Here is a 230,686-nt window from a genome sequence, read left to right as displayed (position 1 = left end):
GTCGAACGGCTGGTTGATCCACTGGGCCTTGAGACCCATCTGCCTGGCGATCGCGTTCCCCAGGTCGTACTCGAAGCCTTTCATGGTTTTGCCCTCAAAGTACGTAAACGGCTTGAATTCAGCGTTCGTGGCGATGCGCAGCGTTCCGCTGGCCTTGATTTCCGCGAAGGTCCGCCCGTGGGCGGTGGAGAACAGCGCGGCGCTGAGCAGCAGGGCAATGGCGGGTCGGGTCATGGAAGCCTCCAGGGCAGACATCGGGACGGGGCGCGCTCACCCGGAGCGGGCCCGCAGGACGGAATCAGAAGCAACAGCAGGATCAACGTTGCTGTGAAAGATGCGCGCTGATCGCCGGGGCGACGGCCCGGCGTGCGGGTCCCCTGTGGGGACGCGGAGCAGCACGCCCGCGAGCATACCGCGCCGCCGCCCAGTCCGGCTGAGTGGGCCTGTCACTGCCTGTGTCAAGGTCCGGACCCGGCCTGAACGCACCGGACCACCACGCGACAGGGGGAGCGTTCCCGGACCAACCGGGACGCTCCCCCTGTCAGGCTGCGGTTTAGCGGTTCTGTGGGAACCCCAGGTCGATCCGGCTGCTGGCGGGGTCCGGCCACCGCGAGGTGATCACCTTCGTGCGCGTGTAGAAGCGCACGCCGTCGGGCCCGTACATGTGGGTGTCGCCAAACAGGCTGGCCTTCCATCCGCCGAAGGAGTAATAGGCGACCGGCACGGGAATAGGCACGTTGACGCCGACCATGCCCACCTGGCAGTCGAACTGGAACTGACGGGCGGCGCCGCCGTCCCGGGTGAAGATGGCCGTGCCGTTCCCGAACTCGTTTCCGTTGATGAGCTTCAGGCCCTCCTCGTAGGTGGGCACGCGCACCACGCACAGGACCGGGCCGAAGATTTCGTCCCGGTACGCGTCCATGTCCGGCGTGACCTGGTCGAGCAGCGACACGCCCAGGAAAAATCCGTTGCCGTCGAAGGTCTGGCTGCGGCCGTCCACGACCACCGCCGCGCCCTGCGCCTGCGCGGACGCGACGTACCCGGCCACGCGGTCGCGGTGCTCGCGTGTGATCAGGGGTCCCATCTCGTTGCCGGGCTGGTCGCCGGGGCCGACCTTCAGGGCAGGCAGGCGCTGCGCGATGGCGTCCACCAGGGCGTCACCGACGTCGCCGACCGCCAGTACCACGCTGATGGCCATGCAGCGTTCACCGGCACTGCCGTACGCGGCACTGACGGCGGCGTCGGCGGCCATGCTCACGTCCGCGTCCGGCAGGACGAGCATGTGATTCTTCGCGCCGCCCAGGGCCTGCACGCGCTTGCCGTGCGCGGTGCCCTTTTCGTAGATGGTGCGCGCCACGGGCGTGCTGCCCACGAAACTCACGGCGGCCACGTCCGGGTGTTCCAGCAGGGCGTCCACAGCTTCCCGGTCGCCGTGCAGGACCGTCAGGACCCCGTCCGGCAGGCCGGCCTCCTGGAGCAGGGCTGCCAGGAACAGGCTCGCGGACGGGTCCTTCTCGCTGGGTTTCAGGATGAACGCATTGCCGCAGGCCAGGGCGTTGGCAAGCATCCACAGCGGCACCATGGCCGGGAAGTTAAAGGGCGTGATACCCACCACCACGCCCAGCGGCTGTTGGATGGAGTACACGTCCACGCCGGTGCTCGCGCCCTCCGAGTACCCTCCTTTCAGCAGGGTCGAGATGCCGCACGCGAAATCAACGTTCTCCAGCCCGCGCGCAATCTCGCCCAGTGCGTCGGCGTGCACCTTGCCGTGTTCCCGGGTCAGGATGCGGGCGAGGTCGTCACGGCGGGCGTCGAGCAGCGCCCGGAAGCGGAACATGATCTCCGCCCGGCGGCTCAGCGGCACCTGCCGCCACGCGCGGGCCGCGGCGCTCGCGGCGTCCACCGCGGCGTTCACCTCCGCGCGGCTGGCGAGATCCACGAGGCCCTGCACCTCGCCGGTCGCGGGGTTGTACACGGGGCTGCTGCGGCCGGACGTGCCGGGCGTGACCTGACCGTTCAGCCAGTGGCTGATCGCGGCGGGTTTCGTCATGGTGTTCGTCATGGGGACTCCTGGTCGGCGGGGGCGTGAAGGGGGAACAGCGGGGGGTCAGTCGGCGGCGACAGGCGCGCCGATCATTTCATCCACGAGGGCCAGGGCTTCCTCGTACACGTCCAGGCCGTGGTCGAGTTCCTCCTGCGTGACCACCAGCGGCGGGCACACCCACAGGAAGTTGAAGCGGCTGTACGCGTACACGAAGCGGCTCTTGAGGTGGGCCGCGAGGCGCGCCATCTCCGGGGAGGTGCCATTGAACGGCGCCAGCGGTTCTTTTGTGCGCTTGTCACGGACAAGTTCCAGGACGCTGAACAGCCCGATGTACCGCACGTCGCCCACGCAGGCGTACTTCTGTTTCATGGCTTCCAGGCGCCGGCCCAGATGCGCGCCGAGTTCCAGGGTGCGCTCGAAGAGGCGCTCCTCCTCGTACACCTTCAGGTTGGCGATGGCGGCCGCCAGGGACACCGGGTGGCCGCTGTACGTCAGCCCGCCGGCCAGGAAGTGCGTTTCGAAGTACTTGGCAATGGGTTCGCTGACGATCACGGCGCCCAGCGGCATGTAACCGCTCGTGAGGCCCTTGGCGCAGGTGACGATGTCCGGAGTGACGCCGTAATGCTGCGTGGCGAGCCATTTGCCGGTGCGCCCGAAGCCGCTCATGACCTCGTCATCGATCATCAGGATGCCGTACTTGTCCAGCAGGGCGCGCAGCCGGGGGTAGTAGCTGTCCGGAGGAATCAGGAGGCCGTTGCTGCCGGTGATGCCCTCCACGAGCATCGCGGCGATGGTGTGCGGCCCCTCCATCTGAATCACTTCCTCAATGTGGGTGATGCAGCCGTCCTCCCACGCTTCGGCGCTGCCGCCCATGGGCGGGCGGTACATGTACGGGTCGAACACCCGCACGATGCCGGGGATGCCGGGCTCCACCGGCCAGCGGCGCGGGTCGCCACTGGCGCTCATGCTGCCCATGGTGGCGCCGTGGTACGAGCGGTAGCGGGTGATGATCTTGTCACGCCCGGTGTACAGCTTCGCCATCTTCATGGCGTTCTCGTTCGCTTCGCTGCCGCCCAGCGTGAAGAAGCTCTTGGCAAGCCCGGTGACCTGCGCCAGCTTCCGGCCCAGCTCGGCGCGGACATCCGTGGCGAAGCTCGGACCGGCGAAGCACATGGTGTCCACCTGATCCTTGATGGCCTGCAGGACCTTCGGGTGCTGGTGACCCACATTGATGTTGATCAGCTGACTGGAAAAATCCAGCCAGGCGTGACCGTCCCCGTCGAAAAAGTGACTGCCCTTCCCGCCCACCATGTGGATGGGGTTGGTCTGCGCCTGCGCGCTCCACGAGAACAGGGTGTAGTCGCGGTTGTCCTGAATGATCTGCGGTGAGTCCGGGTGCGCTTCGGGCATGGGGTCCTCCGGCGGAATGAAGGGGCGGCCCCGGCAGGCCGGGCGGGTGGGGCGGGCAGACAGGCTGGTGGGTGAAGTGTAGTTTTAGGCGTGCTGGCGCGGCAAGAGACAGTCTGTCCAGTTCAGGGGTTCACGGCGCGCGGCGGTCCCCGGAGAGGTGGCTGATGGCCTCGCCGGCCTCGGTGCGGGTAATTTCCAGCGCGAGGTGCAGACCCAGCTGCCGCCGCGGGTCGTCCAGGTCGGGCAGCATGGCGCGCAGCTGCTCCAGCCGGTAGTACACCGTCTGGCGGCGCACGCTGAGCCGGCGGGCCGTTTCGGCCATATTGAAATTGGTGTTCAGCAGGGCGTCCAGGGTTCCCAGCAGCGTGGACCGGGGCCGGGCGGGCAGGGACAGCAGCGGGCCCAGCTGCGCGCGCAGGAACGCCACGCTGCGTCCTGTCTCGGCCAGGGCGTCCAGCAGCGGCGCGAGGCCAGGGTCAAGTGCAGGCGCGGCGCGGTGCAGGATGCGGGCGTGCGCGGCGCGCGTCAGGGCCGCGAAACTCACCTCCTCGCGGAACACCAGCAGGGGCAGGCCGTACAGTCGTGAGGCCCCCAGCAGCGCGGGCGGCACGTCCCGGAACACCTGCACGAGTTCCAGTGCCAGTCCGTGCGCGCCGCGCTGGGCGAGTGAAGCGATGAACGCGTCCTGCTCCGCGTCATTCATGGAGGCCAGCAGCGACCCGGTGGTCAGCAGCAGTTCACCACCGGTCAGGAAGCGGGCGGCGTCCGCGACCTCGGAGACGTGCACCCACGTGACCGGTTCGTGCAGGTGCGCGTGCCCGCTGACGACCTCCGCGCCCGCGAAGGCCGGCAGGGTCAGCAGTTCAGTCAGGGTGGGCAGCATCGGGTCCTCCAGTCGGGCGGGGGTCATGACACACCCTGCGGGGCGCGGGTGAAGCGGTCGGCTGGGCGTCCGTCCGGGCGCCGCGCCCCACGCTTGTCCCCAGGGTGTTCAGGCGTGTGCATGACTCAGTGTGCGCCTCCTGTCACGCGACACCGCCTCGTGGGACCGGGCCTCAGGTGTCCGCGGACGCGTCGCCCGCCTCCGTGGTCATGCCTGCGCCTGAATCCAGCGGATGGCGCGGTCGGTCAGGTTGTCGAGCGCCTGGACGCTCAGGGCGAGGTGCTCCTCGCGGGTGTCCTCGATCCTGTTGTGGCTGATGCCGCGCAGGCTCTGCACGAACAGCATGACGGTGGGCACGCCGGCCCGCGCCACTTCGGCCGCGTCGTGCAGTGGGCCGCTGGGGAGGCGGTGCGTGCGGGGCGTGACACCCAGAATGCTGGCTTCGGCCGCCTCGATCAGCTCCGGATGAAACGGAATCGGTTCAATGCGCCACAGGTCCCCGAAGGTGACGGTGCATCCGGCGGCCTGGGCGAACTGCTGCGCGCCCCCCTGCGCCTCGCGCCACATGGCGGCGAGGTGGTCCGCGTCCAGGTGCCGCTGGTCGAGCGTGAGTTCGCAGGTCTCCACGACGCTCGTCACGATGCCCGGCAGGGTTTTCACGCTGCCGATGGTGCACACCCCACCGTGCCGTTCGGCAATCTCGTAGATGTGCTGCCCGAACCGCCCGGCCGCAAGGAACGCGTCCCGGCGGACGTTCATGGGGGTGCTGCCGCTGTGGGCCGCCTGTCCGTGAAACGTCAGGGTGTGCCGCTCGACCCCCACCGTGCCCAGCACGGGTCCCATGGGGAGGTCCAGGCCTTCAAGCACAGGCCCCTGCTCAATGTGCAGTTCCAGGTACGCCGCGGCGCTCCGCAGTTCCTCGCGGGCACGCGGGGCGTCCGTGAGGGTCACGCCCACGCGGGCCAGGGCGTCTTCCAGGGTCGTGCCGTCCCGGTCGCGGAGGGTGCGGACCTCCTGAACGTCAAGGTGCCCGCACGCTGCGCTTGAGCCGTACAGACTCCGGCCGAAGCGGGCACCTTCCTCATCGGCCCAGTCCACGAGTTTCAGGGTGACGGGGGGCCGCCCGTCGTACTGTTCGTTCACGCGGCGCAGCACCTCCAGGCCCGCCAGGACGTTCAGGCAGCCGTCGAGCCACCCGCCGTTCGGCACAGAGTCCAGGTGCCCGCCGATCAGGAGGGCGCGGTCGGACGCTCCGGGCAGGGTCGCCCACCAGTTGCCGGCGGCGTCCATGTGCTGCTGCACGGGCAGGGCGTCGAGGCGTTCTTTCAGGAACGCGCGGGCCTGCAGCCAGGTGTCAGTGAACGCCACCCGCTGCGCGCCCTCCTCATTGCCGGTCAGGGCGCGCAGGGCCTTGAGTTCAGTGATGGTGCGGTGCGGATCAAGCATGCGTCTCCTCGGGAGGGGGGGAGGACGGATGACAGCCGCGCGGCGTGCGGTCACCCATCCCGGGTCAGCGCCTTACTTCTTGCCGGTGGCCTTCTCCCACACCTTGTACGTGACGGCGGCGGCGCTGGGATCGCTCTTGAGCAACCCGAGGTTTTTCAGCAGGCTGACGTTCGCCTGGTACGTGGCGGGGTCGAGGTACCCGGCGCGGCCCTTGAGGGTCGGGCCGGCGCTGTACAGTTTGGCGACTTCGGCCATCTGCCAGGTCTGGTGACTCGCGGCACTTGAGCGCGTGCCGGAGCCCTTGCAGGTGTTTCCGCAGTTCACCAGGACGATCTGCACGGCTTCCTTCTGGTTCTTCACGGCGTAGTTCCAGCCTTTCAGGGTGGCGCGCACGAGTTTCGCGGCGATGTCCTCCCCGCTCTGGCCGCTGCCCTTGAAGTTCCGGTTGCTCAGGGTGCGTTCGGTGGTGAACATCAGGTCTTCCAGGAGGTTGATGCCGTAGTCGCTGGCGTGAAAGATCTGGAGTTTGTCCAGCGGGTAGCCGAGCCCGACGATCTGGTCGACCTCGTTGTAGGTCATGGCGCTCACCAGGTCGACCTTGTCGGGAAAGACGATGCTGGGGTCAAAGGGGTACGTGACGGCCTGCACGCTGGGGTTGCTGACGCTGCTGTCCAGGCTGGTGGTCAGGCCGTACTTTTTCAGGAGGGCCACGGCCGGGTACTCGTTGCCGCTGGGCCACACCCCCACGCGTTTGCCTTTGAAATCAGCGGGGGCTTTCAGGTTGCTGCTTTTCAGCGCGACGAGGGTATAGCCGCTCTTCTGGAACAGCTGCGCGATGTGCACCACCGGAATGCCCTGCTGCCGGGCGGTCAGCAGGTCTGTGATCCAGGTGGTGCCGAAGTCGGCAGTGCCGGTGGCGACCGTCTGGATCGGGCTTTGGTCGCCGGTGGGCAGGAACTGCACGTCCAGGCCCTCGGCGCGGTAGTAGCCTTTGGCCTGCGCGACGAAAAACCCGGCGAACTGCGCCTGCGGGAACCACTTGAGCTGCACCTTCACCGGCACGGGTTTCGGGCTGGTCTGGGCGGCGGCGGGGGCGGCAGGCAGGGTGAGCAGCAGGGCGGCCAGAGCAGTCGTACGGGAAGCAGTGGTGCGTTTCATGGGAACCTCCGTCAGGAAAGGGGGAAAGCGGGGCGGGATGCTCAGCGGCGCGGCAGCAGGCGGGCCTCGGCGGCGCTCACCAGCGAGAAGAAGGCAATGCCGGCAACGGATGCCAGGATGATGGCGGCCCAGACGATGTCCAGGCCGAAGCGGCCCACCTCGATCTGAATGCGGAAGCCCAGGCCGTGTCCGTTCGTGCCGAAGAACTCAGCGACGATGGCGGATATGAGCGCGAGGGTACTGGCAACTTTCAGTGCGCCGAATACGAAGGGCAGGGCGGCAGGGACCCGCACGTCCCGGAAGGTCTGCGCAGGACTGGCGGCGTAGGTGTGCATCAGGTCCAGGTGAAGGCGGGACGCGCTCTGGAGGCCCCGCACCGCGCCCACCACCACAGGGAACAGGACCGTGACGCCCACAACGACGGTTTTGCTCGGCCAGTCCAGCCCGACGGCCTTCACGATGACCGGCGCGAGCGCCACGATGGGAATTGAGGAGAACAGCGCCGCGTAGGGCAGCAGGCCGCGCTCGAGGAAGCGGAAGCGCACGACCAGCAGGGCCAGCGCGAGCCCCAGCACCGTGCCGGCCACGAAGCCCAGCAGGGCTTCCAGCACGAACGTCGTCAGGGTGTCCTGAAGCAGCACCCGCCGCGCAGTCCACAAGGCGGCCAGCACGCGGCTGGGGGTGGGGATCAGACCGGCCGGGACGGCGTAGGCGCGCAGCAGCGCCTCGGTCGCCAGGACCCCCAGCAGCAGCGTGAACGCCGCTGGAAGGATCCGCGCGGCGCGGCTTTCGCCCTGCGCCGCGCCGCGCACCCCCAGAGCGCCCACGATCAGCAGCGCCAGTGTCCCCAGCGCCCATGGACGCGCCGCAGGGGCCGCGCCCTCACCCGGAGCGGGCAGCGCGGCGCTGAGCAGGAGCAGGCCGAGCGCCGCGGCGAGCAGCAGGGCCGCCGTCAGGACGGCCCCGCGCGCCCGGGGGCGGGTCAGGGCCGGCGCTGTCATCGCCTGGTCCATGGCGTCACCCACTGTTCCGCGGCGTTCACCAGGGCCACCAGGGCGACGCCCAGCAGCGCGCCGTAGGCCATGATCACCCACAGCGCGACCGTGTCGCTGGCGCGGGAATTCTCAGCGAGCATCTTGCCCAGCCCCGCAAAGGAGATGGTGCTGATTTCCGCGACGATACTGCCCACCAGGGCGGACGTCACAGCCACTTTCAGCGCGGTGAAGAGGTGCGGGAGACTGGCCGGAAACCGCAGCAGCCGGAACGTCTGCGCGCCGCTGGCGTGGTAGGTCCGCATCAGGTCCAGGTGCAGGGGCTCGGCGCTGCGCAGCCCGCGGCTCATGCCGACCGCCACCGGGAAGAACGCGATGTACGCCGCAATGATCGCCTTGGGCAGGAACCCCTGCACGCCGTACTGGCCGAGCAGCACGGCCAGCATGGGGGCAATCGCCACGACCGGCACGGTCTGCGAGGCGACCAGCCACGGCAGCGTGGCCCGCTCGAACGCCCGGCTGGCGACCAGCAGCAGGGCCAGCCCCACGCCCGTGACGGTGGCCAGCAGCAGGCCCAGCAGGGTCTCTCCGGCCGTGACGCCCACATTGAAGGGCAGGGCCAGCGGCGAGGTGACGGGGGTGCTGAGCCGCACGAAGCCCTGTGAGAGCTGCGCGGGGGCGGGCAGAACCGGGTTGCGCAATTGTGTGGCGCAGGCCAGGGCCGTGCGGCACTCCAGTTCGGCGCCGCTGGCCAGGGTCCGCTGGGCGGGGCCCACGTTCGCGGCGAGCATCAACGGCCAGTACAGCAGCGCGAAGATCAGGGCCACGATCAGCATGGGGCCGGCGCTGGCCATTCGGGCGGGCCGCGCGGCGGTCACGGTGCTCCCCGCCGGGGGCCGGCGGCCCAGGTCACGCGTGTCCTTTTTTGAGCAGTTCGCGGATCTCAGTGGCCAGCGTGAAGAAGCGCGGGTTCTCGCGCGTGTCGTCGCTGCGCGGGTGGGGCAGGTCGATGTTCACGACGCCCTCGATCCGGCCGGGGCGGGCGGTCATGACAACCACACGGGTACTCAGGAACACCGCCTCTGGAATGGAGTGCGTCACGAAAATGACGGTTTTGCCGGTTTCGCGCCACAGGCGCAGCAGTTCCAGGTTCAGTTTCTCACGGGTGATCTCGTCCAGGGCGCCGAAGGGTTCATCCATGAACAGCAGGGGCGGGTCGAAGGCCAGCGCGCGGGCGATACTCACGCGCTGCTGCATGCCGCCGGAGAGCTGCCACGGGTAGTTCCGCTCGAAGTTCTCCAGGCCCACGAGGCGCAGCATCTCCCGGGCGCGCGCCACACGGTCACCCGGTACGTTCATGACCTCCAGGGGCAGCAGGACGTTTTTCAGAACGGTGCGCCACTCCATCAGGGCCGGCGCCTGGAACACATAGCCGTACTGCCGTTCGCGCCGGGCGGCGTCGGCGCTGAGGCCCGCGACGCGCAGTTCACCGGCGGTGGGCTGCTCCAGGTCGGCCATCAGGCGCAGCAGGGTGGTCTTCCCGCAGCCGCTCGGGCCGATCAGGCTGATGAACTCCCCGCGTTCAACGTTGAGGTTCGCGTCCTGCAGGGCCACGGTCTGACCGCCCGGAACGGGGAACACCTTCTGCAGGTCACGGATGGACACGATGGGCGCGGCGCTCGGCGCGGCAGGCGGGGCGGGGTGGGGCGTGGGGTGCGTCACGGAACCTCCTCAACAGGGACCAGCGGGGCGGCGGGGTGGGTCAGCGGCGCAGCAGCTGGCCGCGCGCCGGGTCGCCCACGAACGCGCCGCCCTGCACGGCCACCTGACCGCGCACGGTCACGAGGTCGGGGCGGCCGTCAATCTCCCAGCCTTCGAAGCCGCTGTAATCGTTGTTCATGTGGCTGCTTGCGGCGCTGATGGTGCCGCGGTAGGCCGGGTCGTAGATCACGAGGTCCGCGTCACTGCCGACACTGACGGTGCCTTTGCGGGGGTACAGGCCGAAGATCTGCGCGGCGCGGGTGCTCGCCGCGTCCACGAAGCGTTCCACGCTGAGGTTCCCGCGGCTCACGCCGTACGTGTACAGCACGTTCACGCGGTCCTCCAGTGCGGGAATCCCGTTGGGAATCCTCGTGAAGTCACTGTCCCCCATGTGTTTCTGCGCCACGTCGAACGGACAGTGGTCGGTGGCGACCGTGTCAATCTCCCCGCGTTCAAGCGCCTGCCACAGCCGGGGGAGGTTGCTGCGGTCGCGCAGCGGTGGGGACATCACGTACTTTGCGCCCTCCACGCCGGGCCGCTCGGCGTACGTGCGGTCCAGTGTCAGGTGTGGAATCACGACCTCCACGTTCAGGTTCACGCCGCGCGCGCGGGCGTCCAGGGCGGCCTGCAGCGCGCGGGCGTTGCTGAGGTGCACCACGTACCCGTGCGCGCCGGTCATCTCCACGAACGTCGCGAAGTGCGCGGTGCCTTCGGCCTCTACGCTTTCCGGGCGGCTCGGCTCGTGCCACTCCGGACCGGTTTTGCCCTCGGCCAGCAGCTTGCGCTGCAGTTCCGCGACGAGATCGGCATTTTCGCAGTGGGCCGTGACGACCACGCCCAGCTCGGCCGCCAGCCGGCACACCTGGAACAGCGCGTGGTCATCGATGCCGAACGCGCCTTTGTAGGCCAGGAACACCTTGAATGACTTCATGCCCTGCCCCACCAGTTCGCGCAGGGTCGCTTCAGTCTCGTCGTCCCAGCGGGTCACGCCGATATGAAAGGAGTAGTCGCAGGCACTGCGGCCGGCCGCCATGTCCGTCCAGGTCCGCCATCCGTCTGAAAGTTTCTCGTTTCCGGCCGGGGCGAGCATCTCGATGAAGGTGGTCGTTCCGCCGATCAGGGCCGCCTGAGAGCCGGTCGCGTGCGTGTCCTTCGCGAAGGTCCCCATGAACGGCAGGTGGATGTGCACGTGCGGGTCGATGAATCCCGGAAACACGAATTTGCCGCTCGCATCAATCACCGTGGCGGCCGGCGGCACGGGCAGACCCTCGCCGATCTGCGTGATCGTGTCCCCCTCCACAAGAACGTCTGCCCTGAACCGCCGGCCGTCGGACACAATCTCCCCGTTCTGAATCAGTAGCGTCATAGCACCTCCGCGCGCTGCCTGCAGCTTCGCCGCCCTGGGCGGTCCGTCACGTGTGAGCCCGACCGCACGGCGCGGCCACGTGCCTCCGCGCTGTGGGGGGCCTGTCTCCTGCTTTGCGTCTGACCTTCTGCCGCCTGCACGTCAGTGAATCTCAATGCCGGTGGCGGCGCGGTAGTCCTCCATGGCGCCCCATTGCTGGGTCACGGCCGGCTGCTGCGCGCTGAGCTGGTCCCAGGTGACGCTCTGGCGGCCGCTGGGCACGCTGACCATCTCGATGCAGCCGTCCACCGGGCACACGTTGGCGCACAGGGCGCACCCGACGCAGTCACTTTCCCGTACCTGCGGAACCGGGCGCGTCACGGTAACTTCACGGCCGTTCGCGCGGGGATCGAAGCCAGGATCGACGCGCACGCCGTCCGGGCTGATCAGGTCAATGCACTGATGGGCCGTGTCGTTGCAGGCGACGTAACAGAGGTTGCACTGAATGCACTTGTCGGGGTTGATCCGCGCCACCGCCTGGTAGCTCAGGTCCAGCTGCCCGAAGGTGCTGACCTGCGGCAGGGCGCGGCCCGTGACGTCGGCGATCGTGGCGAATCCATGGTCGTCCATCCAGTTGCTCAGGCCGTCCGTGAGGTCCTCAATGATGCGGTAGCCGTAGTGCATGGCGGCCGTGCACACCTGCAGGCTGCTGGCGCCAAGCAGGAGGAACTCCGCGGCGTCACGCCACGTCTGGATGCCCCCCATGCCGCTGATCGGCACGCCGCTCGACCGGACCTGCGGGTCGGTCATCAGGTCGGCGAGCATGTTCAGGGCGATGGGCTTGACGGCCGGGCCGGCGTACCCGCCGTGTGTGCCTCGTCCGCCGATGCTGGGGGTGATCAGCAGCGTGTCGAGGTCCACCTTCATGATCGAGTTGATGGTGTTGATGAGCGACAGCGCCGTGGCGCCGCCGGCGAGGGCGGCGTGCGCGGGGTCAGTGATGCGTGTGATGTTCGGCGTGAGTTTCACGATCACCGGCAGCCGCGTGACGCTGGTTACCCAGTGCGTGTTCAGTTCGCACATTTCGGGCACCTGCCCGACCGCGGCGCCCATGCCGCGTTCACTCATGCCCTGCGGACACCCGTAGTTCAGTTCTATGCCGTCTGCGCCGGTGTCCTCGATCATCATGACGATGTCACGCCACGCCTGCGGGTCGGCATCCACCATCGCTGAGACGATCACGGCCCGGTCCGGCCACAACCGCTTGACTTCAGCGATCTCCCGGAGATTGACCTCCAGCGGGCGGTCGCTGATCAGTTCCACGTTGTTGATCGCCAGCAGACGCTGCCCGCCCAGGGACAGGCCGCCGTACCGGTTGCTGATGTTCAGGACCGGCGCGCCGATGGTCTTCCACACGGCGCCGCCCCAGCCGTACTCGAACGCCCGGTGAATCTGCGCGCCGCTGTTCGTGGGCGGCGCGGACGCCAGCCAGAAGGGATTGGGCGCGCGGATGCCCGCAAAATTGATGCTCAGATCAGCCATGGGTGGCCTCCGGACCGGTCGCATGATGTACAGCCTGGTAAAGGGGATGAGCGCGAACTTCCGGTGGGCTGTGAGGCGCGACCGGCGGGGCGTGCTGCCCCAGCGCGTGGCTGAGACTCGCAGCGATCAGTTTGCCGTCCTGCACGGCCATGACGGTGCTGGCGTTCCCACGGGCCCGCACGCAGTCCCCGCCGGCATACACGCGGGGAATGCTGGTGCGCATCGCGTCGTCCACGCGGATGTAGCCGCGGTCGAGCTCGAGTCCCAGCGTGAGCGCCAGCGCGGGTTTCTCCTGCCCGATGGCGGTGATGACGGTGTCACACGGAATCACGAAGTCACTGCCGGGAATGGGTTCGGGGCGGGCGCGGCCACTGTCGTCCGGGGCACCCAGCCCCATGCGCACGCACCGCAGGCCCGTCACCTGCCCTTCGTCGTGCAGGATCTCGACAGGCTGGGTCAGGAAACTGAAGGTGATGCCCTCGCTCAGCGCGAACTCGTACTCGTGGCGGTAGGCGGTCATCTCGCGTTCTGTGCGGCGGTACACCATCAGGGTCTGCGCGCCGCTGCGCCGGGCGATGGTGGCGGCGTCTATGGCGGTGTTGCCAGCGCCGATGATCACCGCGCGGCGGCCGATGCCGGTGGGACGTTCCATCTTGCTGGCCTCAATGACCTCCAGGCCGTCGAGTATGGCGGCCTCCCCGGGAACACCGAGTGCAGGCACAGCGCCGAGGCCCAGGGCAAGCACCACGGCGTCGTGCCGGCCAAGCAGATCGTCGAGTTCCTCACGGCTGGTCAGTTCACGACCGGTCACGACCTCCACGCCGAGCTCCTGGACAGCCTGCACCTCCCGCAGGGCCACCTCGACGGGTTCGCGCAGCACGATGATGCCGTAGGTGCTCAGGCCGCCGCCCAGTTCACGCTTCTCGTACAGGGTGACGTGGTGGCCCTGTTTGGCCAGTTCAGCGCTGGCACTCAGGCCGGCGGGGCCACTGCCGATGACCGCGACCGAGTGCCCGCTGGGCAGGCCCGCCGTGAACAGCTGCGCGCTGCGGTTGTGGACGTGGTCGACGGCGTGGCGTTGCAGGCGGCCAATCTGGATGGGCACGTGGTCTGCGCCCAGGACGCAGGCTCCCTCGCAGAGTTCCTGGACGGGGCACACGCGGGCGCAGGTGCCTCCGAGAAAGTTTGCTTCCAGAATGGTGCGGGCTGAGCCGCGCAGGTTGCCGGTGGCGATCTTGCGGATGAAGGTGGGAATGTCGATGTGGGTGGGGCACGCCTGAAGGCAGGGTGCGTCGTAGCAGTAGAGGCAGCGGTTGGCTTCGACGGTCGCCTCGTGTGCGGTCATGGGGGGCAGAAGTTCCTGGAACGCGCGTTCGGGGGGGCGGATATCTTCCATAACTGACCTCGCTTCGCTGTCGGCGTGTGGAACGGGGTCGGTTCGCACCCTCACTGGAGTCGATTTAACCGAATGATCATGATTCTAGGCGCCCTTATGCATAAGGTCAAGGCCAGCGTGTTTTTTTATCCATAAGCCCTTGGGGCGGGCCCCTGGATCAGAATCCGGTTTTTGGTGTTCAGGTGCCAGACTTTTACAGAGTGTCCAAGTGCACTGGGTAATGGCTCGTGATCGAAAATATACATCTATTGCATTTTTATGCTTTTGGGACCGTCCAGCCTCTGGAGGACTATGCTGTAAACGTCCACTCAGTCAGCCAAAGTTCTCGTGCCCGCGCAAGGAGAATGCATATTGTATTAGGTTAGCTTACAAATATGCACACCAGATACACAGCGGCAGGTGTTTACGAACCTGCTGTGCAAAATGTCATCAGATTTTTTAACAAAGCGCATGTTCTGAGACCTCACCCTGCTGAAATGCTCAGTGACCCGCAGCGTCCCTCCACGCGGCTCCACCGCTCCTGCAGCCGGGTTCTGGCAACCTTCACCTGCCCACGCCACTCCAACGTCCTACAACCCTGACGCGTGGCACCCGTTCATGAGCGCAGCGCGCTCTCACACCTGGACGGAAGCCGGCGTTCCCCCACCTTTGACCCTTACATACCCCCCTGAAGCAATCAGAGCACCAGGCGGCCCAGCTTGCGGTACTCCAGGTGCAGCGCCTCCTCCACCAGCGCCTGGGTCAGGGGCACGCTCCGGGCCACCGCCATAAACACGGCGTTCATCGCGACACTCCGGATGTTGCCGCCCGCCACTTCCGCCTGTGCCAACCGCGCAAAATCCACATCGCAGGTCTCCAGAGTAGCCGGGAAGGCCCCACGCCACAGCCGCTCCCGTTCCGCAGCCTGCGGCGCACGGAAATTGATCACGAACTGCAGGCGCCGCATGAACGCCACGTCCATGCTGCTCTCCAGGTTCGTGGTGAGCACCGCCAGGCCGTTGAACGTCTCAAGCCGTTGCAGCAGATAGTTCACCTGGGTGTTCGCGTACCGGTCGTTGCTGTCCCGCACCTCGCCACGCTTCCCGAAGACGCTGTCGGCCTCATCGAACAGCAGGACGCATCCCCCCTGATCCGCGGCGTCAAAAATCCGCTTGAGGTTCTTCTCTGTCTCACCAATGTACTTACTGACCGTGCTGCTCAGATCCACCCGGTACAGGTCAAGGTTCAGTTCGCGCGCCAGAACCTCCGCACTGAGCGTCTTCCCTGTCCCGCTTGGGCCGCTGAACAGCGCCGTGATGGACCGCCCGCGCCCCGGCCGGGCCAACCCCAGTTCCTCGTACACCTGCGACCGGTGCCGGACATGCGCCGCAATCTGCTGCAAGGCCATCCGGTCCGCGTCCGGGAGCACCAGGTCATCCCAGGAGGCGCGGCTGTCCACCCGCTGCGCCAGGGCGCCCATCAGGCGCCGGTTCGCGCCGCGCGCCGCTTCCCACGCCGCCTCCAGCCTTGCCCCCTGACCGGCATTGGCAGGCAGGGCCGCGCGCGCTTCCCGCGCCAGACGGTCGATCTGCTCCAGGCTCAGCTGGAACTGATCCCCCAGTTCCCGGAGCAGGGGCGCCTGCGACGTCAGGTTCAGGGCCTGCATCCACCGCTCGCGCTGCTCAGCTGGCGTGGGAGGCTGCACTTCCACGCTCAGGACCGCGCGGTCCGCCGTGAGGGGCAGCGGGTCCGGCGCGATCACCACCACCGGACCGGCCGCCACCGTCAGCACGCGGTCGACCAGCACTTCCGGCCCCGGCCCCTCAGGGGCGGGGGCGGTGGCATCCACGACCAGGCGAATGCCCCGCAGGTGCGTTTCCCGCTTCAGGACCCGCAGCGCCACGTCCTGCTCCTCTGGTGGGCGCGTTCCCAACAAGCCCACGTCCAGCAGCGCCGCCTGACCTGTGGGCGCCAGCAGGTGCGCGGCCAGCGACTGCGCACCCCCGGGATTGGGGCCGTACAGCAGCGCGGCCCGCTCGTTCCCGCCGCGGTCCAGGTGCCGGCGCAGCGTCCGCAGCGTCGCGTCCTGGGACGGGCTCAGCACGCCTCCCTGTGGCAGGTCACCCAGGACAGTCCGAACCTCCGGCGCGACCGTGTCCTCCCCGCGCAGAAAGGCCAGGGCCCCTGCACTCAGGCGGACCGGCACCAGCGCCTCCAGGACACTGGCGTTCGCACTCGTCCCGAATTCGAGCAGGTGGCATGCCACCAGCGGCCGGTCCGGCTGGAACGCACCAGCTTCCGTCCACTCATCCCCCAGCAGCCAGCGCCGCGCGAGGGACGGAGTCAGGAACGCGGAGTACATCCCGTCCACCTGCAACGCCGCGGCGCACGCCGACAGCATGCGGTCCGGAAACAGTTCGGTGGCCAGCGCCAGCGCCACCACCCCCGCCTCAAACTCACTGAGGGCCAGGCGCGCCTGCAACCCGCCCAGGCGCGTGCCTTTCACCTCTTCCGGAAGCGGCACCACATACCGGACGTCTGGCTCCGCCTGCTCACTCAGGGCCACGTCCAGCACCTGCGCGCTCAGCTGGTCGCACGCCGCCCGCAGCGCCTGACTGTCCGTAACCAGCTCCGGCACCGGCACAGCTGGCATTCAGCTCACCAGCCCGTTGGTCAGTCTGCGGGGGGACACGGGGACGTCCATCATGGGCGTGCCGCTCAGGCCGGGCCGGGCCGCCTGGCCGGTCTGGCGGTGAGGTGGCGTGAACTGGCATGTTTCGTCGTCCCGGCGGCCACGCACGGTGACCGGGAGCGTTCGCGGCAGGGGCGCTGAAGGCGATGACATTCTTTACCTCGTCTGGCCGGCGGGAGCGCACGGCGCGTCCGGACCTGAAAGTTGGGATGAAGCGGTGGGTGCTGCAGCGGGAACCGGAAGGCCGCAGGAGATCAGTTGAGGTTGATCATGACGCCTTTGACGTCAACGTTCCCGCCGCCGCCATCGATGCGGATGCCGCTGCGGGCCTTGAGTTCAAGGCGGCCGGTGCTGGTGATGGTCAGGGTGTTGCTGCGGGTATCGAGCTTCACCTCGTTGCCGTTCTTGTCACGGAGAATGACGAACGGCGCTTTCGGGTCATCCATCAGGGTCAGGCGGTGCCCCGCCGCAGTGCGAAGTTCCGTGAAGGGCTTCTTCTTGTCGTCGTTCAGTTCCAGGGCGTGTTTTTTGCTGCTCTGGAGGGTGATTCGCGGCGGGTCGGGGTCAAGGGGGTCGTCGTACGTGAGTTCGTGTCCGAGTCGGGTGCGGTAGACGCGCTGGATGACGGTGCCGTTCTTGATGACCTTCCCGGTGGGCCGCGGTGGGCTGTCCGTGCCGTTCCAGAGGCCCCCAATCACGTAGGGATGGTGAATGTCACCGTGTTCGAAACCGACGAGCACCTCGTCGTTCACTTCGGGAGTGTGATGGGTGCCGCGGTTCGCGCCGTTGGCCGTCCCGACCACGCGGGCCCAGTCGGTTTCGTCCTCTTCGGTGAGGGCCGGCAGCTTGAGTTTCACGCGGCCGAGGTTGTCCGGATCGTCATTGTTGGTGACGATGCCGATCATCAGACCCGCCGCGGGGGTGGCGCCCGCGTGGCCGGACCCGCTGCTGGCGCGGATCAGGCTCGCGAGCGAGTCGGGCTGGCTGCCACTGACGGCGAACTCGGTGCTGTAGCCTTCACCGTTGCGGTACACGTGGCGGACGCTGCTGGCGACGTACTGGCCGCTGAAGCGCTGCCCGACGTTGCGGACGTCGAGGGTGGTGCCGGCGGTCAGGCGGGGGTAGCCGGCGGTGGTGCCGCGCGCTTCAATCAGCTGTTCGGCCACCCGGTTGCGCTGGGCCTGGGCGATCGCGTCGGCGTACCCCTGGTCGCGCACGATCAGGGTGCTGCTGGTGGCAGGGGCGCTCATGCGGAAGGCGCCCTGCGCGACATTCTCGCTGCGGGTCTCCTCACTGATCTGCGCTTTGCCTTCGCCGCTCTGCGCCTGGGCGACCACGCTGCGTTTCTGGCGGGGGTCCCACGACCGGACGGTGCTCTGACTGGTCTGGTTCAGGCTGCTCAGGCGGGGCAGGAATTCACTGAGGTTGTCGCCCCAGGTGAGCACGATGGGATCCTGACCACGAACGGGTTCGCAGTGCAGGGTGGTGCCGTCGGCATACAGGATGTACCCGAGCCGGGCCGCGCGTTCGCGCAGGAAGGCGAGATTCGTCTGGTTGTGCTGCAGGACGTAGGGGTGCACGACGCTGGCCGGTCCCGTCCTGGCGGTCATTCCCGCCTCTCCGGCCAGTTTTTTGACGAGGTCCATGTCACTGACGTTCTGAAAGGACCGGGTGTTCGTGCCGCGCGCCAGGCGGTGCAGGCGGTCGAAGGCACGCAGCCGCAGCTGCTGCGTGGCGCGCGTGAAGCGCGGTTCAATTTCGACGAGTTCTCCGTCGAACACGGTTTCCTGGTTGCCGTGCACCTGGGCAATCACCTTAAGGCGCGCGCCGAGCCGGTAGCTGGGGTCGTCGATCAGCGAGCCGCCCGGGTCACGCAGGGTGATGGTGGCCACGTCCGGCAGCTGCAGGCTGCTGTCCACGGTGATCTCATCGATCAGGCGGAACTGCTCGGGGTTCATGTCCCGCCCGTCGACGTTCATGTACAGGGTGCTGACGGCGCCTTCAAGCGCCTCGCGTTTCACGCGGGTCACCCCTGGCCCCTCCCGAAGGGGGTGCGGCGCAGGTCGCCGACGAAGCCGGCGCGGCCGGCAGCGTCGCGGATGCCCTGGCTGACGTGATACGTGTGGCCCAGGCCGGCGCTGCCTTCAAAGGACGTGGCGGTGTCAGCCTGCTCGAAGGTGGTTTTCACGGTGGAGCGCACGGGGGTGCCGTCGGGCATGAACAGCGTGAACTGCTGTTCCAGGTCGGTGATCACGGCCTTGAAGTGCCAGGTCTGACCCCACTGGAACAGCACACTGGACGGCTTGCCCTTCTTGATCTGGCTGCCCTGCCCGCCGGCGCCGTCTCCGGTCTGCAATTCACTCAGGGCCCACAGGGGCGCGGTGTACTTGCGGACATCCTCGACGACGCCGGCGGACGCGCGGCGGGCGTACGTGTCGAAAAACAGCTCCAGGGTCAGCCGGGCGGGGGAGCCGCCAAGGTACACCTTGTTGCCGGTGTCGTTGTTGTCGTTGCTTTCAGTTTTCCAGTTCACGCTGCGGCTGATGGCGTACTCACGCGGGTTGAACATGCATTCGATCGGGCTGCGGCTGCCGCCGTCGACCGGGACGATCTGGGCTTTGATGAATTGTCCTCCGGTGCTGCTGCGCTCGTTGGCGATCATGGCGTCCTCCTGAGGGGAGCGAAACGGGGTGACGATACGGCGTGCGAAGCCGGGTGCGCCTGGGGCGTCAGCGGCATTCGGCGGGGCGGGGCGTTCCAGGACGGTACATGCACCAGCGTTCCTGTTCACCTTTGAGGGTGTAGGTGCCGAGCATGGTCTTGCGGCCGCTGCGGATGGACGCCACGAAGCTGAATTCCGGCACTTTCGGTGAGGTGGCGCTGAGGGTCTCGCCGTTGAAGATCAGCGCAACGGGCACGGTGGGGACGCCGGGCCGGGTGCTTGTGAAGGTTCCGGTGGCGGCGCGTCCGTCGACGTTCTGGATGCTCACGGTGCCGAACGGGTGGATCCAGGTGCCGGCGAGGTCGGTGTAGGCGTCGGGCTGGTGGTCGCCGGTGACGGTGACGGTGATGGGCGTCTTGTACGGTTTGTCGTCGGCAGTGAGGGTGTAGGTGTGCGTGACGGTGGGGGTGATGGTGATCTTGCCGTTGGGCGGCAGGGGTCCGTCGATGCCGTCGATGCGGACGGTGCTGGTGTTCACGGCGTACCAGTTGAACGTCACGCTCTGCCCGGCCTGAATGGTGCGGGCGGAGGCGTTGAAGCGCGTCACGATGGGGCCTTTGCCACTCACGTCATTGGGGGGGGTGTTGGGCACCGGGGGCGGCGTAGGGGTTACCGACTGCGTCTGGGCCGCCGCGGCTTTCACGGTGATCGTCTGGGTGCGCTGCTCGCCGCCGGCACTCAGGGTGTAGGTGCCGCTGCGGCTGACCAGCACGCGGGTGCTGTCGCGGGCGCCCCACAGGCCGCCGCTGCGGCTGCCGTCGATCTGGCCGGCGGGACCGCTGAGGCGCGCGGCGCTGGCGTTGGCGACGTCCCAGGTGAAGGTGACCTGCCCAGGGGCGCTGAGGGTGAGGGCCGAGGCGGTGAAGCTGTTGATCTTCGCGCGCGGCGCGGCGCGAACCGTGATCGTCTGCGTCCCGGTGACTGTTCCGGCGCGGAGGGTAAAGGTCCGCGTGGCATTCACGGGTACGGTCGTGCGGCCCTGGGCGGGCCAGCTGCCGTCACGGTTGGGGCCCTTGACCCCGTCGATGCGGACGCTGGGCGTCTTCTGCACGTTCCAGGCGAGGACGGCGACGCCGCTGCCGGTGATCTGGGTGGGGGTCACGGTGAACGCCTGGATGGAGGGAATGGGGAGCCGCACCTGAACCGTCTGCCGCTGCTCGGCCGCGCCGGCCGTGAGGGTAAACGTGCGCGTGGCGTTGACGGTGAGCGTGGTGTTGCCCTTGGGGGGCCATTTGCCGCCGGGCAGCGGGCCGGGCAGTCCGGCGAGGCGCACGGCGGGCGTGTTGGCGACGTCCCAGCTGAGCGTGACGGGTCCAGGCGCGCTGAGCTGCGCCGAGCTGACCGTGAACGCGTTGATGGCGACCGGCAGCGGCGTGACCTTCACGGTGCGCGGCAGGCGCAGCTGCTTGCCGTTGCGCAGGTACAGCACCAGCGTGTACGTGCGGGTGGTGTTCACCTTTTCGATCACCCTGGTGCCGGTGGGGTCGAACCGGCCGTTCGGCATCGGGCCGGTGAGGGGCAGAATGGTAACGTTCTGGAAGCCTTCGGCCTGCCAGTTCAAGGTGACGTCGCCCTGGCCGGTGATCTGTTCAGGGGTCGCCGTGAAGGTGATTTTCTTCACGTCGGCCTGCTCCTTGGCCTGCGCTTCCTTCTCGGCGGCCGCTTTGGCCTGCGCGGCGGCGGCGGCCTCCTCGGCGGCCCGGTCCACGGGAATGACAGTCAGCTGCTTGCTGACCGGCACCTGGTCGCCGGCGTCGTTGCGCGCCGTGAGCGTGATGCTGGTGCTGGCCGGCGGAGCGTCCTTGATGGTCTCCCCCTGCGGCGCGCTGTCCTCAGCGCCCTGGCCGTACTGGACGTTTACGCTGCTGGCGTCGCGGGTCTTCCAGATGATCTTGAATTTCTGGTCGCTGCGCACCGGGTTCGGGCTGATTTCAAACTGAGTGAACTGCGGCTTGGGGGTGACGAGGTCAAGGCGCACGTTGGCGCTTTTGGTGATGCCGCCCGCTCCGGTGGCGGTGATCACGTACGTGGCGCTGGCCTCGTCGCGGGGCGTCAGTGTCTTCTGACCGCGGGGCTCCACGGTGCCCAGACCGTCAATCGTCACTTCGGTGGCGTTGGTGACGTTCCACGACAGCACCGAGCTCTCCCCTTTCTTGACCTGGGCGGGCGTGAACTTGAATTCCTTGACTTCCGGTCCCAGGACACTGACGCTGCGGGTGTCGGTTTCACGTTCCGATCCATTCTGCGCGGTGAGGATCAGGGTGGTGTCCTTGGCCGGCACGAAGGTGCTCTTGCCACTGGCGGGCACCTTGCCCAGCTCACTGATGCTGACCTGTGGGGCGTTGCGGACCCGCCACGTGACGGTCACAGGCTGGTTACCCGACACGCGGGGTGGTGTCACGTCGAACAGTTCGATCACCGGCCGCTCAAAGCGGGCCTGCACGACCTGCGCACGCTCGACGCGGCGCCCGATCAGGGAGCGGGCGACCAGGGTGTATTTCTGATCCTTCTGGATGCCGCTGATTTTCAGCGTTCCGTCGGCGCCCAGGCGCTGGCCCTGATCACCAAGTTCCAGGATGCTGACGTTCCGGACATTCTGGGTGTCCCAGCGGAGGGTGAACGGCTGGCCTGGCGCGACCACCGTGTCGCTGCCACTGAGGTCGAACTGCGTGATCTGCGGCGGGCGGGTCAGCCACCAGATCAGCACGCCAATCAGCAGAATCAGGAGCGGCAGCAGCCACAGCGGAATGAGGGGCACGTGGTGCAGTTCCGCTTCGGCGCTGGTCACCGGGCGGTCGGCGACCTCGTCGTCTGCCGCCACCGGGAAGACGTTCAGGTGCAGGCGGTGCTGGCTGGCGGCCCCCACCCAGCGCAGCGGCACGCGGACCTTCATGGTTTCCTCGCGGGTCTGGCCGGCGGTCAGGGGCACGCGGGCAGGCACGTCGGTCACGCGGATGCGGCCCTGACCCATCAGCGCCCGGCGGGCTCCGGCCACGGCGGCGTGACGGGCTTCCTGGGCGGCCTGCCGGGCGGCCTCGCGGGCCAGCACCTCGGGGTTGATCCCCCGGGCCGTCACGGTGCCGTTCTGCGGGACCTGCACGAAGTCCTGCCAGCGGGGCAGGACATGCACGGCCCCTTCGTTGTCGTGAAGGCGCGGACTGACCGTCAGGTCGGTGTTGCCGCGGTTCTCAAGTTTCAGGGTGTAGGTGGTGTGCCGCCAGGTGCGGCGCACGGGCGGCAGCAGGGTGGCGACCGTCTCCTGAAAGGGAGCGACCGTGAGGGCCAGGGGCGCGCTGCCGGTCTCGGCGGGGTTCTCGCGGGAGCGGGCGATGACGGTCACGTCGTACGTGCCGGCGCGGCTGCGGCTGTCGCGCGGAGCCAGCAGGGTCAGTGTGGCGTGACCCTGCATGCCGGGGTTCAGCTGCACTTCCTGGTGGGCGTCCTGCACCCACTCGGGCGGAATGCCGTCCAGGGTCAGGCGGAAATGATCGACGGTGACGCCGGTGTTGGCGAGGTTCAGGTGCAGCAGCGTGGGCGTGCCGGGGACCAGCGTGAGCGCGGGGCGTTCCGGGGTGACCACGATGCGGGCGTGGGCAGGGGCGCGCTGCGGGCCGACCAGCACCAGCCAGTAGGGCCGCAGGTACAGGGGCGTGCGGTCCGGCCAGCGCAGCGGCGTCATGGGCGTCAGGGGCAGGCCGTCCATGACGGCGCCGTTCGTGGCGGTGAGTTCCGTCACGGCCGCCTGCCCGGCGGTGAAGCTCACGTTGAGGTGGTGACGGCTCACGCCCGAGTGCTCAAGGACCACCGTGTTGTCGTGCCCGCGCCCTACGGTCAGGGTCTCGCCGCTGACAGGCAGGGTGCGCAGCAGCTCGTGCCGTTCGCTGAACACCAGCAGCTGCGTCTGCGTGCTGGCCGGCACGCTGTCCAGAGGTGGGGCGGGCGGCAGGACCGGCAGGGCGCTGAGGCGCACAGTGGGTTCTGGACCGCCGGGCATCAGGCCGTTGAGGATTTCCTGCAGCGCCGCTTCAAGAGCCGCGGCGTCGGCGTAGCGGTCGTCCGGGTCTTTGGCAAGGCAGGTGAGCAGCACCTCTTCCAGCGTTTCAGGCAGGTCGGGCCGCAGCCGGCTGGGCTGGCGGGGCGCGACGTGCTGGTGCTTTTCGAGCGCTTCGGCGGCGTCGCGGATCTCGAAGGGCACCATGCCGGTCAGCAGTTCGTACAGGATCAGACCCAGCGCGTACAGGTCGGTGCGCAGTTCGTTGCGCACGCCGCGGCACTGTTCGGGGCTCATGTACGCCAGGGCGTTCACGACGGCGCGGTCATGGGTGCCGTAACTGCCGGCGCGCAGTTCGGCCAGGCCGAAGTCCGCCAGTTGCGTGACGTACCCGGTGTGCCCCAGCAGCGCCCGGCCCGGCTGCAGGATCAGATTCTCGGGTTTCAGGTTGCCGTGCATCAGTCCGTGCGCGTGCGCGTGCGCGAGCCCGGCGGCCGCCTGCCGGACGAGTTCCACGGCGGTCACGATAGGCAGAGGCTGCGCCTCGCGGGACTGGGACTGGAGAATCTGCCGGGCGCTGCCGGCGCGGCCGAGCTGCATGGAGTAGAACGCCCGCCCGGCACGCAGCTGCAGTTCGCCGGTCGGCAGGAGGTGCGGGTGGCTCAGCGTAGAAACGCGCAGCAGCAGCCGCTCAAGCTGCATGATCAGGAACGACTGGCCGCTGCTGGCCTCATCCAGGACGCGCAGGGCCACCTCCCGGCCCTCATCGAGGTCGGTGGCGGTATAGACGGTGCCCAGCCAGCCGCCTCCAAGGGGACGGCTCAGCTGGTAATGGTGGAAGGTCCGGGTATCGGTCATGTGGGAGGTCCTGCGGAGCCCTGGTCAGGCGTGGAGGGAAGAGGCGTCGTGAGGACCGGGTCGGCTGTGCCGTCCAGCGCCGGTTCAGCCTGCGGCGCCGGACGTGGGTCGGGCGCGGAGGCCTCAGGAGGCGCGGCGACCCACTCGACGTCCACCCGGGCGTGGGCGGGCGCGTGCGCATGAATGAACGCCGTGACGGCCTCGCGGCTGGCGGTGTCGTCCCCGTCGGGCGGGTCGAGCAGCCGCACGGTCAGGGTGTGGGGACGGGCGCTGTCTTCGCGCAGCACGGGGCTCAGGCCGTACACGGTTTCCAGGGCGCGGCTCAGCCCGTAGCGGGTGCCGCGCCAGCGGTACAGGGTGACGGCCTCGCGCAGCCAGGCGCGCTGGCGCGCTTCCGGCCAGTGCGGGTCCAGGGGAACCCCCAGCCACTGGGCCATCCAGGTCAGCACCGCGGGCGGCGCCACCCGCGGGTCGAACACCATGTCCAGGCTGTCCTGGCGGCGCTGCAGGGGTTCCCAGACCGCCTCGAAGATCTTCAGGTACCGCGAGAGGAACTCGGACTCCTGAAAAAACGGTGGGAGGAACTCGGTGTACAGGGCCGGGGCGTTCCGCGGGGGCTGTTCGGGCGCGGCGGTCGGCAGTGGTGGCCGGGCGGGCAGCGCGGCCAGTTCCCCCTGCTCCTGCACGCGCCCGGCGGGGGCGGGGGCCGGGCGCGTTTCGGGCGCGGCCGTCAGGTACGCCAGGGTAAAGGGGCCGATCTGGATTTCGTCGCCGCTCTCCAGCCGGCGCGGCTGGTTCGGCGCGAGGCGGTGGCCGTTCACGAAGGTCACGGCGTCGCCAGCGGCGAGGTGGGTGAGCAGCACCGCGCCGTTTTCCGATGTGATCTCGGCGTGGCGGATGGCGACGCTCGGGTCGCGCAGCGGCAGGCCGTTGTCCGGGGTTCGCCCGATGGACAGCTGCCGGGCGAGCGGCAGGACGCGCAGCACGTCGCCGCCGCGGCGGACCTGCAGGCTGGCGCTGGGAAGGGGGGTCATCAGTGGTCCACCCGCACGTGGTGCACGTCGGAGACGATGATCGCCTGCGGCGGCAGCGGCAGGCTGCCGGTGATGGTTTCGCGGCTGTCGGACTGGCCGGGTTCGGTCAGGACGACCTGCACGTCCTCCACGACTTCCAGGCCGGGCACGCCGCGCAGCAGGCCGTACAGTTCGCTGAGCGTCAGGGTCCGCCCGAACGGCCAGCCTTTGCCGTCCGGACCGCCGGTAAAGGGGTTGAGGTAGCTGTACAGCACCTGCATGGCGCGCCGGCGCACGTCTTCCCGCACGGGCCGGCTGGCGCCGTGGGCGGTGCGGACGGTGGCGGTCACGCTGACCCACACGTACTGCGGGGCGCGCAGGTCCAGGGTGGTGCCGACCGGGCGGCGCAGGTCAAGTTCCTCCTGAACCGCCGCGCGCAGTTCAGCGCTGAGCGTCAGGCGTTCCGGCGCGATGCGCCCGGTCATCGGGGAGAGCGGGTCGGTGCTGGGGTCATCCAGGGCGATCAGGTCGTCCAGTGACACCTGGGGCAGCAGGGCCACGGTGACCTGACCGGGCGGCACGGTCAGCGCCCGGATCTGGCCGGGATACGTCTGGCCGGGCGCGGCCATGTTGGGCGTGATGCAGCGGGCGCGGGCCACGCCGCTGACCTGAGCGGCGAGGTGCTCGTAATCATCGGCCGTCACCGCGCGGGTGCGGGTGCGCAGCAGCTGCGGCACGCGCTGAACGGCGTCTTCGAGCTGCTGGCCGTTGCGTCCGCCGGCTGCCGGCGCGTGGTTGGTAACGCGCGCGACGTACGGGAGGCTGCTTTTCAGCACGGTGAGGCTGCGCGCCGGGACGTTGCCGCCCGCACCGCCGCCGTACTGGTAGCGGCGCATGCGGATCGCGGCGCCCTGCGGGGGCACGGTGCCGAAGCGGTACACGCTGCCGTCGGGCTGCAGAATGCTGGGCGCGAACGCCACCTCGCGGGAGCTGGTGTCGAAGGTGAAATGCCGGTCCAGCGGCGAGGACATCGAGAAGTCGGCCACCGGGGTGTACAGACTGGCGTCTCCTTCGGGCGTGACCACCTCGATCAGGTCGCGGTCCGGGTCAAGGTGCAGCACCGGGCCGTGCAGCAGCGTGAAGCGTTGCCCGGGGGCGCCGCTGCTCTGCCCCAGCAGCTCGTTGGTCACGACCGTGGCGTGCCGGGCGGGCACGGTGATGCCGCGGGCGTCGACCCGCAGGGTCTCCAGATCGGGACTGACTTTGTACCCGGCGTGCATCTGTTCGTTCGTCAGGCGGCAGCGGAGCCAGTACCCGCGCTGGTCGAAGAAGCTTCCCTCGCGCATGGTGGGCAGGCGAAGAATCAGCTCGCCGGAAATGTTGAAGGCGTGCGTGCCGTCGTACTCGACGTCACAGGGGGCCCAGCGGCTCACGCCGCCCTGCCACACCTCCCACACGTAAGGGGGATGCTGGGGGTTGACGCCCGCGCCCCCGGCGAGTTCCACGCCGAACGTCAGCGCCAGGACATGCTCGCTGTGATCGGCGTCAAGCTGCACGAACAGCGCGTCGCCCGGCTGCGGCTGCGGCTGGAAGATCGGAAAGCGGTAGCCGGGCAGACCCAGCTGCGCCAGGTCGTGCCGGACGCCTGCGGTGTCGCCCTCCCCGCCCAGGCGCACCTGCGCGAGGGTGTTGGCGGTGTACAGCCCCGAGAGACGTGGGGGGCGGATCACGCCGGCGCGCTCCGTGGAGAACACGGTGGCCTCATTGACCTCGGTGCGCAGCGTGGCGACCTCGGTGCCGGCGGCAATGGCGAGCGGCGTGTCCTGCGGGGCGCTGAGGTAGAAGGTGACGGGCGCCTGCGCTGCGCGTGGCGGAGCGAGCTGCACCCCGATCAGGTCAAGGAAGGCGATCAGGAGTTTGTCCGGCACCTGGTTGACGCGGTACAGCAGCAGGTCGGTCATCCAGGCGAACACTTCCAGGATGGCCATACCCGGGTCGCTGGGGTTGTGATCGGTCCATTCCGGGCAGAACTGCGGGATCAGGCGCCGGGCTTCGTCGAGGATGTCGTCGAAGCGGCGGTCGTCGAGGTTCACGGTGGGTAGGGGCACGGGGGTCTCCGGGGTCAGGGGGCGCGGTAGAAGGGGAAGATCAGGGACCGGGGCTCCGGAGTGCCTTTGAGCCGGTAACGGAGGTCCACAACGATGCGGGCGGCGTCGCCCGGGTCCAGCTGGGCCTGCACGCGGTCCACCTCGATGCGGGGTTCCCAGCGGCGCAGCGCTTCATCCACGTAGTACGACGCGAGGCCAAGGGTGGTGGCGTCGCCGGGCGCGAACACCAGTTCGTGAATGCGGCAGCCGTACTCGGGGCGCATTACGCGCTGGCCGCGCGCGGTCATCAGCAGGGTCAGGATGGCCTGGGTGACGGCGCGTTCGCCCGACACCATGCCCAGCTGACCTCGGGCATTGACGCTGATGGGAAAGGCAACGCCGGTACCGAGGACGTCGGGCGGGGCGGGACGAGAAAGAGGTCGGGTCACAGCGGTACTCCTGCGGGGGGGATGGACTCAGGGGCAGGGTAACGGCTCAAGGGGCCTCCGCGAGGCTCAGTTGCGCCTGCCGGGTGTGGGGTGTGAGCACCAGGCGCTGCCCGTCGAGGGTCAGGACGTCCAGCCGGGTGACCGCCTCACGCGGCGCGTCGAGGTGCACCACGCCGTGCGGGTCCGTGAAGGCGCGCGCGCCGGTGTCGCTGCGGACCAGGGCGTCAGCCAGCGGGCGGCCCTGCGCGTCGCGCAGCTGCCAGCTTGACCGCTGCCGGCGGGCCACGATGGGCGCGTCCCGATCGAGGCTGCCGCGCAGGCTGAGGTCGCGTTCCAGTACGAGGGGCGCGAAGCGGCTCACGTTCAGGTCGAGGGGCACGGTCACGGTGTACTGCAGGTGGGGGCGGACGGGGAGGCCCAGGCTGCTGAACACAGTCTGAGGCGCGTCCGACTGCGTGACGCTGCCCAGCACGGCCATGTTCAGGCGCCGGGCTTCCTCGGGCAGGTAGCGTTCGTCCCATTCGTCCTGGCGGAGCAGCGCGGTCAGGACGCGCCACAGGACGGCCCACTCGTCTCGGCCCAGTTCGTCCAGCTGCGCTTTGAAGAACACGGTGACCAGGAACCGCAGGTCCATGCGCCGCGGCGCGAGGTGCCGCTGCACGCCGCCGGGCATGGGGGTCTGCGTAAAGGCCATGGAACGCAGCGCGGTGTTCTCGCGCAGGTCGTGGAGAAAAAAGTTGAGAGTTGGCCGGGTCAGGGAGGCGACCCAGCTGCTGGTGGGCGCGGCGAAGCGCACGTCGATGGCGTCGCGGGGCAGCTGCGCCTCGTCGTGGATGAGGGCGCGCAGGTGCTGCTGGACTTCTGCGATCATGCCGCCGCCCCCGGTGGTCTAGACAGGTGGCCACGCGCAGTGCCTCCCCCCACGCATGCCACCAGCGGGGGCGTTGTGAGGTACCACACGGAGAACAGTTGTCCTGGAGGGCTAGTCTTCAAAGTTTCAACCTCGGGAAATCAGAGTGACTGGTCAGTATAGGGAGGCCCCCGCGCGCGCGTCTCCACACATGCGGTTTACACGTCTGCTCGGTTCTGAAAATGTTGAGCCCTCAGTGCTCCACGTCCGCCTGCAGGTCCCTGCGGACGTCGTAAACGCTGCTATTTCTCGGAGGAACCCATGGCTGAATACCTGTCCCCAGGCGTCTATATCGAAGAAACCCAGAGCGGCCCGAGGCCCATCGAGGGCATCAGCACCACCACCGCCGCGTTCGTCGGCTTTGCCCCCAACGGCCCCGCGAACACCCCGGTCTTCGTGGCGAACTGGCAGCAGTTCAAAGAGATTTTCGGCAGTGTGGACGCCAGCGGGAACCGCAACCCCTTCATGGACGGCGCCTACCTCGCCCAGAGCGTGTACGCCTACTTCAACAACGGCGGCACCCGCTGCTACGTCGTGCGCCTCGTGCCTCAGCAGGCCCAGAGCCAGGGCAAACGCACCGTTGAAGCGGCTCGCCCGCTGCAGCTGCCCAGCCGCGCCAGCAAGGCCGTGCCCAGCCTCAGCATCGTCGCCCGCGACGGCCGCCAGAGTGACATTCAGATCGAGGTGCTCGCCCCGGATCCCGTCAAACCCGGCGACGCTCCCAAAGGCAAGGACGGCAAACCCGCCGACCCCGAAGAGGGCGAAGGCGGCCTGTTCACCCTCAAGGTCACGCGCAACGACGTCACGGAAACCTTCCCCAACGTCTCCATGGGCAAAAAACACGCCCGCAGCGTGGCTGAAGTCGTGAACAAGGACAGCGTACTGATCACCATCGAGGAAACCAGCACCGCCGGCCCCCTGGTCGAGCGCGCCCCGGAACTCGGCAGCTACGTCCTGCAGGCCGACAGCAACGTCATCGAACAGGGCCGCGAACTCAAGGGTCAGGACTTCGTGGGCAGTGTCGACGGCCGCAGCGGCATCGAGAGCCTCGAGATCGCCGAAGAGGTCAGCATGATTGCCGTGCCGGACCTCATGAGCGCCTACCAGGCCGGCATGATCACCGAAGACGGCGTCAAGAGCGTGCAGCGCGCCCTGATCGACCACTGTGAGCGCAACGCCAACCGCATCGCCCTGCTCGACACCCCGCCCGACCTGACCCCCCAGCAGGCCGTGAAGTGGCGCAACGTGGACACCAACTTCGACTCCAGCTACGCCGCCATGTACTACCCCTGGATCAAGATCGAAGGGCCCGACGGCAACCCCATGGTGGTGCCGCCCAGCGGCTTCGTGGCCGGCATCTACGCCCGGAACGACGTGGAGCGCGGCGTGCACAAGGCGCCCGCCAACGAGATCGTGCGCGGCATCCTCGGCCCGGCCATCCAGATCACGAAAAGCGAACAGGACATCCTCAACCCCATCGGCGTGAACTGCATCCGCGAGTTCCCCGGCATGGGCGTGCGCGTCTGGGGCGCCCGGACCCTGTCCAGCAACGCCCAGTGGCGCTACGTCCCGGTCCGCCGCCTGTTCAACTACGTTGAAAAGAGCATCGAACGCGGCACCCAGTGGGCCGTATTCGAACCCAACGACGAGAACCTCTGGTTCCGCATCCGCCGCGACATCAACTCCTTCCTCACCAGCGTGTGGCGTGACGGCGCCCTGTTCGGCAACACCCCCCGCGAAGCGTTCTACGTGAAGTGCGACGGGGAACTGAACCCGGCCGAACTGCGTGACCGCGGCATGCTTCAGGTCGAAATTGGCCTGGCGCCCGTCAAACCCGCTGAATTCATCGTGTTCCGCTTCAGCCAGTACGCCGGTGGCGGCCAGTAAGGTCCCCGCCGTCCTCCCCACCATTCCCGTTCCATCCCACCCCACCCGGAGGTAAACCATGACTGCATCCAACCGTAAAGATCCCCTCGTTGCCGCCTACTTCAGCGTGCAGTTCGACAACAAGGTCGTCGGCGCATTCCGTGAATGCACCGGCCTGGGCAGCGAAAGTCAGGTGGTCGAGTACCGCGCCACGGACGACAAGGGCCGCGCCGTGCTGATCCGCGAACCCGGCACCATGAAGTACAACGACATCGTCCTCAAGCGCGGCATCACGAACGACATGGACATGTGGGAATGGCGTCAGCAGGTCGAGGAAGGCCGCATGGACGAAGCGCGCCGCAGCGGCACGATCACCCTGCACAACCAGAAGGGCGAACCCGTCGCCGCCTGGACGTTCGAGCGCGCCTGGCCCAGCAAACTCAACGGTCCCACCTACGACGCCAAGAGCAACGAGGTGGCGATCGAAGAGCTGACCATCACCCACGAGGGCTACAAGCGCGTTCCCGCTGGCGGCTGAGACCGCGGGCTGAAGCGTGAACGACCTGCCATTCATGCTGCCCGTCGGACTGTTCACGTCCGACGGGCAGGTTCACCGCAGCGGGGTTATGCGCCTCGCCACGGCCCTGGACGAAATCGAGCCGCTCGGTGACCCACGCGTGCAGCGCAACGAAGCCTACTATCCGCTGCTGCTGCTCTCCCGCGTCATCACCCGGCTCGGCCCCTTCTCGCCCGTCACGCCCGACGTCCTGGCCGTCCTGCCCGCCGCCGACTTCGCGCACCTGCAGCAGCTGTACACCCACCTGAACACCGCCCCCACCCTCGCCGCGCCCACTGCGGGTGCCCCCGCAGGCGCTGAAAGTACCGTCGAGACTGAATGCCCGCACTGCGGCGCCGTTCTGGAACTTGACCTGGCCGGCGCATGACCCGCCCCAACCCCCAGCACGCAGCGCCCACCCGGCCCGCCGCCCCCGACGCGGTCGGGACCCGCGCCCCCACACCCGCCGCCGTTGACCTTGATGAGGTCACGCGGCGGGTCTACGCCCTGATGCTGGAGGACCTGCGTGTGGAGCAGGCCCGGCACACCGGAGGTGAACGATGAGCTTCAACCCCCGCGTCACCGCGTCCGTGCGCGGCGGCGTTCACGCACGGCTGGACACGCCCCTGGGCACTGTCCGCGCCGATCTGACGCCGCGCCGCACCGCCGCGCCCCTGGACACCGTCCCGCAGAAAGCGGCCCACCGGATCCTGTCCAACCACCGCTACCACGTCGCCATCGACGGCCTGGAGCAGGCGGCCTTCAGCGAAGTCAGCGGCCTTCAGATCGAGACGGAAACCATGGACTTCATTGAAGGCGGCGTGAACGACCGCGTACTGCGCCTTCCCGTGCGGTCCAAGGTCGGCAATCTGACCCTGAAACGCGGTGTGGTGGCCGGTCAGAAACTGCTCGAGTGGCACCTGAACATCGTGCAGGGCTACATGGACGTCCGTAACGTCACCATCATCGTGTACGAAACCAGCGGCACCGTTCTCGTTCGGTTCGAGCTGCTTCAGGCTTACCCGGTCAAGTGGAGCGGCCCCCAGTTCACCGGGAACGGTGACGCGGTCGCGGTCGAAACGCTGGAACTCGCCCACGCCGGGTTCCTGCAGGTCAGCCAGTAACGGCCCCACCCCCAGAAAGGAGTTTCGTGAGCATCTTCGACGAGCGGCTTGGCCGCCTGAAAAACGCCACGCGCATGGCCCTCACCCAGCAGAGCGGCGCGCCGGCCCAGGTCAGGCCTGGGCCGCTCCCAGTTCCGTCCCTCCCCCTTCCGGGCCGCACCCGGCGGGTCCCCGCACGGTTGATCGCGCTGCCGCCCGCGCCCGCGCCCTGGCCACCGGACGAACACACACCGGAAGCCTGGGCGTCGCCAGCCGCTCCGGGGGCCCCCCGGCCACTTCTGGCGGCCCCCGCCCCTGACGCCGCCCTGTGGGCCCACAGTGCTCCCATCCCGGTGCCTGCGCCGCGCGCCGCGGCCGTCCCCACCCCGGTCACACCGGACCCCTACGGGGACACTGAGGCCGTAGAAGCCGCTGGCCTTACAGCCTTTCCGCCAGCGTTCCTGCCGGCTGCACCCGCCGCTCACCCCGCAGCGGCGCCGACTTCCGCGCCTCCAGAAGCCCGCCCCCTGCGGCCCGCGTCCTTCCTGGAGACCCTCGCGCTGAACACCGCGCTTCCCGACGAACCGCAACGCCCTGAGCCCGCGGCAGCCACCTTCCCCGTGGACGCTGGTTCCACGCGCTCCAGCGCGGCCCCGGCCGTTGAGGCGCCCTGGCCGACAGCGCTGACCACCCCCCTGGACGCGCTCAGGCCACTGGATGAGCCGTCCCCTCCCGCCGCCACAGGGCAGAAGGACCCGCCTCACACTGCGCCAGTGCCGGTCCAGACTGCACCTGAGCAGCTCACGGCAGCGTTACCCGACGAGGCTCCCGTTCCCGAGACGGCCCTCCCCGAAGTCAGACCAGTTCACGTTCCTGCTGACTCTGAGGCGCCCCTTCCTGAAGCACCGGTGGCGCCCACGCCACCGGTTCAGGCCGCTGCAGAGCCCACCGCTGATCAACCTCAGGCAATACCGGCCGAGACCCACCTGGTCCATGCGGACGCCACGCCCTCCCCGGAGGAGACAGAAGCGGCGCGGCGCGAGGCGCAGGAGCGTGAACGCCGGGAGCTCGAAGCGATTCTGCGGGCCGGGAACAACGACATCCCTGTGCGCCTGCCACGAAAACCCCGCCCCACCGGACTGCGCCCCGGCCCGTCTCCGGCGCCAGTTCAGGAGACAATCAAACCGGCCCCCCCCATCCCGCAGGACGTGTCGCAGAACATCCTTGCCCGCCTGAACCGCTTTGCGGAACTGGAAGCCACCGGCGAGGTGGAAGCCAGCGCTCTTCCCTTTCACGAGTTGCAGAACTGGCAGGACCACCATCCGGAAAAGAACGTGGTCGCACCCCCCGAGCCCACGTTCGAGGCGCCCCCAGCGCTGCCAGCGGGCGCGGCCCTGCCCCCAGCCAATCGCGCAACGACCCGCGTCCGGGCACGCAGCAGCCGCGGGCAGGGCCGTGAACCGCAGGGCCAGTCCCAGGGCCAGGACGGCCCCGAAGAGGAGCCAGACACAGCCCCGCCCGGCACACCCGCCAGCCCTCCTGAGACGCTTCACCCGGCGGCCACACCCCACAGCCTGGCGGACCAGACCTCGCCGATACCGCTGCCAGTAGAACCTCCCGGGCAGACTGACCACCAGCCAGACCCCGGGCCGGCGGCAGAGCCGGATGATGAACCTTCCGAAACTGGGCAGATGGCTACCCCGGCGCCGCGGCCGGCCGTGACCGGCGCCCACCCGGTCGTTGTACCGGAGCGTCCTGCCGCACTGCTCCCTGAACCGCAGGCCATTTCTCCTGCGGAACAACCCCTGAGTCCAGGCCCACAGGAACGCCGGGAGTCTCCCATTCTCCCCGGTGCATTCCCAAGCACTCAGCCCGCGCCCCCCAGCACCGTCTCCTCCGCCCCGGGCACACCGCTGAAACAAGGGGAGCCCAGGGTGACGGCACACGACACCCCCATCGTCCCAGTCGCTGCCCATGACGCCAGGGGAACGGCGCCCCTGCCGCTTCAGGCGCCATTAACCGCCCCGGTCCACTGGGCTCCTCTGGTCGATGTTCGGCCGCACCCCGTGATGCCACAGGCCGCCGCTCCCACTGTGACGGTCCGTCCAGCAGGGGTGCCGCCTGAAGGGATGGCGGCACCCCTGGCCGTCCGCCCAGGTGATGACCCGGCAGAACCCAGCCTGGAACAGCCCATTTCAGCGCTCCCTGGCATGTCCGCCGTTTCACGGCATGCCCTCGGAGACGCTGCACCCGCGAGCGTGGAAGCTCCGCCTGCCAGCGCAGGCCCAGCCCTTCCCTTCCTGACCGACAGAGAATCACCCCGTCCGGCTGACATCTACGACCCGACGTTCCAGGCGGCGCCACTGGCTCCACGCCGGGTTGATGATCCGGCAGAACCCAGCCTGGAACGGCCCATTCCGGCGCTCCCCGGCAGGTCCACCATTGCTCAACGCGCCCCCGGAGACGCTGCACCCGCAAGCGTGGAAGCTCCGCCTGCCAGTGCGGACCCAGCCCCTGCTTTGCTGACCGACAGTGAATCACCCCGTCCGGCTGACAGCCACGACCCGACGTTCAGCGTTCCTCAGCAGCGTGTCATTGAGGTCCCGCAGGACGTTCACGCATTGCGGGGGGTGGAAGCGGGACCTGGGGAGGTTGAGCGCCGTGTACCGCCTGTCGTTCCCCCAGGCCTGACGGCAGCTCCGGATCCTATCGCGGCCGTTCCTCCGTATTCGCGGGGCGTCCCAGCCCCTGGCGTTCAGCTCTCTGCTCCGCTTCCCACCTTCCTTCCGGCCGTGCTGCCCGCCCCTGGCGTCGGTGAACCGGGTGGCCTCGCTCTTCCCGGCCTGCGCACGCGGGTCCCGTCGGTTTTCGTGGTACCTGAATCCCCTTTCCGCAAGGTCCGGGAAGCCAGACGTGAAGTGTCCGCTGCGCCGGCTGCTCCAGTGGAAACGGCAGGTTCTGCCGATCATGCGCCACGCCCCATCGGTCCAGGTGCCGAGGACGCTCAGTTCCACCCTGTTGTTCCAGGCGCCGCTCCTGAAAGGATGTGGCCCACGGAACCGCCACGTCTTAGGGCCACACCGCACCTGGAGAGCAGGGGTTCCACAGCCGCACCCTGGAGCATTCCGGAGCATCCGGGGATGCAGGAGTCGCGCCGACCTTTCGCCGCGTCAGAGATTCAGCCCACCGATCCACCCACGCCTTCTGGCCCTCAGCTCGCGGACGCAGGGCAGCGTCCTGACATTTACCCTCCTGTGCTGCCACACCAACCCACGGCAGTGAACGTTGCAGGGGCCCTGCCCATTCCATTGCAGGAGGAACCAGCTGTTCTAGGCGACAAAGGTGCGGCCGCTCAGGCGCGGCGCACCGAGGCGGTGGCGCCTGGCCAGGCGAGTTCAGACGGACCGCTGGCCCGTCCGCTCGAAGCGAGGCGCCTTCAGGCCTCTGCCGTTGAGGAATACGGCCCTACTGCTGTACCGCAGCAGCGGCCTTCCTTTCTTCAAGCGCCGCTTGTTCCGTCGGGTCGGATGTCCTCCCTTCCAGTGCCTGCGCCTGCTCTGCGGGCGGTGCTGCCCGGGCAGGGTGAGCCCGCCGGAGAACAAGTTCTCCACTCAGAGCAACGCCAGATGGAAACCCCAGTCTGGCCACTCAGTCGGCAGGGAGACAGCATGGAGCTACCGGTGCAACCGGTTGCGGCCCAGACGCCCGGGGTGCACCGCCCGCCCCACGTGCACCCAGTCCTGCAGAACCTGGCGCTCAGCCGCCGGGTGTCCCGCATGCGCTCCCAGGAGCAACGTGCACTTCATGCGTTGAACGAAGCCCTGCACGAGGATGGGCACGGCACCCCCATGGCTCCGTCCCTGCAGAGCACGCTGGAGCAGAACCTGGGAACGCGGGTGGGCGATATTCGTGTCGTCCGGAACCCCCGCGTGCCAGAGGCGTTACGCGCTGCGAACGCCGACGCCCTCACCGTTGACCGCACTGTGTTCCTATCCCCGGACACAGACCTGAGCACCCCGGCCGGCGTTGCGCTGGCCGCCCATGAAATGACGCACGCGCTCCGGGCCACACAACCGCTGTTCGTGCCGGACGTGCTCCGCGTTCCAGGTGCGCCGGCCGCCGCAGTGGGGAACGAAGAGCACGTGGCCCTCGCTACGGAATGGGCGGTACAGGCCCGCACTGTTCCTTCGCGGTCGGCTGTGCCGGTGGACCGCGCTCCCGGCCTCCCGGCGCCCTGGGAGCCTCTGCCGGGCTGGGATGCTCCCTCGCCGCCCGCACGTGCGCCTCGGGCGGTGGGAGCCATGCGGCCGGTGTCTGCCGAAGCGCAACACTTTCCGGACACACACATGCCGGCGGCCCCGGCTCAGGCAACGCCCGGGGCGTGGCTGCACGCCGCGGCCAATCAGCGGCCACAACCGACCGCCCCGGCGCCGAGCGCGCCGGCGTCCAAAGAGCAGGCTGTGGGGCGCCGCGCCGCGCCTGCCGCAGCGGTTGACCTGGACCAGGTGGCCCGTGAGGTGTACGCACGTCTGAGGGAGCGTCTGGGCAACGAACTCCGCCGGCACTGAGTCCAGGCGGGTTCGGTCGCAGGCAGCGGCCGGAGGACTTGTTCTGACCGCCCCAGGTTCAGCAGAGAAAGCGCGTTCCACCAGACGCGCCTTTTCTGCTGCAGCGCGGCAGCACGAGTGAGACCTGGACCCGCACCTGCGGGTCAAACGATACCGCTGACCACACTGAACCTGTTCGCCCTCCATGGTCAGGGCGGAAGGCTGTTCATTCCGCCTGCGCTGCCCGTCGTCGATTAAACGCCGGCCAGAGCCGATCCCAGCAGGGACGAGCGTATGGCAGTCGACCAACGGAGAGGGCACCGGTCGTCTGCCGGTTACCCTCTCCTGTGATGTTCTATGGGCAGGTTCTCGCGGGATCGGCCAGGGGTGCGGAAGAGTGTGGGGCACAGCCGACCGTCTTGGCGTCAGCGGCAGGGCGGACCGGGCCGGCTGCGTTTGTGTCCAGTGGACTGCTGGAGGAACCCAGCAGTTCCGCCAGGGAGGTCAGCAACAGCTGGACCTGTTCCTCGTTGGCCTTCTCGTGACCGCCCATGTGTACCGTAGCTTCTCATGCCGGTGCGACGCCGGATGCCGCATTTCTTCTGAACGGGTTCACCGTACCTGAAGGTCGGCTGTGATCCAGTGTCCGCTGGGGTTCCCTGCGGGGGCGGTGGTGCTCAGGCATGGTCTGACGACTTCTTGGACTAACTCTGTTCTGCCTGTGCGTCCAGATCGCCCGGGTGGGGGCGGCGGCGCTTCAGATCAAAGGTATCGCCTGCGGACAGAACGTGCAGGTGCACGCCATGCAGCGAGAGGATCTCCTCGGTGCTTGCCTCGGCAACGTTGGAGTGCGTGATCGCTGAGCCGTCAACCACGTACACGCCGCCGCTGCCGATCACCCGGAACTGCTCACCGCGCATCACGATGGCCGTATCCTCGTCGATCCCGACGCCGAGCACCCGGGGGTTCTGCGCCACTGCCCCGAGCAGCCGGCCGATCCGGCCGCGCTCTGCAAAATGCTGGTCGATGATGACCCCACGCACCAGGCCCAGGCCAGGAGCCATCTGCAGGTCACCAATGCGGTATGAGGCCGTGCCGGTGCCCTTGACCAGCATGGTTTCACACATCACGGACGCCCCGGCGGATGTCCCGGCAATCACGCCGCCCGCCTCGAAGATCTCGCGGATGCGCGCCTCGACGGGTGTGTCTCCGATCTGGCTGGTGATGCGCAGTTGATCTCCGCCGCTGAACAGAACGCCGCCGGCGTCGTCAAGCAGGCGAAGGGTGTCGTCCTGCATCGCCTCAGCGCGTTCCTCCACGTACAGTTCCGCCAGGTCGCCCAGGCCCAGGTCGGTGAAGCCCTCCTCGTACGACTCGAAGTACCCTTCGGGTTTGTGGGAGGCGACCGTGGCGATCACCAGGCGTTTACCCTGAACGTGCCTGGCAACTTCGCGCAGGATGGGCCGGTCTCCGCTTTTGCTTTCGTGCCCGCCAATAATGATGAGGGTGCCCTGTCCGGGGCAGCTGCCTGCGTCACCTGCCATCGTTGGCCTCCTCCTGTTTACTCAGAAACACCTGTGGCGCCTGACCGGCGGTCTGGTAGGCGACCGGCATGTGAGGACTGACGTGCGCCCAGCCGATCATGCCCCGGGCGGTCAGGGCGATGGCGCCGGCCTGACCGTCAACGCGGCGGCGGATGTCCTGCACGGCGCTGGCCACCGCCTGCTCAGGGGGCACGCCCGGCAGCTGGTGCATAATGCGCGCCGCGGCCATCATGCGCGCAATCTGTTCACCGTCACCGCTCAGTGCGGTGGCCCCTACGCCATCCTCGGCATAGAAGCCGCACCCTGGTTGTGGCGAGTCCCCGACGCGGCCCTGCCGCTGGCCTTCCAGGCCACCGGTGGAGACGGCCACCGCAAGGTGACCGTCGGCGTCCAGCGCCAGGCACCCGACCGTGTCGCTGCTCGGCTGACCCGGCTGCTTGTCGGGAGCGATCAACTCGGCCGGGTCACACAGCTCTGCGTGGCGCTCAGCGGCGAAACGCCGGGCGCCAGGCCCAGCCAGGAGGATCTCTTCCTCGCGCAGCAGCAACCGCGCGACACTGACCGGGTGACGTGCACCCTGGAGCACCGAGACGGCACCGACGTCCAGAGTGTTGCCATCCATGATGGAGGCGCACATCTCGACTTCACCGTCGGCCGTGAGGTCACTGCCGTACCCGGCGTTGAAGGTGGGATTGTCCTCGAGGACGCGCACGGCCGCCTCAACGGCGTCCACGGCGCTGCCGCCGCTGTCCAGGATCTGCTGGCCGGCGTTCAGGGCGACGAGGCACCCAGCCCGGCTGGCGCCCTCCTGTCCACGTGGAACTTGATGCGCGCCGCCGTGCAGGATGATGGCCCATCTGGGCGGTGTGTCAGTCATGGGAGGCCCCTTGTTGCGGTTCGCCGCCGAGGCGGCGGGTGACGTGTGGTCCAGGCTGGAAGGCGCGGATCTGCGCCCAGGTCTGCTCAACCTCAGTAACGAGAATCACCACGAGGTCCCCGGCCTTCGCGGCGCTCAAAGCCGCTTGGACGGCGTCGGGTTCAGGCAGCACGGTCTGGATGCGTTCCGTGCTCATGCCGGCGTTCGCGGCGCCTTCAACGAGCAGACGCGCGCCTTCACCTGCGGCGCGGCCACGCCGGTATTCGTCCTCACGGACAATCAGCTCGTCAAAGGTTTCAGCCGCGAGGGCGCCCATCTGGCGGATGTCCTCGTCACGGCGGTCGCCAGCGACCCCCATCACGCCGATCACGCGGCCTGACGCTGGGCGCAGCTGGCGCACCAGGTCGCGCAGCTGCCCGAGCCCGCTGGGGTTGTGCGCGTAGTCGAGCAGCACGTGAAACGGATGACCGGTGTAGAGGTTCAGCCGGCCGGGATTCTGCTCAAAGTCCGTCGAGAAGCTCGCCAGGGCGGTGCGCAGGACCGGCAGCGTCACCTGCTGGGCCAGCGCGATGGCCGCGGCCGCCAGGGCGTTCTGAACGTTGACCTGCGCGGCGCCGCCCAGCGTGGCGGGAATCTCGCGGGCGAGCAGGATGGGGCGCCGCCGGCGGCCCTGGTACAGAACGAGTTCGTCCCCCAGGACGGTGGGTTCGCACACCACGGCGGCGCCGCCCTCGGCAATGTGGGCCAGCAGTTCGGGTGAGCAGGCGGCGGCGCCGCGCATCGAGAAGAGCACCAGGGTGCCGCGTGCGCGCCGGCGCATGCGCAGGGTGAGTGGGTCGTCGGCGTTCAGGACGCTGGTGCCGTTCTCGGCCACGACCTCCACGATGAGGGATTTCACCCAGGCGAGGTCTTCGAGGGTCTCGATGCCTTTCAGGCCCAGGTGGTCAGGCTGGACGTTCAGGACCGCGCCCACGTCACAGCGGTCGAAGCCCAGACCTTCGCGCAGGATGCCGCCACGTGCGGTTTCCAGGACGGCGACCTCCACGCTGGGATCACTGAGCACCACCTTCGCGCTTTTGGGGCCGGTGGTATCGCCGCTCAGGATCTGCTCGCCGCCGATGTACACACCGGTGGAGGTGGTCAGGCCCACGGTCTTCCCGGCGTGCGTGAGGATATGTGCGACCATCCGCGCCGTGGTGCTCTTGCCGTTCGTGCCGGTGATCGAGATGATCGGCATGCGGCACGGGGTGCCCTGAGGGAACAGGTGATCGATGACGGGCGCGGCCACATTGCGGCCCTCCCCTTCGGAAGGCTGCAGGTGCATGCGGAAGCCAGGAGCGGCGTTCACTTCCACGATGCCGCCGCCGGTCTCATGGACGGACTGGCTGATGTCCGGGGAGATCAGGTCAATGCCGGCCACGTCCAGGCCTATGACTTTGGCGGCGCGGCGGGCAATGGTGGCGTTGTCCGGATGAATCACGTCGGTGCGGTCAATCGCGGTGCCGCCGGTGGAGAGGTTGGCGGTGTCGCACAGGAACACCACCTCCTGTTCGGCCGGCACGGTCTCGGGGGTGCGGCCCCTGCGCGCCAGCACATCAAGTTCCGCGGCGCCGAGGCGGATGCGGGTCATGACCTTCTCGTGCCCTTCCCCGCGCCGTGGGTCGCGGTTCACGACCTCCACCAGCTGCGCGACGGTACTGACGCCGTCGCCAACCACGTGCGCGGGCACCCGTTCGGCCACGGCGACCACCTCGCCGTTGACGACCAGCACGCGGTGATCGTTGCCCGGGAAGTAGGTTTCGACCACCACGGAGCGGCTGTGTTCACGCGCCATGGCAAAGCCGGCGCGGATTTCCTCGGGGGTGCGCAGTTGCAGCGACACGCCGCGGCCGTGGTTGCCGTCCAGCGGCTTGGTGACCAGCGGGCCGCGCAGGCGCCGCGCGGCGTCCACGGCCTCGTCCGCGCTTCGCACCACCTCGCCCTGAGGCACAGGCAGTCCGGCCCGGTCCAGCAGCCGCTTGGTGAGGGCCTTGTCGCTTGCGGTCATGGTGGCGATGTGTGAGGTCCGGCCTGTGATGCTCGCCCGGATTCGCTGCTGGTACCGGCCATACCCAAGCTGCACGAGGCTTTCGTCGTCGAGGCGCAGCCAGGGAATGCCGCGCGCTTCGGCTTCGTGCACCAGCGAGTGCGTTGTGGGCCCCAGCGCGTAGCGCCTGACCAGGGTGCGCAGCCCGTTCAGTTCGGCTTCAAGGTCGAAGGGCCCGTCCAGGTCGGGGGTGCTCAGGCTGGAGGGCACCAGCCGTGACAGACCTTCGAGGCCCTGCAGTTCGGGCGGCAGCAGACTGCTGATCAGGCGGAGGGCACTCAGGCCCGCCATAAGTCCGACGCGCTCCTCACGGTAGGCGTACAGAACGTTGTACACGCCGGGACGTCCGCGCACCGAGCGGGTCTTGCCGTACGTGACCGGCGTGCCGGCCAGCGACTGCAGGTCCAGCGCGACGTGTTCGGCGACGTGGCCCAGCCAGGTGCCGTCGCGCAGGCGGCGCACAAATCCGCCGGGCTTGCGGTAGGAGCAGCCGTGCTTGTGCAGCGACGGCAGCAGGGTGAGAAGCCGGTCCGTGAAGTCCGGGAGCGTATTGGTGGGGTGGGCTTCGAGCGCGCCGAGGTCCAGCTGAAACCGAATCATGGGGCCGTAGCCGTACAGGTTGGGGCCACGGTAGATCTGCTTTTCCAGGACGGTCATCGGAGCCGGCAAGGTTCCGGACGCGTTGTCCTGCGGTTCATACAGTGTCATAGAGGAACCTCGCGGCGAGGAGGGAAAGGGGGGCAAAGAGCAAGGAAGGGCGCCTGCGCGCCACTTCGTGCTGAGAAGGTAGTGCGCTCAACCGCCTCGTCGCGTGCAGGACAGGCGTACTCGACTTAGGACAAGCTGTTCGTGGTATGACAAATCGCCCAACACAGCTTCATTCATTTCACAGAAGACCACCCGGGGATCAAGCAGTTGACAACTTTGGTCCACTGCTCTAGAGTCCTGTCCGGCTTCCGACCCCCGGAAGTCACCTTTATCCAGAGTCGGCGCGAGGTTACTGGACCCCGGACCGCCGCAGCAACCAGCCCTCATCACGGCGGGTGCTTTCCAGCCCTGCGCGCCCCAACGATGACCACGGGCGGCAGAACGGGTAAAGGAAGGGTGTACCTCACCGCAGGTTCAGCGCACCAACGCAGTCCCCTTCCCAAGCGAACAGCCCAGGAAGGGGACTGCTGCCTTGCCGTCCCCTCCGCCCACCCACCGGAGGCCACCGTGCCACACCCCCACACCCCAGCCGCACCCGCTGCGCTGGACTTCCAGTCCGTGCGCAAAACCTACCCCGGGCAGAACACCCCAGCCCTGCAGGACCTGACGCTGCGCGTGCCCCGCGGCAGCCGCATGGGCATCATCGGCCGCAGCGGCGCCGGCAAAAGCACCCTGGTGCGCCTGATCAGCGGCCTCGACACGCCGGACGCCGGACAGCTGCTTGTGCGCGGTCAGGCCCTGACCTCCACCACCCGGCGCGCACACCAGGCGCGCACGGGACTGGTGTTCCAGCATTTCAACCTGCTCGCCCAGCGCACCGTGCTGCGCAACGTGACCCTGCCGCTGGAGCTGCGCGGCGTGCCGCGCGCCCGCCGTGACGCCCTGGCGCGCGAACAGCTGCGCCTCGTGGGCCTGGACGCCCTGGCAGAGCGCTACCCCGCGCAGCTCAGCGGCGGGCAGAAACAAAGGGTGGGCATTGCGCGCGCCCTGGTCACGGACCCGGATCTCCTGCTGGCCGACGAGGCCACCAGCGCCCTGGACCCCGAGACGAGCGCCGGCATCCTGACCCTCCTGCTGGAGATTCAGCAGGAACGGGACCTGACCCTCGTGATCGTGACCCACCAGCTTGAGGTTGTGCGCGCCGCTACCACCCATATCGCTGTGCTTGACCGCGGCACCCTGGTCGAAACCGGCGAAACCAGCGCCGTCCTGCGCGCGCCGCAGCACGACGTGACCCGCGCCCTGCTCGACGCGCACCGCCCGGACGTGACCCTGGCGCCCCACGAGACGCTGCGGCACCTGACCCTGCCGGACCTGAACCCCGCCACGCTCGCCGCCCTGGCCGGCAGTGGCGCCCGGATCGTGCAGGCGCAGGCACACCCGCTGGGCATGGACGTGTGGCTGGCGGCCCCCGACCACCTGGCCGCGCCGCTTCCCGGGCCGCTTGCCCCGGTGGTGAACGCTTGACCTGGGCGGCGCTGTGGCCGCTGCTGTGGCAGGCGACACTGGACACCCTGTGGATGGTCGTGCCCGCCGCGCTGAGCGCCCAACTGCTCGGCACAGCCCTGGGTGTGCTTCTCACCTTGACGCGCGCCAGCGGCCTGCGCCGCCAGCCGCTGGTGTTCCGCACGCTGGACGCCGCGGTGAACGTCGGCCGGAGCCTGCCGTTCATCATCCTGCTCGTCCTGCTGATTCCCTTCACGCGCCTGCTCACCGGCACCAGCATCGGGTCCACCGCCGCCATCGTGCCCCTGACGGTCGCCGCCATTCCCTTCGTGGCGCGCCTTGTGGACGGCGCCCTGACCGGCGTGCCGCACGGCGTGGTGGAGGCCGCGCGCGCCATGGGCGCCACCACGGCCCAGATTGTCCTGAAGGTCCTGCTGCCCGAGGCGCGCCCCGCCCTCATTCACGCGTTCACGGTAATGCTCGTGAGCCTGATCGGGTACAGCGCCATGGCCGGCGCCATCGGCGGCGGCGGCCTGGGTGACCTCGCCATCCGCTACGGCTATCAGCGCTTCGAGACCGGCGTGATGATCGCCACCGTCGTGGCCCTGCTGCTGCTCGTGCAGGGCGTGCAGTGGGCCGGTGACCGCGCCGCGGCGCGCGCCGATCACCGCTGAGCCTGGACCAGTTCCTTCACCCGTGATGCCCGCCGCGCGGCGGGCCGCGCTTCCTCCGCTGCCTCAAGGAGCCCTGCCATGTCCAGAATCCTGTTCTTCCTGCCCGTCACGGTCGCCCTTCTTGTCCTCGCCGCGCCTGCCCACGCCGGCACGCTGCGTGTGGGCGCCACGCCCGTCCCCGCCGGGGAACTGCTGGAATTTGTCAAACCCATCCTCGCCAGACAGGGAGTCACGCTTGTCATCCGCGAGTTCAGTGACTACGTGCAGCCGAACGTCGCCCTGGGCGAAGGCAGCCTCGACGCGAACCTGTTCCAGCACGTGCCCTACCTGAATGCCTTTCAGCAGAACCGCCCGCTGAACATCGTGCCCGTGAAGAAGATCTACCTGCCGCCGCTGGGCCTGTACTCCAGGCGGGTCACGCAGGTCACGGACCTGAAGCGCGGCGCGACCATCGCCATTCCGAACGACCCCAGCAACGGTGCGCGCGCCCTGCTGCTGCTGGAACGCGCCGGATTGATCCGCCTGAAGCCCGGCGCAGGCGCCCGCGCGACGGTAACGGACATCGTCAGCAACGTCAAACAGCTGCGTTTCCGGGAACTGGAGGCGGCGCAGCTGCCCCGCGCGCTCGCAGACGTGGACGCCGCCATCGTGAACACCAACTACGCCCTGGAAGTCGGCCTGAATCCCGAACGCGACGCCATCTACCGCGAGGGCGCGGGCAGTCCCTACGCCAACGTTCTGGCCACCACCCGCGACAAGCTGAATAATCCCGACCTCAGGAAACTCGCCGCGGCACTCACCAGCCCTGAGGCGAAAGCCTGGCTGCTGAAAAAATACAGCGGCAGCGTCGTTCCCGCCTTCTGACCCGCCCCCAACCTCTGAATTCAAGGAGTCCCACCATGCGCATTCCCCTGATCCTGACCACCCTGCTGCTCTCCACCACTGCCGCCGCCGGTACCCTCCGCGTGGGTGCCAGCCCCGTGCCGCACGCCGAGATTCTGAACTTCATCAAGCCCATCCTGGCGAAACAGGGGGTGACGCTCGTCATCCGTGAATTCAGTGATTACGTGCAGCCGAACCTCGCGCTGGCCGACGGGAGCATCGACGTGAACTTCTTCCAGCACGCGCCGTACCTCGCGGCGTTCCAGAAGGACCGCCCGCTGGGCATCGTGGCCGGCGCGAAGGTGCACGTGGAACCCATCGGGCTGTACTCCCGGCGCGTGCGCGATCTCCGTGCCCTGAAGACCGGCGCGACCATCGCCATCCCTAACGACCCCAGCAACAGCGGCCGCGCCCTGAAACTGCTGGAACGCGCCGGACTGCTCCGCCTGAAAGCCGGTGTGGGCACGAATGCCACGCCGCTGGATATCGTCAGTAACGTCAAACGCCTGAAGTTCCGGGAACTGGAGGCGGCGCAGCTGCCCCGCGCGCTCGCGGACGTGGACGCCGCAGTAATTAACACCAACTACGCCCTGGACGCCGGTCTGAACCCCCTCAAGGACGCCCTGACCCTTGAAGGCGCCAGCAGTCCCTATGCCAACCTGCTCGCGGTAAAACCCGCTACGCTGAAGAACCCTGACTACCAGAAGCTCGCGCAGGCCCTGCAAAGTCCGGCCGTGCGGACGTTCATCCTGAATACATACAAAGGCGCCGTCGTCCCCGCGTTCTGAGCCACAGCCCGCCGGGCGCCCAGGTGAGACCCGTTCTCCCTGAGCGCCCGGCTCGGCGTTAACGGGCACAGAATGCCCCTGGCGCAGTCCACGTGCAGCGGCCTGACGGCCCTACAGGACACGGCCCCTGGAGTCGCCGGAGCGAGGGCTCCCGAGGCGCAGCTTCACCCACCATGTGGAGGTCACATGCGGACATGGGCGGACGCCGCGCGGCTCCACCTGCAGGTGCACCTCATGCCCAGGCAAACGTGCGGGGGCGTCAGGGCTTTTACCCGGAACTGGCGGCCCTGCAGGTGCCGGTCTGCCCTGGCAGGGCAGGACGCACGCCGCCAGGCGAAGGACCTCCCGACGGCACTGGGAGCGGCATGTAGGGCTGTTTCCTTTTCGGCCGGCAAAGGAGAGTGCCCCCTGGAGGGGCGGTTCCTGGTGAACCGGCCAGTGGCGGCCCCGCCCGGACCTGCCGGGCCTTAAAACAGCGGGCTGACGCGCGTGCGGAAGGCGCCGAATTGCACACCAAGTCTTTCCAGCCAATTCACAGGAACCTTTACACCGGCAACCCCCGGCGGCCGGGGGACCCGGGCACCCTGTTCGATGCCGGTACACGCCGGGCACGGGTGGCGGGTGTACGACCTGGCGGCGCAACGCATGAGCCTGCCAGGACCGTGGGAGGCACTGCTGGACGGCCACCGGACCGTGCGGGGTCCTTCAAGGCCATGAGGCCCTGATGGTGCGCCTACACTGCCTGTGGGCACCGGGAGATGTCCTGGCCATGCGGGCGGGCCACCAGCCCCTGGGGCCCGGCACCACTGAGCGAGGCGGGACAGCGGCAGGTGGCCGGACAGGTGCGTGCCCTGCAGCGGGATGAGGGGAGTTGACGCTCCGGGGTTAGCCGTTCAGCTCGTTCTGTTCCGGTAGGGACTGATCGCTGGGTGCATCCGGCGGCGGTTCAGGGCGAGCGCGCAGGGCGCCGGACCGGTATGACCCGGGTTTATCAGCACCGGGAGGATGAGCACGCCCGGGTCGTCCATGAGGTGCGTGGTGTGCATGATCAGGCCGGCCGTGGCGCCGCCGATCTTGTCGAACCGCGGGGGCGTGCAGCTTCTGCCGGAGAACGTGGCGCCCAGTGCGAGGAGTGACAGGGCCACCATCACCGTGAAGATGGTGGGGATCGTGCCGGCGCGCGCCCCGTTCTCCGGAAGGATGCGGCGGCACGCGATGAGCGCTGTGGGGCAGCAGATTAGGTTCCCCCAAAATAAGTTGACAAGTTTTGTAATCTGTTTTAAGGTGCAGTCAACCCTGCACAGGGTCACTATCCAGAGCGGCTGAGGGAACAGGCCCGTCTACGCCGCAGCAACCAGGAGCCGCATGAACCAGTCCGGTCAACCCACCACCAGCCGCCGCCCCCAGGGCCGCGCCCGCTGTTGTTGACGCCCTGAGTTCACCCTGCTCCCCGGTGCTTCACGCCTGCCCGACCCGGGACCGATAGCGGCGAGCGCCACACCCGCGCTCCCCTGAAAGGACAACCCATGCGCCCACGCGCCCCAGAGCGATGTCGCCGCTACCAGCACGGCTGACTGCGGCCTGACCGGCCTCCATTCGCCCGCCCCCAAGGCCAAAGCCCAGGAGTCATCATGACCGAGACCCTGCACGTCCGCTGGAAACCCGGCACCCTCGACCTTCTGCTCGTCACGTCCCCCAGCGGGACGCTGGAATGGCACGCCCTGCTGTTCGAGCGCACGTACGGCCGCTCGCCCCTGGCTGAGCTGTACCTCACCGGCCGCACCACCGTACAGCGCGAAGCGCACCCCGCCGCCGCGCCGCGACCCCGCCCGATGAAACCCCGGCCCACCCCCCGCGCCGCCTGACCTGAGCGCCGCATTCCGTCCGGCCCTTCCCTGCACTGACTGCACCCGCAGTGAGGTCCTCTCCCCTCTGCCCAGCGAGGTCACCCATGACACACACCGACCCCACCCATACCGCCCTGACCAGCCCCAACCTGTACTGGTTCATTCCTTCCGGCGGCGACGGCCGGCAGCTCGGGCAACCCTCCCGCCCGGCGCATTTCAGTTACCTGACGCAGGTCGCGCAGGCCGCCGACGCCCTGGGCTTCGACGGAGCGCTGCTGCCCACCGGCGGCACGAACGAGGACACCGTGATTCTCGCCAGCGCCCTGTCCAGCCTCACGCGGCAGCTGCGCTTCCTGGTCGCGCTGCGCCCCGGCCTCTACTCCCCGGTTCTGGCCGCCCGCCTGACCGCTTCGCTTGACCGGATCAGCGGCGGACGCATCAACCTGAACATCGTTTCGGGCAGCGGCCAGTTCGACTTTGAAGGCCTGAACCTCACCCAGGCCGAACGCTACGCCCTCACGGACGAGTGGCTGGGCGTCTTCCGCGCCCTGCTGCGCGGCGAGACGGTCACGCACCACAGCGATCACCTGAGCCTCACTGACGGGCGCGCCCTGCTCCCCAGCGTGCAGCGTCCCTACCCGCCCATCTACTTCGGCGGCAGCAGCGACCCGGCCCTGCGGGTGGCCGGCGAGCACGCGGACGTGTACCTCAGCTGGGGCGAACGGCCCGACGAGGTCGCTGCGAAGTTCGACCGGGTGCACGCCGAGGCCGCCCGGCACGGCCGCACCGTGCGCTTCGGCCTGCGCGCCCACGTGATCGTCCGACCAACCGAGGACGAGGCCTGGGCCGCCGCCGAGCAGCTCATCGAGGACATCAGCGACGAGCAGATCGCCCAGGCGCACCAGGCGTTCGTGAACAGCGGCTCCGAAGGCCAGCGCCGCCAGAGCGCCCTGAACGGCGGCACCCGCGCGTCGCTGCGCGTCGGGCCGAACCTCTGGGCTGGCGTCGGGCTCGTGCGCGGCGGGGCCGGCACCGCCTTCGTCGGTAACCCCGGGAACGTCGCCGCGGCCCTGCGCGAATACCAGGCGCTCGGCGTGGACACCTTCATCCTCAGCGGCTACCCCCACCTCGAGGAAGCGTACCGGGTGGCGGAACTGCTGTTCCCCGCGCTGGGCCGCACCAGTCCGGTCTTCACGCCGCGGGACGCGCAGACGCTCAGCCACACCGCCACGCCCGTTCCGGAACCCGTGGGGCGCTTCCGCAGCATCTGACGCGTCACGCAGCCGCTGATCCTCCACGGGAGGGGCAGGCGCCGCATCCCCCTGCCTCTCCACCTCACCTGCACCCCAGGCGCCTCAAGGAGTCCTCATGAAACGCACCCTCATCCTGACCACCCTGACCCTGTCCGCCCTGAACGCCGCGAACGCCGTGACCTTCACCATCGGGTACCAGAAAGGCGGCATTCCCAACATCCTCAAGGCGCGCGGCACGCTTGACCGCTACGCCGCGCAGGGCATCACCTTCAGGTGGGTGCTGTTCACTGCCGGCCCGCCCCTGCTGGAGGCAGCCAACGCCGGCGCGGTGGATTTCGGCAGTGTCGGCAACGCCCCGGGCGTGTTTGCCCTGGCGGGCGGCGCGGACCTGAAGTACGTGGGGGTCAGCGTCAACACCGCCGACACCACCGAGGCGGTCATCGTGCCGAACACCTCCACCATTCAGAAGGTCGGCGACCTGAAAGGCAAACGCATCGGCGTCGCCCGCGGCTCCAGCGCCCACGCCTTCCTGTTCAGCGTCCTGCAGAGTGCCGGGCTGAGTTTCAAGGACGTGACGCTCGTGCCCCTGCTGCCGCCCGACGCGCGCCCCGCGTTCGAGAACGGCAGTATCGACGCCTGGGTCATCTGGGACCCGTTCCTGACCACTGCTCTTCAGGGCACCGGGGCGCGCGTTCTGCGTGATCACACCGGCCTGGGCCGCGGCGACGGGTACCACCTGGTTCCGAGTGCGGTTCTGAAGGATGCCGAGAAGAAACGTGCGCTGCAGATCCTGCTGGCCGAGCTGGAAAGCACCGCCAACTGGGCCAACGTGAACCGCGCCACCGTGATCTCGCAGCTCAGTGACGAACTCGGCATCCCGAAAAGCGTGCTGGCCATCACCATTCCGAAAAGCCGCTTTAACATCCGGCCCTTCCGCGCCAGTGACACCCGCGCCCTGCAGTCCCTCTCCGTGGCGTTCCGGGAGGCGGGCGTCCTGCCACGCAACGTGGTGTTCGGTCCGCAGACCTACGTGACCCTGCCGGCCTTCCGGTCTGCGCTGGCCACGCTGGGGCTCAAATGACGCAGGTTCAGGCGCCCCAGGACACCGTACCGGCCGCCACGACGCGCGCACCCCGGCCACGGCGACTGCGCCGCGCCCCCGGCGCAGACGGACGCAGCGGCGAATGGGTGCGCTGGCTGGTGCCCCTGATGCTGATCGCCGCGTGGCAACTCTCGTCGCAGACCGGCTGGCTGAACCCCCGCGTGCTGCCGGCCCCGAGCGCGGTGCTGAGCGCCGCGTGGGAACTGGCGCGCAGCGGCGCGCTGGGCCACCACTTTCTCGTCAGCCTGCAGCGCGCCGGGCTGGGCGTCCTGGTCGGCGGCGGCCTGGGGTTTGCGTTCGGCATCCTGACCGGCACGTTCCGCGTGGCGAACCTGCTGCTGGACACACCCTTCCAGATGATCCGCACCATCCCGAACCTCGCGCTCATTCCGCTGGTGATCGTGTGGTTCGGCATCGGCGAGAGCGGCAAGGTTTTCCTGATTGCCCTGGCCACGTTCTTCCCGGTGTACCTGAACACCCTGCACGGCGTAACCAGCATCGACGGCCGCCTGAAGGAAATGGCGGGGGTCTACGGCCTGAGCCCCCTGGACACCTTTCGCCGCGTGACCCTGCCGGGCGCACTGCCGGGCGTGCTGGTTGGCGTGCGCTACGCGCTGGGCATCTCCTGGCTGGCGCTGGTCGTCAGTGAGTCCTTCGGAGCAAGCAGCGGCATCGGGTTCCTGGCCATGGACGCCCGCGAGTTCTTCCGCACGGACGTAATTGTGCTCGCCATCCTCATCTACGCCCTGATTGGCAAGACCGCCGACCTGCTGGTGCGCGCGCTGGAGCGCCACCTGCTCCCCTGGCAGGGCCGCGCATGACAGCGGCGCAGACGGCCCCTGCCCCCACCGCCGCGCCGCAGGCCCGCGGCGCGGGCGTGCACCTGCACCACCTGCGCGTGCAGTACGGCGCGGCGCGGGTGCTGCATGACCTGACGCTGCACATCGCGCCCGGGGAACGCGTGGCCCTGATCGGTGCGAGCGGCGGCGGCAAAACCACCCTGCTGCGCGCCCTGGCTGGCCTCACGCCGCACAGCGGCGAGGTGCGCGTGCAGGCTGCCGGTGACAGTCCAGCGCGCGTGCGGGTGATGTTCCAGGAAGACCGGTTGCTGCCGTGGCTGGGCGCCCTGGAAAACGCCGCGCTGGGCCTGACCCGCGCCGAACGTGAGCACGCCAGCGCCGCGCTGCGTGGCGTGGGCCTGCAGGGACGGGAACAGGCCTATCCACACGAACTGAGCGGCGGGCAGCGCCAGCGGGTTGCGCTCGCCCGCGCTCTGGCGCACCGACCGGACCTGCTGCTGCTCGACGAACCGTTCGGTGCGCTCGACGCCCTGACCCGCGCCTCCATGCACGACCTGCTCGACCACCTGCTCAGCGAAACGGGGGCCACCACCCTGCTCGTCACGCACGACCTCGACGAGGCCCTGAAACTCGCCGACCGCGTTCTGCTCCTTTCCGGCGGGCAAGTGCGTGAGGACCTCCCGGTGAGAGCGCCCCGCCCACGGCGCCGGACGGAGCTGGAAGAACTGCGCAGCCACCTGGAAGCGCGCCTTCACTAAACGACGTCCCAGCAGGCCTGGCCCTCTGTACCGGAGGCCGGGCCTGACCCCTTGCCCTCCTCACCCACACTTCGTCACCTGACGGATACCTGAAGGTCCTTCACCGCAGCGCCCACCACCCATGCAAAATTCACGCCGGGTCCTCCCTCTCCCGAGCGCCGGCACTTCTGGCATGGACGCGTCGACTGGAATAACCTTCCTGAAGCCGGCAGCTTCATTCACCTGCCTGGCTTCCTGGATCTAACCAGTATGGTCATGCCGTCCTGGCGCACGGCCTGGTCCCGAGTGGCCTGCCGGCTCACCACCTCGGTACCGGTCCCACTGCTCAGCACCTGCGAGATCCCGGCCCCCTGACCTCCGGCCTGCATGCTCCTGGCGGAGCGGCCGGCGCGCACCTTTCCTGTACGGCAGGGCCAGTCCCCGGCGAATTGCGAACTGGTCCTGGCTCGCGGCGCCAGGGCAGTCATGACCTTGCTGGCCTGCTCTGATCGTTGCCCGGTCTGCGGCCTGTCAACGGTCAGAGGAGGACTCTGGAGGTGAGCGGGCCCGCGGACATGACGGTAGTCGGCCATGACGACACAGTGGAAACCGCCCTTCTGCCCCCACCACTCACGACCGTTCGGCACGACTTCCCAGCGCGGGGCCGGCGCGCTTTCGCGTACTTTCCGGTCAAGCCCCGAGGGTCCGCCCACGCATATGCCGTCTAAACCCGTAGCGTGCCAGGAGCGGCATATCCCGCAGGAAGGCCCTTGCTGCGGCGCGCCCGGCTGGGCCCGTGACCGTCAGGGGCGTGGACGTTGCGGCGGCAGAGCACTCAACTGCAGTCGGGTCCGCAGGTCACGCACCACGGCGCTCTTCTGTCCGCCGCTGATGCCTTTGATCGCCCACGCTTTGATTTCAAGCGGATCTTCGAGGCCTTCGTCCAGCGCCAGGCGCAGCGTGTCGAGTTCCTGGAGTTTCAGGTCGTTGCGGAGCAGGAACGTCAGTGTACGCATGACTTCCTCGACCTGCCGTTCGCGCGGCATCACCTTCAGGCGGGTCTCCTCATCAGGTTCCTTTTCAGGAGGCCGGGAAGGGGCCTCGAAAAGCGTCGGCTGTACCGGACTCCTCCGCGAGGCCTGCTGGGCCTTGGTGGCCTGTTTTTGAGGCGGCGTGACCCCTTCGGGCAACAGGTACTTGCCTGGATTTTTCAGGACGTCCACAAAAAAAGCGGGTTTGGAGCGGGGCTTGTACCCGGCCGCCAGAATTGCCTTGCACCGCACGACTGCGTCGTCCACCGTCTGCTCACCATGTTCACGCACCAGCTGCAGGGCACGCGTCTGTGTGACGCCCAGATCCGCAAGTTCTTGCAGCAGCGCTGGATCCGGCGGAATGAACGCTTCGCCGAAGGTGTACTGCAGGAGTTTCTTCTTGCCGCGCCCCAGGTACTCCACGTTTTTCAGGAATCCCTTTTCGATCAGTTCCTCGTGGGCGGCGTCCAGGGTTCGCTGCGCCATGCTGGGCCGATCAGTAACGATCTTGCAGGCTTCTGCCCACTCCATGAGCCCCACCTGGTACGCCATGGCCACCGCATCCGGGTTTTCGGGGTCGCGGCGCTGCGCGTCCAGCAGACGGTACAACGCCCGGGTGGGAGGGCGCTTGAGGGTTTGCATGAACGACAGGTCCAGTGACTTGATGTAGCCGGCGCGCACGCTGCGGGCAATTTCCTGAGGCAGTGTGATGCGCAGCACGCTGCTGGCATCCAGTTTTTCCGCTTCACCCGAGGTGAATTCGATGCGGTCAATGTACCGGAAGTTGACGTTCGTCCAGCGCCCTCTGGGATGATCGCGCCACCCTTCGGAGATGAAGTACGTGGTGGTGGTAAGCCGTTTCAGGCTTTCATCCAGAGCCGCATAATACCGCCCGCTGGTGTCCAGGCCGGCCATCTGGAGGAGTTGATAGGGCGTACACGTGACGGTACCGTCGGGAGGTGAACCCTGGTCGATGTACAGGTTGACCAGCGCGGCGCTGATGTCTGTGTCGATTCCGTGGGGCACCCCGTACTCGGGCAGAGCCTGGCAGGTCACGCGGTAGCGGCGGTCTCCGTCTTCGAGTTCCACGCTCCAGTCACGGTAGTCCGCGGGGATGCGCTCCTGAACGCTGATGAGACTCAACCGGGCGATGTTGAGCTCGTCAAAGCGTTTGATTCCCTTGTCTGCCACTGCCCCCTCCCCGTGTTTGTTGTTTATCTTTTAGATCTTTTCTGTTTAAAGAATATATGTTGACAACAACAAGCAGCCGGGGTGACTTGCGTGCTGAACAGTAAAAAACGATGCAAACGGCGCAAGTTGTCCGATAGTTTGGCGCAAGTTGTCCGATAGTTTTAAGGCCTTTTCGTCGCAAGTTGTCCGTGCCCCAGGCAGGAACGGCGCAAGTTGTCCGATACTTTCGGCGCAAGTTGTCCGATAGGTTGACTCTGGAGACGGCGCAAGTTGTCCGTGCCCTGTGGAGAAAAACGGCGCAAGTTGTCCGATAGTTCAGGGTGTTTTGGCGCAAGTTGTCCGATAGCCGAATGCGCAATGGGACGGAAGTAAGAAAACATCGTTATTCAGGGCATAATCTCATCAAACGGCGCAAGTTGTCCGAGGCTTCGTGACGACCAAACGGCGCAAGTTGTCCGATAGTTAAATTTTGTCTTATGGCAGAACGAACGCAGTAAAGTTAACTAAAAGATGATGTGGGCAAGAATGAGGTGGCTTTCAGAAAGGCTTTCTATCGTTTTTTCGTTTTCCGACACCGAACATCTGTCTTTCCGCTCCACACCTGCCCCCCGCCCCCCCTGCCTCCTGCCTCCTGCCTCACCTGACATGAATGTGATTTTCCTTCGTGGAACTGTTATTGGGGTGTCGGCGCTGTATTCTGCGCACGAGTGACCCGACCAGTGTGCAGCGATCACGATTCCTCTCGACTGATCGAGTCAAGGATCGTATGAAATCACCAGAAAATGATCGCTCCAGACGACGGCCGTACTGAACTTAAAGCGCCCCAGGGGTGGAATGGAGTCATCAAAACACCAAAACGGCGCAAGTTGTCCGAACGGCTCAAGTTGTCCGATAGTGCGCCTTCCTCCGCAGGTGTGAGGCAAACGCGTGATTTTGCGTGCTGGGCACGATACGCTGAGCAGCAATGCTGACACTCACACTGTTCAACCATGCGGGCGGGGTCATGAAGTCCAGCCTCACCCGGGACGTGGGGTATACCCTCGCGCACGCTGGTCAACGTGTCCTGCTGATTGACCTGGATCCGCAGGCAAATCTGACGGACTGGCTCGGGGTCAGTGGCGTTACCCGCGATCAGACCATCTATGACACAGCCACGCGGGGCGACGCGCTGCCTGAGCCCGTCAGGGCGCATGGTCTGCATCTGCTTCCCAGTGACGTCTCTCTAGCCCTGGCTGAAGGCCAGATGATGGGCGTCGTGGGCGCGCATCTTCACCTGCGTCAGGCGCTACACGAATGGCGCGACCGGTACGACACGGTGCTGATCGACAGTCCACCCAGCCTTGGGCAACTGTCCATTCTGGGCGCCCTGGCGGCCGATCATCTTGTGGTGCCTGTGCCAACGCGGCAAAAAGGAATGAATGCGCTGGCAGGGTTGGCTGAAGCGATGGCGACCTACCGGAAACTCCGGCCTGACCTCACGGTCGCGCTGTATGTGCCCACGCTGTATGACGCGCGGCGTTCGCACGACCGCGAAGCGTACGCGGCATTAAAGGACATTCTCACACCGCTGGCCAGTCCCATCCCGGACCGCGGCGCTGTATGGAATGACAGTGCGAGCGCCGGACAGCCAGTGGGAGTGTACGCACCGAACAGCCCGGTGCATCAGGACGTTCTGCGGGTGACGCAGGAGATTGCCGTGGCAACCGGAATGACGCTGGACGTGGCGCAGGGGGTCCGGCAGTGAAAAGCCGTGCTCGTCCTGCTATTGGTGCGCGCCTTACGGGCCTGGTGGGCGGGATGGACACGTTGAACCAGCCGGCCACGGCGACGCTCAGCACAGACCTGCTGGAGCCCGGCGCGTTTCAGCCCCGCCTGTACTTCAGTCCGGATGCCCTGGCAGATCTGACGGGCAGTATCCGGGATCAGGGCGTCTTGCAACCTCTGCTGGTCCGGCCGCGTCCCGGCGGGCGGTACGAGATCGTGGCAGGTGAGCGGCGCTGGCGGGCGGCGCGGCAGGCGGGCCTGACCGAGGTGCCGGTGCTGATCCGGCACCTGAACGATCAGGAAGCCAGGATGGCGGCGGCGGTCGAGAATCTGCAGCGTGAGAACCTGAATGTCATGGAGGAGGTGCGTGCCCGGCTGCAGGTGGCCGCCGCGATTCTGGAACTGCCCGAAGACCAGACGGTGGCGCGAATGTTCGCCCTGGACCGGCGACCCGACAGTGATCCTGAACGCGTTGAACGTCTTGACGCGGCGTTCACAGCTTTGGGCCGGGAAACCTGGCGGTCCTTCATCCGCAACCGCGCCGCGCTGCTGAACCTGCCAGAGGACCTCCAGGAGGCTGTGCGGACGGGTCTGGATTACCGCAAAGCGTTGATCCTCGCTCGCGTGCCGGATCCAGGCCAGCGTGCAGCACTCGTGGACGAGGCCCTGTCGGGCGCGACGGTTGCCCAGTTGCGTCTGAAAGTCACGGGTGGTCCGTCAGACAGTGGTGACGTGTTCGTCAGTGTGGCTCGTCAGTTGCGTGACCGGAGGCTGCTGGAGAGGCTGGAGCCTGACCGCCGGGCCAGGGCGGAAAAGCTGCTGCGTCAGCTGCAGACCCTGCTGGGCTGAGGCGTTAATTCAAACCCTCTTGAGGAGAACGCGGCCTGACGCAGTGTCCTCCTCTCTGCTGGGCAGGCTAAGCGTCTTCGTTGTCCTGGGGGCTGCCCAGCAGGGTGCTCTGGCCAGGGACGAGAGCGTAGTCGCAGAGGTTGAGAAACGCCGCGTCATCCGGATGGGCACTGAGGCCAACCGTCAGCTCAGGCGAAAGCTGGCCGAGCAGGTAGTTCACGGCCAGTTCGGGGCGCAGATCCCGGGGAAGCAGGGTCAGCTCAGAGGGCGTGCGGGTCAGGCGCAGGTGAAGTCGGAACGGGCCGTCGCGCAGCCAGTCCGTCAGCATGGCCTGCGCCTGGTTAATGGCCAGTTCCAGGGCGTGTGGATGGCGAAGGGTCACCAGCAGGGGCCTGCCATTTCGTTCGGTAAGTGTGACGTCAAGATTCAGCTGGTTCAGGGCATTGACATGCTGTGCGGCCTGCCCTGCCATCATTAGTGCTTCGGCTGCGGCCGCCTGTGTTTCCAGCGTCAGACGTCGCCAGGCAGGATCCTCCATTCCTTCAGGGGTGACGACCACCGCGCCGTGCAGCAGCACCTGCCAGGAGGTGAAGGCCGCCGGAATGGTCAAGAGCCCTTCCTCGTCCAATCCACTGACGGGAATGAGTTCGGCGTCGCGCAGCAGGGTGGATAGGTTGCTGCTGAGGCGCAACTGGTCATCGCTGGGTTCCTCGTGCAGCAGCGTTCGGTCCGGGTTGACAAAGGCCACGATCATGGGCGCCACTGTAGCGGCCTTCAGCTGAGGAGTTCTGGGGGCTGCTCGTCACGTGACGAGCAGCCCCCAGACTCTGTACGTTTGCCCCGGTTCCCGTCAGCCTCTTCTCCTGCCGGGCCAGAGTCCGCTCCTTGCGCTGCCGCTGTTGTGCCTCGCAGCGAAAAGAGCTTGAGCTTCACGCCGGACGAGGTCAGGGGCACTTTCTGTTCCGCGGCTCCTCTGGAACTGGTAGTTCCGCGGTTCATTCGAGAACGGCGGTGTTTGTCTCCTGCGCCTTGAGAGGCTGAACGCCACCGACGAGTTCAGTGGACCGGTTCGTTTGCCAGGTGAAGACCGTGATACGACCATGTTGTCGGCGTTTTGTGAGACCAGTCTTTCTAACATGCAGCATGGTCTCTGCCGGAATGCCGAATCTTCGCCGCGTGGCGTGGGGGGTGCTGGCCACTATCGCCCTGATCGGCGTGTGGTCCAACGCGAGCCTGGAACGGGACACCGGCCGGCTGCTGGCAGAGATTTCGGTGATGAATATCACGGACCGGCAGCGCGTGTATGCCGAAGAGGTTGCGAGACACGCATGGCAGCTGGTCACGGCGCTGTCTCATGAGGACCGGCAACAGGCGCGCGCACGCCTGAAGCGCAGTGTCGCTGGCATGCGCGACGGCCACGGCGCCTGGGTACAGGCCACAGCGCTGAACGACCCGCAGGACACAGCCGTTCCGCTTTTCGTGCGGCTGGACGTTGAGGTCCAGGGCTACCTGGCGGCCGCGAACAGCATCCTCCTGACTCCGGACGGGCAGTTAAAGCGGCGGAATTCAGACGTCCGCTGGTTGGAGCATCAGGCAACAGGCTCCCTCATCAGCGTGCTGGATGAAGCGATCGCCAAACTGGAAGATGACGGCGACGAACACATTCGCCGCATGAATGCCGACGCAAAAGTGCGGCTTCTATGCGTCATTGTGCTGCTGGTGGTTCTTGGGCAGGGGGTGTTCCGGCCGCTCGACCGGCGAATCCGCCGGGTTCAGGGTGACCTGATCACAGAACGGGACTTCGCGCAGCAGGTGATGACCACGGCGGCGCAGGGCCTCACCGTGACCGATGCGCAGGGTCGGTTTGAGTACGTGAACCCTGCCTACGCCCAGATGGTCGGGTTGCACCCGGACGCTCTGCTGGGGCGTACTCCATTTGACGTGGCGTTCGCTGATGAGCACCTGATTCTTCGTGAAGCGGCGGAGCGGTGCGCAGCCGGCGAGACAAGCACGTACGAGGCGCAGTTGCGGCGCACTGACAGCACGGCAGTGCCTGTCCTCATCACGGAGACGCCCCGCGTGATCGGCGGCGTCCGGACTGGCGCCATTGCGTCGATCACAGACCTGACCGAGCAGAAGCTGAATGAACAGACTGTCTGGACTCTGGCGGCACTCTCGCACGGACTGGAGCAGGAGCAGACGCCTGAGGGGGTGGCCCGGCGCGCACTGAGCCTGCTGTCGCAGTCGATGGACCTGGGGTGGCTCACACTGTACCGCCGTGATGGGGAACGGTTCGTGCTGCAGAAGACTTCAGGTGATCTGCCCAGTGGTGCGGCTGCCCACACTGACCTGACGCTTGAGCGCAATGAAGGCCCGATCTGGGAGACTCTGGGAGGCCGCGCGGTGTACCTGACCGAGGCGCGCCTGCCTCCCTTTGCCGCGCTGGGGCCCCGGAGTGTGGCGGTGGTGCCGCTCCCCGCTGGCGACGGGCCTGTCACGCAGGTGCTGTGCGCTGCCCGCTCCGGAGAAGCCAGGCCCTGGGTTCTGCGGGAAAGGGTGCTGCTCGAAACGGCGGCACGTTCTGTCGCTGCAGCGTTGCAGCGGGCCGAGTTACACCAGGAGGCGCAGAACGCCGCGTCCTTTGCACAGACACTGTTAACCATCTCCGCGCTCGTGGAAAGTGAGTTCGACCCCTCAGCCACGGCCGCCGAGGTGCTGAATCTGCTGGGGCCGGCACTGCAGATGAACCGGGCCAGCGTGCTGCTGGTACGGGACGACCAGGCGGAGGTGGTCACGGCCTGGCCACCACAGGCATCCAGTTGGAACGACTGGGACGTACCGAAAGGGGAGCCGTGGCTGGAGTCAGCCGCTGCACCTGATCAGACCGTCACCATCCTCGACAGTCCGGCGACTGAGGATGCGCAACAGTGCAGTGTGGCCTGGGTGTCGCTGGCTACGGCGCAGGACACGCAGTTCCTGATGGTCGGCGCGCGCCCTCAACCTGCCAGGTCGTGGTCTCAGCAGGACCGGGCGCTGCTCGGTGCTGCTGCCCGGACGGTACGCGTTGCGTGGGAACGGCAGGGCCGGTTCCGGCAGGTTGAACTCGCGTCACTCACTGACCCCCTGACCGGTCTCGGTAACCGCCGCGCGCTGAACCGGTCCATGGAGGACCTCAGCCTGAGATCGGCGGAGCCCTTCGGGCTGCTGAGTATCGACGTGGACGGCCTGAAGGTGGTCAACGATACGTTCGGTCATGACTGCGGGGACCTGCTGCTACAGGAGTTCGCGCGGGCCCTGAAGGAGTGTTTCCGGGGGCATGACCTCGTGTTCCGTTTGGGTGGCGATGAGTTCGTGGTGCTGCTGCCCGGATGCCGGCAGGAGCAGGCGCAGAGCATGCTGAACCGGGTGCAGGCCGCTTCCGACCGGGTCCGCCGCCTGCCGGAACTGGTGGGGTGTGGAGCGAGTGTAGGCGCCGCTTTCTGTCCAGATGACGGTCAGTTGCTGCCCCAGCTGATCACGCGTGCAGATGAGCGGATGTATGAGCACAAGAGACGCCGGAAGAAGCAACTCATCTAGAAATGAAGAGAGGGGATGGGGCTCTGCTCACTGAGCCCACGGGTCCGGGAGCCCTAGGGAGGTCCGGTTCTCAGCTGAGGCAAAGGAGAGGACCCAGAAGCAGAAACAGGTTCTCTGCGTGAATTCAACCCTGTCCGCAGGACGTCGTGCCAACGGCGTTTCCCTCTTGTGGCGATGAGGTCGGGAAACGGTGGTGGGCGTGCCAGCGGCCTGCCCGCTGTCTCCTCCGGGTCTGCCTGACTTCAGAGCACTGGCTTCACATCGTGGGCAAGTGCCTCTGTTCGAAGGTCTTCCTGCCTTTCATGCCGCCGGATTTCCGGTAACGGGGGGTGGAGACTTCAGGCCTCTTGGCATTCACCCAGGGCCGGCTGCCGTGCACATACAGCAGGGAGCCGGGAAGCTGTTCCCAGTTGGCTGGGGGCAGGTGAACGAACTTGAACGGTTCCGCGGACCGACTTCCCTCCCGCTTGCGCGTCCGTTTATCAGGAGTTGGACGCCCCTCTCCCCTACCACTGGGTTCCGTCTCACCGTCAATGGTCTTGTGGGTGTGAGGCGCACGGCGAGCGGCCTTCTCATAGACTGGTCGGGCCTTAGAAATCAGGTTAGTCGCCCGTTACCGAATGCTCAGGGGCTCCAGACGTGTGTAAAGCTGGGGGACACCAGGATCGACACTTCAAAAGGGAAAACCTTCTCTCACGAGTTACAACGGCAATTCACCGTTGGGTCCGCAGGGCCGCAGGGACCCGGTCGATGCCCGGCGCAGGAGACCCTGCAGCGCTGTTTCCAGGACGCCCGCGACAGTCAGCACCTCCGGAAACACGTAGGTGGTGGCGCCGCAGCCAGCGCGCAGAACAGTTAGCCGCACAGCGCCGCTCTGCTCCACCATGGCGCCCAGCGTGACGTCGGGTGGCGCACCTGCCTGCGCGACTGCGACAGCCTGGCGGACCTGAACCGTCACGTGCTCCGTATCCACGCTTAAAGCGTACTCCTCCGCGGCTGGGAAGCAGCCTCATCCGCAGACAGACGCACCAGTGGTCTGCCGGGGGTCAATGCTGGTTCTCGGCAGGCGCCTCTCACAACCGGAGAAGGTCAGCGTGAGTTCCTTCCTCGGAAAGTGCGGCCTCCTGCAGGGGGCGTGCCGGGCTGTGGCCGCGTCTCATGAACATTCTTTACGGATGTAATTCAGAGAAAAAGTTTCATTCTCGTTGATTATTGACAAGAATATTTTTCATAACTATGGTGGCAGGTGTCGGCCCCGGCCGTTCTGGTCTGGTCATACCGGCTTTCTCGGGAGGCGTCCGCGGTCAGCTCACCGGGCCCGACGCACCCATCCGACCAGCCCTTTGCCCTTGAAAGCAGGCTCAAGCGTAGTGAAACATCATGGCGCCCCACTCCTCTCCGCCTCCAGAGGTTCTCCGATGCTCCAGCCCACTGCCACGCGCACGTCCACGCACCGCACCTGCCTGATTCATCCGGGCGTCCCGTGGACGCTCTTCACGACCGGTCCCTTCGGGCTCCTGCGGTCCTGCGGCCCTTCCGGAGTTGTGGTCGCTTGACCCGCACGCTGCGGGGCCAGCTGGTGCTGCCCGGCGAAGTCCGCCCCGGCGAGGTGCTGTTCGGTCCCACGCTCGAGAAGGTCACCCCGACGGACCATGCGCCACCGGGACTGTTCATCCTTCCAGGGTTTGTGGATACGCACGTGCACGGCGGCGGCGGCGGCGACACCATGGACGGCGCGCCGGGTGTGCGCACCCTTGCGCAGATGCACGCGCGGCACGGCACCACCTCGCTGCTGCCCACCACCATGACCGCGCCGTGGCCACAGGTGCTCACGGCCCTCCACGGAGTGCGTGAAGTGATGATGGACGGCGTTCACGGCGGTGCGGACGTTCTGGGTGCCCATCTGGAGGGGCCGTTCATCAGCCCCCAGCGCCTGGGCGCACAGCCCCCATACGCGGTGAACGCCACGCCTGAGCTTGTGCGTGAGGTCCTGGCGCTCGGCGTGGTGCGGGCAGTGACTCTGGCTCCGGAGGTCAGGGGCGCGCCCGACGCCGCACGGGCGTTCGTTGAGGCGGACGTTCGAGTGGGTGTGGGTCACACGCGGGCGGACGCTGAGACCGTGACCGCCTTTCTGGACGCCGTGCACGCAGAAGGTGGACGCACCTGCGCGACGCATCTGTTCAACGCCATGGGCGGCATTGAGGGCCGGGTGCCCGGGCCAGCGGGCTCCCTGCTGGCCGACCCCCGCGCGTTCCTGGAAATCATTCTGGACGGCTTTCATGTTCACCCGACCAGTTTCCGGCTTGCGTGGGCGGCCGGCCGCGACCGGGTGATGCTCGTCACGGACGCGATGCGTGCCGCCGGTCAGGGAGACCGGGACAGTGAACTGGGCGGGCAGGTCGTCATGGTCCGCGGCGGACGCGCCACCCTGGAGGACGGAACGCTCGCGGGCAGCGTCCTGACGATGGACGCCGCCGTCCGCCGCGCCGTTCAGGGTGGGGTGCCGCTGCACTCGGCGAGCTGGATGGCGAGCGGCGCGCCCGCCCGGTCCCTGGGGCTGGTGGACCGGGGCACCCTGACCCCGGGCCTGCGGGCAGACCTGACCGTGCTGGACGCTGAAATGAACGTTCTTCAGGTATTTGTGGCCGGACAGCCGGTGTTGGAGGAAGCATGAGCGCAGGTGAGTCCATGATGGTGCAGGAGGCGCGGGAAGCGCCAGAGGTGGTGGAACGGCAGGGTGCCCTGAACGGCGCGGTGATCGGGGAGGTGACCCGCGCCATCGAAGCGCGCCGCCCGGCCTTCGCGATGACGATTGCCCGGGGCAGCAGCGATCACGCGTGCACCGTGCTGAAGTACGCGCTGGAAACGCAGCTGGGCCTGCCGGTTGGCAGCGTGGCTCCGAGTGTGCACACCCTGTATGGCGCGCGGCTCAACCTGCGGGGCGCGCTGATGATCGCGGTGTCACAGAGCGGCGCGAGTCCCGACGTGGTGGAAAACGTACGGGTGGCCCGTGCGGCCGGTGCGTTGACGGTGGCGCTGGTCAACGTGGAAGACAGTGATCTGGCGCGGGAGGCGGAGTTCGTGGTGCCGCTGCAGTGCGGGGAGGAACGTGCGGTGGCCGCCACGAAAAGCTACCTGGGTAGTCTCACGGCGCTGCTGCCGGTGATCGCGTCGCTCTCGGGAGACAGGGCCCTGCGGCGCGCGCTGGAAGGCCTGCCGGAAATGCTCAGGGCGACGCTGGACGCACAAGCGGCGGCGCAGGACCTCGCGGAACGGTACCGGTTCGTGGAGCGGCTGGTGGTGCTGGGCCGGGGGCTGCACATGGGCGTGGCGCAGGAAGCGGCGCTGAAGTTGAAAGAAACCTGTGGCGTGCATGCGGAGGCGTACTCGGCCGCGGAGTTCAGTCACGGGCCGAAACGCCTGCTGGCCGAGGGGGTGCCGGTGCTGGGGTTCGTCCCGGCCGACGCAGCCGCAGACTCGGTCGGCGAAGCGTACGCGGCGCTGGTCGCAGGCAGTGCGGACGTCCGCACGCTGGGACCGGGCGCCGGGAGCGCCGTGCCGACCGCCACCACAGGCCACGCGGTCACGGACCCGGTGGGCAGCGCGCTGGGGTTCTACCTGTTTGCTGGAGCGCTGGCGGCAGTCCGGGGCCTGAACCCGGACGCCCCGCCGCTGCTGAGCAAAGTCACCCGTACCCGCTGAATCAGCGCGATTCGGTGACTTTCCGGTGCGTCCCCGTCAGCGGGAAGAGAGCTGATCGGAACGCGCCGCCTTTCTTCTGGCGGGGTTCACGCACTGTCCTCGAAGGTCATTGGGCCAGCGCACCGGCGACGCCCTCAAGGAAACGGACTGGACCGGGCCGGCGGGGCTCTCAGGTCCTGCGCTGGCCTCCGATCCCGTGGTGAACGGTGCAAGCGTCACGGGCAACAGATCGGGTGACGCCTGTGCTCTCGACAGCCGGTCTCCTGGACTCCACATCACCGTCACGCCAGGGGCGCGTCGACTCTCCATACTGGGGGCGTTCGACTGTCCCTGTGCCCTGCTGGCGCAAGGCCGCTTCAGGGGTGAGAGGCAGTGCAGCGTCTGCCCCGTTCCCCTCCAGAGTTTTCCATTCCGCCTGAGGTGTCATGCAACTTCACAGATTCCTTTCGCTTCCCTGCCCTTCCTCTCCTGCCCGGAGCGACGTTCCCGCGCGGCGCGGGTGTCCTGCCCAGACGCCAGCCTGGCGCAGGGGCACTTTGCGTTCCGTCCGCGCGGCCGAGGGCTGGGTTCCCCGCGCTGCAGGCGCCGGCCGCAGCACCCTCCGCAGTTCTGCCTGTGCCTGGGCAGGTCGCCTCACGCCTCAAGACCGGACCCCTCATGCCTGAGCGGGGCGTTCTGGAGCAGTTGCGGGGCCAGCTGGTGGTGTCCTGTCAGGCGAATCCGGACAGCCCGCTGCGTGACTCCTTCATCATCAGCCGGCTCGCCCTCGCCGCCGCGCACGGCGGCGCCGCGGGCCTGCGCATCCAGGGTTTCGCGGACGTGCAGGCCGTGCGGGCCGTCACGTCCCTGCCCCTCATCGGCCTGACCAAGACCGACCGCGACGACACGGAGGTCTACATCACCCCCACCGCGGACGAAGCGGTGCGGCTCGCCCGGCTGGGCTGCGAGATCGTCGCGCTGGACGCCACGAACCGCCCCCGGCCCGAGCCGCTGGGCGGCATGATCGCCGCCGTGCACGGGGCTGGCGCGCTGGTCATGGCCGACATCAGCACCCTGGCGGAGGCCGAGGCGGCGTTCGAGGCCGGCGCGGACGTGGTCAGCACGACCATGAGTGGCTACACCAGGTACAGCCGGCAGCTGCCCGGACCGGACTGGACGCTGATGGAGGAACTGCGCGGGGCGGGCCTGCCGTTCGTGGCGGAGGGGCGCCTGAACACTCCGCAGGACGCCGCAGCGGCGGTGAGGTGCGGAGCCCTGTTCGTGGTGGTGGGTTCGGCCATCACGCGCCCTGACGTCATTACCCGCTGGTTCGCCGAGGCCGTCCGGACCTGAAGCGCCCCGGCGTCTGCGGGACCCGTCACACCTCCGGGCCTGACGGTTTGGCTCCAGTATCCGGCCCCCTCTTCACCGGGCTGGCCGTTCAGGGGACAGGGTTGGCCCCGGCTTCGAGGGGCGCCAGCGGCAGCACGCCAGGGGCTTCGCCCGTCAGCAGGGCGTGAGCGGCGGCGTTCACCTGGGCCGGCCGGTACCCGTAGGTGATCAGGGCAGGCAGCGGCAGGAGCCGGGCGTACTCCGGGTTCCACAGAGCGAGGTGCACGCCGCCCCGTGGCGCCAGCAGCCGCGCCAGTTCATGTTGGGCGGCACTCAGGGCCCACCGGGTGGGTGTGGCGAGCAGCGAGGGCGCGTGTGGGTGCGCATTCAGCAGGGTGCGCGCGGCGCCGAGGTCGGTGTCGGTGTACGGGGCGTGGCGCAGGCGCGGAAAGTGAATCCGGAGGGCGGCGGCCAGGGCGTCTGCGCACAGGCGGTCGCCGTACGGGCCGCCCACGGCAGGCTGCTCCGGGGCGAGCAGCAGCACGTCCATGTCGGCGCTCAGGCGGGGCACGCGGCCGAGTCGGGTGACGGCCGCGCGTGCCCAGGCGCTCATCTGCGCGTTGTCGCGGGCCTGCTGCGCCGCGCCATACGGGCGGGGCCGGCCGGGAAACCGCTGCTGGGCCTGGGCGAGACGCCGCAGCGCCTCATGCAGACGCTCCTCGGTGAGGGCGCCGCGGTGCAGGGCGCGCTCAATGGCGCGCAGATGCACCTCATGGGTGTGCAGGTCGCCATGCCCGCAGTTGAGGACGGCGTCCGCACCGGCCATCAGGGTCAATGCGGCGCCCTGCCCGTCCGGGTACCGGTCGGCGATGGCGCGCATGTCCATGGCGTCCGTGACCACCACGCCGTCGTAGCCCCACTCGCCCCGCAGCAGGTCCGTCAGGACGGGGCGGGAGAGGGTGGCTGGCCGCTCCGCGTCCAGGGCGGGATACAGGATGTGGGCGGTCATGACGCTGCCCACGCCGGCCCGCACGGCCGCCCGGAACGGCACCCACTCGCCGGCGCTGAGTTCCGCGCGTGAGCGCGTGACGGTGGGCAGGTCGAGGTGGCTGTCCACATGGGTGTCGCCGTGTCCGGGAAAGTGCTTCACGGCGCTCATCACGCCCGCGGCCTCACTGCCCTGCGCCCACGCGACGCCCAGTTCGGCAACGAGGGCAGGATCGCTGGCAAAAGCCCGTTCGCCGATTACCGGGTTCTGGGGATTGGCATGCACGTCCAGGCTCGGCGCGTAGTTCCAGTTGATGCCCAGGTCGAGCAGGCCGCGGGCCGCGGCCGCGCCGGCCTCACGCGCAGCACCCGGGTCGCGCAGGGCGCCCAGCGCCATGGGTGGGGGCACGTGAGGCACGTCAAGGCGCCGCAACACGGCGCCGCCCTCCTGGTCGGTGGCGATCAGAGCGTCGTGGCCGAGCGCGTCGCGGATGTCCTGCACGAGACGGGCGGTGCGCTCGGGCGTGGTGATGTTCCGCGCGAACAGACACGCGCCGCCGAACCCATGCCGCGCGAGGAACCGGCCCTGTTCCGGCGTCAGGTCCGGGCCGGGCAGGTCGATGATCAGGGTGCGCGCCGCGTTCACGCGCGCCGCCGGGGCGAACTCACTTGACGCCTCCGTCCAGGCCGCGCATGAACAGGCGCTGCGCGGCGAGAAACAGGAGCAGCACGGGCAGCATCATGATCAGCGAACCGGCGGCAATGTTGAACGGGTCGTAGTTGAACTGCCCCTTGAGTTTGAGCACGGCCACGCTGAGCGGCACCCGGTCCGGCGCGCCGGAGAGCACCAGCATCGGCCAGAAGTAGGCGTTCCAGGTGGTAACGACGGTGAAGATTCCCAGCGCCGCGAGACTCGGCCGCGTGAGGGGCAGCATGATGCGCGTCAGGATCGTCAGTTCGCTCGCGCCGTCCAGCCGCGCAGCTTCAAGCAGGGCGGCCGGGACGGCCAGGAACGCCTGACGCATCAGGAAGATCCCGAACGCGCCAGCAACAGTGGGAAGAACGACGCCCACGTGCGTCCCCAGCAGATGCAGTTTCTGAAGCGTCAGGGTGTTCACGAGAAAGTTCGTTTCGGTCGGCAGAACCAGCGTCAGGACAATCACGCTGAAGATCAGGGTCCGGCCGGGAAAGCGGAAGCGGGCGAGAGGGTAGGCGGCCAGAGCGGAGATGACCAGGGTCCCGACGACGCTCATGCCGGTGATCGCGACGCTGTTCCAGATGTAACGGCCCAGGCCGAAGGTGCGGTACACCTCCGCGAAATTGTGCAGGGTCACGCGGGTGGGAAACAGACTGGCCGGAAAATTGTAGATGCTGGTGCCGGCGGTCTTGTCGGTCAGGGCAATGGCAAGTGTCCACAGAAACGGGAACACTGCGAACAGAAGCACCAGGATCAGCAGCGTGTAGCGCAGCCCGGTGGCAATAAGCCGGCGGGGGGAGCGGCGCGGCGTGGCCGCCGGGCGGTGGGTGCGGGTCGCGGCGGCGCTCACGACTGTTCCCCGCGGGCGTCGCCGAACAGCCGGAAATTCACGAGCGCCAGGCCCAGCGCGACCACCGCCACGACCAGCCCGGCCGCGCTGGCAAGGCCGTAGTCGAAGTTGAAGCCCTGGAAGGCTTTGGAGTAGACGTACATCAGGGAGGTGTACGTGGAGTTCAGCGGTCCCCCGCCTGTGAGGACGAGCACCTCCTCCAGCACGCGCAGCGCGGCGATGGTGGACAGCAGGGTGCACAGCAGGATGGTGGGTCTCATGAGCGGCACCGTGACCTGCCAGAAGCGCTGCCAGGGTGTGGCGCCGTCCAGACGGGCCGCTTCCTCCAGTTCTGCCGGAATGTTCTGCAGCCCGGCGAGGTACAGCACCATGTAGTACCCGAAGCCGCGCCAGAAGGTCACGAGCATCACTGCCAGAAACGCCGTGGACTCGTTGTTCAGCCAGCCGAACGCTTCACCGCGCGGCAGCAGGTGCAGCGCCGAGAGGACCCAGTTCAGGGTGCCTTCGCGGTTGTACACCCACTCCCACATCACGGCGGCGAGTGAGATGCTGGTCACCACCGGCACGTAGTACGCCGCGCGGAAAAAGGCCATGCCGGGCAGTTCACGGCTGACGAGCACCGCCACGGCGAGAGACGCGAGCTGCAGGGCCGGCACCACCAGCAGGTACTTCACGCTGTTGCCCAGTGACGTCAGGAACAGCGGATCGGCGAGAAGCGTGCGGAAGTTCCGCAGGCCCACCCACTGCGGCCCGAGGCCCCGCGCGAACCGCGCGCCGGTGTACTCGGTGAACCCCAGGTACGTGCCGTACGCCAGGGGGTAGAACGTGAACGCCAGCAGCAGCAGCAGGGCTGGGGCCAGAAAAGCGTAGGACATCAGGGTGTCCCGCCAGGAAAAACGCATCCGGGGTCTCCTTCGGGGCTTTCGCCAGGGGGAAGGGGCTTCAGCGGCGGCAGCGGTCCGCCCCAGCGCCGGGCGGACCGCTGCCGCGGCGCCGTCAGGGACAGGCGTTATTTCTTCATGTTGGCGTTCCAGTACGCCGCGGCGTCACTTAATGCCTGCTGCGCGGTTTTCTTGCCCATCACCGCGGACTCGATGTTGTCGTTGAAGTTCTTGTACAGGTCGTCACTGTTTCCCGGCGCCTTGTACCCGGGGTTGATGAACCGGCCGGCTGCGCCCACCAGGGCCGTGGCACGCACGACCGGGTCGGTGCCGCTCTGCCTGAACTGCGCGGCGTTCTGTGCGGCGCGGGTGGTGGGCACGATCGGGACCACTTTCGCAAAGGCCAGCTGATTGGCGTTGCTGGTCATGAACGCCGCGAGCCGGGCAGCCTCGGCGGGGTGTTTGCTGGCAGTGGGGACAACCAGGGCCATGCTGCCGCCCGTCTGCACGTTCGCCCTGCCGAGCGGCGCGTCCGTCACGACCGTCTTGCCGTACAGCGAGGGGTTGGTGTCCTTGATGCGGGTCAGGGCCTGTGGGCCACCGACGATCATGGCAACGCGGTTCTGAGCGTACAGTTCCGTGGCGATCTGGAACGCTTCACGGCGCAGGGCGTCCTCCGGAATGTACCCGCCTTTGTAGAGCGTCACGTACTGCTGAAGCAGCGCCGCGTGCGCGGGCGTGTTGAATGCGGCGCGGCCGTCGGCGGTGTATACGGGCAGACCTTCACTGTAGAAGTACCCGAGGAACGACGCGGTGTTGGGGTCTTTCAGGGCGGGCACCCACCCGTACGCCCCGGTTTTGTCCTTGATGGTCCTGGCGTAGCTGAGCATCTCGCTCATGCTGCGCGGCGCGCGGGTCAGGCCGGCTTTCTTGAACAGGTCAGGGTTGTACAGCAGCACGCCTTCATTCAGCCAGCCGTACCAGGGGTAGGCGTAGACCTTGCTGCCGCTGGTGAAGTTCTTGACGCTCTGCGGGTAGTACGACGCGAGCACCGCGGGGCTGCTCAGGTCGCTGCTGGCGCGCAGGAAGCCGTTCTGCGCGGCTTTCATGGTCTCGTCGATGTTCAGGTTCACCACGTCAGGTGCGTTGCCGAGGTTCACGCTGGCAATGAAGTCCTGCACCATGGAGTCCTGCTTGTCGAACCAGCGGACCTTGATGCCGGGGTTGGCCTTCTCGAACGCGGCAATGGTGTCTTTGATGTACGAGTCGAACTTGGGGCTCAGGTACCAGGTCCAGAACTGCAGCTCCACCGGTTGCTGGGCGGAGGCGGTACCGGCGGTGAGAGCGAAACCGAGGGCAAGCAGACGCAGCTTCTTCATGGTGATCTCCTTATCGGGGATGGAAACGCTCAGTATTTCTTCTCGACGACCGACTCGGCGGTGACGCGCAGCATGGCGTGCGCTTCGGGACGGTGAGCGAGGACCGCCATGTACAGCAGTTCAAGCATCAGCATTTGGCTGCTGATGGTGGACAGGACGGCGTCGGTCAATGGGTCCTCCTGCGCGGCGCTGAACAGTACGGCACTGGCGTGGCGGGTAATGGGACTGCTGGGGCGGTGCACCAGTGCCACGGTGTAGTGCTGGTGGCTGTGCGCCAGGCGCAGGTGCTGCACGGTGTCGATGGTGCTGCCGCTGCTGGAGATTCCGATCACCACGCCGTTGCGCGGCAGGGTGCTGACACTAACGGCCGCGATGTGAGGGTCGGTGTACGTCACGGCCGTGATGCCGATGCGCATCAGACGGTGGGCGAAGTACTGTGCGACCAGACCGCTGTTGCCCTGCCCGGTGAGGTCCACGCGGGGAGCGCGGGCGATGGCCTGCGCCACGCTCTCGAGCACACCGGGGTTGATGAGCTGCGCGGTGTCTTCCAGGGTCTGGCAGGTGTGACGCACCAGACGTGAAGCGGGGTCCAGCGCGAGGTCCTCGGTGGGGAGGGCGTCCCGGCTGGCGACGTCGGAGGCCAGGGCGATCTTGAAGGCGTGAAAGCCGGCAAAACCCAGTTTGCGGCACAGGCGGGTGACGGTGGCTTCACTGACGCCGGCGCCACTGGCAAGTTCGGTGATGGTCTGGTGGACCACACTGTCGGCGTGACGGATCACGTGCTCCGCGACGCGGCGCAGGGTGGGTGAAAGCGGCGTGGCCTGCTGTCGCAGACGGCCAAGAGCGCCACCGGTACTGACGGGTGGAGAGATGGTCACAGGGCCTCCTAAGGACCGGGGGTGGTGATAGGTGGAGCTTACATCTGAAAAAATATTTTTGTCAAGCCCTCAATTTCGGAGAATGATTTTCATATCTGGGCTACTCCCGAGTCTGGCTCCTCCCCTCCCCTGACTGTTGTCTTGCCTTCAGCTGTTGCCGCCGACCTGCGCGTTGCTCAGCCAACGGTTTCGCCGCTCCCAGGCAGACCAGCTTCTGACGCACCGTGCCCCGACATCCGCACTTCCAGTCGAGTCGAAGACCTCCTTCCGGCTGCCGCACGCTATTGCCCCTGCATCGGCCCATGAATGGAGCGGGTCCGCCGGGCGCTCCAGCACCAGGATCGACCCCGAACAGACGGCAGCGGCCCATCGGCTTCGCACCACCAGTGACAGCGACCTGTGCGCTGGCGTCAGGCGCTGCTACGCCGTGAAGATCAGCGGCGTTCTCAAAGCGCGCCGGGTCATCCTGTTTCCGGCCACACGAAAGAAGGGACCGACAACGGGCCTCACTGGCCCGGTCGTGACGCCACTGGACATGAGATTCAGGAGCAACAGGAGGAACACTTTCGCTTCAGGTCTGGCCGTGCCCTGGGTGCGAAGCAGAAAGCCGGACGATGAGACCGCAAGGAGGCTCTGCCGACAGACTTGTTGAGCTGAGGCGCCTCTTGGGTCCGGGACCAGGCCCTCTGATTTTTCAGTGGGTGCGCGGCTTCACCGTAGGGTTCGAGGTCGTGAGACAGCCGTTGCTTCCGCTCCGTCAGCCTGTGCGGCAGCGCCTTTGGAGGGAACACCCGGTAGAGACGGGTTGACTGGCCTTCGCGGAGCGATTTCATGAACGGTCTGCAAGACACTGAACGCCCGGTGGGCGCCAGGTACTTCAGCGTGACTTCCCGGCCACCACCTGCCGTCCTGAGCAATCCTTTATCCGACGCGTCTTATCACGAAGTGATGTGGGGTCCAGGCTGCACAATACCAACGTATGTCTGCGTCGTTCCTTCCTTCGCAAGCGCCCTTGTCCGCTCAGAGCGCACTGGTGTGCCGCCTGACGGCCGCTGTTTCCCCAGAGGAACTGCTGCGACTTGTCATGGAGGGCGTACCAGGGCTGCGCGGAGTCGCCCTGTTCACGCAGGATGACGACACCCCGGTTGTTTCAATCGGTGAATCCTGCGACGACGCTCAAAGCGTTCTGCTGGACCTTTCTGACGACTCCGAGTATCGCCTGCGCACCGTGCCTCACGTGCCTGTCTCACCGGAGGTGCTGGCCGTCATGGAGTTGCGTTTGCTGTACCTGGACACCCGGGACACGGCGATTCGGCTCGGGAATGAGCTCGCTGCCCTGACCCAGGCAGCGAAAACAGACGCCCTGACCGGGCTGCCCAACCGGCACGCGCTGGACCTGGACCTGGACCGAATCGACGCTGCAAGTCACGCGTACGCGATGGTGTTCATCGACCTGGATGGGTTCAAGGCCATCAACGACCATTACGGGCATGCCCTGGGCGATTCCCTGCTCAAGGGATATGGGCTGTGGCTCTCCCGCGTGACAGGACCCTGGGGCCGCGTGTACCGCATGGGCGGCGACGAGTACCTGCTGCTCATGACAGATTTCCCGGGGCCTCCGGAAGCGTTCGAAGCGTGGGCCCATGAGCGCCTGCAGATTCCGTTCGTTGATGGTGTCAGTGCCAGCATGGGCATCGCCTGGCGGCACGAAGCGGACACGGTCAGTGACGTCATGCGCCTGGCAGACCAGCGTATGTACACCGCAAAAAGTGACCCTGAGAACGCGGCGCGGCTCACAGATCGCCGCGCTGCCTTTCGCCGCGAGCCATGACCAAAGGGTTCTACGGCGCTGCGGCCAGTTTTGTCTGACCTCCGTGGCTATCAGCGCGCTGCACGTCCGGGGCGACCACCAGCATAAAAAGCACCAGATCAGGTCGGAGACGGGACTGATCGGGTGGATGGGACGGCGCCTGCGTTCGGCGCGCCCTGCCTCAGCCGGTCCTTGTGGCCTCAGATCACGAAACTGAGATGCTGCGCCTCCGGGAACGTGTACCGGACGGGCGGGTCCCTGGGAAGTGCGGTACGTCCTTCCCCATGTGAGCGTCGCTCCTCTCGCGGGGTAAACCTGGCGGGCTGCTCATGAAGAGGTACGGTTCATAAGCCGTCCAGCGCACTCCTGAGGAACGTGGGTGCCATGGAGGTCCTCGTGTGGACGGGTAACCGGAACGTCTGGAGCCGACAGCACCGGAACGACCCTCAGCTCATTTCGCTGCTGTCGGTGCTGATCAGAGGGCATCGGGTGCTTGGGCAGGAGAGCCTCCTCCCAGAATTCCAGGGGGCCTCGTCGGCCACGTTCGACAGCGTCTCGTGCAGGGGCGGCCAGTTCGACCCTGAGTATCTTCCCGCTGATGGTTTGGGCAATTCGGTAAATTCCACGCGCTTGATGCACAGGTGAGAAGACAGGCCTTCGCGCCCGAACGCCAGCAGGGCGCCCTCACGTCCGCTGAAGGCGTCACGCCGGGCGCGTGGACTACAGACGACTTGGTCACGGACAGCCGCTCCGGGTGAGTGCGGGGCACCACGCCCGCCTCCGCCCCCTAAGGGTGAGTGGCGAGGAACGACTCCAGTTCAAATGGCGGGACCATGTAGTTACTGCTTTTGAACACGTCGTTCCCCCAGCCCACAGAAAACAGCAAGCCGTCCTCATCGCGGCGCGCAACGTCGACCGTGGGGCAGGTGCCGTCGCCCAGTGCGGACGCCGTGCGCGCGGGGCCACCGTCGTAACCAGCCATCAACCCGAGTGGCCGCGCGGTTCCGAGACGCAGGTTCATTTCACCGTCGTCCGCCTCTAGGCCGCGTTCGTCAAGCAGGACAACCTTGTACCCAGGCAGAGGCCGGCCTATGCTGCCCGTCATCACCGGTGCCCCCGGCGGGTTCCTACGTGGTGGGTTCTGTCCGGCCGGACCCGTCACGCATGGTCACGCCCCAGGCGCGCCGCACCCGTTCGAGCACTTCGGGATTCAGCGGCTCGTCCGCGCCGACCGCTTCACGCAGTTTGGCCGGATGAGCACTGAGGTCCTGCTGAATCAGCATGCGCCAGACGGCAGGTGGCACGCACATGGTTATGATCTGCTGCCGTACGAGTTTCTCCAGCCTACCGGGCGCATCGAAGCGGCTATTGTCCAGGTACACGGCCGCGCTGGCATTCAGGGATGAAAAAGCTTGACCACGCGTGTTTGGCCCAGCCAGGGGAAGTGATGTTCCAGTGTCAGGCACCTTCCCGCAGGCCCAGGTAGTACAGGGTACTGAGGTGTTTAGCGGGATAGCTGGCGTGGGGATATGCCAGCAGCTTTGGCCAGCTGGTGGTTCCGCTTGTGAAGCACAGCTGAATGGGGTCAGCTGCGAGCATTGCGCGGTTAGGAGTGAAGTGTGTAGGGGCGTTTTGAGCGGCCATGAGCTGTAGCCAGTTGGCAGAGTCCACGCCGCTGGTATTCAGGCACAGCAGCGCTGGGGGCAGCCCGTCGAACTTTCCGGCATGGGTCTCCTCCGTTACGACAACCTTCATGGGGCCGCAGGAAGCCCGGCCGGGAACGTCCGGTGTCCCGAGCAGCGTGGCGGCCGGCAGGATGGGCGCGCCGAGTTTCATGCAGGCGATCATTACAGCCCATACCTCGGGCACATTTTGACCATTACCAGGAGGCGGTCGCCCCATCGGACACCGAAGTGCTGCAGGTGATTGGCAAGGCAGCTGGCTTGGGCGTCCAGGTCGGCGTAGGACAGGTGACCCCCGTCCAGAACAGAGGTGGCGTTGGCCAGGCGAGCAGCAGAAGGTGAGAAGACATCAAGTCCCCAATGGAAGGTGGTCAGCTCTGGCCAGCGGAACGCAGCGTGAGGCGCGAGGGGATCACCGGCATCATCCGCCCGAAACTGCCGGGCCTCCGTAAGTGCTCTGGCGCCCTCGCTGTGTGGTGCCTCTCCATTCGTCATCTCTGTTTCCTGAGCAACGGAAGTCCTGAAGGTCATGCGGTGCCTGTTGGTGTGGCCCGGAGGCGCCAGCGGCGGGGGAGACGGCGGTCTTGAGGAGGGGCGCTTTCAGCTTTATGGAGACTGACTGGCGCCGGTCCGAGGAAGGGGCGGCTTCAGTGCACGCCGGTGGGGGTTGAGCGGCGGGTCGTCACAGTACTGCTCGTCATGTGACGAGCAGCGTGCTCGCCAGCGGGGTGACGCGGGGGCACTCACTGTGGCACAGCAAGTATGGCTCCGGGCCGCTGTAAGGCGGACATACCTGCGCGGCTCCTGGCAGGGAGGAGTTCATGTCACCCTTTACCATGGAACGGGACGCCTCTCGTTCGATCGGCGCAGCGTGGTGCTGCGCCGCTCCCACGCCTCGATCGGCCCTCTCGCCCGCCACAAGCGTTGAGGCGCTGTGACCCGACGTCATCTGGGAGAACGCTGACACCGATCATCAGGAGCCAGCGGAACGCCGATGAGTCCGGCACACCAGGGCAAAGAGCACGCAGCGCTGCTGTACAACAACCGAGACGTCCGACTACCGGAAGACGGTGCCTTCATGTGCGCCGCCAACAGGGAGGCAGGTCAGGTCGGCGTTTCAGGCGCATCGGGTGGACAGAGGGGGAGAGCCAGGAAGGCCTGAACCACCTCAGGGTCAAAATGTTCCCCGGCGTTTGCCAGCAGGTAGGCGCGGGCCCGGTCCACCGTCCACGCAGGCCGGTACGGCCGGTCGCTGGTAAGTGCATCGAAGACGTCAACCACGCTGAAGACCCGCGCCGCCAGTGGAATGGCAGGGCCGGCGAGTCCGGCGGGATAGCCGGTACCGTTCCATTTCTCGTGGTGGTGGCGCACCAACGTCAAGGTGGTCTGGGGGAGGTTCGGGATGTGGCACAACATTTCGTGTCCGATCTCGGCGTGCCGGGTCATCAGGCTCCACTCGTCGGCATTTAAGCTGCCTGGTTTCAGCAGGACGGCGTCAGGGATGGCAACCTTGCCGGTGTCATGCAGGTAGGCGCCCCACCGCAGGGCGTCCAGATCAGCGCCCTGGAAGCCCAGGGCACGTCCGAGCTGCTCACTGAGGTGCGTTACGCGGTCGGTGTGGCCTTTCGTCTCGTAATCGCGGTATTCCAGGGCCAGCCCGAGCGCGCGCAGGGTCTCCTCACGCGACGCGTCCAGTTGCTGAAGATGCTGGGATCGTTCCAGCGCCGCGCTGACGCGCTCAGCCACGGCCCTCAGCAGGCGGCGGGAGCCGGTGGTGACTTCAGCCGTGGGGGAGAGGAGCAGGAACGCGCCGGCGAGTTCACCCTGGGCCATGACCGGCATGGCGCACGCGCTGCGGTAAGGGAGCAGCTCCACCTGAAGGGCGTCCGGCAGCCGCTGATGGTCGATCAGGTGGTGTATGGATTCACCGCGGGGCATGCCGTCGCCCGCTTCGCCCAGCAAGTTCAGGGTGGGATAGGTCTGCCTCAGGGCGTCCAGCAGGTCTTTTGAGCAGCCGCTGGCATGAAGCAGCGTGAGGGTGCCGCGCTGCACATCCACGTAGCAGCCGCACGTGTACTCCGTGACGCGCAGGCAGCGTTCCAGCGCCTCGCGGGCCACATCGCGCGGTTCGTGATGACCTTCCAGGGCGACCGTCAGGTCCACAAGGTGCTGGGTCCGCTCCAGCTGCGTCTGCAACTGTTCTTCGGCTGCCTTGCGGGCATGAATGTCCATCGTGGCCGTCTGGAATTCAAGAATCTGTCCGGACAGGGGAGAGCGAACCGCCTTGAACGTCGTCTCCACCCAGCGGACCTCCTGGTCGGCGCGGCGGACGCGGTAGGTCATGGTGGTTTCCGTGAACCCTGGGGCCTGGGCCTGCGTCAGCATGTGCCGCAGCTGCTCCTGGTCTTCCGGGTACACGAACGCGAAGGGATCCACGCTCTGGTACATGTCTGGGGAAATGCCCAGCAGGGCCTGGCAGGCCGGGGACAAGTACGTGCACTGCCCGCCCGGCGTGAAGGTCGCAATGACGTTGCTGGCGTTTTCCGCAAGAAGACGGAACTTGCGTTCGCTGGCCGCCAGGTCGCGTTCTGCGGCGCGCCGCTCGGTAATGTCCTCAATCACCACGAGTTTTGCGGCGCGGCCAGCCAGGGTCAGCAGGTGCGCGCGCGCAATAACGTCCAGCCGCTGCCCATCCCGCGTGAGGTGCCGGCTGGGCGTACCGTGTGGATTCGTCGTGGCCGCCCGCAGGACCGGCAGGGCAGCCGGGACGTCCTCCGGCGGACGGATGTCAGTGACCTTCATCCTCAGGAACGCGGCGCGGTCATACCCGTACCGGCGCAGCGCAGCGTCATTCACCTCCATGAAGGCGAGGGTCTCCACGTCGTAGACCCACATGGGCAGGGGATTGTCCTCGAACAGCTGCAGGAAAGCGTCCTGCTGCCGCTCCAGGGCCAGTTCCGCCTCGCGCTGCGCGGTCACGTCCCGCGAATTGACGAGCAGCCCGCGCACCTGCGGGTCGTGCGTATGATCGGCTCCCGTGGACGCCAGCCATACCCACCGCCCGTCACGGTGCAGGAACCGGTAGGTGACCGTAACCGTGGATTCCCGGTTCTGGAGGGCCTGCTGCATCGCCTGGGCGACCGTCCCTTGATCGTCGGGGTGGATGAGCTCCAGGATCTGCCGGCCGATCAGCTCGTTCAGGGGATAACCCAGCAGACGCGTGGCAATATCCGTGTCGAACAGGATGGTTCCGTCCGGCGCGAGCACGGTCGTGATTTCCGACGCGTACCGCGTGAGGAACCGGTCGGCCAGATCGGGCTCCTCACGCCCGGCCGCTCCGAATGTTCCCTCCAGGGCGTGGGCACACAGGCTTGCCACGCGCTGCATCGCCTGTTGCCGGGCGGCGCTGAAGGCCTCGCCCGACGCCGTATTGACGACCAGGACCCCCAGTGGGCCGGACGGTCCGGTCATGGGCAGTGCGGCGGTGCTGCCCATGCCGGGCGGAAGGGCATGGCGCAGATGCGGGTACTGCTGGTCAAGGTCACTCTGCGTGAGGAACACCGCGCGGCCCTCCCGCAGGGCGTCCGTCATGGGCAGTGGCGCACTGAGCGGCACGCGCCGCCACGCGTGCCCGACGTGTGGGCGGTACCCCACAGAGCCCTTGACTTCCAGGTCCTGCCCACCGTTGGTAATCAGGGCCACGCCGCCCGCCGAGGCACCCAGTGCGGGCAGCGCCTCGTGAAGAAGCACCTGCAGGACGTCCCCCAGGGACCGTGTGGTGAGGAGGGACTCGGCCAACTGCATCACGGTCTGCGCATGCTGCGTGTGCTCCACGCGGGCCGTGACGTCCGCGGCTCGGATCAACACGCCACGCACGCGTTCGTCGTGGCAGAGATTGATTGCGGACCCCTCCAGCCACCGCCAGCTGCCGTTCGCGTGCCGCACGCGGGAAGGCGGCAGCGTGATCGTCACTCCGGCCGGCAGCAGCTCGAACGCCAGCCGGCGCACGTTCGGCGCGTCGTCCGGGTGAATGGCGTCCCACATCGAGAGTGGGCAGGGAGCCTGCCCGGCCGGGGTGAGGACTTCCCCCAGGTGCTGGCGAGCGGCCGGATTGTGGTACAGGATGAAGCCCTGCGAATCCACCAGAGCCACGATGTCCGCGCTGTGATTGAGCAGCGTGCGGAACAGTGTTTCGCTGGCCGTAGACGCGGCAGCATTCAGGGCAGGGGTGAAGTCCGGCTGGGTCACAGGTCTCCTTGACGGTGGGGAGGGGCAAGGACCGTGTGGCCTTCCGTGAACAAACAATAAGGGCGGCCTTCTGACACCACGCTTACCACGTCCCGGCGGGTGCATCGAGTCCAGATTCCTGCTCCCAGCGCGTCTGAACCGGCCAGGGCATCTGTTGACACCCGAAGATTCCTGCGCTTTGAAGGAACGGCGCTCTGCCCGGAACGTCAGACGGCTGTAAGAGGTGCGCGGCCTCCCGGTCAAGCCCGCTGTCACGTGCAGGAGAGCCAGACTGCGGACTCAGGCGAGGCCGCGTCCTCCGCCAGCGTGTCAGCCGCGTCGATTCCCGGCGAGAGAAAACGCAGATCCGGCGCACTTAGGGCGGGCTGATCAGCGTTCAGAACCGACAGGTGATGGGCCGGGCGCATCGCCAGGGCGTCATCCTGGTGGTGGAGCGCCAGCACGAACCGGGCGGGACAAGCCGGAGGATGGCTCAGGCAGAATACCGGGTCAGGCAGCAGCGGGTGCGCGCTGTCCACCGGATGAGGGGCGTGCCGCTGCCGCTGGCAGCCGCAGGACGTTCACTCGGGGTGACGTCCGCGCCGGCTTCGAACAGCGGCGAGCCGGTGCAGCGCACGGTGTACAGCACGGCGAACTTGTGACCGGACGGCGCGGCGGTTGACTCTGCCCGGCGAAGGAGAGGCGCTCCGGGTGACTCATGGCCGCCAGCGAAGAATCAGGAGGTTCTGTTCAATCCAGCCGAGCACCGGCCGCATCTGTTTCTCCATGTTGCCGGCGTAGGTGGTGGTGCTTCGGTCGTTGAGGTAGGTGTAGGCCATGTTGTACCCGTCCGGCATTTCCACGTAGCCGGTCATGGTCATCAGTCGCCACCCGCTGCCTGCCTTGGCGGCCCAGTAGGCCGGCTTGAGTTTCGGCACCTTGGGCTGGCAGCAGCCTGTGGCCATGACTGTGCGGAACAGCGCCCGCGTGACGGGTTGAAGCCCGTCGCCGGAGAGAGTCCTGAGCATCAGGTCGCTGTAGGCCCAGGCGGTGCTGGTGTTCTGGATGTAGACCTCCAGGTCCGGCGTGTAGGACGGGCCGAGGAAATACTGGTCGAGCTTTTTGTTCATCGCCGGGGCATTCAGTGTCTGCGATTCCTGAATCAGACGCTGGGCGAACGCGACGCGCTCCTCGAACGGAAGTTGCGCGTAGGCCGCGGCGCGGGGCAGTACGTTGCCGGTCCGGGGGTCAAGCGGCATCACCTGCGGCGTCTGCCCGGACTGCGCGGCCCACCAGGCCTTGGTGGTCAGCAGCACCTTCGTGCAGGGGCTCCGGCTGTTGACTTCCCGCGCCAGCCGGGCTGGACCGTAAGCGAGGTGCAGGATGTCCGCGGCCGTGTTGTCACTCTCGTAGATGGCGCGGCGCACGAGGTCCTGCAGGGGATTGGTGCCCTGGGGGTACCCCTCGATGCTGCGGTTGGCAACCGTGGTGGTGAACGGGCTGGTCAGCTTGAAGCGCCCGCCATCGACGTCGCCCAGGATGGCGCGCACCACCAGCGGCTTGAAGGTGCTGGCCAGAGGATGAACAGCGTCGGGATTGCCGAGCGTGATGGTGCGCACTGGTTGGCCGCTGTCGTCATAAATCGCCGCGAAGAAGCTCACGCGGCCGCTCACCATGCTCGGCAGGGGCGGAGGCGTGAGGGGCGCGGGGGCAGGGGGGACGGAGTCCGGCGCGACGGGCGTCTGGTTCGCTGGGGTTATCGGCAGGGGGGGGACGGGAGAAAGAGCGGCACCCTGGGGGAGTGTCACGGCGGAGCTGGGCAACGCGGCGCAGGTCAGGGCCGCGTCGCTGGATGTCGGCGTGACAGACGCGGCGGCCGCGTGGCCGAGCCCGGTGAGAAGACAGATGGAAATCAAGCCGGTCCAGAAGGCGAGGGTACGCACGGGGTTATGATAGGAATTCTCCGCAGCCGACGACTTTCCATCCTCGCCGTTCCAGTCACTGAATCTTCCCTCGCATACAGGGGAGGGGCGCAGCGGGAGCGGGGCTTGCGGTCTGGCCCCCTGTGATTGGGCGCGTGACCCCGGCAAACAGTCCGGGTTTCGTCATTCCACCAGCGGGAGGCGCAGACGCGAATATACGGGTGATTGAAGGGCCCACCCGGACAGGGGACCTGACTCGAAATCATCCAGCGAGGCGGCGGAGCAGGCTGACCATGCATGCCGGCCGAAGCACGCCCAGGACGCTCCGCCCTTTGACTTCGTCCCGCGTCCTGACCTGTCGGAAGCTCTGGGTCAGGCAGCCGTCCGGCTCACCTTCCGGTGTGCACCGGCAGCGCCTGGCCTGCCGTTTTCTTCACCGGACCGCTGCCCGGCCGGTTCAAGGTGGGCGCCGTCAATCAGCTGGGTCCTCTGCTCGCCTGCCCCGGGAGAGGGGCAGGAGCGCTGGCGCGCACCCTCATTTGCGGTTGGAACACGATGTGCCGGCGGTGTGACTGGGGCTGCTCGATCAGGCGCAGCAGTTCCTCCAGGCTCTTGCGGCCCAGCAGCCCGAAGTCCTGCACGACAGTGGTCAGGGGCGGGTCGAAGAAGGCCGCTTCCGGCGTGTCGTCGAAGCCCACAAGGGCCACGTCCCCGGGCACGTTCCGGCCTGCGGCTTTCAGGGCGCTGAGGGCGCCGAGGGCCATCTGGTCATTCCCGGCGAATATCGCGGTGAACCCCTCACCGGACGCCAGGGCCTGCTGGGCCGCCGCGTAACCGCTGCCTGGGCTCCAGTCGCCCTCGAAGCGCGGCAGGACCGGCAGGCCGTGCCGCTGGAGCGTGTGAACGTACCCCTGGTAGCGCAGTTCCGCGTCGCTCCAGGGGCGCGGGCCGCTGAGATGCAGCACCTGACGGTGCCCCAGGCTGAGAAGGTGTTCGACCGCCATGACGGCGCCCTCAAACTGGTCGATGCTGACGGTGGTGCCGTCCACGTCGGCCGTGGCGTCCACGAGGATGAACGGCACCTGACAGGTGAGGCCGCGCACGACGTCATGCGCGTCGTACGGGGAGAGGAGCACCATGCCGTCCACCCCGAACTGCTGAAGCCGGGCAACGGCACTGAGCATGGCCGGCTGCTCGAATTCCCGCAGGGAGACGAGCAGGATCTCGTAGCCCTGGCTGCGGGCGCTGCGTTCAATGCTCTGCACCACCTGCGCCGGGCCGAACTGTTCGGTGCCGTACGCCACGACGCCCAGCAGACCCGAGCGGCGGGTGACGAGACTTTTGGCAAGGAGGCTGGGACGGTAGTTGAGGTCCTCAATGGCTTTGAGGACCCGTTCGCGCGTGGCGGCCGCCACGTTGGCGTGATTGTTGATGACGCGTGACACGGTCTGGTATGACACCCCGGACCGCTGGGCGACGTCATAGATGGTGGCGGCCGGCGCGCCCGGTTTACCCATGGCCGGCCGGGCTGGGGCGCGCGCGGAGGGTGAGGACCATGGCGTCACTGTAGCAGTCGGGCGCGGCGCCGCTCAGGCGGGCCCGTGCGGGAAGGTCACCATCAGCTTGATCACGCCCGGGCGGTACGCCGCGTGGTCCTCGAAGGCACGCTGCACCTGCGAGAGGGGATAGGTGGCGCTGACCAGCCGGTCCACGTCCAGCTGTCCTGCGGCGACCAGGGCGGTCGCTTCCGGGTACGTGTGCGCCATCCGCCGGGCCAGGATCAGGCTCAGGCCCTTGCGCCGGGCCAGTGAATGCTGCACGCGCAGTTCGTCGTTGCCGGGAATGCCGACCAGCACCACGCGCGCGCCGGGCCGGGCGAGACGCGCGGCGTCCTGCACGGACCCGTCGGCCCAGGCCGCCTCGAACACCACGTCGTAGCGGCTGTCGTGTTCCTCGGTGAAGGTGGGATCCGTGCTGGTGGCGCCCAGTTCGGCGGCCAGGGCGCGGCGCCAGGGCAGCGGCTCGGTGACATGCAGGGCTGTGACTCCGTTCAGGTGCAGCAGCTGGGTGAGCAGCAGCCCGATCGGGCCGGCGCCGACCACCGCGGCGCGGTCTCCGACACGCACGTGCCCCAGCCGCAGCGCGTGGAGCGCCACCCCGAGGGGTTCGAGCATCGCGCCGCCCAGGTCGGTGACGCTGTCCGGAAGCACGAAGGTGTTGTGCGCCGGGACGTTCAGGTGGGTCTGAAGGGCGCCGTCGCGCGGAAATACGCCCATGAAGGTGTGGTCCGGGCAGAGGTTCGGGTGCCCTTCGCGGCAGGCGCGGCAGTGTCCGCACGCCACATGTGGTTCCACGGCCACGCGCGCTCCCACCTGCAGCGGCTGCCCGGTGCCGTCCACCGTTCCCGGCGCGGCCCGGGTGATCTCCCCCATGAACTCGTGCCCCAGCACCAGTGGGGACAGAATCTCACTGGTGCCGATGCGTCCGTCCGTGTACATGTGAATGTCCGAGCCGCAGATGCCCACGGCGCGCACCCGCACCGTCACCTCACCCGGGGCGGGCGGCGTCAGGGCGCGCTGCGTGAAGGCAAAGGTGCCGGGACCGGTAAGGACGGCCGCGTCGTGCGTCATGGGTGGGCCTCCTGGGGCAGTGGGGGCAGGCTGGGCCAGCCGGCCGCGTCCCACAGGAGCGGGCTGGTCTGGAGTTGCGGCGCGCCGCCCTGCTCGGCGTCGTAGTAGTGGTACGCCAGGAACGGAGCGGCGCCGTTCATGAAGACCTCCTGGCCGCCGGGTCCGACGAAACGGCCCTGCGTGACCTGCACCGGCGTTCCGCCCCCCTGCAGCAGGGGCCGGCCCTGGCGGTCAAGGTACGGGCCGGTCACGTCTTTCGCGCGGCCCACCATGATCCGGTAGGTGCTGCTCAGCCCGGCGCAGCACCGGTCGAACGACACGAACAGGTACGTGTAGCCGCTGCGCTGCACGAGACTCGCTGCCTCGATCGCCCCGCCGCCCCGGGAGGCCAGCGCGTAGGTGGTGGGGCGCGCCGGGTGCAGCTGGCCGGTCGAGGGGTCCAGTTCCCGCAGTTTGATGCCGTCCCAGAAGGACCCGAAGGCCAGCCACGCCCGGCCGTCCGGCGTGTCCAGGCGCGCCGGGTCGATGGCGTTGAACGGGTCGCCGCGGCCACTGGCCAGCACGAGGCCGCGGTCGACCCAGCCCTGATCCGGGTGCCGGGGGTTCAGGGCGGCGTTGGTCATCAGGCCGATGCCGCTGGTGTTCTGCCCGAAGGTGGACGCGGCGTAGTACAGGTACGTGGTGCGCCCGGCCTGGACCAGGCTGGGCGCCCAGAGGTTCGGTGGATTCTGGCCCAGCAGGGTCCTCACCCAGGCTGGCTGGCGGTCGCCGAGGTGCCCGGCGTCGGTCCAGGAAAGGCCGTCCTGGGACGTTTTCAGGCGCAGGGTGCCGCCGTCGATGTCTTCGTACCCGGTGCCCATTGCCACGAATCCGCCGGGCAGCCGCAGCACGGTCGGGTCGTGGAGGTTCAGGTCGCCGCGCAGGACCGGCTGGGTGGCGTGGCCGCCGCCGAGCGCCAGCACGGAGCCCAGGCCGGCGGCCAGCGCCACCGCGGCCCTCAGGGCTGCGCTCCGGGCCGCGCCCTTCACGCGCGCAGGCCCTGGGCAAGGACGTGGTACAGGTCGCTCAGCTGCAGGGTCTGCCGGAACTCACGCAGGCGGGTGTCGGCGTCGATCACGGCGAGTTCCACCCGCGCGATCGCGGCGAAGTCCTCGATCATTTCCGTGGTGACCGCGTAGCTGTACCCGGTGTGGTGCGCTCCTCCGGCGTGAATCCACGCGGCGCACGCCGTCTTGAAGTCCGGCCGGCATTCCCACACGGCCCGCGCGACCGGCAGGTTCGGCAGGGGCGGGTGCGCCACGGCGTCCACCTCGTTCACGATCAGCCGGAAGCGGCTGCCCAGGTCAATCAGCGAGACGTTGATGGCCGGTCCCTGCTGGGCGTCGAACACCAGCCGCACCGGGTCGTCCTTACCGCCGATCCCGAGCGGGTGCACTTCCAGTCGTGGCTGCTGCGCGGCGATGCTCGGGCAGATCTCCAGCATGTGGGCGCCCAGCACCTGATGCTGCCCCGGCGCGAGGTGGTACGTGTAGTCCTCCATGAAGGACGTGCCGCCCGGGAGGCCGTGAGCCATGACTTTCATGGCGCGCACGAGGGCGGCGGCCTTCCAGTCCCCCTCGCCGCCGAAACCGTACCCGTCGGCCATCAGGCGCTGCGTGGCGAGGCCCGGCAGCTGGGGCAGGCCGTGCAGGTCCTCAAAGGTATCGGTGAAGCCCTTGAATCCGCCTTCCTCCAGGAAGGCGCGCATGCCCGCCTCAAGGCGGGCGCCGTCCCGCAATGAGGCGTGCCGCTCCCCGTCCGGGCGGAGGTCCGGCGCCACGTCATACTCGCTCAGGTACGTGTCGACCAGCGCGTCAACCTCGGCCTCCGGGACGGCATTCACCCGCTCGGCCAGGTCACCCACCGCGTAGGTGTTCACCTGGAAGCCGAAGCGCATCTCGGCGCTCACCTTGTCGCCCTCGGTGACGGCCACGGCGCGCATGTTGTCCCCGAACCGGGCGAACTTCGCGCCTTGCAGGTCGTGCCAGGCCCACGCGGCGCGGGTCCAGGCGCCCAGCCGGGCGTGCACCTCCTCATCCTGCCAGTGCCCGACCACGACCTTGCGGTCCAGGCGCATGCGGGTGTGCAGGAACCCCGCTTCGCGGTCGCCGTGCGCCGACTGGTTCAGGTTCATGTAGTCCATGTCGATGCGGTCCCACGGGAGCGCCTGCTCGAACTGGGTGTGCAGGTGCACGAACGGTTTGTTCAGGGCGCTCAGGCCGCCGATCCACATTTTGGCGGGGCTGAAGGTGTGCATCCAGAGAATCAGGCCGGCGCATTCGGGGTCGGCGTTGGCCTGCAGGCACAGCGCGCGGATGTCCTCCGGGGTGGTCAGGACGCCCTTGGCGGCCACATCCAGCGGAATGGACGGGCTGTCGTTCAGGGCCTGCCCGATGACGCGGGCGTGTTCGGCGACCTGGGCGAGGGTGTCGGGGCCGTACAGGTGCTGGGAGCCGCAGACGAACCACAGCCGGGGGTGAGCGAGGTGTTTCAACGGGTCACTTCTCCTTGTGGGGCGGGGCGCTGACCGTACACGTTCGTGTAACGGTCGTACAGCCGGTCGATGTCGTCGGGCGCGAGGGGCGCCGGCGCGCCGAGCTGCGTGGCGAGGAAGGCGGTGCGGGCGACGTCCTCGGCCATCACGGCGGCTTTCAGGGCGGCGCGGGGCGTGGGGCCGATGGTGAACACCCCGTGGTTCTGCAGGATGATGGCCGGGGAGCGGTGTCCGCGCAGGACGCGCACGACTTCCGCGCCGATCTCTTCGCCGCCGATGGGGGCAAAGCCGCCGCAGGGGATGGGGCCGCCGAACTCGTCGGCCATGGCGGTCAGGAAGCAGGGAATCTCGCGGGCGTTGGCGGCCCAGGCGGTCGCGTAGGGACTGTGGGTGTGCACGATGCCGCCCACGTGCGGCAGGTGCCGGTAGATGTAGGCGTGCGTGGCGGTGTCCGAGGACGGACTGAGCGTGCCGGGGGCAGGCTGCCCGTGCAGGTCCGTGTGGACCATGCCCTGCGGCGTGAGGTCCTCGAAGGTCACGCCGCTGGGTTTGATCAGCAGGCCCTCCCCGCCGGGCAGGCGGGCGCTGATGTTGCCGCTCGTCCAGGTGACCAGACCGTTGCGGGGCAGTTCCAGGTGCAGGCGCGTGAGGGTTTCACGCAGGGCCTGGTGGGCGTCAGGGGGGGTCATGCGGGCACCTCGGTCAGGACGGGGAGGGCCGGTGGTCCGGCGGGGTGAGGCTCAGCCGCCAGGCGTTTGAGGCGTTTCATGACGTCGTTCAGGCCCCGCCCGAAGTAGTCGTGCAGGGTGAGGTACTCGGCGTACAGGCGTTCGTAGGTGGCCTGCGCCTGCGGGTTGGGGGTGTAGGCGTGCCGGACGACGCGGCTCATGTGCCGGGCGGCCTCGGCAATGTCGGGGTAGACGCCGGCGGCCACGGCCGCGTGCATGGCGCTGCCCAGCGCGGGGCCCTGCTCGGCGTCCAGGAGGCTCAGGGGCCGGCCGGTGACATCCGCATAGATCTGCATCAGCATGCGGTTCTTCTTCAGGCCGCCCGCGATGACGAGCTCATGCACGGGCACCCCGTGCCGCTCGAAGTTCTCGATGATCACGCGCGTGCCGTACGCGGTCGCTTCGATCAGCGCGCGGTACAGGTCCGGGGCGCGCGTCGCCAGCGTCAGGCCGACCACCACCCCGCTGAGGTTGGCGTCCACCAGGACGCTGCGGTTGCCGTTCCACCAGTCCAGGGCGAGCAGACCGTGCTCGCCGGGCCGCTGCCGGGCCGCCTCGCGTTCCAGCAGGGCGTGCAGGCTCAGGCCTTCCCGGGCGGCCTGCTCGTGGTACGCGGGGGGAACGAGGTGGCGGACCAGCCACGCGAAGATGTCCCCCACACCACTCTGTCCTGCCTCGTAACCGTAGGCGCCGGGCACGATGCCGCCGTCCACCACGCCGCACATGCCCGGCACGTCCGCGAGTGCCTCCCCGATCAGGACGTGACAGGTGCTGGTGCCCATGATCGCCACAAGCTGACCGGGCCCGGTCACGCCGGCGGCCGGCGCGGTCACGTGTGCGTCGACGTTCGCCACCGCCACGGGCGTGCCGGGGATCAGGCCCGTCCAGCGGGCCGCTTCGGGACTCAGGCCGCCGGCCCGGCCGCCCAGCGGCGCGAAGCGGCGCCCCAGGCGGGTGTCCACCACGTCACGGAACGCGGGGTTCAGCGCAGCGAAATAGTCTTCTGGCGGGTACTGGTCCCCTTGCACCATGGCTTTGTAACCGGCGGTGCAGGCGTTGCGGGACTCCTCGCCGGTCAGTTGCCAGACGATCCAGTCGGCCGCTTCGATGAAACGGTCGGTGCGGGCGTAGACGTCGGGGTCTTCCTCCAGCACCTGGAGGGCCTTGGCGAAGAGCCATTCGCTGCTGATCCTGCCGCCGTAGCGGGCCAGCCAGGGTTCGCCGCGCGCCTCGGCCAGCGCAGTGATGCGGTCGGCCTGGGGCTGAGCGGCGTGGTGTTTCCAGAGTTTCACCCAGGCGTGCGGCCGTGCCGCGAGGTCCGGCAGGAAGCACAGGGGCACCCCGCTGGCGGTGGTGGGCAGGACGGTGCAGGCGGTGAAGTCGATGCCGAGGCCGACGATCTGGTGGGCGTGCACGCCGCTGGCGGCGATCGCCTGAGGCACGGCCTGTTGCAGGACGTCCAGGTAGTCCTGGGGGTGTTGCAGGGCCCATTCGCGGCCCAGCGGTGTGCCGCCGGGCAGGTGGGTGTCCATGACGCCGTGGGCGTAGGGGGTGACGGCTTCCGCCAGGGGGTGGCCGTCGCGGATGCGGATCACGACGGCGCGGCCGGATTCGGTGCCGTAGTCGATGCCGATGGTGTAGGTGTCTGGGGCAGTCATGCCGGATCTCCTGGATAAAAGTGAGTGTGATCGATCACAAATGAAGGGAAAAGGAGCGGGCGGACGCCACGCGCCAACGGTTACTTCAGACCGGCGCTGGCCATCACGCCTTCGGTCACGCGCCGCTGGAAGATCAGGTACGCCAGGATCGTCGGCACCGCCGCCGTCACTGCCGTCGCCATGGTCTTGGCGTACGCCACGCCGTACGCGGACTGCACCTGCGTGATGCCCACCGGAATCGTGAGGTTCGACGTGTCGTTCATCACGATGAACGGCCACAGGAAGTTGTTCCACGCCGCGATGAAGGTCACGATCGCCAGCGAGAACGTAATGCTCCAGTTCAGCGGCAGGTAGATGCTGAACAGCACCCGCACCTCACTGGCCCCGTCGATGCGGGCGGCGTCGCCCAGCGCCGGGGGAATCTGATCGAAGAACTGCTTGTAGATCACGACAGCCACCGGCGCGGCCAGCTGAGGCAGAATCAGCCCCAGCATGTGGTTCACCAGGCCCAGCTTGTTGACCAGGATGAACAGCGGAATCAGACTCGCCTGAAAGGGAATCATGAACCCGGCCAGGATCAGGCCGTACAGCCAGCGCCGCCCCCGGAAGTCGATCTGTGAAAGGGCGTAGGCACACATCATGGACAGCAGCAGCACCAGCGCCGTGATCACCAGGCTGCTACCAACACTGTTGAGATACCAGCGCACCACCGGGCTGTTCTGGAAGATGTACGTGTAGGCACTGAAATCCACGGTCTGCGGCCACAGGGTGGGCGGCAGCGCCACCGTGTCGTTCTCCGGCTTGATGGAGGTCACGAACGCCCAGTACAGCGGAAACACCCAGGCCAGCGCCAGCAGCACGGTCACCAGCGTCAGCAGCGTGCCGGGCAGCGCCGCGAGGCGTTGCCGCCACGTCCGCGCGGGGCGCGCCGCAGGCGCCTGCAGCGGACTGCGCGCGCCGATCACGACCGCCCTCCCCGCTGGCTGAGGGCCAGCTGCACGGCCGACACCAGCCCGATGGCCAGCATCAGCACCACACCCAGCGCCGAGGCGTACCCGCCATGCTGCTGCTGAAAGCCTTCGCGGTACGCGTACAGCAGCAGCACCAGCGTCTTGTCGAACGGCCCGCCCTGCGTCAGCAGGTAGATCTGGTCAAAAATCTTGAACTGAGCGATCAGTTGCAGCAGCAGAATCAGGCTGGTCACCGGCCAGAGATTCGGCCAGGTGATGGACCGGAACAGCCGCCACCCGCTTGCGCCGTCGAGCGCCGCAGCCTCATAGATTTCCGGGGAGATGTTGCTCAGGCCTGCGATGAACAGCAGAATGTTGAAGCCCACCGTCCACCAGATCGTGACAAACGCCACGGAGGGCAGCGCCCAGACCGGATCCTGAAACCAGGTAACGGTGCTGCCCGTCACAAAATTGAACAGCCCGAAGTTCGAGTCCAGCACCCAGTTCCACACGTTGGTCACCACGCTGACCGGCAGCACGTACGGCAGGAAGAACGCCGCGAGCACCACGTTCTTCAGCCGGCGCAGCCGCAGCACCAGCATCGCCAGGCCCAGCCCGATCAGGGTGTTGGGCACGGCGGTCAGCACGATGAACAGCACGGTGTTCCACAGCGCCGTCCAGAAGGTCGGTTCACTCAGCAGCCGGGCGTAATTGTGCGTGCCGGTCCAGCGCCCAGCGCCGGTCAGGTCAGCGTCCGTGAAGCTCAGCTGCAGGACCCGCAAGGTCGGGTACAGCAGGAACAGGACGTACAGTGCGGCGAACGGCACGACCAGCGCCGCCGCCGTCAGGGCGCGCTGCCGCGCGTGTGCGGCCCGGCCCGGCCCGGCCGGGCCAGGGGGTGGGGAAGAGCGGAGCGGGACGGGGGTGGTCATGCGGGTGAACCTCCAGGGGCGGGAACGGGGCGCCGCCCGCCCCGCGCGGGCAGGGTGGGCGGCGTGGCCCCGGCCAGGCTTACTTGGCGAAGCCGTTCAGGGCGGTGGTCAGTTTCGCGATGCCCTGCTCGGGGGTCGTCTGGCCCAGCAGCACCGGCGTGAAGTTCACGCCGATCGCGTCGTACACGGGGCCGCCCACGCCGAAGATCGGGGCGCTGGGTTCAAGGCGCGCGTCGGCCGCGGAGGTCGCGGAGTACTGCGTGTTGGGCTGCATGGCCTTGAACGCCGCGCTGGCCTGGGTGGGCAGGTACGCGGGGATGTGCCCGCCGCCGGCCCAGGTGGTGCCGCCCTGTTTGTTCACGTACCCGATGAAGGTCATCACGGCCTTGAGTTTCGCGGCGTCCATGGGCGTTTTCGCGTTGGTGGGAATGGCCAGGAGGTGCGAGTCGGCCCAGGTGCTGGCGTTGCCGTACAGCGCGGGGAAGCTCATGATGCCGTAGTCGAATTTCAGCTGCCCCTTGGCTGTGGCGTCCACCATGGTGGGCACCTCCCAGTTGCCGTTGAGCATCGTGGCGGCGCGCCCGGCCGTGAACAGCGCCACTCCGGCGGGGTAGGTGACGTTCTTGGTGATCAGGCCCTGTCTGCTCCAGTCGGCCATGATGCGCAGCGCCGCGAGGCCCTTGGTGTTCAGGTCGGTGGTGGAGAGCTTGCCGCCCCGCACCAGCGTGCCGCCCTGCTGCAGGAACAGCGAGTACCACAGGCGCCACACGGAAGCGGAATCCTGGTTGCTGCTCAGGGCGATGGGCGTCACGCCGGTTTTGGTCTTGATGGCCTGCAGCGTCCGGGTCAGGTCGGCGACGGTCTTCATGGGGGCCAGGGTGCCGCTGGCGCTGAGCACCCCTGCTTTGCGCAGCAGGTCTTTGTTGTAGTACAGCACGAAGGTGTGGGTGTCGAGCGGAATGCCGTACAGGCCGCTGCTGCCGGCGTTCTTCGCGGCGGTGTTCAGGCTGCTGATGAGGTTGCCCTGGAAGTCGGCGGGTTTCAGGCCGCCGAGCGCGAGGTCAGCGGGGGTGATCAGGCGCAGGTCCCGGCGCTGCAGGCCGGCGGGCGCGGCGGAGAGGTGGTAGGTCATGACGTCGGGCGTCTGGCCGGCAACCACTGCCGTGTGCACCTTGGTGTAGAAGGGATTGCCCCAGGTCTGGGTGGTGCGCTCGACCTTGATGTCCGTCTGGGAGGCGTTGAAGGCGTCGACGATCTGCTTCATGCGGGCGCCATCACCTCCGGCGAAAAAGTCCCAGAAGACCACCTTGGTCTGGGCGTGCGCGGAGCCGGCGAGGGTGAGGCCGAGGGCGAGCAGTCGGAAAGTACGCATAAGTCCTCCAGGGGTGCTGCGGGCAAAGGCGGGGGTGGACCGCACGGGTGCGGCCGGCGTTATGTTGCACTTGTGAACGATCACATCGTAGAAGCGCCGTCCGGCTCCTGTCAAGCCTGCTGCCTCTCAGCGCGGCGCGTGCTGCGACAGCAGGGTCGTGAACGACAGCGGAGGCAACGTCACCTGCGCCTGGCGGCCCTCCAGCCTGGGCAGCGCCACAGGCTGCGCCGTCACCGCGTCCGGCGCCTCAAAGGAGTTCGCCGCCAGTGGATCCGGGCCGCTCATCTGCCACGCTCCGGTCAATGCCTGGGGCGCCTCGTCCTCCCAGCACAGGGTCACGCGCAGAGGCTGCGTCTGGGAGCGGTTGACCAGGAACGCCGCGCCCTGCCCGGTGGCGTCATCAAAGCTCGCCGACACGTCCAGCATGTTCACGTCGCCGTACCGCGCTGTCGGGTGCACCGGGGAGCGCACCAGGGGATCAAGTGCGCGGCCGCTCGCGTGGCGGCTGAACAGCGTCAGCGGATAGAAGATCGTCTGCCGGAACATCCCGTCCCGCCTCGTCATGACCGGCGCAATCACATTCACGATCTGCGCGATACAGGCGATCTTCACCACGTCCGCCTTGCGCAGGAACGTGTTCAGCCAGGTGGCCACGACCAGCGCGTCCTCCAGGTTGTACACCTCCTCCAGGATATGGGGCGCCTCACTCCAGGCGCCGTCGGCGCCCTTGGCGCGGTACCACACGTTCCATTCGTCCCAGCACAGGAACACGTCCCGTTTCGACCGGTTCTTTGCCTTTGCCACGCGGATTGCGGCGGCCAGCGTGTCGGCGTGCTCATCAAAGTGCAGGCTGCTCGCGAGGTAGGAATCCGTGTCGGTGGGCAGCCCCTCGGTGTTGGACACGGTGGGGTACGGATTGGCGGCGTAGTGATGCATGGAGAAGTAATCGATCTGGTCGTACGCATGTGAAAGCACCGTCATATCCCACTCCGGGTACCCCGCCATGGCCGTGGCCGACGACCCACACGCGATGGTCTTGATCCCGGGGTCCATCCAGCGCATCAGTTTCGCCGCCTGGAACGCCTTGTCGGCGTACGTCTGCGCGTCCATCTGTCCAATCTGCCACGGGCCGTCCATCTCGTTGCCCAGGCACCAGTACTTCACGCCGTACGGCTCGGCCCGGCCGTTCTTCGCGCGCAGGTCGCTGTACAGCGTGCCGGTCGGCAGGTTCATGTATTCCACGAGGTCGGCGGCGTCCTGGATGCTGCCCGTTCCCAGGTTCACGGCCCACATGGGTTCGGTGCCCAGTTCCTCGGCGAACTCCATGAACTCGTGCGGTCCGAACTGGTTCGTCTCGATGGACCGCCACGCCAGCGCCCGCCGGCGGGGCCGCTCCGCTTTCGGGCCGATTCCGTCGGTCCAGCGGTACCCGGACACGAAATTTCCGCCCGGGTAGCGCATGATGCGGTAGTTGGTCTCCTTGAGCGCGGCCATCACGTCCCGCCGCAGGCCCCGTTCGTCGGACAGGGGCGAGTCCGGGTCGTAGATGCCTTCGTAGATGCATCGGCCCATGTGCTCGGCAAACCCGCCGAACAGCAGCGGTGAGATCTCGCCGGTGGTGCGCCCGGTGTGCAGGGCGACACTGGCCTGAACGGGGATGGTGGTCGGCTCAGTCGTCAAGGCAATCAGGTCCTTTTGAGAGGTGAGTGTACGCTTCAGGCGCGGCGCGGGCCGAACCGGTGGGCGAACGCAACGGAGGTGATGTCCACCGCAGGGGTGGACCGGGAACACAGCATCGGACGCCCGCAGCATACAATGTGAGCGTTCACAGTCAAGGGGTGGCGCTCCACAGAAGGCTCGCGGACAGGCGCAGGCCCAGCCAATCTCCGGCCCACCGGATCCTCGGCGCTCCCCGCTGCGACTGTCGTGCCCCTGAGTCACGCTGCCGCGCTCCAAGGTGAACCGGGCCGGATGGGTCCAGCGGCTTAGTTCACCATGCGGCTGCGCTGCCTTGACTGTGCTCGTCAAGCTGGCGTGTCAGTTGCCCGGGCTGTGTCCTCAATGGGAAGGAACGTCCGGGCAGACCGGCAGATCTGCCAGCAGGCGGGTCAGGAGACGCTGCGTTCCGAGCAGCAGGTCCTCCTCCGGCAGGACCACGTCCTGCAGGGTGCGTGCGCAGGTGTACGGCGACGGGTGCAGATTCAGTTCCGGGAGGTTCACTTCCCGGTCCGCCAGAATCAGGGCGGCCATGACTCTGGTGGCGCGGGGGCCGGCGGCGTCCGCCTGCACCAGCACATTGAGGTACGTGCCACACCCGTCGGCGGCCAGCTGCACCCCGGCGTCCTGCAGAAGGGTGCGGATGGTGTTCTCAACAGCGCGCGTGGACCACGTCTGACGGCTGGTGTTCACCGTGGTGCCGTGAATACAGGTGTCCTGAGGCCACGCCGCTCGCACCGGCGCCGCCGGTTGTGCGCCGGTCATCTGCAGGCTGAGCAGTGTGAGGGCAAGCGTCCGCTTCATCGCCCTCAGGGTATGCCGGTGGTCCGGCACGGCTGAGGAGCCAGCTTGCTTTCTGAGCGCCAGCTTCATGTTGGCTGTCATCGTTTGAAGCTCGTGACAGTCGCGTGTGGCCGCCTGGTCTTAATACTCGGGGCTTATTGGAGGGCACAGGGGGTGGTGGCTCCCAGATGGCATGAGTGAAAAAGTGTGTCTGCGAGGAGGTTTTTTGCGGATGAGCAGAACCTGGATTTATGAACCCTTTATATGACTGAAATTAAGCGTTTTGAGACGCTTGTTGTGTAAGGCCTTTGTCATTAAGATCCTCTTAAGGTACAGCCATCGATGAGCCCACGGGGGTTCATCCCGCCACCGAAACGGCAAACCCGTCGCAAGACGGGGACGCAAAGCTCCGGAACCCATGAGGTTGGCCGAGCCACCGAAAGAAGGGAGAACCCCATGCTGCAGATCACCACCCTGAAAACCATTGCCCTGGCTGCCGTCACCTCCGCCCTTCTGGCCGCCTGCTCCACCACCTCCAGCCCCGACGCCCCCGCTGCCGAACCTGCCGCCGCCGCCGACCAGACCGTGCAGACCCAGGCCGTGACCGGCAGCTGGCGCGACGACTTCACCACGCTCGACACCACCCGCTGGTCCGTGTCGGGAGGCAGCTGGACGCCCTTCTGGGCCCGCGACGGCCTGACCGGCCTGTGGAACACCCAGAACGTCACCGTCAAAGACGGCTACCTCGTCATGAAACTCGACGTGACGGCCGGTCTCCTCGCCAGCGGCGCCGAGGTCGCCACCAGCGCCCAGTACGGCTACGGGACCTACGAAGCCCGGGTGCGCGCCGCGAGCAGCAGCGCCGACCCGTCCGTCGCCGGGACCGGCAGCAGCGGCAACATCAGCGCCTTTTTCAACTACGTCAACAATTCCGAAACGGAAATCGACCACGAGATCGAAGGTCAGAACCCCACCACCGACTGGATGGGCGCCTGGCAGACCACCGCCCGCCACGACTACGGCACCGGCGGCGCGGGCGGCGCCAACCTCACGCAGGCCTTCCACACGTACCGCTGGGACTGGAGCGCCACCAAAATCGATTTCTACATAGACGGCGTGCTGAAACGCACCACGACCGGCGTCCTTCCCAGCGCGGCCGCGCACCTGATGCTGAACCTGTGGCCCACCAACTCCACCGGGTGGGGCGGCGTGGCCTCCCTCGGTACCTCGTACATGCTCGTGGATTACGTGAGCTTCACCCCTGCTGGCGCGGCCGACACGACCGGCACCACGCCCGTGGTGAGCGCCCCCACCGACGACACCGCTGCGGGCGCCGTGGCGTTCACGAAAGCTGCGCCGGCCCAGGGCACGCTGAGCAGCGCGGACACCCGCGACTGGTTCAGCTTCACCAGCACCGACGCAGGCGGCCTGAGCACCGTGTCGGTCGCCACCGACTGGAACAGCGATCTGGAAATCTACGCTGCGGACGGCGCCACCCTGCTGGGCAGCAGCCGCAGGAGCAAAGCCAGCACCGACAGCGTCACCCTGACACTGAAACCCAATACCACGTACTACGCCCGGGTCGTGTGGTCGAGCCGCGCCCCCGCCTACACCCTGAGTGCCACCGGCGCCGTGCGCTGAACCCCGCTCAGCACGCCGCCGCCCGCCAGTTTCAGGCGGGCGGCGGCGTGCTGGGTTCGTGGCGTTCCGGACCCAGGTGGACCCGTCAGCGAATAATCTCAATCTCGGACATGGACGTGGACGTGCTCTCAACCCGCTGCTTGCGCAGGTCGTTCACGTCCCGTTCGTCCAGGGCGTGCTGCGCCATCACGATCGTCTGGCACAGCAGCATCACGGACGCACTCACGCTGGCCGACAGGGCCCGCGTGTCCCGCTCGCCAATCACCACGCCCTGCCGGCCGTCCGTGAGGAGCAGCACCGTGGGCCCGACCAGCAACCCCGCGGCGTCCGGACCGGTCCAGGTGCGGGCGCGGCTGTTCATCAGTTCCTCGCGCCACAGCAGTGTGCCGCCGCGAGGCTCGCCGGTTCCCTGCGGCTGATCGTGCGGGGGGGCGTGTGGCGTCAGGGTGGCAATCACGCCAGTGACCACGCCGCCCTGATCCCGTTCCAGGGCCGTCAGGTGCGTGATTACCGCGTCACGCGCCGTCTCGCCGCGCTGCCACGCTTCAATCACGTTGAGCGCCTGTTCAGTGTCGTTCACGGTCCACCTCCGGCTCACTATAGGCCGACCAGATGGGAAACAGTGCAGGGCGGCGCGCGCCTTCCCGGGCCTCCGGGGGCAGCACGAGGGCCGTGAACCGGGCAGGGCCGCGGGGCCGGCCCGCTGAGCTGCGTAAAGAAAGGCGCCGCGGGGCGCCTCTCTCCCTACATCAGGGGCTCAGCTCCGGTACGGAGCGCTTTCCTTCAGGGCAATCAGGTGTCCTCTGAGGTGTCGTGGCCGGGGGTGGTGCTCGCCGGGTCGCTGGTGATCATGCTTCCGTTGGAGGCCACGTCCTGCTTGTCGAGGCCGTGTTCGGTGTAGCCGTCAGCGACGGTCGCTTCAGCGTCGGCGTCCTGGACAGCGTCGCGGTGCTCATCGGTGCGGCCCATGAACTGCAGGTCCACGTTCCGGACATTCTCTTCCGTCAGCGGCGGCGTGCCGGTCTTGTTCTTGTCGTCGGACATGCCTCACCCTACCGGGAGCGCGCAGGCGCCTGAGTGAGCTTTCCCTAAACCGGGCGCCACCATTGCCCACCCGTTCGCTGACAGGCGCAGGGGCGCCACGCCGGGCGGCTGACGGTGATCAGGCCGGACGTCTGCGGCGCTGAACGTACCGGGTCACGCGGCGTGAGGCCGGAACAACGACACGAACGCGTCGACGACGTGCGGGTCGAACTGACGGCCGCGCTGCGCGCGGAGTTCCTTCAGGGCGTCGTCGTGCGTCCAGGCGGACTTGTACGGGCGTTCACTGATCAGGGCGTCATACACGTCGCAGACCGTGAAGATTCTTGCGAGCAGCGGAATGCGCTCCCCGGCGAGCCGGTCGGGGTAGCCCGAGCCGTCCCAGCGTTCGTGATGGTGGCGGATCACGTCCAGCGCTGCGCGGGCCAGAGTGGGAATGCGGGAGGCGATGGCGTGCCCATTGTGGGCGTGCGTCTGCATCAGGGCCCACTCGGCAGGGTCCAGCCGGCCGGGCTTGCACAGCACGGCGTCCGGGATGGTCAGTTTGCCCAGGTCGTGCAGGCTGGCGCCGTGCTTGAGTTCGTTGAGGGTCACGCCACTGAGGCCCAGGGCGGTGCCCAGCTGATGGCTGAGGTCCATCACGCGGACCGTGTGCCCGGACGTTTCCAGGTCCCGGGCTTCCAGGGCGATCCCCAGGCCCAGCAGGCCGCCCTCCAGTGTGTCCTGCAGGGCCCGGTTGAGCGTTTCAAGCTCTTGCTGGGCACGTTTGAGTTCGGTGATGTCGGCGATCACCGCGACCACTGAGGTGGCGGGCGCGTTCTGAGGCGGAAGCAGCGACACGCGTGAGCGGGACCAGACGATCTCGCCGTCGGCGCGGACGTAGCGCTTTTCCAGCACGGCGGCGTGCGCTTCACCGTGAATGACGCGGCTGAGCGCTTCGAGCGTGCGCGCCACGTCGTCCGGGTGCGTGACGTCGAGGACACTGACGCCGGTCAGAGCGGCGCGTGAGCGGCCGAAGAACTCGGCGCCGCTGGGGTTGATCTGGAGGATGGTTCCGTCAAAGGCGATTTCCAGCAGGCCGGCGCCGGCGTGTTCAAAAAGCGCCTGCGGGTCGGCAGGGGTGACAGGATGGGTCTGGGTCATACGCGGAGCCTCCGGAAGAACGGTGCACTGGGGCCGACACGCGCCGCACCCTGCTTCATGGATTCCTCATGGTGACAGGCGGCCCGTCACATAACCCTCACCTGCACGGGCCCGGGTGCACCGTCTGACTGGCCGCGCCGGAGTCGAACCTCCGGGAAACGAGGCCGCTGAGGTGTGAAAAGAACCTGGAGCGCTCCGCAGGGCCTCAGGACTGTCACGGGTCTCTGACAGGCCCGGTCAGGGCAACGGCAGTTCCGGGCGGCCGCGGAGGTGAGGCGCGCGCCGCGCGGCGTGGCTGGCCGCCGCGGCCAGCAGCCCCAGGGCCAGGGTCAGCCACGCCAGCGGCTGCGCGCCCAGGCCGGGCAACAGGGCGCTGCCCAGCCACGAACCAAAACTGATGCCCAGATACACCACGCTGGAGTTCAGGGCGAGCATCAGGCCGCGTTCGCTGGGGTTCAGGTGAATCAGGCGGGCCTGCTGGGGGGCCTGAAACATCTGCCCGAACAAGGACATGGCGGCGAAGGCGGCGGCGCCCGCTGCGGGCGTGTGCGGCAGGGTCAGCAGAGCGACGGCGACCAGGATGCTGCCGGTCAGACTGAGGGTGAGGGTCCGGGCGTGACCGTACCGGGCGGTCAGCGGGCCGGCAACGCTGTTGCCGACGATCCCGGCCATGCCAAAAGCCAGCAGGGTCAGGGAAATCCAGGGGCCGGCGCTGCCGAAACGGTCGGCGAGGTAGCTGCTGGTCACGCCGTACACCACGAAGACCGCCGCGAGCTGCAGCAGACTTGCGCCCAGGGCGGGCCGCACGCCAGGGGAGAGCAGCGCGCGTCGGTAAAGGGCGGGGGTGACGCGTGAGCCGCCGGGAACGGCGGGAACCAGACGCGCGATCAGCAGGGCGGTCAGCGCGGCCAGGGCGGCGAGGGCAAGCAGGGTGCCGCGCCACCCGAGGACCGGACCGAGCGCTGCGGCCAGAGGAACGCCCAGGACGGAGGAGAAGCTGAACCCGGCGAAGACGGTGGCCAGCGCCTGGGGCTGCTGGTTGGGCTCAACGAGCTGGCTGCCGGTGGCTGAAGCGACTGGGCCGATCATGGCGGCGCCCACGGCGACCAGGGCGCGGGTAAGAAGCAGGGCCGGGAAGCTGGGGGCGAACGCACCGGCGATCAGGCCGGTGGCGAGGACGGCGAGGCCGGTCAGAAGCAGGCGTTTGCGGGGCCAGTGGCCGGCGGCGCTCTGAACGAGCAGCGCGGCGACGGCGAAGGTCAGCGCGAAGGCCGTGACGAGCAGACCGGTCTGCACGGCAGGAATGTGGAAGGTGTGGCTGATGGGCAGGCTGAGGCCGACGACGGACAGGGCGGCGGTTCCCAGGGTGAAGTATGCGAGGGCCAGGGTGAACAGGGCCGGAGCAGGTTTCGGAACGCCGCGTAACATAATGGAATTCAATACGAGACGTCACGTAATGTCAAGCCGCCGCGCACCTATACTGAACGGCACATGCCGCCCGGCCGACCCCGCAACCACGCCCATTCCGACGCTGCACGCCAGGCCGCCTTCGAGCTGCTGCGCGAACACGGCTACGCCGCCATCACCATGGAAGCCGTTGCCGACCGCACCGGCATCTCCAAGCAGACCCTCTACCGCCGCTGGAAGCACAAACGCGCCCTGATTCTCGATGCGTTCGCCGAACAGGCCGATCTTCTGCCCGAACTGCCCGACACCGGCACCTTCTCCGGTGACCTGCAGGCCCTGCTGCGCGCCACCTTCGCCACCCTGCGCGGCGAATGCGGCGTCACCAACCGCGCGCTCGTCACCGAAGCCCTTCAGGACCCCGAATTCCTGACCGAACTTCGCGAACGCCACCTCAGCCGTCGCCGCCGCCAGATCACCACCCTCCTGCACCGGCACGCTGAGCAGGGCGCCCTCCTCACGCCCCCCACCGACACCCTCGTGGACCTCATCCTCGGGCCGGTCTGGTACCGGCTCCTGCTGCACAGCGGCCCCATGGACGACCAGGCGGCCGACGAACTCGCCGGCCTCCTCGTGCGCCTCGCCCAGCCCCCCAGCCCGCCCGGGTGAGCGGTGTGGCGGCGCGCCGACCAACCCGACAGACCTGGAGGGCTGGCCTGAACCAGGGCCGAGCCAGCCCGGCGGGCAGGGCTCAGTCGCCGGCGCCCACGGCGGCGCCCGGCGCGGGCGGCACGTCCGGATGCACGCGCCGGCGTTCAAACTGCCAGAACACGCTCGGCACCACGTAGAAGGTCAGGAGCGTCGACGTAATCACGCCGCCCAGAATGACGATGCCCAGGCCCCGGCGGAACTCTGCCCCCTCACCCTGACCCACGATCAGCGGAACGCTGATCACCAGCACGGTCAGGGTGGTCATCAGGATCGGCCGGAAGCGCAACTCTGCCGCCTCGACGAGCGCCTCACGCAGCGGCAGGCTGCGGGCCCGCTCCGTGACGAACTCGAGGTACAGAATGGCGTTCTTGGTCGACAGGCCCAGCAGGATGACCATCCCCAGCACCGTGATCACGTCCAGGTTCACCCCAAAAAGATTCAGGGTCCACAGGGCGCCCACCACAGCGATGGGAATCGGCAGCTGCAGGTAGACCGGGTACCGGAACGAGTTGAACTGACTGCCCAGCACCAGGTACGTGAGCAGAATCGCCACCACCATCAGAATCGGCCCGTAGAACACGAGGTCCCCGGTCAGGCCTGCGCTGCCGAACGAACTGGCGTTTCCGAGCGTCACGCCGCCCCGGAGCAGCCCGGCGGCCTCGACGCGCTGAACGAGGGTCTGCTGGTAGGCAAAGGGGTTGGGCCCGCCCCTGACGAGGTTGATGTTCAGCGTGGCCGTGTACGCCTTGTTCAGGCGGGTGAGTGTCGCGGGCGCCTGGGACAGCTCGAAGGCGCCCAGCTGCGACAGGCTCAGGTTCGCGCCGAGCGCCTGAGAGTACACCGTCTGGTCGAGCAGGCTCTGCTCACTGCTGATCAATGCCGGATCCAGCCGCACCACGATGTCCACGCTGCGGTCCCCGTCGCGGACGCTGCCCGCCACCGTGCCGTCGTTGTACGTGCGCAGCGCCTGGGCCACGTCGCTGGCACTCAGGCCGGTTCCGGCCAGGCGGGTGGTGTCCGGCAGGAAGGTCCGTTCCTGCCGGGTGGCGCTGAGGCTGCTGTTCACGCTGAGCAGCTTCGGGTCCTGCGAGAGCAGGCGCACCACCGCGCGGTTGCGTTCCACCAGCGTCACCTGATCCGGCGCGGTCAGCGCCAGCGAGATGTCTGCGCTGCCGCCCGGCCCGTTCTGCTGCGTGGCGACGCGCAGCTCACTGCCGGGCACGCCCGCCGCAATGGGGGTGAGCGCCCGCGTGTACCGCGCGACCAGGTCCTCAATGGGCGCGCGCTCGGTTTTGGGAATCAACGTCACGCTCAGGGCGGCCTTGTTCGCGTTGGCGCCACTGACCGCGTTGCCGGACCCCACACTCGTCTCCACGAGCTTCACTTCCGGCCGGGCGAGCAGCGCGTCTTCCAGCAGAGCCGTGACGCGGTTCGTGACCCCCAGGTCCGTGCCGGTGGGCAGGCTGAGATCCACGGTCAGGATGCCGCTGTCGGTCTTCGGCGTAAACGCGAAACCCACCCCGCGCAGGGCCAGCGGCGCGCTGAGCAGGAATAGCAGCGCTGTCAGCATGACCAGCCACGGCCGGCGCAGCGCCACCGTGAGGCTGCGGGCGTAGGCGCTCGCCGTGCGCTGCAGGGCGCCGTTCACCACGCCGTGCAGGGTGCCGGTCAGGGCTTCCAGAACCGCCAGCGCGGCGCCCAGCACGAACCGCGCGCCGGCCAGGGTAAGCGGCGCGAGCAGCGCGCCAAGGGCCACCGCCACCGGCACGCTCAGTCCGGCGTGCCGCAGCAGCGCGCTCAGCCCGGCGCCCGCCACGGCCAGCGCCAGCCATCCCCCCACAGTCCGCACCGCCCTCAGACTGTTGCCCAGCAGCGCCGGAAAGCGGCCCAGCACGCCCGGCACGTCCCGCCACGTGACCGGCGCCGGGTCGCGGGTGTACGCCATGCGGACCGTCAGGAACAGCAGACTCTCCAGCCACGACAGCACGATGGCCGCCGCGATGCCCAACCCGAACTGACTGAAGAACTGCCCCAGAATGCCGGGCATCAGGCTCAGGGGAATCAGCACGGCCAGCAGGGAGAAACTCGCGGCCGTCACGGCGCTGAACACCTCGCTGGCGCCCAGCAGCACGCTGCGGACCGGGCTGTACCCCAGGTCGCGGTAGCGCTGGACATTCTCCGCCACCACAATCGAGTCGTCCACCACGATCCCGATCGCCACGATGATCGCCAGGAGCGAGATGATGTTGAACGTGAACCCCAGCGAAGCGTAGAGCAGCGGCGCGGCACTCACCGAGATGGGAATGGCCAGGACCACCGCCAGCACCGTGTTCAGGCGCCCGAGAAACAGCAGGCAGATAACCCCCACGGCCCCGATCGCCAGCAGAAACTCCTTGAAGGTGTCCTTGACGGTGGCGCGCGTTTCGCGTGTGGTGTCACTTGCCAGACTCAGCCGGTACCCCTGCGGGAGCGGCTGGGCTTCCATGACGGCGCGGACGCTGTCGGCCACCTGCACGGAATTCGTGCCGCTGCCCTTGCGCACCGCGAGCAGCACCGCCGGCTGCCCGTTCACGCGCGCGAGGTTCCGCGCGCGCGCCGCGCTGTCACGCACGCGCGCCACGTCGCGGACCTGCACGCCCGAGGTGCTGTCCACTGGAATGGCCGCCACGTCCGCGGCGCTGTGCGGCGTGTTGCGCGTCGCGAACTGAGTCTGCGTGCCGCCCTGCGACACCGTTCCGGCCGGGAGGTCCAGGGCGCTCGCCCCGATCGCCTGCGTGACCCGCCCGGGCGTCAGGTTGTACGTCTGCAACCGGGCGGGGTCCAGCAGCACCTGCACCTGCCGTTCCGGACCGCCGCTGACCGTGACGTCAGCCACGCCGTCCACGCGTTCCAGGCGCGGCACGAGCACGTCCTCGGCGAACGCCGTGACCTGCGCGGGCGGCGCGCTGCCGCCCAGCAGGGCCAGCGTCAGGATCGGCGTGGCGTTCGGGTCGAACTTCTGCACGACCGGCGCCTCGCTGCCGTCCGGGAGTGTCCCCCGAATGGCAGCGACGGCCTGCGAAACACTGTTCGCCGCGGAATCCACGTTCGTGTCGTCACTGAACGTGATGACCACCGCCGACTGGTTGCTGACCGAGGTGGTGTTGATGTCCTGCACGCCCGCCAGGGTGCTCACCGCGTCCTCAATACGGCGGCTCACCTCACGGTCCACCTGATCCGGACTGGCTCCGGGGTACGGCGTCGAGACGGCCAGGACCGGCACCTCGAAGTTCGGCAGCAGTTCCACACCCAGGCGCAGGGTCGCCACGAAGCCCGCGAGGACCAGCAGCACGAAAATACCGATGGAGAACACGTAGTTGCGTACGCTGAAGCGCACCAGGGGATGCACGGCCGGCTCCGGCGTGCCGTCCGGCAGCGTGCCCGGCGGCTGACGGAACTCCGCAGGCTCGTGCGTGCTCACTGCGCAGCTCCCGCCACGCGCGACTGCACCTTCGCGCCGTCCTGAAGGCTGGCCGGCACGGGGTTCACCACCGCCGCACCGGCGCTCAGCCCGCGCAGCGCCACCAGCCCGGCGCTTTCGGCCAGCACCGTCACCGGCGTGCGCCGCGCCGCGCCGCCGGACACCGTGTACACGACATTCTGCCCGGCGTCCGCCTGCACCGCTCCGCTGGGCACCAGGACCCCGCGGCCCAGCGTGACCCGGTAGCGCGCCTGCGCCACCGCCCCGACCGGCAGGTTCGCGCCGCCCTGCACGCGCGCCGTGACCGGCACGAGGCGGTTGGTGCCCGCAATGCCGGGCGTTCCGGTCACGACCCCCACGTAGTTCTCGCCGCCGAACCCGACATTCAGGGTCGCGCCGTCTGTCAGGGCCGCGGCGTCAGCCGCCGCAACGCTGAACTTCACGCGGATGCTGCCTGGGTCCACCAGCCGGAACACCGGGGCGCCCTGGCCCACGAACTCACCGACCTCCACGCTCAGTGCCGCCACCCTTCCCGCAAAAGGTGCCCGCACCGCGGTGCGCGTCAGGTTCTCCTGGGCCTGCTGCACGCCCGCCTGCGCCTGCGCGAGCTGCACTTCCTGCAGCGGCACGCTGTTCTGGGCGCTCTTCCCGTTCTGCGCCAGGGCGTTGCGGGCCTGCGCGACGCTGCTCTGCGCCTGCGCCAGCTGCGCCCGCGCGGCCTGAAGGTCCGCGAGGCTGACGCCGCCCAGCCGGTATAGCTTTTCGGCGCTCTGCGCGCCCAACTGCGCCTGCGCGAGGCTGGCCTGCGCGGCACTCACGGCCGCCTGCAGGCTGGCATCCGCGCCCTGCGCGGTGCGGCGCGTCTGCGCCAGGCTGATCTGGGCCTGCTGCAGCTGAAGCCGGGCGTTCTGCAGCGCCTGTCGCTGCGGCGTGTCGTCGAGCTGCGCGATCACTTGCCCGCGCGCGACCTGCTCGCCCTCGCAGGCCAGCAGGGACTTCACGGTCCCGCCGGTCAGCGCGGCCACCTGCGCGTCCCGCTGGGCCTGGACCGTGGCACTCGCGCTGCGCTGCGCGGTGAGCGTTCCACTGCGGGCCGCGACAGTCGTGACCTGCAGGGTGGTGCTCTTGGCGGGCGTTGCGTCCAGGTCGTTGCGGCTCTGGGCCTTCTGGCCAGCGCAGGCCCCCAGCGTGAGGGTCAGGAGCAGCAGGGGAAGGGAGCGGCGCACGCTCAGTTCACCGGCCCCGTGGCGGTGAGGACATTCAGGCCAGTCACGTCCACGCCGGACGCCGCACTCAGAGCCGCCAGGGCCCGCCACACGGTGTTCTGCGCCTGTTGGACCCCCAGCTGCGCCTGCTGGGCACCCAGTTGCGCCTGCTGCACTTCCACGGCGGCGGCCGTGCCGGCCTTCAGGCGCGCCTGGGACTGCGTGAGGTTCTGCTGTGCGGTGCGCGCCGCCGCCTGCGCGATGCTCACGCGCGCCTGGGCGTCCAGCGCGGCGCGGTACGCCTCACGCACGCCGGTCTGTGCGGCGCGAAGGCCGTCCTCCAGGCCGCGCTGCGCCTGCACCAGGGAGGGCATACGCTTGTCCAGACCGGTCTGCAGCGCGGCGAGCGTCGCGCTGAGCTTCGGTGCGGCGGGCGGCGCACTCAGCTTCAGGTCAGTGCCGCCCGCAACGTTCAGGATGCGGGCCAGCGTGGCTTCCAGGACCGGCAGCTGCCCCCGGGCACTGACGAGGTCCTGCCGGTCGCTACTCAGGGCGTTCTGCGCGCGGCTCACGTCCAGGGCCGTCGCCACGCGCGCCGCCAGACGGGCCTGCGCAATCTTCAGCTGCCGTTCGCTGAGCGCCACCTGCGCGCCCGACAGTGTCACGCGCAGCGCCGCCTCGAAGGTCTGAAGGTATCCGGTCACGGCCGCCTGCGCCGCACCCAGTTTCGCGGCGTCAAGCGCGGCCGCCTGGGCGGTAACGTCCTGCTCGGCCTGTGTGAGCGTGGTCATGATGCTCGCCGGATCGGCCCGCACGGCTCGCAGGTTCGCCTGCGCCTTTTGCAGGTTGACGCGGGCGGTGGTCACGTCTGCGCCCTGCGTTACGGCGCGGTTCACGGCGCCCGGCAGGGTCAGGACGACCTGCGCGTGGGCGCCACTCAGCGCAACCAGGGTCAGCACGATCAGGGGCACGCGGGCATGCAGGATTTTCATGGTCGGCCTCCGGAAGGCAAGGAAGTGGGAAGGGTCAGAAGCAGCGGGTCGAGGTGGGCGGTTGTCGGGGCCAATGCCGCGCCGTCCAGCGCTACGGGGTCCTGCTGGGCCTGTTGCAGCGCGAGGTCAGCCAGCGCGGCGTCCAGGGCGGGGTTCAGGCCGGCGTCCAGCCGGGCGCGCGCTGCCTGCACATTCAGGGTGGCCGCGCTCACGCAGGTCTGGGCAGCGTGCAGCGCAGCGCCTTCGTCCTGCAGGACACTGAACGGCAACTGAACATCCAGTTCCACCGCCTGCTGCGCCGCCTCCAGGGCCGGGTGTGCCTGCTGGGTCCCCAGCTCCGCCTGCGTGAGCGCCGCCCCCCGCACGGTGCTCGGCAGCGGCATAGACGCGCTTAGGGAGAGCGCAACGCCGCTCACGGCGCCGCCCGTGTCGCGCAGCGGCACGCTGCGCTGCCCGGCACGCAGGCTGGCTGTTATGCTAGGAAGCCGCGCGTCCAGCGGGGCAGCACGCTGCCCTGCCTGCGCGTACAGAACGGCCCACTGGGCTCGCCGCCCCTCAGGCCGCTGAGCGTTCGCCCGCCCCAGAAGCCTCTCCAGGTCCCCGGTGGGGGAGAGGTCGGGCAGCGCCGTCTCCAGGCCCACACGGCCGGGCAGAGGTACCTCACCCGTCAGTCGGCGTGTGAGCGCCTGCTGGACCTGCTCCACGCTCCGCGCCGTACGGGCCTGTGCTGCCCGGGCATCCTCCAGCGCCGCCTGCCGCTCCAGGACAGCGCTTTCGGTCAGTAGACCCTGCGCGCGCTGGGCGCAGTCGACCTCAAGCGCGCGCGCCGAGAATCTCAGCTGCGCGGTCAGCGCCGCACGGCTGGAGCGCAGTTCCAGCGCGGGGGCCTCCACGGCGCGGTCAGGGCTGCGCACCCCCTCAGGGGTAGGGGACCAGGGCAGCGCCTCCTGGGTGCCGTGGGCGCCGGCACTGAGCTTCAGGCCGGCCCGCGCGCGCGCGCTGTCAAGCTGGAGCTGCGCGGCGCGGCACCTCAGATCGGCGCTGCGCCAGCCGGGCAAGCCCCGCGGGACCGACAGGCGCTCATCCAGCGCAGCCGCCGGCAAAAACGCCACTTGTGCTGAAGCGGTCGGCGCAGGCCTCGCAGGGGGCGCGGTCTGTGCGGCCGCGTCGCAGAGCAGCGTGGCGGTCAGCAGCGCAGACCGCCGGCGGGACCATCGGATGGGTTCGTTCATGGCAGACCTCAGGGAAGAGAGGTGGGGCAGTTCCGGGAAGCGCCCCCACGATTAACGAGTGAACACTTACTTATGACTGGCGGGCGGCTTCCACTTGTTGCTTACGGCGCCAGGCCGGGCCACAGCACGTCCATCAGGCCCCGGACGAACCGGCCTGCGTCCAGGGCGCCCTGCGTGCTGGGGAGCATCTGCTCGCGGTGCACAAAATGTGTCAGGGCGCCCACCACACTCAGCGCCGTGACGTCGGCGTCCAGCGGCCGCACCCGTCCCAGCTGAACTTCCCCCTGCAGGTAGGCGGCGAGCGCGTTTGCGTCCGCGCGCATCGGATCGTCGAGGCGCTGCAGGATGAGGTTGTGAGAGGGATCGTGCCCGCGGGAGAACATCACCATGAGTTTTGGCACCAGGCCGGCCGCCTCACGCAGCATGGTCAGCAGCGCGCGCTCCAGGTTGCGCCGGACGTCGCCTGTCCCCACTTGGGCCAGGAGCGCCGCGCGCCACTGCCCGTAATCGTTCAGGCCGATGGCCGCCACGAACAGATCCTCCTTGCTGGCAAACCGGTTGAACAGGGTGCCCTCAGACACGCCTGCGCGCCGCGCGATGGCTGCGGTGGTGGCGCCGAAGCCCTGCTCCAGAAACACCTCGTGAGCCGCCTCCACAATCTGTGCATCCGTGATCTGTCGGGGCCGGGCCATAACTGAGCCTATACTCAATTATATGGGGCGGGACAGTGGTCCCACCACCCGGGAGCATGACCGTCCGCGTCTCGCCCCGGTCAGCCGCCTGCGGCGTGCACCCTGCCTGAACTGCCAGCACCACCTGACGCCTTGATGAGCGCCGGGGCCACACGGACAAGAGCCGGGCCCAGGGATGGGATCGCGCCAGGTCACGTTTCCTCTGCTGGCCGCACCTCTCCCAGCGCACCAGAGGCGTCTTGAGCGTCTCTTCAGGCGGCGCCGGAAGCCCCGGTCCCCCCATGGTACCGTGCAGGTCTGATGTTCTGTGTGCTGCTCTACAGCGCCCGGCGGCGCCCCACTCCTCTGAACAGCGCTGGCCGCCGGTGACCCAGGTGGTTGGGCAGACGTTCCTGACCCCCGAGTCACTGGGGGGCCCGGCGATCGACACCACCAACTGTGAACGCGAGCCGATTCACCTGCCGGGGAGTGTCCAGCCCCACGGCGCCCTGCTGACCGCCGACCCACAGACCCTGACGGTCATGCAGGCCAGCGCAAACGCCGCGCCCGTGCTGGGCTGGGCGCCCGAAGCCCTGCTGGGCCAGCCTCTTGCGGCACTCGTGGGCGACGAAACGGTGCAGGCCCTGCTCGGCGCCTTGCCGGAGGGCGTACCGGATCACGTGCAGCACCGCGCGCTGCTGACCGTCCCGGCCGGACGGCGCGTGATGACAGCGCACCGCACCAATTCGCTGCTGATCCTGGAATTCGAGCCGGGCGGCACACCGGACGCCTTCTGGTCTGCGGACCTGCGCAACGCCGTGTTCACCCTGGAACGCGCCGCGACCCTGCACGACCTCACGGCCGCCGCCGCGCGCGTCATCCGGGACGTGAGCAGCTTTGACCGCGTGATGATCTACCGGTTCGGTGCGGACGCCAGTGGTGAAGTGATCGCCGAGGCGCACCGGGAGGACCTGAGTCCATTCCTGGGACACCGGTACCCCGCGTCTGACATTCCCCCGCAGGCGCGCGCGCTGTACGTGCGTCACCTGCTGCGCCTTACGGCCGACACCGAAGCGCCCGCCGCGCCCCTGCTTCCTGTGGCGCACCCCGTCACCGGCGCGCCCACGCCACTGGGCGGGGCGGTGCTGCGCAGCACCTCGCCCATGCACCTGCAGTACCTGCGCAACATGGGGGTGCGGTCCAGCCTGTCGGTGTCCATCGTGGTGGACGGCGCACTGTGGGGCCTGATCGCCTGTCACCACGGCGCGCCGCTGGTGCTGCCGCACGAGACGCGCACCACCCTGGAGTACCTGGGCCGCATCCTGAGCCTGCAGGTGCAGATCAAGGTTCGCGCAGACACAGACGCCTTCCGCGCCGGGCGCCGCGGACCGCGCGAGCGGCTGCGCCACGCCGCGGCGCATTCCACGTCCCCCCTGACGACCTTCACCGCGCACGCGGACGACCTAATGAACCTGATGAACGCCGGCGGCGTAATCGTGGCGTTCGAAGGCCGCTGGCAGGGCCGCGGCACCCTGCCCGCCCCGGACCAGGTGGAGGACCTGCTGGCCTGGCTGCGCGCCCAGCCGGCGCCGCTGTACCACACTGATCACCTGCGCGCCGCGTGGCCGGGCGCCGTGGGTCTGGAACGCAGCGCCAGCGGCGTACTGGCCGTCAGCGTGGGCAGCGACTGGCAGGAACTGATCGTGTGGCTGCGGCCCGAAGTGGCCACCACCATCGCCTGGGGCGGCGCCACCCCTGAACAGGCGAAAGATGAATTGGGCCCGCGGCGGTCGTTCGACACCTACCTGCAGGCCGTCGCCGGCCAGTCGGCCCCCTGGCACGACGGGGAACTGGAGGAGGCGGCCGAGGTCCAGCAGTTCCTGACCGCCGCGCTGGGCGAACGCCTGTCTGTGCTCCGGGACCTGAATGCGGCGCTGCAGCAGTCGAACGCCGAGTGGCGCCAGTACGCGTTCGTGATCGCACATGACCTGCATGAACCGGTGCGGCTCGTTACCCAGTACGCGGAAATGTTCCGCCTGAAATTCAGTGACCAGGTGGATGCCAGAGCGGAGTACATGCTTCAGGTGATGCTCGCAGAGACGGCGCGCCTGCGGTCCCTGACGCACGACCTGCAGACCTACACGGCCCTGCTGTCCGGCCCGCCGCTCACGCCTCGCCCCGTGAACCTCACGCACGTGATCCAGAACCTGCGCGGTGAACTGCCCCAGGACGCCACCCTGGACGTGCCCGCAGAGCTGCCGGTCGTGCGGGCCGACCCGGAACTGCTGCGCACCCTGCTGCGTCACCTGCTGACCAACGCCGTGACCTTCGCCGGGACTGCCGAAGACATCGCGCTGCGCGCCACACGGCAGCCCGGCGGCTGGGCCCTGAGCGTGCAGGACTCCGGGCCGGGCATCGCCCCGGAATACCACGACAAGATCTTCGGGTTGTTCCAGCGGCTGGGGCGCCGGGAGGACAGCGGCGGCAACGGCATCGGGCTGGCGCTGTGTCGCAAAATCGCGCAGCTGCACGGCGGCACGCTGCGCGTGCACAGCGCACCTGGGCAGGGCAGCACCTTCACCGTGACCCTGCCGGACGCGCCAGGCGGCCCCGCGTGACCCGCCCCCCTATTCAGCTGATGCTCGTCGAGGATAACCTCGCCGATGTCTTCCTGCTGGAATCCGCGCTGGACCTCACGGGCCTGCCGGTGCAGCTCACCGTGGCGCGTGACGGGCAGGACGCGCTCGACCAGCTGCGCGACCGGCACGCCGCGGGCTGCCTGCCGCCCCTGGTGCTGCTGGACCTGAACATGCCGCGCGTGAACGGCTTCGAGGCCCTGGAAATGATTCGCGCCGACCCGGATCTCGCGCCGCTCGTGGTGGTGGTGTTCACGACCTCCAACGCGGAGATGGATATCCGGCGGGCGTACGCGCTTCAGGCGAACTCCTACGTCAGCAAACCCGACACCCTCGACGCCTTCCTGGCCCTGATCAAGTCGCTCGAAGCGTACTGGTTCGGGGTGGCCAGCCTGCCCCGCTCATACGCCCCGAATTGACCGCGCCCGGCGCGCCCGCGGTCTGGATGCGCGTGTGGGGGCGGGGTGTTCGCCAGCGCCGCACTGACGCCCAGCACGGCCAGCAGCAGCAGCGTCTCGCGCAGCAGCAGCTGCCGCACGCTGCGCTCGCGGGTATGAAAGGCCCGCCGCACCAGCGCTGCGGCGCCCAGCGTGGCCGTGACCAGCAGCAGCTTCAGCAGCAGTGTCCGCCCGTACGTGGTGCCGGTACAGGCGTTCAGGTCAGGAAGGTGCTCCTGCGCCATCAGCAGCCCGCTCACCGCCAGGAGCGACACGCTGGCGACCGCGACCGGCGTGAAGCGCCGTGCGTGCCGCACGCCCAGCGGCCGGGTGACCAGCAGCGCCAGCACGCCGCCCACCCACAGGCCCATGGCGCCCAGGTGCGTGGCATGCAGCGCCCGCACCCAGACCTCATGCCCCGCGCCGTGCCCCACGCCCGCCGCGCCCCACACGCACAGCGCGGCGCCTGGCGCAGCCAGAAGTGGCGGCGCGCCGGACACTGCGGCCGCCAGAGCCAGCGTGGCGCCCAGCACCCCCAGCAGCATCGCGCGCCCCACCCCACTTGACGTCAGGAACCCTGCGGCGTCCGCCGGGCCCAGACCCAGGGTGTGCAGCGTCAGGGCAGCCTGGCCGGCCCAGGCGACGGCCAGCAGCGCCGCGCCGGCCCCCATGGGCTTCAGGAAGTCGCCAGTGCCCAGGACCGTGCGGGCCCACGCGCCGCCCAGCAGCAGCGCCAGTCCCAGAAACGACAGCATGCCCATCAGCGCCGTCATCTCAGGGCACGCGGAAGGTGCGGTACCCGGTCACAGGGTGGCCGTCTTCAGACAGCAGGCGCCACGCCACCACGTACGTGCCGCGTTTCAGGCCCGGTCTGAGCGGCAGCCGAGCCAGGGCCGCCGTGGTCAGTCGCGCCGGGGGCAGGTTCACAAGCCGGGCGCTGCCAGCTGCTTCCTTCAGCGCGGCGGCCGCCGCCCCCCCGGCACTCTGGCCGGCCGGGACGGCCATCACGCGGAAGGTGGAGAAGCGCAGTTCGACCGGTTCGCTGAACGTCACGGTGACAGTCGGGGCCGCCGCGGAGCCGCCGCGCGTCACGCCCGTCACCTCCGTGTGGGCCAGCGCGGTGGACAGCAGCAGGGTCAGGGCCAAGGACAGCAATTGACGCATGGGAAACCTCCAGGGGCGCCGGCACCCGGTGCAGGCGCGGGAATCAGCAGCGCAGGGTTGCGGACGCGCCTCAGCGAACGGTGGTGCGGCTCGCGGGCGTTGCGGCGGCGCTGTCGTCCCAGGCGACTACACTGCCGTCGCTGTACGTCTGGTAGACCTTCCAGACCAGTTCGCCGGCTTCGGCCGGGTTGCGCGCCTGAAAGAAGAACCGGGCGTACTCCATAGGCGCGATCCGCCCGGTCCAGGTCACTTCAGTTACCAGGCCGTCCGCGTTCGTTTTCACGCTGCGGCCGAACCCGGGGCTCACCTCGAAACGGGTGATCACCACACCGGCAGGCACCTCCAGGCGGACCTGGACGGTGGCGCTGCTCTTCTCGGTGGGCACATTCAGGCGGTATGTTTCACTCTGGGCAACGCGGCTATCGCTGAGGCCAGTTTCCGTCCGGATGGTGGCGTGCGCCGACGCGACCGTCAGCAGCAGGGCGGCAGCGAGCGCCAATGGGAAGTTCAATCGGGGCATGGGGTTCTCCTCGTTCAGTAGGGAGGAAGGCGGCCCGGCCGGTGCCCGCCGGGAACGGCGGGGCCGGGGGGTCAGCTGAACGGGAAGGGCGGTGGGCCGCGTGCCAGGACAGCCGCGGCCACCTGAGCGGGCGCGACCGCTGCATCCGGCAGAGTGCGCCGCTCAGGCGAGGGCGGGCGCACCACCGCAAACAGCCCCGCCGCCACAGCAAACGCCGCCGTGAAGCAGAAGGGACAGTGGGCACCGTGGCGGTCGTGCTCACCTGAGGGAGGAGCGTTCGGACCAGTCAGGTGCAGCGCCGGCCGCTGCGCCGCAGACCGGGGGTCCACGCTGGCGCTGACTGCGTCGCCGGTCGCTGTGGCAGCGGGCGCGGCATGCCGGTGGTGCGGCGAGGAGGTCGGCCGCGCCGCCTCAGCGACGAGCGTCACGGCGGTGCCCGCGCTCATCAGTCTGGACCCCGTCAGGCCGGGCTGCCCGGCCGCGCGGGTCAGGTACCCCAGAGACGCCAGCAGGCACAGCACCGCCAGCAGCGTCCGCTGCGCGCGCCCCCGGGTCCGGCCCTTCATCATCCGGACCATAGCGCACGCGCGCGGGGCGGAGGTCCTGCCCTGCGCCCCGCTCAGGGTCTGCTGTGGGTGTGCCCAGCCCCGTCCTGCGGACCGGTGTGGGACGCTCAGGACCCTTTGGTCCAGCAGAAGCACGGCGGGTTCTGCCAGAGCGAAGTGTTCCTGCGCAGCGTCCGCCGCACCTGCCACGTGCCCGTCGTGCACCGCGCAGGCCAGGCACTCGCGCACCCCACCAGGATCCCAAAATGCGTGGCGTCCGCGTAATACAGCAGTCCCTGACGGACCGGGTCCTTCACCAGGCCGTGCGACGTTCCTGGCAGCAGGGCGTGCAGGGGTTGCCGTTCGCGCCAGCCAGCGCCGCGTGAAACGTCAGTTTTCGCTGCGCGAACGCGTCCCTGCCCGGGCCGCACGCCTGCATGACCCCCACCGTGCTGAGCAGGTGCCGGGCCCGCGCAGCGCTCCGGCACCCAGCCGCCAGCGCCGCCTACACCTTCAACGCACGCCGCAGCTGTAGCACCTGCTCCGCCGTGACCGGCCAGGACGACAGCGCATGCCCCAGCAGGTCCGTGAAGGGCGCGATGTCCAGGCGGGCCACGCGCGGTACGCCCATGGCAGATCTGCACCGACGTCCCGCACTGCCAGGGCCCAGTCCGCTCCTGCGGCCCATGCCGCGGCTGATATCCAGCGTCCGGTTCAGCTGACCTTCCGGGGGAAGCGCCGCGCACGAGGGCCCGCTCGCGCACGAGGGCCCGCACGCGCCGGCTCACCGTGTACGTACGGGGCTCCCCAGGTGCAGGCAGCTTCAGGGTGCCGTCTGTGCCTGCCGGGCCTGACCTGCGCCGGACTGACCGCCGCTTGAACAGCAGGCGCCCGCCCTGTTGAATAGCTTATGCCCACCCCCCACGCGGACGTGATCGTTGTCGGCGCCGGACTCGCAGGCCTGGTTGCCGCCACGGAGCTGGCCGACGCCGGACGCCGCGTTCTCCTGCTCGATCAGGAAGGCGAACAGAACCTAGGCGGTCAGGCGTTCTGGTCCCTGGGCGGCCTGTTCTTCGTGGATTCCCCCGAGCAGCGCCGCCTGAGCATCCGCGACTCCCTGGAACTCGCCCGGCGTGACTGGCTCACCACCGCCGCCTTCGACCGTCCAGAAGACCGCTGGCCCCGCGCCTGGGCAGACGCGTACCTGAATTTCGCCAGCGGTGAGAAACGCGCTTGGTTGCGCGGTCATGGTCTGCGCTGGTTTCCCGCGGTCGGCTGGGCGGAACGTGGGGGCGCCGGCTCAAGCGCCCCGGGCAACAGCGTGCCCCGCTTTCACATCACCTGGGGCACCGGCCCCGGCGTTCTCGAACCCTTCGAGCGGCGCGCCCGGGAGCACGCCCGCGCCGGGCGCCTCACCTTCCTGTTCCGCCACCGCGTGCGCGGTCTGCACAGGCACGCCGGCACCGTCACCGGGGTGCACGGCGAGCTGCTGGAGCCCAGCGGCGCTGCGCGTGGTGAACGCAGTTCGCGCGTCGTGACCGGTGACTTCAGCCTGCACGCCCAGGCCGTCATCCTGACGTCCGGTGGAATTGGAGGCAACCATGAGCTCGTGCGGCAGGCGTGGCCCGCCGAACGGCTCGGTCCGCCGCCCACCTCCATGGTGAGTGGCGTTCCCGCGCATGTGGACGGCCTGCTGCAGCAGGCGGCCCACGCGGCCGGCGCCAGCCTCATCAACACGGACCGCATGTGGCACTACCCCGAGGGCCTGCGCAACTGGAATCCCGTCTGGGCGGGGCACGGCATCCGGATCCTGCCCGGCCCCAGCAGCCTGTGGCTTGATCCATCCGGGCGCCGGCTGCCGTTCCCGCATATCCCGGGGGCCAGCAGCCTCGACACGCTCGCTCACATCACCCGGCACCGGTACCCGCACACCTGGTTCCTGCTCAACCGCGCCATCATCAAACGTGAATTCGCGCTGTCCGGCAGTGAGCAGAATCCGGACCTGACCGGCCGGGACCTGCGCCAGACCCTCAAACGTGCCGGCAGGCAGGTGCAGGGTCCCGTGCAGGCCTTCCTGGATCATGGCGAGGACTTCGTGGTGCGGGCCACTCTGCCGGACCTGGTGGCCGGCATGACGGCCCTGACGCCCGACACCCCCGTCGACCTGCCCAGCGTGGAGGAAGCCGTGCTTGACCGGGACCTGCAACTGCGCAACCCGGCAGGGAAGGACGCGCAGCTTGCGGTCGTTCGCGGCGCCCGCGCCTTTCCCAGCGAACGCCTGATTCGCGTGGCGAAACCCGCCCCACTGCTCGACCCGCGCAGTGGCCCCCTGATCGCCGTGCGTCTAAACGTCCTCACCCGGAAATCGCTGGGCGGCCTGGAAACCGACCTGGAGGGACGCGTTCTCGACCCGGGCGGCGCGGTGATTCCCGGCCTGTACGCCGCGGGGGAGGTGGCCGGGTTCGGTGGTGGCGGGTACCACGGGTACCGCGCGCTGGAAGGCACCTTCCTGGGAGGCTGTCTGTTCAGTGGCCGGACGGCTGGCCGCGCCGCCGCTGCTCAGGCCCGGTGAAGCCTTGGCCTGCCTGAGCGGCAGTGGCGCAGCGCGGGTTGGGGGCAGCCTCTCTGATTGGCCGTGGCCATTATTGGGCCTGCCCCAGTGGATTCCTGGGCGCCGTCCGGATTCAGGGCAGGCCGCCTGGGCCTGCACTCGAAAGGACCAGGCGGGCTGAAACTAAACGGGCCACAGGACAGGGGAAGCTTACAGACCGAACACAGCGCGCTGCTGCGGGTGAATCAGCTCGACGTATTCCGGGTGGCGGCGGATGTACGCAGCGATAAACGGACACATCGGCAGAACCTTTTTGCCCTGGTCGCGCACGTCGTCCAGGGCGGCGCGGGCCAGCTGGCTGCCCAGGCCCTCCCCCTCGTGCGCCTTGTCAATCTCCGTGTGCGGAAGCATGATGGCGTCCCCGACCGGGCGGAATTCGGCGAAGCCCAGCACGGTATTGCCGTCGCGCAGTTCGTACCGGCTGGCCTGATCGTTGCGCTGCACCTGGATCGTCATGCGTCATGGTGGCCTGCGCAGCCCCGCTAAACATGACGGCGCCTTCATGGAGCATAGGGTCCGTTACGAGGGTGGAAACCAAGTGTTGGACAGTCAACCCCCCAGTGCCACTGCAGCAAAGGACTGATGTGCATGCAGGCACCCAGAGGCTCTGGCACGTCATGCGGCAGGGCCGGGTGTGTCACAACCGGGGCAGAGACGCGGCCAGCGGATGGTGGCGACCGCTCCTCACACCAGCGTGAACGTGAAGCCGGCTCTGCTTTCAACAAGCCGCACCTTCTGGCTGCGAGCCGTTCAGGAGAATCAGGGCGAGTGAGCCGTTCGGCTTCCAGAGCGCGACCGACTGAATGTTGCCACCCCCAGAGCCGGCGAACGTCAATTCGCCCGTGCAGGGTCACCCCTCCCGCAGTGAGGTCACTGTGACGCCGTCTGAGGTGCTGCCCACCCGCCGTGGGCCACCCGGAGCATCAAGGGCCAGGTTGCAGAGCCCCGCGGCACGCACCCAGAGGCAGGTCACACCGATCAAACGGTGCTGGACATGCAACGACTCGTGGGCCCCCGGCCCGTGGCCGGTCTGCTGGCGTTTCATGTCATGGAGGACGCGGCCGTGCCAGGAGAGACGGGGTGCACTGTGGCCTGGGTGCCCACGTCCCCCTCGGAGCAGGAAAACGCAGAGCCGCTCGGAACATCACAGCTCTCCAGCTCAGCGGGCAGCGCCAGCGGCGGAGCGGTGCCACTTCAGGTGTGCTCCCATCCCGGGAGAGCCCCTGACCAGGCCGTCTTCTTCCGTGCCGGCGCAGCACATCTGGCGGTCCTCCCGCTTGCCTGGACACCCTGGGGGCGCTTCAGGATTTGTGCCTGGCGCCCGCGGGCCCTGACCGACCGGCAGACATTGGAAGGCACTCACCTGCGGGGGGGGGCGGGAGTTTCCCCCGCTGCTCTGCTAACCTTCTTCGGAGGTGGGCTGCCGGTCGATCAGTCGGGCAGGACAGGGCCTGGCACGCCGGTCCGCGAACAGGGCCGGCGCGGGACCGACGCTCAGAGTGAACAAAGCAGCCCGCACGAAGGTGGAGCCAGCCCCCTGTCCTGAGCGCCACGAGGGTGTGGTTGTGCCGGACGATCCCCTTCCTGATTTGACATGCCGTACAACAACCTGCGGGTGGCTGCCTGGATCGGAGGCGTCAGACGGGAACGGGCCTGCAGGGTCACTCCACGCACCGCACAGGGAGCCGAGGCGTCCTGTCAGGGCTCCCCACTCCGGTCAAGCCACGCCAGCAGCGCCGCCTTGGGCAGCGCCCCCACCTGCCGGCCGGCCAGCTGTCCGTTCCGGAACAGCAGCAGGGTGGGGATGCCCTGAACCTGGTAGCGGCCCGGCACCTGCGGGTTCTCGTCGACATTCACCTTCACCACCCGCACGTGCCCGGCGCGCTCGCGCGCGATCTCCTCGAGCACCGGCCCGATCACCCGGCACGGCCCGCACCACGGCGCCCAGAAATCCACGATGACCGGTACGCCCGCCATAATGTCCCCGTCGAACGTGGCGTCTGTGCCGGCGTGCAGCCAGGGCAGGCTGGCGCCGCAGCGGGCGCAGACCGGCACCTGCCCAGGCGGGACGGCCTTCACGCGGTTGTTCGCGCCGCACGCGGCGCACGGGAGTACGTCGTCCATAGCCGCCAGTATCCACCGCGTGCGCTGCACGCACCCTTCAGTGGACCTTTACCTGCCCTGCGGCAGTGGTAAACTGCGGCGCCATGACCTGTCCCCGTGACCTGCCCAGCCGCGACCTGTTGCGCGGGCGGGCCGCGGCGAATGAGATCGCTCCGAACCTTCACGGGTGGTGGTGCGCGAACCTGGGCCGACCGATGCTGGACTGAGCGGTTCCGTTGCCTGCCCGGTTCGTCCCTCCGCGGGGGCGGCGCCTGTTGCCGCGCCGCCTCACGTTCCACCCGAGGTTCCCTATGACCACCCTGAACGCACCTGCCGTGCCCGCTGATCTGCTTGCCCTTGACGCCACTGACGCCCTTGCCCGCAAACGCACCGAGTTTCACCTGCCCCCGGGCGCCGTGTACCTGGACGGCAACAGCCTGGGCGCCCTGCCGCGCGCCGTGCCCGACCGGCTCGACCGCGTGACCCGCCAGGAATGGGGGGACGCCCTGATCCGCTCCTGGACCGCCGGGGCTGCCGAGGGCCGCGACTGGATGGCGCTGCCTGACCGCGTGGCAGCCAAGCTGGCCCGGCTGATCGGCGCGCAGCCGCACGAGGTCGCGGTGGGTGACTCCACCAGCGTGAACACCTTCAAGGCCCTCGCCGCGGGGCTCGGCGTCTCCGCGCCCGGGCGGCGGGTCATCCTCACGGACGCTGAGAATTTCCCGACCGACCTGTATGTCGCGCAGGGGCTCAATGCCCTGCTGGGCGGCACGCTGGAACTTCGCCGCGTGAACGCCGACGACATCGCCGCGCACCTGAGGGCCGACGTGGCCGCGCTGCTGCTCACGCAGGTGGACTACCGCACCGGGCGGATGCTGGACCTGCCCGGCATCACCGCACAGGCGCGCGCGCAGGGCGTCGTGACCGTCTGGGACCTCGCGCACTCCGCCGGTGCGTTCCCGGTGGACCTGAACGGCGCCGGCGCGGATTTCGCGGTGGGCTGCGGGTACAAGTTCCTGAACGGCGGTCCCGGCGCGCCCGCGTTCCTGTTCGTCGCAGAGCGGCATCACGCGCAGGCCCCCGTGGCGATCAGCGGCTGGATGGGCCACGCCGACCCGTTCGAGATGGCGCGTGACTTCACGCCCGCGCCCGGCGCCCGGCGCTTCGTGGCCGGCACGCCCACGGTGCTGAGCCTCAGCGCCCTGGACGCCGCCCTCGACGTGTTCGCGGACGTGGACCTGCAGGCGCTGCGCCGCAAGTCCCTGTCCCTGACCGACACGTTCATCCGGCTGATGGAACCGCTGGCGGCCCGCCACCCGCTGACGCTGGTCACGCCCCTCGAACACGCGCGCCGCGGCTCACAGGTCAGCTACCGCCACCCGCAGGCGCGTGCGGTCATGACCGACCTCATTCAGGCCGGCATTATCGGCGACTTCCGCACGCCGGACATCCTGCGCTTCGGGTTCACGCCGCTGTACCATTCGCATGCGGACGTGTGGCGCGCCGCGCAGGGCGTGCAGGCCGTGCTGGAGGCCCGCGCGTGACCGGCCCCGACGCCCGCCCGGGCGCCCCGGACCGCGACGCTCCGGAACAGGCGTACACGGACTTCACCCGCAGCCTCAGCTACGGTGACTACCTGCAGCTCGACGTTCTCAAACGTGCCCATCAACCCGTCACGCAGGCGCATGACGAGCATCTGTTCATCGCTGTGCACCACGTCTCCGAAGTGTGGCTGGACCTGATCATCCGTGAACTGCGCGCCGCGATGGACCAGCTGGCGCGCGGCCTGACCGAAGCGCCGCAGAAGGGCCTGTCCCGCGTGGTGCGCGCCCAGGAGCAGCTCACGAACGCCTGGGAGGTCCTGAAGACCATGACGCCCGCCGACTACCTGCAGTTCCGCAGCGCCTTCGGTCAGGCGTCCGGGTTTCAGAGCGCCTCGTACCGCATGGTGGAGTTCCTCCTCGGTAACCGCCACGCGGTCCTGCTGCGGCCGCACGAGCACCGCCCGGATCTGATCGAACCGCTGCGCGAGGCAATCAGCACGCCCAGCGTGTACGACCTGACCCTGCGCCTGATGGCGGCCCGCGGCCTGAACATCCCCGACGAGGTGCTCGGACGTGACCTGACCCAGCCGCCCGTACTGAATGAGGCGGTGCTGGAAGCGTGGCTGACCGTGTACCGCGATCCGGAGCGCTACTGGGACCTCTACGAACTCGCGGAGAAACTCCTGGATGTAGAAGATAACTTCCGCCGCTGGCGCTTCAATCACCTGACCACCGTGGAGCGCACGATTGGCTTCAAACGCGGTTCGGGCGGCACGAGCGGAGCCGGGTACCTGCGGCGCGCGCTGGAAACCGTGCTGTTCCCGGAACTCTGGGAGGTCCGCACCCGGCTGTAGGGAGACAGGGAGGCCCTGCGGCCGGCTCCAGGCGGGTGGCGGTGTGTCACCTGCCCGGGCCAGACTGCAGGGCCGAGGTCGCCCGCCACCTACAGCCGCAGGGGCCGCCCGCTGACGAGCAGCCACGCCTCGTCACTGGCGGCCGCGGCGCGCTGGTTCACCCAGCCCAGCAGGTCCCGGTACCGCCGCGCCAGGGCGTTGTCGGGCACGATTCCGAAGCCGACCTCGTTCGTTACCAGAACCGCCGGGGCGCGGCGCGCGGCGCAGGCCAGCAGCAGGTCATCGGCGGCCCGCAGCACCGCCTCGTCCGGCCAGTCGGCGAGCATCAGGTTACTCACCCACAGGCTCAGGCAGTCGAGCAGCACCGCGCCCGGCGGCGCGCTGCGCACCGCGTCTGCGGGGTGCAGCGGCTCCTCCACCGTTTCCCAGTCGCCGGGCCGGTCGGCGCGGTGACGGCCGATCCGGTCACGCATCTCGTCATCGAAGGCCTGCGCGGTCGCCACGTAGGTGACCGGCCCCCCCGTCTGCGCGGCGCGGTTCTCCGCGAAGCGGCTTTTGCCGCTGCGGGCGCCGCCCGTCACGAACACCAGTGTCATGGGCTGGCCCGCCGGTTGCCGGCGGCGGGCCGATTCTCCGGCCAGAAGGGCAGGCCCACGCGTCCGGCCGGCCGGGCCGGGGTCAGGGCGCGGCGCCTCACAGGAACTCCCCGATCACGCGGGGATCAAGTGCCGCGCCCACGCGCGCGGCAATCGCGTCCAGCCGCGCGTCCAGGCTGGCCAGGGGCTGCGGGGGTCGCAGGCCCGCCCAGCCCAGAAACCGTTCCAGGTAGGCCGGGTTTTCCAGCAGGCCGTGCAGGTACGTGCCGCGCACGTTCCCCTGTCGCCACAGCAGGCCCGGCGCGAGCGTCTCCACGCCGGACCCCGCCTGCGTCTGCCCATGATGAATTTCGTACCCGCGCACGCTCAGTCCCGTTTCGGGATCCGTGAAGGTGGTCAGGGCGGTGGTCTTCCCCGCAGCGAAGGTGGTGTCCAGGTCGAGCAGGCCCAGACCCGGCTCGGCCGGCTGGCCGCCGTCCACGCCCTGCGGGTCGCGCAGCACCCGGCCCAGCATCTGCAGGCCGCCGCACACCCCGAACACCGGTACGCCTGCGTGCGCGGCCCGCGTCACTGCGCCGGCCAGGCCGGTGGCGCGCAGCCACCGGAGGTCCGCGGCGGTGCTTTTGCTGCCCGGCAGAATCACGGCGTTCGCGCCGGACAGGCCTGCCGGGGACGTGACCCAGCGGGCGCGTTCGCCCAGCGGCGCGAACTCATCGAGGTTCGACACGCGCGGCAGCCGCGCGATGGCCACGAAGCCGTCCTGCTCGCCCCCCGGGTGCGGCGCGTCCCCCCACAGGCCGTCCTCCTCGGGCAGCGGAATATCCAGCATGGGAATGACACCCACGGTAGGCACCCCCGTCTGCGCCTCGAGCCATTCCGGAGCGGGGGCGAGCAGGCGCGGGTCCCCCCGGAAGCGGTTGAGGATGAAGCCGCGCAGGCGCGCGCGTTCCTCGGTGGTCAGGCAGTGCCAGGTGCCCAGCAGGTGCGCGAACGACCCGCCGCGGTCGATGTCCGAGGCGAGCAGCACCGCCGCCTGCGCTTCAAGGGCCACGCGCATGTTCACGATGTCGCTGGCGCGCAGGTTAACCTCCGCCGGGCTGCCCGCGCCCTCGATCACGACCACGTCGTACTCGTCCAGCAGGCTGTGCAGCGCGCCCTGCACGTGCGGCCACAGCTGCGCCTTGCGCTCACGCCACGGCAGCGCGGTGAGCTCACGGTTCACCTGCCCCAGCAGCACCACCTGGGACCGGGTGTCCGCCTCCGGCTTGAGCAGCACCGGATTCATCCGGACGTCCGGCGTGACGCGCGCCGCCGCGGCCTGCACCAGCTGCGCGCGGCCCATCTCCAGCCCGGCCGGCGTGATTCCCGCATTGTTGCTCATGTTCTGCGCTTTGAACGGCGCGACCCGCACGCCGGCGTTCGACAGGACGCGGCACAGCGCCGCCGTGAGATAGCTTTTCCCGGCGCTGCTCGTGCAGCCCTGCACCATGATCGCTTTACCCATGCCTGGCCTCCACGCGCCGCAGTTTCTTCAGGGCGCGCACCAGGGCCGCGTTCTCCCCGGCGTGCCGCGTACTGACCCGGATGCAGTCCGGCAGGCCGTAGCTGGCGCAGTCGCGCACGCGCAGCCCGGCGTCCAGCAGCTGCGCACTGACCGGCCCGGCCGCTCCCACGCGCAGCGTCATGAAGGGCGTGCCGTGATGTTCCACGCGGCCCAGCCGGTCCAGCGCGCCGGCAAGGTCCGACGCGAGCGCCGCCACGCGCGGCAGCGTCTCGGCCAGAAACTGGGCTGCGTACGGCAGCGCCGCCAGCACCCCCGCTGTGCCGGCCGGCACGTGCCACGCCGGAGCGAGATTGTCCAGCGCCGCAATCACGTCCGGGTGGGCCAGCGCGTACGCGGGGCGTGCGCCCACCAGGCCGTGCGCCTTGCCCGGGGACAGCACCCGCACCAGCGCCGGGTGGCTCGGCGGTGCGGACAGCGCCGTGAACGGCGCGTACGCCTCGTCCACGACCAGCAGCGCGCCCGCCTGCGCGCAGCGGTCCGCCAGGGGCAGCAGCGCGCCTGGCGGCGGCGCGAATCCAGTGGGGTTATGCGGGTACCCCACGTACAGCAGCCGGGTCCCTGCCGGCAGCTCGGCCGGCAGGTCGGGGGTGATCACCACCTGCGCGCGGGCCAGGGCGGCGGCGCGCGCCAGCTCCCCGAAAGGCGCCCGGACGCTCAGCAGCGTGTCGCCGGGCGCCAGCGTGGCGCGCGCCAGGCGGTGCAGCAGGTCCGAGGCGCCCACCGCCACGCCCACACTGTCCGCGTCCACGCCGTGCCACGCCCCCAGGCGCTCCCGCACGCCGGTGTACGCGGGGTCCGGGTAACGGTCATGCCCGGCGTCGCGGACCGCCTGGATCAGCGCCGGGTTCGGGCCGAACGGATTGGTGTTCACGCTGAAGTCCAGGCCGTCGAAGGGGCGGCGGCCGGGCCCACCGTGCGGCGCGCGCGGCACCAGGGGCGGGCGTCCATCCGGGCCGGTCACAGGCCCCCCGGGCGCGGCGGGCAGGGCGGGGCAGGGCGCAGGGCAGCATGAGAACCAGGGTGGCGAGGGCAGAGGCCCGGCGCGTCAGGTGCAGCGCGCGCCGCAGGTCCGCCGCCCCCGGCGCCTGTCCCCCGGCGTTCAGGACGTACAGGCCCCGCTTCTCCAGGCGCACGCCCAGCGCGCCCGCTGCGGCGCTCATGGGGTGACCGCCGTTCGGGCTGGGTGTGCGCCCATGGTCGCGGCGCCACACGCCCAGCCCCCGGCCTCCTGCGGCCAGCAGCAGGCACGCGGCACTCAGGCGGGCCGGCGCGAGATTCAGCAGGTCGTCGGCGTGCGCCGCGCCCTTTCCCGCCCACTCCAGCTCGGGTGTGCGGTAGCCCCACATGGCGTCGGCCGTGTTGGTAAAGCGGTACGCGGCTGCCAGGGGCAGCCCCCCCACCCGCGCGGCGAGCAGCGGGCCCACCACGCTGTCACTCAGGTTCTCCGCCACGCTGGCAATGGCGGCGCCGGCCACCTCACTTGCCGTCAGGTCCGCCGTGTCGCGGCTCACGAGGTGCCACGACAGCAGCCGGCGCGCGCCGGGCAGGTCGCCGGCTTCCAGCGCGCCGGCCACCTCGCTTCCGGCGCGCAGCAGGGCCCGGCGGGCCAGCAGCGGTTTCAGCAGGGCGCCCTGCGCCGGCCACGGCAGGCGCGCGGCCAGGGTGCCGGCCGCCGCGCTGAGCAGCGTGCCGGCCGCCCAGCCCAGCAGGCCCTCACGCAGCTGCGCGCCGGGCGCCTCGCCCCGCCACTGCCGGCGCGACGCCTTGAGAAACTGCCCCATCCACACGACCGGGTGCCACCGGGCGGGCGGTTCGCCCAGCAGGTCCAGCGCCAGCGCCAGCAGCAGCGCCCGCCGCCTCACGCTGCTCCTCCCCGGCAGGCGCGCAGGAAGCGGGCGGCCAGCGCCGGGTCCGCGCCGAGGTGCAGGTGCAGGTAGCTCGCCAGGACGTTCCCGCTGGCGTAGCCCTCCTCGGTGACGCTGCCGTCGTGCGCGGTCCAGCGCCACGCAGGCCGGGTGGGCGCGTGTGTCAGGACCGAGTGGTGAAATTCGTGTCCCCGGACGGCCGCGCCCGCCGGAGCGAGCAGCGAGTTGCGCACCGCGGTGGCCTCCCGGTACCCGAGGGTCAGGCGGGCGCCCATGCGGGTCCGGTACGGAATCACGCCGCACATCTCGACGCTGGTGCCGTCCACGTCAAGCGCCTCCCCGAGGTACATCAGGCCGCCGCACTCGGCCAGCACGGCGCCGCCGCCGGCCGCGAAGGCCCGCAGCTGCGTGTGCAGGCTGCGGTTGGCACTCAGCGCCTGCGCGTGCATTTCCGGGTACCCGCCGGGCAGCAGGACGCCCCGCACGTCAGGGGGCAGTCCCGCGTCCCGGAGGGGACTGAACGGCGTCAGTTCAGCGCCCTGGGCGCGCAGTTCGTCGAGTGCGTCGGGGTACGAGAAGTGAAACGCCTCGTCGTGCGCGACCGCCACCCGCACCCGGGCGCCCGGGCCGCCCGGCGCGGGGGGCAGGGGCAGCGCGGGCGCCTGCGCCGCGGCGAGCAGCGCGTCCAGCCGTAACCCGGCGGCGGCGTGCAGGGCGCGCGACTCGTCCCAGTGAACCTGTTCGGCGCTGACCAGCCCCAGGTGCCGGGCGGGCAGGTGCAGGGCCTCGTCCCGCGGCACGAAGCCCAGCGTGGGCAGCCCCACCTGATCGAGGGCCGCTTCGCACAACGCCGCGTGCCGCCCGCTGCCGACGCGGTTGAGGATCACGCCGGCCACGTGCAGGTCCGGCCGGAAGTCCCGCAGGCCCGCCGCTACGGCCGCCGCGGTGCGCGCCATGCCGCCCGCGTCGATCACGAGAACCACCGGCGCGCCCAGCAGCGCGGCGAGGTCCGCCGTGGAGTGCTCGTCCGTGGTGGGGTCGCGTCCGTCAAACAGGCCCATCACGCCTTCAAGCACGCTGACGTCTGCCTGCGCGGCCGCTCGGGCGAACAGCTGCCGGAGCCGGTCGCGGCCCATCAGGAACGAATCCAGGTTCCGCGCCTCCCGGCCTGCGGCGCGCGTCAGGTGCGTCGGGTCGAGGTAGTCCGGGCCCAGCTTGAACGGCTGCACGCGCAGTCCCCGTGCGCGCAGCGCGAGGCACAGCAGCGACGCCACGGTCGTCTTGCCGCTGCCGGAGGACGGGGCGGCCAGCACCACGCGCGGGTGAACCGGCGTCATGCGGGGGTCTCCGTCAGGTGCGACAGGGGCAGGCACGTTCCGCCCAGCGCCGCCGCGAGCGCCGCGGCGCGGCCCAGCCGCAGCTGCCCGCCTTCCGTGTCAATCACCAGCACCCGCCCGGGCCGCGCGGCGCGCAACTGCGCCGCAGCGGCGAGCGCGTCCGCCCAGGGGTCCGCGCCGGGGGTGCGGGGGACGTTCGCGCGCCCGTCGGTGAACAGCACGACCTGCGCGCCCCGCGCGCCCCCCAGCACCTGCGCGGCCAGCGCCAGCGCCTGCGCCAGGGGCGTGCGCCCCCCGGTCGGCAGGCCTTCAACGGCCGCCCGGGCCGCTGCGACCTCCGCCGTCCAGGGCAGGGTCAGGGTGGCGTCCGGCCCGCGGAAGGCAATCAGTGCCGCCCGCTCCCGGTTGCCCTGCGCGCCCAGCGCGGACAGCAGCGCGCCCTTCACCGCGCCCAGCCGCTGCGGCAATCCCTGGCTGCCGCTGCAGTCCGCGATGAACAGCGTGTGCTCCTGGCGTTCACCCGGCAGCGTGACCCGCAGGTCCTCGCGGGTCACGCCGGGGGGGCCGGACACGCGGGTCAGCGAGGCACGCAGGGTGTCCGGCACCGCCAGTGGGCCCGCGTTCAGGTTCACGCCGGTGCGCCCAGGAACCGGGCGGGCCGGAGCCGGGCGGGGCGGGGCGGCGGCCCCCGTGACGCCCAGCACCACGTCCGGCGCGGGAGGGGGAGGCGGGGGTGACGACTGCGAGCCGTCCGGCTCCGGCGACTCCGGCGGCGCCGGGGGTGGAGGCGGGGAAGGCGGCGCGGACTGAGGGTCGCGGCGGTGCGCCAGGACCAGCGGCGCCACGCGCTCCAGGTCGTCCGCATTCACCTCGGCGCGGTCCTCCAGTGCCGCCAGGGCGCTCGCCGCGCGGTGCAGCACAAGGTCCGCACGCAGGCTGCGCACGCCGGCCCCGACACTCACCCGGCCCAATTCAGGCAGCAGCGCGTCGGGGAAGCTGACGTGCGGCAGCCGGTCGCGGGCGCCGCGCAGGCGCCGGGCCAGCGCCGCCTCGGCTTCCGCCCAGGTGGCCTGGAAGGCGTCCGGGTCGCGTTCGAACGCCACGCGGCGGCGCACGATCTCCGCGCGCTGCGCCGGGTCGGCGGGGGCGTGCACGTCCACGCACAGCCCGAACCGGTCCAGGAACTGCGGGCGCAGCGCGCCTTCCTCGGGGTTCATGGAACCCACCAGGGCGAAGCGCGCCGGCAGCGTGAGGCTCAACCCGTCACGCTCGATGCGCTGCGTGCCCATCGCCGCGGCGTCCAGCAGCGTGTCCACGAGGTGGTCGGGCAGCAGGTTCACCTCGTCGATGTACAGCACCCCGCCGTGCGCCTGCGCGGCCAGACCGGGCCGGGCGCGGGCTTCCCCGCGCAGCGCAGCGTCCACGTCCAGGCTGCCCACCACGCGGTCCTCAGTGGCCCCCAGCGGCAGGTTCACGAAAGGCGCGCGCTGGTCGCCGTGGTCGGGGAGCAGCGCGGCCAGGGCGCGCGCCGCGGTGCTTTTTGCCGCGCCGCGGTCCCCGCGGATCAGCACGCCGCCCACCGCCGGACTGACCGCCAGCAGCGCCAGCGCCAGCGTCAGCTGAGGCTGATGCGCCACCGCCGAGAGGGGGAACAGGGGCGGCGCGCTCATGCGTTTACCCCGGCCGGCCGGGCGCGTTCCCCGCGTTCCTCCAGCAGCCCCTCGGCGTCCAGGTGCAGCGCCTCAAGCGCCGCGAGCGTCTGCGGCTGCGCCGCCCACAGGCCGCGCGCACTGGCTTCGAGCAGCCGCGTGGTGATGGCCCCCAGGGCCCAGGGGTTCGACGCCCGCAGGAACGCCTGATTCGCCTCGTCCAGCGCGTACGCCTGCGCCACGCCCTCATACATGAAATCGTGCGCCACGCCGGCCGTCGCGTCGAACCCGAACAGGTAATCCACGGTGGCCGTCTGCTCCAGCCCGCCCTTGTACCCGTGCTCACGGATGCCTGAAAGCCACTTGGGGTTCACCACGCGTGAACGGTACACGCGCAGCACCTCCTCGCGCACGTCACGCACCCGCGCCCGTTCGGGATTGGCACTGTCCCCGAAGTACCCGCGGGGCTGCGCGCCGCTGAGGTGCCGCACCGACGCGATCATGCCGCCGAAGAACTGCAGGTAGTCGTCACTGTCGAGCAGGTCGTGCTCCCGGTTGTCCTGGTTGTGCAGCACCACCTGCGTCGCCGCGAGGCGCATGCGGAACTCCTCGCGCGCGTCGGTGCCCTCCTCCGCGGCGGTGTACGCGTACCCGCCCCAGTTGACGAACGTTCGTTCGAAATCCGCGTCGGACTGCCAGTTGCCTTCATGAATCAGGTCCAGAATCCCGGCGCCGTAGGTGCCGGGTTTGCTGCCGAACACCCGGTAGGACGCGCGGGCGTGCGCCTCCTCGGGCGGCAGGTGCTCCAGCCGGGCGCGGTCACTCAGGTACGCGGCGCGCAGCGGGTTGAGGTGCAGCGGCTCGTCGACCTGCATCACCTGCTGCGCGGCGCCGTCAAGCAGCGCCACCACGTGCGGGAACGCGTCGCGGAACAGGCCGCTGATGCGCACCGTGACGTCCACCCGCGCCCGGCCAAGTTCCTCAAGGGACATCAGTTCCGTGCCTTCCACCCGGCGGCTCTGCGGATGCCACACCGGGCGCACGCCCATCAGCGCCAGAATCTGCGCGATGTCGTCGCCCTGGGTGCGCATGTTGCTGGTGCCCCACACGCTGATGGCCACGCGCTCGGGGGCGGCGCCGGTCTCCTGCACGTGGCGCTGCACCACCTCGCGCGCGAGGTTGCTGCCCACCGTCCAGGCCGCCGCGGACGGCACGGCGCGCGGATCCACGGCGTAGAAGTTGCGGCCGGTGGGCAGCAGGTGCGCCTGCCCGCGCGACGGCGCGCCGCTCGGCCCGGCCGGCACGAACCCGCCCGCGAGGCCGCGCAGCAGGTGCGTGATCTCGTCCGTGGTGGCCGCGAGGTCCGGCGCGACCCGGCGGCACACCCCGCGCAGGGTGTCCGGGAGCGTTCCGGTGGGCACGGCCGGACCGAGCGTCAGGGCCAGCACCTCCGGAATGCGCCGCTCATCAAAGCCGCGCGCGTCCAGCAGCTGGAACAGGTGCAGGCTCAGCTCGTCGAGCAGTTCCAGAGTATCCCCGGCGGTCAGGAGCGCGCGGCCCGCCAGGGCGTCCAGGTCTGCCCGGCGCGCGGTGCGCGCGCCCGGCGCGTCGAGCAGGGCGCCCAGATCCAGCGTCAGGGCCGCGGCCAGGCCCGGCAGCAGGCCCGGCAGGTCCGGGCCGGACAGGCGGGTCAGGGCGCGCAGCATCTCGGCCCGGGCGTCCCCGGTCGGCGCCTGGCCGAGCACGTGCAGTCCCCCCCGGATCTGCGCTCGTCCCAGTTCGCACAGGTACCCGTCGAGGTCCTCGAGGAAATGCGCGACGTCCGCGCCGTTCATCTCACTCAGCGTCACCGGCACCCCGTCAGGCGTGTAGTCGTCGTCCCATTCGTGCACGTGGTCCCCGTGATCGCGGCGCAGTAAGGTGCCCAGATCCTCCCCGAGGTTCGCGTCCTGCACGAGCTGCCAGATCTGCCCCTGCAGCAAGGGGAGCTTCGACGGGTCCAGGAGTTCAAGCTGGTAGTACTCATCCACCAGCCGCGTGAGCTCCGCCAGGGGACCGTACGTGTCCGCCTGCGTCAGTGGCGGCGGCAGGTGGCTGAGAATCGCGGCGTGCGCGCGGCGCTTGGCCTGGGTGCCTTCCCCCGGGTCGTTGATCACGAACGGGTAGAACAGCGGCAGGTCCCCCAGCAGACTGTCGGGGAAGCAGGTCTCACTGAGGCCCACGCCCTTGCCGGGCAGCCATTCGAGCGTGCCGTGCTTCCCGACGTGCACCAGCGCGTGCGCGCCGAATCCCCCGAGCGCCTGCGGTTCGCGCAGCCAGCGGTACAGCGCGTGGTAGTGATGCGTGGGCGGCAGGTCCGGCGTGTGGTAGATGGCGTCCGGGTCCATGCCGTACCCGCGCGGGGGTTGCAGCGCCACGAACATCTTCCCGAAGTGCAGGCCCAGCAGGGCCAGCTCGCCCTGGGGCGTCACGAAGGCCTGCCCGGGCGCCTCTCCCCACTGCTGACGCACGCGGCGCTGCTGAGCGTCAGGGAGCTGCGCGAACCACGCGGCGTACGTCTCGGCCGGGATGCGCGCCGTGGCGTGCGTGAGCGCCTCGGGCGGCAGCACCACCGAATCGCCGCTTACCGGGGCGAGCAGCGCGTGCATCAGCTCGTCACTCGACGCGGGCAGCTGGCCCACGTCGTATCCTTCGGCCTGCAGGGCGCGCAGGACCCGCAGCAGCGACGCGGCGGAGTCCAGGCCCACGGCATTCCCCACCTGCGACGCCTTGGCGGTGGAGTTCGTGAAGACGAACGCCAGGCGCTTGTCGCTGTTGGGGATGAAGGGCAGCCGCGCCAGGCGCGCCGCGATGCCCGCCAGGCGCGCCGTCCGTTCCGGGTCTGCCGCGAGGCGCCGGGCGTCGCCGTCCTGTTCCTTGAAGGCGAAGGGCACGCCGATCAGGCGCCCGTCGAATTCGGGCAGCGCCACGTTCATCGCCGTGTCCAGCGGGTTCAGACCGCGCGCGCTGGTCGCCCACGGTCCGCGGGCGCCGCCTGTGGTGAGCCCCTGCACCACCGGAATGTTCAGCCGCTCCAGAGGACCGCTCGCGCCGCGGCGGCGGTCGTCCGGGTCGGCCAGTGCGAACGACAGCGTGCTGATCAGGGCCTGCACCAGCGGCCGCCCGTCCTCGCCGCGCAGCAGCGCAAAGGCGCGCGGGTCGCCCGCGCCGTCCAGGTCACGCAGGCTGGTCGTGAACACCGGCAGGGCGTCCACGCCGGCCTCGTCGAGCGCCCCCACGAGCGCGTCGATGAAGGCCGTGTTGCCGCTCAGGGCGTGCGCCCGGTAGAACAGCACGCCCACCGCCGGGCGGCCCGGCGCCCGCGCCGCCTGCCACTCGGCCGTGGTGACGCCCTCAGGCAGGTCCGGGTGGTACACGCTGTGCTCGGGGAGTGCCTGGGGCGGGCGCGCGCCGTACCCGGTCAGGCGCAGCGAGTCCGACAGGAACAGCAGCAGCGCCCGCATGTTCACCCAGCCGCTCGCGGCGAGGTACGTGCGGGCGCTGTCCAGCGCGGCGGGCGGCACGGTCGAACGCGCCGCCAGGTCCGGGTCGGGTTCGTTGGTGCCGCTGAGCAGCAGCAGGTGCTGCCCGCGTTCGCGGGCGTGCGCCAGCAGCGCGTCACTGCCCGGCACACTCCGCAGGGCGCCGTGCACACGGACGATCAGCACCTGCGCCGTGCCCACCGGGCCGGAGAGCAGCGTCTGCATCTGCGCCTCACTGCGGATCCCGGCCAGGGAGGCGCCCGTCAGCGGGCCGAAGTCCGCGGGCAGCGTTTCACGCGCCGCGCGCAGGTTCAGCAGGTCCGTGTCCGCGTGCGTCAGCAGCGCCACGCCACTCAGGGGCGTAGACGCCGACCCTGCCGGGCCGGTCGCTGTCGCCTCTGCCGCGACCGGCCCGGACGTGGCGGCGTCCCAGGCGTAGTAGTTGAAGGTGTACTCCACCAGTTCCGGCGGGGGTGGCAGGTACCGGTCGGCGGCCAGCATCGCTTCGATGTGATCGAAAATGGCGCGCACCAGCCACGCATCGTTCACTGAGTGGAACCACAGGTCGTGCCCGTCGAACACCAGGTGCGCGACGTTCGCCAGGGCGCACGGTCCCAGGCACCCGCTTTTGGTGAGGTGCACCGCGTTGCGCAGGCGCCGGTGGACCCACTCGTCCTTGTACACGTCGGCCGGCGCGGCCGGGTAGCCTTTATCGGTGCGGCCGCAGCAGCAGCCAAAAAAGCAGTAGCTCAGGTGCCCGCGCCGGCGCACCACGTTAATGGTGCGCCCGTCGGCCCGCGTGACCCGCTCGCGCGGCGCCGTCCGGCGCGTCACGCGGGCCGCCCCGCCGGCTGCGCGCGGCTCCACAGGCGCAGGCCCAGCAGCGTGACGAAAGTCGCGGCGCCCAGCGGGCCACTCAGCGTGCCGGTGTCCAGCCCGGCGAAACCGGCCAGCGCGAAGCCCAGAGACAGCGCCACGACCATCCAGCCCATCGCGGCCGACGCCCGCTGCGCCCGGGAGCCCTGCGCCGCGCCGCGCTGCACGCGGGCGGCGAGCAGGCCGTCGAGACCGTCACTGAGCACCATGCCCAGCGTAAACGTCAGGCCCAGCAGCACGGGCGTCACCTGCTGCGACAGGGCCAGCGCCGCCAGCTGGCTGCTGGTTTCCATGCCCGCTGCGAGCAGCAGGCCCACCACGAAGGGCCCCAGCGCCAGCAGGCCGGGAGCGGGCGCGTGGGTGTGCCGGCCCGGCCGGGCCAGCCGCCACAGGTTCAGTCCCGCCACCGCCAGGAACAACCACGGCGTGAGGCCGTCCAGCGTGAAGGCGGCCCCGACCCGCCCGGCCAGCAGGGCCAGCAGCGTGACCAGCAGACCGTGCCCCAGGCCGAACAGCACGCCGGTCAGGCGGCTGGGCCGCAGCCGGGCGAACCCGTCGATGGCCGCGAGGTGATCGGCGTCCAGACCGTGCCGGGCACCCAGCAGGAACACCAGCGCCAGGGTGCCCATCAGAACTCGATGCCCGTCTGGCCGCCAATTCCGGCGTGGTACGCGTGCTTGACCGGCTGAATCTCACTGACGGTGTCGGCCAGGGCGATCAGCTCCGGCAGGGCGTCCCGGCCGGTGATCACCACGTGCAGCAGCGGGTCGCGGGCCGTCAGGGTGGCTTCCACGTCCGGCCACGCCACCCAGCCATACTTCAGGGCGTACGTGAACTCGTCAAGCACGATCAGGTCGTGCTCACCGCTCTGAATGGCCGCCCGGGCCAGGTCCCAGCCGTGCGCGGCCATTGCGGCGCTGTTCTCCAGGTCCCGCGAACGCCACGTGAACCCGTCCCCCAGGCCCTCGTACGGGAGCCCCAGGGCGTCGAGCACGCGGTGCTCACCGAATTTGGCATTCTCGTGCTTCAGGAACTGAAACATCCGCACGCGCAGGCCGCGGCCGTGGGCGCGCAGCATCAGCCCCAGCGCCGCGGTGGTTTTGCCTTTGCCGTGCCCGGTGTTGACGATCAGCAGCCCCCGGCGGCCCTTGGAAATGCCCTCACGCTTGCGGTGCGTGTCGCGCGCCTCGGCGAGTTCACGCATGGCGGCCTCGCGCCGGGCGGCGGTGCCTTCATCGAGGGTCACTTGAGCGCCTCGGGGTGCAGGAAGCGGATCAGGGCGCGCAGGGCCTGCGGCAGCCGGGGCCCGGGCCGGCTCAGGGCGTCGCGTTCCTCCGGCGAGGGATTGAAGACCCGGCCGGCCGTGACGGCGCCCAGGCCCGCCCAGCCGGGGCGCCTGCGGGCGTCCTCAAGGGTCAGGCCGACCATGACCTGCGGGTTGGTTTTCACGATCAGTTCCGGGTCTAGTTTCGGAAAGTCGCCCAGGGCGGCCGGCACGATGGTGCGCCCGCCTGCCTTGGTGATCAGCGTGCCGATGAACGAGTTCGGGCCGACCGAGTAGGGGCTGGGGTCAATCTCGTAGTAGGTGCTGACCTTCGGCAGACGCGCCACGCTCTGCTGCAGGATGTTCAGGTCGCTGCGCATGCTGGTGACCAGCCGCGTGGCCCCCGCTTCGCGGTTCGTGAGTTTCCCCAGCACGGCGATCTTCTCGAACACCTCGTTGTAGGTCTGCCCGGTGCCGCCGTACACGGTGAGGCCTGCTGCGGCCAGCTTTTCCGTCAGTCGTGACCCGGCCGACTCGTCGGCCAGAACCAGATCCGGTTTCAGCGCCACGATCGCTTCCAGGTTCGGCTGGAATGCGCTGCCCATTTTCGGCAGGGCGTCCGTCACGGCGCGCGGGTAGTTGCTGAAGCGGTCCACCGCCACGAGCTTGCCGCCAGCGCCGATCGCCACAAGGGTTTCAGTGTGACTGGGCAGCATGGCAATAATGCGTTTCGGTTCATTTTTCAGCGTCACCGAGCGGCCCAGATCGTCTGTCACGGTCAGCGGGTACGACGTTGCGCCGGCCGCGGAGCCGAGGGTCAGGGCGAGCAGGGTCAGGCGTGAGGGAAGGTGCGGCATGAGGTCTCCGGTGTGCTCGGGAACGGGCAGACAGGAGCGGGCGCACAGGAAAAACCCGCTCCGGCCGGGGGGCCAGAGCGGGCGCACACGTGGACGGTCACGGTGGGGTTGAGGCTCAGGACACGGCCCTCTGACGGCGAGAGGTGCCCGCACGCGGCGGGCGTCCCTGAGTGGCATTCGGGCTCACCTTTTCAGGCATACCGCTGCGCGACAGCGCCGGAATCTCACCGGACTTCCCCAGACTCAGGTGCGCTGAAGGTAGCAGATTCACGCCGCGCGCGCCCACCCGCCGCGCCCGTGCCGGTTACCCGGGCCAGCGGGCGTCCGTCCACTTCCGGTCGCTGCGACTGCTTTCCACCGTCTTTTCGATGAAGTGCACGCCGCGCGCGCCGTCGGTCAGATCCGGGAACTGCGCGATCAGCGGGTCCGGCGCGCGGCCCTCGGCGCGCGCGCGGACCGCTTCGGCCACGCCGCGGTACAGGTTGGCGAAGGCCTCCAGGAACGCCTCGGGGTGCCCGGCCGGGAGCCGCGTGGCCGCCTGCGCCGCGGCGCTCAGGCCGGGTCCTCCGCGCGTCAGCGTCTGGCGGGGGGCGTCCCGGGGAACGTGGTGCAGCTGGTTGGGGTGCTCCTGGTCCCACGCGAGGCTGCCGTGCGTGCCGTACACCCGCAGCCGCAGGGCGTTCTCCTCGCCCAGCGCCACCTGCGAGCACAGCAGCACGCCGCGCGCTCCGCCCTGAAAGCGCAGCAGGACGCTGGCGTCGTCATCGAGGCGCCGGCCGGGCACGAAGGTCGTCAGGTCCGCGCACAGCGCCTCCAGGTGCAGGCCGGTCACGGTGGCGATCAGCTGTTCGGCGTGTGACCCGATGTCCCCCACCGCGCCGGCCACGCCGCTGCGGGCCGGGTCGGTGCGCCAGTCGGCCTGCTTCGAGTTCTGTTCTTCCAGGCGCGTGGCGAGCCACCCCTGGTGGTACTCCACGATCACCTTGCGGATCTCGCCCAGAGCGCCGTCGCGCACCAGGTCGCGCGCATGCCGGATCAGGGGGTACCCGGAGTAGTTGTACGTCACGGCGAATACCACGCCGCTCTGTGCCGCCACGCGCCGCAGCTCGTCCGCCTGCGCGCTGGTGTGCACCAATGGTTTGTCGCAGATCACGTGAATGCCGGCCTGTGCGAAGGCGCGCGCCACCGGGAAGTGCACGTGATTCGGCGTGACGATACTCACGGCGTCGATCCGCTCGCCGCTGGGGCGGGCCAGTTCACCGGCCAGCATGGCCTCCCAGGTGGGGTAGGTGCGGTCCAGGCCCAGCGCCGCGCCGGAGGCCAGGGCCCGCTCCGGCGTGCTGGACAGCGCGCCGGCCACCAGGGTCCACTCGCCGTCCAGGCGCGCGGCCGTGCGGTGCACCGCGCCGATAAAGGCGTCCTGACCGCCGCCCACCATGCCCAGCCGCAGCGGCCCGGACGGGCGCACAGCGGTCATGCGCGGTCCTGTCCGAACGCGGCGTCGAATGCGACGGCGGACGGCGGGAAGTCCAGCCGGCGCAGGAACGCCACGCTCTCGGTGGCGCCGTGCACGCGGTCCATCCGGCTGTCTTCCCATTCCACACTCAGCGGCCCGGCGTACCCGACGTCCCCCAGCGCCACGAGCACGTCCTCAAAGCGGATGTCCCCGCGGCCCACCGAGCGGAAATCCCAGTAGCGGCGCGGGTCGCCGAAGGTCGTATGCCCGCCGAACACCCCCACCTCGCCGCTGCCGTGGCCCCACCAGACGTCTTTCATGTGCGCGTGAAAGATCCGCTCCGGGAACGTCCGGATGAAGCGCACGTAATCCACGTGCTGGTAGGCGAGGTGGCTCGGGTCGTAGTTGAACCCGAAGCGGCGGTGCCTGCCCACGGCCGCCAGGGCCCGCTGCGCCGTGGCGATGTCAAAGGCGATCTCGGTGGGGTGCACCTCCAGCGCGAAGTTCACGTCCGCGTCGTCGAAGGCGTCGAGGATCGGCCCGAAGCGCCGGGCAAAGTCCTCGAACCCGGCGTCCCAGTCGGCCTGCGTGGTGGGCGGGAAGGCGTACAGCAGGGGCCAGATGCTGGAGCCGGTAAAGCCGTTCACGACCTTCACCCCGAACGCGGCGGCCGCGCGGGCCGTGTCGGTGAGTTCCTGCGCGGCCCGCTGGCGGACGCCCTCGGGGTCGCCGTCCCCCCACACGTGCGGCGGAAGAATCTCGCGGTGACGGTGATCGATGCGGTCGCACACCGCCTGGCCCACGAGGTGGTTGCTGATCGCCACGCACTGCAGGCCGTGAGCGGCGAGCAGCTCGCGCCGGCCCTGCACGTACGCCGGGTCGCGCAGGGCGGCCTGCACGTCGAAATGGTCGCCCCAGCAGGCGAGTTCCAGGCCGTCGTAGTCCATCTTCCGGGCGAGCGGCGCAAGGTCGGCGAGGGGCAGGTCGGCCCACTGGCCGGTAAACAGGGTCATGAGTCGCGGCATGCAAAACCTCCAGGGGTAAATCGATTCAGACTACCCCCGCCCCCCCCGGCGGCGTCCACCCCGCCTGCAAAGCCGAGTGCGCCGCCCCCACATGTGTTCCAATTGAGCGGCCCGAGGCCCCCATGACTGAATCCCGCCGACCCCGCCTGATCGACCTGTCCGTCACGCTCAGCAACGACACCGCAGCGTTTGAACCCAACCCTCACCAGATCACGTACACCGACCACGCCCAGGCCGCGCAGGCCATTCCGGCCCTGATGGGCCTGAGTGCCGCGCAGGCCGCGCGCCTCATGCCCCGCGGCCACCTCTGGAGCGTCGAGACGGTCACGCTCTCCACCCACTCGGGCACGCACGTGGACGCCCCCTACCACTACGGGCCCCGCATGGCGGACGGCGGCGCCCCGCTTACCATCGACCAGGTGCCCCTCGACTGGTGCTACGGCCCCGGCGTGTGCCTGGACTTCACGCACAAGAGCCCCGGTGACGGCATCACCGACACGGACGTGGACCGCGAACTGCGCCGCATCGGGCATGACCTGCAGCCCGGCGATATAGTCCTGACCCACACAGGCGCCAGCCGGCACTTTCACGAACCCGGCTACGAGCACCGCCACGCCGGGTACACCCGCGCCGGGCTCGCCTGTCTCGTCGAGCGGGGCGTGCGCCTGATCGGCACCGACGCCTGGGGCATCGACCGACCCTTCCCCGCGCTGCTCAAGGACGCTGCCGCCGGGACCGCGGAGTTCTGGGAAGCGCACCTCTACGGCCTCGAGCGCCCATACCTCCAGATTGAGAAGCTCAGCAACCTCGACCAGCTGCCTGGCCCCACCGGCTTTACGGTCAGCGCCTTTCCGGTGAAGGTGCAGGGGGCGAGTGCTGCCTGGGCGCGCGTGGTGGCCCTTATTCCCTGAGGCCCGCCGTGATCGAGCGGGTGCTGGCGCACCGGCCGCAGCGGGAACGCTGCCGGTCTGTACCCCGCTGTGGCCCCCGCCGGTCAGGACACGTGCGGCGCCTCGCGGACCGTGTCGCGGCCAGCGGACTTCGCCGCGTACATGGCCGCGTCGGCGTCTTTCAGGATCTCCTCCGGACTCTGCTCGCCCGTCACCAGGGCCACGCCGATACTGGCGGTCACGCGCAGACCCGGGGCAACCTCGGCCCAGCCGAGGTCCGCCAGCCGTTCCCCAATCCTCAGGCATACGCGCCGCGCCTCGTCCACGCGCAGGCCCTCGAGCAGCAGCAGGAATTCCTCCCCGCCGTACCGCGCCAGGGTGTCGACCTCGCGGATGGCGAGCGTCACCTCGCGGGCCACGCGCCGCAGAACCTCGTCACCCGCCGCGTGCCCAAAGCGGTCGTTCACGCTCTTGAAGTGATCGATGTCCAGCAGCGCCACCACACTCGGGCGGCCCCGCTTGGCGGCCGCCCAGAGTTGCTCCAGGCGCTGCAAGGCCGCCGCGCGGTTCGGAATGCCGGTCAGCGGATCGCGCAGCGCCGCTTCCGCAAAGGCCCGGGCGCGCACCTCCGCCTCCTGCGCCTGCCGCTCAATGGCCCGCAGGCGCGCGCCCTGCTGGAAGAACGCCCGGTAGATGCCCTCGGTTTCCTCGGTCAGCGTGCGCTGCACCTCGTACGCTTCGCGCCAGTGTCCCTGCGCGGCCAGGGCAGCCGCCACCTGCTGCCGGGCGTGCACCGCGCGCAGTTCCTGCTGACCGCGGAACAGGGCCGAAGCGCGCGCCGCGTCCCGCGCCACGTCCGCCCACGCGCCGGTCAGGGCGAGCAGTTCCGCGCGCCCCAGCAGCGCCCGCGCCAGCTGAGCGTCCACGCCGGAATGCTCGCTGAGATTCACGCGCTCGTCGGCCAGCGTGCGCGCGCGCCTCAGGTCGCCGCGCTGCGTGGCCGCCGCAGTGAGTGCGTCGAGCACCTCGTGAATCCAGCGGCGGGTGGCGGGCGGGTCCACGCTGGACTGCAGGCGTTCCAGGGCCGCCACGGACACCGCGAGCTGCGCCTCGATCTCACTGCGCACCTGCTCCAGCTGCTCCGCGCGGTCCTGGTCGGTGCCCTGGCCCATCAGGGCGCACGCCGCCGCTTTCGTGAAGTTCACGTGGAAGGTCTGCTGTAGTTCGGGGCCGTACTCGTCCGACTGGCGCAGGCCCTCCCCGTACGGGGAGCGCAGCAGGGCGTTCAGGCGCAGCGCGCCGGTCACGTACGCGCCGCGTTCCATGTCGTGATGCGCGGCATTCACGTTCACGAGCGCGACGCCGCGCGCGTCGCGCGCAGACCGGGCCAGGGCCTCCGCTTCACGGAAGTGCCCGGCCGCGCCGACCTCGTCGTACCCTTCGGCCATGACCAGCGCGATGGTCACGTGCGCCTTGGCCTGCAGGGACAGGTCCGCAGTGCGCCGCGCGTCGTCCAGGCACGCCACGGCGTGCGTCATGGCGAGCGCCGTGTCGCCCAGGTCCAGCGCCGTGTACGCTGCGTCGCGGCGCGTCAGGGCCCGCCTCGCGGGGTCCGGTTCACGTTCGGCCGCCTGTTGCAGCTGCAACAGCTCCCGCGCGAGCGTCTGCGCGTTCATGCCGCTGACGCTCACGCGGGGCGCTCCGCGTCCGGCTGCGCCGCGCCGGGCAGGCCTGCGTCCAGCCAGTTCAGGAAGGCGCGCACCACCAGCGGGTCGAACTGTGTGCCCGCCTGCGCTTTCAGGTGCGCGCGTGCCTGCGTCTCGGTCCACGCCCGGCGGTACGAGCGGTCGCTGCGCAGGGCGTCCCACACGTCAATCACCGCGAAGATCCGCGCAGGCAGCGGAATGGCCTCGCCGCGCAGGCCCAGCGGGTACCCGCCGCCGTTCCAGTGCTCATGGTGCGCGTACGGGATGTCCAGCGCCGGGCGCAGAAACCCGATCGCCTTGAGCAGGTCCCGTGCCAGCACCGGGTGACGTTTCATGACGGTCCATTCTGCCTCATCCAGCGGCCCGGGTTTCAGCAGGATCGCGTCCGGGATGCCCATCTTGCCGATATCGTGCAGCAGCGCCCCGCGCCGCAGGTGCACCAGCTGCGGCTCCGGCACCCCCATGCGCCGCGCAAGCGCAACACTCAGGTTCGTGACCCGCTGGCTGTGCCCCTCGGTTTCCCGGTCACGCAGGTCCAGCGCGCGTGCCCAGCCGGCAATGGTTTCATCGTACGCGGCGCGCAGCTCGTCGTGAGAGCAGCGCAGTTCGTTCAGCAGCGCCACGTTCGCCAGGGCCGTGCCCGCCTGCGACGCCACCGTTTCCAGGGCCCGCCGGTCCTCGTCATCAAAGGCACTCACGCGTTCGCTCTCCACGTTCAGCACACCCCACACCACGCCGCTCACGTGCACCGGCACGACCAGTTCGCTGCGCACGCTGTCGTGCCGCCCCAGGTACCGGGAGTCCTGGTGGACGTCCGGTACCAGAACTGAGCGCCCGGTGCTCACGCACGCGCCGATCAGACCCTGGCCGGGCGGCAGCCGGGCGGCGGGCAGGTGTCGCCGCGCCGCTTCCCGCGACACGGACACCACCGAGCCGTCCGGTTCGAGTTTTCCCACCTGCACGAACGGGTGAGCAAGACGCTGCTCAATCAGGTCCACCACATGGCGCGCCACGTCCTCCTCGGTGCGGGCACGCTGGAGTTCCTGCCCGGTGGCGTGCATCAGCGTGAGTTCCTGCACGCGCCGTTCCAGGTGCCGCTGTGTGGTCCGGGCCACAGTGACGTTCCGCACGTGAATCACCACGCCCTGCACGGCCGGGTCGTGCAGCAGGTTGTGCGCGTGCGCCTCAAGCCACACCAGTTGCCCCGCCGCGTGCCACACCCGGAACGTCACGGCCGCAGAACCGCCCGGCACGCGCCTGAGGTCCGTCATGGCGGCGTTCACGGCCCCGAGGTCATCACGGTGAATGCCCCGGTCGTACCTTTCGCCGATCAGCGCTTCGGGCGGGTAGCCCAGCAGGGTGCTCGACGCCGCGCTCTGGTACCGGATCAGACCCTGTTCGTCCACCACGGAGATCACGTCGGTGCTCTGATCAGTGACCGTGCGCAGCATCGCCTCGCGCGAGGCGAGGTCCTGCTGGGTGCGCATACGCGACAGCAGCGTGCCCCACAGCGCGCCCACCGTGCCCAGGACCTCCAGATTACCGAGATCCGGGCGGGGCGTGCGGAACAGCAGGTTCACGGTGCCCACCAGCGCCGGGCCGTTGTACAGGCCAAAATTCACAAGGTGCTGGGCTCCCAGCCGGGTGTAGCTGCGTTCCGCCGGTCCCGTCCAGTCGGGCGAGGGGACCGGCGCGCTGATCCACGCCCCGGCCTGCAGCAGCGCCTCCCAGGCGGGTTCCATGATCTGTACGTGGTGCACGTCCATCAGGGGGTGCTCACCCACCTGACTGAGCAGCCGGTACTCCTGGTCCGAATGCCGCAGGTGCAGCATGCCCAGGTCCGCTTCCAGCCGCCCGGCCAGGAACGCCAGACCGCCGTGACACAGGGCGTCCGGGTCCGGCTGCGCCAGCAGGAAGCGGGTGGTGTCCAGCAGCAGGCTGTGGGCGAAGTCGGCCGTCATGCCTGCGCGTATGGTACTGCCTTCCCCCCCCGGCCCGGGCGCCGGAACAGGCGGCGCGCCGGCCCTTCCCTGGGGGCCGGCGCGCGGGGGAGGCCGGAGGCTCAGTTGCCGGCGTTCACTGCGGCGTTCTGCTGGCGGCGCTGCGCCAGTTCACGTTCCTTCAGGGCTTCCGCCGCGAAGAAGGACCCCACGACGGCCACGAGGGCAAGCCCCTGAAGAATCACGCCTTCCCACGTGGCGTGCAGGCCCAGCCACAGGCCCAGCCCGGCCGGCAGGTCCAGCGGCAGCGGGTGTACCGGCAGCCAGCCCACCAGCTGCAGGGTGTGCACGGTGTTGCCCACCATGACCCCCAGCACCGCGGCGATCAGGACGCCCGTCCAGACCAGGAGCTTCTTCATGGGCAGTTTCGCCTGCCACATGAACACCAGCAGGCCGACGCCGAGCACCGCGGCGAGCCCCGCGGCCGTGCCGCCCAGCACCGCGCCCGGCCCGGCCTGCAGCACCAGCGACTGCAGGAACAGCACCGTCTCGAAGCCTTCGCGGTAGATGCTGGTGAAGCCCAGCACGGCCAGGCCGATCCATTGCGCGCGCATGGCCTGCGCCGCCCCGCCGCGCGTGAGTTCGTGCTTGTGCTTCTGGAACGCCGCCATGCGGTCGGTCCAGTACACCTGATGGAAGAACCAGTTCATGATCAGCAGCAGCACGCCGATGGCGATCACGCTGACCACCGCCTCGAGTTTCTCGCCGTAGCGGCCCAGCAGCGACAGCGCGCCCTGCATCACGAACCACGTAACGGCCGTCGCGCCGAACGCCGCGGCGGCGCCCAGCCACATCGGGCGGCGCAGGCGCACCAGTTCTCCCCTGCGCAGGCTGCCCATTAGGGCCGCCAGGATCAGCACCGCCTCGAGCCCCTCGCGGAACACGATGATGCCGGCGTTCGTGGCCACCGCGGTGGGGGCCACGTCCGTGCCGAGAATCCGGCCGACCTCGCGCAGCGTGACGGTCAGGGCCGCGCGGGTTTCGCTGAACTCGGCGGGACTGCCGTGCTCACGGATCAGCGTGGCCAGGCCACGCGGGTGGGTGCCGTTCCAGATCTGCCCTTCAAGTGCCGCTTTCAGGTCCGGGTTAAACACGGCGATGCGCGCCTCCGTGCCACTCTCGAGCAGCGCGTACGCGTCCAGGCGGGCCGTTTCGGCCGCCGCCCAGTCGCCGCTGGCGGCGGCGGCCACCACGGCGTCGAGCTGCGTGCGGATCACGTCGAGATCGGCATCGGGCCGGGCCTGCTGCCAGGCGGGCGGGAACGCCGCGCGCACCTGGGCGAGCAGCGCGTTCACTTCAGCGCTCAGGGCGTCCGTGGAGGGCACGGCCTGCTCGAGGGCTTCGGGCGTGAGGTGTTCGTTCAGGGCCGCGAAACCGGCGCTCAGCCCGCGGGACTGCGCGGCGTCGGGGATCAGGGGCGCGAGGTCCGCCAGGGCGGCGCGGGCGCCGTTCAGGAAGGTGCGGGCCTCGTGAAGTTCGACCTCCTGCGTGACGAGCGTGCGCTCACCGCTGCGCTGAACGCCGCGGGCGTACTCCACGGGCACCAGTGACAGGAACCGCGTGACCTGCGCGGCGCGCGCGCCAACCTCCCGCTCGCTCAGCGGGGCGGCGCGGAAGCCGCCGAGTGCAGCGTTCACCTGAGGGAGGCTGCCGGGCAGCGCCGCGAGCTGCGCCTGCACGGCGCGGCGGGCGGCTGCGCCGCGCTGCTGGGCGTAGGCGGGGGCGAGCAGGGTGAAGTACCCCTGCGCCAGCGCCGCCTGCTCGGCCGCCAGGGTGCGGAAGCCGCGCGACTGACTGAACTGCAGTTCACGCAGGGCGTCCTGCAGGCGCGCCTGGTAGCCGTCGAGCGTGTCAGACCGCACGGTCTCCAGCGCCGCCTGCGGCGTGACGCGCCCGGCCGCGAGGTCCTCCAGTGCGGTGGTGGCGTCGGCGTTCAGGCGCGTGAGGCTGCTCGCCACGCGGTACTCGCGCGCCGCCAGCCAGTCGCGGGCCTCATTGACGCGCCCGCCCAGCACCGCGCCTTCCAGGCCGCGCTGCGCGCCGCCGAGCAGCGCCGTCCAGGCCTGGGCGCGCGCGCGCGCCAGGCCGGGTTCGTCACCGCGTGCCGCGGCCTGCTCGGCGCTCAGAAGCGCCGCGCTGACTGCCTCAGCCTCGGCCGGCGCGGCGGCGCGCCAGGGGTCACGCACGGTCTGCCACGCGCCACTGGCTTCGCGCACCAGCCGGGCCGCCTCAGCCGGATCGAAGCTGACTTCCAGCGCGGCGTCGGCCAGCCGGGCACGCAGCGTTTCGGCCGGCGTGGCGAGGTCAGCCGCCGCCGCGCTGCCCGTGAGGGCCGCGGCGATCAGGCTCAGGACCCGGGCGCGCATCACTGAACCTTGACGCCCAGCAGCGCGGCAGCCTGGGTCAGGCGGCCGGTGATGACCGTCGCGCGGTTCTGCGCTTCCTTCTGGAGTTGCTCGGCCTGCTCGGGCGTGTACCGGCGCGCCTGTTCCCGCGCGTTGAGTTTGTTCACGAAGGCCGCAAGTTCCGTGAGGCCGGAGCGGATCTGGGCGTCGAGCGTGGCACTCCGGCCGCGCACATCGGCGCTCAGGCCGGTGTACATGGCCTGCCAGGAGGCCACGTTGCCCTGCAGGTCCTGCAGGCGGGAGATCACCACGAAGTCCTGGCGGGCGCTTTTGGCCCCCAGCACGAAGGGACTGCTCTTCCAGTCCTCGAAGAACACCGGGCCGACGGTAGGGACGTTCCCGACCAGCGCGCCGAACACGTCGCTGCGGGTGGGCGTCCAGGCGCGCGCCGCTTTCTGAAGGGCCAGCGTCTGGGTGTGCAGGGCGGTGGCCGCAGCCTTGAGGACGCCCGCGTCGGGCAGCTGGTCCCCGAAATCGATGCGGCCGTTGCCGTTCACGTCGAAAGGCACGCCGCTGCTGTAGGTCCTGACGGTGCCCCACAGGGTGCCCTCGTTCACGCCGAAGAGGTTGCCGGGTTTTTTCAGCACCTTGCCGTTGGGAAGGGTCAGGTCGAAGGTCACGGCGTCCTCACCGCTGCTGGTGCCCGCGTCGAGGTTCACGTCAAAGTCGGCCAGGACGCTCACGCCGGCCACGATGCCCTCAATGGTCTCGTAGGCGGGGCTGGCTTTCTGCCACCCGGCGCGGGCGCGCTGCAGGGTCTGGCGCACCCCGGGGTCCCTGGCCAGGGCGCGGTAGTCGAAGTTCACTTTCTGCGCAGCGGTGTAATACGTGTCGGCGGCCGCCTGAAGGGCCGCGGTGCCGCTCGCCTGGGTGCTGAGGTGACGGTCAAGGTAGGTGCGGACGCCGCTGAGGTCGGCGGCCTGGGCGGCGCCGAGGGTCAGGGCGGCGGTGAGGAGGGCAGGGCGGAACATGCCCGAATCATGATTAATCCGACCAGTACTGTCAAGTTTGGTGTCTGCGGCAACACTGCCCGACGCACTGAGGCACAACTCCCAAGAGCTGTTCACGCCCCTCAGAACGTCCCGCCACATCCCACGCGCACGCTGAACCGCAACAGGAGGCCCCATGACTGACCGTAACCCCAGCCCACCCACCAGCGACGCCATCCCTGCCCCGACCGATCCCTCAGCCCACGGCGGGCAGACGCCCACCTCTGAGTCGCACGACCCGTCCGGCCCGCCCACCGCGCCGCAGGAGCAGCAAGGCGGCACACACGGCCGGCCCAGTGACGACAGCGACCCCGGCCACAGCTGAGCGCCACCCCACTCCATCGGGGAGGCAGCGGGTCGCCATTCATCCACGGGCTGCGCCGGTCGTAAAGAGCCCGGTAAGAGGCGGCCGGTCAGACTGACGTGGTGCTTGCCCCCAGCGCCACTCCCTCCGCCGCTGCCGAAACGCGTCAGCGTCTCGACCTGCTGCTGACCCGCGCGGACCCGCTGGTCGTGTCAGACGTGGCGGCCGCGCAGCGCCTGCTGCTGGAAGCGCATACCCTGGCCTGCACGCTCGGTGACGTGGCCGCCCAGGCGCAGGCCCTGGTGCTGCTGGGCGGCACCTACGTCTTTACCTCGCAGCTGCCGGCCGCCCTGAACACCTACCATGAGGCGCACGCCGCCGCGCGCAGCGCCGGGTCAGCTGCGCTGGAGGCCCGCGCCGTGAACGGCCTCGGGCTGGCGAGCATGATGCTCGGGGAGTACGGCGCGGCCATGGAACACTATCTGACCAGCCTGCGGATCGCCCAGCAGCACGGCGACGACCTGGGGCATGCCCGCACGCTGGGCAACATCGGGACCATTCACACGGAACTCGGCGACCATGAGCTGGCGCTGCAGGCCTTCAGGCAGGTGCAGACACTCGCTGAGCAGGCCGGACACGCGGTGATCCACTCGAGCGGCACCGTCAACCTGGCGTTCGGCCTCGCGGGCCTCGGCCGGTACGCAGAGGCCCTGCAGGTGGCCGAGGAGCACCTGCCCCGCATCAGGGCGCTGGGCCTGCGCCAGCACGAGGTGGCGCTGTACGTGAGCGTGATGACCTGCCTCGTGGAAACCGGTGACTGGGCCGGTGCCCGGGAGCTCGGCAACCGCGCGCTCCCTCTGGCCGCCGAGGTGGGTGACCTTGAGGTTCTGGCGCAGCTGCGGACCAGCTACGGCCGGGTTCTCGCCCAGGCGGGTGACGAGGCTGGGGCCGAGACGCAGTTCCGTCAGGCGCTCACGCTGGCGCAGAACCACGGCCTGAAACCTCAGGAACGCGGCGCCCTTCAGCACCTGAGCGAGCTGTGCGCCCGGCGGCAGGACTGGCAGGCCGCCTTTGAGTACTCGCAGGCCCATCATCAGCTGGAGCGTACCCTGCACACCCGCGACACCGACCGCCGCACCCAGGTGCTGAGCGTGCAGATGCAGGTGGATCTCCTCCGGCGTGAAGCGCAGCTGCACAAAAGCGAAGCGGAACTCGGGCAGCTGCGCAGCCAGGAGCTCGCCCGCGCAAATTCCGCCCTGCAGGAGGCGCGCGATCACCTCGCGTACCGCGCCTCGCACGATCCCCTGACCGGGCTGGCGAACCGGTCGTGTTTCCTGGACGAAGCGCCCCGGCTCCTCGCCCAGCTGGGCGACACCCTCCTCGGGGTCCTGTTCATTGACCTGGACCGTTTCAAGCAGATCAACGACACCCTCGGTCACGACGCCGGCGACGAACTCCTCAAGGAGGTCGGGGTGCGCCTGCGTCAGGTGGTGCGGGCCGGTGACCTTGTCGCCCGCATGGGCGGCGACGAGTTCACGCTCCTGCTCCCTGGCCTGCGTGCCCCTGAGGACGCAGAACACGTCGCGCACAAGGTGCTGCAGGCCCTGTCCCGGCCCTTTCCCCTGTACGGGTACGAACTGTACGTGACCGCCTCCATCGGCGTAACGATCGGCCCCCTCGACGGGACGGACATCACCACCCTCCAGAAGCACGCGGACGTCGCCATGTACCGGGCGAAGGCCGACGGCAAGAACGGTGTGCGCACCTTCACGTCGCGCATGGCTGAGGAAACCAGTGAACGCGTTGTCCTGGAGCGCGACCTGCGCGAAGGGCTGCGCCGCGGCGAATTCCTGCTGCATTACCAGCCGCAGTACCACGCCCTCTCCGGGCGGCTCCTGGGCTTCGAGGCGCTGGTCCGCTGGCAGCACCCCACACAGGGCGTCATTTCCCCGGCGCGGTTCATCCCGGTGGCTGAGGACAGCGAGCTGATCGTCCCGCTCGGCCAGTGGGTGCTGCGTGAGGCCTGCTTGCAGGCCTCACGCTGGCGAGCCAACGAGCGGGCCTTCACGGTCAGCGTGAACGTGAGCGCCCTGCAGTTCCGTCAGCCCGACTTCGTGCAGCAGGTGGAAGCGGCGCTCCACGAGACCGGCCTGCACCCACAGCAGCTCATCCTGGAACTCACCGAGACGGCCGTTCTGCGCGACGTCAGCACCGCCGTCCGGCACCTCATGACGCTGCGCGCTCTGGGCGTCGGCGTGGCGCTGGACGACTTCGGCACCGGGCACAGCAGCCTGAGCCTGCTTCACCAGCTGCCGCTGGACCACCTGAAGATAGACCGCTCGTTCATCAGCAGCGACGCCGAAAGCAGCGCACACACGGAGTCCTCCTGGGCCCTGGTCGACGTCATGGTGACCCTCGCGCACCGCCTGGGCCTGCGCGTGACGGCTGAAGGTGTGGAAACCAGCACCCAACGCGACCGCCTGCACGCCCTGGGGTGCGATATCCTCCAGGGGTTCCTGCTCTCCAGACCCCTGCCGGCCGATCAGGCCCAGAGCCTGCTGGACCGGTCCTGACCTACTGCCCGGCCCGCCGCGCCGCGAGCACGCGCACCGTGAGCAGCACCGCGAACGCGAAGGTCACCATCACGGCCGACAGCACCAGCGCCGGCCCGAGATCGCTTTCCAGCGCGCCGTAGATCGTGAGGGTGATCGTGCGCGTGCGGCCCTGCAGCGACCCGGCAAACAGAATCGTCGCCCCGAACTCCCCGAGCGCCCGGGCCCAGGTGAGCACCAGGCCCTCAAGGAGAAACGGAAAGGCCAGCGGCCACGTCACGTGCCGGAACGCCTGCCAGCGGCCCGCGCCGTCCGTCAGCGCCGCGCGCTCCACATCCCGGTCCACGGCCCCGAACCCGGCTTTCGCCGCCCTCAGGTAGAACGGCGCGGCCGTGAACAGCTGCGCGAGCACCACCGCCGCCGGCGAGAACGCCAGACTCACGCCGGCCAGCTCCAGGCCCGGCCCGAGCAGACCGCTGCGCCCGAAGGTCAGCAGCAGCCCCAGGCCGGCCACCACGGGCGGCAGCACCACCGGCAGGTCCAGCAGGGTGTCCAGGACCGCCCGGCCGGGAAAGTCCCGGCGGGCCAGCAGGTACGCCACGGGCGTGCCGGCCAGGACGGTCAGCAGGACGGTCACGCCGGTCGTCCAGAGGCTCACGCGCAGCGCGTCCAGCACGGCCGGTGAGCGCAGCGTCTCCAGGAACGAGGCGCTCAGGCCGCGCTGCAGCAGCACCAGGGTGGGCAGCAGCAGGAAGGCGGTCATCAGGGCGCCCAGCGAAGCGCCCAGCAGCAGCTCCCGGCCGGCCTTCACGGGCTCAGGAACCCCCAGCGGCGCAAAATCCCCTGAGCCTCCCGGCCCTTCAGGAAGGCCACGAACGCACGCGCCGCGTCCGGACTGCCGCTCCCGGTCAGGACCCCCACCGGGTACGCGGCACTCTGGTTGAACCGGCTGGGCAGCGCGATGACGCGCACCCGGCGTTTCAGGGCGGGCGTCACGTCACTGACGTACACAACGGCCGCGTCCGCCTCGCCCAGACTGACCTTCAGCGCCGCCTGCCGCACGTTGCTTTCCTCGCTGACCACGTTTTTCAGCGTGCGGTCCGCGAACGCCGGGCCGTACGTGCCGGCGCGGTCTACGGCACTCAGCATGCGCCGCGTGTACTCGCCGGCCGGTACGGCCGGCGCGGCCAGCACCAGCCGCACGCCCGGCGCCGCGAGGTCCCGCAGGCTGTTGACGGGTCCCGGGGCGGCCCGGGCGATCACGGTCAGGCGGTTGCGGGTGAACACGTCGCGGCTGCCGATCAGGCGCCCCAGGAGCGGCGTGAACTGCGCGTCGTTCGCACTGGCGAACACGTCGGCCCGCGCGCCATTTTCCAGCTGGGTGCGCAGCACCTGCGAGCCCGCGAACTGAAAGGTCGTGCGGTGCCCGGTCCGGGCATCGAACGTCCGGCCGATTTCCGTGAACGCGTCTGTCAGCGAGGACGCCGCGAACACCGTCAGGGAGGCGGCGCCGGCGACGGGCAGCAGAGATGCAGCGAGCAGCGCCGCGGCGCGGGGCAGGGTCATCATGCGTGAACCTCCACTCGTGTGCCCGCCCCGGCCGGATCGTACCCGCCGAGGCTGCGCAGGTCTTGCTGGAACGACTCGGTTTTCGCTGCGGCCAGCACGGCCTGCACGCCCGGGTGGGCCAGGTGCCGCTGGGGCACCGCCAGATCGAACTGCTCGGTGTGCAGGGGCAGGAAGTCCAGGCTGCAGGCCCGCGCCGCCGACCGCGGCCCCGGGGCAACGTCCGCCCTGCCCTGCGCCACGAGGTCGGCGGCGTCGAGTGGAGTGGCGGCCGGCGTGGCCGCGGCGTGCCGGGCCGCGCGGGCGGGGACGTCCAGGCCCGCCTGTGCCAGCCACGCCTCCAGCAGGACCCGCCCGCCGGCCCCGGGCGCGCGGGTGACCAGGCGCAGCTCCGGCCGGGCCAGGTCCGCGGCGCCCAGCACGCCGTGCGGGTTGCCGGGCGCCACCAGGAGGCCCTGGTCGGTCTGCCACAACGTGAACAGCGCCGCGCCGGGCAGCTCGGCCGCGACGACCTGCGCGTGACTGGGCGCGCCGCGTGGGTCGTTGAGATGCAGTCCCGCGGCATGCGCCTCGCCGCGCGCCGCGGCGCGCAGCGCGTCCAGGCTGGCCCCAGGCTGCCACGCGGCCCGGACGTCGCCTCCCACGCGGCTGCACAGCAGTCCCAGCGCCGGGTCGCAGCCCGCAATGACCGCGGTCTGCGCGGCCCGGTCCAGGGCGGTGAGGAGTTGCACGTCCAGGGCCGGGCCGCGCGCGCCCCGGACCACGCCGTCCGCGGGGGCATGGAGGCCCTGCGTGCCGCGCAGCGGCAGGGCGCGCAGCGTGTCGTCCACCTGGGCCAGCCGCACCCGGGTACCGGCGGGCAGGGGACCACTGGCCTGAGCGGACACGAGGGCGCCGCGCAGTTCGAACAGATCTTCCACGCGGCAGTTGAGAATGGCGGACAGCTGCAGCGCCAGCAGCGTTCCGGGCACCGCTGACCCCTGCTCAATGCGGTGCAGCGCCTGCCGGGAGATGCCGACCGCGCGGGCCAGGGCCGCCGCGGTGTGCCCGGCTGCCTCGCGGCGCTCGCGCAGGTGACAGTGCAGGCCAGGCCTTTCGGGAGAACGGGTCATTGGCTGTAACGTAAATCTGACTGGACGCAGTGTCAACTTTGCATTCCTCATGCAGTGAGGTGCGGCCGTCGAGAACGCCCGGCTCCCTCAGACGCGCCGCGCCACTCTCCTCTACAGTGGCGGCATGAGTGGCGCACCCGTACCGGCCTCCGACTCCGAGCGGCTAATGGCCCTGGCCTATTACGGCATCCTCGACACGCCTCCAGAACCGCAGTTCGACCGCATCACGCGCCTCGCGGCGCACATCCTGGGGACCCCCGTTGCCACGATCAACTTCGTCGACCAGTTCCGGCAGTGGAGCAAATCCAGCGTCGGCCTGCCCAACCTCAACGCACCCCGCCAGGATTCTTTCTGCGCCTGGACGATCCTGGACGATCAGCCGTTTGTGATTGAGGACGCCAGCGCCGACCCCCGCTTCCGGAACAACCCGCTGGTGACCGGCGACCCTCACATTCACATGTACGCCGGCGCGCCCCTGATCATGCCCAGCGGGCAGCGCATCGGCACGCTGTGCGTCACCGACCACCGCCCACACCCCGTCAACGACCGGGACCTGCAGGTCCTCAAGGACCTTGCCGACATGGTCGTCACCGAACTGGAACTCCGCGCCTACCAGCAGCGTCTGAGCCTGTCCCTGGAGGCCCAGCGTGAACACAGCCAGGAACTTCAGCGCACCCTGCAGCAGGCCAGCGTGCTGGACGGCGTCTCCCAGCTGGTGGAGCTGAACCTGGACGTCCCGGACACCCTGCTCGCCGTTGCCGGGCTGCTCGGCGACGCGCTCGACGCCGATCACGCCGGCCTGATCACCGTGCACGATCACGACCTGCAGATCAAGCTGGGGCACGTGCACCCCCGCGCCGCCGCGAGCCTTCCAGAGCTCTCGGCTCGCGCCCCTGCCGCCGCGAGACGCCTCGCCCTGCACCGCCTGAGCCTCCCGCGCTTCATCGACGATCTCAGCCACTACGCCGCGCAGCGCGGCCAGACGGTCAGCGCCGACGTGGCCCAGGCGGCGGTCATCCCGGTCGGCAGTGACCCCACCGCCACCTACCTGCTGTTCGCCACGCGCCTGCGCGACCACGCGGTACCCGGCTGGCGCGGCCGGGACCGCAACCTGCTGGAAGCAGCCGGCCGCACCGTGCGCGCCATGCTCGACCGGCGCCTCGCGGCCGAGTACATCCGGCATGACGCACTGACCGGCGTGCTGAACCGCCGCTCACTGGATCAGGACCTGAACGACATGACCGAAATGCCCTTCACGCTCACCCTGCTGGGCCTGGACGGGCTGCGGGACGTGAATGACCTTGAGGGGCACTCGCAGGGCGACAAGCTGCTGCGCATCTTCGGCGCGGCGCTGGCCGCCGAACTCGACACGGTGGGCCGGGTGTACCGCTACACCGGCGATCAGTTCGTTCTGCTCACCGACCCCACCACCGAAGACCGCCTGATGGAGTACGTGGACACGGCCCTGCTGGCCACGCGGCAGGTCAGCCCGCTCGTGGGCGTGAGCGCCGGGACCGTCCAGAGCAGTGAGCCCGTGCGCGACACGCTGCTGCTGACTGCCGAGGCGCGTCTCGCGGGCGCACGGCAACGCCGCGCAGAGCGCCTGCACGCCTGAAACGACTGGCCGCCCGAGGAGCCTGCAGGCACGCTTCGGGCCCCTCGGGCGGCCGTCTGGAATTGCGGGAAAACCGGGGAACGTCTGCGGCGGGCAGGTGGTGAGGCGCGCTCCACCACCCGCCCGCCGCGAGATTCAGTTCAGTTTGCTGAGCTTGAGCTTGTACTTGTTGAAGGGGTTGCTGTCGCTGCCGCCCTCCGCAATGGCGTATGAGGTTGCCCTCAGGTAGTACGTGCCGGCTGCCGGCAGGGTGAAGGTCACTTCGGCGTCACTGTCGATACGGGGGGTGCCGCGGTCGTCGTTCTCTGCCAGGACCTTCCCGCTGGCGTCAAGCAGCGTCAGGTAAGCGTCGAGTTTTCCGCCCAGCTGGGCCGCAGCGAGCATCTCGGCTTTGATCTGGTCGCCGGCCGCGCCGGTAAACTGGAAGTAATCCACGTCCTGGGGTGACCCGAAAATGTAGGCCTGCTGTGTGGTCGCCCCGTAGGCGATGGCCTTGGCCTCCGCGGCCGAGTCATTGGGCTCGTAGGGGTCCACCGGGTTGGTGTCTACGAAGGTGGCCGGCAGAAGCACGCGCGCCTCGTCCGGACGGAAGTACGTGCTGCCGCTGGTGGCGACAACCGTACCCACGAAGGTGCCACGGTCCTCGGTGCTTCCCCCCGTGCTGGTCAGGTCGGGCCCCGCGACGTACAGGTCGTACGTGCCGGGCCTGATTTCACTGAAGCGCACGTCGCCGTTAGCGTCGGTCGGGCTGACGTACAGCGGGGTGGCGTCGTCGGTGGCGCCGGCACGCAGGCCCTGGCCGCGCAGGATCACGTCGCCCAGCAGACCCGCCTGGGTGCCCCGGCCATTTACGTACGCGAGGTTCACGTGCACGTTGGCGCCTGGGGCAGGCAATTTGGCGCAGTCGGTGAGCGTCTCGGCGATCTTCCCGGCGTCCAGGCGGCCCCAGCCGGTCTCACGGTCAAAGCCGTTCGGGTTGCTGCCCACACTCCCGTCTGCCGTGGTCTCCATGACGCGCCGCACCTGGTAGGGGGTGGCGGCGGGGCATTTCTGCAGCACCAGGGCGGCCACGGCGCTGGTGTACGGGCTGGAGAAGCTGGTGCCGGAGATCAGCGCGAACCCCCCGCCCCGCCACGTGGGGTTGGCGAGAATGGTGTCCTGTCCGGGCGCGGCGCTCGAGATGTGCCGGCCACTCGTGGAGAACGTGACTTTGCGGTTGCTGGCGTCCAGCGCCCCGGAGGCGATCACGCCGGGCAGCGCCGCAGGGTACTGGAACTCATCGTGGTACGAGTTGCCCATGCTCGCCACGATCGTCGTTCCGCGGGACATGGCGTAGTCAAAGGCGTCCTTGACCGGCCCGAAGCTCACTCCGCCGCCCCAGGAGTTGTTGATCACGCGCGCGCCGTTGTTCGTGGCCCACACGGCGCCCAGTGCGATCTCGAAGCTGGAGTACGCGCCGGGGTTGAACATCACGACCGGCAGGAATTTCGCCTCGTACGCCAGGCCGACGATGCCCTCGCCATTTTTCGCGGCGATCATGCTGGACGACACGAAGGTGCCGTGGCTGTTCTCCGGCTTCTTGAAGTAGTCGCTCCAGGCCTTCCCGTCGGTGTACGTCTTCGCCTGACGCGGATCGAAGGCCTTGCCGCCCCAGTTGGGGGCCAGGTCGGGGTGGGTGACGTCGGCCGGGTCGTCAATCAGGGCGACCGTGACGCCCTTCCCGGTCAGGCCGCGGTCCCAGGCGGCCTTGGCATTCAGGTGCCGGGGGTCCAGGGCGTACTGGGGCAGTTTGTCAAACACCTGATCCGCGGCGGCCGCCTGGGCGTTCAGGCGCTCAGAGGTCACGGCGGGCGTGCGTTCGGGCGTCATGACGGCGTTCACGCTGGCGTAGCGCACGCCACTTGCCTGCGCGCGTGCAGCGGCTTTCAGGGCGTCGCCGTCCACGCGGATCAGTGCCGTGCGGATCTCCGGAATGCGGCGCACGACCTCGCCGCGCAGCATCTGAGCTGCGGCCTGGAGGTCGGCGTCACTCTGGTACCCGACCACAACCTCGTTCTGCACGTACGTCAGGCCGGCGCTGCTGACCACGGTGGGTTCAGGGGAGAGGGGCGTGCTGGTGGTGGGTGCGGGGGTGGTGGAGCAGGCGGCCAGCAGGACGCTGAGGGTCAGCACACCGGTCATCTTGAGGGTCTTGGACATCGGAGGATTCCTCTTGAAAGTGAATGGGGGAGGGGGCGGCCGGGCCAGGCTGATGTCTGGCCCGGGTCCAGGCGTCACTGCGGGCCGGTGATGAAATCCCAGTTGAGGTTCACGGCGCGCGTAAATGGAATCGGCGCGACGAGCGAGGACTGCCAGGTGTAGACCGAGTACGCGGAGATGCGGTTGCCTTCAGTGGGCGCGTACTTGTACGCGACGCCGGAGTTCATCTGCCACTTGTAGGGCCGCAGGGCCTGCAGGGGCGTGTTGGCGAAGACGTTCCACGGAAGGCTCACGGTGTGCGCGGCGGCGTCCACGGGCGCAAGGGCGGGTTTCGCCGCCGCGTAGCGTCCGCTGGTGTCGGTCAGGATGCGGGTGGACGCTGTGGGCGGGGCGAGCACGGCGCTGGTAGAACTCGCGGCGGTGCTCGTAAACACCAGGGCCTCACCAGCCGGAATGCCGTTGCCGCTCGCGCCGGTGCCTTCTTCCACGCGGATCAGGGCGTTGCCGGCGGTGCCGGGCAATGCGGTCCCGGCCTGGGTCATCAGGTCGGTGACGCTCAGGTTGTACCCGGCGCCGTCCGCGCCGATGGCCAGCTGGTTTTGCCCGAGCACGAACGTGGGGGTCAGGGACACGCCGGTCGTTTCGTCGGCCGGAGCGATGAACGAGGGCTGGAACTGAGCCAGGGGCGTGGTCTGCGTGGCGTTGCTGGTTGCAGCGTTCGCGCCGCGCGCCCTGACGCGGTAGGTGTAGGTGCTGCCGACCGTGAGGTCTGCGCTGTTGTCCCGGTAGGAGAACGGCCGGGCCGCCTGGTTGGTGGCCGAGCAGCTGGTGCTGGCGCCGCCGCCCACCGTGCCGATCCTGGTGAAGTTCGTGCCGTCTGCGCTGCGTTCGATGTCAAAGGCGAACGGTTTGGCGGTGGGCGTGGTGTCCGTGTAGCACCAGCGGACTTCCACGAAGACGCCCGAGCCGTTCGGCGCGGCGTCCGTGCCGGGCTCCGGCGCGGCGGGTGGTCCAGGCGCCTTCCTGTTTCAGGGTGAAGGCCGTGGCCGCAGCGGCGGTGGGGGCGACCACCGTGTTCCGGGCGGCGGCGTTCGTGCTGATCAGCGTGATGGGCACGCTGTAACGCGCGTAGTTGTAGTTGTAATCGACCGCCAGGATTTCCAGGACCAGCGCTTCGCCGCTCGGGGTGCCGAACCCGGCGGTGAAGGTTCCGGTGGTGGTGACGGCGCCGGAGTCGGTGACGCCCAGCTGGTCCTGCGGGGGGGCGTAGCTCCAGCTGGACGCGGTGGTGCTGCCCGTGACGCTGGCGCTGCCCGGCGTGCGGTTGAGCTGCGCGTACACGATACGCAGCGGCCCCACATGGTCCGAATCGGTGGCCGTCTTGATGCGGAAATCCAGCTGATCGGTGAAGGTCGCGCCGGCCAGAGGCGTGCCGTCTGCGCGGGTGAGTTCCAGCTTGGCTGGGGTGGTGGTGGCGCTGGTGTCGAAGGCGGGGCGCTGCACCAGGGTCACGGCGGGCGTCTGGGTGCCGACCACCACGCCGTGAATGTCGCTGCCGGCCATGCCGGGCTTGCGGGCCTGCAGGTCGTACGTGCCGGCGCTGAGGCCGCTGAGGGTCAGCTGGCCGGTGGCGTCGGTGGTGACGGTTCCCAGTAGCGTGCCGTTCTGGTACACGCTGACAGCGCTGCCGGATACCGGCGCCCCGATGTTCTGGTCGGTGACCGTGACGCGCAGCGGCGCGGTGGCGGCCGCGATGTTCACAGCGACGGTGGTGCTCGCGCTGGCCTTGTTCCCGGCAGCGTCGAAGGCCACGGCGGTGTACGTGTGGTTGCCGTTGAGCACGGCGTTCAGGGTGGTGGTCTGCGTGAAGGGCGCCGTGGTGTCCGCCCCGAGCCTGGTGGCGCCTTCGTAGAACTCGACGCGGGCGACGCCGCCATCGTCCGTGGCCGCTGCAGTCAGGGTGAGCGTTCCGGCGGACGTGACGGGGTTGGGCGCGGCGCTGAGGGTCACGGCCGGAGCGGTGGTGTCCTTGCTCTGGACCGGAGTGGTGGCGCTGTTGCAGGCCGCCAGGAGGCTGCCGAGCAGAAGGGCGGTGCAGGTGTGGACAGGTTTCAGGACCATGAGGTACGGCACTCCTTGGGAGGTGGAGGTGAAACAGACGGGGCCTCACGCTGCGGGCGCGGTGGCGCCAGAGCGGGTTGCCGTGCTGTTCGTGTGGAGAAGCGCGAACGGTAGAGCGGGAGGATTTCTGATGAACTCGTGAACGGAATGTTAGTTGGCAGGGGCGGGGGGGTCAATTGCTGTTGTCAGACTGTCAGCTGCGCCCGGCGCAATCTGTCTAGACAGCATGTGAAGTTTTCTTATCCCCCAAATGGGGGATTCCGCGTGCCCGATGTGAAAACACGACCTGCTGCGTTCAGTGCCGCACCACCAGAAAAACGTCCGACTATACGAGACGGCCGTCCCCTGTGCAGGGACCATGACAGCCTGACGATTCACCGTCCGCAGACAACCGGCCACATGCGATACTGCCCGCATTCACCCCCTGGAGGTCCACATGACCCACCCCGCACCGGCCCACCCTGCTGACGGCGTTCACACCCGCGCCTGCAACCTCTGTGAGGCCATCTGCGGCCTGCGCATCACGGTGCAGGGCGGCCGGGTCACCGATGTTCGCGGCGACCCCGACGATCCCCTCTCCCGCGGGCACATCTGTCCTAAAGGTGCGGCCCTGCCCGACCTGCACGCAGACCCGGACCGCCTCACCCGGCCCATGCGCCGTGACGGCGACACCTGGCACGAACTGGACTGGGACGACGCCCTGGACCTCGTCGCGTCGCGCCTCCAGGCGCTGCGCACGGCGCACGGCCCGGACGCCATCGCCACCTTCCAGGGCAACCCCAGCGTGCACAACAGCGGCACACTGCTCACCGCCGGCGCCTTCCTCAAAGCCCTCGGGACCCGCAACCGCTTCAGCGCCACCAGCACCGACCAGCTGCCTCACCACTACGCAGGTGCGGAGATGTTCGGTCACCCCCTGCTGCTGCCCATTCCGGATGTGGACCGCACGGAGTTCCTGCTGATGCTGGGCGCCAACCCGCTGGCCAGCAACGGCAGCATCCTGACGGCGCCCGGCATGCGCGAGCGGCTGCGCGCCATCCGCGACCGGGGCGGGCGCATCGTGCTGCTCGACCCCCGCCGCACCGAAAGCGCCTCGCACGCCACAGACTTCCACCACATCCGGCCCGGCAGTGACGCCCTGTTTCTTCTGGCCCTCCTGAACGTGATATTCGAGGAGAACCTCGCCCGGCCCGGCCGCCTCGCCGGGGTGACGGACGGCCTGGACACCCTGCGCGGCGCCGCGCGCCCCTACACCCCCGAAGCCGTGCAGGACCGGACCGGCGTGCCTGCCGCCGTGACGCGCGACCTTGCGCGCGCCTTCGCCCAGGCGGCGCACGCCGTCGCCTACGGCCGCATCGGCCTGAGCGTGCAGGAATTCGGCGGGCTGTGCCAGTGGCTGATCAACGCGCTGAACATCGCGACCGGCAACCTCGACCGCGAAGGCGGCGCCATGTTCCCCCGCCCCGCCTTCGACCTGCTCACCGGGGCCCTGCCCGGTCAGACCCATCACGGCCGCCACCGCAGCCGCGTGCGGGGTCTGCCCGAATTCGACGGGGAACTGCCCAGCGTCACCCTGGCCGACGAGATCCTCACGCCCGGCGCCGGACAGGTCCGCGCCCTGGTCACGGTCGCCGGCAACCCGGTCCTGAGCACCCCCGACGGCACCCGGCTCGATGAGGCGCTCAGCACGCTGGACTTCATGGTCAGTATCGACCCGTACCTGAACGAAACGACCCGCCACGCCCACGTGATCCTCCCCCCGGCGTTCGGACTGGAAGTCGAGCATTACGACGTGATCTTCCACCACTTCGCCGTGCGCACCACCGCCCGCCTCAATGCCCCCGTGTTTCCCATCACGCCGCAGCAGCGCTTTGATCATCAGATCTTCTCCGGCCTGACCGAACGCCTCACGGGCCGGGCCCTCGCCGCGCCCGCCGCGCGCCTGGACGCCGGACTGCGCCACGGCCCGTACCACCTCACCCTGGACGACGTGCGGGCCCACCCGCACGGCCTGGACCTGGGCCCCATGCAGAGCGTGCTTCCCGGACGCCTCCTGACGGCCAGCGGCCGCATTCAACTGGCCCCCGCGTCCATGCTGGGCGACCTGCCACGCCTGCACGCCGCGCTGCACACCCCGCCCCCACCCCTCGTCCTGATCGGGCGGCGGCAGCTGCGCAGCAACAACTCCTGGATGCACAACACCCCGCGCCTGATGCGAGGCGCAGACCGCTGCACCCTGCAGGTTCACCCCGCCGACGCGGCCGGACTGCGCGACGGCCAGCCGGTGCGCATCACCTCCCGCGTGGGCAGCGTCACCGCGCCACTGGAACTCACCGAGGACCTGATGCCCGGCGTGGCCTGCCTGCCTCACGGTTTCGGACATGCCCGCCGCGGCGTGAAACTCCATGTGGCGGCCGCCTCGCCGGGCGTCAGCCTGAACGACCTGACTGATCCCCACCGGACGGACGCCCTGACCGGCAACGCCGCCCTGACCGGCACGCCCATCCGCATCGAGGCCGTCCCTGAAGGCGCCAGCGTGGCCGCCGACTGAGGTAATGCCGCTCCCGCCACCCCGCCCCGCCACGCCCGCCGACCAGGACGCCGCGGGCGACGTCGCCTACGACACCGGGTTCTTCGGTGCGGGCGCCCAGACGTATTTTCCCTCACGGCCGCTGTTCAGGCTGCTGTGGACCGCGCCGTACTTCCAGGGGGCCGGGCACGGCTGCTTCGTGGCGCCTTCACGGGACGCCGCCACACTGGCCGGCTATATCGTGGGCGCCCGCGACCCCGCCCTGTACCGCCGCACCCTGGCCCGGCTGGTCCTCACGGGCATGTGGCGCGCGGCGCGTCCACCGTCCGCCCTGCCCACCTCACTGACGTACCTGTGGCGCGCCGCCCGCCACCCCGGCCCTCACGCCCCGGAGGACCGCTTCCCAGCACACCTTCACATAAACCTGCGGCCTGAAGCGCGGGGCGCCGGCCTGGGCGACGCCCTGCTCGAAGCGCACCTGCACGTGCTGCGCGCCGCGAACGTCCCGGGCGTCCAGCTCTCCACTACGACCGAGAACCGCGCGGCGCTCCGCCTGTACCGCCGGCACGGCTTTACCGTCACTGAACGCCGCCTCAGCGCTCTGTGGACCCCCTGGTTGGGCCACCCGGCGGAGCACGTCGTCCTGACCCTGCGCCTGCCCTGAACCCGCTGGCTGTCAAGGGCACCAGAGATTCAGACGCCAGACCGGTGGTGACGGGGGCGGTTCACGCGTGCCTTCTCCTGCCGCCGGGCGGTCGCAACCCGCACCCTTTCCGGCCTTTCCTGGGCCGCCGTTGAAAAACTGCGGCCCAGGGCCGCGGGCTGGCCGCCTGAAAGAAGGCCAGCAGTACGGCACTGAACCTCACGCCGCAGCGCCACAGGTCCAGAGTGCCAGACCAGATGCCCCTGGCGGCTCACCCAGCCGGACGATCACCCGGCGGGCCGTCGCTCAAGCAGTGCACCAGCACGGGAAGCGTCGTGGCGTCAATGGCCTGTCAAGCGATGTGCGGAGGCCCCCGCGACCGGGCGGTTCACTGCCGCCGCAAGGCCTCCTGGGTCACGTCGACCCGAGGGCCTCAGAGGGCAGCAGGGAGCGAACCTTTCTACCAGGCTGCGCTTCCGGCCAAGGGGCTTAACCCGAGGCGCGCCCACAGCCTGCATGAGCCTCATCCCGCATTCACACTTGGGACTTACCCCCCTGCTGCCCGGTATTTACGCGCTTACCATGCGTGTGAATGAAGACCAACTACGCGCTGGCGCTGATCCTGTTCAGTGCACTTCAGGGCCCCGTAACCGGACAAAGCACCTCTTCAACTGCCCCTGTGGCTGTCCCGCTGACCTTCGCAACGCCTCTGCCTCTGCTCAACATCGCAACTCAGGGACGGGCCATCAACGACGAACCCAAAACGGCAGCCACGCTCAGCGTGACGAACCAGGGCGGCACCACCCGAAATCGCCCCAGTGACCCCCCCAACAGTTATCAGGGGGCCATTGGCATCGAAATCCGGGGCTCCAGTTCTCAGGCCTTTCCCAAAAAGCAGTACAGCCTGGAAACCCGGGGAGCTGACGGGAAAGCCAGCCCAGTCAGCCTGTTGGGCCTGCCCGCAGGTCGCAACTGGATCCTGTCGGCCGCGTACACCGACCCGACCCTCCTGCGCGACAGCGTGGCGTACAACCTGTCACGGCGCCTGGGCCGTTACGCCAGCCGCACCGTTCCGGTCGAACTCATCCTGAATGGCGAATATCAGGGCGTCTACATCCTGGAGGAAAAACTCGAACCGCAGGCCCAGCGCATCTCCCTGAGCGCCCAAGGCGCACTGCTGCAGATCACGCCCCCGGACCGCGTGAAACCCGGCGACGCGAGCTTCAAGCTCCCGGAATCCGGCACGGTACTGGTCATCGAGAGCCCCAAAGGGAAGGCGCTCAGTTCCGCCATGAAGGCCGCTCTTGAAGCGGTGGTCGTGAACTTCGCGCAGTCCCTTTACCACCCCGACCCGGGACGCCCGGGGGGCCAATACCTGAATGCCGTCGACCTCGACGCGCTCGTGGACTTTGTGCTGCTCAACGAGTACTTCAAGAATGCCGACGCGTTCTTCGCCAGCACCTACCTCACGGTCGACCTGCCAGCGTCCGGCGCCTCCGGCGCGGCCAGACCCGGCCGCGTAACCTTCGGCCCGGTCTGGGATATGGACCGCGGCATGGGCAACAGCGGCCGGGCCGACTTCGACCAGCCCAGCGGCTGGGTTTTCCGGACCGCGCTGTTCACCGAGGTCCTGTATGACGACCCCACCTTTGTCCGGCGCTTCGTGCAGCGGTGGAAGGCCCTGCGCAGCGCCGGCACGATCGAGAGCCTGATCAGTGACCTCGACCGCGACGCCACGCGCCTGACCCTGCCGGCCCAGCGGAACTTCACGCGTTGGCCCATCGCCGGTCAAACGGTCATTCCCGGCGCGGCCGCCGCCAGCCGCTACCCCGATGACGTCGCCGCCCTGCGCACCTGGCTGACCGCCCGCGCCCGCTGGATGGACAGCAACATCAACGCCCTTATGAAACCCGGCTGGTAAGCTGCCCACCCCCGTCAGAGGAGATGACATGCCACACAGCTGTGCCCCCAACCCCGCGCATTCCGCGCTTCATGACGCCCTCCAGGGCTTCAGGTCCATCAGTCTCGCCGACACCCAGGCCGCGGCCCTGATGGACCGTGTGGAATACAAGTACCTCAGCACCCTCCCCCTCGTGTGTGACCTGCTTCCCGCCCTCTGGGCGCACTATCACGCCCTGGACATCAGCGGAACGCGCCTCCAGGGTTACAGCAGCGTGTACCACGACACGCTGGACTTCAGCATGTACCGCGCCCACCACAACGGTCAGGCGCGGCGGCACAAGGTCCGCTACCGGCAGTACCGCGCGACCGGCCAGACGTTCATGGAGGTCAAACTCCGCGACCCCAAGGGCCGCACCCGCAAGGAACGCACCCTGATGACGCCCGGCACCGACCTCCCGGCGGCGCAGGCGGCATTCCTGGCCGGCCACCTGCCGGCCCTGGGCACTGCGCAGCTGGAACCGAAACTTCGTGTGGACTGTGACCGCCTGACACTGGTCAACGTGCCGCGCCAGGAGCGCCTCACGTTCGACCTGAACCTGACCCTGAGTTCCCCCGACGGCGCCGTGACCCGCACGTTCCCTGACCTTGTGGTGATTGAACTCAAGTGCGCCGGCGGCGTCACACAGTCGGCGTTCCTGCCGTTTGCCCAGCAGCAGGCGCTGCGCGGGCAGCCCTTCAGCAAATACGGCGTGGGCTGCGCCCTGCTGTACCCGACCCTGAAACGGAACGCCTTTAAGCCGCAGTTGTTGCACCTCGCCCGGCTCGCCCAGCCGAAGTGGTCCGCGGCCCCAGGGAACGCGTGATGCTGACCGGCCTCCACCTGGATGTTGCCGGCCGTCTTCTCCTCAACACCATCGCGGTCCTGACGATCGTGCGGTGGCTCTACTACCCGGCTCAGCGGGACCGGGAACTGGCGTTCAGTCTGTTCGTGTTTGGACTGACGACGTTCCTCGTCGCCTCCGTGCTCATGAACCTCGAACTGCCCGCAGGACTGGGGTTCGGTCTGTTCGCCGTGTTCAGTCTTCTGCGTTACCGCACTGAGGGCATCTCCAACAAGGCGCTGACGTACCTGTTCGTGGTGGCCACGCTGGCCATCCTGAACGCCCTCGGGAATTTCACGCCTCTCGTGTTCATTCTGCTGAACGCCCTCGTCGTCCTTGCCACCGCTGCCGCCGAGGACGGCCGCCTGCTGGGTGTCCAGCGCCGCAGGCAGGAGGTCCGCCAGACGGTGCAGTACGAACGGATTGATCTGATCCGCCCGGACCGCCGCGCAGACCTGCTTGCCGACCTGGAGGCCCGAACGGGCTGGCAGATCGTGCGCCTTGACATCGGTGAGGTGGACTTTCTGAAAGACGTGGTGACGCTGCGCGTCACGCACGTCCCGCCGGAGGCCCAGCCTCCCGGCGTCACCGGGACAGGCAAACCGGACAGTGCTCCGTGACCCGCGGCGTCAACCTCCGAAGCGGCGACCGACTGAACGCACGTGAAAGCAGGCCCGGGCGGCCACCAGCAAACGCCTGCTTTCGCACCTTCTCCCGCGTACCGGCACCTGAACGGATTGTGTCCTGGCAGACCTGATGCTGGCGCGCTCTGCGACCTCACCCGTGACGACCGCCGGCCGCAGGGCCGTCAGGAGACGCTCGTGGAGCAGGAAGAGGCGTCGATGTGAACCTCACTGCGGTTCAGCCCACCCTCCGCACGGACGTGGATCAGAAGGTCTGGCCGCGGGCCAGAGGTTACCCTTCTGGTCCTGCAGAGGGGGGCCTCAGGGCTGTTCAGCTTCCTGAAAGCCAGCCTGCTCTTCCTGGGGCGGCCGGTCCACCCTGGGAACGCATGACGGGCCACCGCCAGGGAAACGCCGGGTCAGGGGAAGGCGGTCCAGTCTGACCTTTCAGAGGCACCCGACTGGAGAATCAGGACGCAGTGAACGCAGCAATAAGCTCGCTGGGGCGCGGGGCCTGCGGCGGCGCGTCAGGCGTCCGCCCGGCTGGCCGGCGAAGCTGGTCGGCCCCCTCAGGGCCGGGCCTTCAGTGTCGGCCGCGGTTTACCACGTGCATCACGCCCACGATGAGGAAACCCACCACGGCGCCCACCAGCGCTGAACCCAGCGTTTCCACCAGCCATTCCAGCAGGCCGCCAATGGCTGGTACGGCGTGACCGGCCGCCACCGACAGGTCATGCAGAGCGTGCTCCGGGCCGTCCAGGCCGAAGTCTGCCACGCCGCCCAGAATGATGTGCCCGCCCACCCACAGCATGGCGGCGGTGCCTACACCCGCCAGGAGACTCAGCACGACCGGCATGCCCTTCACCAGGCCGCGCCCGAACGCGCGGGCCGCGCCGGTCTGCCCACGTGCCAGCCGCAGCCCCAGGTCGTCCATCTTGACGAGCAGGGCCACCACGCCGTACACCAGCGCCGTGATCAGCAGAGCGACAACCGCGAGAATCAGGGCGCGCTGCACCAGCGGTTCGCTGGCGACCTCCGCCAGGGAGATCGCCATGATCTCCGCAGACAGGATGAAATCGGTCCGGATGGCGCCGCTGATCATCTGCCGTTCGTGCTCGGGGCTGCCCAGGCGGGCTTCGGTCGCGGCGTCCTGCTCGTGTCCCCCCCGCACGGCTTCCAGCAGTTTCTCGGCGCCCTCAAAGCACAGGTACGCGCCGCCCACCATGAGGATCGGGGTGATCGCGCCGGGCAGCACTTCACTCAGCAACAGGGCCACCGGCAGGATGAACACGACCTTGTTGCGCAGGGAGCCGCGCGCGATCCGCCAGATGACCGGCAGCTCCCGGTCCGGGTTGAACCCCGTGACGTACCGCGGCGTGACCGCCGTGTCGTCCACGACCACCCCCACGGCTTTCACGCTGGCGCGTCCTGCGGCGGCACTGATGTCGTCCACGGAGGCCGCGGCGAGGCGCGCGATGGCGGCCACGTCATCGAGCAGCGCCACAAGGCCCCCGCTCACGCGCGCCCTCCGCGGACTTCAGGACGGGCTGAACGCAACCGGGTCATGACAAGGTGACGCATTGCACGGCAGCATAGCAGTCCACTCCGCAGTCACCGTGTACGGCGCTGCGGGCTGACAGGGCGGCGAATTTGCATTATCCTGAGCCAACGAACAACCAGGCTGTCGTTCTGCATGGATAACCGGCGGCCCGCCCCTGACCTCACGTCCGGCGTGAACCATGTGCACCTTCCCTGGCGTGGGAAGGGCGCGCGTTGACTCACACTGACGAGGAGAAAGGAGGAGTATGCAGGTTGCACTGACGATCAACGGGGCCCCGAGGCACCTGAACTGCGAGGCACACACAACGCTGCTGGGCGCGCTGCGCGCCCAGGGCCTGACCGGCTGCAAGGAAGGCTGCGCCGAAGGCGAATGCGGCGCGTGCGCGGTTCTGGTCGCCCGGCCAGCCCCGGACGGCGGCACCCGCTGGGACAGCGTGAACGCCTGCCTGGCCCTGCTGCCCGCTCTGGACGGCGCTGAGGTGGTCACTGCCGAGGGTCTGGGGTCCCCGTCGGCCCTGCACCCGGCGCAGCGCGAACTGGCCGTGCGGGGCGGGTCGCAGTGCGGGTACTGCACCCCGGGATTCGTGGTGAGCATGACGGCCGAGTATCTGCGGCCCGGCCGGCAACCCGGGGAGCACGGCGCCCCGAACGGCTTTGATATTCACGCGTTGAGCGGCAACCTCTGCCGCTGCACGGGGTACCGGCCCATTCAGGACGCGGCGTACGCGCTGGGCGACCCTGACCCTGCGGACCCGCTGGCGGCCCGCCGCAGCCTGCCGGCGCCCGGCCCGGCGCGGACCCTGCTCCAGGCCGCGGACGGCGCCTTTCACCGGCCCGGTACGCTGAGTGAGGCGCTGGCCCTGCTGGCCGCCCACCCGGACGCGAAGGTCCTGGCCGGCGGCACCGACTGGGCTGTGGACGTGAACCTGCGCCGCGCGCGGGCCGCCGTGACCGTGGCGGTGGACGCCCTGCCGGAACTGCGGGTGTTCGAGGAACACCCGGCCTTTGTGCGCCTGGGTGCGGGGCTGACCCTCAGCGACCTGGAGCGCCGCCTGGCGGGGCGCGTGCCGCTGCTGGCCGAGTGGTTCCCGCAGTTCGCGTCCCGGCTGATCCGCAATTCCGCGACTCTGGGCGGGAACCTGGGAACGGCGTCCCCGATCGGGGACAGCCCGCCGGTCCTGCTGGCCCTGGACGCCAGCGTGGAACTGGTGGGCCCGCTCGGGGCGCGCACCGTGCCGCTCAGCGCGTACTTCAGCGGGTACCGCCAGACCGTGCGCGCCCCGGGCGAGCTGATCCAGGCGGTGCGGATTCCGCGGCCCCTGGCCCCCCTGACGGGGTTTCACAAGATCACCAAGCGGCGCTTCGACGACATTTCCAGTGTGGCGGTCGCCTACGCCCTGACCCTCGACGGCGGCGTCGTGACCCGCGCCCGGATCGGCCTGGGCGGCGTCGCGGCCACGCCGCTGCGCGCCCTGGAAGCGGAAGCGGCCCTGGAAGGGCAGCCCTGGACGGCTGACACGGTCCGGCGCGCGGCGCGGGTGCTGGGCGCCACGGGCACCCCCCTGAGTGACCACCGCGCAAGTGCCGCGTACCGGGCGGCCATGCTCGAGCAGAGCCTGCTGAAATTCTACTGGGCGTCCGCCCGCACGGAGGTCGGCGCGTGAGCCTGCATGACCGCCCTGAGGGAAGCGTGGTGGGGGAGGCCCTGCCGCATGAGAGCGCGGCCCTGCACGTGACCGGGCAGGCGCTGTACACCGATGATCTCGGCGTGCGCCTCAGTGGCCTGCTGCACGCGTGGCCGGTGCAGGCGCCGCACGCCCACGCCCGGGTGCTGGGGATCGACCCGGCCGCGGCGCTGCTCGTGCCGGGTGTGGCACGGGTGCTGACTGCTGCGGACGTGCCGGGCGTGAATGACGCCGGGGTGAAGGGCGACGAGCCGCTGTTTCCCAGCGAGGTGATGTACCACGGTCACGCGGTGTGCTGGGTGCTGGCCGACACCGAGGACGCCGCCCGGCAGGGCGCCGCCGCTGTGCAGGTCACGTACGAGCCGCTGCCGTCCCTGATCACCGTGCGCGAGGCCATCGAGGCCCAGGCTTTCCAGGGCGCGCAGTCCACCCTGCGCCGTGGGGACGTGCGGGTCGGCTTTGCGCAGGCCGCGCACGTGTTTGAGGGTGAATTCGAGCTGGGCGGCCAGGAGCACTTCTACCTGGAAACCAACGCCGCGCTCGCCCACGTGGATGAGGCCGGGCAGGTGTTTATTCAGGCCAGCACCCAGCACCCGACTGAAACGCAGGACATCACCGCGCACGTGCTGGGGGTCGCGGCGCACACCGTCACCGTGCAGTGCCTGCGCATGGGCGGCGGGTTCGGTGGCAAAGAGATGCAGCCGCACGGGTTTGCCGCCATCGCCGCGCTCGGCGCGACCCTGACGGGCCGGCCGGTGAGGCTGCGCCTGAACCGCACGCTGGATATGACCCTGACCGGCAAACGCCACCCCTTCCACGCCACGTGGAAGGCCGGGTTCGACACGGAGGGCCGGTTCACGGCGCTGCAGGTGACCCTTACGAGTGACGGCGGCTGGAGCCTGGACCTGTCCGAACCGGTCATGGCGCGCGCCCTGTGCCACATCGACAATGCGTACTTTATTCCGCATGTGGAAGCGCATGGCCGCATCGCCCGGACGAACAAGACGTCCCAGACTGCCTTCCGGGGGTTCGGCGGCCCGCAGGGCATGCTGGTCACCGAGGACCTCCTTGCCCGTGTGGCCCCGCAACTCGGTCTGGACGCCAGCGAGCTCCGGCGACGGAACTTCTACCAGCCCGGGGAATGCACCCCGTACGGACAGCCGGTGCGGCACGCCGAACGGCTGCACGCCCTGTGGACTCAGCTGCTGCGCAGCAGTGACTTTCACGCCCGCCAGGCCGGAGTGACGGCGTTCAACGCCGCGAACCCGCACGTGAAACGCGGACTGAGCGTCACCCCGGTCAAGTTCGGCATCTCCTTCAACTTCACGGCGTACAACCAGGCGGGCGCCCTTGTGCACGTGTACAAGGACGGGTCGGTTCTGGTGAACCACGGCGGCACCGAGATGGGCCAGGGCCTGCACACCAAGATGCTGCAGGTGGCCGCCACCGCCCTGGGCGTCCCGCCTGGCCGCGTGCGGCTGGCCCCTACCCGCACGGACAAGGTGCCGAACACCAGCGCCACCGCCGCCAGCAGCGGCGCGGACCTGAACGGCGGCGCCGTGAAGGACGCCTGCGACCAGATTCGCGCGCGCCTTTCCGAGGTGGCGGCCGGCCGGCTTGGCGTGCATCCGGACGACGTGCGCTTCCAGGCGGGGCAGGTGTTCCCCCTCGGGCACCCTGAGCGCGGGGTCACCTTCGAGGAACTCGTGCATGATGCCTACCACCGCCGCACGCAGTTGTGGGCCGCCGGGTACTACCGCACGCCGGGCCTGCACTGGGACCGCGTGGCGATGCAGGGTGAACCGTTCAAGTACTTCAGTTACGGCGCGTCGGTCACGGAGGTGGAGGTGGACGGCTTCACCGGCGCGTACCGCGTGCGCCGCGCTGACCTGCTGCACGACGTGGGTGACAGCCTCTCCCCACTGATCGACCTGGGGCAGGTTGAAGGCGGGTACCTGCAGGGCGTCGGGTGGCTGACCCTGGAGGAACTCCGCTGGGACGACTCCAGCGGTCCCGGACGGGGCCGGCTGCTCACGCAGGCGGCCAGCACGTACAAACTTCCGTCCTTTTCCGAACTGCCCGGGGTGTTCAACGTGACGCTGCTCGAGCAGGCCACCGAGACGGGCGTGGTGTATGGCAGCAAAGCCGTGGGCGAACCGCCCCTGATGCTCGCCATCTCTGCCCGTGAGGCGCTGCGTGAGGCGTGCGCCGCGTTCGGCCCGCCCGGGCACGTGGTGCTTCTCGCCTCACCCGCCACCCCCGAAGCCGTGTACTGGGCGCTGGACCACGCCCGCGCCGCCCACCCCGCCAAGGAACTGAGCCATGACTGAACCCGCCTGCCGCATCACCACGCCCCTGCCCGCGTCCGCCCTGAACGCCGCTGACCTCGCCCTGCTGCACGCCGACCTGCCACCGGGCGGCGCGGCCCTGCTGGGGGACGGTGAACTGGACGCCGAGGCGCTGGCCCTGCTGGAATGGGACGACGAGCTGCCCCTGAGCCCCATGGACCTGCTGCCGCTGGAATGGACGCGCGCGCCCTGACGCCCGGCCCGCCCTGGCTGGCCGCCCTGAACGCCCTGCATGCCCGCGGCGAGGCCGCCGTGCTGGTGACGCTGGTCGGTGTCCGTGGGCACGCGCCGCGCGAGGCCGGCGCCAAAATGCTGGTGAGCGCCCGGGGCACCTGGGACTCGGTGGGCGGCGGCAATCTCGAAGCCACTGCCGTGGACCGCGCCCGGCAGCTTCTCACGGGCGGCGCCGCCGGGCCGGAACTCCTCACGCTGCGCCTCACGGACCGCGCCCCGAACGAGTACGGCCGGCAGTGCTGCGGCGGTGAGGTCACCCTGCTGCTCGACGTCGTCCTGGCGCCGCGCGCGCACGTGGCGCTGTTCGGGCTGGGGCATGTGGGCCTGGAACTCGCGCGCCTGCTGGCCCGCCACCCACTGACGCTGCACCTGGTTGACTCCCGCGCCGCGCAACTTCACCCGGACCGGCTCGCGTGCCTGGCCGACGCCGTCGCGCACGTCCAGCCGCACCACGCGCCCATTCCGGAACAGGTGCTGGCGGACCTGCCACCCGGCACGCACCTGCTGGTGTTCACCCACGACCACGCGGAAGACGCCGCTATTCTTGACGCGGCGCTGCGCCGCGCCGACCTGGGTCACCTGGGCCTGATCGGCTCCGCCGCCAAATGGGCCCGGTTTCAGGCGCAGCTGCGTGACCTGGGCCACCCGCCCGGCGCCCTGGCCCGCGTGACCACCCCCATCGGCCTGCCGGAGCTGATGACCGGCCCGCACCGCAAGCACCCCGCCGTTATCGCCCTGAGCGTCGCGGCGCAGCTTCTGCCCCTGCTCGACCCGGCTCCGGCCGCCACCTCCCCCGAAAGGACCCCATGACTTCCCCCACCCTGTACCGCGCCACGTTCCTCCACACGCCTGTCAGTCCCTTCACGTACGAGGACGCCCTGCGCGCCGAGGAGGACGGCGGGCTGCTCGTGCAGGGGGGCGTGATCACCGCGCGCGGTCCGTACAGCGACCTGCGCGCCGCGCACCCGGACGTTCCTGTGACGGACCTGCGCGGCGGGCTGCTGCTCCCCGGTTTCGTCGACACGCACGTGCACTATCCGCAGGTCCGTGTGATCGGGGGGCTGGGCCTGCCCCTGCTGGACTGGCTGGACCAGTGCGCGCTGCCGGAAGAGGCCCGCATGGCGGACGCCGCGTACGCCCGCGGCGTGGCCCGCGACTTCATCCGCGGCCTGCTGGGCGCCGGCACCACCACCGCCCTGGTGTTCGGCTCGCACTTCGCGGGCGCGGTGCACGAATTCTTCGAGGAGGCCCAGACGGCCGGCCTGCGCGCCGTGACGGGACTGGTGGTCAGTGACCGCCTGCTGCGCGAGGAGTTGCACACCACCCCGGAGCGCGCCTACGCGGAAGGCAAGGCCCTGATTCAGCGCTGGCACGGGCAGGGCCGCGCGCTGTACGCCGTGACGCCGCGCTTCAGCCTGTCGGCCTCCGAAGGCATCCTGGAGGCCTGCGCCGCCCTGATGCGGGACTTTCCCGGGCTGCGCTTCACGAGCCACATCAACGAGAACACCCGCGAGATTCAGGTGGTGCGGGAGCTGTTCCCCGGCGCGCGAGATTACCTCGAGACGTACGAGCAGGCGGGGCTGATCGGCCGGCATTCGGTTCTGGCGCACAACGTGCACCCCAGCGACCGTGAACTGGGCGTGATGGCCGACGCGCGCTGCACGGCCGCGCACTGCCCGTGCAGCAACGCGGCGCTGGGAAGCGGCTTTTTCCCGCTGCGCCGCCACCTGCACGCGGGCGTGCACGTCGCGCTCGGCAGTGACGTGGGCGGCGGCACCGGCTTTTCGCTGCTCAAGGAGGGCCTGCAGGCGCACTTCCTGCAGAATCTCATGGGCGAGCGCGGTGTGCCGCTGCGCCCGGCACACCTGCTGTATCTCGCCACGCAGGCCGGCGCCCACGCCCTGGACCTCCCGCACGTCGGGGCCTTTGAACCCGGGCAGCAGTTTGACGCCGTGCACCTGTCCCCCCACGCGGGGACGCCGCTGGACGCCGTGTTCCGGCACGCCAGCAGCGCCGAGCGGGCGCTGGCGGCCGCGTTCGCCACCGGGACGCCTGCCGATGTGGCGCGCGTCTGGATTGCCGGGGACGCCGTGCACACCCGCGCGTAACTGCTGCGGCCTGCCGGGCCTCGTGACTCGCCCTTCCGGCGAGAAGTTGTTATCTTCCGGGAAGCAGAACCCGGACGGGGGCACACGGAGGTGGCGGATGGCCGGGTCAGAAGGTCGCGTGCTGAGGTTGGAAGGACAGGAGGCGCTCGCCGTGCTTAAGGCGCTCGCCAGTGAGACGCGGCTGCTGCTGCTCAGCCAGCTGTCCCAGAAGGTCATGAATGTGTCTGAACTGGCCGAAGCGCTGAACCTGCCGCACTCGACAGTGAATTTCAATCTGAACCACCTGCATGCCGCGGGGTTGATCACGTTCGAGTACGAGCCCGGGACGCGCGGTTCCCAGAAACTTTGCTCAAAACGGTACGACGAGGTGATGTTCCGCCTGCCGGGCGTGGACGTGCAGTCCAACCCGGACCAGGTCACCGTGTCCATGCCCATCGGGAACTACACCCACATCGACGCGCAGCCGACCTGCGGCCTGGCCTCCGAGACGCGCATCATCGGGATGCTGGACAATCCGCGCAGCATGTTCGAGCCGGACCACGTGTACGCGCAGATTCTGTGGTTCGGCCGGGCAGGCTCGGTGGAGTACACCTTCCCGAACAACCTGCCGTTCGGTGCCCGCCCAGACGCCGTGGAACTCAGTATGGAGGTGTGTTCGGAAGCGCCTCAGTTCGACCCGCAGTGGCCGTCGGACATCACGCTGCTGATCAACGGCCACGAGGTCGGCACGTACACCAGCCCCGGCGATTTCGGCGGTCAGCGGACGCACCTCACGCCTGCCTGGTGGAGCGATGATCAGACGACGCACGGGCTGCTCAAACGCTGGAGTGTCACGCGGGACGGGGCGTTCATCGACGGTGAGCGTCTGTCGGATCTCACGGTGGAGGCCCTGGGGCTGCAGACCCGTCCGCAGATCAAGGTGAGACTGGAGGTTCGCGCAGACGCCCGGAACTGCGGGGGGCTGACCCTGTTCGGCCGGAAGTTCGGGCATTATGAGCAGGATCTCGTGATGCGGACCACCTACGACTTCGGCGACCAGGCCGCTGAAGCCGGAGACGACGGGCACAGCGTCTCCACCTGACGGGAGAAGCAGCAGGCGGAAACCCGGCCAGAGGTGTGAACCGGACTCAAGTCCATCCTCTTATATGGAAGCCCGGTTCAGCGTGGGTGCGGCGTTTCCTCCTTCCGGCGCCTGCATCCCGGCGGGTAGAGAGTCCGGTGCGCTGGGGCACGCCGGACGATGCCACTGAAGGGACTGCCTTCTGGCAGGGATCTGACTGCTGCTGCCGGGGAGCCAGGCGCCCGAGTACCCGGTTTACTGTTATTTCTCATTTCAAGCACATCATTGGTCAAGTCTGGCGTTGGTTCCACAGCAGGATTCGTCCGAGGTCGCAGTCGTCCACCACGACAATTTATCCAGAAACGTTGTTTTGACTTGATTCATTGTCGCAAGTTTACTTGTGATAAATCGGAATTGACGAGGACCTGTAAATTCTGACGGAACTCTGACAAAAGTCGTGATGGCGCCTGTTTCTGGGCGCCAGCTCTGAGGCTCTTGCTCTGATTTTGTAGTGAATTTCATTGACACTTATCAGGGTGGCTCCTATGTTTTAGGAAAGCTTCACCTGGGTGAACCCGCACTCAGGCCAAGGAGACGCATGCGTAACGTTCACCCCCGCCCCCTGATGCAACGCCCCCTCTGGTCGACCCTCGACGGCCCCTGGGCTTTCAGCTTCGACACCAGCGCCACCCACCAGCATCCCGCCACCGTCGACTTCGACCAGCAGATTGAAGTGCCCTACCCGCCGGAAAGTCTCGCCAGCGGTCTGCACACCCCCGCTCACGGCCGCGCCGTGTGGTACCGCCGCACCGTACAGTGCTCCGACGAATGGACCAGCGGCCGCACCCTGCTTCACTTCGGCGCCGTGGACTACCACGCCACCGTCTGGATCAACGGGCAGAAAGCCGCCGAGCACCGCGGAGGACACACCCCCTTCACCGTGGACGTCACCGACTACGCCAGCGGGTCCTTTGAGATCGTCGTGCGCGCCGAGGACGACCCCCTCGCCCTGGACCAGCCGCGCGGCAAGCAGGACTGGCTGCCCGAACCGCACGGCATCTGGTACCCCCGCACCACTGGCATCTGGCAGACCGTCTGGATGGAACGCGTCCCTGTCACGTCGGTCCAGCGCGTGGAATTCCAGCCTGATCTGGACACCTGGGGCGTGCACGTCCGCGTGAACGTCGACAACTTTCGTTCTGGCCTGAAGGCCCGTGTCGTCCTCACTGTGCCCGGCGAGACCCTCGCCGACGACGTGTACACCCTCTCCAGCAACGAACTGCACCGCGTCATTCCTCTGCTCGACGGCGGCATTGACAGCCACCGCAACCAGCTGCTGTGGAGCCCCGAACACCCGCAGCTGATCGACACGACCGTTGAGATTCTCGACGGGACCGAGGTGATCGACCGCGTCCTCGGGTACACCGCGCTGCGCTCCGTCACCATCGAGCAGGGCCGGTTCCTGCTCAACGGCTCCCCGTACCAGCTGCGCTTCGTGCTCGACCAGGGGTACTGGCCGGAGTCGCTCATGACGGCCACCAGCGAGCAGTTCCGCGCCGACGTGGAACTCACCAAGCGCCTGGGCTTCAATGGCGTGCGCAAACACCAGAAACTCGAAGATCCCCGCTACCTGTACTGGGCCGACCGGCTCGGCCTGCTGGTCTGGGCGGAAATGCCAAGCGCCTACCGCCTCAGCGACCGCAGCATCCAGACCGTCACGGCCGAATGGATGGAAGCCGTCATGCGCGACCGCGGCCACCCCAGCGTGGTGGCGTGGGTGCCCTTCAACGAATCGTGGGGCGTGCCGGACCTGACGCGCCGGTCCCGGTCCCGCGCCCTCGTCCGCGCCCTGTACGAACTGACCCGCGCGCTGGACACCACGCGGCCCGTCATTGGCAACGACGGCTGGGAGAACGACGCGACCGACGTGCTCACCATTCACGACTACACGCCCGCCGCGGACGTCCTGCGCGCCCGCTACAGCACCCGCGAACGTGTCCGCGACACCCTGCTGCACGCCCGCCCCGGCGGCCGCAACCTGCTGCTCGACCCCACCCTGGCCGACCGTGACCTGCCGGTGATGATCACCGAATTCGGCGGCATCGCCTTCATCACCGACACGCAGCCCGGCTGGGGCTACAGTCACGCCCGCGACGACGAAGCCTTCCTCGCGCACTACGAGTCTCTGCTGGAAGCCACGCATGACTGCCAGGCCCTCGCAGGCTTCTGCTACACGCAGCTGACCGACACGTTCCAGGAGAAAAACGGCCTGCTGGACGAGCACCGGCGCTTCAAGGGCAACCCTGACCGCCTGCTGCGTGCCACCGCCGGACCCCGCGACCCGCGCACCATTGACATCAGCGTCATCCCCGACCCGTTCGGGTACACCCCGGAATGGCAGGCCAAGCAGCTGATGGAGACAATGGGCCACTAACCACCCCACCGGAAGCCGGCGTCCTGACACGACGCCGGCTTCCGACATTCCGGGTGCGCGGCGGGGCAACGGAGCACGCCCTGACCCGCGCCGCAGGGCGCGCCACCGTTCTGCGGGCCCCGCGCGTGATATCAGAGAGTATGTTCGACGAGTTCGCGGTGCATGACCTGCTTGAGCCTGAAGAGCGCCTTGTGCGCGAAAGCGTCCGTGCCTTCTGCGACGCCGAACTTCTCCCCCACGTGGCCGACTGGTGGGACACCGGGGACCTGCCCGTCCGGGACGTCATGCGCCGGTTCGGCGCGATGGGCCTGCTGGGCCCCACCACACCCGAAGAGTACGGCGGTGCGGGCGTCACGTACAGCGCGTACGGCGCGATGATGTACGAACTCGAACGCGCCGACAGCGGCCTGCGCAGCGCCGCGAGCGTGCAGGGCAGCCTCGTGATGTACCCGATCCTCACGTTCGGAAGCGAGGAGCAGCGGCGGCGCTGGCTGCCCGGGCTCGCGAGCGGCGAACTGATCGGCTGCTTCGGCCTGACCGAACCCGACGGCGGCAGCGACCCCGGCGCCATGCGCACCCGCGCCCGCCTGGACGGGGACCAGTACGTGCTGAACGGCAGCAAGATGTGGATCACGAACAGTCCCGAAGCGGACGTGGCCGTGGTCTGGGCCAAGGACGACGCGGGGCTGGTGCGCGGCTTCATCGTCCCGACCGACACGCCCGGCTTCAGCGCCCCGAAAATCACCCGGAAGATGAGCCTGCGCGCCAGCGTCACGGGAGAAATCGTCCTGCAGGACTGCCGCATTCCCGCCGGGAACCTGCTGCCGGGCAGCGGCGGCCTGAAAAGCCCCCTGTCGTGCCTCACCTCTGCCCGCTTCGGCATTGCCTGGGGCGCCATGGGCGCTCTGGAAGCCGTCCTGCAGGCCAGCCTGGACTACACCGGGTCACGCAGCACCTTCGGGCGGCCGCTCGCGGCGCGGCAACTGGTGCAGGACAAACTCGCCCGCATGGCGACCGACCACAGCCTGGGCCTGCTGATGGCGTGGCGTCTGGGCACCCTGAAGGACGCCGGCACCATGAACTACGCCCAGGTGAGCTACGCCAAGCGCAACAACGTCCGCGTGGCCCTGCAGGGCGCCCGCCTCGCCCGCGAACTGCACGGCGGGAACGGCATCACGACCGAGTACCCCGTTATTCGCCACATGCTGAACCTCGAGACGGTCGACACGTACGAAGGGACGCACGACATTCACACCCTGATCGTGGGACGTCACCTGACCGGCCAGGGTGCCCTGGAATAACCCGCGCGGGCGGCGCGTGGCAAAGGGCCGGGCTTGCCAGCGAACGCACGGCGCGCGTTCCTGCCCACCCATGGAGTCCCGCGGTCCGTCTGCGGGTGAACAACGCGCCTCTTCCCACGACCCACGCGCCCAGCCGCGGCACCGTCAGGTGGTCCTGGGGGTGCTTGCCGGACAGGCAGCGCCGCAGCCAGGACCCCCCGATCAACGAGCGGCTGAACCCGGCGCGCCTCACGCCGGCCTCGCTGCGCGCTGCCCCCCGGTAGACTTGTGAGGCACGCCGGGGTGAATCTCAGTCTGGACCAGGACGAACGCACGGTCGGTTGGTCGCTGGGCCGCCTTCTCAGGTGCACTCCTGCGTCCAGTGAAGTCCGCTCGGGCTGAGCCGCCATGAGCTGAATGCGGGACAACAGCGTGGGTTTGGACCCCGGCCAGCGTGAGCCCCAGGTGGTTCTGGCCGGAGCCCTGCCCTGACCCGGTGACCGCCTCGAGTCACGCCCCGGTGCGGGCCTGCGCGTTTCAGGTCTGAACGCGGCACAATGAACAGCCGTGACCGCTCGCCGACTCCTGCCCCGCTGGACCCTGCCGGCCACGCTGCTGGTGCTGCTGGGCGTCGCCGCGTGGATCAACCTGCCACTGCCGGGCGTGACGGGCCGCGTGACGCGCGCCGTGGCCACCCTGCCGGCCAGCCCGCCGTTCCGTCCGGGGCAGCGGGTGTTGCTGCTGACCCCCCATCCGGACGACGAGACCTTGTGCTGCGCGGGCACCATCCTTCAGGCCCGCTCCGCCGGCGCCGAGGTGTTCGTGGTGTGGGTGACCGCGGGCGACGGCTTCGAGTTCGACGCGGCCCTCACGGGGCGTACCCTGCGGCCCCGCGGCGGTGCGCTGCGGGCGCTGGGTGAACTTCGGGCGGGGGAGGCGCGGCGGGCCGCGCAGGTGCTGGGCGTGCCGGCCAGCCACCTGACCTTCCTTGGGTACCCGGATGGGGGGCTGTTCCGGCTGTTTACGGTGAATTTCACGTCCCCCTACACTTCGCCGCGCACCGGCATGAGCCGTGTGTACCTGACCGGCGCGCAGTCCCCCGGCGCGCCGTTCACAGGGGAGGCGCTGGAACGCGACCTGCGGCGCATCGTGCAGCGCGTTCAGCCTGACGTGGTGCTGGCGCCCGCTCCGCAGGACTTTCATGCCGACCACCACACCCTGAGTGTCATCGCGCTGCGCCTGATGGCCGGGCGGGGCGAGGAGCGTCGCCTGCGGTACTGGGTGGTGCACGGGGGCCTGGAGTGGCCCCTGCCCAAGGGTCTGCACGCGGCGCTGCCGCTGGCGCTGCCGCCGCGGGCTTCTCGCCTGCCGTGGCAACGGGTGCCGCTGAGCCTGGAGGACCGCCGGGTGAAGCTGCGCGCCATCAACACCTACCGCTCGCAGGTGGATGTCCTGGGGCGCTTCATGCGGGCGTTCGTGCGGAGCAACGAACTCCTGAGCCCCGAGCCTCTGCCGGTGGGGAGGCCCACCACCCCATGAAGGGCGCGCGGGCGGGAGGTGCGTACACTGCGCGTATGACTGTTCCGTCCGGTTGGGCCTGTGACACTGCTGACTGAGCTGCGCGCCATGCTCGGCAGCCTCGGCCTGCTGACGCTGTGCGCGTTCGTGCTCAGCCTGGAGTACCGGTCGTGGCCGCTGCGCCACGCCCGGACGGACATCGTGGTGCGCACGCTGGGCGCCGCCGTTGCCGGCCTGCTGCTGGCGCTGTACCCGGTGGCGCTGGGCAGCGCGGAGTTCACGTTGCGGCTGGTGCCGGTGGCGCTCATCGCTCTTTTCTACGGGCCGCTGTGGGGGACGCTGGCGGCCCTGCCGGGTCTGGGACTAGTGCTGCCGGCTGGACTCCCGGCGCTTCTGGCCACCTCCGGCGTCCTGGCCGGCAGCGTGGCGACGCGCCTGCTGCTGGGGCCGCCTCAGGGCCAGCTGGGTGTTGTGGCGCCCGCGTGGTGGCGGTGGTGGGCGGCGCCCCTGAGCCTGAGCGCCGGGCTGCTTGACCTGCTGCCCGTGGGCCGCGGAGCGCTGAGCGCCGTGCCGGCCGCACTGCTGTTCCTGCTCGTGTCGTACTGGACGATGATGCTGGTCCTGACCTCCCGCGTGCGGCTGCTGCGTTCCACCACCGCCCTGCGGCGGGAGGCGTACTCCGATCCACTCACCGGGCTGCGCAACCGCCGGCAGTTCGACCAGGACCTGCACGCGCTCGGGCGGGGTGACCTGGTGGCTCTGCTGGACATCGACCTGTTCAAGGAGGTGAACGATACCCTGGGTCACGCGGAAGGAGACCGCGTGCTGCGCGAGGTGGCCGCGGCCCTCACGCGCGGCGTCCGTGGCGACGATCACGTGTACCGTGTGGGCGGCGAGGAGTTCGCGCTGCTGCTGCGCTGCCTGGACCTCGAACAGGGGGCCGCGGTTGTGCGGCGCAGCCTGGAGCAGGTGCGGGAGGTGCAGGTGCAGGGCCAGCCGGTCACGTTGTCCGGGGGGCTGGCGGTGCACGACGAACAGGAGGTGCCGTCGCGCACCGTGGCGCGCGCCGACGCGGCGCTGTACCGCGCCAAGCAGGCGGGCCGCGACCGGCTGATGCTCGCCGGCCGTCAGCCTCACCCGCATGCACCGGACGACCAGGGCGAGTTCACGGCGCGCAGCGCCCTGGCTCTGATCAACGGGGACCGCGATCCGACCCGGCAGCAGTGGAATGAGGTGCTGCGCGCCGTGGTGGGGGGCGTTCCAGGTGCCGAGGCGGGTTCACTGTACATGGTGGACGCCGGCGGGGACTTCGTGGTGTGCGCGCAGCACGGCTTCGCGGACACGCTGCTGGACGTGCGCCGCTCTCCGGCAAGCATGCAGCGCTGGTACGCCTGGCCGGTTCCGGCGTGGCAGGCGGGTCACCCCCGCATCCTTCGCGGCCCGGAGGTCATGGCCGCCGCGGCCGTGGCCACCACCCTCGAAACGCATCTGACCGGCCGGGAACACGAGAGCCTGATGAAGCCGGTCGAAGCCATCAGCGCCACGCTGGGCGTCCCGGTCGTTGTGGACGGGCAGGTCAGCGCCTTCCTGAACCTGGACCGGCTCAGCGGCGCCGACGGGTTTCCTGATGGGTCGCCCGGCGTCGCCCGCGAAGCGGCCGGGCAGCTCGGAGCGGTGCTGTTCACGCGTCTGCGCCGCGAGCGGGCCGCGCGGCACGTGCGGGAACTCGAAGCGCTGGCGCGCGTCACCGAGGCGCTGCGGGACACGCGGCGTAAGGACGAGGTGCTGAACGTCGTCATGACCATGACGCACGAACTGCTGGGCGCGCGCGAGATTGTGTTTCTCGCGTACGAGTCCGGACCTGACGTCCTGACGTCCACCACGACCAGCGGCGTGTCGCCTGGGCAGGGACAGGTGACCCTGCAGCGCGGGCAGGGCCTGGCGTGGGAGGCCGTCCGCACGGGGGACATCCTGCGGGTGGCGGATGTCCGCACGGCCACGCGCATTCACCGGCCCTCATTTCTTCAGGGTGGGGCGCTGCTGGCTGCGCCGCTGCAGCGTGAGCACAACCTGCTGGGCGTGCTGGTCCTCACGCGGGACACGCCCTTTCAGGAGTGGGACACGCACCTGGTCCGCACGCTCGCCGCGCACTTCCTGACCGCGCTGGACCGCGCCGAGCAGCTGCGCGCCCTGGAAGAGGCCCGTGAGGGAACGCTGCTGGCCCTGGGCCTCACGCTGGAAGCGAGGGACATGGAAACGCACGGGCACACGGCGCGCGTCACGCAGCTCGCCCAGCGCATGGCGGACGCCCTGTCTCTCAGCGACCCGGACCGCTCCGCGCTGCGTGACGTCGCGTACCTGCATGACATCGGGAAGGTGCAGGTCCCGGACGATCTGCTGCGCAAACCCGGCCCGCTTACGCCGGAAGAACGCCGCGTGGTTGAGCAGCACGCCCCGGCCGGCGAGGCGCTCGCCCGGCACATTCCCGGCGTGGGGCGCGCCACGCTGGACGTGGTCCGGCATCACCACGAACGCTGGGACGGCGCGGGCTACCCCGACCGGCTCGCGGGGCGCCGCATTCCGCGGCTGGCCCGGCTGTTCGCCCTGTGCGACGTGTTCGACGCCCTGACGACTGACCGGCCGTACCGGCCCGCGTGGTCTGCGGAGCAGGCGCTGGCGTTTCTGGCGGATCAGGCCGGACAGCAGTTCGATCCGGAGCTGACCGGCGTGTTCCTGACCCTGATGCGTGACGGTGAGGCCGCGGCCCCGAGTATGGACGCCTAAGCCTGAACGGGGCCTGTTCCGCTGAACTCCGGCGTTCTGAACGCGCCCCTCAGGACCCGTGGGATTCCGCGTACCGGGCTGCCGCCTCCGCGTGATCGCGGTGCTGCACGTTCACGCCGGGCAGCGCGCGCCCTAGCGCCGCCACGAGCAGCGGACTGACCCGCAGGGTGCCGCCGGTGGCCGTGACGGGCAGCGTTCCGGCGCGTTCCTGCACGGCCCGTGCCAGGGCGGCGAGCGCCTGGGCGGCCTCCTGAAGCAGCGTCTGCGCGCGCACGTCGCCCTGGTCTGCGGCGCGCCCCACTGCCGGAGCGAGGGTCGCCAGGCCCGCCGCGCCGGGCGTGCTGTACGCAAAGGCGCGCAGGGTGTTCCAGTCCAGGCCGCCCGTCACGGCAGCGACCTCCTGCGCCAGCGGCCCTTCGGGGTGCCGGCCGTGGTCCAGGTCGTGGGTCAGCGCGCGTAGGGCGCCGCGGCCCAGGCTGAATCCGGCGCCGTCGTCACCGATACGGTACCCGCGTCCCCCCGCGCGGATGACCTCGCCGCCGCGCGTGACGTGGTACGCGACGCTGCCCGTTCCGGCGTACAGCAGCACGCCGCTGCCGGGCGCCAGGTGCGCGCGGTACGCCAGGTCCAGGTCACTTTCGACGCTCAGGCGCGCCGGGTTCAGGCCGAGCGCGGCGGCGAGCGCCTCGCGGACCCGGTCGGTATCCGGGTGGTCAGCGCTGAGGCCCGGCAGGCCCGCGTGCGCCACCTCCGGCGTGGCGGGAAGCGCGGCGCGCAGCGCCTGCAGGCTGTCCTGTCCGGCGGGTGTGCCCAGCAGCGCGGTCGTCAGCGGCGGTCCAGAGCCGGACGCGACGGTGCTGCCGCCGCGGCGCAGGCTCCACCGGGTGCTGCTGCCGCCCGCATCGAGCCCCAGACTGAAGGGAAGAGGGGTCAAGGCGTTCTCGGTGTGCTGAGCTTCACCCGCGCATTGTGCCACCTGCGGGCGCCCCGCATGCGCGGCCTGCCGCTGGCAGCGCCCGGCCCGGCCACGCGGCGGGCGTTCAGCGCCGGGCGCGGGCGGCGTCATGAAGGGCGACACTCACGCCGGCCACCGAGACGAGCAGCATGCCGCCAAGTGCAGTGGGAGAGGGCACGTGCCCGAACAGCCCGGCGCCCAGCAGGGCCGCCCACACCAGCTGCAGGTACGTGAGCGGCGCCAGGAACGACGCGGGCGCCTCCCGGTACGCCAGGGTGAACAGCAGGTGCCCGGCGCCACCGGTCAGGCCGAGACTGAACAGCAGCGCCCCCTGCCCGGCGGTGACGGGGGGACCATGCCAGAACCACGGCAGCAGCGCGCTGAAGGCCACGGTGCCCACCAGCGCGGAGGAGTACAGCATGTTCAGGGGCCGTTCTGTAGAGCCCAGCGCGCGGGAGAGCAGGCCGTACCCGGCGTTCGCGGCGGCGGCCAGCAGTGCGAACGTCACGCCGAGCGGGTCGAGGTGCCCGCCGGGCTGCGCGATCAGCAGCACGCCCACGAACCCGGCCGCGACGCCGGCGGCGCGCGCGGCAGTCAGGCGCTCGCCCAGGATGGGCCCGGCAAGCAGCACGATCAGCAGCGGCGCGGCAAAGGAGATGGCGGTCGCTTCAGCCAGCGGGAGGCGCTGCAGGGCGCTGTTCATCATCAGGGTCAATACCACGAGTGCGGCGGAGCGCAGGGTGACCAGCGCGGGCCGCCGGGTGCGCAGCAGGCCCGCGCCGTGCCGGGGCAGCAGCAGGGCGCTCATCAGCAGGAACTGCGAGGCGTAGCGCGCCGAGGCCACGGCAGGCACCGGGTAGTTCTGCGTGAGGTGCTTGACGGTGGCGTCCAGGCACGCGAACAGCGCGAGCGCCCCGGCGTACAGCAGCGCCCCCCGCAGCAGGCGTGGGGGGCGGGGGTGGGCCGCGGGGGCAGTGGGGGTGGCGCGCGGCGTTCCGGTCATGGGCTCACGCTAGCGCCCGGGAGGGGTGGCTGCGCGGCCGCCGGCCGCCTAGCGGCTCTGCGTGTCGGCGGCGTCACGCAGGGCGTCCCCCATGAAGTTGAAGGCCAGGACGGACAGCACGATCAGCACGCCGGGCAGCAGCAGCCACGGGTACAGGTTCAGGGTTTCGAAATTCTGCGCGTCCTTGAGCAGCAGGCCCCAGCTGGTCATGGGTTCCTTGATGCCCAACCCCAGGAAGCTCAGGGCGCTTTCACCCAGGATGTACCCCGGCAGGGCGAGGGTGGCGGTCACGATCAGGAAAGAACTGAGGTTCGGCATGATGTGACGCAGGATCACGCGCAGGTCACTGCTGCCGATGGCGCGGGCGGCCTGCACGTAATCCACGGTGCGGGCGCTGATCACCTGTCCGCGCACCACGCGCGCCAGACCCGCCCAGCCGATCAGGGCCAGAACCGCCACGATGCCCAGGTACACCCACGTGGACGGCCACTTCGCCGGGATGATGGTGGAGAGCGCCAGCAGGATGGGCAACCGCGGGAAGGACAGCAGGACCTCCACCAGGCGCTGAATCAGGTTGTCCACCCACCCGCCGAAGTAACCGCTGACGCCGCCCAGCACGATCCCGATCGAGAAGGAAATCAGAATGCCGATGACCCCCACGGTGAGGCTCACCTGGGAGCCCACCAGCATGCGGGAGAGCAGGTCGCGCCCGAACTTGTCGGTGCCCAGCGGAAAGTAGAAGCCGCCTTTGACGCCGAACAGGTGCCACTGGCTGCGCCACAGCCCGAACACGCGGTACCCCGCGTCGGTGGGATCGTCACCGCGCAGGAAAAGCAGGATGGGCAGCGGCCGGGTCCGGTCCTCGGCGAAGGTGCTCAGGAACGTCACGGGATCGCGGGTTTTCTTCACGCCGTACACGAACGGCCGCATCAGGCGCCCTTCGTGCAGCACGTGCACGGCCTGCGGCCGTTGGTACGGGTACGCCTCATGCTGCGCGGTGATGCCGTAGGGAGCGAGGAAAGGGGAGAGCAGCGCGGTCAGGTACAGGGCGGCCAGCACCCAGGCGCTCAGGACGCCCACGCGGTTGCGGCGGAAGCGGCGCAGCGCGAGCTGCAGCGGCGTGCGCCGCGTTTCCTGGGTGGGCAGGTCGGGGGCGGCAGCGGCGGTCATTCGAACCTCACGCGCGGGTCCGCCCACGCGAGGGCCAGGTCGGACAGCAGGTTGCCGATCAGCAGCAGCAGGGCGCTGAACAGCAGCAGGGTCATGGCGACGTACTGGTCCTTGTTCAGCAGGCTGTCGTACAGGAACGGCCCGATGGTGGGCAGGTTCAGGACGATGCTGGCGATGATCGTGCCGCTGATCAGGCTGGGCAGGCTCAGGCCCGCCAGGCTGATCAGCGGGTTGATGGCGTTGCGCACCGCGTGTCCCCACAGCACCCGCCGTCCAGCCAGCCCCTTGGCGCGCGCCGTGCGGATGTAGTCCTGGTTGATTACGTCCAGCATGGAGGCCCGCATCTGGCGCATCAGGCCCGCGACGCCCTCCAGGCCAATGGCGATCATGGGAATCCACAGGTGGGCGAGCAGGTCCATGACTTTGGCGCCGCTCCACGGCGCGTCGATGAACTGCGGGCTGAACAGCCCGCCCACGTTCGTGCCGCCGGTCTTGAGCACCAGGGCGATCAGCAGCAGCGCCACCAGAAAGTCCGGCGTGGCAAGGCTGACGTACCCGAAAAAGTTCAGGGCGGCGCTGCGCTTTCCGTGGCGGTGGATGGCAGTGTAGATGCCCAGCGGCACGGCAATCAGCCACGACACCAGCAGGGTCAGCACGGCGAGGAACACCGTCCAGCCCAGGCGTTCCCAGATGAGGCTGCTCACCGGGCGGCCGTTCACGAACGAGTAGCCGAACTCACCGTGCGTGACGATGCCTTTGATCCAGGTGAGGTACTGCGCCCACAGGGGCTGATCCAGGCCCAGCTGCCGGGTGATGCTGGCCACCGTGTCCTTCGTGACCCGCGGATCCTCCAGGTACTGGTCGATAAAGGACCCGGGTTGCAGCTGAATCACGGCGAAGCACACCACGCTGATCAGCAGCAGAGTGGGAATCATGCCCAGGACGCGGCGGAGGGTGTACGTCAGCATGCGGCTCCCGGGCCGGGCGGGCGGAGTGAGGTGGGGGCGGATCGGGTCAAGGCGGGCACTCCTGCGGGGAGAGGCGAGGGTGGGAAGCGGTGCACAAGGCGCGCGGCCCCCACCACTTCCCACCCCGCGGCTGGTTTACTTCTGGAAGATCAGCGGGACGGGGTTGTACCCGGGAATCACGCCGAGGTTGTACACGTAGTTGCCGTACTTGTTGCTGATCGCGCCGAGGTTCTCAGGTTTGGCGATCGGGGTGACCGGCAGGTTCTGCGCGAACAGCAGCTGCCAGCGGGTGTACAGGGCTTTGCGGGCGCTGGCGCTGGGTTCCACGGCGGCCTTGTTGAAAATCTCGTAGATTTCCTTTTCCCAGCCGGCCATGCGGGCGGTGTTGGCCGGGTCGCCGTCCTTGGCCGGCTGCAGCGTGCGGTGCCAGTAGTACAGGCTGCCGCCCGGCTGCCAGATCGGGCGGCGCAGTTCCGGGTCGGGCTGGTCGCCGAAGGCGTGCAGGATCATTTCCCAGTCGCCGCTCTGTCCGGTGGACAGCAGGCGGCTGCTGAGGATGCCGCGCAGGTTCACCTTGACGCCCACCTTCGCGAAGTCACTCTGGATAATCGTGGCGATGGGGGGGTACACGGCGCTGTCGGTGCCGTACGTCAGGTCCAGTTCCAGCGGCTGGCCGTTCGGAAGCAGGCGGGTGCCCGCGGCGTTGCGTTTCTTCAGGCCCAGGGCGTCCAGGGCGTCGTTCGCGTCGCTGAGGCTGAAGCCGCCCAGCTGGCGCGTGGTGTTGGCGTAGAAGGTCTTGTTCGCGGGGGCCACGCCGTGCCCGGGCAGGCTGGCCAGGCCGTTGTACACCGAGTCGATGATGCGCTCGCGGTTGATGGCGCTCTGCATCGCGCGGCGGAAGCGCACGTCACTGAACACCTTGGCGAGGGCGGCGTTCTTCGCGTCGAAGTTGTACGCCACGAAGGGGGGGCTGCCGAACAGGGCGGTGGAGCGCATGACCTTGAAGGGCGCGCCGGCCACTTCCTTCTGCTTCAGGTCCGGGAACTGCGCGCCGCTGATGTTCAGTTGGTCGAGGTTGCCGGCCAGGAACTGGGCCACCTGCGCCTGCGGGTCGCGGATCACCAGGAATTCCAGGCGGTCGAGGTACGGCAGCTGCTTGCCGGCGGCGTCCACCTTCCAGTAGTTGGGGTTGCGGACCAGCGTGACCTTCTGCCCGGAGGTGTAGTTGCTCAGCTTGAACGGGCCGGTGCCCACAACTTCCGCTTCATTGACGTTGGTGGGCCACGCGGTGTTGATGTCGCTGGCCTTGGCGCCGCTGTCCTGGCCGTACCTGGCGAGTTTGTGCTGCGGCATGATGAAGTACCGCTGCTGCAGCAGGAAGGCGGGGGCGGGGCGCGGCAGGATGAAGCGCACGGTCATGGGGTCGACCTTGCTGATGGTGACGTCCTGACCGCCGAGTTTGAAGTTCCCGGCGTCCCCGGCGCGCGCTTCGGGGTTCATGATCATGTTCCTGTACGTGAAGATCACGTCGTCGGCGTTGAACGCCTGGCCGTCACTCCACTTCACGCCCTGGCGCAGCTTGAAGGTGTACACCCGGCCGTCGCTGCTGATGGTCCAGCTTTCGGCCAGGGCAGGCTCGATCTTGTACGTGGCGAGGTTGAACTCGACCAGGCCGTCGAACATCTGCTGGGAGATCAGGCCGAGGTTGTTGTCGATCGCGCCGTAGTAGAACAGGCTCTGGGGACTGTCGCCCAGGGGCAGGGTGTAGGTGCCGCCGCTTTTGCCGGCGGTGACGCCCAGGCTGGCGTAGCTGCTGACCTTCTTGGGGGCGGCGTGCGCGGTGCAGAGCAGGGCGAGGGTGACAAGGGTCAGGGTGCGGGTGTACATAGGTGACCTCCGGGGGGGTCTGGGGTGCGGAATGGATGAGGACTGAACGACGCCCCACACTAGTACCACTTTCGGCCCACTTGCAACCGTCTTGCAAACTGGTCCGCGAGTGGTACGCTCGGGAGGATGCCGTTCACTGCCTCCTCACTCTGGGTGATTCCGCTTGACAGCGCGAGCGCCACGCCCGTGTACGTGCAGGTGGCCCAGGGACTGACCCACCGCATCGAAAGCGGCCAGCTGCGCCCCGGCAGCGCCCTGCCCGCCGAGCGTGACCTCGCCGCGCACCTGGGTGTCTCCCGCGTCACCGTGCGCCAGGCGCTGGCCCTGCTCGCCCAGCAGGGCCTCCTGACCCGCCGCCACGGCAGCGGCACCTTCGTGACCCCGCCCCCCCGCCCCGGCGACCTGCCCGCGCGCAGTCTGGGCCTGCTGTCCTCCTTCTCCGACGACGTCCGGTCCCGCGGCCAGTCGCCCGGCGCGCGCGTCCTGAACTTCGAGCGCACCCACCCCACCCCGCAGGAGGCCATGGGTCTGGCCCTCTCGCCCAGCGAACTCGTGTACCGCCTGCGCCGGGTCCGCACGGCCGACGGCGAACCCCTCGCCATTGAGGACTCCACCCTGCCGGCCGCACTGGTCGGCCCGCTGGCCGCCCAGGACGTGCAGGACGCCAGCCTCTACGCCCTGCTCGCCGCGCGGCACCTCAGCCCCGCCCGCGCCATCCGGCATCTGCGCGCCGTCAACGCCGACCTGACCTTCGCGCCGCTGCTGAACGTCGCCGTCGGCGCCGCGCTGCTCACCACCGACCGCGTCTCCTGGCTCGCGGACGGCCGGCCCATCGAGTACGCCCGCGCCCACTACCGCGGGGACCGCTACGACTTCGTGATGGAACTCCAGGGCAGCGCGTGACCCGCCCGGCGCGCGTTCTGGGACTCATGAGCGGGACCAGCGCCGACGGCATCGACGCGGCGCTGCTGGAACTGCCCGGCTGGCCCGCCCTGGGCAGCGGTGGCCCCACGCTGGGCGCACTGCCCGGCGGCGCGCCGCGCGCACGCGTGGTGGCCCACACCTTCACCCCCTACGCCCCGGACCTGCGCGCCGCGGTGCTGCGGGCCGCGCGCAATGAAGGCGGCCCGGCCGACCTCGCGCAGCTGCACTGGTGGCTTGGCGAGGCCCTCGCGCAGGCCGCCGCGCCGCTGGCCGCGGACGCCGACCTGATCGCCAGCCACGGCCAGACCGTGCAGCACCACCCGCGTCCCGACCCCTCACGCGCCTGGGCGCGGCCCGCCACACTGCAACTCGGTGAAGCCGCCGTGATCGCGCAGCGCACCGGCCGGCCGGTCGTGGCGGATTTCCGGCCGGCCGACCTCGCCGCAGGCGGCGTGGGCGCTCCCCTCGTGCCCTTTGCCGACTGGGCCCTGTTCGCGCAGGCCGGCACCCACCGCGCCCTGCTGAACCTGGGCGGCATTGCGAACCTGACCGTGCTGAGCGGCGCCGACCCGGCCGGCGTGCAGGCCTTCGACACCGGCCCCGCCAACTGCCTGCTGGACGAAGCGGCCGCCAGGGCCGGCCTCACCCACGACGAGAACGGCGCCCTGGCCCGCGCCGGTCAGGTGCATGAACCCACCCTCGCCCAGTGGCTCACCCACCCGGAACTCACGCAGCGCCCGCCCAAAGCCACCGGCCGGGAAGTCTGGACCCTGAGCCGCCTGTCCGTTCCCGCGTCCCTCAGCGTCCCGGACCTCGCCGCGACCGCCACCGCCTTCACCGCCCGCAGCGTCGCCGCGGCCCTGCACTTCCTGCCTCGCCGGCCCGACGAGGTGATCGTCGCCGGCGGAGGCGCCCGCAACCCCGCCCTGCTCGGCGCGCTGGCCGGCGCGCTGGGTCCCACGCCCCTGCGCACCTTCGACGACCTCGGCTGGAGTGCGCAGGGCTTCACCGACGCCACCCGGGAAGCCGCCGCATTCGCCTTCCTCGGGTACGCCCGCGCGCAGGGCTGGCCGAACACCCTGCCCCACACCACCGGCGCCGCGCATTCCGCCCACGCCGGCAAGTGGACCCCCGCCCCCGGAGCCGCATGACCCCCGACCCGACCCTGCACACCGAAGCGGTCCACCCCGCCTGGTCTGACCTTGACCTGCTCAGCCCCGGCGCCCTGATGGACGCCCTGCTGGAGGATCAGCTCGGCGCCGTCGACGCTGCCCGGCGCGCCGCGCCGGCCCTCACCGCCGCCGCGCAGGCCGCCCTGCCCCGACTCGAGCGCGGCGGGCGCCTGCTGTACGCCGGCGCCGGCACCAGCGGCCGGCTCGGCGTCCTGGACGCCACTGAACTCACCCCGACCTTCTCCTGGCCACCCGAACGGGCCGTGCCGCTCATCGCGGGCGGGCCGCGCGCCATCCGCGCGGCGGTTGAAGGTGCCGAGGACGACCGCGAGGACGGCGTCCGTGTTCTGGGCGGCGTGTCACCCACCTCGGACGACGTGCTGATCGCGGTGGCCGCCAGTGGCACCACCCCCTGGGTGCTGGGCGCCATGCAGGCGGCGCGCAGCGCCGGGACGCTCGTCATCGGTCTGGCGAACAACCCCGGCACGCCGGTCCTCACGCAGGCTGACTGTCCCGTGCTGCTCGATACCGGTCCGGAGATCATCAGCGGGTCCACCCGCCTGAAGGCCGGCACCGCCCAGAAAATCGCCCTGAATACCCTCTCCAGCGCCCTGATGATCCGCCTAGGCAAGGTGTACGGCAACCTGATGGTGGACCTGAAAGCCACCAACGCGAAACTCTACGCCCGGGCCGTGCGGCTCGTCATGCACGCCACCGGCGTCCCCGAGGACCGCGCGCACGCCGCGCTGCAGGACGCAGACGGCCACGTGAAGACCGCCATCGTGGGCCTGCAGCTGAACCTGAACGCCGAGGGGGCCCGCCACCGCCTGAACGCCGCCCACGGTCACGCCCGCGCGGCGCTGGAGCAACCGTGATTCCGCAGCGCACCCGCGACCTTGTGGAACAGGCGCTCGGCCCCGGCGGCCCGTCCGCCGCGGCGCTCGGCGTGGTCCGCGCGGACGGGCAGCGCGCCACCTTCACCGCCGGGCACGCCCGGCACGGGGAGACCGCGCCCCTCGCGCCGGACGCGTGGTGGGACCTCGCGAGCCTCACCAAGCCCCTGTTCACGGCCCGTGAAGTCCTGCGCGCGGCCGAGCGCGGCCTGCTGGACCTCGACGACCCGCTGGGCCGCCTCCTGCCTGACCTCGCGTGGATGAACGACACCCCGCTGCGCGCCCGCACCCTGCGCCAGCTGCTCACGCACACCGCCGGCCTGGGCCCCTGGTCGAAGCTCTACACCTGGGGGGACGCGGCGACCATCCGCGCGCGCTTCCTGCAGGAACCCTGGGCGGTCACCGAGCCGGGCACCGTGCTGTACTCCGACCTGGGGTACGTGCTGCTGGGCCGCGTGCTTGAACGCCTGCACGACCGTCGCCTCCAGACTTTCACGCTGGACCCGGGGTTGACCTTCACGCCCAGGGCCGATCACTCGGTCGCCACCGAACACTGCGCGTGGCGCGAACGGCTGTTGCAGGGCGAAACCCACGACGAGAACGCCGCCGCCATGGGCGGCGCGGCCGGCCACGCCGGTCTGTTCGGCACCCTCGACGGCGTCCTCGACCAGGCCGAGGCGCTGCTGCGCGGCCACTGGCTGTCTCCAGCCGCGCAGCACCTGGCGCTCACCCCACAGGCGCCGGAACGGACCCTGGCGTTCGTGCACGCCAGCCCCGGCTGGAGTGGCGGCAGCCTGTGCAGCCCCCACGCGGTGGGGCACACCGGTTTTACCGGGACGGGCCTGTGGGTGGACCCGCCCCGGGGACTCGCCTGGGTGCTGCTGACCAACCGTGTTCACCCCACCCGGCACGGCCCGTTCGACATTCAGGGCCTGCGCCGCGCCGTGGGCAATACCCTCAGCGCCGCGGTTCCCGGGCGTGAGTAGCCTGTTACGCCCGGCGTACCGGGCCGACCGCTGCGCGCGCCACCCGGCGCCGCAACGGCGGCGGGCAGGGAACCGCTTCCCTATACTGTCAGCTATGATCCCGTCCCGACCTTCCAGGCTGCCCACGTGACCCGGCCGTTCCGGGTGCTGCTGGTGGACGATAATCCTGCGGATCTGCTGCTGGCCCAGGAGGTGTTCGAGGAACACGGCGCCGGCCTGACCGTCACGAGTTGCGCCAGCGGCAGCGAGGCCCTGCGGCACCTGCGCACCGGGCCGCACCCGGACGTGGTGATTCTGGACGTGAACATGCCGGTCATGTCCGGGTTCGAGGTGCTTCAGGCCATCAAGGAGGACCCCGCCCTGGTGTACATCCCGGTCGTGATGCTCTCCACCTCCTCCCAGCCGGGCGATGTCGCCCGCGCCTACACGCTGCACGCCAGTTCGTACATGGTGAAATCCACCTCCTTCCAGAAGTTCGTTGATCAGGTCGACGCTTTCGTGAACTTCTGGCGCGAAAGCCGCACCCCCAGCTGGCCGGACCGGCAGCTGCAGTAGGCGCAGCGCAGGTGCGCGAGTGCGCTCCCCGCGCAGCCGGTAGACTCCGGGCATGCCACCTGCCGCGCGCCTCGGTGATCAACACGTCTGCCCGCAGTCGACCGGCTGGACCCCGCACGTGGGCGGGCCGATCAATGCCGGCAGCCCCACCGTGTTTGTCGGCGGGCGGCCCGCGGCGCGCGTCGGTGACAGCTGTGTGTGCGTCGGCCCGCCGGACAGCATTACACAGGGCAGCGGAACGGTACGCATCAACGGCAAGCCGGCCGCCCGCCTGGGAGACCGCACCGCGCACGGCGGCACCATCACCGCCGGCGCCCCGACCGTCAACGTCGGCTGAGTCCGGCAGGGGCTCAGGGAACCGCGGGCGCTGATGGTTCAGTCCTGTGGAGCCCCCGGCAGCCTGCGCACGGGGTGACCTGCAGGGTGGGGCAGAGCGAGAACCAGGGCACGCCGCGCTCGCCGCGCGTCTACCACACCCGACGAGCAGCTGCCCCAGGACAGGTGAAATGACGCCGGCGCGCGTCCGGTCCGTCTTCCGGATGCGCGCCCTGCCGTTCGCCGTCTGGAATCAGAACCAGTCCGGCTGCATGTCCAGGGTGGTGCGGTCTGCGCTGGCCAGCAGCTCGGCGTGCGCGCGGACCTTCGGGAGTTCGTGCGTGGCGAAGAACCGCGCGGCGTGCAGCTTGCCGCGGTAGAAGGCCGGGTCGTCGCCGCGCGCGCCGGGCAGTGCGCGCGCGGCGACGGTCGCCTGACGCAGCCACATCCAGCCGATCACGGTGTGCCCCAGCATCTCCAGGGCGCTGTTCGCGTTGGCCAGGAACAGGTCCGGGCCCAGGTCCGGCGCGCGGGTCAGGATGGCCTGCAGGGCCGCGCCGGACTGGCGGACGGCCGTGCCCAGCGCGGCGCGAATCTCGTCCAGGCCGCCTAGGGCCTCACTCGCCTGAAGGTCGGCCTGGATGCGGGCCAGCAGGAGCTCAAGGCCGCGTCCACCGGCCTGCGTGACCTTGCGGCCCAGCAGGTCGTTGCCCTGAATACCCTCGGTGCCCTCGTGAATGGGATTGAGGCGGTTGTCGCGGTAGTACATCTCGACGGGAAAGTCGCGGGTGTACCCGGCGCCGCCCATCACCTGAATGGCGTCGCTCAGGGCGTCCTGGCTGTAGCGGCTGGGCCAGCTTTTCACGATCGGGGTCAGCAGGTCGAGGAGCAGGCCCGCGTCGGCGCGCCCGGCTTCGGGGCCAGTGTGCTGGTCGTCCACGAGCATGGAGGCGTACAGGCCCAGCGCCAGTCCGCCCTCCACGATGGCCTTCTGCCGCAGCAGCATCCGGCGCACGTCGGCGTGAGCGATGATCGGCACGGGCGGCGCGAGCGGGTCCTTGTTGCTGGCGGGTCGGCCCTGACGGCGTTCCCGGGCGTACTCCAGGCTGGCGAGGTACCCGGCGGTGCCGAGCATCACGGCGCCCATGCCCACCCCGATGCGGGCTTCGTTCATCATGTGGAACATCTGCGCGAGGCCCCGCCCTGGTTCGCCCACCAGTTCTCCGGTGGTTTCGCCGCCTTCCCCGAAGTTCAGGAGGGTGTTCGTGGTGCCGCGGTACCCCATCTTGTGGTTCAGGCCGGCCAGAACCACGTGGTTGCTCTCACCCACACTGCCGTCTTCGTCCACGCGGTAGCGGGGCACCAGGAACAGGCTGATGCCCTTTACGCCGGCCGGTCCGCCGGCAATGCGGGCCAGAACGAGATGCACGATGTTCTCGCTGAGTTCGTGTTCGCCGCCTGAGATCCACATTTTCGTGCCGGTAATGGCGTACGTGCCGTCACCCCGGGGTGTGGCGGTGGTGGTGATGTCTGCCAGGCCGGACCCGGCCTGCGGTTCGCTGAGGGCCATGGTGCCGAACCAGCGGCCTTCAAGCAGCGGCAGCATGAAGCGGCGCTGCTGCTCCGCAGAGGCGAACACCCGCTGAAGGTTCGCGTTCCCGATGGTAAGAAACGGGTAGCCGCTGGAGCTCACGTTCGCCGCCTGGAAGTGGGCCTGCACGGCCTGCATGACCACCCAGGGCAGTTGCAGGCCGCCCAGTTCCTCGTCGTGGTGCGCGGCGAAGAACCCGGCGTCCCGGAAGGCGCGCATCGCTTCCCCCACCGCGGCAGGCAGCACCACCCGGCCGCCCTGCACGTGCGGTTCGTTCAGGTCCACCTCACGGGCGTGGTTGGCGAAATACCGGTCGGCGACGCTGTACGCGAGGTTCAGGACGTCCTCGTAGACCTCGCGGCTGTGCTCGGCGAAACGTGGGCGCTGGGGAAGGTCCGCGGTGGGCAGCACCTCGAACAGTTGAAAGGTCAGGTCGCGGCGGTTCAGGAAGGGGGCCATGGTCGCTCCTCGGGAGGTGAAGTGTATGCGGCTCGGTGCTCCGAGCCTACGGGGAAGTGTCCGTACACGTCAACTTTGAACGCCCGCGTTAAGATGCAGAGGTCACCTCATGACCTCGCCACCCCACCCCGGAGGACCTATGCGCGCCCTGACCTGCACCCGCTTCGATCAGCCCGAAACCCTGAGCGTCACCGAGCACCCCACGCCCACCCCCGGCCCCGGCGAGATTCTGCTGCGCGTGCACGCCGCCAGCGTGAACTACCCTGACGCGCTGATGGTCATGGGCCAGTACCAGGTGCGCCCCCCCCTGCCGTTCACCCCGGGTGCCGAGGCCGCCGGCATCATCGAGGCCGTCGGCAAGGGCGTCACGCACCTGACCGTGGGGCAGCGCGCCGCCGCGTTCACCGGCACCGGCGCCTTCGCCACGCACCTGATTGCCCCGGCCGCCGCCACGCTGCCTCTGCCCGACACGCTGGAGTTCGGCGTGGCGGCCACGCTCCCGCTCGCGTACGGCACCGTCATGCACGCCCTGATCGACCGCGGCCAGCTCAGAGCCGGGGAGACCCTGCTTGTCCTCGGCGCAGCCGGCGGCGTGGGCCTCGCGGCCGTCATGATCGGCAAGGCGCTCGGCGCGCGCGTGATCGCCGCGGCCAGCACCGACGAGAAACTCGCCCTCGCCCGCGCGCACGGCGCCGATGAGACCATCAACTACGCCACCACCGACCTGAAGGACGCCCTGAAGACCCTCGCCGGCAAGGCGGGCGTGGACGTCATTCTTGATCCTGTCGGGGACCGCTGGGCGGAAAGTGCCTTCCGCGCCATCGCCTGGGGCGGCCGGTACCTTGTGGTGGGATTTGCAGGGGGCGAAATCCCGAAGCTGCCGTTGAACCTCCCGCTGCTCAAGGGCGCGTCGGTGGTGGGCGTTTTCTGGGGCGAGTACGCCCGGCGCGACCCGCGCGGCAACGCCCGGCACCTTCAGCAGCTTGCCACCTGGGTGACGGAGGGCACCATCACGCCGCTCATCAGCGCCCGCTACCCGCTCGAGGACGCCCCACGCGCCCTGCGGGACCTGCTGGAGCGCCGCGTGACCGGGAAGGTGATTCTCACCCCGTGACCGACCCCAGCGCCACGTACTACACCACTGCCGAGCTCGCCCGTGCGGCCGGCGTGACCCGCCGCACGGTGATGCACTACGCCGAACTGCAGCTGCTGGTTCCCGACCACGTCACCGCCTCCGGCCGCGCGCTGTACGGCCCGTACGCGCTGCGCCTCCTGCGGGACCTGATCGACCTGCGCGCCCTGGGCCTCACGCTCGAAGAGGCGCGGGACGCGGTGACGCTGCGCCGCGCCACGCACGACATCAACGGCGTGTACCGCCGCGACTGGAGCCGGGCGGACATTCCCGTCAGCGACGAGCGCCTGCAGACCCTGCAGGTGAAACTGCGCACCATTCACGACGCCTATGAACGGCAGGCGGACAACCTTGCCCGCTTCGACCGGTGGCTCACCAAACGGTTCACGGGCGGCGCCCTGCCTGCACCGAACAGCGATCCGGACGGCTGACCGGCCCCAGGGACTGAAGGTGACCTGCGCATAAGCGGGCGGGACTGGAGCCGTTCACGCAATTCGCAGGGTCACGCCATGTGCGCCCCCCACACTGCGTGAAGGAGGTGACCCCATGATTCACCTGTCCCGTGCGAACGCTGAGGCCCGCATCGGAGTGATCCTCACCAGCACCGACGCCCGCTTCACGCCTGGTCAGCGGGTGGCTCTGCGCGTCTGCACCCTCGGCGGCCGCACCACCCTGGAAATTGACGGCCACCCGGCCCACCTGGACACCACGGCGCCCGACGCCAGCGTGATTCTCCCCTTCCACGTGGGGGAAGTGCTGCGCCTGAACGTGGATCACGGCGTCGTCACCCACCACCCGGCCCCGGTCGGAACGCCGGTTCCTTTCCGCTGAACGGGAAACGGCCCCGGCCCTCGTTCAGGGGCCGGGGCCGTGCGGTGCAGGTCAGCCGGCGCGCTGAAGCCGCCGGGCGATCAGCGCAGGGCCATGCTCGGCGGCGAGGCGCACAAGAATGCCCATTTTGTGCGGGTTGGCTTCCAGGTCGATCCGCAGGCCCAGATCGGCGGCCGCCTCACTGCAGGCCGGGCCGATGCTGACCACCACCAGCCGGTTCAGGCCCGCGCGGGCTTCCTCAAGCAGGCCAAGTTTCTCGGCGTACTTGAGAAAATGCAGGATCTGGGTGCCGCTCGACAGCAGCAGAATGTCCGGGCCGCCCAGCACCACGTCCCGCACGGCGCGCGCGAGTGGCGCCGCGTCCTGAGGAAAAGCGCAGCGGTACACGGGAATACTGGTAACGCGAATGCCGGCGTAGGCGAGGTCACGGCGCATGGCGGTGGGGACTGCCTCGCCGTACTCGAGGATCACGGCGTGCTGACCGCGGGTGAGGGTGGCCAGCAGGTGGTCGGTGACTTCGTGCCAGGTGCAGGGCTTGGGCACGCTGACACCCTGGAGGCCGAAGGTCTTGAGCGCCTGGGCCGGTTTGGTGCCGCGCGCGATCAGCGGCAGGTGCTGCAGGGCGTCCAGGGCGCGGGGGTCGCGGGCGGCGAGTTCCTTGAGGAACATGCGGGTGCCGACGCCGGTGAGGCACGCCAGCGCGTGAACGTCCCCGGCCTCCAGGTCCCGCTCGAACTGCGCCAGGGGCCCACTCAGGTCCAGTTTCATTTCGCGCATGCTGGGCGCGACCTGGGGGGTGCCGCCGTACTTGCGGATCAGGGTCTGCATTTCCTCGTTCCGCCGGGACTCCAGACTCAAGACGTTCAGGCCAGCGAACCAGTCCATACGTCACCTCCTTCGGTGCGGGCGGCGTACACCGGGACGTGCACACCAGGAACATCGAGACTTTCTCCGGTTTCCAGGTCGAAAGCATGTTTCAGCAGGGGCGAGGCGACCTTGAACCGCGTCTGCCCGCCGCGGACGTAACTGCCGGTCAGGCCCCGGGACAGGACGTTGGCGCCGGTGAACGGGTCGCGGTTGCTCAGGGCGAACACCCGGCCGGCCAGGTGAAAGACCGCGACCTGCTCACCGTGAACCAGGGCGCACACGCCGGTGCCGGGAAGAATGTCGGCCAGGGCGCACACGCGCGTCCAGGGGAGTGTCGGAACGGAAGGGGACTGGGTGAGGGTCATGGGCGGTCCTCCTTGAGTGCAGGGTGCAGGCGGCAGGTCAGCGGGACGTCACGGCCCACGGTCAGTCGCCGCCTAGCATGGGCAGCGGGGTCAGGCGCTCCAGATCCGCGGGTCGGATCTGGCCGCGCTCATCGACCCACTCAATGCCCGGGTCGCGGGCGTCACTGTTCACGAACGTGCGGAACCGGTCGCGGATGGCGGGGTCGTTCACCGCCGCCGCCCACTCATCCTGGTACGCGGCCACATGCCGGGCCATTTCTGCGTCCAGCTCGGCGCACAGGCCCAGCCGGTCGTCGATGATCACGGCGCGCAGGTAATCCAGCCCCCCGTCGAGCTGCTCCAGCCACGCCGACGTGCGCTGCAGCCGGTCGGCGGTCCGGACGTAGAACATCAGGTACCGGTCGAGCAGCGTGATCACTTCCGGCTCGGTGAGGTCCGCGGCCAGCAGCGTGGCGTGCCTGGGCGTCACGCCGCCGTTCCCGCCAACGTACACGTTCCAGCCTTTCTCGGTGGCGATGATGCCGAAATCCTTGCTGCGCGCCTCGGCGCACTCGCGGGTGCACCCAGAGACGCCACTTTTGAGTTTGTGCGGACTGCGCAGCCCCCGGTACCGCAGTTCCAGGCGGATGGCAAGCCCGGTGGAATCCTGCACGCCGTAGCGGCACCAGGTGCTGCCCACGCAGCTTTTCACGGTCCGCAGGCTCTTGCCGTACGCGTGCCCGCTCTCAAAGCCCGCGGCGATCAGCGCCTCCCAGATGGCCGGCAGGTCGTCCCGGTGGGCGCCCAGCAGGTCAATGCGCTGCCCTCCGGTGAGTTTGCAGTACAGCCCGAACCGGCGCGCCACCTCACCAATGGCAATCAGGCCGTCGGCCGTGACCTCGCCGCCCGGGATGCGCGGCACCACCGAGTACGTGCCGTTCTTCTGAATGTTCGCCAGGAACGCGTCGTTCGTGTCCTGCACGGGGGCGTGGGCTGGGCTGAGCACCAGTTCGCCGTGCAGGCTGGCGAGAATACTGCCCACCGCCGGTTTGCACACCTCGCAGCCGTGCCCCGAGCCGTGCGCGGCCAGCACCTCCGCCCAGGAGCGCAGCCCCCGGACGCGGATCAGGTCGAACAGTTCCTGCCGGGAGTACGGGTAGTGCTCGCACAGGTGGTTCGTGACCTGCTCCCCGAGACGCCGCAGTTCGCTGTGCAGCAGGCCGCTCAGGGACGGCACGCACCCGCCGCAGCCGGTGCCGGCGCCCGTGCATTTCTTCAGGGCGGCGACGTCCCGCGCGCCGCCCTGCACGGCGCCGCAGATGGCGCTCTCGCGGACGTTCTCGCAGGAGCACACGAGCGCGTCGCGGCTCACGGCGGCCCCACCCGGCGCCGGCGGAACAATCAGCGTCTCGGGCGGCACGGTCAGCGGCGCGCCGCTCACGGTGAGGTCCAGCAGGTCCGCGTACCGGGCGGTGTCGCCGACCAGCAGGCCGCCCAGCACCTGCCGGCCGTCACCGGACAGCACCAGGCGGCTGTACGTGCCGCGCACGTTGTCACTCAGGGACACGCTCCGGGACCCGGGCGTGACGCCCTTCGCGTCGCCGAACGACCCGACCTCCACGCCCAGCAGTTTCAGCCGGGTGCTCAGGTCCGCGCCTCGGAAGTGCGCTTCGGGCGCGTCCGACAGGCCCAGGTCGCGCAGCAGGTTCGTGGCAGCCACCCTGGCCATCTGGTACCCGGGGGCCACCAGGCCGTAGATCCGCCCGGCATGCAGGGCGCACTCGCCCACGGCGTACACGTGCGGGTCACTGGTGCGCGTGGCGTCACTGATCTCAATGCCGCCCCGTTCCCCCACCTTCAGGCCGGCCGCGCGGGCCAGGTCGTCGCGGGGGCGAATGCCGGCGGAGAACACCACCACCTCGGCGTCCAGGGTGTCGCCGCCTTCGAACTCCAGGCCGGTCACGCGGCCCTGCGGACCGGCGCGCACCTGCCGGGTCGCGGTGGCGGTGTGCACGGTGATGCCCATGGCCTCAATGGTGCGGCGCAGGGTGGCGCCACCCTCCGCGTCCAGCTGCGCGGGCATGAGGTGCGGCGCGAACTCCACCACGTGGGTCCTGAGGCCGAGTTTGCGCAGTGCGCCGGCCGCTTCCAGGCCCAGCAGCCCCCCGCCGATCACCACGCCGGTGCGGGCGCCGTCGGCCGCCGCGCGGATGGCGTCCAGGTCGTTGAGGGTGCGGTACACGAAGCAGCCCTGGGCGTCACGGCCGGGGACGGGCGGAACGAAGGGGAACGAGCCGGTGGCGAAGACCAGAGCGTCGTAGGGGACGCTCTGGTCGTTGACCTGAACGGTGCGCCTGCGCAGGTCGACGTGCCCGGCCCGGCCGTACACGACCTGCACGCCCTGGGCGGCGTAGGTCTCCGGTGTGGCGAGCGCGAGGTCCGGGCGCGGCTGATCGAAGTGGCTGCTGAGGTGCACGCGGTCATAGGCGAGCCTGGGTTCCTCGCTGATCACGGTGAGGTGCAGGGCGCTGTGCGGCGCGGCGTCGCGCAGGGTCTCGACGAGGCAGTGGCCGACCATGCCGTTGCCGATGATCACGATGTGGGGGGTGTGATGGGGGTTGAGCACGCGGGTGGCCTCCGTTCAGGTGGGAAGGAATGACGGGCGGGGTGCTCGTCATCGCTGCGCACAGTTAACGGGGAGTTGTGCAATTTGTCAAGAAAAATAAGAACAGAATGCAAAAGTGGAGCATATGGAGCGGAAAACGCCGTAAATTCAGCGTACTTGTACAGAAAATAGTAGACGAGTTGCAGAATTGGCCTTGACTTCGGTCCCGGACGCCGCCATGGTGACCGCATGAGCCAGGCGACCCTGCACACCCCCACTGTCCGGACCACCTGTCCCTACTGCGCCGTGCAGTGCAACTTCGATCTGCACCTGGAACGCGGCCTGCCCGTCAAGGTCACCCCTACCCGGGACTGCCCGGTTGCGCACGGCACCGTCTGCAAAAAAGGCCTCGCCGCCCTGAACGACCTGCGTCACCCGGAACGCCTCACGCAGCCGCTGCTGCGCAAAGGCGGGCAGCTCACCCCCGTCAGCTGGGACGAGGCCCTCGCGTACGTCCGCACGGCCCTGAGCCCCCTCGTTCAGACCCAGCCCGAACGGATCGGCGTGTTCGGCAGCGGCAGCCTCACCAACGAGAAGACCTACCTGCTGGGCAAGTTCGCCCGCGTGGCCCTGCGCACCCCGCACATCGACTACAACGGCCGGTACTGCATGGCCAGCGCCAGCACCGCCCTGAACCGCACCGTGGGGTACGACCGCGGCCTGGGCTTCCCGCTCGGCGACATGGTGCGCAGCGACCTGATCCTCCTGATCGGCGCGAATGTCGCCGAGACCCTCCCCCCCCTGATGCAGTACCTCAAAGGCGCCAAGGACCGCGGCGGCGCCGTGTACGCCATCGACCCGCGCGCCACCACCACCGCCCGGGTGGCCGGCCGGCACCTCGCCCCGCGCCCGGGCACGGACGGCCTGCTCGCCCTGGGCCTGCTGCACCTGATGCAGGCCTGGGGCCGCGTTCAGCCCACGGCGCCGGCGCACGGCGCTGCGGAGGTCCTGGCGCACGCCGCGGACTACCCCCCTGCCCGGGTCGCCCATGACTGCGGCCTCCCTGAGGCCGACGTCGTCGCCCTGGCCCGCGCGTACGCGGAGGCCCGCGCGCCTCTGATCCTCACCGGACGCGGCCCCGAACAGCACCTGCACGGCACCGACACGGTTCAGGCGTGGCTGAACCTGGCGTTCCTGACTGGGCACTTCGGGAAACCCGGCGCGGGATTCGGCACCCTGACTGGCCAGGGGAACGGGCAGGGGGGACGCGAACACGGCCAGAAGAACGACCAGCTGCCCGGCGCCCGCTCCCTGCGCGACCCGCAGCACCGGGCCGACATGGCCGCCCTGTGGGGCGTCACGCCGGACCACCTGCCGCAGCCCGGCCACACCGCGCAGGAACTCCTGAACGCCTGCGGCGCTCCTGGCCCCGGCGGCATCGACGCGCTGATCGTCCTGGGGTCCAACCCGGTGGTGAGTGCCGCCGGAACCGGGCACGTCACCGGGCGCCTCCAGGCCCTGAAGCACCTGATCGTGATTGATTTCCTGCCCAGCGAGACGGCGCAGCTGGCCACCCTGGTGCTGCCGGGCAGCATGTGGTGCGAGGAGGAAGGCACCACCACCAACCTCGAAGGGCGGGTGCAGCGCCGCCGGCGCGCCGTGACGCCGCCCGGCGCGGCGCGCGAGGACTGGCGCATCCTGTGCGACCTGGCCCACGCCGCCGGCGCACCGCACGGCTTCACGTTCTCCACCTTCGGCGAACTGCAGAGCGAGTTCTTCCGCGCCACCCGCGGCGGAAAAGCCGACTACAGCGGCCTGAGTGCCGAACGGCTCGACCGGGCGAGTGCCCAGTGGCCCGTGAAGCACGCCGGCGGCCCCGACACGCCGTACGCCTACGCGCCCACCTACCCCACGTCAGATGGCCTCGCCACCCTGCACGTCCCGCAGCTGCGCGCGCCGGAGGCGGCGCCGCGCGCGCTGCACCTGACCACCGGCCGGCTCGGGAATCAGTATCAGAGCGGCACCCAGACCCGCCGCAACCCCGCGCTGAAAGCCGAGCAGAGCGTGCAGATCCATCCCGAGACCGCCCGTGAACACGGCCTGGGCGCCGGGGACCTCGTCACGCTGCGCACCCCGCACGGACAGGCGACCGCGCCCGTCGCCCTGACGCCCGGCCTGCGGCCCGACACGGTGTTCATCTCGTTTCACTGGCCTGAAACCGCCAACCTCCTGACCGACCCTCACGCCCTCGACCCGCATTCGCGCATGCCGGGCTTCAAGGTCACGCCCGTCACCCTGCACCCCGCCCGCCTGCCCGCGCCGGTTTCCGCGCGCGGAACCCTGAGCGTGTCGTGACCCGCCGCTGCCCACTGGAGGACCGGATGCCCCCGCCCACCTGACTCCACGCTGCCTCTCACCCCACGTGTGCTCGCCCCCCTTCTGAAGGAGGTTCCTTATGACTGTGCCCACTGCCGTTCCGCCTCTGAGTCCCGACGCCCGGCGCGTCGTGACCGCCGCCACCCTGGGTTTCACGCTGATGTTCGCCGTGTGGGTCATGTTCGCCATCGTGGCCCTGCCCATCCGGCAGGCCCTGGGCCTCAGTGACGCGCAGTTCACGCTGCTGACGGCCATTCCGGTCCTCACCGGCTCCCTGCTGCGCCTCCCGGCCGGCATCTGGGCCGACCGGTACGGCGGCCAGCGCGTGTTCGTGGCGAATCTGCTGCTGACGGCCGCGTTCTCCCTGGCGCTCGCGTGGGCCGACGGGTACCGCACGCTGCTCACCCTGGCGCTGGGCGTGGGCCTGGCCGGCGCGAGCTTCGCGGTGGGCAACGCGTGGATCGCGCAGTGGGTGCCCACCGCCCGGCAGGGCCTCGCGCTCGGGACCTTCGGGGCGGGGAACGCCGGGGCGAGCCTCACGAAACTTCTCGCGCCGCTCATGATCACCCTGGTCCCGGCCGGCCTGCTGATTCCCGGGGGGTGGCACTTCGTGCCGTTCGTGTTCGGGCTGCTGCTGCTTGCGTGCGCCGCCCTGACCGCCCGGTTCACGCCGCCGGACGCGCCGCGGCCCGCGGCGCGCCCGCTGGGTGACTGGCTGCGTCCCCTGCGCCGCGCGCAGGTGTGGCGGTTCGGCCTGTACTACGTGGTGTTCTTCGGCGCGTACGTCGCCTACAGCCTGTTCCTGCCGAAATACTACGTGGATCACTACGGCGCGCCGCTGGCCCAGGCGGGGCTGCTCACGGCGCTGTTCATCTTTCCGGCGAGTCTGCTGCGCCCTCTGGGCGGGTACCTGAGTGACCGGTTCGGGCCGCGCGGCGTCACCACCGCGTCGTTCGGGCTGATGCTTGCCGGTCTGCTGCCTCTGCTCCGCGACGTACCCATGACGCCGTTCATGCTCCTGACCACCGTGGTGGGCGTGGGCATGGGCATTGGGAAGGCCAGTACCTACACCCTGGTGGCGCAGTGGAACCCTGGCCAGATGGGGGTTGTGGGCGGCCTGGTGGGTCTGCTGGGCGGCCTGGGCGGCTTTTTCCTGCCGCTGCTGTTTACCGCGCTGAAACCCACGCTGGGCGCGCAGGCGGCCTTTGTGACGCTGTTCGCCCTGACGGCACTGAGCGGGGTGGTTTTCGTGGCGAACATGGTGCGCCTGAAGGTGCTGGGCCGCGCTCCCTCCTACGCCTGAGCCGACCAGGGAGCCGCCCGCCGGGGTAGTCCAGCCCGGCGGGCGGCTTCCTGGTGGGGCGCCAGTGCTGGACAGGCCCGGCTGCCATCCAGGCGAAGGATCCTCCCCCGGGGGTCTGCCCGGTTCGGGGGAGCGGCGCTGTGCTAACCCTGTGGAGCTGCCCAGGCTGTCTTTCACCCTGTGGCACGCCGTGCCGGTAAGCAGGGAAGCGCGTGAGCAGGCTCCGCTGAGGCCGTCGCCTCAGCGGGGCCGACGTCTCCTGCCGGGGCAGGTCGCACTGTCAGGTTCTTCGTTGACATCCCCCCCGGGGGGGCCTACCATTCAGGCATGACCACCGAACTGACCATTACCGGCATGACCTGCGGCCACTGCGAAAAAGCCGTTCAGTCCGCGTTGAAACAGGTGCCCGGCGTAGAGGATGTCCACGTGAACCGCGAGGCGGGCCGCGCCACGGTGACTGGCAATGCCGAGGCGCAGGCGCTGATTGCCGCGGTCACTGAGGAAGGGTACGGCGCTCAGGTCCAGGCCTGACATGACCCGCGCCTGTCACCCGCCCACCCACCTGTGCATGCCGGAAGACGCCCGCAAGCGCGCCGCCCGGCGACTGAACATCGCGCGCGGGCACCTGGATTCCATCGTGCGCATGCTCGAAGACCCGGACGTGTACTGCGTGGACGTTCTGCGGCAGCTCAAGGCCGTGCAGGGCGCCCTGGGCGGTGCGGGCGAGGTGGTGCTGCGCGGGCACCTGGAAGCGCACGTGGCGACCGCCTCCACCCGGGGTGACAGCCACGAGATCGTCGAGGAGCTCATGGAGGCGCTCAAGTATACCTGAAGCCCGGCCGGGCCATGCACGACACCGACCGGAGCGCAGGGCAGATTCCGGAAGCCGAGCCGCTGGAGGCCCACCGGTGTTCCCGGTGGGCCTCCAGCGCTGAAGGGGGGGTGGTCCGGGCGGTACCTGCCGCTGCGGCCGCCCGGGTGAGGCTCAGCGGGTGTAGAGCAGGCGGTTGGGGCTGCCAGTGCCGACGCTGCTCAGCACGTTGGTGGTGGCGCTGTTGATGATGACGCTGGTGACGCTGCTGGTGCTGTTGTACCCGGCGGCGATTCTCAGCGCGGCGGCGCCGGCGACGTGCGGGGAGGCCATCGAGGTGCCACTGATGGTGTTTGTGGCGGTGTCACCGGTATTCCAGGCGCTGGTGATGCCGGTGCCGGGCGCGAAGAGGTCCAGGCAGCTGCCGTAGTTGCTGTACGTGGTGTCACGGCTGTCACTGCGGGTGGTAGCGCCGACCGTGATGGCGCTTGCGGCGCTGGCCGGGGAGACGTTGCAGGCGTTCTGGTTCTCGTTGCCGGCGGCGACCACCATCACGAGGTTCTTGCTCGCGGCGCTGTTCACGGCGTCGTTCACGGCCTGGCTGTACCCGCCGCCCAGGCTCATGTTGGCCACGGCGGTCGCGCTGCCCTTGTTGCTCACGGCCCAGTTCACGCCGGCGATTACGCCGGAGTTCGTGCCGCTGCCCTGGCAGTTCAGGACCTTCACGGCGACCAGGGTCACGCCCTTGGCAACGCCGTAGGTGCTGCCGCCGACCGTCCCGGCGACGTGGGTGCCGTGTCCCTGGCAGTCGCTGTTGGTGCCGTCCCCGGTGGTGTTCGTGCCCCAGATGGCCCGCCCGCCGAACTGGCTGTGCGTGGTGCGGATGCCGGTGTCGATGATGTAGGCCCTGACGCCGCTGGCGGTGTAGTCGTAGGTGTAGGTGCCGCTCAGGGGGAGGTTGCGCTGGTCAATGCGGTCGATGCCCCAGGTGGCGCCGGACTGCGTGGCGCTCATGTGCATCGCGGCGTCCTGCTCGATGTACTTCACGCGGGGATCAGCCTGGAGCCGGGCGACGTTCTGGGTGCTGAGTCGGGCGGCGAAGCCGTTGAGGGCGGCGCTGTAGACGTGCTGCACCTGCACGCCCTGCGGGTCGAGGCCCAGCGTGCTGATCAGGCTGCTGGCGCCCTGGCTGCTGAGGTTGCTGGCCGCGCCGTCGCTGAACACGACGATGTACTGCCCGGGGATCGCTTCGGGGTTGCTGGTGCCGAGCACCGGGGCGCCCTGGCTGGTCTGGGGCGTGGCGGTCTGCTGCTGGCCGCAGGAGGCGAGGATGAGGCTGAGCGCGAGCAGGGAGAAGAGGGGACGTGCGTTCATGGCGGACCTCCGGGTGGTTCCTGGGGGAGTGAGGTGCAGGGCGGCGCGGGGCGTGACGCCACGGCCGGGACTGTCGCGTGCACCGGGTAGGTTGTAGGGAACCTCGGAGATGATAGGCAGGTGGGTGGGCCGGAAAGATGAGAGACCAAAGATGAAGAGGCGATTTCTGAGACTGAGCTGAGGACGAAGCAGGCTGAAATAGTGTGACAAAGCACAAAAATCCTGTCTGTATATTCGGGACACTCTGCGGCAGTCCTGACGACTTTTGTCATTTTCTCACAATTCTCAGGAATCCCGGCGGCGCCGCCGGACCGGTTTCTCCCCGTGCGCCGCACGAAAGGCCTCCACCCGTTCCCGGCTCAACTGCCCCCGCGCCACGGCCCGCTCCACCGCGCAGCCCGGCTCGCCTGAATGCGTGCACTTCCGGAACCGGCACTCTGCCGCAAACGCCTCCACATCCTCAAACCCCGCCGGGTCGTCCCCGCGCCAGACCTCAATGTCCCGCAGGCCCGGGTTGTCTACGAGCACCCCGCCCCCCGGCAGGCGGTAGAGCGTCCGGGCGGTCGTCGTGTGCCGCCCCTCCCGCGTGGCCCCCACCTCACCGGTCAGGGCCACCTCGCGCCCCAGCAGGGCGTTCGTCAGGGTGCTCTTGCCCATGCCCGACGAGCCGATCAGGGCCGCCGTCTCTCCAGGGCCAATCAGAGCGCGAACCTCCGCGACCCCCTGCCCCGACCGCGCCGACAGGTCCAGGACCGGCACCGCCGGATCCAGCGCCCGCAGGTCCGCCAGCACGCCCGACACGTTCCGCGACAGGTCCACCTTGTTCAGCAGCAGCGCCGCCCGCGCCCCGCCGGCCTGCACCGCCTCCAGGTACCGCCGCAGCCGCGCGTGATCAACGTCCCCGTCCGGGGCGGTCATCACCATCACCACGTCCACGTTCGCGCTGAGCACCTGCGCGCCCCCCTGCACCGCCCGCGTGAACGCCGTGCGCCGCGGCAGCACCGCGTGCACCCGCAGCGGCGCCCCCTGCGCCGACCCGGCCGGAACCACCTCGGCCAGCACCCAGTCGCCGATCACCGGGGACAGCTCCGACTGGCGCAGCGCTCCGGCGAACACCGCCTCCTGCGGGCCACCCTCCGTCCAGAGGGTCGCGGTGTTGCGGCCGACGCCCGCCACCCGGGCCGGCAGCAGGGACAGGTCCGGCGAAGCTGCCCGGACCAGCGCCGCCGCCGCCTCGAAAGCCGGCGTCCAGCCCACCTCGGTCAGGTTCAGGGCGCTCACTGCCGCCCCCGGCAGCAGTCACGGACGTTCAGGGCACCTTCAGCGCAGCGCAGCATCCGGCCCAGCCTAGCCGCTCGCCGCCCCCTTGCCCAGCGACGCCGCCCACACTGCGCGCCTCACGGTCACCAGCGGACCCATGCCTCATGCTGGGGCTCAGATGTTTCCCGCGCCCCACTCCGTACCCCAGCCAGATGAGACCCTGACCCTGCGTGAGCGCCTGCGGGACCTGCGCGCCACACTGTCGCTGGTCTGGCACGCCAGCCCCACCCACAGCGCCACGTACGGGCTGACCAGCCTGGCCGCCAGCGCCCTGCCCGCCGCGAACCTGTACGTCGGCAAGCTCCTGCTTGACGAGGTGGCGCGCGCCGCCCAGGGCAACGTCACCTACCGCGCCCTGCTGACCCTGCTGGCCGTGCAGGTGGGCCTCGTGGTCCTGGGCAACCTGATCAGTACCGTGCAGAACGCCGCGCAGCAGCTGCTCGGCGACAGCCTTCAGCACGCGGTGAGCCGCCGCATTCTCGGCAAGGCCTCCACCCTGAGCGTCGAAGCGTTCGAGAACGCCGACACCTACGACCGGCTGCAGCAGGCGTGGCGGGAGGTCGGGTCGCGCCCGCTGGGCGTCGCCACGCAGCTCGTGACGCTCGCCGGCGCAGCCGTGACCCTCGGCTCGGTGGGCGCCCTGATGACCACGCTGGGCCCCTGGGTGCTGCCCCTCGTGATTCTCGCCAGCGTACCCGGCGTGATCGTCAGCAACCGCTTCGGTGTGGAAGGCTACCGCATGCTGCGCCGCCAGACGCACGACGCCCGCGTGCAGAACTACCTCGGCAGCCTCCTGACCTCCGACACCCTGGTCAAGGAAGTGCGGCTGTTCGGTTTTGAAGGGTACCTGATGGACCGCTGGCGCACCTACTACCTGGGCTTCCGCACGCAGCTTGTCACCCTCGTGCGCCGCCGCTCCGCGTGGGGCTTCGCCGCCGGGCTGCTCAGCGCCCTGCTGATCGGCCTGGCCAGCGCCCTGATCCTGCGCCGCGCCGCGGGCGGGCAGATCAGCGTCGGAGACTTCAGTGTCTTCGTGCTGGGCATCACGCAGGTGCAGGGCACCGTCTCGAGCCTCCTGAACGGCTTTTCCGCGATCTACCAGAACCTCCTGTACATGCGCAACCTCTACGCCTTCCTCGAACTGCCCACCCGCGACCTCGACGCCGGCGAGCCCTGGCAGGGCCGCATCGAGAGTATCGAATTCCGGGACGTGAGCTTCCGGTACCCGCTGACCGACCGGGACGTGCTGCGCGGCGTGAACTTCACGGTGCGCCGCGGCGAGGCGCTCGCCCTGGTCGGCGAGAACGGCGCCGGGAAGACGACCATCGTGAAACTCCTGACACTGCTGTTCGCCCCGACCGGCGGGCAGATCCTCCTGAACGGGCTGGACGCCGCGCGCTTCAGCCCGCGCAGCGTGCAGCGCGAAATGAGCATCATCTTCCAGGACTTCGGGCAGTACCAGATGACCGCCCGGGACAACGTCGCCCTGGCCGAGGTCGGCCGCCTGGACGACACCAGCGCCGTGCAGAGCGCCACCCGCCAGGCCGGCGCGGCGTTCATCGAGACCCTCCCCCAGGGGCTGGACACCCCGCTGGGCCGGCTGTTCCAGGGCGGCCGGCAGCTGTCCGGCGGGCAGTGGCAGCGCCTGGCGCTCGCCCGGCTGTACTTCCGGGACGCCTCGGTGCTCGTGTTCGACGAACCCACCGCCGCGCTCGACGCCCGCGCTGAATTCGACACCATCCAGGCGCTGCGCGAACAGACCCTCGACCGCATCACCCTCCTGGTCTCCCACCGCTTCTCCACCGTGCGCCTCGCCGACCAGATCATTGTCCTGAGCGGCGGCGAGATCGTGGAAGCCGGGTCACACGACGCGCTGCTCGCCCAGCACGGCCGGTACGCCACGCTGTACGACCTGCAGGCCCGCGGCTACACCTGAACCGCCCCTTTGACCCGCCCCGCCCGGCGGGCTACGCTGCCCGGCATGACGACCCTCACCCCCGACCAGGCGCAGGTGGTCGGCCGCGCCGCGCAGGCCGTCCGTGACCATCAGGCCGAGTGCGAAGCCGCGCAGGACGTCACCCCGGCCGCCGCCCACGCCCTGGCCGCCAGCGGGTACAGCCGCCTGACCCTTCCCGAGGACCGCGGCGGGCTGGGGGCCTCGCTCGCCGGATTCGCGCAGGCGCAGCTCACGCTCGGCCGCGCAGGCGCCGGGCTGGCCCTGGTGCTCGCCATGCACGGCCACGTGACCGGCGCCAGCTTCCAGGGCCGCACCCTGCCCGAACCTCTCCTCGCGGCGCTCGCGCAGGCCGGAGTGCGCGGCGAACTCCTGAATGCCCTGGCCAGCGAACCGGAACTCGGCAGTCCGTCGCGCGGCGGTCTGCCCCGCACCGTTGCCGAGCCGGACGGCACCGGCTTCGAGAGCAGCGAGTGGCTGGTCACGGGCCGCAAAACCTGGAGTACCGGGTCACGCGCGCTGCGCTGGGCCATCGTGACCGCCGCCACGCCGGACGGCCGCGTCGCACGGTACCTCGTGGACATGCACGGCCCGGGCGTGAGCATCGAGCCGACCTGGGTGGGCGCGCACGCCCTGCGCGGCAGCGGCAGTCACGACGTGGTGTTCACCCGCGCGCCTGCACGCCCCGCCGGCCCCGGCACACCCGGCCAGCAGCGCCTGGTTCTGGACGGCGGTGGCCGGCACGTACCTCGGCGTGGGCTTCGCGGCGCTCGACGCGCTGGTCACCTACGCCCACGAGCGCGTCCCCACCGCGCTGGGCGCGCCGATCGCCACCCTGGGCCGCGTGCAGGAGAACGTCGGCCGCATCGGCGCCGAACTGCTGGGCGCGCAGGCACTGCTGCGCCGCGCCGCGCGCGCCTGGGACGCCGAGCCGGGCGCCGCGGCCGTCCCCCTGATCGGCGCCGCAAAAGCAGCCTGCACCAACGCCGCCGTGAGCACCACGGACCTCGCCGTCCGTACGGCAGGCGGCGCCGCCCTGACCGCCACGCTGCCGCTGGAACGCCTGCTGCGGGACGCCCGGGCCGGCCTGACCCACCCTCCCGGCGAGGACAGCGCGTACCAGGCGTACGGCGCCGCCCTGCTGAACGCGGCCACTCCGGACGCCGCAGGACCCTGAACATGCCGGACGTCGTGCACGCCACCCTGGAGGACCTCACGATCCGCGCCCGGCGGCTGGTGACCCCAGGGGAACGCCGGCTCCTGGGCATCACTGGCAGCCCCGGAGCCGGAAAGTCAACGCTCGCGGCGGCACTGGTCGAGGCGCTGCGTGGGGACGCGGCGCTCGTGCCCATGGACGGGTTTCACCTGGCGAACGAGGAACTCCGGCGCCTGGGCAAGCAGGACCGCAAGGGCGCGCCCGACACCTTCGACGCCCTGGGCTTCGCAGCGCTGCTCGCGCGCCTGCGGCGGCGTGACGAGCCGCTGGTGTACGCTCCGCGTTTCGACCGGCAGCTTGAAGCGTCCATCGGCAGCGCGCTGCCGGTCCCGGCTGACGTCCCGCTGATCGTCACCGAGGGCAACTACCTGCTGCTGGACGGCCCCTGGCGCGCCGCGCGCTCGCACCTGGACGAGGTGTGGTTCCTGACACTGCCCGGCCCCGAGCGCCTGCGCCGCCTGATCGCGCGGCACGAAGCGCATGGCCGGACCCCCGAGGCCGCGCGGAACTGGGTGCAGGCCGTCGACGAACGCAACGCCCGCCTGATCGACGCCACGCAGGACCTGGCCGACCTGAACGTACACCTTCACTGACCAGGAGAGCCGGGTGGGCCGCTGGTTGCGCCGAAGGGCTCTGGGCGGCTCCCCGGCCGCGTCCCAGCGCTGCCCAGCCTCCGGAACGGTCACTGCCCGGCCTGATCCGTTCCTTCGGGGCGTGGGCAGGCCCAGAGGGCATCGGGGGTGACGGCAAACACCCCGCCCCACGGCCAGAACCGGCCCACCCAGCTCTCCTGGTGCGCGGGGCGGCCACCGGACCACGCGCGTTACAGTCACCTCCGCCCCGGCCGCAGGCCTATCGGTCCGGCGCGCCTCGCCCCTCATCACCCTGCGGTTGGTCACGAAGGACGGAGGCGGCGCCGCGCGAAGCGGCTGAGGGCCGCTGACCTACACCTTCACCCGGCGGCCGTCGTTCACGCCAGACAGCGCCACGCGCTGCGTTTCGCGCCGCAGGTCCAGCGGGTCTGGAGCAGCGCCGTGTCATTGCGCAACTGCGAGTGCTTCGCCGGGTCGTACGCGGCATTCAGGCCTGGCGTCCCGCCGCACGCCACCTGGACCGGATGCGCGTAGTGTTCCGTGATGGGCAGCCCGCGCTCAGGGCCGCGCGGTCGACCGTGGCGCTCACCTGACACGGGCCGCCTTCCTCCAGGCTCAGGGTGGGTACCGTCACGACGCCCCCGGGCTGAAAGGCGCAAGGTCAGGGCAATCTGCACATTGAGACTGAACGCACCGCCTGGGGCAAGCCACTACCCGTGGAACTGCGGGACGCCAGCCCGGATGTTGTGCACCTGGAAGGGGGGGCTGGCAGTGCAGGTGTAGTGCCAGCCAAGCGCCTCGCGCGGTCCAGGCAACAGGCCGGGACCCGTCCACCGGCGGCCAGGGACCTGGGCCGACGCCCGGAGCAGACCTGAGGCACCCGGGGCTGTGGAGCGTTCTGCCGGACGGCGCCGGTCGGGAATTACCGGGGCTGGCGTGGCCGGCCGGTCCGGGCACGTACAAAATTGACGTGCACGTAACTTTCTGCCTATGCTGAACCCCGACACCCAACCCACCTGGAGGTACCCCGCATGGCCCTGAAGGAATTATTCGACCTTACCGGCAAGGTCGCCCTCATCACCGGCGGCAGCCGCGGCCTTGGCCTGCAGATTGCCGAAGCCCTCGGCGAGTACGGCGCCACCGTCGTCCTGACGGCCCGCAAGCAGCACGAACTCGACGAGGCCCGCACCCACCTCGCCGGACTGGGCATCACTGCCCATGTGTACGCCAACGACCTCGGCGCCTTCGACACCCTGGACCCCACCGTGCAGCGCATCCACAACGAGGTCGGCCCCATCGACATCCTCGTGAACAACGCCGGCGCCACCTGGGGCGCCCCCACCCTCGAACACCCCCTGGACGCCTGGCTGAAGGTCATGAACGTCAACGTGAACGGCACCTTCGTCCTGACCCAGGCCGTCCTGAAACACTGCATGGTGCCGCGCGGCCGGGGACGCATCATCAACGTCGCTTCCGTCGCCGGGCTGCAGGGCAACGATCCCCGCATGGCCGCCACCATGGCGTACAACACCAGCAAGGGCGCCATGGTGAACTTCACCCGCGCCCTCGCCGCGGAATTCGCCGCGCAGGGCATCACCGTCAACAGCGTCTGCCCCGGGTACTTTCCCACCAAGATGACCAAAGGCACCCTGGCGTACGGGGAACAGGCCATTCTGGAGCACACGCCCATGCGCCGCCTCGGCGGCCCCGAGGACCTCAAGGGCCTCGCGCTGCTGCTCGCCAGCGACGCGAGCGCCTACATCACGGGACAGAACATCGCCATCGACGGCGGCATCACCGCGGTATGACCGGCGCCCGCCGGAACTCCCCGCAGGCGCAGAACCGGATTCGCCGCGCCATTCACGCCCGCGCGTGCAGGCCCGAACGGCAGGGCGGCGCCGCATGAAGCCCCAGGACCTTCAGGCGCATGTGGGACAGCAGGTGGCGCTCAGCGCGTGGACCGAGATCACCCAGGAGCGCATCAATGCCTTCGCGGCTGCCACGGGCGACCACCAGTTCATTCACGTGGACGCTGAACGCGCCGCGCAGGGGCCTTTCGGCACGACCATCGCGCACGGCTTCCTGACCCTGTCCCTCCTGGCGGGGGACTTCATGAGCCTTGGCGGCGCCCCTCAGATTGAGGGCGCCCGCCTGACCGTGAACTACGGCCTGAACCGCGTGCGCTTCATTACCCCAGTCCGCTCCGGCGCCCGGCTGCGCAACCGCGCGGTGTTGCAGGCGGCCGAACCCGGCGCCGGGTTTGTGCAGATCACGGTGGCGAACACCATCGAGATCGAGGGCGAGGCCCGACCCGCCTGCACGGCTGAAAGTGTCTTCCGGGTGTACCTGTGAGCCGCGTCCGGCGCCTGTCCGGCGGCCAGGTCAGGATCACGTGAACCCCGGCACGCAGTTCACGCTGGAGCGCCCCACCACCGGGGAGGTGCTGGGCACACTGACCGTGACCGGCACGGACCTGTTCACAGTGCGCGGCACGTTCGACGCGACGCCCGCGTTCGGGCCCTACCGGGCGCTGTTCGAGGAAGACGCCCGGCTGGCCCATCAGCTGGCGCAGGACCCCGACCCGGCCCTGATGGAACGCGCCGAGGCGGTCCTGGACGGCCTGCTGGCGCTGGGACTGGTGTTGCGCGGTGCGGGCGGCAGAGGGCACCGTCAGTTTCTGCTGGGCATTGAGGGACGCGAGGCGGGCTTTCGCCTGCTGTCCCCGGAGGAGGAACCCTTATGACCGTATTCGACGTATCCGACCGCGCCCGCGACCTGCGTGAACGCCTGACGGCCTTCATGGAGGCGCACATCTACCCGAACGAAGCGGAAATCGCCCGGCAGATCGAGACCGGGAACCGCTGGGAGCATCTGCCCCTCATTGACGAACTGAAACCCAAGGCGCGCGAGGCTGGCCTGTGGAACCTGTTCCTGCCGCCCGCCAGTGACCCGCAGGGCCGGTATGGGGCGGGGCTGAGCAACCTGGAGTACACGGGCCTGTGCGAGATCATGGGCCGGGTCTGGTGGGCGCCGGAGGTGTTCAACTGTTCCGCGCCCGACACCGGGAACATGGAGGTGCTGGCGCGCTACGGCACGCCCGAACAACAGGAGCAGTGGCTGATGCCGCTGCTGAACGGCGAGATCCGCAGCGCGTTTTCCATGACGGAACCCGGCGTGGCGAGCAGTGACGCCACGAACATCGAGTCCAGCATCGTCCGCAGCGGTGACGAGTACGTCATCAACGGGGACAAGTGGTGGACGAGCGGCGCCGGGGATCCGCGCTGCCGGATCAGTATCTTCATGGGGAAAACAGACCCGGGCGCCGAGCGCCACCTGCAGCAGAGCATGGTGCTGGTGCCGCTTGACGCGCCCGGCGTGACCAAAGACCGCATGCTGACCGTGTTCGGGTACGACGACGCGCCGCACGGACACGCGCAGATGACCTTCCGGGACGTGCGGGTGCCCGCCTCGAACATGCTGCTCGGCGAGGGCCGCGGCTTCGAGATCGCGCAGGGCCGCCTGGGGCCGGGCCGCATTCACCACTGCATGCGCCTGATCGGGCAGGCGGAGCGGGCACTGGACCTCATGGTGCAGCGGGCCGCGGCGCGCGTGGCCTTCGGGAAGCCGTTGATGGCGCACCAGCACGTGCGTGAAGCGATCGCCACCAGCCGGATGGAGATCGACCAGGCGCGGCTGCTGACCATGAACGCCGCGCACATGATGGACACCGTGGGCAACAAAGCGGCGCGCGGGCAGATCGCGGCGATCAAGGTGGTCGCGCCGAACGTGGCCCTGCGCGTCATCGACCGGGCCATTCAGGTGTTCGGTGGCGCTGGCGTCAGCCAGGACACGCCGCTGGCCATGATGTACGCGCAGGCCCGCACGCTGCGCCTTGCGGACGGGCCGGACATCGTTCATACCGAAACGGTTGCCAAGGTGGAACTCGCGCGGCAGGGCGTGGCCCGCCGTGGCTGAGGCGGCCGGCATGGACCTGAACGGAAAGACCATTGTCGTGACCGGCGCGGCGTCCGGTATCGGACTGGCGCTCGCGGAGCGGTTCGTTCAGGAAGGCGCCGCTGTCGTCGCCTCGGACCTCAATGCCGAGCGGGGCGCGGCCGAGGCCGACCGGATCGGCGCGCGTTTCGTGCCTGCCGATGTGGGCCGTGAGGAGGGCGTGCAGGCCCTCATTGAGGCCGTCCTGGCCCATGAGAGGCAGGTGGACGTGCTGTGCTCGAACGCCGGCCTGGCGGTCGGGAACGGTCTGGAGCCCAGCGACGCGCTGTGGGACCTGTCCTGGCGCGTGAACGTAATGAGTCACATCTGGGGCGCCCGGCACGTCCTGCCGCACATGCTCGCGCGCGGCACAGGCGCGCTGCTGCAGACCGTATCCGCGGCCGGCCTGCTGACCGAAGTGCACTCCGCGCCGTACGCGGTCACCAAGCACGAGGCGCTTGCGTTCGCGGAGTGGCTGGCGATCACCTACGGCGATCAGGGCATTCACGTGGCGGCCCTGTGCCCGGAATGGGTGCAGACCCCGCTGATCGGGCAGGCGCCACACCTCCAGGCGGACGCCATCGCGCCGGAGCAGGTGGCCGACGCCGCGGTGCAGGGCCTGCGGGCCGGGGAATTCCTGATCACCACGCACGCCATGACCCGCCGGGCCTTCCAGGCGCGCGCGAATACCCACGACCGGTGGCTGGGCCGCGTGCGGGACCTGGCGCGGCACACGCAGGACCAGCTGGCCGGACGTCACGCGTTCCCGGACGACCTGCCCACCCAGAGAGGCAACTGACATGGAATTCAACCAGAAAGTGATTGTCGTGACCGGCGCGGCGTCCGGCATCGGGCTGGCGCTCGCCGCAGCCTTCGTGCGTGAGGGCGCCGCCGTGATCGCCTCGGACCGCAACGAGGTCCTCGGCGCGCAGAAGGCGCAGGAGATCGGCGCGCGCTTCGTGCCGGCCGACGTCAGCCGTGAGGAGGGCGTCAAGGCCCTGATCGACGACGTCCTCGCACGCGAAGGCCGCATTGACCTGTTCTGCTCGAACGCCGGAATCGGGGTGGGGGAGGGGCCCGAGACGCCCGACAAGACCTGGGACCTGATTCAGCGCGTGAACGTGATGAGTCACGTCTGGGCGGCGCGGCATGTCATGCCGCACATGCTCGAACGCGGCGACGGGTACCTGCTCAACACCGCTTCTGCCGCCGGGCTGCTCACCGAACTGCACTCCGCGCCGTACGCCGTGACGAAGCACGCCGCCCTGGCTTTCGCCGAGTGGCTGAGCATCACCTACGGGGACCGCGGCATCAAGGTGGCGGCCCTGTGCCCCGAGGGGGTGTGGACCCCCATGATCCAGAACGCCCCGATTCTGCAGCAGACGGCCATCACCACCGATGAGCTCGTCGGGAAGACCCTGGCGGTGCTGCGTGAGGACGGATTCCTGATCACCACGCACCCCACGACCCTCAAGGGCTTTCAGCTCAAGGCGCAGAACTACGACGAGTGGATCAGCAAGATGCGCCACCTGCGCGGCAAGGCCATGGCCCTGCTGCACCCCCAGGGGGAGGAGACCAGGGCGTGACCCGGCCTGACACCGCCCCCGTCCGTCCCGGCGAGGAGCTGCCCCTGGACGCCCTGAAAGCCGCGCTGCGCGGCCGACTGCCCGGCAACGTGGACGCCCTGAGCGTCGAGCAGTTCCCCGGCGGGTTCTCCAACCTCACGTACCTCGTGCGTCTCGGCGAGCACGAGTACGTGCTGCGCCGCGCGCCGCTGGGCCCGGTGGCCAAGGGCGCCCATGACATGACCCGCGAGGCGCACCTCCTTGAACGCATTCATCCGGTGCTGCCCGTCGCGCCCGCCCCGGCCCTCGTCGTGGACGACCCCGACGTGATCGGCGCGCCGTTCTACCTGATGGAACGCCGCCGCGGCACAGTCGTGCGCACCAGCCTGCCCGGCGCCTACCTCGGCCTGCCCGACGCCCCCGCGCGCCTGTCCGCGGCGCTGATCGACACGCTCGCTGACCTGCACGGCGTGGACATCGACGCGGCGGGCCTGCGCGCCCTCGGCAAACCGGAGGGCTTCAACCGCCGTCAGGTGGACGGCTGGGCCGGCCGCTGGCGCCGCGCGCGCGAGGCCCTGGCCGGCACCGGGGACCTGCCGCCGCCCGCCGAGCTGCGTGACGACCTCGTCATCGCGTGGCTGGAAACGCATACGCCGCCGGAAACGGCCCACACGCTGGTCCACAACGATTTCAAGCTGGACAACCTGATGTTCGACCCGCACGACCCGGGCCGCGTGGTGGCGCTGCTCGACTGGGAGATGACCACCGTCGGTGATCCCCTGGTGGACCTGGGCCTGACCCTGACGTACTGGACCATGCCAGAACTGCCGGGCGGCGCGCCCAACCGCGTGGGCGCCGCCGCGCCGGGCTTCCTGAGCCGGGACGACCTCGTTGCGCGCTACGAGCAGCGCCGGGGCGTCAGCGTCGCTGCGCATCTGCCCTGGTACGAGGTGCTCGGTCACTTCAAGCTTGCCGTGATCGTCCTGCAGATCTTCGCCCGCTACCGCGCCGGACAGACGAGCGACCCGCGCTTCGCGCCGCTGGCCGGTCAGGCCACGTGGCTGATGCAGGAAGCGTGGCGGCGCATCACCGCGCACGACGCCGGGACCGGCGCGTGAGTGAACTGCTGCTCATCCGCCACGGTCAGGCCACGCCCTTTGAAGCCGACACCGACCGCCTCTCCCCGCTCGGCGAGGCGCAGGCGCGCGCGGTAGGAGAGGCCCTGGCCGCCGACGGCGTGACGCCCACGCACGTTCTGCACGGCCCGCTCGTGCGGCAGCGGCGAACCGCGGCCCTGGCCGCGCAGGCCAGCTGGCCCGAACCCAGCCTCGACGCCCGGCTGGCCGAGTACGACGGCGACGGCCTCGTCCACACCCTGGCGCCCCTGCTGGCCGCCCGGGACCCGGCCTTTGCCCCCCGGCTCCGCGAGTTCCGCGCGCAGCCGGGCGGGCCAGAACGCAACCGCGCCTTTCAGCGGGTCCTGGAACACCTCGCCGACCACTGGCAGGCCGGGACCCTCACCCACGACGCCGTGGAAGGCTGGGCAGCGTTCCGCGCGCGGGTCAGCGCCGCCCTCACCGAACTGCTGCGCGGCCCGTCCGGATCAACCACCCTGGTCTTCACGAGTGGCGGCGTGATCGGACTGGGCGTCGCGCTCGCCCTGGACGCCCCGGACGCCGCCGCACTGCGCCTGAACTGGCGGGTGCGCAACGCGTCCGTGACCCGCCTGACCTTCGGCGCCGGCCGCGTGAGCCTGGACAGCTTCAACGAAATTCACCACCTGCCGCCCCAGCTGCGCTCCTGGCGCTGACCCCTCTCAAGGAGACCCGATGCCCGTTGATCCTCACCTGCGGGAGCTGCTGCTGCAACTTGCCGCCGCGCCGCAACCCACCGACCTGACCCAGATGCGCGCCATGGTCGAGGCGAACGCCCGGCGCGCCCCCACGCGCCCCGTGCCCGTCGCCGCCGTGCGCGACCTCACCGTGGACGGCAGTGACGGCCCCCTGCCCGCCCGCCTGTACCGGCCCGACACGCCGGGCACGCCGCCCCTGACGGTGTTCTTCCACGGCGGCGGCTTCATCGCCTACTCCATCGACACGCACGACGCCCTGTGCCGCGAACTGTGCGCCGCGTCCGGCGGCGCCGTCCTGAGCGTGGCGTACCGCCTCGCGCCGGAACATCCGTTCCCGGCCGGCGTGAACGACGCCTTCGCGTCGCTGCGCTGGGCCGCGGCGCACGCCGCCGAACTGCAGGTGGACGCCCGGCGCCTGGCAGTGGCCGGGGACAGCGCCGGCGCGAGCCTCGCGATTGCCTGCGCGCTGCGCGCCCGGGACGAGGGCGGCCCCGCCCTCCGCGCGCAGCTGCTGATCTACCCGCCGGTCGACGCGGTGACCCCACACGTGCATGAAAGCCGGGTCTCGAACGGCGACGGGTACTTCCTGACGCGCGAGCGCATGGCCGAAATGGGCCGCCTGTACCTCGCGGACGCCGCGCACGCCGCCCACCCGCACGTGAGCCCGCTGCACGCCGACCTGCGCGGCCTGCCGCCCGCCCTGGTGCTCACCGCTGAATTCGATCCCCTGCGCGATGAAGGCGCCGCGTTCGCGCAGGCGCTGTCAACCGCCGGGGTGCGCGCCGATCACCGCCCGGGCCCCGGCATGATTCACGGGTTCGCGAACATGACCGCGTTCTCGCCGCCCGCCGCGCAGCTCGTAGACGACGCAGGAGCGTGGCTGGGCGAACAGCTGCGCACCTGACCCCACAGGCGTTTATGCTGGTTCACGTGATCTTCACCATGAAAGAGAATTGTGCTGCCCAGGTCACTAGGGTGAGCGCATGACCATCCGTGACGCACTGCTCGCCAGTGAGGACGCCGTCTACCGGACCGCGCAGGTGATCACGGTACTCCACACCCAGCGCGCGCGCGGTCCATGGCTGCGCCTCGTGGCCGTCGCCGGACGCGCCGATCACGTCGAACTGCTCGCGGTGCAGGGAGACCGGATCCGCCGGCCCGGCGATACGGTGGGCCTCCAGTCGAACCTCGCTCACCTGCAGCACCTCGAGACGCGCTGCGTCGCCGACCTGGGCGCCGACCCGGCCACCCTCAGCGGCCTGCTCAACTCGCGCCAGGTCAGCGAACTGCTGTCCACGCCGCTGGACGAGCAGATCGCCACCCAGACCCGCGCCATTGCCGCCGCGCTGGACGAACGGCCCGCGCAGGCGCGCAACAGCCGTCCGCGGCTGTGGTTCCGCAACGCGGCGCCCGCCGCGCCCGAAAGACTCGACAGCCGGGTCGCCGCGCAGGTGGCGCAGCTGCAGGACCTCATCGCAGCGGTGCCGATCGTGGCCCTGGAAGACGTGGCCCTGGACTGGGACGACGTGGACGTCTCCGGCGACACCGCCCGCTGAGAGCGGGTCAGGTGCTCGACGACCGCGGTCCGGACAGGCGGCCGGGCTAATAACGTAACGCGTCACCACGCTGTTCAGGGGGCTGCGGCCCTGTGACGCTCCGGTCGCTCTGGCCCTGCTGCGTGGGGAACCTGGCCTTTCTCTGACCTGCGCGGAAACGCACGCCCCCTCCGCCTCAAGGTCGGACGGGCCGGGACGCCAGACGAACAGCGCGGCCCAAGGACCGGCCCGGAGGTAGTGGCAGCCTCGCCTCACCCCGCCGTTCTGACGTGCAGGGTCAACGACAGCGGGGATCAGAGAAAGCGGCCCGGCCTTCCTGATGCGCCTGCGTACGAGTGACGCTGCCCTTGTCACGCGGTCACCCATGTGATCGCGGGCAAAGGAGCGCTCGTGGCGTGTCAGGAATGGTCTGTCAGGCGACAAGACACCTACACGGGCGGGAATTCCGGCGTGACCCCCTCACACCTGAAAGCCAAGCACGGTCCCACTTGCCGTACTAGAGCATTTGTCATAAGAGATGTTTTTTGAAGGCTGCCAAGAACCACCCGTGGATATCGGGCCCAGACACGGTCTTCAGTGCGTCCGCAATCCCTTGCATCAGGCTCTTCACCGTACAACGGGCCTCCCCCCGCAGCCGAGCCTTGAGCTGCGAGAACAACCACTCAATCGGGTTGAAATCGGGGCTGTAGGGCGGCAAATACAAGAGGTGGCACCCGACCTCCTCGACGAGCGTCCGAATGGACGCTCGATGATGTGAAGAGCGATTGTCCATGATGACCACCTGCCCGGCACGCAACAGTGGGCACAATTCCTGAGCCACATAGAACTTGAAGCACTCGCCCGTCACTGCACCGTCAAGAACAAAGGGGGCCAGTGGCCCAGCCAGACTCAAGGCGCACATCAGGGTGTAGTTCCGGCCATGATTGCGTGGGACCACGCCCACTGCCCGCTCCTGACGTGACGCGCGGGCATACCCGCGCGTCATGGCCGTGTTGACGCCACGCTCGTCGACCAACACCAGGTGATCAGGGCGTTCCAGAAGGGGCCGGAGATCTTTCAGGAACGCCCTCCGGCGTTCCTCACTGCGTTCTCTGGCGACCATCGTTTTTTTTATGGGTGATGTGATGACGTTGGAAGACCCGGTCTACCGTTTTGTAACTCACTCGTACCCCGGTACTGGCTTCCAACATGTCGGCGTGCTCCTGTAAGGTCGCGTCACGGTGGGTTTCGAGCTGGGCCAGCAGCTGCATTTCGTGATCAGCCGTCACCGTACGGTGAGGCCCCGTTGGTCGCGCAACCACGTGCAGGGTCCCTGCCCGGTGCCGTGCCAGATACCGCTTGACAGTGGACACATGCACGGAGAAATGTCGTGCGGCTTCGTCGGGGGAAGCGCCTCCCTCGACCAGCGCCACAATGCGCGTGCGCAACTCGATGGCGTAACCTCGGACCCCAGCTGAGTTCATGCTTCTATTCTGTCAAATGCTCTAAAGGCGATGGTCCGGCCATCGGTGAACAGCTCCGTGGTGACCCCTGTGCAGACCCGGCGCCGGCTGATGCGCTTGCCGGCCGCATTGAAGTGCCAGAGCGTTCCTGACGACGTTCCCAACACATACGACCCGTCCAGTAGCCGCCGCGCCGGCAACGGGGCAACCCCCAGGTGGTCAACCCGCTCCATCACCAGCGTGTGCTGCTCGACCAGGTCATAGACGCAGAACTCGTTCCGGCGATTGAGAAAGAACACCTGCCCATCGCGTTCGTCGAGCGGGCGTGACAGCAGGTTCTGACCAGTCTGGTGATGTTCAACCACAGCTCGATCCCCGGTCAGACGATAAAAATTGCCTGACCCCGAACGCACCAGCAACCCCCGCGGCTCCTGCCCAAAGACCCCCCTGGGAATGACGTCGCAGGAGTCAGGCTGGAGTTCCTTCAAGGACAGGGTGAGGCGTTCATGCCCATCATGAAGCGAGAGCCACCTGATTTGCCCCTCCATGCCCTGGTGCATGGCAACCGCCTGAAGGGGTGCGTAGATCGCGGTTCGCAGGACCTGTGCCGAGCCGAGGTGCACGGTCCAGCGCACCTCGCCTGTGGCCGCCTCCAGGCAGGTGAGTGGCGTGTAATTGCGCCAGCCGCCGACCACCACCGAACGCTCGTCGGCGTGCAGCCAGCCAGAGGGGCCAGGCAATTCGGTCGACCACAGGCGTGCGCCACGGTGCAGATCAAAGGCATCAAGGCGGGCGTGTTGATTGAGGAAGTAAACATGAGTGGCCGAAAGAGCGAGGGTGCCCCAGGGATTCTGGATGTTGGCCCGCCAGTATTCCTGGCCTGTCATGCGGTCCAGAGCGATCAGTTTCGTCCTCCGCGCGGGACAGACGATGACGGCCCCGGACTCGGCCATGGAGGGCACCTTCTGGTGAGTCAGCGCAGACCAGGTCGGCCTGAGGGGGAGGTCTGGCACAGCCATTCAGGGTCAGTCTAGGCGGATGAAAGTCAACCTGACAGACCAAATTTGACGACCCACTCTGTCCGACGGGCACGGGAACCCTTCCGGTGCTCGCGGTCACCTCACCGTTTCCCGTTGACGCGCCCGTGCGCGGTGACCTGTGGCTCCTGAACCGCGCCAGCCCGCCCGGCGCGTTACCCCCATCGGGCCTCTCTGACCGGGAACCCGCAGCGAGCAAGGGCCGCCCGCTGGTTTACCCGTCCGGCTCCAGGGTCGCCAGCAGCCGGTCGACCAGGGCGTCCAGGTGCGTCAGCTGCCCGGCAGGCAGGGCCTTCAGGAGTTCCTGTTCGCAGGCCAGGAATTCAGGCAGCAGCCGGTCGACCAGGGTCCGGCCGGCCGGGGTGAGCTGCACCCGCGCGGCGCGGCGGTCACGGGAATCCACCGCCCGGGTGATCAGGCCGCGCCGCTGCAGGCGCAGGATCCGGTTGGTGGTCGAGGGACCGCTCACGGCACTCAGGACGCTCAGCTGCCCTGGGCTGAGGCCTTCGGCGGGCGCGCTGCGGTACAGGGTCAGGAGCAGGTCCCAGCCGGCAGCATTCAGGTTCTCGCGGCGCAGCAGGTCATCCACATGAGACTGCAGCGCCGCGCCGAGACGGGTCAGGCGCAGCACGCTCAGCATGGGCGCTGCGTTCAGGTCGGGCCGCACCTGCGCCCAGTCCGACTCGATCCGGGCGAGGAACGCGCGCGTACCGGGCATGCGGCCTCAGCTGCCCCGGTAGGTGCTGTACGACCAGGGACTCACGAGCAGCGGCACGTGGTAGTGCGCCGCCGCGTCGGCGACCGTGAAGCGCAGCGTGATCACGTCGAGAAACGGCGGGTCGCTGCTCAGCCCGGCGAAGTACGGGGCGACGTGAAAGGTCAGTTCGTACGTCCCGGCCCGCAGGTCCCCCCGCGGAATCAGCGGCTCGTCGGTGCGGCCGTCTGCATTCGTGACCGATTCGCGCAGCACCGTCCCGGTCTGCGAGTCCCGCAACTGCACCGGAATTCCGGCGGCGGGCCGTCCGCGGGCCGTGTCGAGCACGTGGGTGCTGAGCCCCGCTCCGTGCGCCGGGGCGGTCACGCGCGCTCCACCCACCCTTCAATCACGCCGTAGGGTTCGGCGTCCGCATGGAAGATCGTGCCGGGGTTGTCCAGCCCGAAGCGGTCCAGGGGATAGGGAATGTGATGCCGGTTCGGAAAGGAGAAGAAGATCCGCTCGATCTCGTCGCAGCGGCCGAGGACCGCTTCACCCAGCCGGTACAGGGTGTTCTGCATGCTCGGCGAGTAGTGATCGGGAAACACGTCCAGCAGCGTCTGGTACACGCGCCCCCACACGTCGTCGTAGTCGCAGTCATCCACGCGGTACGTCCAGCGGGCCGTGACCACGGTTGCCAGAATCCGGTCGGTGGTGTCCGGCAGCGTGGTGAACTGGTCACGGTGAAAGCCGGCCCAGCCGCTCTGCGTGGTTTTCAGGATGTACAGTTCATCCAGCCCGCTCTCCACCGTGAAGGTTTCGCCGTCGCCCTGCACGGTGGCTGTGTGCTTGGGCATCTGGCGCACGAAGGCGTGATCGTGCGCCTCTCCGCGGCTGTGCATCCGCGCCCAGGTGTGTTGCACGAATTCTGCGCGCGCGCCGGTCACGCGGGGGCCGTTCGTCACGAAGTGCCGGATGAGGTGCCTGCCGAAAGCTTCCACACTGCCGGTCAGGCCGTCGCGCGCCAGGGCGTAGATGGTGTTGCGGACGGTGTCGGTCGCCACGAGGCCGGTGTTGTCCCCCTCGGTGTGCGCCGCGCCGAAGTCGCCGGTCATGGCAACCCGGACCTGCACGTCGCAGATGTCATGACGGGGCTGGGCCCGGAACACCTTGAAGAGGCGGACGTCAGCCTTGCCGTAGTTGTTCTCACCGAGTTTTACGCGCACCGTCATGGGGTCTCCTGGGGAACGATCAGGTCAAGGACGCGCAGCCGGGCGATCCGGCCGATCTCGTGCAGCGCGGCGTTCACTTCCTGTTCCGGCGTGTGATTCAGGCGGCGCCGGGCTCCTTCGAAGATGCTCTGCCTGGTGTTCTCCCGCACGCACACCACGTACGGCAGGCCGAACCGCTCGTGGTACGCGGCGTTCAGGGCATGAAACTCGGCGTACTCCTCCGGGGTCAGGCGGTTCAGTCCGGCGCTGGCCTGTTCGCTCGCACTTTCCGCGGTCAGGTCACCTGCAAGCGCGGCCTTTCCGGCGAGGTCGGGGTGCGCGCGGATCAGGGCGCGCTGCTCGTCAGGCGTGCCGCTGCGGGCCGCGGCAGCGAATGCCGTGGCGATCGCTTCGGCGTCCTGGTAGGGACGGTTCCGGGCGACCTGCGCAGCGTAGTGGGGTGAATGTTCAAGCACTCCGGCGAACTGCTCAATAAAAGCGTCCTCCGGCAGTGCGTTCAGTTGCGGGACGGTCAGGCGGGACATGGCGCACCTCCAGGAATCCTTCGACGACGAAACAATCAGGGTGGCCGCAGCGTACGCGCTGCCTGGACGCCTGTCAACACGCGCCCACGGTGCCGCCCGGCGGCGTGGGCGGGGCACAGACCGCTGTGACCCCTGACGCCCCGGGAGCCGGTGACAGAAGCCGGGCGTGCCTTCTGCCCACCTTTGCGTTCTTCGCAGCAACGACCAGCGGCATGCTGCCCGGTTCAAGCCCACCTCCGCTCCTCCAGTCACTGCCGCACAGGCGCTTCAGACGGTACGGAACACGTTCCGCCAGGTCCTGCCGCCCGGAAACCGGGGCGCATGCCAGGCATCGGGATGGACTCCCTGCGGACTTGCTGCCCATTGCGTGAGCAGGGCAGCTGCTACTCACGCCCAGCCTGTTCACCTGTCGCCAGCGCCCTGCCGGGGCGCTGGTCAGGCTGAGCTGCGGAGACAGGCGGGGCCGTGGTGGCATGGGGCGCGGCCCGCCGCCACTTGGTTATCCTGCCGGGGAGGACCCCAGCGGCAGCAGGGTCTCCCCACCCACCTCCCAGTGGGCCACAGTCAGGGCAATGTCCATGGCCTGAACCTGCAGTTCGGCGGCTCCGCCCGGGCTGTCTCCGCGCACGGCGACCCAGCGGCCCAGCGGCACGTGCACGTACACTGCCCGCTCCGGTCCGGGCGGGTCCGCGCAGTCCGGTGTGGTGCCCAGCCGCAGCGCCGCACGGTCGCCGAGGCGCACTTCGGCGCCGGTCCACCCGGGGCCGCTGCCCATGTCCGGTCCGGCCCGCAGGGTGTCCAGGCGCAGGTGCATTACCCAGGGGCCTGCCCGCACTGCGCCGTCCCACGGCAGGCGCAGGCGTGAGGGGGGGCCGTACAGACCGCGCCGCAGAACCTGAAGCGTGCCGCCTTCAAGCACCACCCGGTAGCCTGCGCCGGTTCGCCGTTCCCGCCGGTCTCCGGCCGGAACAGGCGGGGCCGCCTCCAGGAGCCGGGCGGGCCGGCCGGCCGTGGTGTGAACGCACGGTGGCGCCAGGCGGTCCTGGGCTTCGCGGATCAGGGTGGCCTCGCCCGTGTCACGCGCGTAGTGAAGCGCCGCGCTGGGATCACTGCTCAGGACTGCCCGGGCCAGCTGCGCGCGCAGCCCGGCCCGTTCCGTGCGTTCCAGGCTTCCGGCCAGTGCGGCGCGCAGCAGTTCACTCACGAAGCAGAGGGTGTCGCTGCGGTCCGACGGCCGGTACGTCAGGGCGGGCAGCTGCATGGTTTCCTCGGCCTCGCACGGCACGAGCAGGCCCAGCTGCTCTGCCTGGCCCAGCACGCTGGGTGCGTCGTCGCCTAGCAGCGCGTCGGCCAGGGCGGGCGTGACCGGTCCGTGCAGCAGCGCCAGCCGCGCGAGCGCCGTCTGAAGTGGGCCGCTCAGGTGCCCCACTTCCGCCAGGAGTGCCTGCCGTACCTCGTCGGGCAGCCCGGGCGGAGCGGTCGGGTCGGCGTCCCGGTCAATCAGGGCGCGTGCCAGCGGCTCCCACCCGTCCGCGTCCTGCGCGACGCGGGTGGCGAACGCGTAGCGGCGCTCGTCACTCCACGTGGTCTGCCGGGGCTGCAGGGCCGCCATGATCTCCGTGGCGCCCAGGGGCGGCAGGTCCACGAGGTGCAGCCGTGAGCCGTCCAGCGTGGTCAGCGCACCTCGCAGTGCGCGCGCGGAGGCGCGGTCGGCGGGACTCACGACCAGCGTCAGGTCCACCGGGAGGTTCAGGGCGAATTGCAGGTGGGGGGCCAGGGGCGCGGCGTCCGTCACGTCGTTGAAGAACACCAGCAGGGGCCGGCCGGTCGCGGCGGCGACGGTCCACAGGCGGATGACGCTGCGCGCTCCGGTGTCCGGCCGGGTGAGCAGGATGCGCGCTTCCGCCTGTTCGGTGGGAGGCAGCAGCGGCAGCAGCTGATGCAGCAGCGCTGCGTGCAGGAGGTCCGGGTCGGGGCTGAACTGCACGTGCAGGGTCTGCCACGCGCTGCCGTGCGTCACCTGCGTCACCAGCGCCTGCCGTCCCGCGGCGCTCCGTCCGGTCAGCAGCACGAGTTGCGGCGTCCGCTGCGCTGCCTGCAACGCCCGGCGCAGCGGACGCTGCAGGTCCGGGGTGCCAAAGTGCACCTCGGCCTGCAGGGCGGGCTGGCGCTGCAGATTCAGGCCCAGCGGCCCGGCGCGCGCTTCGATCAGCGCCGCGGCGGCGCGCCGGCCTTCGCGCTCGAAGCGCGCGTACGTGGCACCCAGCTGCTCCTCGACGACCTGCAGGAGCCGCCAGCGTTGCGCGTCCACCCAGGCGCGCAGGTCGCTGGAGCCCAGGTCTTCCAGGCCACTCAGGGGCAGCGCCGTGCCCACCGACAGCCAGTCGCCCACCTCCGCGTCGGTCAGCGTGGCCGCCTGCTGCCGCCAGGCGTCCAGGTCGGTGGGCAACGTCACTTCCAGCATGGCGCGCCGGGGGGGCAGCAGGTCCGGGTCAATGTGCCGCAGCCGGTTGAGTTCCACGCGCAGGTTCCTCAGCGCGTCACTGGACGTCCACAGCAGTCCCGCCAGGTGCTCGCGGTGGAACGGGCGGTGTTCAAGCGTCAGGTAGGTGAGCAGCGCCGCGCCTTTGGCGGGCATCGGAACCGGCCGTCCCGCCCGGCTGAGGTACGGGCGGCCGAGCACGTGAAGGGTCAGGGGAAGGTGGCGCTCCCGGGAGTAGGTCATGGCAGGCACCTGTGAACGCGCGCAGGCGGGCCGCGCGGGGAGGCGGCGGAACGTGGGGCGTCTCAGAGCGGCCGGTGAAACGCCGTTGACCTGGCGGGACCTGCGGGAACGGAAGGCCGGGACGGAGGTCACTTCGCATCGTACCAGACGCCCGGCGCTTTCCCTGAAGGGCGCGCTGCGCCGGGATGGGGAGGAAGCGGCCTGGGGCGTTACTGGAGGTCGGGGGGGGCGGGCAGGTGCGCGGGGCGCCAGTCGCGGGTGGGGCGCGCGAAGTAGTAGCCCTGCATGACGTGAATCCCCTCCCGTTGTAGCAGCTGCAGGTGCTGCAGGGTCTCGACGCCTTCAGCCACGAGTTCCAGGCCCATGTCGCGGCTCAGGCCCACCATGGCGCGCACAATAGCGGCGCTGTGGCCGCGTGGGTCCTGCGCAAGGTCATGAATGAAACTCCGGTCGATCTTCAGGCCGCTCAGGGGGAAACGGGCGAGGTACGCGAGGCTGCTGTATCCGGTACCGAAATCGTCCAGCATCACGCGCACGCCGTCGGCCCGCAGCGCTTCGAGGATGCGCGCGGCCCGGTCCGGGTTCTGCATCATGAGACTCTCGGTGATTTCCAGCTCCAGCAGCGCTGGGGGCAGGCCGGTGTCGCGCAGCGCGGCGCGGACCTGCCCCAGCAGGTCGGGGCTGGCGAACTGTCGGGCGCTGAGGTTCACCGCGACCCGCACGCCCCCCCACTGCTGCGCGGCGCGGCACGCCTCGCGCAGCGCCCACGCGCCGACTTCCACGATGTGATCCCCGCGTTCCAGGATCGGCATGAACGTCCCGGGGGACTGCAGGCCACGTTCGGGGGAATTCCAGCGCAGCAGCGCCTCCGCGCTGAGGATGCGCCGCGCCTGGGTGTCCACGAGCGGCTGGTAGTGCAGTTCGTACTCACCGCGGTCCAGGGCGTGCGCGAGCGCGCCCTCCAGGCCGGCGTGGGCGTGCGCGCCGGCGTCGTAGAACATCAGGTTTTCCCCCTGCGCTTTGGCGTCCAGCAGAGCCAGTTCAGACGCCCGGCGCAGCGCTTCGGGGTTCGTGGCGTCCGCAGGCCAGCGGGCCGCGCCGACCGACGCGGAGACGCGCAGCACCTGCGTGCCGACGGGCAGCGGCTGACTGACCGTGCTGACCACGCGGCGCAGGTGCGCCGTAAGGGTCTCGCCGGTGGGGGGGTGGGAGAGCAGAAGACCGAATTCGTCGCCGCCCACCCGGGCGACCATCTCCCCGGGGGCCAGCGCGCCGCGCAGGCGGTCGGCGAGGGCGCGCAGCATGTCGTCGGCCGCGTCGTGCCCGTACATGTCGTTCACCAGCTGAAAGCGGTTCACGTCCAGCGTGACAAGCAGAAACTCGCCGGACTGGGCGGTGCGCTGCGCAACCTGGGCGTGCAGCAGCACCCGGTTGGGCAGCCCCGTCAGCTGGTCGTACAGCCGGCCTTTCTCCAGCGCGTCCACCTGACGCTGGATGGTCGCCTCGGCGTCCAGCCGCAGCTGTTTTTCCAGGGTCAGGAGCTGCTCGGCGTTCTCCAGGCGGCTGGCCGTGTGGGCAATCTGCAGGTACTGGTCGATCAGCGCGCGGTTCACCTGCCGGTTGATCTCGATCAGGGCTTTCAGGTGCGTGATGGACTGTTGCGGGTCGATGGCTTCACTCGCCGTGGCGGACAGCCACAGCAGCGTGGTCTTCAGATCGCTGTGGTCATCGTCGGGGACGCTGCGCAGGGCTTGTTCGGCTGTGGTCTGCGCGTCGGCGTGCCGGCCCTGCGCCAGCTGAATTTCGGCCAGGACGCCACGGGCGGTAATCTCGGTTTCGCGGTCTCCGTCCTGCTGCGCGCTGGCTATGGCCTGCCGGATCACCTGCTCCGCCTGGGCGTGCTGCCCTGTTCTGGAGAGCGCCGAGCTGTACAGCGTGAGCAGGCCGGTCGGCAGGTCGCTGGCCGGCAGGTCGCGCCCGGTGCGGTACCCCTCAATGCGTTTCAGGGCAGTTTCTGCGCGGCCCTGCTTGATGAGGGCCTCGCAGAGGTTGTGCAGGAAGATTTCCTGCGCCTCGGTGGACTGCTGCTTGAGCGCAAGGTGATAGCCCTGCGCGTACGCGCGGGTGGACTCCTGCACCAGCCCGGCCTTCTCGAACAGGCGGCCCTGGCTGTTCAGGAGGCTCAGGTAAACGTTCGGATTGAGGTCGTCCCGGGGCAGCGCGTCGATCTGCTCTTTCAGGTCATGCATCAGCGCTGTGGCGTCCGAGACATGATTCAGGTCCAGCAGGACGTTCAGGACGTTGCACTTCACCGCAATCTCGCCGGCGGTGTCGTGCATGCTCCGCAGGGCACTCTGCGCCTCGTGAAGCAGCGCCAGCGCCGCGTCCCCGTCGAGCGCCGCGAGCCGGAGGTAGGCGAGCTGCAGCGCAGCGTCGGCGCTCAGCCTGGTCAGGCCGTGCACCTTGGAGAGTTCGGACGCGCGCGTGAGGTGAACGGCCGCGCGGTTCAGGTCGGCGCGCAGCCGGTGAAAGAGGCCCAGGGCGTACTCGTAGTGGCCCTGGACCTCCGGTGTGCGCGGCGTGATGCGGGCCAGCCGTTCTTCGGCGCGGCTGTGCCCGTGGTGCTTGAGCTCCTCGATAACGGAGGCAATGTTGTCCAGGTCAGTGGCCGTCATACGTCAGCGGGCGCGGTCGATGACGTCCAGCCTGACGGATTGCGCAGAGATGGCGGCGTAAGCGGCGCCCTGCAGCGCGCTGATGGAGTACCGGGTGCTGCTGAGGGCGTTCAGGGTCGACTGCACGGTCAGGGCGTTCTGATTCAGGTCGGCGAGAATGCCGGCCATGATGGGCGCACTCATGGACGTGCCGCTCCAGTACCCCGCCTGGTTGTTCGGGAAGGCGGAGAACAGGGCCTCGCCGGGCAGGAACGCGTAGGTCTGGGGGCTGTAGGAGGAAAAGGCGCTGATCACGTGGTCCGGGCCGTGACTGCCCACGCTGATGCCGCCCGCGGCACTGTCCAGGCCCTCGGCCGGGTGGTCCATGACGGCCTGGGCACTGTTGCCGGCGGCCGCCACAACGAGACTCTGTCTGCTCTGCGCGTAGCGGATGGCCTCACGCAGGGCCGGGCTGCTCTGCGCCGTGCCGAAACTCAGGTTGATGACGTTCGCGCCGTGGTCAGCGGCCCACACGATGGCCCGCGCCGCGTTCACGATGTCACCCTCACCGGCGTCATTGAGGACCTGCAGCGGCATGATGCGCGCCCTCGGGGCGGTCTGTCGGACCAGGCCGGCCACGAAGGTGCCGTGCCCGTAACTCGGGGAGCCGCTCACCACGTTGAAGGCAGGCGCGCGGTCGTCGTTCACGAAGTCGTACCAGGTGCCCGCGTCTGTCAGATTGCCACTCAGCAGAGGATGCTGCGTGTCGAATCCCGTGTCGATGACCGCGACCACCTGGCCCGCGCCGAGGCGGCCGGTTTTCAGCAGATCGTCCAGATGAATGGCGCTGAAGTTTCCAGCGTTTTCGACGCGGAAGAGATTGCCTGCACCTGGAAGAAGGGCGTCGTCGCTGTTCACCCACAGGCCTTTGGCGCTGCTCCAGGTGCTCACGCCGTTCACCCATAGGCCCTTGGCGTTGCCCCAGGTGCTTCCCTCCGGCACGCTGATCGCGTCCTGGTTGCTTTCCAGGGTGCTGGCCTGGGCCCCCAGGCCAGCACGGCTGGGGTTGCCAATCACCGCGAATGTCGCTGTGCGCAGCTGCACGGTCCCGCCGTACTGCTGCAGGTCCTGATCGGTGGTGGTGGCCGTGACCGGCACGGTGAGCAGGGTGGCTGGACGATCCGTCCGGGGCAGCGTGGTCCGGGAGCAGCTGATCAGGAGGAGGCTCGAGATGACGGCGCAGGTGAGGATGCTACGCATGATGATGGTCTCCTTGATATGTGGTAACGAGTCGCTCCCTTTTGATTCTACAGACATTCACCGTATTGTCACGCTTTTCAAATGTCTGCTGGCAGGACGGCCAACGGAATCTGAAGGCGCACAACCTACCTCTATCGTAGGAGACGGCCCCTGACAGGGCCGTCACTCAACATCTGGCCCGGGGCCGCGCCGGTGCGAGGAGATTCAGTGCCCTGGCCTGAGGCGCAGCCCATTCCTGCCCGACTGGCCGACGCCACGAAGTTGTCATGAAATGGCCTGACAGCGGCATGTGTGCGTCACCCCACTGTGGCGGCCACTGGACTGAGCGCCCCGAATCCTGGACGCCCGGAGGAGCAGGCGACGCCAGCCGTGAGAGCGGAGCCTGCAGGGTCATACTGAATCCTGTCAGCATCCTGACCAGAGTGCCCTGCGGGACACAGTGCAAGCGGGAACACTGACCGCGTCGCTCTGGAAACTGAGCCTCCAATCTTCCGTGAGGGCTGTATCGCCCCCGGTTCATGGGAACTGCACGGGCGCGCGCCCGCCAGTCACTACCGTGACGTATGCCCGACCTGAATGTCCTCGCCCTGACCACCATCGGTGCGTACCAGCGTCACCTGTCGCCCTTGAAGGGATTCCGCTGCGCGCACGCCGCGCTGTTTGGCGGCGAGTCCTGCTCCGCCGCGGTGGCGCGCATCATCACCGAACACGGCCTCGCCGGGGGCCGCGCGGCGATCGTGGCCCGGTTCGGCACCTGCCGTCAGGCCTACAGTCACCTGGCTGGTCGCGTGACCGGGGGTGGCCGGGTGCAGGGGGTGTGCTGCTGCGGGCCACTGCCCATTCCCTTCCGCTGCGGTTGAGCCCGGCACTTCCTGGCTCCGGACAGCCTGACGGCCGCTCAGCGCGGTTCGGACGCCTTCGCAGTGGTTGCGTCCGCCACCTCCGCGGCGAGATCACGAACCTTACGCAGCTGGCGGTCTCCGTCAAAAGGACTGAACCCTGCGCTTTCCGGCGTATGCGGCCGATCGCGCAGCGACGCGCGGCGCAGCTCTCCGGGTGTCACGTACGACAGCTGGGCGTCCTGGCAGGCTTTGAACAGGTCCGCTCTCAGGTCCGCCTCGGCGCGCCACGGGAACACCGGCCCAGGGCGAAGGTCAGAGTCGTCATCAAGAAGTCCGCCCGCCTCGAAGTACAGTTCGCGCAGTGCACCCAGAGCCTTGTCGCTCAGGCGGGTGGCGGTGTGCGTTCTGGTCAGGGTGCCGCTCGGCACGTGCAGGTGCCCCCAGGCGAGGGTCGTGAGTTCACGCGTGCGCAGGGCGTGCTCATCGATGAGGATCAGGGCCGTGCGCAGGGGATTGCGCGCCGCTTTGTGAAGGGACTGAATGGCCTCCCGGGTGATCAGCGGCGCGGGGCGACGTTCATTGATGGGGCGGGGGAGGCCCTGCATGGGGTGAACGTTCAGGACCCCCAGTGCGATCAGCTGCGTGTACGCCTTACTGAGCAGACTCAGGCGCAGACGGGCGGTGTTGGGTTTGGCGACGGCCCCGTTCAGGTTGGTGTAGGCGCTGCTGTGCAGGTGACTGTGCAGCTCATGGCTCTGGTGCCGGAGGTCCACGCGGTCCGGGTCGTCCGGGGTGAAGAACCGGCTGAGGTGGGCCCGCGCCACCTGCGGCGTCACGGGGAGGACGTGCTGGACGTAGGGAAGAATGGTATCCAGATCGTGGTCGTGCAGGGCTTTGAGGAGTTTATGGGTTGTTGGCAGGTCCGTCATGCGTCTCCCTTGACTCTAACCGGAGTTATGATTGAACATACCATACTGACAGGCGGATCGAAACGCAACGTCACCAGACCCACACCCAGCAGGTTTTGTTGGGTGTGGGTCTGAACACCGGTCCTTCTGAACAGCGTACGCAGCCGCGGGCACCGGGCAGCGCGAGTTATGCCGTCTCTTCCCGGGCCACCTCGGTGGCAGACTGCTGCATGAGGGCCCAGAGCTGCTCGACATGCTCCCGCTCGGTGGTCAGGGCCCCGATGCTGACTCG

At 69.5% G+C, this 230,686-nt stretch carries 187 protein-coding genes, 2 pseudogenes and 2 riboswitches (2 of these 191 running past the window's edge); of the genes and pseudogenes, 77 read left to right on the top strand and 112 right to left on the bottom strand.

Annotated elements, in window-relative coordinates:
- The 21 genes from LAJ19_RS19465 to LAJ19_RS19365 form a co-directional block, all read right to left on the bottom strand.
- Positions 1 to 234 carry the start of an ABC transporter substrate-binding protein gene (locus LAJ19_RS19465; RefSeq protein WP_225524157.1) on the bottom strand. Its footprint begins 522 nt before the window's first position, so 234 of the gene's 756 nt are visible here — the first part of the coding sequence; the start codon lies at positions 232 to 234; the stop codon falls past the left edge of the window.
- Positions 235 to 553: 319 nt separating this feature from the next.
- Positions 554 to 2,062, bottom strand: a complete 1,509-nt coding sequence (locus tag LAJ19_RS19460; RefSeq protein WP_225524156.1) for a CoA-acylating methylmalonate-semialdehyde dehydrogenase — start codon at positions 2,060 to 2,062, stop codon at positions 554 to 556.
- A gap of 45 nt (positions 2,063 to 2,107) precedes the next feature.
- On the bottom strand, positions 2,108 to 3,454 hold the full coding sequence (locus tag LAJ19_RS19455) for an aminotransferase class III-fold pyridoxal phosphate-dependent enzyme (protein WP_225524155.1): 1,347 nt from the start codon (positions 3,452 to 3,454) through the stop codon (positions 2,108 to 2,110).
- A 130-nt stretch (positions 3,455 to 3,584) separates the two neighbouring features.
- The gene (locus LAJ19_RS19450) at positions 3,585 to 4,364 is read right to left on the bottom strand and encodes a PucR family transcriptional regulator (RefSeq protein WP_225524154.1); all 780 of its coding nucleotides are present in this window, start codon (positions 4,362 to 4,364) and stop codon (positions 3,585 to 3,587) included.
- Between the two features lie 180 nt (positions 4,365 to 4,544).
- Positions 4,545 to 5,783 (bottom strand): Zn-dependent hydrolase, encoded by a 1,239-nt coding sequence (locus tag LAJ19_RS19445; RefSeq protein WP_225524153.1) that lies wholly within the window; start codon positions 5,781 to 5,783, stop codon positions 4,545 to 4,547.
- Positions 5,784 to 5,855: 72 nt separating this feature from the next.
- On the bottom strand, positions 5,856 to 6,941 hold the full coding sequence (locus LAJ19_RS19440; RefSeq protein ID WP_225524152.1) for an ABC transporter substrate-binding protein: 1,086 nt from the start codon (positions 6,939 to 6,941) through the stop codon (positions 5,856 to 5,858).
- A 41-nt stretch (positions 6,942 to 6,982) separates the two neighbouring features.
- Positions 6,983 to 7,954 carry an ABC transporter permease gene (locus tag LAJ19_RS19435; protein ID WP_225524151.1) on the bottom strand — a complete coding sequence of 324 codons (972 nt, stop codon included), beginning with the start codon at positions 7,952 to 7,954 and terminating at the stop codon, positions 6,983 to 6,985.
- Positions 7,939 to 8,769, bottom strand: a complete 831-nt coding sequence (locus tag LAJ19_RS19430) for an ABC transporter permease (RefSeq protein ID WP_225524358.1) — start codon at positions 8,767 to 8,769, stop codon at positions 7,939 to 7,941. Before LAJ19_RS19430 ends, LAJ19_RS19435 begins: the two co-directional genes overlap by 16 nt.
- Positions 8,770 to 8,842: 73 nt before the next feature.
- Entirely contained in the window at positions 8,843 to 9,655 is an 813-nt protein-coding gene (locus tag LAJ19_RS19425) for an ABC transporter ATP-binding protein (RefSeq protein WP_225524150.1), read from the bottom strand.
- A 40-nt stretch (positions 9,656 to 9,695) separates the two neighbouring features.
- Positions 9,696 to 11,060 carry a dihydropyrimidinase gene (hydA, locus tag LAJ19_RS19420; protein WP_225524149.1) on the bottom strand — a complete coding sequence of 455 codons (1,365 nt, stop codon included), beginning with the start codon at positions 11,058 to 11,060 and terminating at the stop codon, positions 9,696 to 9,698.
- A gap of 141 nt (positions 11,061 to 11,201) precedes the next feature.
- The gene (gene preA, locus LAJ19_RS19415; RefSeq protein ID WP_225524148.1) at positions 11,202 to 12,581 is read right to left on the bottom strand and encodes an NAD-dependent dihydropyrimidine dehydrogenase subunit PreA; all 1,380 of its coding nucleotides are present in this window, start codon (positions 12,579 to 12,581) and stop codon (positions 11,202 to 11,204) included.
- Positions 12,574 to 13,977, bottom strand: coding sequence for an NAD(P)-dependent oxidoreductase (locus LAJ19_RS19410; RefSeq protein ID WP_225524147.1), 1,404 nt, complete (start codon positions 13,975 to 13,977; stop codon positions 12,574 to 12,576). Before LAJ19_RS19410 ends, preA begins: the two co-directional genes overlap by 8 nt.
- A gap of 676 nt (positions 13,978 to 14,653) precedes the next feature.
- The gene (locus tag LAJ19_RS19405) at positions 14,654 to 16,609 is read right to left on the bottom strand and encodes an ATP-binding protein (RefSeq protein WP_225524146.1); all 1,956 of its coding nucleotides are present in this window, start codon (positions 16,607 to 16,609) and stop codon (positions 14,654 to 14,656) included.
- Positions 16,610 to 16,801 carry a hypothetical protein gene (locus LAJ19_RS19400; protein WP_225524145.1) on the bottom strand — a complete coding sequence of 64 codons (192 nt, stop codon included), beginning with the start codon at positions 16,799 to 16,801 and terminating at the stop codon, positions 16,610 to 16,612.
- Between the two features lie 101 nt (positions 16,802 to 16,902).
- Positions 16,903 to 18,678, bottom strand: a complete 1,776-nt coding sequence (locus LAJ19_RS19395) for a VgrG-related protein (protein WP_225524144.1) — start codon at positions 18,676 to 18,678, stop codon at positions 16,903 to 16,905.
- A complete protein-coding gene (locus LAJ19_RS19390) occupies positions 18,675 to 19,310 on the bottom strand; it encodes a CIS tube protein (protein WP_225524143.1) in 636 nt (211 codons plus the stop codon). Before LAJ19_RS19390 ends, LAJ19_RS19395 begins: the two co-directional genes overlap by 4 nt.
- Positions 19,311 to 19,377: 67 nt before the next feature.
- Positions 19,378 to 24,219 (bottom strand): FHA domain-containing serine/threonine-protein kinase, encoded by a 4,842-nt coding sequence (locus LAJ19_RS19385; RefSeq protein ID WP_225524142.1) that lies wholly within the window; start codon positions 24,217 to 24,219, stop codon positions 19,378 to 19,380.
- Entirely contained in the window at positions 24,216 to 25,253 is a 1,038-nt protein-coding gene (locus tag LAJ19_RS19380; RefSeq protein ID WP_225524141.1) for a phage tail protein, read from the bottom strand. The genes LAJ19_RS19385 and LAJ19_RS19380 overlap by 4 nt, the downstream gene beginning before the upstream one ends.
- Entirely contained in the window at positions 25,253 to 27,340 is a 2,088-nt protein-coding gene (locus LAJ19_RS19375) for a putative baseplate assembly protein (protein WP_225524140.1), read from the bottom strand. Before LAJ19_RS19375 ends, LAJ19_RS19380 begins: the two co-directional genes overlap by 1 nt.
- A 14-nt stretch (positions 27,341 to 27,354) precedes the next feature.
- Positions 27,355 to 27,768 (bottom strand): GPW/gp25 family protein, encoded by a 414-nt coding sequence (locus LAJ19_RS19370; protein ID WP_225524139.1) that lies wholly within the window; start codon positions 27,766 to 27,768, stop codon positions 27,355 to 27,357.
- A gap of 46 nt (positions 27,769 to 27,814) precedes the next feature.
- Positions 27,815 to 28,639, bottom strand: a complete 825-nt coding sequence (locus LAJ19_RS19365; RefSeq protein WP_225524138.1) for a Pvc16 family protein — start codon at positions 28,637 to 28,639, stop codon at positions 27,815 to 27,817.
- 300 nt (positions 28,640 to 28,939) lie between these two features.
- Here LAJ19_RS19365 and LAJ19_RS19360 point away from each other — a divergent pair, with 300 nt between their 5' ends.
- The 6 genes from LAJ19_RS19360 to LAJ19_RS19335 all read left to right on the top strand — a co-directional run bounded on the left by LAJ19_RS19360 (position 28,940) and on the right by LAJ19_RS19335 (position 36,771).
- The gene (locus LAJ19_RS19360) at positions 28,940 to 30,565 is read left to right on the top strand and encodes a phage tail sheath family protein (protein WP_225524137.1); all 1,626 of its coding nucleotides are present in this window, start codon (positions 28,940 to 28,942) and stop codon (positions 30,563 to 30,565) included.
- 58 nt (positions 30,566 to 30,623) lie between these two features.
- Positions 30,624 to 31,082 (top strand): phage tail protein, encoded by a 459-nt coding sequence (locus tag LAJ19_RS19355; RefSeq protein ID WP_225524136.1) that lies wholly within the window; start codon positions 30,624 to 30,626, stop codon positions 31,080 to 31,082.
- 16 nt (positions 31,083 to 31,098) lie between these two features.
- Positions 31,099 to 31,488 carry a hypothetical protein gene (locus tag LAJ19_RS19350; protein WP_225524135.1) on the top strand — a complete coding sequence of 130 codons (390 nt, stop codon included), beginning with the start codon at positions 31,099 to 31,101 and terminating at the stop codon, positions 31,486 to 31,488.
- On the top strand, positions 31,485 to 31,664 hold the full coding sequence (locus tag LAJ19_RS19345) for a hypothetical protein (protein ID WP_225524134.1): 180 nt from the start codon (positions 31,485 to 31,487) through the stop codon (positions 31,662 to 31,664). Before LAJ19_RS19350 ends, LAJ19_RS19345 begins: the two co-directional genes overlap by 4 nt.
- Entirely contained in the window at positions 31,661 to 32,224 is a 564-nt protein-coding gene (locus LAJ19_RS19340; RefSeq protein WP_225524133.1) for a phage tail protein, read from the top strand. Before LAJ19_RS19345 ends, LAJ19_RS19340 begins: the two co-directional genes overlap by 4 nt.
- A 3,788-nt stretch (positions 32,225 to 36,012) precedes the next feature.
- Entirely contained in the window at positions 36,013 to 36,771 is a 759-nt protein-coding gene (locus tag LAJ19_RS19335) for an eCIS core domain-containing protein (protein ID WP_225524132.1), read from the top strand.
- A gap of 683 nt (positions 36,772 to 37,454) precedes the next feature.
- Here the strand turns inward: LAJ19_RS19335 and LAJ19_RS19330 are convergent.
- From LAJ19_RS19330 to cphA, 3 genes are read right to left on the bottom strand one after another with little or no spacing between them, the layout of a single operon-like run.
- On the bottom strand, positions 37,455 to 38,294 hold the full coding sequence (locus LAJ19_RS19330) for a cyanophycinase (protein ID WP_225524131.1): 840 nt from the start codon (positions 38,292 to 38,294) through the stop codon (positions 37,455 to 37,457).
- On the bottom strand, positions 38,284 to 39,171 hold the full coding sequence (locus LAJ19_RS19325; protein ID WP_225524130.1) for an isoaspartyl peptidase/L-asparaginase family protein: 888 nt from the start codon (positions 39,169 to 39,171) through the stop codon (positions 38,284 to 38,286). The genes LAJ19_RS19330 and LAJ19_RS19325 overlap by 11 nt, the downstream gene beginning before the upstream one ends.
- On the bottom strand, positions 39,164 to 41,965 hold the full coding sequence (gene cphA / locus LAJ19_RS19320; RefSeq protein ID WP_225524129.1) for a cyanophycin synthetase: 2,802 nt from the start codon (positions 41,963 to 41,965) through the stop codon (positions 39,164 to 39,166). Before cphA ends, LAJ19_RS19325 begins: the two co-directional genes overlap by 8 nt.
- Before the next feature lie 507 nt (positions 41,966 to 42,472).
- On the opposite strand from cphA, the gene LAJ19_RS19315 reads away from it, so the two are divergent.
- The 4 genes from LAJ19_RS19315 to LAJ19_RS19300 all read left to right on the top strand — a co-directional run bounded on the left by LAJ19_RS19315 (position 42,473) and on the right by LAJ19_RS19300 (position 45,755).
- Entirely contained in the window at positions 42,473 to 43,432 is a 960-nt protein-coding gene (locus LAJ19_RS19315) for a methionine ABC transporter ATP-binding protein (protein ID WP_225524128.1), read from the top strand.
- Positions 43,429 to 44,085, top strand: coding sequence for a methionine ABC transporter permease (locus LAJ19_RS19310; protein ID WP_225524127.1), 657 nt, complete (start codon positions 43,429 to 43,431; stop codon positions 44,083 to 44,085). The genes LAJ19_RS19315 and LAJ19_RS19310 overlap by 4 nt, the downstream gene beginning before the upstream one ends.
- A 78-nt stretch (positions 44,086 to 44,163) precedes the next feature.
- Positions 44,164 to 44,949, top strand: a complete 786-nt coding sequence (locus LAJ19_RS19305) for a MetQ/NlpA family ABC transporter substrate-binding protein (RefSeq protein ID WP_225524126.1) — start codon at positions 44,164 to 44,166, stop codon at positions 44,947 to 44,949.
- 35 nt (positions 44,950 to 44,984) lie between these two features.
- Positions 44,985 to 45,755 carry a MetQ/NlpA family ABC transporter substrate-binding protein gene (locus LAJ19_RS19300; RefSeq protein ID WP_225524125.1) on the top strand — a complete coding sequence of 257 codons (771 nt, stop codon included), beginning with the start codon at positions 44,985 to 44,987 and terminating at the stop codon, positions 45,753 to 45,755.
- Positions 45,756 to 46,648: 893 nt separating this feature from the next.
- Here the strand turns inward: LAJ19_RS19300 and LAJ19_RS19295 are convergent.
- The gene (locus LAJ19_RS19295; protein WP_225524124.1) at positions 46,649 to 46,906 is read right to left on the bottom strand and encodes a hypothetical protein; all 258 of its coding nucleotides are present in this window, start codon (positions 46,904 to 46,906) and stop codon (positions 46,649 to 46,651) included.
- A gap of 480 nt (positions 46,907 to 47,386) precedes the next feature.
- On the opposite strand from LAJ19_RS19295, the gene LAJ19_RS19290 reads away from it, so the two are divergent.
- From LAJ19_RS19290 to LAJ19_RS19270, 5 genes are all read left to right on the top strand, one after another.
- The gene (locus tag LAJ19_RS19290) at positions 47,387 to 47,620 is read left to right on the top strand and encodes a hypothetical protein (RefSeq protein ID WP_225524123.1); all 234 of its coding nucleotides are present in this window, start codon (positions 47,387 to 47,389) and stop codon (positions 47,618 to 47,620) included.
- Positions 47,621 to 47,706: 86 nt separating this feature from the next.
- Entirely contained in the window at positions 47,707 to 48,873 is a 1,167-nt protein-coding gene (locus LAJ19_RS19285; protein WP_225524122.1) for an LLM class flavin-dependent oxidoreductase, read from the top strand.
- A gap of 97 nt (positions 48,874 to 48,970) precedes the next feature.
- Positions 48,971 to 49,936, top strand: a complete 966-nt coding sequence (locus LAJ19_RS19280; protein WP_225524121.1) for an aliphatic sulfonate ABC transporter substrate-binding protein — start codon at positions 48,971 to 48,973, stop codon at positions 49,934 to 49,936.
- A complete protein-coding gene (locus LAJ19_RS19275; RefSeq protein ID WP_225524120.1) occupies positions 49,933 to 50,778 on the top strand; it encodes an ABC transporter permease subunit in 846 nt (281 codons plus the stop codon). Before LAJ19_RS19280 ends, LAJ19_RS19275 begins: the two co-directional genes overlap by 4 nt.
- Positions 50,775 to 51,515, top strand: coding sequence for an ABC transporter ATP-binding protein (locus LAJ19_RS19270; RefSeq protein WP_225524119.1), 741 nt, complete (start codon positions 50,775 to 50,777; stop codon positions 51,513 to 51,515). Before LAJ19_RS19275 ends, LAJ19_RS19270 begins: the two co-directional genes overlap by 4 nt.
- 782 nt (positions 51,516 to 52,297) lie before the next feature.
- Here the strand turns inward: LAJ19_RS19270 and LAJ19_RS19260 are convergent.
- Positions 52,298 to 53,716, bottom strand: a complete 1,419-nt coding sequence (locus LAJ19_RS19260; RefSeq protein WP_225524117.1) for a replication initiator protein A — start codon at positions 53,714 to 53,716, stop codon at positions 52,298 to 52,300.
- Between the two features lie 964 nt (positions 53,717 to 54,680).
- On the opposite strand from LAJ19_RS19260, the gene LAJ19_RS19255 reads away from it, so the two are divergent.
- Together LAJ19_RS19255 and LAJ19_RS19250 are read left to right on the top strand one after the other, a co-directional pair.
- A complete protein-coding gene (locus LAJ19_RS19255; RefSeq protein WP_225524116.1) occupies positions 54,681 to 55,460 on the top strand; it encodes a ParA family protein in 780 nt (259 codons plus the stop codon).
- Between the two features lie 53 nt (positions 55,461 to 55,513).
- Positions 55,514 to 56,329, top strand: a complete 816-nt coding sequence (locus LAJ19_RS19250; RefSeq protein ID WP_225524115.1) for a ParB/RepB/Spo0J family partition protein — start codon at positions 55,514 to 55,516, stop codon at positions 56,327 to 56,329.
- 67 nt (positions 56,330 to 56,396) lie between these two features.
- Here LAJ19_RS19250 and LAJ19_RS19245 read toward each other — a convergent pair whose 3' ends face one another.
- Complete coding sequence (locus tag LAJ19_RS19245; RefSeq protein ID WP_225524114.1) at positions 56,397 to 57,083, bottom strand: HAD family hydrolase; 687 nt, start codon at positions 57,081 to 57,083, stop codon at positions 56,397 to 56,399.
- A 389-nt stretch (positions 57,084 to 57,472) separates the two neighbouring features.
- On the opposite strand from LAJ19_RS19245, the gene LAJ19_RS19240 reads away from it, so the two are divergent.
- A complete protein-coding gene (locus tag LAJ19_RS19240; protein ID WP_225524113.1) occupies positions 57,473 to 59,905 on the top strand; it encodes a sensor domain-containing diguanylate cyclase in 2,433 nt (810 codons plus the stop codon).
- 700 nt (positions 59,906 to 60,605) lie between these two features.
- Here LAJ19_RS19240 and LAJ19_RS19235 read toward each other — a convergent pair.
- Positions 60,606 to 60,878, bottom strand: coding sequence for a hypothetical protein (locus LAJ19_RS19235; protein ID WP_225524112.1), 273 nt, complete (start codon positions 60,876 to 60,878; stop codon positions 60,606 to 60,608).
- Between the two features lie 579 nt (positions 60,879 to 61,457).
- Between LAJ19_RS19235 and nagA the strand changes: the two genes are divergently transcribed.
- From nagA to LAJ19_RS19220, 3 genes are all read left to right on the top strand, one after another.
- Positions 61,458 to 62,579 carry an N-acetylglucosamine-6-phosphate deacetylase gene (nagA, locus tag LAJ19_RS19230; RefSeq protein ID WP_225524111.1) on the top strand — a complete coding sequence of 374 codons (1,122 nt, stop codon included), beginning with the start codon at positions 61,458 to 61,460 and terminating at the stop codon, positions 62,577 to 62,579.
- A complete protein-coding gene (locus LAJ19_RS19225) occupies positions 62,576 to 63,607 on the top strand; it encodes an SIS domain-containing protein (RefSeq protein WP_225524110.1) in 1,032 nt (343 codons plus the stop codon). Before nagA ends, LAJ19_RS19225 begins: the two co-directional genes overlap by 4 nt.
- A gap of 657 nt (positions 63,608 to 64,264) precedes the next feature.
- Positions 64,265 to 64,939: an N-acetylmannosamine-6-phosphate 2-epimerase gene (locus LAJ19_RS19220; protein WP_225524109.1), complete on the top strand. Its 675-nt coding sequence runs from the start codon at positions 64,265 to 64,267 to the stop codon at positions 64,937 to 64,939.
- An 88-nt stretch (positions 64,940 to 65,027) separates the two neighbouring features.
- On the opposite strand, the gene LAJ19_RS19215 is transcribed toward LAJ19_RS19220, so the two are convergent.
- From LAJ19_RS19215 to LAJ19_RS19195, 5 genes are all read right to left on the bottom strand, one after another.
- The gene (locus LAJ19_RS19215) at positions 65,028 to 66,551 is read right to left on the bottom strand and encodes a glycoside hydrolase family 3 N-terminal domain-containing protein (RefSeq protein WP_225524108.1); all 1,524 of its coding nucleotides are present in this window, start codon (positions 66,549 to 66,551) and stop codon (positions 65,028 to 65,030) included.
- 19 nt (positions 66,552 to 66,570) lie between these two features.
- Positions 66,571 to 67,452, bottom strand: coding sequence for a carbohydrate ABC transporter permease (locus LAJ19_RS19210; RefSeq protein ID WP_225524107.1), 882 nt, complete (start codon positions 67,450 to 67,452; stop codon positions 66,571 to 66,573).
- The gene (locus LAJ19_RS19205; RefSeq protein ID WP_225524106.1) at positions 67,449 to 68,354 is read right to left on the bottom strand and encodes a carbohydrate ABC transporter permease; all 906 of its coding nucleotides are present in this window, start codon (positions 68,352 to 68,354) and stop codon (positions 67,449 to 67,451) included. Before LAJ19_RS19205 ends, LAJ19_RS19210 begins: the two co-directional genes overlap by 4 nt.
- Before the next feature lie 107 nt (positions 68,355 to 68,461).
- Positions 68,462 to 69,712 (bottom strand): ABC transporter substrate-binding protein, encoded by a 1,251-nt coding sequence (locus LAJ19_RS19200; RefSeq protein WP_225524105.1) that lies wholly within the window; start codon positions 69,710 to 69,712, stop codon positions 68,462 to 68,464.
- 29 nt (positions 69,713 to 69,741) lie between these two features.
- Entirely contained in the window at positions 69,742 to 70,590 is an 849-nt protein-coding gene (locus LAJ19_RS19195) for a MurR/RpiR family transcriptional regulator (RefSeq protein WP_225524104.1), read from the bottom strand.
- A gap of 1,012 nt (positions 70,591 to 71,602) precedes the next feature.
- Here LAJ19_RS19195 and LAJ19_RS19190 point away from each other — a divergent pair.
- A complete protein-coding gene (locus LAJ19_RS19190; RefSeq protein WP_225524103.1) occupies positions 71,603 to 72,421 on the top strand; it encodes a GGDEF domain-containing protein in 819 nt (272 codons plus the stop codon).
- 766 nt (positions 72,422 to 73,187) lie between these two features.
- Here LAJ19_RS19190 and LAJ19_RS19185 read toward each other — a convergent pair.
- From LAJ19_RS19185 to LAJ19_RS19105, 17 genes and pseudogenes are all read right to left on the bottom strand, one after another.
- Positions 73,188 to 73,505: an acyl-CoA synthetase family protein gene (locus LAJ19_RS19185; RefSeq protein WP_225524102.1), complete on the bottom strand. Its 318-nt coding sequence runs from the start codon at positions 73,503 to 73,505 to the stop codon at positions 73,188 to 73,190.
- A gap of 22 nt (positions 73,506 to 73,527) precedes the next feature.
- The gene (locus LAJ19_RS19180) at positions 73,528 to 73,782 is read right to left on the bottom strand and encodes a hypothetical protein (RefSeq protein WP_349774857.1); all 255 of its coding nucleotides are present in this window, start codon (positions 73,780 to 73,782) and stop codon (positions 73,528 to 73,530) included.
- A 76-nt stretch (positions 73,783 to 73,858) separates the two neighbouring features.
- Positions 73,859 to 74,577, bottom strand: a pseudogene (locus LAJ19_RS21970) (AMP-binding protein).
- A gap of 609 nt (positions 74,578 to 75,186) precedes the next feature.
- Positions 75,187 to 78,330 (bottom strand): PAS domain S-box protein, encoded by a 3,144-nt coding sequence (locus LAJ19_RS19170; protein ID WP_225524099.1) that lies wholly within the window; start codon positions 78,328 to 78,330, stop codon positions 75,187 to 75,189.
- Positions 78,331 to 78,802: 472 nt separating this feature from the next.
- Positions 78,803 to 78,958: a hypothetical protein gene (locus LAJ19_RS19165; protein WP_225524379.1), complete on the bottom strand. Its 156-nt coding sequence runs from the start codon at positions 78,956 to 78,958 to the stop codon at positions 78,803 to 78,805.
- Positions 78,959 to 79,025: 67 nt separating this feature from the next.
- On the bottom strand, positions 79,026 to 80,252 hold the full coding sequence (locus LAJ19_RS19160; RefSeq protein ID WP_225524098.1) for a serine hydrolase: 1,227 nt from the start codon (positions 80,250 to 80,252) through the stop codon (positions 79,026 to 79,028).
- A 455-nt stretch (positions 80,253 to 80,707) separates the two neighbouring features.
- Positions 80,708 to 81,748 (bottom strand): LacI family DNA-binding transcriptional regulator, encoded by a 1,041-nt coding sequence (locus tag LAJ19_RS19155; protein ID WP_225524097.1) that lies wholly within the window; start codon positions 81,746 to 81,748, stop codon positions 80,708 to 80,710.
- A gap of 72 nt (positions 81,749 to 81,820) precedes the next feature.
- A complete protein-coding gene (locus LAJ19_RS19150; protein WP_225524096.1) occupies positions 81,821 to 82,861 on the bottom strand; it encodes a zinc-dependent alcohol dehydrogenase in 1,041 nt (346 codons plus the stop codon).
- The gene (locus tag LAJ19_RS19145) at positions 82,858 to 83,850 is read right to left on the bottom strand and encodes an arabinan endo-1,5-alpha-L-arabinosidase (RefSeq protein ID WP_225524095.1); all 993 of its coding nucleotides are present in this window, start codon (positions 83,848 to 83,850) and stop codon (positions 82,858 to 82,860) included. Before LAJ19_RS19145 ends, LAJ19_RS19150 begins: the two co-directional genes overlap by 4 nt.
- A 35-nt stretch (positions 83,851 to 83,885) precedes the next feature.
- Positions 83,886 to 85,394: an L-arabinose isomerase gene (gene araA, locus LAJ19_RS19140; protein WP_225524094.1), complete on the bottom strand. Its 1,509-nt coding sequence runs from the start codon at positions 85,392 to 85,394 to the stop codon at positions 83,886 to 83,888.
- Positions 85,391 to 86,083: an L-ribulose-5-phosphate 4-epimerase gene (locus tag LAJ19_RS19135; protein WP_225524093.1), complete on the bottom strand. Its 693-nt coding sequence runs from the start codon at positions 86,081 to 86,083 to the stop codon at positions 85,391 to 85,393. Before LAJ19_RS19135 ends, araA begins: the two co-directional genes overlap by 4 nt.
- Positions 86,080 to 87,780: a ribulokinase gene (locus tag LAJ19_RS19130; protein WP_225524092.1), complete on the bottom strand. Its 1,701-nt coding sequence runs from the start codon at positions 87,778 to 87,780 to the stop codon at positions 86,080 to 86,082. The genes LAJ19_RS19135 and LAJ19_RS19130 overlap by 4 nt, the downstream gene beginning before the upstream one ends.
- An 80-nt stretch (positions 87,781 to 87,860) precedes the next feature.
- Positions 87,861 to 88,670 carry a carbohydrate ABC transporter permease gene (locus LAJ19_RS19125; protein ID WP_225524356.1) on the bottom strand — a complete coding sequence of 270 codons (810 nt, stop codon included), beginning with the start codon at positions 88,668 to 88,670 and terminating at the stop codon, positions 87,861 to 87,863.
- 71 nt (positions 88,671 to 88,741) lie between these two features.
- On the bottom strand, positions 88,742 to 89,662 hold the full coding sequence (locus tag LAJ19_RS19120; protein ID WP_225524091.1) for a carbohydrate ABC transporter permease: 921 nt from the start codon (positions 89,660 to 89,662) through the stop codon (positions 88,742 to 88,744).
- Between the two features lie 79 nt (positions 89,663 to 89,741).
- Complete coding sequence (locus LAJ19_RS19115) at positions 89,742 to 91,034, bottom strand: extracellular solute-binding protein (RefSeq protein ID WP_225524090.1); 1,293 nt, start codon at positions 91,032 to 91,034, stop codon at positions 89,742 to 89,744.
- Positions 91,035 to 91,160: 126 nt separating this feature from the next.
- On the bottom strand, positions 91,161 to 92,714 hold the full coding sequence (locus LAJ19_RS19110; RefSeq protein ID WP_225524089.1) for an alpha-N-arabinofuranosidase: 1,554 nt from the start codon (positions 92,712 to 92,714) through the stop codon (positions 91,161 to 91,163).
- 378 nt (positions 92,715 to 93,092) lie between these two features.
- Positions 93,093 to 93,554 (bottom strand): hypothetical protein, encoded by a 462-nt coding sequence (locus tag LAJ19_RS19105; RefSeq protein WP_225524088.1) that lies wholly within the window; start codon positions 93,552 to 93,554, stop codon positions 93,093 to 93,095.
- 345 nt (positions 93,555 to 93,899) lie between these two features.
- Positions 93,900 to 93,974: riboswitch (cyclic di-GMP riboswitch) on the top strand.
- Positions 93,975 to 93,989: 15 nt separating this feature from the next.
- On the opposite strand from LAJ19_RS19105, the gene LAJ19_RS19100 reads away from it, so the two are divergent.
- Positions 93,990 to 95,174 (top strand): glycoside hydrolase family 16 protein, encoded by a 1,185-nt coding sequence (locus LAJ19_RS19100; RefSeq protein WP_225524087.1) that lies wholly within the window; start codon positions 93,990 to 93,992, stop codon positions 95,172 to 95,174.
- A gap of 85 nt (positions 95,175 to 95,259) precedes the next feature.
- Here LAJ19_RS19100 and LAJ19_RS19095 read toward each other — a convergent pair whose 3' ends face one another.
- The 4 genes from LAJ19_RS19095 to LAJ19_RS19080 all read right to left on the bottom strand — a co-directional run bounded on the left by LAJ19_RS19095 (position 95,260) and on the right by LAJ19_RS19080 (position 98,786).
- Positions 95,260 to 95,754 carry a hypothetical protein gene (locus tag LAJ19_RS19095; RefSeq protein WP_225524086.1) on the bottom strand — a complete coding sequence of 165 codons (495 nt, stop codon included), beginning with the start codon at positions 95,752 to 95,754 and terminating at the stop codon, positions 95,260 to 95,262.
- A 212-nt stretch (positions 95,755 to 95,966) separates the two neighbouring features.
- Complete coding sequence (locus tag LAJ19_RS19090; RefSeq protein WP_225524085.1) at positions 95,967 to 96,218, bottom strand: M-like protein; 252 nt, start codon at positions 96,216 to 96,218, stop codon at positions 95,967 to 95,969.
- A 153-nt stretch (positions 96,219 to 96,371) separates the two neighbouring features.
- Positions 96,372 to 97,358, bottom strand: a complete 987-nt coding sequence (locus LAJ19_RS19085) for an HD-GYP domain-containing protein (protein ID WP_225524084.1) — start codon at positions 97,356 to 97,358, stop codon at positions 96,372 to 96,374.
- 237 nt (positions 97,359 to 97,595) lie between these two features.
- Positions 97,596 to 98,786 carry an MFS transporter gene (locus tag LAJ19_RS19080; RefSeq protein WP_225524083.1) on the bottom strand — a complete coding sequence of 397 codons (1,191 nt, stop codon included), beginning with the start codon at positions 98,784 to 98,786 and terminating at the stop codon, positions 97,596 to 97,598.
- Positions 98,787 to 98,849: 63 nt separating this feature from the next.
- On the opposite strand from LAJ19_RS19080, the gene LAJ19_RS19075 reads away from it, so the two are divergent.
- On the top strand, positions 98,850 to 99,431 hold the full coding sequence (locus LAJ19_RS19075; RefSeq protein WP_225524082.1) for a TetR/AcrR family transcriptional regulator: 582 nt from the start codon (positions 98,850 to 98,852) through the stop codon (positions 99,429 to 99,431).
- A gap of 82 nt (positions 99,432 to 99,513) precedes the next feature.
- Here the strand turns inward: LAJ19_RS19075 and LAJ19_RS19070 are convergent, their stop codons facing one another.
- From LAJ19_RS19070 to LAJ19_RS19050, 5 genes are all read right to left on the bottom strand, one after another.
- Entirely contained in the window at positions 99,514 to 102,933 is a 3,420-nt protein-coding gene (locus tag LAJ19_RS19070; protein ID WP_225524081.1) for an efflux RND transporter permease subunit, read from the bottom strand.
- Positions 102,930 to 104,159 (bottom strand): efflux RND transporter periplasmic adaptor subunit, encoded by a 1,230-nt coding sequence (locus LAJ19_RS19065; protein WP_225524080.1) that lies wholly within the window; start codon positions 104,157 to 104,159, stop codon positions 102,930 to 102,932. The genes LAJ19_RS19070 and LAJ19_RS19065 overlap by 4 nt, the downstream gene beginning before the upstream one ends.
- 2 nt (positions 104,160 to 104,161) lie before the next feature.
- Positions 104,162 to 105,130 carry a TolC family protein gene (locus LAJ19_RS19060; protein ID WP_225524079.1) on the bottom strand — a complete coding sequence of 323 codons (969 nt, stop codon included), beginning with the start codon at positions 105,128 to 105,130 and terminating at the stop codon, positions 104,162 to 104,164.
- Positions 105,127 to 106,362: a TolC family protein gene (locus tag LAJ19_RS19055; RefSeq protein WP_225524078.1), complete on the bottom strand. Its 1,236-nt coding sequence runs from the start codon at positions 106,360 to 106,362 to the stop codon at positions 105,127 to 105,129. The genes LAJ19_RS19060 and LAJ19_RS19055 overlap by 4 nt, the downstream gene beginning before the upstream one ends.
- Positions 106,363 to 106,463: 101 nt before the next feature.
- Entirely contained in the window at positions 106,464 to 107,054 is a 591-nt protein-coding gene (locus LAJ19_RS19050; RefSeq protein WP_225524077.1) for a TetR/AcrR family transcriptional regulator, read from the bottom strand.
- 365 nt (positions 107,055 to 107,419) lie between these two features.
- Here LAJ19_RS19050 and LAJ19_RS19045 point away from each other — a divergent pair, with 365 nt between their 5' ends.
- Entirely contained in the window at positions 107,420 to 109,651 is a 2,232-nt protein-coding gene (locus LAJ19_RS19045; RefSeq protein WP_285892312.1) for an ATP-binding protein, read from the top strand.
- Complete coding sequence (locus LAJ19_RS19040; RefSeq protein ID WP_225524076.1) at positions 109,648 to 110,088, top strand: response regulator; 441 nt, start codon at positions 109,648 to 109,650, stop codon at positions 110,086 to 110,088. Before LAJ19_RS19045 ends, LAJ19_RS19040 begins: the two co-directional genes overlap by 4 nt.
- Here the strand turns inward: LAJ19_RS19040 and LAJ19_RS19035 are convergent.
- The 5 genes from LAJ19_RS19035 to LAJ19_RS21780 all read right to left on the bottom strand — a co-directional run bounded on the left by LAJ19_RS19035 (position 109,980) and on the right by LAJ19_RS21780 (position 112,966).
- Positions 109,980 to 110,879 carry a CopD family protein gene (locus tag LAJ19_RS19035; RefSeq protein ID WP_225524075.1) on the bottom strand — a complete coding sequence of 300 codons (900 nt, stop codon included), beginning with the start codon at positions 110,877 to 110,879 and terminating at the stop codon, positions 109,980 to 109,982. The genes LAJ19_RS19040 and LAJ19_RS19035 overlap by 109 nt on opposite strands.
- Before the next feature lies 1 nt (position 110,880).
- Positions 110,881 to 111,270: a copper resistance CopC family protein gene (locus LAJ19_RS19030; RefSeq protein WP_225524074.1), complete on the bottom strand. Its 390-nt coding sequence runs from the start codon at positions 111,268 to 111,270 to the stop codon at positions 110,881 to 110,883.
- Between the two features lie 70 nt (positions 111,271 to 111,340).
- Positions 111,341 to 111,790, bottom strand: coding sequence for a DUF1775 domain-containing protein (locus tag LAJ19_RS19025; protein WP_225524073.1), 450 nt, complete (start codon positions 111,788 to 111,790; stop codon positions 111,341 to 111,343).
- A 71-nt stretch (positions 111,791 to 111,861) separates the two neighbouring features.
- A complete protein-coding gene (locus LAJ19_RS19020) occupies positions 111,862 to 112,356 on the bottom strand; it encodes a hypothetical protein (RefSeq protein ID WP_225524072.1) in 495 nt (164 codons plus the stop codon).
- Positions 112,357 to 112,840: 484 nt separating this feature from the next.
- Entirely contained in the window at positions 112,841 to 112,966 is a 126-nt protein-coding gene (locus LAJ19_RS21780; RefSeq protein ID WP_255639909.1) for a hypothetical protein, read from the bottom strand.
- 279 nt (positions 112,967 to 113,245) lie between these two features.
- Between LAJ19_RS21780 and LAJ19_RS19015 the strand changes: the two genes are divergently transcribed.
- Positions 113,246 to 114,907, top strand: coding sequence for an FAD-binding dehydrogenase (locus tag LAJ19_RS19015; protein ID WP_225524071.1), 1,662 nt, complete (start codon positions 113,246 to 113,248; stop codon positions 114,905 to 114,907).
- Positions 114,908 to 115,096: 189 nt separating this feature from the next.
- Here the strand turns inward: LAJ19_RS19015 and LAJ19_RS19010 are convergent, their stop codons facing one another.
- Both LAJ19_RS19010 and trxC read right to left on the bottom strand, forming a co-directional pair.
- Positions 115,097 to 115,402 (bottom strand): GNAT family N-acetyltransferase, encoded by a 306-nt coding sequence (locus tag LAJ19_RS19010; protein ID WP_225524070.1) that lies wholly within the window; start codon positions 115,400 to 115,402, stop codon positions 115,097 to 115,099.
- A 1,242-nt stretch (positions 115,403 to 116,644) separates the two neighbouring features.
- On the bottom strand, positions 116,645 to 117,070 hold the full coding sequence (trxC, locus tag LAJ19_RS19005) for a thioredoxin TrxC (protein WP_225524069.1): 426 nt from the start codon (positions 117,068 to 117,070) through the stop codon (positions 116,645 to 116,647).
- A gap of 83 nt (positions 117,071 to 117,153) precedes the next feature.
- Between trxC and LAJ19_RS21775 the strand changes: the two genes are divergently transcribed.
- The 3 genes from LAJ19_RS21775 to LAJ19_RS18995 all read left to right on the top strand — a co-directional run bounded on the left by LAJ19_RS21775 (position 117,154) and on the right by LAJ19_RS18995 (position 119,447).
- Positions 117,154 to 117,276 carry a hypothetical protein gene (locus tag LAJ19_RS21775; RefSeq protein ID WP_255639908.1) on the top strand — a complete coding sequence of 41 codons (123 nt, stop codon included), beginning with the start codon at positions 117,154 to 117,156 and terminating at the stop codon, positions 117,274 to 117,276.
- Between the two features lie 84 nt (positions 117,277 to 117,360).
- Positions 117,361 to 118,593 (top strand): kynureninase, encoded by a 1,233-nt coding sequence (gene kynU / locus LAJ19_RS19000; protein ID WP_225524068.1) that lies wholly within the window; start codon positions 117,361 to 117,363, stop codon positions 118,591 to 118,593.
- The gene (locus LAJ19_RS18995) at positions 118,590 to 119,447 is read left to right on the top strand and encodes a tryptophan 2,3-dioxygenase (RefSeq protein ID WP_225524067.1); all 858 of its coding nucleotides are present in this window, start codon (positions 118,590 to 118,592) and stop codon (positions 119,445 to 119,447) included. Before kynU ends, LAJ19_RS18995 begins: the two co-directional genes overlap by 4 nt.
- An 89-nt stretch (positions 119,448 to 119,536) precedes the next feature.
- Here LAJ19_RS18995 and cobU read toward each other — a convergent pair whose 3' ends face one another.
- The 12 genes from cobU to LAJ19_RS18935 all read right to left on the bottom strand — a co-directional run bounded on the left by cobU (position 119,537) and on the right by LAJ19_RS18935 (position 135,457).
- Complete coding sequence (cobU, locus tag LAJ19_RS18990) at positions 119,537 to 120,043, bottom strand: bifunctional adenosylcobinamide kinase/adenosylcobinamide-phosphate guanylyltransferase (RefSeq protein ID WP_225524066.1); 507 nt, start codon at positions 120,041 to 120,043, stop codon at positions 119,537 to 119,539.
- A 97-nt stretch (positions 120,044 to 120,140) separates the two neighbouring features.
- Positions 120,141 to 121,547 (bottom strand): cobyric acid synthase, encoded by a 1,407-nt coding sequence (locus LAJ19_RS18985; protein ID WP_225524065.1) that lies wholly within the window; start codon positions 121,545 to 121,547, stop codon positions 120,141 to 120,143.
- Positions 121,540 to 122,478, bottom strand: coding sequence for a pyridoxal phosphate-dependent aminotransferase (locus LAJ19_RS18980; protein WP_225524064.1), 939 nt, complete (start codon positions 122,476 to 122,478; stop codon positions 121,540 to 121,542). Before LAJ19_RS18980 ends, LAJ19_RS18985 begins: the two co-directional genes overlap by 8 nt.
- The gene (cbiB, locus tag LAJ19_RS18975; protein ID WP_225524063.1) at positions 122,414 to 123,469 is read right to left on the bottom strand and encodes an adenosylcobinamide-phosphate synthase CbiB; all 1,056 of its coding nucleotides are present in this window, start codon (positions 123,467 to 123,469) and stop codon (positions 122,414 to 122,416) included. The genes LAJ19_RS18980 and cbiB overlap by 65 nt, the downstream gene beginning before the upstream one ends.
- A complete protein-coding gene (locus LAJ19_RS18970) occupies positions 123,466 to 124,809 on the bottom strand; it encodes a cobyrinic acid a,c-diamide synthase CobB (protein ID WP_225524062.1) in 1,344 nt (447 codons plus the stop codon). The genes cbiB and LAJ19_RS18970 overlap by 4 nt, the downstream gene beginning before the upstream one ends.
- Complete coding sequence (locus LAJ19_RS18965; RefSeq protein WP_225524061.1) at positions 124,806 to 126,479, bottom strand: VWA domain-containing protein; 1,674 nt, start codon at positions 126,477 to 126,479, stop codon at positions 124,806 to 124,808. The genes LAJ19_RS18970 and LAJ19_RS18965 overlap by 4 nt, the downstream gene beginning before the upstream one ends.
- Positions 126,476 to 130,813 carry a cobaltochelatase subunit CobN gene (gene cobN / locus LAJ19_RS18960; protein WP_225524060.1) on the bottom strand — a complete coding sequence of 1,446 codons (4,338 nt, stop codon included), beginning with the start codon at positions 130,811 to 130,813 and terminating at the stop codon, positions 126,476 to 126,478. The genes LAJ19_RS18965 and cobN overlap by 4 nt, the downstream gene beginning before the upstream one ends.
- A complete protein-coding gene (locus LAJ19_RS18955; RefSeq protein ID WP_225524059.1) occupies positions 130,810 to 131,484 on the bottom strand; it encodes a HoxN/HupN/NixA family nickel/cobalt transporter in 675 nt (224 codons plus the stop codon). The genes cobN and LAJ19_RS18955 overlap by 4 nt, the downstream gene beginning before the upstream one ends.
- On the bottom strand, positions 131,484 to 132,059 hold the full coding sequence (cobO, locus tag LAJ19_RS18950) for a cob(I)yrinic acid a,c-diamide adenosyltransferase (RefSeq protein WP_225524354.1): 576 nt from the start codon (positions 132,057 to 132,059) through the stop codon (positions 131,484 to 131,486). The genes LAJ19_RS18955 and cobO overlap by 1 nt, the downstream gene beginning before the upstream one ends.
- A gap of 38 nt (positions 132,060 to 132,097) precedes the next feature.
- A complete protein-coding gene (locus LAJ19_RS18945; RefSeq protein WP_225524058.1) occupies positions 132,098 to 132,976 on the bottom strand; it encodes an ABC transporter substrate-binding protein in 879 nt (292 codons plus the stop codon).
- A gap of 152 nt (positions 132,977 to 133,128) precedes the next feature.
- Positions 133,129 to 133,238: riboswitch (cobalamin riboswitch) on the bottom strand.
- A 42-nt stretch (positions 133,239 to 133,280) separates the two neighbouring features.
- A complete protein-coding gene (locus tag LAJ19_RS18940; RefSeq protein WP_225524057.1) occupies positions 133,281 to 134,453 on the bottom strand; it encodes a Gfo/Idh/MocA family protein in 1,173 nt (390 codons plus the stop codon).
- Complete coding sequence (locus tag LAJ19_RS18935; RefSeq protein WP_225524056.1) at positions 134,450 to 135,457, bottom strand: sugar phosphate isomerase/epimerase family protein; 1,008 nt, start codon at positions 135,455 to 135,457, stop codon at positions 134,450 to 134,452. The genes LAJ19_RS18940 and LAJ19_RS18935 overlap by 4 nt, the downstream gene beginning before the upstream one ends.
- Before the next feature lie 122 nt (positions 135,458 to 135,579).
- On the opposite strand from LAJ19_RS18935, the gene LAJ19_RS18930 reads away from it, so the two are divergent.
- Positions 135,580 to 136,368, top strand: a complete 789-nt coding sequence (locus tag LAJ19_RS18930) for a cyclase family protein (RefSeq protein ID WP_225524055.1) — start codon at positions 135,580 to 135,582, stop codon at positions 136,366 to 136,368.
- A gap of 83 nt (positions 136,369 to 136,451) precedes the next feature.
- Here the strand turns inward: LAJ19_RS18930 and LAJ19_RS18925 are convergent, their stop codons facing one another.
- The 4 genes from LAJ19_RS18925 to LAJ19_RS18910 form a co-directional block, all read right to left on the bottom strand.
- Positions 136,452 to 138,038 carry a GGDEF domain-containing protein gene (locus tag LAJ19_RS18925; RefSeq protein ID WP_225524054.1) on the bottom strand — a complete coding sequence of 529 codons (1,587 nt, stop codon included), beginning with the start codon at positions 138,036 to 138,038 and terminating at the stop codon, positions 136,452 to 136,454.
- Positions 138,035 to 140,014, bottom strand: coding sequence for an HD domain-containing phosphohydrolase (locus LAJ19_RS18920; RefSeq protein ID WP_225524053.1), 1,980 nt, complete (start codon positions 140,012 to 140,014; stop codon positions 138,035 to 138,037). Before LAJ19_RS18920 ends, LAJ19_RS18925 begins: the two co-directional genes overlap by 4 nt.
- Positions 140,015 to 140,115: 101 nt before the next feature.
- Positions 140,116 to 142,419: an FTR1 family iron permease gene (locus tag LAJ19_RS18915; protein WP_225524052.1), complete on the bottom strand. Its 2,304-nt coding sequence runs from the start codon at positions 142,417 to 142,419 to the stop codon at positions 140,116 to 140,118.
- Positions 142,419 to 143,429 carry an imelysin family protein gene (locus tag LAJ19_RS18910; RefSeq protein WP_225524051.1) on the bottom strand — a complete coding sequence of 337 codons (1,011 nt, stop codon included), beginning with the start codon at positions 143,427 to 143,429 and terminating at the stop codon, positions 142,419 to 142,421. Before LAJ19_RS18910 ends, LAJ19_RS18915 begins: the two co-directional genes overlap by 1 nt.
- A 154-nt stretch (positions 143,430 to 143,583) precedes the next feature.
- Here LAJ19_RS18910 and LAJ19_RS18905 point away from each other — a divergent pair, with 154 nt between their 5' ends.
- Both LAJ19_RS18905 and LAJ19_RS18900 read left to right on the top strand, forming a co-directional pair.
- Entirely contained in the window at positions 143,584 to 143,772 is a 189-nt protein-coding gene (locus tag LAJ19_RS18905; protein WP_225524050.1) for a hypothetical protein, read from the top strand.
- A gap of 101 nt (positions 143,773 to 143,873) precedes the next feature.
- Positions 143,874 to 146,324: an EAL domain-containing protein gene (locus LAJ19_RS18900; RefSeq protein ID WP_225524049.1), complete on the top strand. Its 2,451-nt coding sequence runs from the start codon at positions 143,874 to 143,876 to the stop codon at positions 146,322 to 146,324.
- 1 nt (position 146,325) lies between these two features.
- Here LAJ19_RS18900 and LAJ19_RS18895 read toward each other — a convergent pair whose 3' ends face one another.
- Genes LAJ19_RS18895 through LAJ19_RS18885 form a run of 3 tightly spaced genes read right to left on the bottom strand, consistent with a single transcriptional unit; the run spans position 146,326 to position 148,981 of the window.
- Entirely contained in the window at positions 146,326 to 147,066 is a 741-nt protein-coding gene (locus LAJ19_RS18895; protein WP_225524377.1) for an ABC transporter permease, read from the bottom strand.
- Positions 147,067 to 147,110: 44 nt separating this feature from the next.
- Entirely contained in the window at positions 147,111 to 147,872 is a 762-nt protein-coding gene (gene modA / locus LAJ19_RS18890) for a molybdate ABC transporter substrate-binding protein (RefSeq protein ID WP_225524048.1), read from the bottom strand.
- A complete protein-coding gene (locus tag LAJ19_RS18885) occupies positions 147,869 to 148,981 on the bottom strand; it encodes an XRE family transcriptional regulator (protein ID WP_225524047.1) in 1,113 nt (370 codons plus the stop codon). Before LAJ19_RS18885 ends, modA begins: the two co-directional genes overlap by 4 nt.
- A gap of 124 nt (positions 148,982 to 149,105) precedes the next feature.
- Between LAJ19_RS18885 and LAJ19_RS18880 the strand changes: the two genes are divergently transcribed.
- Positions 149,106 to 150,596: a GAF domain-containing protein gene (locus LAJ19_RS18880; protein ID WP_225524046.1), complete on the top strand. Its 1,491-nt coding sequence runs from the start codon at positions 149,106 to 149,108 to the stop codon at positions 150,594 to 150,596.
- A 135-nt stretch (positions 150,597 to 150,731) separates the two neighbouring features.
- Here the strand turns inward: LAJ19_RS18880 and LAJ19_RS18875 are convergent, their stop codons facing one another.
- The 3 genes from LAJ19_RS18875 to LAJ19_RS18865 all read right to left on the bottom strand — a co-directional run bounded on the left by LAJ19_RS18875 (position 150,732) and on the right by LAJ19_RS18865 (position 154,916).
- On the bottom strand, positions 150,732 to 152,795 hold the full coding sequence (locus LAJ19_RS18875; protein ID WP_225524045.1) for a S8 family serine peptidase: 2,064 nt from the start codon (positions 152,793 to 152,795) through the stop codon (positions 150,732 to 150,734).
- A gap of 74 nt (positions 152,796 to 152,869) precedes the next feature.
- Positions 152,870 to 153,748: a hypothetical protein gene (locus LAJ19_RS18870; RefSeq protein ID WP_225524044.1), complete on the bottom strand. Its 879-nt coding sequence runs from the start codon at positions 153,746 to 153,748 to the stop codon at positions 152,870 to 152,872.
- On the bottom strand, positions 153,690 to 154,916 hold the full coding sequence (locus LAJ19_RS18865; protein WP_225524043.1) for an Ig-like domain-containing protein: 1,227 nt from the start codon (positions 154,914 to 154,916) through the stop codon (positions 153,690 to 153,692). Before LAJ19_RS18865 ends, LAJ19_RS18870 begins: the two co-directional genes overlap by 59 nt.
- Before the next feature lie 436 nt (positions 154,917 to 155,352).
- Here LAJ19_RS18865 and LAJ19_RS18860 point away from each other — a divergent pair, with 436 nt between their 5' ends.
- From LAJ19_RS18860 to LAJ19_RS18840, 5 genes are all read left to right on the top strand, one after another.
- Positions 155,353 to 157,467 carry a molybdopterin-dependent oxidoreductase gene (locus tag LAJ19_RS18860; RefSeq protein WP_225524042.1) on the top strand — a complete coding sequence of 705 codons (2,115 nt, stop codon included), beginning with the start codon at positions 155,353 to 155,355 and terminating at the stop codon, positions 157,465 to 157,467.
- A 4-nt stretch (positions 157,468 to 157,471) separates the two neighbouring features.
- Positions 157,472 to 158,110: a GNAT family N-acetyltransferase gene (locus tag LAJ19_RS18855; RefSeq protein WP_225524041.1), complete on the top strand. Its 639-nt coding sequence runs from the start codon at positions 157,472 to 157,474 to the stop codon at positions 158,108 to 158,110.
- A 571-nt stretch (positions 158,111 to 158,681) separates the two neighbouring features.
- A complete protein-coding gene (locus LAJ19_RS18850; RefSeq protein ID WP_225524040.1) occupies positions 158,682 to 160,010 on the top strand; it encodes a CotH kinase family protein in 1,329 nt (442 codons plus the stop codon).
- Positions 160,011 to 160,038: 28 nt separating this feature from the next.
- Positions 160,039 to 160,854 (top strand): polyphosphate polymerase domain-containing protein, encoded by an 816-nt coding sequence (locus tag LAJ19_RS18845; protein ID WP_225524039.1) that lies wholly within the window; start codon positions 160,039 to 160,041, stop codon positions 160,852 to 160,854.
- Positions 160,854 to 161,492, top strand: coding sequence for a DUF4956 domain-containing protein (locus LAJ19_RS18840; protein ID WP_225524038.1), 639 nt, complete (start codon positions 160,854 to 160,856; stop codon positions 161,490 to 161,492). Before LAJ19_RS18845 ends, LAJ19_RS18840 begins: the two co-directional genes overlap by 1 nt.
- Before the next feature lie 586 nt (positions 161,493 to 162,078).
- On the opposite strand, the gene LAJ19_RS18835 is transcribed toward LAJ19_RS18840, so the two are convergent.
- The gene (locus LAJ19_RS18835; RefSeq protein WP_225524037.1) at positions 162,079 to 163,014 is read right to left on the bottom strand and encodes a DUF808 domain-containing protein; all 936 of its coding nucleotides are present in this window, start codon (positions 163,012 to 163,014) and stop codon (positions 162,079 to 162,081) included.
- A gap of 286 nt (positions 163,015 to 163,300) precedes the next feature.
- Between LAJ19_RS18835 and LAJ19_RS18830 the strand changes: the two genes are divergently transcribed.
- The 10 genes from LAJ19_RS18830 (at position 163,301) to LAJ19_RS18785 (ending at position 178,506) form a co-directional block, all read left to right on the top strand.
- On the top strand, positions 163,301 to 164,719 hold the full coding sequence (locus LAJ19_RS18830) for a xanthine dehydrogenase small subunit (protein ID WP_225524036.1): 1,419 nt from the start codon (positions 163,301 to 163,303) through the stop codon (positions 164,717 to 164,719).
- Positions 164,716 to 167,070 (top strand): xanthine dehydrogenase molybdopterin binding subunit, encoded by a 2,355-nt coding sequence (xdhB, locus tag LAJ19_RS18825; RefSeq protein WP_225524035.1) that lies wholly within the window; start codon positions 164,716 to 164,718, stop codon positions 167,068 to 167,070. The genes LAJ19_RS18830 and xdhB overlap by 4 nt, the downstream gene beginning before the upstream one ends.
- Positions 167,063 to 167,281: a hypothetical protein gene (locus LAJ19_RS18820; protein ID WP_225524034.1), complete on the top strand. Its 219-nt coding sequence runs from the start codon at positions 167,063 to 167,065 to the stop codon at positions 167,279 to 167,281. The genes xdhB and LAJ19_RS18820 overlap by 8 nt, the downstream gene beginning before the upstream one ends.
- Entirely contained in the window at positions 167,263 to 168,132 is an 870-nt protein-coding gene (xdhC, locus tag LAJ19_RS18815; protein WP_225524033.1) for a xanthine dehydrogenase accessory protein XdhC, read from the top strand. Before LAJ19_RS18820 ends, xdhC begins: the two co-directional genes overlap by 19 nt.
- A complete protein-coding gene (guaD, locus tag LAJ19_RS18810) occupies positions 168,129 to 169,430 on the top strand; it encodes a guanine deaminase (protein WP_225524032.1) in 1,302 nt (433 codons plus the stop codon). Before xdhC ends, guaD begins: the two co-directional genes overlap by 4 nt.
- A 118-nt stretch (positions 169,431 to 169,548) precedes the next feature.
- Positions 169,549 to 170,511 carry an ArsR/SmtB family transcription factor gene (locus LAJ19_RS18805; protein ID WP_349774856.1) on the top strand — a complete coding sequence of 321 codons (963 nt, stop codon included), beginning with the start codon at positions 169,549 to 169,551 and terminating at the stop codon, positions 170,509 to 170,511.
- Between the two features lie 577 nt (positions 170,512 to 171,088).
- On the top strand, positions 171,089 to 172,924 hold the full coding sequence (locus LAJ19_RS18800) for a glycoside hydrolase family 2 protein (protein WP_225524030.1): 1,836 nt from the start codon (positions 171,089 to 171,091) through the stop codon (positions 172,922 to 172,924).
- A gap of 140 nt (positions 172,925 to 173,064) precedes the next feature.
- Positions 173,065 to 174,225 carry an acyl-CoA dehydrogenase family protein gene (locus LAJ19_RS18795; RefSeq protein WP_225524029.1) on the top strand — a complete coding sequence of 387 codons (1,161 nt, stop codon included), beginning with the start codon at positions 173,065 to 173,067 and terminating at the stop codon, positions 174,223 to 174,225.
- Between the two features lie 546 nt (positions 174,226 to 174,771).
- On the top strand, positions 174,772 to 175,743 hold the full coding sequence (locus LAJ19_RS18790) for a PIG-L deacetylase family protein (RefSeq protein WP_225524028.1): 972 nt from the start codon (positions 174,772 to 174,774) through the stop codon (positions 175,741 to 175,743).
- 60 nt (positions 175,744 to 175,803) lie between these two features.
- Positions 175,804 to 178,506: an HD domain-containing phosphohydrolase gene (locus LAJ19_RS18785; protein ID WP_225524027.1), complete on the top strand. Its 2,703-nt coding sequence runs from the start codon at positions 175,804 to 175,806 to the stop codon at positions 178,504 to 178,506.
- Between the two features lie 49 nt (positions 178,507 to 178,555).
- On the opposite strand, the gene LAJ19_RS18780 is transcribed toward LAJ19_RS18785, so the two are convergent.
- The 5 genes from LAJ19_RS18780 to LAJ19_RS18760 form a co-directional block, all read right to left on the bottom strand.
- Complete coding sequence (locus LAJ19_RS18780) at positions 178,556 to 179,440, bottom strand: N-acetylglucosamine kinase (protein ID WP_225524026.1); 885 nt, start codon at positions 179,438 to 179,440, stop codon at positions 178,556 to 178,558.
- 106 nt (positions 179,441 to 179,546) lie between these two features.
- On the bottom strand, positions 179,547 to 180,464 hold the full coding sequence (locus LAJ19_RS18775) for a DMT family transporter (protein ID WP_225524025.1): 918 nt from the start codon (positions 180,462 to 180,464) through the stop codon (positions 179,547 to 179,549).
- A gap of 48 nt (positions 180,465 to 180,512) precedes the next feature.
- Entirely contained in the window at positions 180,513 to 181,634 is a 1,122-nt protein-coding gene (locus tag LAJ19_RS18770) for an ABC transporter permease (protein ID WP_225524024.1), read from the bottom strand.
- Positions 181,631 to 182,602, bottom strand: a complete 972-nt coding sequence (locus LAJ19_RS18765) for an ABC transporter permease (RefSeq protein ID WP_225524023.1) — start codon at positions 182,600 to 182,602, stop codon at positions 181,631 to 181,633. Before LAJ19_RS18765 ends, LAJ19_RS18770 begins: the two co-directional genes overlap by 4 nt.
- A gap of 135 nt (positions 182,603 to 182,737) precedes the next feature.
- Positions 182,738 to 184,489, bottom strand: coding sequence for an ABC transporter substrate-binding protein (locus tag LAJ19_RS18760; protein WP_225524022.1), 1,752 nt, complete (start codon positions 184,487 to 184,489; stop codon positions 182,738 to 182,740).
- 126 nt (positions 184,490 to 184,615) lie between these two features.
- Here LAJ19_RS18760 and LAJ19_RS18755 point away from each other — a divergent pair, with 126 nt between their 5' ends.
- The 6 genes from LAJ19_RS18755 to LAJ19_RS18730 all read left to right on the top strand — a co-directional run bounded on the left by LAJ19_RS18755 (position 184,616) and on the right by LAJ19_RS18730 (position 189,356).
- Complete coding sequence (locus LAJ19_RS18755; RefSeq protein WP_225524021.1) at positions 184,616 to 185,392, top strand: GntR family transcriptional regulator; 777 nt, start codon at positions 184,616 to 184,618, stop codon at positions 185,390 to 185,392.
- A gap of 26 nt (positions 185,393 to 185,418) precedes the next feature.
- Positions 185,419 to 186,564, top strand: a complete 1,146-nt coding sequence (locus LAJ19_RS18750; RefSeq protein WP_255639907.1) for an anhydro-N-acetylmuramic acid kinase — start codon at positions 185,419 to 185,421, stop codon at positions 186,562 to 186,564.
- The gene (locus LAJ19_RS18745; protein WP_225524019.1) at positions 186,561 to 187,460 is read left to right on the top strand and encodes an N-acetylmuramic acid 6-phosphate etherase; all 900 of its coding nucleotides are present in this window, start codon (positions 186,561 to 186,563) and stop codon (positions 187,458 to 187,460) included. Before LAJ19_RS18750 ends, LAJ19_RS18745 begins: the two co-directional genes overlap by 4 nt.
- On the top strand, positions 187,457 to 188,464 hold the full coding sequence (locus LAJ19_RS18740; RefSeq protein WP_225524018.1) for a serine hydrolase domain-containing protein: 1,008 nt from the start codon (positions 187,457 to 187,459) through the stop codon (positions 188,462 to 188,464). Before LAJ19_RS18745 ends, LAJ19_RS18740 begins: the two co-directional genes overlap by 4 nt.
- Positions 188,465 to 188,590: 126 nt before the next feature.
- A complete protein-coding gene (locus LAJ19_RS18735; RefSeq protein ID WP_225524017.1) occupies positions 188,591 to 189,019 on the top strand; it encodes a response regulator in 429 nt (142 codons plus the stop codon).
- A 52-nt stretch (positions 189,020 to 189,071) separates the two neighbouring features.
- On the top strand, positions 189,072 to 189,356 hold the full coding sequence (locus tag LAJ19_RS18730) for a PAAR domain-containing protein (RefSeq protein ID WP_225524016.1): 285 nt from the start codon (positions 189,072 to 189,074) through the stop codon (positions 189,354 to 189,356).
- Between the two features lie 231 nt (positions 189,357 to 189,587).
- Here the strand turns inward: LAJ19_RS18730 and LAJ19_RS18725 are convergent, their stop codons facing one another.
- Positions 189,588 to 191,384, bottom strand: coding sequence for an acyl-CoA dehydrogenase (locus LAJ19_RS18725; RefSeq protein WP_225524352.1), 1,797 nt, complete (start codon positions 191,382 to 191,384; stop codon positions 189,588 to 189,590).
- A gap of 139 nt (positions 191,385 to 191,523) precedes the next feature.
- On the opposite strand from LAJ19_RS18725, the gene LAJ19_RS18720 reads away from it, so the two are divergent.
- The 3 genes from LAJ19_RS18720 to LAJ19_RS18710 all read left to right on the top strand — a co-directional run bounded on the left by LAJ19_RS18720 (position 191,524) and on the right by LAJ19_RS18710 (position 193,347).
- Positions 191,524 to 192,498 (top strand): NADPH:quinone oxidoreductase family protein, encoded by a 975-nt coding sequence (locus LAJ19_RS18720; RefSeq protein WP_225524350.1) that lies wholly within the window; start codon positions 191,524 to 191,526, stop codon positions 192,496 to 192,498.
- A gap of 71 nt (positions 192,499 to 192,569) precedes the next feature.
- The gene (locus LAJ19_RS18715; protein WP_432804263.1) at positions 192,570 to 192,947 is read left to right on the top strand and encodes a MerR family transcriptional regulator; all 378 of its coding nucleotides are present in this window, start codon (positions 192,570 to 192,572) and stop codon (positions 192,945 to 192,947) included.
- A gap of 115 nt (positions 192,948 to 193,062) precedes the next feature.
- On the top strand, positions 193,063 to 193,347 hold the full coding sequence (locus LAJ19_RS18710; RefSeq protein ID WP_225524348.1) for a hypothetical protein: 285 nt from the start codon (positions 193,063 to 193,065) through the stop codon (positions 193,345 to 193,347).
- Positions 193,348 to 193,398: 51 nt separating this feature from the next.
- Here the strand turns inward: LAJ19_RS18710 and LAJ19_RS18705 are convergent, their stop codons facing one another.
- From LAJ19_RS18705 to nirB, 3 genes are all read right to left on the bottom strand, one after another.
- A complete protein-coding gene (locus tag LAJ19_RS18705; RefSeq protein ID WP_225524346.1) occupies positions 193,399 to 194,232 on the bottom strand; it encodes a uroporphyrinogen-III synthase in 834 nt (277 codons plus the stop codon).
- A complete protein-coding gene (gene nirD, locus LAJ19_RS18700) occupies positions 194,211 to 194,579 on the bottom strand; it encodes a nitrite reductase small subunit NirD (RefSeq protein ID WP_225524345.1) in 369 nt (122 codons plus the stop codon). Before nirD ends, LAJ19_RS18705 begins: the two co-directional genes overlap by 22 nt.
- A gap of 61 nt (positions 194,580 to 194,640) precedes the next feature.
- Positions 194,641 to 197,136, bottom strand: a complete 2,496-nt coding sequence (nirB, locus tag LAJ19_RS18695) for a nitrite reductase large subunit NirB (RefSeq protein WP_255639924.1) — start codon at positions 197,134 to 197,136, stop codon at positions 194,641 to 194,643.
- A 276-nt stretch (positions 197,137 to 197,412) separates the two neighbouring features.
- Here nirB and LAJ19_RS18690 point away from each other — a divergent pair, with 276 nt between their 5' ends.
- From LAJ19_RS18690 to LAJ19_RS18675, 4 genes are all read left to right on the top strand, one after another.
- Positions 197,413 to 199,518 (top strand): molybdopterin oxidoreductase family protein, encoded by a 2,106-nt coding sequence (locus tag LAJ19_RS18690; protein WP_225524343.1) that lies wholly within the window; start codon positions 197,413 to 197,415, stop codon positions 199,516 to 199,518.
- A 100-nt stretch (positions 199,519 to 199,618) separates the two neighbouring features.
- Positions 199,619 to 200,842: an MFS transporter gene (locus LAJ19_RS18685; protein ID WP_225524342.1), complete on the top strand. Its 1,224-nt coding sequence runs from the start codon at positions 199,619 to 199,621 to the stop codon at positions 200,840 to 200,842.
- 327 nt (positions 200,843 to 201,169) lie between these two features.
- A complete protein-coding gene (locus LAJ19_RS18680) occupies positions 201,170 to 201,373 on the top strand; it encodes a CopZ family metallochaperone (protein WP_225524341.1) in 204 nt (67 codons plus the stop codon).
- A 1-nt stretch (position 201,374) separates the two neighbouring features.
- Positions 201,375 to 201,674: a metal-sensitive transcriptional regulator gene (locus LAJ19_RS18675; RefSeq protein ID WP_285892314.1), complete on the top strand. Its 300-nt coding sequence runs from the start codon at positions 201,375 to 201,377 to the stop codon at positions 201,672 to 201,674.
- 153 nt (positions 201,675 to 201,827) lie between these two features.
- Here the strand turns inward: LAJ19_RS18675 and LAJ19_RS18670 are convergent, their stop codons facing one another.
- Together LAJ19_RS18670 and rsgA are read right to left on the bottom strand one after the other, a co-directional pair.
- On the bottom strand, positions 201,828 to 203,027 hold the full coding sequence (locus LAJ19_RS18670) for a S8 family peptidase (RefSeq protein ID WP_225524339.1): 1,200 nt from the start codon (positions 203,025 to 203,027) through the stop codon (positions 201,828 to 201,830).
- A 285-nt stretch (positions 203,028 to 203,312) separates the two neighbouring features.
- Complete coding sequence (gene rsgA / locus LAJ19_RS18665; RefSeq protein ID WP_225524338.1) at positions 203,313 to 204,308, bottom strand: ribosome small subunit-dependent GTPase A; 996 nt, start codon at positions 204,306 to 204,308, stop codon at positions 203,313 to 203,315.
- Between the two features lie 157 nt (positions 204,309 to 204,465).
- Here rsgA and LAJ19_RS18660 point away from each other — a divergent pair, with 157 nt between their 5' ends.
- The 4 genes and pseudogenes from LAJ19_RS18660 to LAJ19_RS18645 all read left to right on the top strand — a co-directional run bounded on the left by LAJ19_RS18660 (position 204,466) and on the right by LAJ19_RS18645 (position 208,110).
- The gene (locus LAJ19_RS18660) at positions 204,466 to 206,283 is read left to right on the top strand and encodes an ABC transporter ATP-binding protein (RefSeq protein ID WP_225524335.1); all 1,818 of its coding nucleotides are present in this window, start codon (positions 204,466 to 204,468) and stop codon (positions 206,281 to 206,283) included.
- A 45-nt stretch (positions 206,284 to 206,328) separates the two neighbouring features.
- A pseudogene (locus LAJ19_RS21965) lies at positions 206,329 to 206,910 on the top strand (acyl-CoA dehydrogenase family protein); the annotation flags it as partial.
- Between the two features lie 124 nt (positions 206,911 to 207,034).
- Positions 207,035 to 207,478 (top strand): acyl-CoA dehydrogenase family protein, encoded by a 444-nt coding sequence (locus LAJ19_RS18650; RefSeq protein WP_225524374.1) that lies wholly within the window; start codon positions 207,035 to 207,037, stop codon positions 207,476 to 207,478.
- A gap of 2 nt (positions 207,479 to 207,480) precedes the next feature.
- Positions 207,481 to 208,110: a nucleoside/nucleotide kinase family protein gene (locus LAJ19_RS18645; protein ID WP_225524372.1), complete on the top strand. Its 630-nt coding sequence runs from the start codon at positions 207,481 to 207,483 to the stop codon at positions 208,108 to 208,110.
- A 377-nt stretch (positions 208,111 to 208,487) separates the two neighbouring features.
- On the opposite strand, the gene LAJ19_RS18640 is transcribed toward LAJ19_RS18645, so the two are convergent.
- Positions 208,488 to 208,706, bottom strand: a complete 219-nt coding sequence (locus LAJ19_RS18640; protein ID WP_225524334.1) for a hypothetical protein — start codon at positions 208,704 to 208,706, stop codon at positions 208,488 to 208,490.
- Positions 208,707 to 209,141: 435 nt separating this feature from the next.
- Here LAJ19_RS18640 and LAJ19_RS18635 point away from each other — a divergent pair, with 435 nt between their 5' ends.
- The 10 genes from LAJ19_RS18635 (at position 209,142) to LAJ19_RS18590 (ending at position 217,076) form a co-directional block, all read left to right on the top strand.
- Complete coding sequence (locus tag LAJ19_RS18635; RefSeq protein WP_225524333.1) at positions 209,142 to 209,918, top strand: SDR family oxidoreductase; 777 nt, start codon at positions 209,142 to 209,144, stop codon at positions 209,916 to 209,918.
- A gap of 94 nt (positions 209,919 to 210,012) precedes the next feature.
- On the top strand, positions 210,013 to 210,462 hold the full coding sequence (locus LAJ19_RS18630) for a MaoC family dehydratase (protein WP_225524332.1): 450 nt from the start codon (positions 210,013 to 210,015) through the stop codon (positions 210,460 to 210,462).
- 40 nt (positions 210,463 to 210,502) lie between these two features.
- Positions 210,503 to 210,853 carry a hypothetical protein gene (locus LAJ19_RS18625; protein ID WP_225524331.1) on the top strand — a complete coding sequence of 117 codons (351 nt, stop codon included), beginning with the start codon at positions 210,503 to 210,505 and terminating at the stop codon, positions 210,851 to 210,853.
- Complete coding sequence (locus LAJ19_RS18620) at positions 210,850 to 212,085, top strand: acyl-CoA dehydrogenase family protein (protein ID WP_225524330.1); 1,236 nt, start codon at positions 210,850 to 210,852, stop codon at positions 212,083 to 212,085. The genes LAJ19_RS18625 and LAJ19_RS18620 overlap by 4 nt, the downstream gene beginning before the upstream one ends.
- 10 nt (positions 212,086 to 212,095) lie before the next feature.
- Complete coding sequence (locus tag LAJ19_RS18615) at positions 212,096 to 212,902, top strand: SDR family oxidoreductase (RefSeq protein WP_225524329.1); 807 nt, start codon at positions 212,096 to 212,098, stop codon at positions 212,900 to 212,902.
- Position 212,903: 1 nt separating this feature from the next.
- Positions 212,904 to 213,689 carry an SDR family oxidoreductase gene (locus LAJ19_RS18610; protein WP_225524327.1) on the top strand — a complete coding sequence of 262 codons (786 nt, stop codon included), beginning with the start codon at positions 212,904 to 212,906 and terminating at the stop codon, positions 213,687 to 213,689.
- A complete protein-coding gene (locus tag LAJ19_RS18605) occupies positions 213,686 to 214,786 on the top strand; it encodes a phosphotransferase family protein (protein ID WP_225524325.1) in 1,101 nt (366 codons plus the stop codon). Before LAJ19_RS18610 ends, LAJ19_RS18605 begins: the two co-directional genes overlap by 4 nt.
- Positions 214,783 to 215,478: a histidine phosphatase family protein gene (locus LAJ19_RS18600; RefSeq protein ID WP_225524324.1), complete on the top strand. Its 696-nt coding sequence runs from the start codon at positions 214,783 to 214,785 to the stop codon at positions 215,476 to 215,478. The genes LAJ19_RS18605 and LAJ19_RS18600 overlap by 4 nt, the downstream gene beginning before the upstream one ends.
- A gap of 19 nt (positions 215,479 to 215,497) precedes the next feature.
- Complete coding sequence (locus LAJ19_RS18595; RefSeq protein ID WP_225524322.1) at positions 215,498 to 216,424, top strand: alpha/beta hydrolase; 927 nt, start codon at positions 215,498 to 215,500, stop codon at positions 216,422 to 216,424.
- Positions 216,425 to 216,503: 79 nt separating this feature from the next.
- Complete coding sequence (locus LAJ19_RS18590; protein WP_225524321.1) at positions 216,504 to 217,076, top strand: hypothetical protein; 573 nt, start codon at positions 216,504 to 216,506, stop codon at positions 217,074 to 217,076.
- A gap of 508 nt (positions 217,077 to 217,584) precedes the next feature.
- Here LAJ19_RS18590 and LAJ19_RS18585 read toward each other — a convergent pair.
- The 9 genes from LAJ19_RS18585 to LAJ19_RS18545 form a co-directional block, all read right to left on the bottom strand.
- Positions 217,585 to 218,539, bottom strand: a protein-coding gene (locus LAJ19_RS18585; RefSeq protein ID WP_225524320.1) for an IS630 family transposase whose coding sequence is annotated in 2 segments (ribosomal slippage) — positions 217,585 to 218,187 and positions 218,189 to 218,539 — 954 coding nt in all. Because the reading frame shifts where the segments join, the coding sequence is not laid out codon by codon here.
- The gene (locus tag LAJ19_RS18580) at positions 218,536 to 219,471 is read right to left on the bottom strand and encodes an outer membrane protein assembly factor BamB family protein (RefSeq protein ID WP_225524319.1); all 936 of its coding nucleotides are present in this window, start codon (positions 219,469 to 219,471) and stop codon (positions 218,536 to 218,538) included. Before LAJ19_RS18580 ends, LAJ19_RS18585 begins: the two co-directional genes overlap by 4 nt.
- 298 nt (positions 219,472 to 219,769) lie before the next feature.
- On the bottom strand, positions 219,770 to 220,273 hold the full coding sequence (locus LAJ19_RS18575; RefSeq protein WP_225524318.1) for a MarR family winged helix-turn-helix transcriptional regulator: 504 nt from the start codon (positions 220,271 to 220,273) through the stop codon (positions 219,770 to 219,772).
- Positions 220,274 to 220,279: 6 nt separating this feature from the next.
- A complete protein-coding gene (uraH, locus tag LAJ19_RS18570; protein ID WP_225524317.1) occupies positions 220,280 to 220,636 on the bottom strand; it encodes a hydroxyisourate hydrolase in 357 nt (118 codons plus the stop codon).
- Complete coding sequence (gene pucL / locus LAJ19_RS18565; protein WP_225524314.1) at positions 220,633 to 221,481, bottom strand: factor-independent urate hydroxylase; 849 nt, start codon at positions 221,479 to 221,481, stop codon at positions 220,633 to 220,635. Before pucL ends, uraH begins: the two co-directional genes overlap by 4 nt.
- On the bottom strand, positions 221,478 to 222,005 hold the full coding sequence (uraD, locus tag LAJ19_RS18560; protein WP_225524313.1) for a 2-oxo-4-hydroxy-4-carboxy-5-ureidoimidazoline decarboxylase: 528 nt from the start codon (positions 222,003 to 222,005) through the stop codon (positions 221,478 to 221,480). The genes pucL and uraD overlap by 4 nt, the downstream gene beginning before the upstream one ends.
- Before the next feature lie 499 nt (positions 222,006 to 222,504).
- On the bottom strand, positions 222,505 to 224,730 hold the full coding sequence (locus LAJ19_RS18555) for a hypothetical protein (RefSeq protein WP_225524311.1): 2,226 nt from the start codon (positions 224,728 to 224,730) through the stop codon (positions 222,505 to 222,507).
- A gap of 209 nt (positions 224,731 to 224,939) precedes the next feature.
- Complete coding sequence (locus LAJ19_RS18550) at positions 224,940 to 227,405, bottom strand: putative bifunctional diguanylate cyclase/phosphodiesterase (RefSeq protein WP_225524309.1); 2,466 nt, start codon at positions 227,403 to 227,405, stop codon at positions 224,940 to 224,942.
- 3 nt (positions 227,406 to 227,408) lie between these two features.
- Positions 227,409 to 228,644, bottom strand: a complete 1,236-nt coding sequence (locus LAJ19_RS18545) for a S8 family serine peptidase (protein ID WP_225524307.1) — start codon at positions 228,642 to 228,644, stop codon at positions 227,409 to 227,411.
- Positions 228,645 to 229,207: 563 nt separating this feature from the next.
- On the opposite strand from LAJ19_RS18545, the gene yidD reads away from it, so the two are divergent.
- A complete protein-coding gene (yidD, locus tag LAJ19_RS18540) occupies positions 229,208 to 229,504 on the top strand; it encodes a membrane protein insertion efficiency factor YidD (protein WP_225524305.1) in 297 nt (98 codons plus the stop codon).
- 38 nt (positions 229,505 to 229,542) lie between these two features.
- Here yidD and LAJ19_RS18535 read toward each other — a convergent pair whose 3' ends face one another.
- The gene (locus LAJ19_RS18535) at positions 229,543 to 230,415 is read right to left on the bottom strand and encodes a hypothetical protein (protein WP_225524304.1); all 873 of its coding nucleotides are present in this window, start codon (positions 230,413 to 230,415) and stop codon (positions 229,543 to 229,545) included.
- Between the two features lie 166 nt (positions 230,416 to 230,581).
- On the bottom strand, positions 230,582 to 230,686 hold the 3' end of the coding sequence (locus LAJ19_RS18530; protein ID WP_225524303.1) for a pyridoxal phosphate-dependent decarboxylase family protein. The gene runs 1,329 nt beyond the window's last position; 105 of the gene's 1,434 nt are visible here — the last part of the coding sequence; its start codon lies beyond the right edge, outside the window — the gene reads right to left on this strand; the stop codon is at positions 230,582 to 230,584.

Origin of the sequence: Deinococcus taeanensis (assembly GCF_020229735.1) — a bacterium.
Lineage (GTDB): Bacteria > Deinococcota > Deinococci > Deinococcales > Deinococcaceae > Deinococcus > Deinococcus taeanensis.
Note: the sequence above shows the minus strand (reverse complement) of the source record. Positions and strands in the feature narration are given on the sequence as shown.

Coding starts and splice junctions, on each gene's coding strand:
- cobO (WP_225524354.1), bottom strand. CDS start 132,059: ATGCGTGAACTCGCCGAGGCGCGCGACACGCACCGCAAGCGTGAGGGC.
- LAJ19_RS18635 (WP_225524333.1), top strand. CDS start 209,142: ATGGCCCTGAAGGAATTATTCGACCTTACCGGCAAGGTCGCCCTCATC.
- LAJ19_RS18945 (WP_225524058.1), bottom strand. CDS start 132,976: ATGCCGCACCTTCCCTCACGCCTGACCCTGCTCGCCCTGACCCTCGGC.
- LAJ19_RS18610 (WP_225524327.1), top strand. CDS start 212,904: ATGGAATTCAACCAGAAAGTGATTGTCGTGACCGGCGCGGCGTCCGGC.
- LAJ19_RS18760 (WP_225524022.1), bottom strand. CDS start 184,489: ATGTACACCCGCACCCTGACCCTTGTCACCCTCGCCCTGCTCTGCACC.
- LAJ19_RS19025 (WP_225524073.1), bottom strand. CDS start 111,790: ATGCCCCGATTGAACTTCCCATTGGCGCTCGCTGCCGCCCTGCTGCTG.
- LAJ19_RS18915 (WP_225524052.1), bottom strand. CDS start 142,419: ATGCGCGCCCGGGTCCTGAGCCTGATCGCCGCGGCCCTCACGGGCAGC.
- LAJ19_RS19055 (WP_225524078.1), bottom strand. CDS start 106,362: ATGAACGAACCCATCCGATGGTCCCGCCGGCGGTCTGCGCTGCTGACC.
- nirD (WP_225524345.1), bottom strand. CDS start 194,579: ATGACCCTCACCCAGTCCCCTTCCGTTCCGACACTCCCCTGGACGCGC.
- LAJ19_RS18715 (WP_432804263.1), top strand. CDS start 192,570: ATGCACTACGCCGAACTGCAGCTGCTGGTTCCCGACCACGTCACCGCC.
- LAJ19_RS18860 (WP_225524042.1), top strand. CDS start 155,353: ATGACCCACCCCGCACCGGCCCACCCTGCTGACGGCGTTCACACCCGC.
- LAJ19_RS18905 (WP_225524050.1), top strand. CDS start 143,584: ATGACTGACCGTAACCCCAGCCCACCCACCAGCGACGCCATCCCTGCC.
- LAJ19_RS21780 (WP_255639909.1), bottom strand. CDS start 112,966: ATGGGCGTACCGCGCGTGGCCCGCCTGGACATCGCGCCCTTCACGGAC.
- LAJ19_RS18880 (WP_225524046.1), top strand. CDS start 149,106: ATGAGTGGCGCACCCGTACCGGCCTCCGACTCCGAGCGGCTAATGGCC.
- LAJ19_RS19255 (WP_225524116.1), top strand. CDS start 54,681: ATGCTGACACTCACACTGTTCAACCATGCGGGCGGGGTCATGAAGTCC.
- LAJ19_RS18615 (WP_225524329.1), top strand. CDS start 212,096: ATGGACCTGAACGGAAAGACCATTGTCGTGACCGGCGCGGCGTCCGGT.
- LAJ19_RS18845 (WP_225524039.1), top strand. CDS start 160,039: ATGCCACACAGCTGTGCCCCCAACCCCGCGCATTCCGCGCTTCATGAC.
- LAJ19_RS18885 (WP_225524047.1), bottom strand. CDS start 148,981: ATGACCCGTTCTCCCGAAAGGCCTGGCCTGCACTGTCACCTGCGCGAG.
- LAJ19_RS18550 (WP_225524309.1), bottom strand. CDS start 227,405: ATGACGGCCACTGACCTGGACAACATTGCCTCCGTTATCGAGGAGCTC.
- LAJ19_RS18690 (WP_225524343.1), top strand. CDS start 197,413: ATGAGCCAGGCGACCCTGCACACCCCCACTGTCCGGACCACCTGTCCC.
- LAJ19_RS19060 (WP_225524079.1), bottom strand. CDS start 105,130: ATGAAAATCCTGCATGCCCGCGTGCCCCTGATCGTGCTGACCCTGGTT.
- LAJ19_RS18755 (WP_225524021.1), top strand. CDS start 184,616: ATGCCGTTCACTGCCTCCTCACTCTGGGTGATTCCGCTTGACAGCGCG.
- modA (WP_225524048.1), bottom strand. CDS start 147,872: ATGATGACCCTGCCCCGCGCCGCGGCGCTGCTCGCTGCATCTCTGCTG.
- LAJ19_RS18630 (WP_225524332.1), top strand. CDS start 210,013: ATGAAGCCCCAGGACCTTCAGGCGCATGTGGGACAGCAGGTGGCGCTC.
- LAJ19_RS19105 (WP_225524088.1), bottom strand. CDS start 93,554: ATGAAGCGGACGCTTGCCCTCACACTGCTCAGCCTGCAGATGACCGGC.
- LAJ19_RS19305 (WP_225524126.1), top strand. CDS start 44,164: ATGTCCAGAATCCTGTTCTTCCTGCCCGTCACGGTCGCCCTTCTTGTC.
- LAJ19_RS19100 (WP_225524087.1), top strand. CDS start 93,990: ATGCTGCAGATCACCACCCTGAAAACCATTGCCCTGGCTGCCGTCACC.
- nirB (WP_255639924.1), bottom strand. CDS start 197,136: ATGGTCGGCCACTGCCTCGTCGAGACCCTGCGCGACGCCGCGCCGCAC.
- LAJ19_RS19015 (WP_225524071.1), top strand. CDS start 113,246: ATGCCCACCCCCCACGCGGACGTGATCGTTGTCGGCGCCGGACTCGCA.
- LAJ19_RS18855 (WP_225524041.1), top strand. CDS start 157,472: ATGCCGCTCCCGCCACCCCGCCCCGCCACGCCCGCCGACCAGGACGCC.
- LAJ19_RS18895 (WP_225524377.1), bottom strand. CDS start 147,066: ATGACCGCCTTCCTGCTGCTGCCCACCCTGGTGCTGCTGCAGCGCGGC.
- LAJ19_RS18910 (WP_225524051.1), bottom strand. CDS start 143,429: ATGTTCCGCCCTGCCCTCCTCACCGCCGCCCTGACCCTCGGCGCCGCC.
- LAJ19_RS19345 (WP_225524134.1), top strand. CDS start 31,485: ATGACCCGCCCCAACCCCCAGCACGCAGCGCCCACCCGGCCCGCCGCC.
- LAJ19_RS19435 (WP_225524151.1), bottom strand. CDS start 7,954: ATGGACCAGGCGATGACAGCGCCGGCCCTGACCCGCCCCCGGGCGCGC.
- LAJ19_RS18730 (WP_225524016.1), top strand. CDS start 189,072: ATGCCACCTGCCGCGCGCCTCGGTGATCAACACGTCTGCCCGCAGTCG.
- LAJ19_RS19020 (WP_225524072.1), bottom strand. CDS start 112,356: ATGAAGGGCCGGACCCGGGGGCGCGCGCAGCGGACGCTGCTGGCGGTG.
- LAJ19_RS18645 (WP_225524372.1), top strand. CDS start 207,481: ATGCCGGACGTCGTGCACGCCACCCTGGAGGACCTCACGATCCGCGCC.
- LAJ19_RS19120 (WP_225524091.1), bottom strand. CDS start 89,662: ATGACCACCCCCGTCCCGCTCCGCTCTTCCCCACCCCCTGGCCCGGCC.
- LAJ19_RS18535 (WP_225524304.1), bottom strand. CDS start 230,415: ATGACGGACCTGCCAACAACCCATAAACTCCTCAAAGCCCTGCACGAC.
- LAJ19_RS19075 (WP_225524082.1), top strand. CDS start 98,850: ATGCCGCCCGGCCGACCCCGCAACCACGCCCATTCCGACGCTGCACGC.
- LAJ19_RS19455 (WP_225524155.1), bottom strand. CDS start 3,454: ATGCCCGAAGCGCACCCGGACTCACCGCAGATCATTCAGGACAACCGC.
- cobU (WP_225524066.1), bottom strand. CDS start 120,043: ATGACACTGGTGTTCGTGACGGGCGGCGCCCGCAGCGGCAAAAGCCGC.
- LAJ19_RS18800 (WP_225524030.1), top strand. CDS start 171,089: ATGCGTAACGTTCACCCCCGCCCCCTGATGCAACGCCCCCTCTGGTCG.
- LAJ19_RS18580 (WP_225524319.1), bottom strand. CDS start 219,471: ATGGCCGAGTCCGGGGCCGTCATCGTCTGTCCCGCGCGGAGGACGAAA.
- LAJ19_RS18705 (WP_225524346.1), bottom strand. CDS start 194,232: ATGGACTGGTTCGCTGGCCTGAACGTCTTGAGTCTGGAGTCCCGGCGG.
- LAJ19_RS19325 (WP_225524130.1), bottom strand. CDS start 39,171: ATGACTGACACACCGCCCAGATGGGCCATCATCCTGCACGGCGGCGCG.
- LAJ19_RS18820 (WP_225524034.1), top strand. CDS start 167,063: ATGACTGAACCCGCCTGCCGCATCACCACGCCCCTGCCCGCGTCCGCC.
- kynU (WP_225524068.1), top strand. CDS start 117,361: ATGACCACCCTGAACGCACCTGCCGTGCCCGCTGATCTGCTTGCCCTT.
- pucL (WP_225524314.1), bottom strand. CDS start 221,481: ATGACGGTGCGCGTAAAACTCGGTGAGAACAACTACGGCAAGGCTGAC.
- LAJ19_RS18830 (WP_225524036.1), top strand. CDS start 163,301: ATGCAGGTTGCACTGACGATCAACGGGGCCCCGAGGCACCTGAACTGC.
- preA (WP_225524148.1), bottom strand. CDS start 12,581: ATGGCTGATCTGAGCATCAATTTTGCGGGCATCCGCGCGCCCAATCCC.
- LAJ19_RS19445 (WP_225524153.1), bottom strand. CDS start 5,783: ATGCTTGATCCGCACCGCACCATCACTGAACTCAAGGCCCTGCGCGCC.
- LAJ19_RS19450 (WP_225524154.1), bottom strand. CDS start 4,364: ATGACCCCCGCCCGACTGGAGGACCCGATGCTGCCCACCCTGACTGAA.
- LAJ19_RS19285 (WP_225524122.1), top strand. CDS start 47,707: ATGACACACACCGACCCCACCCATACCGCCCTGACCAGCCCCAACCTG.
- LAJ19_RS18840 (WP_225524038.1), top strand. CDS start 160,854: ATGCTGACCGGCCTCCACCTGGATGTTGCCGGCCGTCTTCTCCTCAAC.
- LAJ19_RS19085 (WP_225524084.1), bottom strand. CDS start 97,358: ATGACCCAGACCCATCCTGTCACCCCTGCCGACCCGCAGGCGCTTTTT.
- LAJ19_RS19205 (WP_225524106.1), bottom strand. CDS start 68,354: ATGCGTTTTTCCTGGCGGGACACCCTGATGTCCTACGCTTTTCTGGCC.
- trxC (WP_225524069.1), bottom strand. CDS start 117,070: ATGGACGACGTACTCCCGTGCGCCGCGTGCGGCGCGAACAACCGCGTG.
- LAJ19_RS18985 (WP_225524065.1), bottom strand. CDS start 121,547: ATGGGTAAAGCGATCATGGTGCAGGGCTGCACGAGCAGCGCCGGGAAA.
- LAJ19_RS19460 (WP_225524156.1), bottom strand. CDS start 2,062: ATGACGAACACCATGACGAAACCCGCCGCGATCAGCCACTGGCTGAAC.
- LAJ19_RS18725 (WP_225524352.1), bottom strand. CDS start 191,384: ATGGCCCCCTTCCTGAACCGCCGCGACCTGACCTTTCAACTGTTCGAG.
- LAJ19_RS19340 (WP_225524133.1), top strand. CDS start 31,661: ATGAGCTTCAACCCCCGCGTCACCGCGTCCGTGCGCGGCGGCGTTCAC.
- LAJ19_RS19410 (WP_225524147.1), bottom strand. CDS start 13,977: ATGGAAGATATCCGCCCCCCCGAACGCGCGTTCCAGGAACTTCTGCCC.
- LAJ19_RS18940 (WP_225524057.1), bottom strand. CDS start 134,453: ATGACCGCTGTGCGCCCGTCCGGGCCGCTGCGGCTGGGCATGGTGGGC.
- yidD (WP_225524305.1), top strand. CDS start 229,208: ATGCCCGACCTGAATGTCCTCGCCCTGACCACCATCGGTGCGTACCAG.
- LAJ19_RS19275 (WP_225524120.1), top strand. CDS start 49,933: ATGACGCAGGTTCAGGCGCCCCAGGACACCGTACCGGCCGCCACGACG.
- LAJ19_RS19280 (WP_225524121.1), top strand. CDS start 48,971: ATGAAACGCACCCTCATCCTGACCACCCTGACCCTGTCCGCCCTGAAC.
- LAJ19_RS19330 (WP_225524131.1), bottom strand. CDS start 38,294: ATGGCAGGTGACGCAGGCAGCTGCCCCGGACAGGGCACCCTCATCATT.
- LAJ19_RS19400 (WP_225524145.1), bottom strand. CDS start 16,801: ATGTCATCGCCTTCAGCGCCCCTGCCGCGAACGCTCCCGGTCACCGTG.
- LAJ19_RS18865 (WP_225524043.1), bottom strand. CDS start 154,916: ATGGTCCTGAAACCTGTCCACACCTGCACCGCCCTTCTGCTCGGCAGC.
- LAJ19_RS18745 (WP_225524019.1), top strand. CDS start 186,561: ATGACCCCCGACCCGACCCTGCACACCGAAGCGGTCCACCCCGCCTGG.
- LAJ19_RS18590 (WP_225524321.1), top strand. CDS start 216,504: ATGACCATCCGTGACGCACTGCTCGCCAGTGAGGACGCCGTCTACCGG.
- LAJ19_RS19200 (WP_225524105.1), bottom strand. CDS start 69,712: ATGAAGAAGCTGCGTCTGCTTGCCCTCGGTTTCGCTCTCACCGCCGGT.
- guaD (WP_225524032.1), top strand. CDS start 168,129: ATGACTTCCCCCACCCTGTACCGCGCCACGTTCCTCCACACGCCTGTC.
- LAJ19_RS19440 (WP_225524152.1), bottom strand. CDS start 6,941: ATGAAACGCACCACTGCTTCCCGTACGACTGCTCTGGCCGCCCTGCTG.
- LAJ19_RS19010 (WP_225524070.1), bottom strand. CDS start 115,402: ATGACGATCCAGGTGCAGCGCAACGATCAGGCCAGCCGGTACGAACTG.
- LAJ19_RS19290 (WP_225524123.1), top strand. CDS start 47,387: ATGACCGAGACCCTGCACGTCCGCTGGAAACCCGGCACCCTCGACCTT.
- LAJ19_RS19220 (WP_225524109.1), top strand. CDS start 64,265: ATGCCTGAGCGGGGCGTTCTGGAGCAGTTGCGGGGCCAGCTGGTGGTG.
- LAJ19_RS18970 (WP_225524062.1), bottom strand. CDS start 124,809: ATGACGCCGGTTCACCCGCGCGTGGTGCTGGCCGCCCCGTCCTCCGGC.
- LAJ19_RS18710 (WP_225524348.1), top strand. CDS start 193,063: ATGATTCACCTGTCCCGTGCGAACGCTGAGGCCCGCATCGGAGTGATC.
- LAJ19_RS19245 (WP_225524114.1), bottom strand. CDS start 57,083: ATGATCGTGGCCTTTGTCAACCCGGACCGAACGCTGCTGCACGAGGAA.
- LAJ19_RS19185 (WP_225524102.1), bottom strand. CDS start 73,505: ATGACGGGCAGCATAGGCCGGCCTCTGCCTGGGTACAAGGTTGTCCTG.
- LAJ19_RS19270 (WP_225524119.1), top strand. CDS start 50,775: ATGACAGCGGCGCAGACGGCCCCTGCCCCCACCGCCGCGCCGCAGGCC.
- LAJ19_RS19030 (WP_225524074.1), bottom strand. CDS start 111,270: ATGCGTCAATTGCTGTCCTTGGCCCTGACCCTGCTGCTGTCCACCGCG.
- LAJ19_RS18680 (WP_225524341.1), top strand. CDS start 201,170: ATGACCACCGAACTGACCATTACCGGCATGACCTGCGGCCACTGCGAA.
- LAJ19_RS18955 (WP_225524059.1), bottom strand. CDS start 131,484: ATGGGCACCCTGGCGCTGGTGTTCCTGCTGGGTGCCCGGCACGGTCTG.
- LAJ19_RS19130 (WP_225524092.1), bottom strand. CDS start 87,780: ATGACTGCCCCAGACACCTACACCATCGGCATCGACTACGGCACCGAA.
- LAJ19_RS18595 (WP_225524322.1), top strand. CDS start 215,498: ATGCCCGTTGATCCTCACCTGCGGGAGCTGCTGCTGCAACTTGCCGCC.
- LAJ19_RS19135 (WP_225524093.1), bottom strand. CDS start 86,083: ATGACCCCCCCTGACGCCCACCAGGCCCTGCGTGAAACCCTCACGCGC.
- LAJ19_RS18545 (WP_225524307.1), bottom strand. CDS start 228,644: ATGCGTAGCATCCTCACCTGCGCCGTCATCTCGAGCCTCCTCCTGATC.
- LAJ19_RS18660 (WP_225524335.1), top strand. CDS start 204,466: ATGTTTCCCGCGCCCCACTCCGTACCCCAGCCAGATGAGACCCTGACC.
- LAJ19_RS18555 (WP_225524311.1), bottom strand. CDS start 224,730: ATGACCTACTCCCGGGAGCGCCACCTTCCCCTGACCCTTCACGTGCTC.
- LAJ19_RS18795 (WP_225524029.1), top strand. CDS start 173,065: ATGTTCGACGAGTTCGCGGTGCATGACCTGCTTGAGCCTGAAGAGCGC.
- LAJ19_RS19225 (WP_225524110.1), top strand. CDS start 62,576: ATGAGCGCAGGTGAGTCCATGATGGTGCAGGAGGCGCGGGAAGCGCCA.
- LAJ19_RS18920 (WP_225524053.1), bottom strand. CDS start 140,014: ATGACGGCCGACTTCGCCCACAGCCTGCTGCTGGACACCACCCGCTTC.
- LAJ19_RS19390 (WP_225524143.1), bottom strand. CDS start 19,310: ATGATCGCCAACGAGCGCAGCAGCACCGGAGGACAATTCATCAAAGCC.
- LAJ19_RS18850 (WP_225524040.1), top strand. CDS start 158,682: ATGAAGACCAACTACGCGCTGGCGCTGATCCTGTTCAGTGCACTTCAG.
- LAJ19_RS19090 (WP_225524085.1), bottom strand. CDS start 96,218: ATGTCCGACGACAAGAACAAGACCGGCACGCCGCCGCTGACGGAAGAG.
- LAJ19_RS19115 (WP_225524090.1), bottom strand. CDS start 91,034: ATGCGTACTTTCCGACTGCTCGCCCTCGGCCTCACCCTCGCCGGCTCC.
- hydA (WP_225524149.1), bottom strand. CDS start 11,060: ATGACGCTACTGATTCAGAACGGGGAGATTGTGTCCGACGGCCGGCGG.
- LAJ19_RS19355 (WP_225524136.1), top strand. CDS start 30,624: ATGACTGCATCCAACCGTAAAGATCCCCTCGTTGCCGCCTACTTCAGC.
- LAJ19_RS18770 (WP_225524024.1), bottom strand. CDS start 181,634: ATGACCGCCGCTGCCGCCCCCGACCTGCCCACCCAGGAAACGCGGCGC.
- LAJ19_RS18720 (WP_225524350.1), top strand. CDS start 191,524: ATGCGCGCCCTGACCTGCACCCGCTTCGATCAGCCCGAAACCCTGAGC.
- LAJ19_RS18765 (WP_225524023.1), bottom strand. CDS start 182,602: ATGCTGACGTACACCCTCCGCCGCGTCCTGGGCATGATTCCCACTCTG.
- uraD (WP_225524313.1), bottom strand. CDS start 222,005: ATGTCCCGCCTGACCGTCCCGCAACTGAACGCACTGCCGGAGGACGCT.
- LAJ19_RS19300 (WP_225524125.1), top strand. CDS start 44,985: ATGCGCATTCCCCTGATCCTGACCACCCTGCTGCTCTCCACCACTGCC.
- LAJ19_RS18750 (WP_255639907.1), top strand. CDS start 185,419: ATGAGCGGGACCAGCGCCGACGGCATCGACGCGGCGCTGCTGGAACTG.
- LAJ19_RS18620 (WP_225524330.1), top strand. CDS start 210,850: ATGACCGTATTCGACGTATCCGACCGCGCCCGCGACCTGCGTGAACGC.
- LAJ19_RS19365 (WP_225524138.1), bottom strand. CDS start 28,639: ATGATCGCAGAAGTCCAGCAGCACCTGCGCGCCCTCATCCACGACGAG.
- LAJ19_RS19360 (WP_225524137.1), top strand. CDS start 28,940: ATGGCTGAATACCTGTCCCCAGGCGTCTATATCGAAGAAACCCAGAGC.
- LAJ19_RS18930 (WP_225524055.1), top strand. CDS start 135,580: ATGACTGAATCCCGCCGACCCCGCCTGATCGACCTGTCCGTCACGCTC.
- LAJ19_RS19250 (WP_225524115.1), top strand. CDS start 55,514: ATGGACACGTTGAACCAGCCGGCCACGGCGACGCTCAGCACAGACCTG.
- LAJ19_RS19150 (WP_225524096.1), bottom strand. CDS start 82,861: ATGACGCACGACGCGGCCGTCCTTACCGGTCCCGGCACCTTTGCCTTC.
- xdhC (WP_225524033.1), top strand. CDS start 167,263: ATGGACGCGCGCGCCCTGACGCCCGGCCCGCCCTGGCTGGCCGCCCTG.
- LAJ19_RS19380 (WP_225524141.1), bottom strand. CDS start 25,253: ATGACCCCCCTTCCCAGCGCCAGCCTGCAGGTCCGCCGCGGCGGCGAC.
- LAJ19_RS19385 (WP_225524142.1), bottom strand. CDS start 24,219: ATGACCGATACCCGGACCTTCCACCATTACCAGCTGAGCCGTCCCCTT.
- LAJ19_RS18965 (WP_225524061.1), bottom strand. CDS start 126,479: ATGAGCGCGCCGCCCCTGTTCCCCCTCTCGGCGGTGGCGCATCAGCCT.
- LAJ19_RS19050 (WP_225524077.1), bottom strand. CDS start 107,054: ATGGCCCGGCCCCGACAGATCACGGATGCACAGATTGTGGAGGCGGCT.
- LAJ19_RS19240 (WP_225524113.1), top strand. CDS start 57,473: ATGGTCTCTGCCGGAATGCCGAATCTTCGCCGCGTGGCGTGGGGGGTG.
- LAJ19_RS19405 (WP_225524146.1), bottom strand. CDS start 16,609: ATGCCAGCTGTGCCGGTGCCGGAGCTGGTTACGGACAGTCAGGCGCTG.
- LAJ19_RS18775 (WP_225524025.1), bottom strand. CDS start 180,464: ATGACCGGAACGCCGCGCGCCACCCCCACTGCCCCCGCGGCCCACCCC.
- cphA (WP_225524129.1), bottom strand. CDS start 41,965: ATGACACTGTATGAACCGCAGGACAACGCGTCCGGAACCTTGCCGGCT.
- LAJ19_RS19035 (WP_225524075.1), bottom strand. CDS start 110,879: ATGACGGCGCTGATGGGCATGCTGTCGTTTCTGGGACTGGCGCTGCTG.
- LAJ19_RS19430 (WP_225524358.1), bottom strand. CDS start 8,769: ATGCTGATCGTGGCCCTGATCTTCGCGCTGCTGTACTGGCCGTTGATG.
- LAJ19_RS18675 (WP_285892314.1), top strand. CDS start 201,375: ATGACCCGCGCCTGTCACCCGCCCACCCACCTGTGCATGCCGGAAGAC.
- LAJ19_RS18685 (WP_225524342.1), top strand. CDS start 199,619: ATGACTGTGCCCACTGCCGTTCCGCCTCTGAGTCCCGACGCCCGGCGC.
- LAJ19_RS18935 (WP_225524056.1), bottom strand. CDS start 135,457: ATGCCGCGACTCATGACCCTGTTTACCGGCCAGTGGGCCGACCTGCCC.
- LAJ19_RS18575 (WP_225524318.1), bottom strand. CDS start 220,273: ATGCCCGGTACGCGCGCGTTCCTCGCCCGGATCGAGTCGGACTGGGCG.
- LAJ19_RS21775 (WP_255639908.1), top strand. CDS start 117,154: ATGACCTGTCCCCGTGACCTGCCCAGCCGCGACCTGTTGCGCGGGCGG.
- LAJ19_RS18670 (WP_225524339.1), bottom strand. CDS start 203,027: ATGAACGCACGTCCCCTCTTCTCCCTGCTCGCGCTCAGCCTCATCCTC.
- LAJ19_RS18875 (WP_225524045.1), bottom strand. CDS start 152,795: ATGTCCAAGACCCTCAAGATGACCGGTGTGCTGACCCTCAGCGTCCTG.
- LAJ19_RS19080 (WP_225524083.1), bottom strand. CDS start 98,786: ATGTTACGCGGCGTTCCGAAACCTGCTCCGGCCCTGTTCACCCTGGCC.
- LAJ19_RS19155 (WP_225524097.1), bottom strand. CDS start 81,748: ATGGGTAAACCGGGCGCGCCGGCCGCCACCATCTATGACGTCGCCCAG.